The organism is Rhizobium sp. RHZ02, assembly GCF_014851575.1.
In the GTDB taxonomy this organism is placed as follows: Bacteria; Pseudomonadota; Alphaproteobacteria; order Rhizobiales; family Rhizobiaceae; genus Rhizobium; species Rhizobium altiplani.
The window spans coordinates 54,777-284,335 of record NZ_JACUZX010000003.1; the positions used below are offsets into that span (position 1 = coordinate 54,777).

A 229,559-nucleotide genomic window follows, 5' to 3' on the forward strand; every position below is an offset into this window, starting at 1 on the left:
GGTGAAGGAGCTTCTGCCTGACAACAAGCATCTGCACAACTGGCTGGACATGGCCCGCGATCGCATCGCTTTCCAGGGATTGCCGGCACGCATTTGCTGGGTCGGTCTCGGCGATCGCCATCGTCTCGGCCTTGCGTTTAACGAGATGGTCAGGAACGGCGAGTTGAAAGCACCCGTTGTCATCGGCCGCGACCACCTCGACTCCGGCTCCGTCGCTTCACCGAACCGCGAGACGGAAGCGATGAAGGACGGCTCGGATGCTGTCTCCGACTGGCCGCTTTTGAATGCGCTCCTGAACACCGCATCGGGTGCGACCTGGGTGTCGCTCCATCACGGCGGCGGCGTCGGCATGGGCTTCTCGCAGCATTCCGGCATGGTCATCTGCGCCGACGGCACTGATGAGGCGGCGCGCAGACTTGAGCGTGTTCTCTGGAACGACCCGGCAACCGGCGTCATGCGCCATGCCGACGCGGGCTACGAGATCGCGATCGAGTGCGCCAAGGAACAAGGCCTGCGCCTGCCCGCGATCCTCGGAAACTAAGCCTCACATCAGTCGAACAAGGCCGCCGCATCGTGCGACGGTCTTGTCGACGATGAGAAGGATCAATGCCTGCGAAAAGCCTGTGCCATGAGGAGTGGATCGAAGGCATCTCCCTAAATAGGGGGAAAGGTTTCCACGGTCGCTCAGTTCCAGCCGGTGACAGGGAGTTCACAATGATGGAGCAAAAATGACCCGCGCCACCGTCCTCAGAGCCAGCAACTATCGCCGCATGCCGTGGAAGAACGGCGGCGGCGAGACCGTTGAGGTCGCCGTCTCGCCCGAGGGGGCGGCCCTTTCTGATTTCGACTGGCGCGTCAGCATGGCAACGGTCGCGACCGATGGCCCCTTCTCGATCTTTCCCGGCATCGACCGGACGCTTTCGATTATCGACGGCAACGGCATGCAGCTCGCCATCGGTGGGGATAATCCGCTGTTGCTGACGCAGGACAGCGCGCCCCTTGCCTTTGCCGCCGATGTCGCTGTCACTGCAACACTTGCCGAGGGACCCATCACGGACCTGAACGTCATGACGCGTCGTGACGGATTGCGCCACCGGGTCGAGAGGGTTGATATCGATTCCAGGGCCACCTTTCAGCCCGCCGCGCCGACGTGGCTTCTCCTGTGTCATCGGGGCGCGCTCACCGTTGAATGGAGTGGTCAAAGCGTGGATCTTGGCCAAGGCGATACGCTTCTGCTCGAGCAGGCCGGGGATGCCGAGCTTCTGCTCGAGCAACCCGGGGATGTCGAGCTTCTGCTCGAGCAACCCGGGGATGTCGAGGTGAGCGGCAGAGCGCGCTGCTTCCTGATCCTTATCGATCCGGTCTGACGCCATTTCCCAATTATGATGCCGATCGCGGACCCTCAGCCGGCCGAGGCGCGAATGTTTGCGCCTCAACTCAATCAAAAAACAATATTGTTCTTATATTCTATAAAATAGATAGTTTTGCCTGTGTCCGCTGAAGCATCCGCCCTACGGTTCCAAGCGTCGAAACAAGTTCAGGCGCTGAAGCTGACGCTCAGCTGCAAGGGGGCGAAACATGAATATCAGGACATTATTGGCGGCGATCACACTCGGTTCCGCGAGCCTGCTGGCAACATTTACGGTACAGGCAGCCGACAAGAAGGTCGTGGTGGCCTATCAGACGGATGCGCTGCCGTCGTCGGTCGCAATCGCCAATGGCGAATTTGCGAAGGCAACCGGCTACGACATCGATTTCCGCAAGTTCAACTCCGGGGCTGAAATCTTCGCGGCCATCGCTTCGGGCGATGTGCAGGTCGGCTACGTCGGCTCGAGCCCGTTCGCAGCTGCGACCTCGCGCGGACTGGAGGTCAAGGCCTTCTACCTTTCCTCGATCTCCGGCATCGACGAGGCGCTGGTTGTTCGCAACGGTTCTGGCATTGCGTCTCTGTCCGACCTCAAGGGCAAGAAGCTCGCTGCCGCGCCGGTATCGACCGACCACTATCAGCTTCTTGCGTTGATCAAATCTCTCGGACTGACGGAAAAGGATGTTCAGGTCTTTGCAATTCCGCAGCCCGAGATCGTCGCCAGCTACAACCGCGGCGACATGACGGTGGCTTTGTCTGGGACCCGGCGCTGACCGAGCTGAAAAAGGACGGCAAGGTGCTTGTCACCTCCAAGGATGTCGCCGACAAGGGCGCGCCCACTTTCTCCGCATGGGTTTCCGCATCGAAGTTCGCCGATGAGAACCCGGCGTTCCTGAAGGGCTTCGCCAGCGTGGTCAACAAGTACTACGCCTCCTTCGCGGCAGACAAGAAGGCCTGGGACGCCGACAGCGAAAATGCCAAGCTGCTTGCCAAGACACTTGGTGGCACACCCGAGCAGCAGGCTGCCGCACTGAAGAACCTCACGCTGCTGACCCCTGAGGTGCAGGCGTCCGAGGCCTGGCTCGGTGGCGGCGAAAAGTCGGGCGCTGCCAAGATCCTCAAGGACACGGCCGCCTTCCTGAAGGATCAGGGCAAGGTGAGCGAGGTGCTGCCGAGCTACGCGGCTTTTGTCACGCCGGATGCACTTGTCAACGCAAGTAACTGAAATAACGAACAATCCTCCCATCCTGGTACGCTGGCGCGATATCGCGCCGGCGTCACAACATGAAGAGACGGCACATGCTCAAAGTCGATCACGCAAGCGTCTATTTCCGGACGCGGGATGGCCGGACGGTCCATGCCCTGGATCGCGTTTCTCTCGATATTCCCGACAACAGCTTCGTCGTGGCACTTGGTGCATCGGGTTGCGGCAAGTCCACACTCCTCAATGCGATCGCGGGCTTCCTGCCGCTGTCCTCGGGCACGATTACTCTTGATGGGCGACCGGTCACGCGCCCTGGCGCGGACCGAGGCGTCGTGTTCCAGAAGGATACCCTGCTGCCCTGGAAGTCGGTCGTCGACAATGTCGCACTTGGCCTTCAGTTTACGGGTACTCCAAAAGCTGCGCGGCGTACCCGCGCGGAAGAGCTTCTGTTTCTCGTCGGTTTGAAAGACTTCGCGAAAGCCTTTCCCTACGAATTGTCGGGTGGCATGCGCCAGCGCGTCGGGATTGCCCGCGCCCTTGCCGCCGATCCTGATGTGCTTTTGATGGACGAGCCTTTCGGAGCCCTGGACAGCCTGACGCGTGAACAGATGCAGGAACTCCTCGTATCGATCTGGAAAACAACGGGAAAACGCATTTTCTTCATTACACATTCGATCGAGGAAGCTCTGTTCCTCGGGACGCAGCTTGTGGTGATGTCGCCGCGTCCCGGCCGCATTGTGGCGCGCTTCGAACTCGATTTCGTTCGCGAATTCGCCCGCACTGGCGACGCCCGATCGATCAAGATGGCACCGGAGTTTGCCGGTTTGCGAGAAGAAATCCGGACCATTCTGCATGGCTCCGACGAGATCAGGAGTGCGGCAGAATGAGCAATGTCCTCGAAACGACGGGCGTGGTCGTGCGGGCCGAAACGGACCAACCGAAAACCGTCGAGATGAACGGGTTCGGCGTCGGCGAACGCAATACGCTTGTCATCAGCTTCGCGACGGCCGTCGCTTTGATTGGAACCTGGTGGCTGATCGCCAGACTGGGGTTGGTACCGCGTCTTTTCCTGCCAACACCACAGGAGGTCGCCACGCAGATCGGAGCCGTCTATCATGACGGCTATGCCGGCGCGTCGCTCGGCGAACATATTTCGGCAAGCCTGTTCAGGATTGCAACGGCAGCTGCCATCGCCATTGCCGCCGGCATCCCGATCGGCCTGCTGATGGGGCTCAATCGCTGGGCGAAGGGCATCTTCGACACACCGATCGAATTCTACTGGCCGCTACCGCCCCTCGCCTATCTGCCGCTGATGATCATCTGGCTCGGCATCGGCGAGACGTCGAAGGTAACGCTTCTCGTGCTTGCCATGTTCGCACCGATCTGCCTTTCGGCGCAGGCTGGCGTGCGCGCCCTGCCGATCGAGCGCGTCAACGCGGCGCGGTCGCTTGGCGCCCGGCCCTGGCAGCTTCTTGTCAGCATCGTTTTGCCATCGGCTCTGCCGGAGATCCTGACGGGTATCCGCATTGCGCTTGGCGTCGGCTGGGGCACGCTCGTTGCAGCGGAGTTGATCGCCTCCAACCGCGGCATCGGCTACATGATCATGTCGGCGTCCCAGTTTCTGGCAACCGACGTTGTCTTCGTTGGCATCGGCATCATCGCTGCCTGTGCATTTGCCTTCAGCGCTGCCGTTCGCCTCTTGGAAGCAACCCTCGTTCCGTGGAAAGGTAAGAGCTAGGGGTACGCAAAGCGTCCCTCGTGGCTCAAGACGGTGCCGGGTCTACCGGCCCAGGGAATGATTGTATGGAGCAGATGCAGATCTACGCGTTCGACATGAACTGCGTCGGTCATATCAATCACGGCATGTGGACGCATCCACGCGATACGTCCCTTCACTATACCGACCTCGACTACTGGGTGGACTTTGCCCAGACAGCCGAGCGGGGCAAGCTGGACGGGATATTCCTGGCGGATATCGTTGGAGTCTACGATGTCTACAAGGGAAGTCCGGCACCCGTCATCGAGGCTGGCGCGCAGATCCCGGTCAACGACCCGCTGATGCCGATCTCGGCAATGGCCTATGTCACCAAGCATCTCGGCTTCGGGGTAACGGTCAACACGACCTACGAGCCGCCGTACCTGTTGGCGCGGCGCATGTCGACGCTCGACCACCTGACAAAGGGTCGCATCGGATGGAACATCGTCACCGGCTATCTCGACAGTGCTGCGCGCGCGATGGGTTTCGACAAACTGCCGGAACACGACGCGCGCTACGACGCGGCCGAGGACTATCTCGAAATCCTCTACAAGCTCTGGGAGGGCAGCTGGGACGACGATGCGGTACTTGGCGACAAGGCGCGAGCCGTCTTCGCCGACCCTTCCAAAGTCCGAGCCGTCAAGCACGACGGGCAATACTACAAGATGGAGGGCATTCATCTCTCGCAGCCTTCGCCACAGCGCACGCCGCTGCTCTTCCAGGCGGGCGCTTCGACGCGCGGGCAGGATTTCGCGGCCCGACACGCCGAATGCGTCTTCATCGCGACCCCGACCCCGCAGGCGGCAAGGCCGACCGTGGCGGCCCTGAAGCACAAGGCGGCGGCATCAGGGCGCGGGGCGGATGCCTTGCGCGTTCTCGGCCTTGTGACGGTTGTCGTTGGTCGCACCGAAAAGGAGGCATTCGACAAGCTCGAAGACTACCGCCGCCATGCGAGTGTCGAAGCATCCCTGGCGCACTATTCGGCCTCGACAGGCATTGATTTCTCGAAATACGGCCTCGACGATCCGATCGAGCAGAAATCCACCAATGCCAATCAGTCTGCGCTCGCCGCAATCACCAGGGAAGCGCCAAAGCCGGTGACGCTGCGCCAGATCATTGATCAAATGGTACTCGGCAGCCGTATGAAACCGATTGTCGGCTCGGCCGAGCAAGTGGCGGACCGCCTGGCGGCATGGGTTTCCGATGGCGGTGTGGACGGCTTCAACCTGGCGCGCACGGTGGCGCCGGAAAGCCTGCGCGACTTCGTCGATCTCGTCGTTCCCGTGCTGCAGGAGCGCGGGCTGTTCAAGGCGGACTACACCGAGGGACCTCTCAGGCAGAAGCTGTTTGGCGGCAGCGGCAGGCTGCCATCCTCGCACCCTGCCGCTGCGTTTCGCCGCTGACTACCTGTGGTCAAGCCTTTCGACCAGTCGATCGCCGAGCCACTGTATGCCGCAGACAAGCACGATCAGGACGGCAACGACTGCCACCATGACGGTCGTCTCGAAGCGCTGGTAGCCATAGCGGATGGCAAGGTCGCCGAGACCGCCAGCGCCGATCGCACCGGCCATTGCCGAGGCCCCGATCAGGGTCACCAACGTGACCGTGAAGCCGGCGACGATGCCGGGTAAGGCTTCCGGTACCAATACTTCGCGAATGATCGTCCAGCGATTGCCGCCCATGGCGCGCACCGCATCGATCAGTCCGCGATCGACCTCGCGCAGCGACACTTCCGCGATCCGTGCATAATAGGGCGTTGCGGCAATGGCGAGCGGGACGATGGCCGCCCAGGTGCCAAGCGCAGTGCCGACGATCAGGCGCGTCACCGGGATCAGGGCCACCAGCAGGATGATGAACGGCACGGAACGGAACCCGTTGATGATGGCCCCAAGGATGCCGTTTATCCAGGCGTTCTCGGCCATGCCGCCTTTGTTCGTGAGAACGAGCGCGAGACCGAGCGGCAGGCCGAAGACCAGCGAAATCAGTCCGGATGCACCCGTCATCAGGATCGTTTCCCAGAGGGAACGAAGCAGAAGATCAAACATGATCGGTGTCATAGCCAAGGACCTCCACCCGCGCAGAGCGAGCCTTCAGAAACTGCAGAACCTTGTCCTTGAGCGCAGGGTCGCGCATCGGGACAGCAATGAAGAACCGCGCCACCGGCTGGTTCTGGATATGGTCGATACCTCCGTGGACGAGCCGGAAAGACTGCGGCAGCGCCGCAGACAGGTCGGCAAAGACCGCGCCCTGTGCGGCGAGGCCCGCCATGTCGATGCTTAGGATCGCTTCTTCCCCTGATGTCGGCGAAAGGCGGGCGGCGATATGCTCCGGCAATTGCGGGCGGCTGCCGGACAGCAGACTCTGGGTGATCGGCGCTTTTGGGTCAGCGAACACCGACCAAACCTGTCCTTCCTCCACGATCCGGCCGGCATCGATGACGGCGACGCGATCGGCAATGCTGCGGACGACTTCCATCTCGTGCGTGATGAGGATGATGGTGAGGCCGAGCTTGCGGTTGATGTCCTTCAGAAGAGCCAGGATCGACCGTGTGGTCTCGGGATCGAGCGCCGATGTCGCCTCGTCGGACAAGAGCAAGGCAGGGCTTGCGGCAAGCGCGCGCGCAATGCCCACCCGCTGCTTCTGGCCACCGGACAGGGACGATGGATAAGCCTTCGCCTTACCCGCGAGACCGACAAGCTCCAGCAATTCATGTGCGCGCCTCAGGCGCTCGGTCCTTGCCACGCCGGCGATCTTCAGCGGCAGTGCGACATTCTCCTCGACCGTCCTGGAGGCCAGCAGGTTGAAATGCTGGAAGATCATTCCGACGCGGCGGCGAAGCGGCTGCAACTCATCTTCGTCGAGACCAACGATGCTGCGCCCCTCGATTTCGATTAAGCCGCGATCCGGACGCTCCAGGCCGTTGAGGCAGCGGATCAATGTGGATTTGCCGGCTCCACTGCGCCCGATTACACCCAGGATTTCTCCCTTGTGGACGGTGAGCGCTACGCCATCGAGGGCCGGGGTGGTGCCGAAATGCCGATGTACGTCGACCAGGCGGACCACCGCCTCAGCAGTTGCTTGCGGCGTCTCGATTACAGAGGCCGTTACGATTGAATTCATAGTCTTTCCCTTCGGAAACGCCCAAGGCGGCCCGGGCAAGGAACGCCCGGGCCGCCTTGTTCAACGCGCCTAACCCCTCGGCGCGAATGTCGATCAGTAGGCGCTGAGGCCGGTTCCCTTATACACCTTGTCGAACTCCGCCTTGACCGCATCGTTCTGGTAGGACGAGACCAGCGTCTTCACCCAGTCTTCGTTCTCGCTGCCCTGCTTGACAGCGATGAAGTTGCGGTACGGATTGTCAGCGACAGGTTCCTGCGCAATGCGGTCAGCCGCCGAGAGGCCGGCCTTCAGGGCCCAGTCGGTGTTCACCACTGCCGCATCCAGATCATCGATGGCACGGCCGACCACACCGGCATCAAGCTCCTTGATCTCGACGTTCTTCGGGTTCTCGGTAATGTCGGTAACGGTCGCGAGGATGCCGGTACCGTCCTTAAGCTTGATGATGCCTTCGTTTTGAAGAACGCGTAGCGCACGACCTTCGTTCGATGGGTCGTTCGGAACGCCGATCGTCGCACCTTCGGCGAACTCGGCGATGGTCTTGTGCTTCTTCGAATAAAGGCCGATCGGCCAGACGCCGGTGTATCCGACCGGGACGATATGATAGCTATGCTGCTTTATCTGGTTGTCGAGATAGGGCTTGTGCTGGAAGGCGTTGGCGTCGATTTCGCCGCGCTCCAGCGCCTCGTTCGGCTGCGTATAATCGTTGAAGACGATCGCTTCGATCGTCAGGCCCTTCTTGGCGGCTTCGGCGGCCACAACGCGCCAGACGTCTTCGTCCTCGCCACTCATGATGCCAACCTTGATCGACTTGTCTTCGGCGAAGGAAGCGACAGGCGATGCAAATGCAATCAGAGCGATCGTGGAGGCGGCGATCGCGGCAAGGCTTGCGCGACGCGTCAGGCTGGATTTGGGCGTCTTCTTGTTCATTGTGGTGTTTCCCGTCTTGAATTGATGAGGCAAGCCTCGAACGGCCAGATAATTTCAAAATCGCCGAGGATAAACCAAGCAAGCCCATCTCTATTGCGCTGCAGCACGGAAAAACTCTTCGGTGCTTTGGCGGGATAGCGGGATAAAAATTCTACTAATTTTGTAGAATATTGAAGTTGCTGTCCTGGCTGTGAGCCTTTAAATTGAACCATCGGGGCGCGACGGATAAAACGCGCCTTACAAGAAAGGCGATCTGGGTCGCGATCAAGTGAAGCAGGGCAGCGTGACATCTCGACAGGACACCCGTGGCAAGACGTGTCGCCCCGTCGTGGCGATTATCGGCGGAGGCGTTTCTGGTGCGGGCGTTGCGTACCATCTGGCATCCTCCACATGCAGCCCGCCACCAACAATCGTGGTTTTCGAGCCACGAGAAGAGCTTGGCAGAGGGCTCGCCTACGACACCACCGATCCGACACATCGGATCAATGTTCCCGCCGCCCGCATGAGCCTGTTGCCGGATCGGCCTGAGGACTTCGTCGAATGGATGGCCCGCAACGATGCTGTCGCGGACGACCCGGACGCGTCCCGGTCGGATGGCAACCTCTTCCCCCGACGCCATGTCTTCGGCGCCTATATTGCTTCGGCGCTCGCTCCCCTGGTGCAAAGCGGGACCGTGCATCATCGCCGTGCGGCCGTTGTCGAGGTACGCCGGGACGGCAGGCGCTGGGAGATCTTCGATGACGAGGGCGGACGAACGGTTGCCGATTTCCTGGTGATCGCCACCAGCCATCCCGCGCCGTCAGCGCCTCGTGCTCTCAGAGTTCTCGAAGGACACCCCCGCTTTGTCGCCAACTCCACCGTTGCCGGCGCGCTCGACGTTGTCCGTCCGGCGGACCGGGTGCTGGTCGTCGGCAACGGCCTGACCGCAGCCGACATCGTCGCTTCGCTGACGCGTACCGGCCATCGCGGACAGATCACATCGATTTCGCGCCGCGGATTGAGATCGAGAGGGCATGCTCCGTATCCACAGGAGCCGTTCGGTGCGTTTATGACCGCCCCGCCTCATAGCGCGACGGCGCTGCTGCGGGGGATCCGGCGGACCATTGCAGAAGCCACAGCCGCGGGATTGACGTGGCACGCCGTGATCGACCAGGTTCGCGGTCACGGCCACGCGATCTGGCAGAGCCTGCCGATTGCCGAACGCTGCAGGATCGTACGCCATATCAGGCCTTATTGGGACGCTCACCGGTTCCGCATCGCTCCGCAGGTGGAAGAGGTGCTGGAGCGAGCGATTGCCGAAGGAAGGATGGAGGTGTTGGCGGCCTCCGTCGCTCGGGTGCAACGTGACGGCGAGGCAATCCATGTGGAACTGAGACTGCGGCACGGCGCACCGCTACAGAAGACCTTTGATGCCGTCGTCGTCACAACCGGTCCCGCGCATGGAAGCATTTTGGAAAGCCAGGCGTGGCTCGCTCGCCTGCGCGATCAATCGCGCTTGCAGCTTGATCCGACCGGCCTCGGCATTGAATGTACCGAACGATCGGAGGCGATCAGTGCCGATGGCCGTCCTGATCCGACCTTGCTTATTTCCGGCCCCCTGGCCCGTGGGACATTTGGGGAGTTGATGGGACTGCCCCAGATTACAGAACATGCCGTCCTTGTGGCCCGTGAGTTGGCCACAAAGGTGACGGCAGCCGGCGAATACGCTTAGGCTCGCCTGACCTCGACAGGATGCGGTCCGTCAGGACGCCGTTCGGCCGGTTGCGGCGAAGGGCTCGAGCTCTGGATCGAAGTCAACCTCCACGACATTGTTGAAGACCGCTGTTGCGAGCATGATGCCGGCAAAGGCCACGAGATCGACCAGCGTCTTTGCATCGTAGCGCCCTTTCAGCTGCGTCCAGATCTCGGCGGGAACCGCGTTGGAATTGGCAACGATCGCCGTGCCGAAGGCATCGAGCAGCGCCTCTTCCTCGGAAAGTACCAAAGCCTCCGGGTCGAAACCTGCATTGATCAGTGCCCGGCGAAAGAAAGTGATGGCGATCCTTGAGTTCGCAGCTTTTGAAATGGAATGCGAGAAGATCCAGATCGGTCGATCCGCGATTGAAGAAAGCTCTGCGCGCAGCGTGAACCATTCGGCATAGATGCGGTGGGCGGCGGGCGAATGCAGCAAGGTACGCTTCATGTTCGTCATGCGCCCCCGTACCCTCATCTCCTCGTCATGCGCGGCCCGAATCTCTTCAGAGGCTGTGGTGTAGTCGATCTGCGGAATATGGCTCATGGCGGTGCTCGTCCGGTGGGTAAATCTGAATGACGCTTGAAAAGTCGGAAAGGCGGTGCCGCCCCAACTGCTTCAGGCACGGTGCAAATCCGCCGGACTAGACGAATCTCTCCGATCGCGCTGGATATAGCAGGAAATCTCCAGGGCGTTCTTGACAATGTTCGGTCATCGAGACACGATGAAACCGGTTTCACTCGTGCTCATGGAAAGATCGTGCGGCTCGACCTGTCGATTCTCTTGCCCCATCTTGGCTTTCTCGCACAAGGCGCGCTGCTGACAGCAGAAGCGTGTGTTCTCGCGCTCGTCGGCAGCGTCATCATGGGTGCGTTCGTGGCAATCGCCCGCACATCCTCGTCAGCGGCGCTGCGGCGAATTGCCTTCGTCTACGTCGATATCTTCCGCAACGTGCCGTTCATCGTGCAGCTGTTTTTCTTCTACTACGGCCTGCCCGAGATCGGTCTTTACATCGATGCGTTCACAACAGGCGTGATTGCGCTGTCGATCGCAGGCGGCGCATACGCGTCCGATATAATCCGCGCCGGTATCCTGGCGATCGATCAGGGCATCATCGAAGCAGCGGAGGTGAGCGGCTTGTCACGCAGGGTGATCTTCACGCGCATTGTCCTGCCGATCGCACTCAGGACATCCGTGCGCCCGCTCGGCTCGGTTCTGATCAACATGATCCTCACCTCTTCGATCCTGTCGACGATCACGCTCAACGAACTGACCGGCTCGGCGCAGATCGTGGTGTCGCAGACCTACCGGCCGTTCGAAGTCTATGTTGTGCTTCTCGTCGTCTATGCGGCTTTGACCTATCTCGTATCGCTCGCGATTGCGATCCTCCATCGCCGTCTCAACCGTGACATGATGGAGGCGGTTGCCTGATGCGCTTTGCCGATTTTACAGCCTTTGATCTGGTTCTTCTCGCACAAGGGCTCGGGGTCAATATCGCGCTCTTTCTCGCGACCTCGCTGATCGGCCTGGTGATCGGCATTGCCTGGGCAATTGTGCGCTACTACCGTGTGCCCGTCCTCAGCGAAGTGATCACCTTCGTTTCTGAACTCCTGAAGAATTCGCCGGTGCTGGTGCAGCTGTTTCTGGTGTTCTTTGGTTTGCCAGGGCTATTCCATATCCGCGTCACGCCGGTTACCGCGGCGACGATCACGCTGTCGGCCAATACAGCCGCCTTCATCTATGTCATCGCGGTTTCGGCAATCGAGTCCATCGGCCGTGATCAGATCGAGGCGGCACGAGTCTTCGGGCTTACACGTTGGCAGGTCCTTCGACATGTGCTCGCCCCGCAGGCTGCCGCCTTCGCGGTCGGGCCACTGGTTGCACTTCTCGTCAACCAGTTGCAGGTCACATCGCTGATCTCGGTGATCGGCGTGGTCGACCTTACCAAGATCGGCAACATCCTCAACATGCGAACGCTGAAGCCGTTTGTTGTATGGACGGCCGTTGGCTTGCTCTATTACGCCGCCGCCAAGCTGGTTGCCTTGCTTGGGACGCGCTTCGAAAATCGCCTTCGCGCCCACAGCGCCTGGAGAGGGCTCTGACATGATCAAAGTTGAAAACGTAAAAAAGGCCTTCGGCCAGACCACCGTGCTCGATGGTATCGATCTGACGATCGAGCCGGGCGAGGTCGTCTCGATCCTCGGCTCCTCCGGCTCGGGAAAGTCGACGCTGATCCGGTGCATCAATGGCCTGGAGAAGCTGAACGGCGGCCAGATCACGGTCGATGAGTTCGATGTCGGCAAACCCCGGGAACTGGCGGAGGCCCGCAAGCGGTCTGGTACGGTCTTCCAGCTCTTCAACCTCTATCCGCATATGACGGTGCTCGGCAACATCACGCTGGCGCCGATCGAGGTGTTGAAGAAACCGCGCGCTGAGGCGGAGGCGACGGCGCGAGCACTGCTCGAGTCGGTTGGTCTCGGGAGCCGGGCTGATGCCTATCCGGCGCAGCTTTCGGGCGGTCAGCGCCAGCGTGTCGGAATATGCCGGGCGCTTGCCATGCAGCCGCGCTATCTGCTGCTCGACGAAGTGACCAGCGCGCTTGATCCGGAGATGACGGCAGAAGTGCTGGCGATCCTTGCAAAGCTTGCCCAGGAAGGCACGACGATGCTGTTCGTGACGCACGAGGTCGAGTTCGCCAGGCAGATTTCGGACCGTATCGTGTTCCTCGACAAGGGCCGGCTGCTGGTCGACCTGCCGACCAAAGAGTTTTTCGCCGCCGACGGCGGCATGGCACAGCCGCGCGTCGCCCAGTTCCTTTCCAAGATGCGCAAAGATTAGAGGTTCAAGATGCTGCTTTTGGCCAATAAAGAAGCGTGGCCGGGTTTCCCGACCTCCGTGGAGATGCTGCGCGACGGTGCAATCAGCCTTGATGCAATGGTCGCCGGGATCAGCAAGGTGGAGAGCGAAGTCAAGGTCCGCAGCGTCGGCTATGGCGGCTGGCCCAACATGCTCGGCAACATGGAGCTGGACGCTGCGGTGATGGACGGCAACACACGTGATGTCGGGACAGTCGGTGCCGTGCCGAATACGCTGCCGGTGGCGCGTCTTGCCTATGAGGTGATGAAACGCCTTCCGCACGTCATGCTGACCGGCGACGGCGCTCGGCGCTTTGCAACTGAAATCGGTTTCGCAGAGGACGACGTGTTGTTCGAGGACAGCAGGCGGGTCTGGTGGGAACGATTGGAAAGGGAACTGTCACCGGAGGATCTGGCGAAGTTTCCCAATATTCCGCTCGCGCCGTTGAGCCGCGCCATCACTGATCCGGAGCGTGTGCGCGATACGACCGTCTTCCTGTCGGCTGATTCAGCGCGCGGCATTCACGCCGCAACGTCCACCTCCGGCTGGGCGTGGAAATATCCAGGCCGCCTTGGCGATAGTCCGATCCCCGGCGCCGGCTTTTATGCCGACAGCCGCTATGGCGCTGCTGCCTGCACCCACACGGGTGAGATGACGATGCGCTGCTCGACAGCGCGCACCGTTGTTCTTGCAATGAAGCTTGGCTATTCGCTCTCCGACGCGGTGAAGCTTGCCGTCGATGAGCTCGATGAACTCTCCACCGGATTTCTCGCCGGCGTCGTGATCCATGCAGTCGACGCCGAGGGAAACCATGAGGTCGTGAATTTCAGATGCGAGGGCGAAATTCGCTACTGGCTCTGGGAGGAATCGATGCCCGAACCGGAACTGCGGGCAGCGAAACTGGCATAATCAAAAGAGGGAATGAAACCATGAAGCGTATTCTGACTACCCTTGCCGCCCTCGCCATCGCGGCCGGGTCGGCATTTCCGTCCTTTGCGGGAATGATCGATGACATCCGTTCGCGCGGCACCGTTCGGATCGGCGTATCGCTCGGCGGCGAGCCGATCGGCTTCCGTGACGCGCAGAACAATCCTGTTGGTTACGATGTCGACGTTGCGACGCTGCTTTCCCAGAAGCTCGGCGTACCCGTCGAATTCGTCGACGTCTCGGGTGACGCGCGGATCTCGATGCTCGTTTCGGGCCAGATCGACGTCGCCGTTGCCAACACCTCGGCAACGCTCGAGCGCGCCAAGACGGTGAACTTCACTATTCCCTACAATCGTGCTGGCTTGCGCATCATCGTTCAGAAGGATGCAGCTATCAAGGAGTTGAAGGACCTGGCCGGCAAGAAGGTTGTCGTCGGACGCGGCACGACGGGCGAGAGCTTCCTGAAGACCGCCGTTCCCGATGCCCAACTCGTCTACGTCGATCAGTTTGCTCCGGATGGCGTTCTCCAGCTGCAGCAGAAGCGCGTCGATGCGGCCATCGAAGATTCATCGCTGCTCGATTATCTGGCTACCAAGAATCCGTCGCTCGTGACGCTGCCTGGCCTCTATTCCAACGATCCGATCGGTATTGCCGTTGCCAAGGGTGACCCGGAATTCGTGCGCTGGCTCGACATGTTCGTTTCCGACTACATCCAGTCGGGTTCTTATGCGGCGAACTACAAGAAGTGGTGGGGTCCTGAATCCAATCCCCCTGCCCTGACCCCTCTGTGGTAACTTGAACTTCGGGCTGCCTCCTGGCAGCCCGTTTTCGTTTAAGCGGTGAGGCGGGGCACAAAACGTGTGGGCACCGTGATCGGCGGTTGACCCGGCGTGAAATTGCCAGGGTTGGCAACGGATTCAACGATATGGCGAACATAGAGCAGCTTGTCGTAGCCAATGGACGAGATCGGATAGGCATCGAAATCGGTCAGCGACAGATTGTCGAAACCGTAGAGCCGGAACCGCGACGGCCGACCAGCAGGAAAATCGGTCCGACAGACGTCAAGGATGCCCATCGCCATGGCATCGGATGTACAGAAGACCGCATCAGGACAATCGGCGCCGGCCAATGCGTTGGCCGCGGCATGCCCGCTCTCATAGGAATAGTCGCCCTGGACCGTCCGGGTAAGATTGATGCCGTAGCGCGAAAACGCCTCGTGGTAAGAGCGAATGCGTGCCTGCTCCACGGGAGAGGAGGCGCGGCCGGTGACGAGCCCGGCTGTACGCACCATCTTCGACGCAGCGTCGGCCACAGCTTCCGCGATGCCAGCATCTTCGTCCGGGATGATTGCGGGGGAGAATTCGTCGTGCAGACCGTTCAGCATGATAACGCTGTCGGAACGGAACAAGCGACGGACAGTCGGGGCGTCTGCAAAGTCGGAGAAGACCAGCGCTGCGTCGACATGGTAGGCGACGCCGTTGCGCAGGAACTCGTCCACGCGCGCAACCGAGCCGATCCGGATCAAGATGACCTGCTTGCCAATCGACTGGACCTGATCAATCAGCCGGTCGAACAGGTCGAGATCAGACAGATCGTGGATGTGGTTGACCACGACGGCGACCAGGTTGACGGTTTTGGTGGTCAGGCTCTGCGCCAGGAGGTTCGGCTTGTAGCCAAGGTTTGCGGCGGCGGCAATTACGCGCTCGCGCTTCTCGGACGATACCGGCCGCGGTTCGTTCGACAGCGCCCGGCTCGCGACGGCGCGCGAGACACCCGCCAAGCGCGCGACATCGGCAATCGTGGGAGGAACGTCGCGGCTATTGTCGTGATTCATGATCGAGAGCTTTCCACCTTTGAAAGGGTGATATCGCAACGTTGCGTGCTTCGGCTATGCTAATCTTTTGTTGCTTGGCGATCGGGCCGCCGCTGTACACGTTTTTGCGCCTTTTATCTTTGTCTGGCTTTGATTTTCGCTTGGAGGAACTTGATGTCGATTAGTCTAGCACCTGTTGCATTGCCAAATTTCGGACCACTTGGAGTGCAGCCGAAAATCCCATCGACGACCTACGCCGCGCGCGCGGACGCAGCCCTTGAGGCCGCTGGCACCGATTGGCTGGTCGTTTATGCTGATCGCGAGCATTTCGGAAACATCATGCATCTTTCCGGCTTCGAGCCCCGTTTCGAGGAGGCGCTGCTACTCCTCGGTCCTGGTGGGCGCCGCATCATCATCACCGGAAACGAATCCGAGAGCTATACGGCAATTGCCGGTCTTCCAGGTGTCGACGTATTGCGCGCGCAAACCTTCAGCCTCCTGGGACAGGACCGCAGTCAAAACCCGCGGCTCGGCGATCGACTGCGCGAGGCAGGGATCAAAAACGGAGATTCCATTGGACTGGTCGGCTGGAAATATCTCGCGGCCGAGGAGGACGAAGAATATGGGCAGAGTTTCTTCGTTCCCCATTTCATCGTGAATGCGCTGCGCCGGGCGATCGGTCATTCGGCGCGACTGGTCGATGCGACGCCTGTGCTCATGCACCCGGAAACCGGCCATCGCGCGATCATCGATGTCGATCAGCTCGCGGCCTTCGAATGGGCCGCCATGCGGTGCTCGGACGCGCTCTTCAGGGTCGTTTCCGGCGCAAGGGAGGGAGATACGGAATTCGAGGCTCTTGGCCGCCTCGGCTACGAGGGGGACCCTGTAAACGTCCACACCATGTTTGCTTCCGTCAGTGCTGGCGAGAGCATCATTGGTTTGCGAAGCCCGACGACCCGCCGCCTGAAGAAGGGAGACGGCGTAACGACCGCACTCGGTTACTGGGGAGCGTTGTCTTCGCGCGCCGGCCTGCTCACCGACCATGACGAGGGATTCCTGAAGCCCTCGAAGGCCTATTTCGAAGCCTTGATCACATGGTATGAGACCGCAGATATCGGCGTGACCGGCGGTGATCTGTTCTCCGCGGTCACCGAAAAGCTCAAATCCGCGGGTCTCAACTCAGCGCTGAATCCCGGTCACCTCGGAAGTCACGAGGAGTGGCTTCATTCACCCGTACGCCCCGGCTCGACCGAGCGCTTGCGATCCGGCATGCCGTTCCAGGTCGACGTGATACCGGTGCCGATGCCTGCCGGTTGGGCTCTCAATTGCGAAGACATGGTGGCCTTCGCGGACGTTGGGCTGCGCGAAGAGATACGCCAGCGCTATCCTGACATGCATGCCCGCATTGCCGCACGACGCACTTTCATGGAAGATCAGCTCGGCGTGACACTCTCCGACAATATTCTGCCGTTCTCTTCGACGCCGCTCTATTTGCCGCCATTCTGGCTGCGGTCGGGCAACGTCCTCGTGCGGAAATGACGGAGGCTGGTGGCGCTTGAGAAGTCGCGGGTTCGAACCCTGCCAAGGGCGCCCGGGCGCCGAGCGTCGCTCCTACGCCTTGCCCAGACTATGTTTCATCACGTGGGTTCCTGATAGCCAATTGTCGCTGCAGCCGAGCGCTGGCCTCATCGCCGTCCTCGATCGCAACAATTTCGACGGTTTGACCGTAGCGGGACAAGAAAAATGCGCGCTCCCTCTCTGCTTTTGCGAGAGAGTCGGAAACCATGCATATGTCAGACCCTTTTAGTAATGCGTATCGCATAAGTCTGCCCTCACTTGCCGGCTTCACAATCATAGATTGGCATTCCGGAAAATCAACTCTGGTCAGCACTGCTGGCGAACTTTAACGCAGCGATCCGCTCAGTTCTCTCCAGGACCCCATTCGAAGAAAAGAGGCACAGAGAAAATCAGCTCCCCTATGCCGATGGCAATGCATACGAGAGAAATCGCGATCAGGAGCTTTTCCATGCGCGACCTTAACCGCTCACTCGCCCATGTGCGAGCAGAAGATCCCGCGCCCGTCTGCTGTTATCCTCAAAAGGACAGAACCATGACCGATCCCCGGACCAATTTTCTCGACTTAAGCTTGGACGGCAATGATCGTCGGCGAGAGTGGCATTTCTGGCATTCAGAAGATGACAAGCCGATCGAGATCGAGACGCTGGCTCCTGAATGGCAGAAGGCGCTTGGGTGGCTCTCTCAACAGGCATCACCGCCAGATACCGAAACGCTCCTGCATATACTCAATGCATCGACGGTTGGCTTCGGCGCGATTTGCACCCTCAATCGTTGCCCTGTAGAGCGAAGAAACCTCATGGGCGCCGGTCGAAAATGGCTCGGCGAGCCCGGCAGGAAGGTAAATCGCGATCCCCTTGACCGCGAGCATGCCGGAAAGCCAGTAATCGTCGACCGTCCAAAGAACGTTTGGAATGTCGTAGGCGAGATCGTCGAAGAACTCGGGGCGGACGACAACCCCGCCGAGGCCTTGGAAAATATCGGCATAACCGCCCCTTTCTATGAGGGTCGGCATCGGCCGGCGCACCTCAGCCCGGAAAACCTTCGTGGCGACCTTGTAGTGAAGCCTGCGGGCTCGAAGCGCCAACGTTAGCTTTCGCTTGCGCACCGCCCTAGGCAAAAACGGGGTCGAGGTTGCAAAGGCTTTCGGAACATCTTTACCGATCAGCGCGACACACTCGTTCGGCCGCTCTTTCTGCGCCAGGAATAGTCGCGAGGCCCAGTCGGACTCGAAGACCTTATCGTCGTCGCAAAAGAGGATCTGTGCGTCCTTCCCGAGGAATTCACGGGCAGCAAAAAGCACCTTGGACGCCGGTCCCATATCATCGTCGGGGCGCACAATCGTAATCCCGTCAGGAACGGCAGGAAGTGACCCGTCATACTCCGGAAACCGCCGATATCGCTTTGGAATGTAGAGCCGTATTTCGTTGATCGGACCGTTCTGATCAACGAGACTGTTCAGGGTCGGAGCGAGCTTGGCGAACCGAGGGGGAATGCTGGAGAGTGATATGATCCGCAATGGGTGCTCGATGAAAATGTAACCCGCTGATCAAATTCAGGTGTCGCTACCGTGCCATTTGCGGTCACGGCAAGTCAAGGCCAGAACACCTGTGAAGCGTCATATGCGGATCACGGCAACTGACGAAGCAAATTGGCCTCGTATTCTGACTTGGAACGCACTGCTAGGGGCCTACCGGCCGAATACCACCACGACTCGCCGGCCGAGGTAGGGCGCGCCTTTCTTGAAGCGACATACACAGCGAGAAGCCCGGCAGCGCACGCATTCTTCCAGGTTCTGCCATAAAATGGGTGTTACTCAGGCAGATGCCTTTTGCTCCTCACCGCGGACACCGACGCCGATTTCAACGTCGTTCGGGTGCATCAAGCGGCGCATGGTCCGCAGCCGCTCGATGAGGTCACTGCCGTCGACCGAGGCCCGGGTCAGTTCGAGCTGCTGATACTCGCGTGCCGCCTGCTGCCAATGTTCGCCACCGCGCCCCTCCGGCCGTCCTTCGGCTTCCCAGAGTGCGTAAGCGCGCTGATTGATCCAGTCGTCTTTGCTGCGTGACATAACAAGCCCAGCCGTGAAGGAACGTATTGTTGCCTTCAGGCTGACAAACGAGCATTACGGAGTCGTTACCGCAGCGCAAAAAAAATACGCTTCGGGGGCCTTCTCGTTTGCGATCAGTCGAGCTTCCGTTCATCACGGCGTTCGGCGAGCTCGACGATGATACCATCGGGGTCGCGAAGGAATGCCACCCGGTCCAGCACCTCCGAATTGACGGCGGGACGCGGTCGCTCCTTGATTGCCACTCCGGCAGCCTCCAGCTTCGCGAAGCTTTCATCGACGTTATCGACAAGGAAGGTAATGTGCAGCACGCCCGATGTTGCGGCTGCAAGATCAGAGGCAGGCCCCGCGCCGCCGGGCGGCGCAAAAATCTCAAGCATGCCATTGCCACTATCCAGGAATGCCACTTCAGTGCCGTTCCCCATCGTCTTTCGTAAATGAAGGCGCAGACCCAGGAGGTCGCGGTAAAAGGCCAGTGACCTGTCCATGTCGCCGGTGACCATGCCGACATGCTCGAAGCTCTTGATCATGGATCAGGCCCCGGCCGCCAGACGCCGCTCTTCTTCCGGCAACCAGGAATGGTAGAGCGGATGATCGGAAAGGATCGGCAGCGGCGTCGGCTTGCCGGTGCGCTGCGAATGATAGGCCGCCGTGACGAGCTCCAGTGAGTTGCGAGCATCCTCCAACGTCACCGGCGGCTCGCCTCCCGATGTCAGCGCATGGTGGAACAGTTCGAACTGTCTGGTATAGCCGTCTTCCTTGACCACATAACCGGCCAGCGCCTCATCGACGAGCTGCTGATGCTCCCCGGTCCCGGCAACGAAGCTCCAGGGGTCCCGGCCCATCGTGTAGGGCTCGAGAATACTTTCCGCGACGAGATCCGAAAAGCAGAACCGCAGACGCGAGATTTCTTTCCGTGAGCCCAGTGTCATCGACAGCGTCGCCAGCGAGCCGTTCTTCATCTTTACCGAAAGGGCTGCCGTATCCTCGACCTGGATCGGGTTTACGAGTGTCGCCCCGTAGGAAAAGATTTCGGCGCAGGCGCCGTGAACATAGTTCAGCATGTCATGCGCATGGATCGCGTGACCAAGCAGACCGCCACCCAGCTCGGTCACCCATTTTCCGCGCCACGGGACGGCATAATAGTCGGGGCCGCGCCACCAATGTGTTTCGATCGTGGTGAGGAACGGCGTCCCGGTCAGGCCTAGATCGATCAGCATTTTCAGCTTCTGAAGTCCCGAGCCATACCGGTACTGAAATATCGGCATCAGTTGCGGACCTTCGGCTCGCGCTACGATCCTAGCCATCTCGTCCACTTCGGCGATAGAGCCGAAAAGCGGCTTCTCGCAGATGACATGTTTTCCCGCCTCGATTGCCTTGCGGCAGAGCTCGAAATGCGAACTTGGCGGGGTGCAGATATCGATGATGTCAAGATCCGCACGAGCGATCATCGTCTCGGCATCCTGGGTATATTCGGGAATGCCAAACTCCTCGCAAAGCGCTTGGCCGCGTTCCTCGTCCAGCGAACAAAGGACCGCAACCTCAAACAGATCCTTGTTCCAGGCAAAGCCTGTCAGGTGGCGCGAGGCGATCCCCGCTCCGATGATGCCGACACGAAACTTCTTGGACATGGCGGATTCCTCAACGATGACCCAGGCGCGCTGCCCTTGATTGTGCTTCCAGCGAAAGGCGGCAGACTTCGTAAACATGAGCCTGGGACATCGCCGTCTCCGTACGGTCGCGCACGTCGGCGGCGAAGGCATCGAAATAGTCGAGCTTTTCGCCGCTGCAATCGATGTGGGTCATCTCCGTGCCGTTGACGAGGAAGAGGTGGTCCTTGCCGGGCCGTCCGGCGATATCGATGTATTTGCGCAGTTCGATGTAGCCTTCGGTGCCAAGGATGGTCAGGCGACCATCCCCCCAGGTCGGCAGCGCCTCTGGGGTGAACCAGTCGACACGCACATAGCCCGAGGCTTTCTCGGAGCGAAGCAGTACCTCGCCGAAGTCCTGAAAGGCCGGCTTGTCGGACATGCCGAAGTTTCCGACCGAGCTTGCGACAACCTCGCCGCTGGTCGAGCCCGTATAGAAGAGAAACTGGTCGACCTGATGCGAAGCTATATCCACGATGATGCCGCCGAACTGCTCCGGATCGAAGAACCAGGCGGGGCGTGTGGGCAACTGCAGCCTGTGCGGCCCCATGCCGAGCGTCTGGATCACCGTGCCGATCGCCCCCTCCTTGACGAGCTTGCCCGCCTTGACAGCGGATCGCACGCAATGGCGCTCGGAAAAGCAGATCGAAAAGATGCGACCGGTGTCGGCGACGGTGCGCTTGACTTCCTCGAGTTGGGCAAAAGTCGTCACGCCTGGCTTGTCGGTCATGACATCCTTGCCGGCCTTCATCGCACGGACGGCCAATCCGGCGCGGTCGCGCGGGATTGCGGCGATGCAGATCACGTCGATCGAAGGATCAGCGAAGATCCTATCGCGATCGATCTGCGGCGTATCCGGATAGGTCTTCTTGAAGTTTTCCAAGAGCGCTGGCACTGAGGTCTGCGGGCAGTATCCAACGAACTCGGCACCGGCCGCAAGCAGGCCCTTCACATGATCAAACGTGTGCCCATGATCGATCCCGACGACGGCAAATCTCAACATAACAGCAATGTCCTCCTGGAAATTTCTAGCGTGCAGTCTTGAGCCCTGCGCGGTCTCCTCTGGTCGAAGCAGACAGCGAAACTCAGAGGCTGTCAAGATTGGAAAGGCAGTGGAATTTCGGAGAAATCATGCTAACCATCGGAAAATACATGAGAAATTTTTGTATCTAAATAGTTATTTAATTGATTGCGGCGAGCTAAGGCATGTCGGCGGCTGTGCTCGGGGCTTGCTATTCACTTCTTAGGGAGGCGGATATTGGCTCCTGGCATTACAAAGGATGCCCTAAGATCAGCCGGAGCAGGTCCAAGTCTCTGCCTGCGGACCAGGGTCATATCCTCAGTGACCTTCGGCGGCACCGAAGCGGACCTAATCCAAGACGAAAGAACACCAAGCTCCTATGGCTTCAGATCGAGCATCGCCTTCCCGCTGCCATCCATTGCAAACGGGACGGACGCATGCTGATGGGCCACCAGCCACCGCCCTTCCCTTTTCACAAGGCCTAAAGTCTGGCGAAACCAGAGGTCGACCATTGCACCGTCCGTTTTCGTGCCCGTCATATGGACGAGGCCACTCCAGAAGGCCGCGTTCGCGCCGATCGTGAGCTTGCCGTCCTGCACATCGCCGCCGATCGGGCCGTCCCAGGTGTCGAACCACTCTTGGAGTCCGGCCTCATCCTTGCCGTAGTACGCGAGAGGTGGGGCAAGCGAGAATTCCACCGAGTCGGCTGCGTCGAACGATAACGCCTGCTTTGCGTTTTTCTCCCCGATTGCGGTCGCGCGCATCATCAGCATGGCGACAATTGCTTCTTCGTCTGTGCTGTGGGCTTTTGCATAGGTCATTCCGGATACTCCTCCTTATTACCAAGGACGGACGAAAGAGATGAATTCCGACATCGATGATGATGAAATTCTTGAACTTGCATCCCGCCTTGGACGTCGAGGGGGTCCCCGAGCGTCGGCTTCCTCGTGTGCCTTGATGTCAGATCCTCATGGCTGCCCAGAACGATCTGGCCCTACTCGTGCAACCAGCTCCGGCGAGAATTTCTGCTGCGAACGTGACAGCTGCCCAAAGCAGTTTGTGCTCTGCCTAGCGATAGCGAGCGCCCTTTGAACGACGGCGGCTCCAAGAGCCACATCGCAATCTTCTTGTCTCCAAGGAGCGCCATGTAGCTTCCAGCCGTCGACGCAGGCCGCTCAACAATTCAGCGATCAACCAGCCTTCAGAATTTGAAAGACGACAGCGGCGTTGTCTAGCACCTCACGCAGCCCTTTATAGGAAGAGTGCCGAAGCTTCCCGTCCTGCGTCCAGGAACGGAACTCGACCTCTGTGATAAGCGTGGGCTGGACCCAGACCAAGTTCTTGCGCCTGCCGCTGTAAGAGACCGGAGGCGTCTTCCGTTTGATCTGATCCAGCGGAGCTTCTCGGCGACGCTCATGCGAAAGCCGGTCCCAACAGACCCAACGTATACCCAGTCGCCACCGTTTCGGGCAGCGAGAAGTAGATTCCGATCCCTCCCCTCGCAACCGACGACTGCTCGTATCCGACGACAGTGAAGCTGTCACTCTGGATACTTTTGATCTTAACCCAGTCTCCGAGGCGACCGGAGCGATAAGCGCTATCCTTGCGCTTGGCAATGATGCCTTCAAGATCGTGTCCGCACGCGGCCAAAAGGATGTCCTGACCGTTGCCATCGATGACCTCGGATAGACGTATGGCTGCCTGCTCGTTGCGCAAAAGCGAATCCAGGAAGAACCGGCGCGACGAAAGCTCCATCTTCCGAATATCGTGACCCGTGAAAGGACATAAAATCAGCGTTGAGTTTGCTTTCGCCGCGTCGTCAGAAGTTCATCGGTGGCGCATAGAAACAGCGAACCGTATCTTCGTTGGGAAACAAGCAAAGATGGAAAAGTCCATCGGGCGACTCCAGCGTTTTCGATTGCGGAACCAGGAAAACATGTTGGCGGGTCGCGAGGCGATGATCGCCGGGCTTCAAGGTGATTTGGTATCCCGCGCCGCTAGGGTGCACCGTTTCCGACCGGATCGGCTGACAGTCGCCGGTTTCATCATCCCCGTTGCAGCAGAACGCTTCGTATTTGAAGCCCGACGGTGCGTGGTGTGCCTCTGCAACGCTCCAAAAAGCGATCAACATGCATGCAAGGAATAGCCGCATCATAATCCTCCAGCTGGTCAACGGTCCCAAGACCACGATAATTGGAATCCTCTCCCGAGCACCTTGTAAATCGACCCTGCATCAACGGGAGGATGAGCCACGTCGGGTCGCCGTAAACATCAACACGCCAATCCAACCCTGGTTCGTGCCCATCGACTGCGGCCGAAGCGGTGCGTGCGCCCCCGATTGAAAATCAAGGCAGACCCCCAGATCGCCCTCATCGCAGCGCTGTTTTTCGGAACTGCGATGATATTTATCGGATGGCATGCAGTTATGGGCCGCTAGGCCTTCCCCATGTGCATGAACACTGTAGGCTTCATGTCTGGTTTGCTTAGGCTGTAGACCTCGTAGGAGGCATTGGGATCATCTCCCATCCCCAGCGACCCGGCTGGCATGCCAGGTACCGCAAGACCGGCAATCTGCGGCCGTTCGTTCATGATCTTTTGGACGGCCTCCAGTGGGACGTGCCCCTCGAAGAAATAGCCGCCAACGACAGCCGTATGGCAACCTTGCATATTTTCGGGGATGCCCAGCCTCGCTTTCACTGCAGTGAAATCCTCGTTGCGAACGACTACGTTGAAATCAGCGTCGGCCATGGCTCGACCCCAGGCCTCACAGCAGCCGCAACTTGGGTCCTTGTAAAGGTCCATCTGGACCTGTGAAGCACGCGCGGGGCCAGTCAAAGCGGCAACTGCACCGGTCGCGGCGAGACACATAAAAGCTCTGCGTTTCATCTCGTTTTCCTTTTCCATCATCCATTGATCGGGTGCCAGCGACTCCCTGTGTGTATTTCTTGGCCACGAAAGTTGTGTGGCCCCTTGACCTTCCAACCATGGGAAGCGCCACATGTTACAGGTCACTTGAATTGGAGACCTTCGATGTACGAATTCAACATCAAGAACATGACCTGCGGCCACTGTGCGGGCACGGTGGAAAAGGCAATCAAAGCCGCCGATCCCACCGCTCAGGCCAAGGTCGACCTCCCGACCCGGACGGCTAAGGTGGAAACGGCTCTCGACCCTGCCACTATTGCGGCGGCTATCGAGAACGCGGGTTACCCGAACACCTTCACCTCTCTCTAGTCCTCGCAGCCGCGCAAGAGCCCGCCTTGACAAAGAAGCGCAGATGCCCCCCGGGAGTGGATGGGGCATCTGCGCCGACATCAGGCCTCGTACCCGATGTATGTCATCATCCCGCTCGCCATGTGGTACAGGTGATGACAATGGAATGGCCAATGGCCGGGGTTATCGGCGTCGAACGCAACAGTCACCGTCGACATCATCGGCAACAGGATTGTATCGCGGATGGCCCCGGTCACTCGTCGTCCGTTGACCCCGACGACCTGGAACTTGTGGCCATGTAGATGCATCGGATGAGACATCATCGACATGTTCCTGATCCCGATTTCGACGCGGTCTCCCGAAGTGACATCAAGAGCGTCGCCCTGGATGGTCCATGCGTACTTCGTCATGTCTCCAGAAAGCGTGACCTCGTAGGACTTGTCGATCCGACGTTTTGCCAAGGGTGTTAGTGGCCGGAGACCTTGTTCGAGGTCGAGCCCAAGTAATGGACCGTTTGCATCACCACTTGTGGCAATCCTTGTGACATCCGTGCCGGGGGTGGCGAGGACAAACCCTGTCCGTTGAGATGCACCCTCGCGAAGCGCAAGGACGGGGAAACTGCCACCCTCCTTCGGAACCTCCACAACGATATCCAGGCGTTGGCCCATCGTGGCCGGGAACTGTCGCCCATGAACCGGCTCGATCTCGTGGCCATCGACGGCAACCAGTGTTGCGTCCAATCCTCCAGTGTCGATGGTGAAGCCAGTAGCCGTCGCGCCATTGATCAGCCGGATGCGAACGCGCCCGCCTTTCTCGACCTGGAAGACCTCTGGATCATCAAGCGTGCGGTCATTGGCGAGGTAGGCATCGTATTCGATGTCGTTGATGTCCATCCCTCCCATCGCCATTCCGTTGCCCATGGGCATTTTGCCCATGTCCATCTTCATGGAACCGCCGGACATGTTCATCATGGACCCCATGTCATGCCCCATGTCCATGCCTCCACCTTTGCCTTTCAGATCGGCAAGCAACTCCTCGGGGGATTTGAACGAGAAGTCGTGCAACAGAACGACGACCTCCTGCTCGTCGCGCTTCCTGTCGTCAGCCGTGTGGATAATCAACGGCGCGGCAAGGAGGCTCTGCTCTTGCAGCGTGTGGGCATGCATCCAGTGGGTCCCGCCGTATGCAAGGGGGAAGTTATAGTGTCGGCTTTCGCCCGGCTTGATTAGGGCGGCGGGATTGTCCGGTACGCCGTCCTGGTCCCATGGCGGCGTCAGCCCATGCCAGTGGATCAGTGTTGGGGTGTCGATCTGGCTGGACAACTCGACATCGAAAGCCCTGTCGGCATCGAGTATCAGCCCCGGTGAGCCGTTTGGCGCAGTTAGGCCGAGTACGCTCGCAGGCTTACCACTCACCTCGATGGTTCTCTTGACGATGTTCAGCTTCTGGGTTGATCCCGCCACAGGATTGGTCTCGGCACCTGCCCGGGTGGCGACAGAGTTGACGAGGGCATAGGTGGCGGCCGCAGCCACTGTGCGGGTGAGAAATTCGCGTCTGTACATATTCGTTGTCCGGTTTCGAGAGTCTGGGCGCAATGCGCCAGCGAAGAAACGTCAGACACCAATACGAGGCGGATCGAGCCCGGGCGGCACCGAGTGGCCTGTCAACGGAGAGACCTGTCTCCCATAGACGACTAAGTGAGACACCTGCAGGAATTCTGAACCACCAGAGTAGAAAGGTGTCGCACATATCGAGCAAGTCGAAACGCAACAGTTTCCGGCGACCGGATGCGACGATTCAGAATGCCGGTGGGCATTGTCCGTTATTGCAGCAGAGTGATCCTGCACCACAATATGAAAGGAAGCTGAGCTGTCAGCACAGTGAGCAGCGTGGGCGGCCGCAAATTGCGCGAACACCAAGCCAATGGCCACAATGACCATCGTGGCAAGACGCATTAATTTTCGATCCAAGTTCCCTGCCATGCCATCCAGCATATTATGGATTGATTGCGACAGTAAACACGATGGCGTGACGCGGCGTTGATCCACATCAAACAGATGAAAGAAGTCCCTTGACCTTCCCATCATGGGAAGGATTACTTATCTTTGCAGTGAAATGAGGAATCCCCCATGACTGCGCTATCCCAGTTCGAAAAAAGCAAAGCCCTTCCGATACCGGCAGAGTTCGAAATCGAGGGTATGTCGTGCGCATCGTGCGTCGTCCGCGTGGAGAAAGCGATCAAGGCGCTCCCCGGCGTGGACAATGCCTCGGTTAATCTCGCCACTGAACGCGCTAGTGTGACCTTCAACGACGTTGTTGATTCAGGCTCCGTCTTACGCGCCATCGAGGACGCGGGCTATCAGGCCAAGGTCGACACACAGGAGTTCGGTGTTGAGGGAATGACGTGCGCCTCCTGCGTTGCCCGCGTCGAGAAAGCGCTCAAAGCTGTTCCCGGCGTCATCGACGCCTCTGTGAACTTGGCCACCGAGCGGGCGACTGTCCGTGTGGCAGCGGGTGCTGTCCAGACGCCAGCGCTTGAAGCTGCAGTAAGGAATGCCGGATACGATGTCCGCCGCCTGCACACGGCGCAGACTTCTGGAAAAAAAGACCACCGAATTGCCGAAATCTCCAAGCTCAAGGTCCTGCTAGCGGTCTCGGCAACGCTCACTCTGCCACTCTTCCTGCTGGAAATGGGGTCTCACTTCATCCCGGGCGTCCATGAACTGATCATGGACACCATCGGTATGGAGAACAATCTCTACCTACAATTCATACTGGCAACCATCGTCCTGTTCGGACCCGGCCTGCGCTTTTTCCAGAAGGGCGTACCGAACCTTCTGCGTTGGACCCCGGATATGAATTCGCTGGTCGTGCTTGGCACCACAGCTGCCTGGCTCTACTCCGTCGTGGCCACGTTCGCACCGGGCGTGCTGCCGTCCGGCACTGCTAACGTCTATTACGAGGCAGCCGCCGTTATCGTGACGTTAATCCTGCTGGGGCGCTTCCTGGAAGCCCGCGCCAAGGGACAGACGAGCCAAGCGATCAAGCGCCTGATCGGACTGCAAGCGAAGACCGCGTTCGTCTCTCGGAATGACGAATTCATCGAAACGCAGATCGAAGACGTTATCGTCGGCGACCTCCTTCGTATCCGCCCGGGCGAAAAGGTGCCGGTCGATGGCATCGTCGTCACCGGAAGCTCATTTGTCGATGAATCGATGATAACGGGTGAACCGATCCCCGTTGAAAAGGCCGCCGAGAGCGAAGTCGTCGGGGGCACGATCAACACGAACGGCACTTTCATCTTCAAGGTAACCAAGGTCGGCAGCGACACGCTGCTGGCGCAGATCATCAAGATGGTCGAGGCCGCTCAAGGGTCGAAGCTACCGATCCAAGCCCTGGTGGACAAGGTCACGGGCTGGTTCGTCCCGGCAGTGATCCTAGCCGCGGCGATTACCTTTGTCGGCTGGCACCTGCTAGGCCCCTCTCCTGCATTGAGCTTCGCGCTCGTCAACGCGGTCGCCGTGCTCATTATTGCGTGCCCATGCGCCATGGGTCTGGCCACACCGACCTCGATCATGGTCGGAACAGGACGTGCGGCTGAACTCGGTATCCTGTTCCGGAAGGGTGAAGCTCTGCAAAGCCTTCGCGAAGCCGATGTCGTCGCTCTCGACAAGACCGGCACCCTGACGAAGGGCCGCCCTGAGCTGACCGATATTGAGGTCCGGGACGGATATGCCGAAGTCGAGGTCCTGCAACTGGTCGCCAGCGTCGAGACCCTGTCAGAGCATCCGATTGCCAAGGCATTGGCCGCAGCGGCTTGGGAACGGGGCATTCATGTTCTTCCCGTCACCGAGTTCTTGGCGAACCCCGGTTTCGGGATTGAAGGCTCGGTCAACGGCCGAAAAGTTCTGGTCGGTGCTGACCGCGCCCTTGAGAAAGCGGGTATCGACATCGGCCAATTCCGGGAGAAGGCCGCCGCTCTTGGCGATCAGGGGAAGTCGCCCCTTTATGCGGCCATCGACGGCAATCTCGCAGCGATTATCGCGGTGTCTGATCCTGTAAAGGAAACAACCCCAGCAGCCGTGGCTGCGCTCCATGCACTCGGCCTGAAGGTGGCGATGATCACCGGAGACAACAAACGAACCGCCGACGCAATCGCCCGCCAATTGGGCATCGACGAGGTCGTGGCCGAAGTCCTTCCGGACGGCAAGGTTGAGGCGGTCAAGCGCCTGCGAGCTGGCGGCCGTAAGGTGGCCTTCATCGGCGACGGCATCAATGACGCCCCAGCTTTGACCGAAGCGGATGTCGGCCTTGCTGTCGGCACCGGCACCGACATTGCTATCGAAAGTGCAGACGTCGCGCTGATGTCTGGCGACCTGAACGGAGTGCCGAAGGCTATCGCCCTCAGCAAGGCGACGATCCGGAATATCAAGCAGAACCTGTTTTGGGCCTTTGCTTACAACGTGAGCTTGATCCCGGTAGCGGCAGGCGTGCTTTACCCGGTAAACGGCACGCTGATGTCGCCGATATTCGCAGCAGCCGCCATGGCGATGTCCAGCGTCTTCGTCCTCGGAAACGCGCTACGCCTCCGTTCTGCAAACCCATAACCCAGGCGAAGCGAGCTGGCCGAAGAAGGGCCGCCCGCATTCAAGGAGATCGAACATGAATATTGGACAGGCCGCAAAGGCGAGCGGCGTTTCGGCGAAAATGATCCGCTACTACGAACAGATCAAGCTGATCACGCCTGCTCATAGAACGGAATCGAGCTACCGAACCTACGCCGACAACGACATCCATACGCTGCGCTTCATCCGCCGCGCACGCGATCTCGGGTTTTCCGTCGAGCAGATGAAGACACTGCTCGCTCTTTGGCGGGACCGCTCTCGCGCAAGCGCAGACGTCAAGACCATCGCCATGGAGCATATTGCAGAACTGGAGCGGAAGGCCGCCGCCATCCATGCGATGACGGAGACCCTGAAGCATCTCGCCAACCACTGCCACGGCGACGGACGGCCAGACTGCCCGATCATCGAGGAATTCGCCAACGCAAGCGATGAAGAGGATGTTCCGGCCATGAATGCCCCATTCGGGGTAAACGGCCTCAGAACCGAACAGCCGACAGCGCGGTCCAAGCAGAGACGACAACTAAAAGGTTAGTATAACCTCAAATATGCACTCGACTGATAAGTGCAGCATTGATTAGATGATCAAAGGGTGGGGAAACATTAAATTCAGCAACTCCGCAAGTATTGCGGCGAGATCATCTCATACCACCTGTTGCCGAGGGACTACTTATGAAGCTTACTATTGCGGCACTTTTTGTCACGTTCGCCTGCTTTACAAACTCGTGGGCACATGGTGGTGGAACCGATAGCAATGGCTGTCATACGGACCACAAGACTGGAGGCTATCATTGCCATTAAGAAAATCCGCCAGCCTGATCGGCATCCTGCTCGCCCTACCTGTGAGCGCTCTTGCGTGGGACGGCGTAGATACTGAAACGGGAAGCGCGGTGGAGATCGGCAAGGGCAACCTCGTGCGAACTGGTCGAACCATTGAGATTTATGACCAGGAGGCGGGCGAGTATCGCGACGTGGACGTGGAGAGTATCCAACGCAACGGTAGTTCCGTCGAGATTGAGGTCTACGACACCGAAAGTGGAGAATATCGGACTCTGGAAATGGACGACTAGGTCCTTCTCATTTCCGATCAACGGGATGCGGCGAAAGCGCCGCGTCCCCTGCGTCTTGGCGCTGCGACGCTGCCTGGAGCAGAGACGAAATCTCCAAAAAAGCAACACTTCCCGGGGATACGGGCATCGAGGGAAGTCATTCCATTCGGAACCTGACGTGACAGGTTGTGCACGTCTGCAGCATTAGGTGGAAAGTATGCTCGGCAGGAATGGACGAAAGCTCGGCCTCGCTCTGGACATGCGTGCCGAACGGTCCACCGCCCATCGGTTCGCCGGGCTTCATCCGCATGCTGTCGGTCATAACTGCCGGGTTCTTCTCGGCGGCGACAGCCAGCGCCGCCGCATAGGACTTGAGGTCATTTGCCAGACGATCGAAACGGTCGCGCTCCTCGATGATATTCGGCTTCGCCTTCGAAGCGGGAGATCCAGCTTCCGACGCGAAATGGTCGATCAGTGTCTGACCCGCCTTGTCTCGGATAAGTTCGGCTGCCCACTTGAAATCGGGCGAAGAATAGGTTGAAGGCACCTTGAACATTCCCGCGATGGACTTGGTAGCAGCAGCGATTGCCTTCATATCCGCCTGTCTAAGGGTCACGATGTCATCCGCGCAAATCGCCGCAGACGCGACAGTTACAAAAATCAATGTCCCGATAATAGCGGACCTCATGGCATCCCTTCGCTAGCAGATTGATAAACGAACCCGGCAAGGCGGCACCAACTTGAATTTGATCAAGATCAATGTCTTACTTTGCGTCTCAGCTATCTACAGACATTGGCAAGATTCAGCCCAGTTCGAGTTAGCGACGAGGTTCAAGGACGGAAAGTCATGGTCGCGGTTTTCATCGCAGTCCTGCTCTTCCTTTCCCCTGTGATGCCAAGCTTCACAGCCGACCTCTCCGTTGTTCCCCACACGCACGTTTCGGCCGGCCAGAACGGCCACGAGGATTGCGACGATTCAAAACCGCACACTGTCCCTGGCCAATGCTGTGCCCTGCAGTGTCTGGTGTTCGTCGCAGAAGCTGTTGCGACAGAAATCCATCACATTCCGAGTTTCATTGAGGTTGCCTATCGGGAACCCGTCGGCCACCTGACCGGCGTCATGTTCCCACCTTCGCTGGGACCACCCCGTACCGCTGCTTGATCTAACGAGCGTGGCCATAACCGGCCGCGCGAGCTGGCAACGGAAAACACGGAGTGTCTCGTGACAACGGTACATCATCACGACCATGAACATATGGCGGAACCGCCGCCTACGATAACCGGCGAGCCGGTGATCTATACCTGTCCCATGCATCCCCAGATACGACAACCCGGCCCAGGGAACTGTCCGATCTGCGGCATGACCCTTGAACCCGAAGTCGTGACAGCAGAGACCGGGCCCAGCGCCGAGCTGATCGATATGCAACAGCGGTTCTGGATCGGCCTGGTGCTTTCTCTGCCAGTCCTGGCGCTGGAGATGGGCGGCCACCTCACGAATTTGCACACGCTTCTCGGCGCTCAGACGTCGAACTGGGTACAGATGGTTCTGGCCACCCCTGTCGTGCTTTGGGCTGGCTGGCCGTTCTTTCAACGGGGATGGCAGTCCCTGGTCAGCCGTCGCCTCAACATGTTTACCCTAATCGCGATGGGAACTGGGGTCGCCTGGATTTACAGTGTGGTCGCGACCGTGTTCCCGGAAATCTTCCCCGAAACAGTACGCTCGAACGACGGTGCGGTGGCGGTCTACTTTGAAGCCGCCGCAGTCATCACGGTCCTCGTATTGTTGGGCCAGGTCCTTGAGCTTCGGGCCCGCGAGCAGACGGGCGGAGCGATCCGGGCCCTGCTCGATCTTGCTCCGAAGGTGGCGCGACGGGTGAAATCGGATGGTTCCGACGAAGATGTCGGCCTCGATGTCATCGTGGTCGGGGACCGGCTTCGGGTTCGGCCCGGCGAGAAAGTACCGGTCGATGGCATCCTCCTCGAAGGCAGAAGCTCGGTCGACGAGTCCATGATCACGGGCGAGTCCATGCCTGTCACAAAGGAAGTCGGCTCGAAGCTGATCGGCGGCACCATGAACCAGACCGGCGGTTTCGTCATGGAGGCCGGAAAGGTCGGCCGTGACACGATGCTGTCCCAGATCGTGCGGATGGTCGCCGAGGCGCAGCGCTCTCGTGCGCCGATCCAGCGCCTGGCCGACCAGGTGTCGGGCTGGTTCGTGCCGGTTGTTATCGTCATTGCGGTCATCGCCTTTGTCGCATGGCTGCTGATCGGGCCAGAGCCACGGTTTGCCCATGGGTTGGTCGCTGCCGTCGCTGTCCTGATCATCGCATGCCCCTGCGCCCTGGGTCTGGCGACCCCGATGTCGATCATGGTGGGCGTTGGTCGCGGCGCAAGGCTTGGGGTCTTGATCAAGAACGCCGAGGCACTGGAACGGATCGAGAAGATTAACACGCTCGTGGTCGACAAGACCGGAACTCTCACCGAGGGCCGTCCAAAAGTGACAGCCATCATTCCTCGCGACAGCATGGCGGCTGATGACGTCCTGCAGTTGGCCGCCAGCCTGGAGCGGTCGAGCGAGCATCCGCTTGCCCATGCCATAGTCGTTGCCGCCCAAGAGCGGAATCTCCCACTCCACGACGCACAAGACTTCGATAGTCCGGTTGGCAAAGGCGTGACGGGCACTGTTGCCGGGAAGAAGCTCATCCTTGGAAGCCACAGGATCATGGCCGACGCTAACGTCGACGTCCTGCCGATGACCGCTCAAGCAGAGGAACTCCGAGACGAAGGCGCAACCGTCATCTTCCTGGCAATCGATGGCTCGCTGGCCGGTCTCTTTGCCATCGCCGACCCGATCAAGACCACGACACCGCAGGCCGTTAAGGTGCTGATGGAAGAAGGCGTCGAAGTTGTCATGCTGACCGGCGACAACAAGACGACGGCGGCAGCAGTTGCTCGCAAGCTCGGCATCACCTCGGTGGAGGCGGAAGTCCTCCCGGAAGACAAGAGCAAGATCGTCTCGCGATTGAGGAGCGAGGGCCGCATCGTTGCCATGGCCGGGGACGGCGTCAATGATGCACCTGCACTCGCGGCCGCCGACGTCGGAATTGCCATGGGGACCGGAACGGACGTCGCCATCGAAAGTGCGGGCGTTACCCTGCTCAAGGGCGATCTACAAGGCATTGTCAGGGCAAGACAGCTCAGCCGGGCGACGATGCGCAACATCCGGCAGAACCTGTTCTTCGCCTTCATTTACAACGCTGCTGGCGTACCAATAGCGGCGGGCGTTCTCTACCCCGTCTTCGGAATCCTCCTCTCCCCCATCATTGCTGCCGCCGCCATGGCCCTGTCGTCCGTGAGCGTCGTCGGCAATTCCCTCAGACTTAGGAGTATCGGACTATGAATTCGCGCACCTGGATTTTGATGGCGGCATCACTTGGCATCATCGTCGTGTTCTTCATGCTCCGGGAGCATTGGGCGCACGCCCTTGGCATCGCCCCATACCTCCTTCTTTTGGCATGTCCGCTGATGCACCTATTCCACGGCCACGGTGGTCATGGAGGTCATGATCACAAGGATGGCGCATGATGACGTACGAGGACTCTGCGACAAGCACCATTGACCTGCTGGCTCCGCCCGAGCAGGTCTTCGCGTTCCTTGATGATCCAACCGTTGTTGGAGCCCATATGCAGAAGCCCTCGCTGATGATGCTGGGGGCCACCATGGAATACGACGTCGATCCTGGGAACGGGCAAGCTGTCGGCTCTATCGTGAAGATGCGTGGCAAGGTTCTCGGTATGAGCCTGTTCGTGGAAGAGATCATAACTGAGCGGCAACCGCCCTGGCGGAAGTCGTGGCAAACCCTCGGCCATCCGAAGTTGCTGGTCATCGACTCCTATCACATGGACTTCGTCATCAGGCCGATCTCAGAAGGCTCCCGGGTAATCGTCAAAATTCAATACTCGTATTCCCTCAGCCCGGTGGGCAGCTGGTTAGGGGGCGTTCCCGCAAAGGCATATGCGCGGTGGTGCGTATCAAAAATGAGGTCAGAGGCGGGTAATCACTTCCCCCAGCCTCCGAAAAGAACCTGAATGGAAGGCCGGTCACCCGGCCCTCCTGACGGCCTCAGGCGGCCATCTTCTCACAGCTTTCCGCGCAGCTGCGGCAGGCATCAACGCAGCACTCCTTGTAGCAAGCCAGGCAGGTTTCGATGCAACGTTTCATCTCTTCCGATTGGTGGTGCACGACCGGCTCCTACTTGGCTTCCTTCTCGACCCACTTGGTCATGTAGGCGATTTCCTTCTTTTGCGCCGCGATGACCTTCTTCGCCATGTCCTTCGCCGCCTTGTTATCGCCGTACTTCAGTTCGGCCTCGGACATAGCGATTGCGCCCATGTGGTGGGCGATCATCCCGCAGACGAAAGCCACATCCGGGTCTTTCTGCATCATCCCCTGCATCATGTCGTCGTGCATCGACTTCATGCCTTCCATCGTGGCCTTCTGGTAGTCGCCCATCTGATCCATGGGCATGTCCATCTTCATGTCACCACCGGAAGACATGTCCATCTTCATCCCGTCGCCGGACGACGTGCCCATTTTGGCGATGTCCATCCCCTTGCATTTTTCAGGGTAAGACATTTCTTGGGAAGCAACAGGAAGCGCTGCCAGCGACAGGCAAGACGCGGCAAAAGCCGTAACAAGGTATTTCGTTTTCATCGGGACTCTCCATCGATTGGGTTGATCGAAACGTCAAACCGGCAAGGCTTTCGGCGGCGGATCGATTGGCCTGATCAACAAGAGCGGGCTTGCTGCCCTATGTCCCGCAAAAAGGATGTCGTCTAACTGCAACGACGTATCGTCTGGAAGGACGCTCGGCATAAGCGGACAGCAATGCATGTCGGTGCAGCATGCGCCTACATGTGTTGTGTCCGGATCCGGCTTTTCATCATGTGAGCCTGAGTAGGCATGCACGCACTGCCCGCCCAGCAAGCCAGCGTTCACCGACGGAGCCATCGCCATCGCCGCGATCACCATCAAGCTCAACGCCAGGGCCATTATGACATGGGCGATTTTGCTACTAATACGGCTCACTGTGAATTTCCCTTTCGCATCCAAATCGCGAAAGCAGAATTTTGTTCCTGATGGCGATATGGGCTGGGAAGCTTGGCAAGCAAGGAGTGCGGGCGTCGATACCCAATTTTTACAGAGTCGCGGCATCCTCCTCGGCAATTGGAGGATCGAATGCGCAACGGCTACAGGGGTTATCAGATCGCCTTGCACTGGGTGATCGCTGGACTACTGCCGGTCCAGTACCTGACGGGAGGTAGTATTGAGCGCACCCATCATGCAGTGCATATGGGCGTGCAGCCGTCGGCCGCCGACGTGCTGCAGCACTTGGTCCACAACTATGCAGGGATTGCCATCGGCGGGCTGATGGTCCTGCGGCTTCTCCTGAGGATCATGCGGCCGCCATCACCATCGATACCGCAGACGGGTGCGGACCTGCTCGCAAAGGCTCTCCACTTTGCCTTCTATGCCGCGATAATCGGTCAAGCCGCACTTGGTTTCGTCGCCAGCTATCTGACCTTCTCCGTCGCACCGCTTCACGTCATCGGATCGAAGGTGATCCTGATGATGGTCGCGATCCACTTCACCGCTGCTGCGTGGCATACGTTGATCAAGCGGGACGCTTCAATCGACCGGATGATCCTTCCCCGCAAGGACGAGCCTGCTACCTGGACCGTCAAGTGATCGGCTCTTCGGGTTAGGACCTAAGTCCCATTGCCCGCGCTGCCTTCGAGCCTAGTGTTCTCCTGTCCTTCTTCTCCTGGGAGGATATGGGAGGCCACAACGGAGGGGTGGTTTGCAAAAAGCCGGTGGCCTCCCTCAAACCCATTGCTGTCCAATCGCGGGCGGCTCTGCAAAATAGATGTTGACCTTCCAACGATGGCAAGCCGTAGACGGCTATCCGAACTGCCTCACAATCGTCGCGAATCTTTGAAAGCTTCGGCGGCGCAATTAAAGTGGGGCTGCTTTGGCGGTAGCTCTTGGGAATGGGCAAAATGTATCGGATCGCACTGAGCAAACTGCTCATATTCGTGCGGCTGGTGATCATCGCATCGCTGGCAGGATACACATTGTCCAACGCGAACGCCGCAATGCATGGGTCGGCTTTCCCCGAATTACCGCCCCCCAGCGCCGCTAGCGCGCACGACCATCACGCCGCAACTGACCACGATCATGGTGTGACCAGCGACGATGAGGCGGTCCAAGATGTCGCCCACCAACACGATCACGGATCACCCACGGGCGATGACGACCAGTTCTCCAAACAGCACTGCTGCAAGGATTTCTGCGGCGGCTTTGGCATTGTTTGTGAAGCTCACGACGTTGGCGGACCCGTCGTGTCTTCGATCCGGCAGTTCGTCAATGATCAAAGTCTGGTTGGCGAGCTGCCGCCTCTGCATCGACCGCCTAATATCTGAATAGCAATTTGCCCGTCCTGACGGGTCCGGAAGGCATGCCGTGGCGACAGCCGCGCCTGCCGGTAGATTACTGCTATTCGGATTTTTGAAATGAAACCTTCCATATTTGTGGTGGGGCTGCCCCTCTTGGTGGGCGGCTGCGCATCCACGCCTCCCGATGTTATTGCGTCGGCGGACGTCCAGCAGACGTACTCAGTGCGTCCTATTCGGTACCGTTCGCCCATCTCTGGCTTCGTTGCCCGCCAGCCTGTCGATCCCAAGCCCTGGCGGCAACAAAACGAGCAGCTGTCTCCGAAGAATGGAGACCAATCATGATCGCGATCAAGAGAGCGATGGCCCTGACGGCTATTCCGCTGGTTCTGGCCGGTTGCGTCAGCAGTGCCGAATACGCCGGAAAGGAAGCGGGCTTTTCCACGGTCTCCGCCAAGGTCGGTGGTGTCACGTCCAAGCAGACTGTCTGGGTGCAAAACCAACAGCAGGCACAGGCAACGTCCTCTCGGGTGAAGGCGATCCTTGGCAGGAACAAGGTGCTGGACGCCGACACGGCCGTCCAAGTCGCGCTCATCAACAACAAGGGCCTGCAGGCAGCCTACGCCGACCTCGGCGACAGCGCGGCAGATGCCTGGCAGGCCACAATCCTGCTGAACCCGACGGTTTCTATTGGCTTCTCGGGGATCGGTGCGCCGGAACTTGAGGCATTTCGCACAATCGAGGGGGCGATCACCACAAACCTTCTCGCCCTGATGACCAAGAAGCGGGACATCGAGATCGCCGATACCCGTTTCCGGCAGGCTCAGTTGAACGCTGCCGTTAGGACCCTTCAGCTCGCGGCGGAAACCCGTCGTGCCTGGATCAATGCCGTGGCCGCATGGGAAACCGTCGGTCAGCTACAACGAGCACAAGCAGCCGCCGACGCAGCCTCAGAACTCGCCGAAAAGCTGGGCGAAACAGGCGCAATGACCAAGGGAGGCCAGGCCCGCGAGCATGTCTTCGTCGCCGAACTGGCTGGCGAAACCGCGAAGGCTCGGCTGACGGCCCGTCTTGCCAAGGAGGAACTCACGAGACTGATGGGCCTGTGGGGCACAGACGTCGACTACCAGGTTCCGAACAGTCTCCCGGCGCTGCCACGGTCGCTTGCCAAGAGCGACGCAATCGAAGCCGAAGCCCTCAGAAACCGTATTGATCTTCAGGTCGCCCGCCTGGAGCTGGAGGCCACCGCACGATCCTATGGCCTGACCGAGGCTACGCGCTACGTCACGGACCTGGAAATCCTGGCGGGCTCCGAGGCTGAACGCGAAGTCGAGGAGGACGGCAAGAAGAAGTGGGAAACCACCGCCGCTGGCGAGTTGGAGTTCGCGATCCCCATCTTCGACACCGGCAAGGCCCGGATGCGCAAGGCCGAGCTTGGCTACATGCGAGCCGCGAACCAATTGGCGGAGAAAGCCGTCAATGTGCGTTCGGAGGCGAGATCGGCCTACGAGGCCTACCGCTCCAACTACGACATCGCCCGGCACTACCGCAACAACGTCGTGCCGCTGCGTACCAAGGTCGAGGAAGAGTCCCTGCTGACCTACAACGGAATGATCACCAATACCTTCGAATTGCTCACCGACACTCGGGACAAGATCAATTCCATCCTGCTTTCCGTCAACGCCAAGCGAGACTTTTGGCTATCCGACGCGAACCTCGCCCCCGCTGTTTACGGCGGCGGCTCGTCTGCTGCGACAGCCGAGACGGAGGTTGCATCGGCATCTGAAAGCGGCGGCGGCGTTCATTGAGAAAGGACAATCAGATGTTCAACAGACGACAGCTTTTTGGCGCTGGCGCAGCCCTGATGGCAGCCGGAGCCTGGACAAAGACCTCCGCGATGGGCCTGCCGGACGCTCCGGCAATGGCGTCGGCCGACATGCAGCCTCCACTGCATCCGACTTCCGGACCGGACTACCAACCGGTCGTAACCCTCAACGGTTGGACGCTTCCCCATCGGATGAACAACGGCGTCAAGGAGTTTCATCTCGTTGCCGAGCCCGTGGAGCGAGAAATGGCGGACGGTATGACCGCCTATCTCTGGGGGTACAATGGGCAATCTCCGGGACCGACTATCGAGGCCGTCGAGGGCGACCGTGTCCGCATCTTTGTCACCAACAAGCTGCCGGAACACACGACGATCCACTGGCATGGCATGATCCTGCCGTCGGGCATGGACGGCGTGGGTGGCCTCACACAGCCTCACATTCCTGTCGGCAAGACGTTTGTCTACGAGTTCGATCTCGTGAAGTCCGGCACCTTTATGTACCATCCGCATTCGGACGAAATGGTCCAGATGGCGATGGGCATGATGGGTTTCTTCGTCATCCATCCCAAGGACCCGAAGCTCATGCGCGTCGACCGGGATTTCGTGTTCCTGCTCAACGCCTATGACATCGATCCTGGCACATATGTCCCCAAGGTCATGGAAATGAGCGACTTCAACATGTGGTGCTGGAACAGTCGTATTTTCCCGGACATCAGCCCGCTTGTCGTTTCCAAGAATGACCGCGTGCGTGTCCGCGTCGGCAACCTCACGATGACCAACCATCCGATCCACATGCACGGCTATGACTTTGAGGTCACCTGCACCGATGGAGGCTGGTTGCGGCCGGAAGCGCGGTGGCCGGAGGTGAGCATCGACATCCCCGTCGGGGCGATGCGGGCCTACGAGTTCGACGCCAAGTACCTCGGGGACTGGGCAATCCATTGCCACAAGTCGCATCACACCATGAATGCGATGGGCCACGACATCCCGACCTTCATTGGTGCCGACAAGTCGAAGGTCGCGGAAAAAATCCGCAAGCTGCAGCCCGATTACATGCCGATGGGAACCAAAGGCATGGCCGATATGGGCGAAATGGAAATGCCCATTCCCGAGAACACCATCCCCATGATGACCGGATGGGGTCCTCACGGCCCCATCGAGATGGGCGGCATGTTCTCGGTCGTGAAAGTCCGTGAAGGCATCTCGGCCGACGATTACTCCGATCCGGGTTGGTACGAGAACCCGCCCGGGACCCAGGCCTGGGAGTGGACTGGCGAACTGCCGGACGCTCCCAAGGCCAAAGACGCAAACACCACCATCACGCCGAAGCCGATGAAACACGGCTGACACACTTCCTCAGCAACAAAGGACCTGACATGAAAATTTGCGCACTTGCACTGGCTATCGCCGCCCTCACCACGCCCGCCTGGGCCTCCGGCAACCACGCTGGCGGACATGGGGAAAAAATGGCGGTCGGCGAACCTGGCGATAAGGCGAAGGTGACCCAGACCATCCGCGTCACCATGAAAGAGACCGAAGACGGCAAGATGCTGTTCCAGCCTGCTGTCATCAAGGTTCGCAAGGACCAAACGGTGAAAATCTCCATCAAGAACGCGGGTGAAACCAACCACGAGTTCGTGCTCGACCAAGAGGATAAAATCCTGGAGCACAAGAAGGTGATGGAGAAGTTCCCTGAGATGGAGCACGCGGACCCGAACTCAATTCGCCTGGCAGCGGGTGAGTCCGGCGAGATCATCTGGAAGTTCACGACTGGCGGCGACTTCAAGTTCGCCTGCCTCATCCCCGGCCACTACGAGGCCGGAATGCATGGCGACGTTTCAGTCGCAGCTAAGTAATCAACGAAGGAGAAGCTCCATGAAAACTGTGATAAAACTCGTCGCCGCGTTGGCCATTTCGCTTGCCGGAGCAGGCGCTGCCCTTGCTCAGGAGTTCACCAAAGGCGTCGTCAACAAGGTCGATGCCAAGGGACAGAAGGTCACCATCAAGCATGATGACCTGAAGAACCTCGACATGCCAGCCATGACCATGGTGTTTCGGGTCAAGGACGCCGCCATTCTTGAAAAACTGAAGGCTGGCCAAAACATCGAGTTCGTTGCCGAACGCGTCGATGGCAAATTGACCGTGACGCAGGTCAAGTAAGCTGGTCAAGCCCGGCTTCGCGCTGGGGAGCCGGGCTTCTCCGCCGTTTCAATGTGAAGTTCACCACAGGTCAGGAAAGCTAACCGGCGAGTTTGGCTTCCATGAAGACGAGATGGTTGCGCAGTTCAGGAGGTGGCTTGTAGTAGGGTGCTATCTCCTTGAACCCGAGAGAGCGGTAGAGGCTCAGCGCCTCGTTGTGGTTACGGCCGGTATCTAGCCGCATGGCAGTATAACCCCGCTCGGCAGCCACGCGCACGATACCCGCTGCGAGACGGCGACCCAGCCCCAAGCCTCGGCCCTCGGGGTTGATGAACATGCGCTTCATCTCGCACGTGTGCTCATCGATCCGTTGCATCATCACACAGCCGACCACTTTCCCGTTCAGGCGGGCAACAAGTATCTCGCCTTCTGGAGCCGAATGTATTCTAGGTAGGCTTTCCAAGAGCGCGGCCCATTGTTCTGGCGTGTAGTACCGGTCGACAAACCAAGCGTTTTCGCCGTAACGCGAGCGGCACCAATCGAGGAAGCCGTTGCACAATGCCCTGATAGCAGGAAAGTCGTGAGGTCCGGCCGATCCAATCTCCGAATTCGGTTCCATATCTGCGCTCCGATCATGACGGGATGAGTTGGGGTCTGGATGCTCTAGTGCCTCACGTTGCTACGATACCGGCGCAGCGCACAGTGTCTCGACGAGGTCTTCCTTCCAGTCCCGACCCGCGTTGGTCGGAAGCGGCGTATACTTCTTACCACCAACATACACTGTGCCCGGCAAGCATCTTACTCGGGCGTCATGACTACCATAATCAGTAAAGACCGTTCTGCCATTGCTCCTCTGCTCCAGCAGTCCAATGCTCACATCGTAGTCATAGCCTTCCACTACCGAGGCGGTAATAGAACGAACCGTCAGGGAGATTGAGACGTCGTCCGACAACATGGAAGTGTGGAATGGTGGACGCTCAGCGCCAAAGCTGGTCGTGGCAAAGATCAAAAAGCACGCCAATGTGATCGACAGTCCCCACATTTGGCCCTCCCAAGCCTGAGTGAGATGTCGGCATTCTACACGAATCCGTGGACTTTGCTGGTCTGCAGTTACTGCAGACCGCTAAATAGTCGAAGAGAAATTCCACCGGCTGCCATCAAAGCAACGACGGTCCATGGCGGGAATTTCCAGACGATTAGAAGCAAGAAGCCTATCAGCGCCAGCGCAAAATCGGGCGCGGACAAAACGGCACTTGTCCAAACCGGACTCTAAAGTGCAGCCGCCAAAATACTGATCCGAACCCTTCAAACTGGACCAGTTTTGATTAGAGTTTTTCGGCGCATTTTCCTGGCTGGGAAAGGAACGGAAGACGATGAAGGCATCGCAGTTTTCGGACGCTCAGAAGGCGTTCATCCTGAAGCAGGGTGATGAGGGTGTGCCAGTTGCTGAGATCTGCCGCAAGGCAGGAATCAGCCAGGCGACCTATTTCAACTGGAAGAAAAAATACGCCGGCCTGTTGCCGCCGGAGATGAAGAAGCTGAAGCAGCTCGAGGACGAGAATGCGCGGCTGAAGAAGATCGTCGCGGATCTGACGCTGGACCGGCATTCGCCGAAATGTATGGTTACCCTGTCATTGCAAGGATTTTAGGTTCCGACGATAGCAGTCTGCGTAAATGTATGTCAGATCGCTAGTCCTCGCCCTTTGAATCCTTGGCCTTGCGTCCTGCAAGATCGATATCGTGGGCTGCCTGTTCTATGAGCTTGCTCGCAGCCGATCCGGCACCATCGACATCGCGCATGCGCAACGCTTCCACCACGGCGTGATGACACCGAACGGCATCGTCACGATTGAAGACGGTCTTGTTGGAGGTCTCGAACGAGTACGTGAGGGCTGCATCGATCAGGCTGCTGATCTGCCTCAAAACGGGATTGTGGCTGGCTCGATACAGAATACGGTGAAACTCGACATCGGCAGCTGAGAACTTCTCGACGTCCTCGCTGGCTTCTTTCATGAGTTGCCAAGCGCCATCCAAGTCAGCGATCTCGCGGAGGGTCGCACGCTCGGCGGCCAGACTGGCGGCGAGCGGCTCAAGCACACGTCGGGTTTCCAGGACTGCGCCAAGGAGGTTGGCATCGAAGAGCCCTGGTCCGTGCCAGCTGATCACCTGAGGATCAAGCAGGCTCCAATTGTCCGGGTCAGAAACGACCGTACCCACCCGGGGCCGCGTCACCACCAGACCCTTAGCGGCGAGAACCTTGATCGCCTCTCTTATGACCGTGCGACTGACTCCGAACGCAGTCCCCAATTCGTTTTCAGTGGGAAGTGCAGTGCCGGGAGCGTATTTTCCCGACAAAACTTCCTCGGCTAGCGCTCTTGTCACATCGGGCATCACCCGGGGGCGCTGGCCTCCAGAAGCGCTCGTTTCTCCGATGTTTTGCGCCGAGCGCATCACGATTCTCCTCACTCTTTGACGCCACTTTTCTATCAGATCGCGGAGTCGGGAAACAAGCTAGTTAGGCCAGCGATATAAATTCATCGGACAAGCCTGACTGCGGGGACTCACGCCGGATGCTGCTGGACACTCAATCCCCCATCTACGGTCAGGCAGGTAGCGTTCATGAACGGGCACTCGTCGGAGATCATAAAAACCGCCGCCATTGCAATCTCTTCAGGAGATGCAATTCTTCCGCCGGGATGAAGCTTCATCGTCTCGGCCTTCGCAGCCTCCGGATCGGGAAAGCTATTCCAGTAGTCGATAACCTTCTGCGTGGCGACATAGCCAGGAGCCAGCGCATTCACGCGAACGCTCTTCGCCGCGTATTCCAGTCCCAGCGACTTCGTCATGCCGAGAAGCGCGTGCTTGGCCAGGGGGTATGGAAACGTATGTGGAATGATCGTGAAGGCATGGGTGGACGCGATGTTGAGGATCACCCCACCCCCCTGCTCGATCAGTCCGGGTAAAACCGCCTTCGAGCAGTTCCACGCCCCTTTCAGGTTGATGTCGAAGCAACGGTTCCATTCGTCGTCTGTCGTTTCCAGCGGCTCCGAGAAAACATTGACCCCGGCATTGTTCACCAATGCGTTTATCTGGCCAAAATCGTCGGAAGCTTGGCTGACAGCCTGTCTGATCGCGGCGGCATCCGTGATGTCCACCGCGTGTGCTATCACTCGATAGCCCTCTTCTCGCAGCTTCAATGCCTCGGCGTTCAGGAGAGCCTTGTCGCGGTCGATGAGAAGCAGGCTTGCGTCTTCCCGGACAAATCCTTTGGCAATGGCAAGGCCAATGCCCTGTGCCGCGCCCGTTATCATGATGCGCTTGCCTGACAGCCGCTTCGACATAAGTGTTTACTCCTCCGACTATCCTGTGATGCCGCCATCCGGTTCACACCTGATGTGCGGCAACCGTTGTATGCCGGTATCGTATGCCATCCGTCAGCTTGTCTCGACCCGCAATCGGAAACCTCCCATAAGCGACTCGCCCGGTGCGAGAACCGTAAGCCCACCAAGGCCGGTAAATTGTGCCCGTTCGCCAGGTGAGACATGGGCTCGAAGCAGAAATAATCCCGCTTGAACCCGGGATCGAAGGTCGTGTCCGACAGAAAAAGGACAGCGTGCCGAAGTATCGGATCAGCCTCCATACTGAGAGAGATGCCATGCTCGGGCCACGAGATTCTCGCGTGGCCATTCCAGTTCTCAAATCCGTTGTTGACCCATCGATGAGGCAGACCGATGGCTCGGCTGAAGTCCAGATCCGCTGGTATGCTCGTCCGCTCCCCCGGCAGCCATCCCTCGACCTCCGTCCAGAATGCCTCGGCGCAGGCTTCAAGTGTGGTCTGGGGCGTCAGCGGATAATATGGATGCCAGCCGAGACCGAATGGCAATCTTTGACGACCGCGATTTTCAACCGTCATCGCGATTGTCAGGCTGTCGTCGTCGATCGTAAAGCACTGGCTCGCCAGATACTCATAGGGCGTGTGCCCGCCCCTGTGCTCGAAGCTCATCTCGATTGACCTGTCGGTCTGCCCGCCGAGGTGCCAGTCAGCGAGCCAACCGTCTCCGTGGAGGTAGTGAGGGTCCCATTCGGTATTCGGGCTAAGGGTAAACACAGCTCTGTCGAAGACAAACCTGTTGCCCCTAACGCGATTACCGAAGGGGACAAGCGGAAAGCAGGACGCTTCGGGTGCGCCTGCATCGACGTTGGGTGCAGGTCTGAGCAGCGGTACTCTCCGGCCGTCGCCCTGCTTCCACAGGCCAAGGATCGATCCCCCATGGGTGCTTACCCGAAGCGAAAGTGACCCTGAGCTGATATCCACAAGTGTCACGGCTTAGCCCTCTGGACCTTGATCCAAAACCGTCGATCAAGAAGTGTCCTCACCTGGACTTGAGAGATGCGCACGATCACCACTCGGCAAAGCTGCCGTCTTCGTGACGCCAGATGGGATTGCGCCAGCGATGACCTTCCTCGGCACGCTCGATCACGTACTCTTCGTTCACCTCGACACCCAAACCTGGGCCTTGCGGAATGCTGACGAAACCGTCGGCATAATGGAACACCTCCTTGTTGGAGATGTAATCCAGAATATCGTTGCCCGTGTTGTAATGGATACCCAGGCTCTGCTCCTGGATGAAAGCGTTGTAGCTGACAGCATCGACCTGGAGGCATGCAGCAAGAGCGATTGGACCGAGCGGGCAATGTGGCGCGACGGCGACATCATAGGCTTCTGCCATCGCGGCGATCTTTCTACACTCTGTGATACCGCCAGCGTGGCTGAGGTCCGGCTGTATGATATCGACATACCCGTCCGCCAGCACGGACTTGAAGTCCCAGCGCGAATAGAGACGTTCCCCAAGCGCGATCGGGGTCGAGCAATGGTTGGCGATTTCCTTCAGCGTCTCGCGATGCTCGGAGAGCACGGGCTCTTCAATAAACATAAGTTTGTAGGGTTCCAGTTCCTTGGCAAGAACCTTTGCCATCGGCTTGTGAACGCGACCATGGAAATCCACACCGATTCCGATGTGCGGGCCGATTGCTTCCCGGATTGTCGCGATTGTCTGGACAGCCTTGTCGATTTTCTCGTTCGTATCGACGATCTGCATCTCTTCGCAGCCATTGAGCTTGATCGCTTTGAACCCGCGAGCGACGACGTCCCTGGCATTTGCTGCAACATCTGCCGGGCGGTCCCCACCAATCCAGGAGTAGACCTTGATCCTATCGCGTACCTGGCCGCCGAGCAGCGAATGGATCGGCTGCCCCAACGCCTTGCCCTTGATGTCCCAGAGCGCCTGATCGATTCCCGCAAGCGCCGACATGTGGATGGCTCCGCCGCGATAGAAGCCGCCGCGGTACATCACCGTCCAGTGGTCCTCGATCAGGAACGGGTCCTTGCCGATGAGGTAGTCTGCCAGCTCATGCACTGCCGCCTCGACGGTTAGAGCACGCCCTTCGACGACCGGTTCACCCCAACCGACAATGCCCTCGTCGGTCTCGATCTTCAAAAACAACCAGCGCGGCGGGACCATGTATGTCGTCAGCTTTGTAATCTTCATCCGTACTCTCCTCAGCGCGTCGAAGTCAGCTCAAACGCGGTTCTATGGCACATCGACGCGGCATTCCGCCCGCTACCAAGGCATGTAGCCAATTTTTCATACAATAGCAATTGACTGGTATGATAAATTGAAATAGTTCATCTACATGCCAGGGAGGCATAGTGTTTCCACCAGGAGGGAGAGAGAAATGCGCATTTTTCGTGCAGCAGTTTTGTTCGGGACCGTGGCCCTGATGGCCGCAAGTTCGGCTTTCGCGGCTGACGTCAAGATTGGCTTCATCGTCAAGCAGCCCGAAGAGCCGTGGTTCCAGGACGAATGGAAGTTCGCCGACGTAGCAGCCAAGGAAAAGGGCTTCACGCTCGTCAAGATCGGTGCGGAAGACGGTGAGAAAGTTCAGTCGGCCATCGACAACCTGGGAGCACAGGGTGCTCAGGGCTTCATCATCTGCACTCCTGACGTCAAGCTTGGACCAGGCATCGTAGCCAAGGCCGCGGCCAATGACCTCAAGATCATGACCGTCGACGACCGCCTGGTAAACGCCGATGGCAGCCCGCTTGAGGACGTGCCTCACATGGGTATCTCGGCGACCAAGATCGGTGAGGCCGTTGGCCAGACGATCGCCGACGAGGTCAAGAAGCGTGGCTGGGACGTGAAGGAAGTGGGCGTAATCCGCGTCTCCTACGACCAGCTTCCGACTGCCGTTGACCGTGTGAACGGTGCCCTCTCTGTGCTCAAGGCTGCCGGGTTCCCGGAAACCAACATCTTCGACGCCCCTCAGGCCAAGACCGACACGGAAGCCGCCCTCAACGCAGCCACGGTCGTGCTCAACAAGAACGCTGGTATCAAGAAGTGGGTCGCAGTCGGCCTCAATGACGAAGCCGTGCTTGGTGCTGTTCGCGCAACCGAAACGGTTGGCATCCCCGCCGACAGCATGATCGGCGTCGGCATCGGCGGTGCGGACTCGGCAATCAACGAGTTCAAGAAGCCGACGGCAACGGGCTTCTTCGGCACTGTGATCATCTCGCCGAAGCGCCATGGCTACGAAACCGCACTCAACATGTATGAGTGGGTAGCCAACGGCAAAGAACCTGAGAAGCTGATCCTGACGGCTGGCCAGCTCGCGCTGCGCGACAACTACGAGGTAGTCCGCAAGGAACTGGGTATCGAATGATCAGCTTCTAAGATGAATTCAGTCCGGCGGCTTTCTGTCGCCGGACCTTCTCATGGGATGCTGTCATGCAGGATTTTCTCGAATTCAAAGCGATATCCAAGGGATATCCCGGCGTGCAGGCGCTCGCCGATGTTTCGTTCTCTGTAAAGAAGGGAGCGGTCCACGGCCTGATGGGCGAAAACGGAGCTGGCAAGTCAACGCTCATCCGCGTTCTCTCAGGTGACCAATCCGCCGATACCGGCGAAATCTCGATCGATGGCTCGACCCAGCACTATCGCTCGGTTCGTGATGCCTTCGATGCGGGCGTTATTGTCATTCACCAGGAACTGCAGCTCGTCCCCGAACTGACAGTAGCGGAAAATCTCTGGCTCGGGCGCTTTCCCGCGAAGGCCGGGGTCATCGACCGCAGCCGCCTTACGAACGTCGTTCGAGAAAAGCTCAGCGAGATCGGGATTGAGATCGAGCCCAGTGCCAAGGTGGCCTCGCTATCGATCGGCGAACGCCAGATGGTGGAAATCGCGAAAGCCGTGATGGCGGATGCTCGCGTGATCGCACTCGATGAGCCGACGTCGTCGCTGTCCTCGCGGGAGAGCGAAATTCTGTTCTCCCTGATCGAACGCCTACGTTCTCAGGGCAAGGTCATCCTTTACGTATCGCACCGCCTCGACGAGATATTCCGTCTTTGCGACAGCCTAACGGTCCTTCGTGACGGCAAGCTTGCAGCGCATCACGCGGACATCACCGCTGTTACCCGCGAGCAGATTATCTCGGAAATGGTCGGGCGCGAGATATCCAACATCTGGGGATACCGGCCGCGCGAGCTCGGCGACGTCCGTCTTGAGGTCAAGGACATTGCAGGCCGCAAACTCCGCACGCCAATGAGCTTTACGGTTCGCCAAGGAGAAATTCTCGGGTTCTTCGGCCTGATCGGCGCGGGCCGCAGTGAGATGACGCGTCTGGTTTACGGCGCGGACACACGCTCGCAAGGCACGGTCAGTGTCGACGACGTAGAGGTAGTGGCAGACAGCCCTCCGCACGCAATTCGCGGGGGAATTGTTCTGTGCCCGGAGGATCGGAAGTTCGACGGCATTGTGCAAGGCCGCAGTATCGAAGAGAACATGGCGATCTCCTCTCGCCGGCACTTCTCGCCGTTCGGGATCCTTCAGCCCAAGAAGGAAGCCGAACTCGCCGAGCAGTTCATTGCCAAGCTGCGTGTACGCACGCCGTCCAGGAAGCAGGACATCGTCAACCTGTCCGGCGGCAATCAGCAGAAGGTGATCCTTGGACGCTGGCTGTCCGAACAGGGCGTGAAGGTTCTGATCATTGACGAACCAACGCGCGGTATCGACGTCGGTGCGAAGTCTGAAATCTATGAAATTCTCTACGAGCTTGCTGCACAGGGCATGGCAATAGTCGTTGTCTCAAGCGAATTGCCGGAAGTGATGGGCATCACCGACCGCATCGTCGTGATGTGCCAGGGTCGCGTCGCAGCAGATATCGAGCGCGACGACTTCGATGAGCGGCGAATTCTCGCCGCCGCCCTCCCCGATGTGGCCAATGCCAGCGAACTCCCCAACCAGCAGGTCCAGTAGCGATGACGTCTTTGAAAAAACTCCTACTCGGCGAGCAAGGCCTCGTCGTTATTTTTGCCATCGCTTTCGCCATCGTGGCAGCAACGGTTCCAAACTTCCTCACCGAGCGAAACATGCTTGGGCTGCTGCAGTCGGTCGTCACGATCGGCATTGTCGCCTGCACCATGATGTTTTGCCTTGCATCCCGCGATTTCGATCTTTCGGTCGGATCGACCGTCGCGTTCTCGGGGATGATAGCCGTCATGGCCTCGAACGCCACCGGTTCGATCGTCCTTGGACTTATAGCAGCGCTCCTCTGTGGTGGTGCTGTTGGTCTCGTGAACGGTGTGGTTATCGCCCGTTTTCGGATCAACGCCCTTATCACCACGCTGGCGACGATGCAGATCGTTCGCGGTTTGGCGCTGATCGCATCCGATGGCCGCGCAGTCGGTATCAACGATCCCGGCTTCTACCAGTTGGCACTCTCGAAGTTCTTGGGCATCCCAACTCCGATCTGGGTCATGGCGATCTTCTTCGTGATCTTTGGCTTCGTACTGAACCGGACGGTCTTCGGGAAGAACACGCTGGCGATCGGCGGCAACCCGGAAGCGTCGCGTCTCGCGGGTGTCAATGTCTCCAGAATGCGCATCTGGATTTTTTCGCTGCAGGGACTCGTTTGCGCCGTGGCGGGTGTCCTGCTTGCGTCGCGCATCACATCGGGTCAGCCGAATGCTGCAACCGGGCTGGAACTATCGGTCATTTCGGCCTGTGTTCTGGGTGGCGTATCGCTCGCGGGTGGTCGTGCAGCTATGACCGGAGTGATCGTCGGTGTCCTGATTATGGGCATTGCAGAGAACGTGATGAACCTCCTCAATATCCAGGCCTTTTATCAGTATGTCGTGCGCGGATTGATCCTTCTGCTCGCCGTTCTGTTGGACAACCTGAGATCCGCTGCGGCTGGGAGGCGCGGCTGATGTGAGGCGGCGCATTACGGCAATCTCAGACCGATTCCAGCGCAAGCCAACCACGGCACCGCGTCCGAAGGCCTTTTGTGGTGAACAAGGTTGTTAAAAGCGCACGTTGGGAACGGGCTTGTCGAAATCGCCGCCAGCCATATCCGCTGGGCCTTCGTCTCCTGATAACCGATCATATTGATTATCGGATGCCAAGTACAACAGCCCATCTCGGAACTGAGGGCCAAGGTAGCAGCTCCTGAGGTTGCTCCCTCTCGCAGTTTGACGGACCATACATTTAATGGGAACGGCGTGCGCGGATCTCATCATGGCCTGGCTGCAACAGCAGCCCTCTCGGGAGAGGCCGGATACATTTACGCAACTGGAATCGTCACTATGCGGCCCGCTCGATATTGCCCACAATGAGCGAGGGCGACGCTATCATTTGCATAGTCTCGGGTGCTAAAATCCCCGCGACGAACAGCGAGGGCGACTGCCAGCCCATCAGACGCCAGACGAGGAGCCCGTGTCTTGAGATTGCTGACGCGCCTTTTCCGGAGGTTTCTGGTTTTCTGTCTGGGTGTACTCAGCGTTTGGCTGATCGTCTTCGTTGTTTTTGATACTGCGGACCACAGGTTTCCATGGCTCGTTGCGGTGTGCCTCACATATGGCCTGGCTGCTTACGTCATTCTTCCGAACGTGGTCCGATTGTCGCTGAAGGTTCTTCATCGGGGGCTGATCCCCAGATACACGATCACGGCGGATGGCCTGCCAGGCGACCCTATAAATTTCGCCCTCATCGGCGATCTTCAACAACTCCGCGAGGCCTTTGCAACGGCCGGCTGGACCACGGCCGACCATTTGGGGATCGCAAGCACGTTGCGAATGATACGCGCTTTCCTGATGAACTCTGCCTATCCCACCGCACCTTTCAGCACCTTCTATCTCTTTGGAAGACGGCAGGACATAGGATTCCAGGAGCCCATCGACGATAGCCCCCGCAAGCGCCATCACATCCGTTTCTGGGCCCTTAGTCTTGCCCATTCCGAGGACGACATGAGCACGGCGAGCTTCTGGTTGAATACCGACAGGCCATCGCCCGAGGAGCGCGTCCTATGGGTTGGGGCGGGCACCAAAGATACCGGGCTTTCTCTGACTTGGCTGACATTCCAAGTCACACACAAGACCGATTCCGATACGAACGCCGAGCGCGACTACATAGTCAATGAACTGAGGGCAAAGCAAGTAATCGGGGAGGTCGCACGGCACCAATCTGGCTCTCGTTTGAACACCGGAAAGGTCAACCATTACATTACCGATGGTGAGATCGCGTTTGCGAGCTTGACTGTCGGCGTCACGGGCGCCGGTGCCGGTGCCGTTGTCGGGCCGGATACACCCTGATCCCACCAACCAGACCGAATGAGTTCAAAGTGCCGGGCCCTCTTGATCAAGAGAAAGACCGAGTTCCCGCCAGTCTACCCCTCCTGACAGCCAGCGTGAAAAGCGCCGAGCTAAATTGCTCGCGAGGGTTTGTGGGCACATGCGCTGCTGATGCACTTCCGAGCGGTATCGAGCTAGTCTCCAGAACGATCATTCCCTGCTGCCTCCCCTCTTGCGGGGGGGCCGAGCCAGGATGTCTCGTTCAAGACTGGGCCCGATCCAACCGGAAAGGACCGAAGGTGATCAATATCGATCTGCTCTGAATTCCCCTGAGACGAACTTGACTAAGACCGACCAAGGGAACAAAATGCGAACATACCAAATTAACCTGACCGTTCGACTGGCATCCTCCGCAAGAGCGCCGTCGCGGCGACGGAGGTTCGCATGCTAATGCGGGTTCAAAAACGGACCACTGAAACGGAAACAGCCTTTAACGACTGGTGGTCGGCGCAATCCAGCGATTTTAAAGCGCTTCACAATATGGATGAACTCCTGCGTGGTTTCAAAGCTGGCTTCGCTGCCGGACGGAGAAAGAAGGTTCGCCGCTTCACGTTCACTGCCGGTAAAATGAGGGTCACCGTCTGGGCCGCGAACCACGGCACGGCAAAGGCCATGGCAATGAGGGAGGCAGACAGAAGAGCGCAAGCCATCGGTATTTCACCGCCAAAGGCTGGCTGGACATTGCGCATTGTTGGGATCGCCGCGCCGTGAGTATCGACGGACGCAGCAGCGCGGCAGCAGCAACCATTCACGTGAACCATTGGTGTTCCGTTGCTGGCTGCGAGACATGGGGCGGTTTTGGCCATGCTTCATCGAAGTCGATTGAGACGCAATGGTGGTGCTGGGAGCACTATCCCTACAAGCCTAGTGCAACGACAGCTGTTTTAGATGACCTTGCCACCCTGTTGCAGCAACCTGGCGACTGACAATTTTCTCGTCGTTTCTTTTTTGCTGCTGCAATGAACATGTCCTCGGACATCTCAACGGGTTAGCCGTGCCCGGTCGGCCATCAAGTCCATCGACCAAATCATGCTCGGCGCCTATTATGTACAAAATTCTGGGCACGAACTGCCTTTATGACCAATCAAATGAACAAAATTTGACCAGACGCCAGCCCAATGCCATAATGTACAGAATTCTGGACGTGAGAGGCTCTCATGTCCACTCAAATGAACAAATCAGGCATAACTGTGTCCCGTCAGAGAAGCTACTCTAGAGTCACGCGCCAGGCCCTCACGATGCTTGGCAAGCTGATCCGCGTCGCCCGCGCCAAACGCTGCCTAACCGCGCAGGAACTGGCCGACCGCGCCGGCATCAGCCGTACAACGCTGTCCAGCATTGAAAAGGGCGCGCCGGGCCCTGAGATCGGCATCGTCTTCGAAGTCGCTTCGCTCGTCGGCGTTCGCCTGTTCGACTACGACGAGCGCACCCTAGAGATGCATAATGCCCGCCTCGACGAAAAACTGACTCTGCTGCCCAAAAGCGTCCGCCACGCCGTGAGGGAGGTCGATGATGACTTCTAAGGCGGAGACTACCGAAGCCTTTGTCTGGAATTGGCTGCCGGGGGCGACGGAACCGGTGGTCGCGGGCCGCCTCGATCAGGACGGCGATCGCCTGCTCTTCACCTATGGCGCCAGTTACCGGCGCCGTAAGAGCGCCATTTCCCTCTATGAGCCGGAACTGCCGCTTCAGGAGGGCACGATCGCCCCGATCACCGGCCTGTCGATGGCAAGCTGTATTCGCGACGCCTCGCCTGACGCCTGGGGCCGCCGGGTCATCATCAACAGGCTGACGGGCAAAAGGTCCGACGCTGCCGGCGTACCGGAGATCAGCGAACTGACCTTTCTGCTCCAGTCAGGCCCCGACAGGATTGGTGCACTCGATTTTCAGGCATCGGCTACGGAGTATGTCCCCCGCCTTGCCGCGCAAGCTTCGCTCGCCGAACTCCTCGAAGCGGCCGAACTCGTTGAAAGAGGCGTCCCTCTTACCCCGGCGCTCGACCAGGCTTTCAATAACGGCACCTCGATCGGCGGCGCGCGTCCCAAGGCTCTGATCGATGACGACACGAAGAAGTTCATCGCCAAATTCTCGGCGATCAACGACACCTACGGCGTCGTGAAGGCCGAGTTCATCGGGATGAAGCTGGCGACCGCATGCGGTCTCAACGCCGCTTCAGTCTCCATGACTCGCGCCGCACAAAAAGACGTCCTCTTGATCGAGCGCTTCGACCGCACACACACAAAGGACGGCTGGATACGCCACGGCATGGTCTCGGCCCTGACCATGCTGGGCCTGGATGAGATGATGGCCCGCTATGCCTCCTACGAAGACCTTGCAGAACTCATCCGCCACCGCTTCACCGATCCCAAGGAGACCCTCAAGGAGCTTTACGGGCGGATTTGCTTCAACGTGCTGTGCGGCAACACCGACGACCATGCCCGTAACCATGCCGCGTTCTGGGACGGCAAGAAGCTGACCCTGACACCGGCGTATGATATCTGCCCGCAAGGCCGCACCGGCAACGAAGCCACGCAGGCCATGCTGATCAAGGGCGAGAGCCGCGCCAGCACGCTCGCCACCTGCCTTGCCGCCGCGCCGGACTATCACCTGAAAGAGGCGGAAGCCGCCGCGCTGATCGAACACCAGATCAAGACCATCGCCGAGCATTGGCAAGCCGCCTGCGATGAGGCCGAACTGAGTGCCGTCGACCGCAAGCTGTTCGCCGGGCGCCAGTTTCTCAATAGCTATGCCCTTGACGGGCTCGAAGGTCACAAAGCGCTGCAAGACTCCTTCGCTGCCGCCCGGGCTGCGCTGATCGCCCGCGGAGGCGTCCAGGGATGAAACGCCTAGGCAGCTCAAAGGACGCGCACGGCCGGCAGCCCCCCGACCCCGCTGCTTGAGGTCGTTGTGGATACCTCGGGGGCATACCGGGCACGAGCTTGGATTTTCATGGGAAGTTCTCCATGAAACCGATCGCCATACTCAAACGCCTCCAGCTCGGCCGGAATGTAGCCAATTGCTGATAAAAGGCACAGTTGCATAGAATTTTATCTATCGCGTTACATTCCCATGAATGTTTCGGCGCTAGAACACCCAAAAGATCGCGGAATGGATGCGAATGGGGTGTTTCGTGAGGGGACTTGTATTGACGCGCTTCCGCACCTCGGTGGACGGAGCGACCGCAGTCGAATTCGCAATCATCGCTCCCGTTCTTATTTTCCTGACATTCGCTATTGTCGAGTCCGGTATTGCCTTTGCTGCCGACATTGTCCTCAAAAACGCTACCTATGACGCCGCGAGGACCGGCCGAACGGGGTTTGTGTCGGAAAACTCGACACAGGATGCGACCGTAAAGGCGAAAATTCGCAACCAGGCGGGCGTATTCATGGATGCCGACAAGCTCGTCATCACCAGCCTGTCCTACAAGGGCTTCGATGCTCTCAAAAAGCCCGAACCATTCACAGACAAGAACGGCAACGGCGTTCGCGACGATGGCGAAAACTTCACCGACGTCAATGGAAACGGTGTCTACGACATCGACCAGGGGGCGAACGGCTACGGCGGTACGGCACAAGTCGTCCTCTACACCGTAACCTACCCATGGACCTTCCACACTCCCGTCCTCAAGCAGCTCGTTGGCAACGACGGCACCGTCGAACTGACGGCAACAGCGGTGGTGCAGAATGAGCCGTACTGACCTGATCTCCAAGCCCTTGCGCGTTCTCTCCTCCATAACCCGTCGGCTGGCGGTAAACGAGGAGGGCGTCGCAGGTATCGAAATGGCGATCATCACGCCCGTGCTGCTGCTGCTTCTCTGCGGCGGCAGCGAAATCAGCCTCTATGCCCGCTCGCACTTCCAGACAGCGCAGATGGCATCGACGGTAGCGGATGCGGTTGCGCGCTACGAAGCGATCACGTCGTCGGACATCACTTCGATCTTTTCGGTGTCGTCCGAGGTCATGGGAAACGAAGACTTCAAGCAGAACGGCTACGTGATCCTGACGTCGGTTTCCCGCACGGGCGGCGCTGCACCGGTCGTTGCGTGGCAGTGCAAAGGCGGCTCTGACGCCCAGACGAGCAAGATCGGTGTTGTCACCAAGGCCGCCACACTTCCGGGCAACCTCACCCTCGATGCGACCGACAATGTGATCGTCGCCGAGGTCTTCTATCGCTACACCCCGCTATTTTCCAATTTTACGCCGGTCGAGACGCAGCTCTACAAGACGGCGGTCTTCCGCCCCCGTCTCGGAAGCCTCACGAGCGCGCCCGGTTGCTAGTCCAAAAGGAAGGATGATCCAATGTCGTTGATGTCCATGATCTCCCGCTTCCGCAAGGCCGAGGAAGGTGCCGTCCTCCCCTTCGTCGGCATCGTCAGCCTGGCGCTGATCGGGGCGACGGGGTTCGGCATCGACGCGGCCCGCCTGATGCTTCTCCATTCGAGCCTTCAGCGCGCCATCGACGCCGGCGCTCTTTCGACCGTCGCCAAGCTGGACACCGCCACCATCGACGTCGAGCTGCGAAAGTTTGCAGTCGCCAATTTCAACGATGGGGAGATCGGCGGGACGCTCGACAGCCTGACCTGGACCATTAGCTCGGACAACAAGACACTGACCGTCAAGGCATCGGCCAGCGCTCCCGCGACGTTGATGAAAATCCTCGGCGTCCAGACGATCAGCACCAGCGCGGAAAGCGTCATCGAACGATCGACCAATGGCCTTGAACTGGCACTTGTTCTCGACAACACCGGCTCCATGAAGGGAACGCCGCTCACGAGCCTCAAGTCCGCGGCCAACACCCTGGTGAACATCCTCTATGGCGACGACGCAGTTGCCAAGAACCTCTATGTCGGCATCGTTCCGTTCTCGCAGTCGGTCAATGTCGGGACGAGCCATACCAGCTGGATGAAGTCCGGCTCCATCGCCGCGCTCGATTGGGGATCGACATCAACGGGTGGCTCATGGGGTGGCTGCGTCGAGGCGCAGGCCGTAAAGGCCGACGACATTTCTGACGCGGTTCCCTCCAGCAAGCCGATCACGCCCTACTATTGGCGAGACGGCACGGATAACAACTGGATCAGCGTCGACCAGAATGGCAAAAAAACATACGTCAAGACTCTCACCACGTCCCTCGGCCCCAACAAGAACTGCCCCGCCGAAGTGACGCGCCTGACGCCCAAGAAAGCAACGGTGGTTGCCGCCATCGCCGCGATGAAGGCGGTGGGCAACACCCACATCAACTTCGGGGCCGTGTGGGGCTGGCGGATGTTGTCTCCGAAATGGCGTGGTCTCTGGGGCGGCGACATGGCAACCTACAACCTGCCGCTCGACTACTACACGAAGAACATGAACAAGGCGGCAGTCATCATGACCGACGGCGAGAACACGATGTCGCCAGACGTCTACAGCGCTTATGGCTGGCTGGCCGACAAAAAACTCGGGACGGCCGACAAAGATGCCGCGGTGACGGAACTCAACGACCGTCTGTCCTCGGTCTGCACGGCGATGAAGAACTCCGGCATCATCATTTACACAATTGCCTTCAATGGGCCCGACGAAACCACCCAAAAGCTTTTGAGCAGCTGCGCCAGCCAGAACGCCTTCTACTTCAACTCGCCGACAACGGCCGCGCTTCAGTCGGCCTTCAAGCAGATCGCCGATTCACTCTCCAACCTCCGTGTCAGCAAATAGAAATTGTGCGATGGTGTCGAATGCCTCCTCATCAGACGCGGATCCACAATATGTCCGACTGTAGGAAACAGATGCTGGCTTCCGATAGGCACTCTTCACTACTGAGAACAACACAGTCAAATCTTCGGCTATGTTATCCGGCTGTCCCTTTGGGAAGATCGTCCTGATCAGTGTTGGAGCGGATCGACCTAAGTCGAGGCGGCAGCCTATAGTTGCGTGCTGGGGGACTCTGCTGCCGGGAAGTCCAAAGCCTTAGTTGCAAATCGCGATACTGCGGCGCGTTAGAGGGAGTCTCCAATCCAATCTTCGTGACCATGACGGATACGGATCACGAGAACGCTCCCATCATCGTTGATCCGATAGATTACCAGGTGAGCCTTGAATGGATGGATTCTGACAGGCGGCGAAATCTCCTGGCGCTCACGCGTCATTCGAGGACTCGCGGCTATGAGATCGAGCACATCAAAAAGCTCATCGTGATATCGTTTGGCGGCCAAGGATCCGAAGTTGCGGATACCTTGTTCGGCGATCGAGACGATATCCTCTTCCGCTTCAACAGAGAGCCTGAATGGCATCAATCACGTCTGCGGGTGATCTCGGCACGCGCAACGGCAGCGGAAAACAACTCGTCCTTCGAACGGCCTCCTACGCCGCTTTTGATTCCGTCATCGACGAAACGTTGCATCTCCGCAATTTTGTTAGTCCGGGCCTGGTCTCTGCGGATAAGGTCTCGAACGTAGTCACTCGCGTTCGAGTATCGACCGGTCTTAGCTTGCGCTTCGACCCAGTCTTTCATCGGGTCCGGCAGGGATACATTCATGGTTGCCATTAGAGTCTCCTTGAGGTCTCAGGCTACCCTGTGATGGCAAAGTTTGTCAAACTATTGAAGCCCACTAAGAAAGCTCCTGAAAGGGGTTCTGCGATTGGCGGCCTAACCCCAACTGCAAGTCCAGCGCATTCCGCGGCCAGGAAGGCGACAAGAAAGGTCGCGGCCACAGGAATGCGTAAAGGTCATTGCGGTTCGCCCACGTCCACTGCCGCGCGGAATTGCCTCGCGTGCAGCACCGGTCAGCTCGACTTGTGGCGCCCGGGAGCGGTCGCCAGGTGAGATTGATCGTATGCTCCAGGAAATCGGTGTCTCTCGGTCAACATTCCTGAAGACGAGGCCGTCGATATCCCCCAGCTTACGCTTCCGTCCAGCTGGAGAACGTGGCAGCCTGCCCCAGCCGAATTCCGGCTTCTGACCGCAGTTCCCAGACGAGCCCATCCTCCATCCAAAAATGCGCGCCGGACTTGCGAACTCTAAGTCCGCGATAGTTCGCGATAAATCCTTGCCGTGCGACTGCATCGAGAAGCGCCTGGCGCTCCAGTCGATCCGGAGCTTCAGCAGATAATCGAGAAGGCAATTTCGTAAACTCGTCCCACGAGTATCCGAAACATCGCTGTGCCGTGAGATTTGCATAAATGAACCGAGGATCCGGCTCGGTATTGTGAGCGACGACCACAAAAGGGGCGTCGAAGTAGAGCCATTGGGCTCCCTGCCCTGGCTCAACAAGCGGTCGGCCGACAGCACGCAGAAAGCTTTGCGCAAGTAGTTTGAAGAAGGCTTGACTGGTTGAGGGCTCATCAGGCGACATTTGGCTATCCTTACTCCCGTTTAGGCTCTTGTTGAGGCGCGCCATGATGCCGCCGACTTTGACACCAAGAACCAGGATAAGGTCGCTGGCGTGTGATCCGGCCACCTTAAGCTATTTTTCAAATCCACTACCCGATATCGGAGTTGCAATGAAAACGATACTTACCTGGGCAGTCATGGCCTCTTGCGGCGTTGCCGCTCTATTGCCGATGGCCGCGCCTGCGTCTGCCCAGGAATGGCGAAGGCCACATTATGACGATCCGCCGCGGCGCCATCACCATCACGACAACAATGGCGCCGCGATTGCCGGTGGTCTGGCTGCCGGCGTCATCGGTGGGTTGATCGGTGGCGCGATCGTAAACAACAGCGGGCCGCGCTACATCGATCCGCCGCCCCCACCACCGCCGCGTTGCTGGTTCGAAGACCGGCGGGTGCCGAATGCCTACGATGGTGGATGGCATATGGAGAGCATGCGCGTTTGCCAGTAGCAATTGGCTGATGTTTCTCAGGTCTCAGCGCCTCGTTGCAACGTCAACGTGGCGCTGGCCACGGCCTTGGCGAGGACTGCAAACGGGTGCGAGCTTGAATACTACTCACCCGGCAAGGCGAAGTCTCCATTCTGCTCGTTTCTCGTTCAGTGTTGGTCGGTCATCTCGGCCTTCGCTGGCGGCTCAAAGGTTCAACGAGGATGACGGCCTTAAGCTGAGGGAAGCAGCCGGACGGTCATGCGGAAATGAAAACGGCATCTCCCACACGGACAACCCCTGGCTCGCTGGGTCGGCAGTAGACGCCCATGTTGCGGTTTCCAAACTTCATCACATTTCGGAGGATTTCCGGATCGTTCTCCAGTCCGTCCTGAGCGATGATCGTAAACCCGCATCGTTTCGTCGGTGCAATCACCGTTGCACGGACATGTCCTATACTCACAGGTGCATCGACCCACTGCAATTCCGCGAAGCCGGAGAGATCCGGCTCGGTTTCAAGAAAAATGTTCGGGCGAAATCTGCGCCGGTCAGGATCTCCGTTGGGATGGATGGCCTTCAGATGGTCGACCGACGCGCTTGTCAGAAGGTGAAGCGGCGAAACGTCATACCGGTCGATGGCGAAGTTGGTTCGATCATCCGCCGGCTTTGCGCGTTCATATGGCATTACAGTTACCTTGAACTCGAAGAACCCCGTGAGAGCTTCCGTCAACCCCGGCGCATCGACGGACAGCCAGTCGTGGCCCGGTAACTTGATTTCCACGGTGCCATCCGAGATGGTCCTCGATCTGATGAAGATCGCTTTCTGCCATCGCTTGTCGCGCTCAGGATGAGCAACGACGCCCGTCGCTACATCAACGAGCGCAAGCCGACGATCGCCGACGACACCGGTCGCCGTGACCTCGCATTGCTCGATCAGTTCGCCTGCGGTGGAACTGACTGGGTAGCGCCACAACTCGCTGATTGTCCCGACCTTGCGCATCTATTGAAACCCCAGTGCAGAGGCCCGAAGTTGCGTTGGCGTCTGGCCGAATATGCGTTTGAATGTGCGGGTGAAGTGGGAGGCGTTCTCGTATCCAACATCGAGCGCGATTTCGATCAGAGAGGCCTTCGATTGCACAAGCAGCGCGCGTGCCCTCTCCATCCGAACGCGGGTATAGGCTTTCGCGGGAGACATCCCCGCCTTCTCCAAAAACAGTCTTTCGAGCTGTCGCCGCGACAGGCGAACCGACGTCGCGAGCCTCGGAATGGTCATGCCCCCCTCGACATGCTGCTCCATCAGGATCATTGCAGCCTTGACGCGGTTATCTTCGTAGTCGTCGTGTAGCGGGCGCCGGGGCTGAATATCGCCGGCGGAACGCGCCTTCTCGATCTGGAGGACCTCCAAGGCATTTCTCTCGGCCTCCCGGCTGATGTACCGCCGCACCAGGGTTGCCGCCATGTCGGCTGCACTGCTGCCACCGGCACAGGAGCCGCGTTGCCGATCCAGATTGAATATCCGATCCGACCGCACGGCGAGATCGGGAAAGCGCTCGCGAAACTCCCTGTAGTGAAGCCAGCTCACGCAGGTCTCGTGGGCGGCCATCAGCCCCGCATCGGCAAGAATGAACGATCCGGTGCAGAGACCGATCAACGGGATTTTGGCGGCATCCGCACGCTTGAGAAACCTGATCGTATCGTGATCGACCGGGTCTCTCGCGGTGAGAAGTCCTCCAACGACCACAATGTAATCGAACCTCGCCGGATCCACGAAATCCGACGTCGGGGCCACGTGCACACCACAGCTGGAGGCGATCAGATGCCTCGTACTTCCGAGCACCTGCCAGTCCGCCATCACGCGTCCGGAACGATCATGCTCGTCGCTGGCAAGCCGCAGCGTATCGACAAAGAGCGCGAACGCCGAAAGCGTGAAAGACCGGGCAAGAACAAAACCAACCTTCAGTCGGCTGGCGGATTTGCCGACGGCTCCTGCCTGCCGATAGTCTTCTGGTCGCATCTCAATCTCCTTCATGTCAGGCCGCCCGAGGTCCCCTGTCGCGATCGAAAAGACCACGGCTCACTCGATCGAGCAAGAGAGCAACAGCCACGATTGCGAGACCCGCGCGCAAGCCCAGTCCCATTTCCATCCGGGTCAGACCGCGCGTCACCTCGGCGCCAAGGCCACCTGCCCCGACCAGGCCCGCCAGAACGACCATGGCCAGGGAAAGAAGAATGCATTGGTTGAGGCCGACCAACAGAGTCTGCTTGGCGAGCGGAATCTCAATCTTCCAGAGCACGGAACGAGGGGGCGCTCCGATGGCGCTGCCAAGCTCGACGTATTCGTGCGGCACCTGGTTGAAGGCCAAAGTCGTCAATCGCAGCATCGGCGGAATACCGTAGACGATCGTTGCGATGATGGCCGGCACCCGCCCAAGGCTGAAGATCATCACAGCGGGGATGAGATAGACCCACGGCGGCACGGTTTGCATCACATCGAGGACTGGACGCACGAAGGCTTCGAGGGTCTTGTAGCGCGAGCAGAGGACGCCAATCGGAAACGCGATGAGCACGGAGATCAAGACAGCGACCGTCACCAGTGCGACGGTCTGCATCGATGCCGTCCAAAGCCCCACGATCAGGCAAAACCCGAGGCACAGGCCGGCAAGGATGGCCGCGCGAAGATTGACCGCAAGGAAGGCCGCGACGACGACAATCGCAATAAGGGCGAAAGGCGGGACGAACAGGAGCGCTGCCTCGATTGCCGACAACACTGCCTCCACCACATAGCTGATTGCAGCGAACAAGGGATGCAGGTTCGTGTTCAGCCAGTCGACCGCCGGAGCGAGGAAAGCCCCTGGCGAAAACTTGAGTATCGAAGGGTTCATGAATGCCTCCCTGCGCCAAGCCGGCCCGCACTTTGGGTCATGCGGTCGATGACCATGGTCAGAACGACGATGGCGATCGCCCCGTTGATGGATGTCGCAATGTCGAGCGTGCGGATCGCGCCATAGATCGTTTCGCCAAGGCCTCCGGAGCCGACGATACCGGCGATGACGACCATGCCGAACGCCATCATAAGGCTCTGGTTGATGCCAGCCATGATGCTGGGAAGAGCAAATGGCAGGCGGATCTTGAAAAACATCTGGCTCGGGCGCATTCCGCTTGCCTCACCAAGCTCGATGAACTCCCTTGGCGTCATGCGGATACCAAGCGAGGTCAGCCGGATTGCCGGCGGCATGGCAACCACGATGGTGGCGATAAGCGCTGTCGCCGGGCCGTAGCCCAAGAGCGCGATGGCAGGCAGGAGATAAATGTACGGCGGAAGCGTCTGGATCAGGTCCAGACCCGGTTCCATGAACCGGTCGAGTGCCGTAAAGAAGCCTGCCAGTATCCCGACAGGGATGCCGACCGCGAGCGCAATCACCGTCGCCGTGAGAACCAGTGCCAGGGTGCTCATTGTTTCGGACCAGAGCCCCATGGAAAAGCACAGGAGAAGCGCAGCGCCACTGAGGATCGCAAACCAGGCGTTCACCAGCCGCCAGCCCACCAGCGCCACCACGATTGCGACGACGTAGAATGGCGGAAGCTGCAGCAACCAGAGGATCCCATCGTAGAGGCCCTCAAGAACCCACCTGACGTAGTCGAAGAGGGATTCTCCGTTTTCGCTTACCCACTCGAGCGCGGTGTCTGTCCATTCGTCGAAGATGTCTGTGAAGCTTGATATGTCCATGTCACTCAGCTCCCGTTCTGCGATCAGGCGGCCACGCGATCGCTGTTGGAGGTGCCCTTGACGCCCATGAGGAGGCTGCGCGGCGTGACGACACCGACAACCTGATCGTTGTCGACGACGGCGATAGCGTCGCGGTCTGTCTGCATGGTCAACGTGATCAGTTCGTCGATGTCGGCGTCCGGCGTGGTTCGCACCAGCGATGAGATGTCGTTGTGTGGCTCGCTGCGCTGAAACTCGCTGACACTGTGCATCACCGAATGCGCCTTGATCAGGTGAAGTCGCGATATGCCTGCGACGAACTCGGCGACATAGTCATCCGCCGGATTGAGAATGATCTCCTCGGCGGTACCCGTCTGGATAATGACGCCGTCCTTCATGATGGCGATGCGATCGCCGATGCGGATCGCTTCGTCGAGGTCATGGGTGATGAAGACGGCGGACTTGCCGAGCGATTTTGTGAGTTGGCGAAACTCGTCCTGAAGCTGACGACGGATCAGCGGATCAAGCGCGCTGAAAGGCTCGTCCATGAGGATGATTTCCGGATCTGAGGCAAGCGCGCGGGCAAGTCCGACGCGTTGCTGCATGCCGCCGGACAATTCCTTCGGGTAACGGTCGACCCAGTCTGCCAGGCCGACTGTCTCCAGCGCAGCCTTGGCGGTCTTGTTGCGCTCGGGCTTGGGGATGCCCTGAACTTCCAGCCCAAAGGCCGCATTTTCGAGCACCGTACGGTGCGGGAGCAGCGCAACGCTTTGAAATACCATGCCGATGTTCTTGGCGCGCATCTGCCGGAGGTCGCCCGGAGACAAGGCGGCAATATCCTTGCCCTTTACGAACACCTTTCCGGCGCTTGGCGTGATCAGCTTGTTGAGCAATCGGATGAGCGTCGACTTTCCACTGCCTGACAGGCCCATGATGCAGAAGATCTCGCCGCGCCGGACCTGCAGGCTGGCGTTGGAAACGCCGACGACGCAGTTGAACTCCTTCAGCACGCCCTTCTTGCCAAGTCCGCGCTCGGTGATCGATTTCATGGCGGCGGCGGACTTGTCTCCAAAGACCTTCCAGAGGGATTGGCAGTCAATCAGGACTTCATTGGTATCGGCATTTGCGGCTTTCATAGCGATCCCCTTGAGCCAATTGGTGCTGGCTTTTCTCGTTGGGCTTCAAAGGCCGTCCGACCGGATCGGACGGCCCTGCGCAACTAGTTCTTCTTGATGTTTTCCCAGCGCTTGATCAGGTCAGCGTGCGCTGCGATCCAGCCCTCGACGGCCTGATCCATTGTCTTGCCGTCCTTGACCTCGCCGTTGATGGCGGTGATGTCGGCGATCGGAACGTAGACGCTTGCCATGACCTCACGGGCGTGAGGGTTCTCTTCGGAAAAGCCTTTCTGGCCGATCCAGTAGTAGCTCTGCGGCGGCGGGAAGACGCCCTTCGGATCCTTGAGATACTTCACCTCGTATTTCTGGACCATCCATGACGGCTCCCAGATCGTGACGGCGATCCACTCCTTGCGGTCATAGGCCGACTTGAGTGCGGCCGTCATTGCAGCCGTGCTGCCTTCGACAAGCTGCAACTTGATGTCGTAGTCCTTGACGGCGTTGGAGGAGTCCCGCATCAGGCCGGCGCCCGGCTCGATGCCGATGATCTTGCCGCCAAACTTGTCGGCGTTCTCATTGAGCTGTTCCAGAGAGTCGATCGGAACGTATTTCGGGACGGCGATGCCCTGGTAGAGACCGTGCGAAACCGGTGAGATCTTCTCCAGCCGGCTTTTGTTCTTGTTCCAGTAATCCTGAGCGACATAGTCCGTCTGCGAGGTAAGAACCTGGATGTCGCCCTTGGCAAGAGCAGCATAGGCGATGCCCCATTCGGAGAACTCGGTCACCTTGACGGTATAGCCGGCGTCTTCGAGAACCTTCTTGGTGATACCGGTGATGGGCGTCAGGTCTTCCCATGACATCGTGCCCATGGTGATCGTCTTTTCTTCCGCCCGGGCAGGAAGAATGCTGATCCCGACCATCGCAGCCGCGCAGAGCGCTTTCCACAAAGCCTTCATTGCTCTTACTCCTAGTTCTTTGTTCCCATTTTCATTGAAGACGTGCGGGTAGCCTCAGTCTTCACATTGCGCGGCGAGGGATCATCCCTCGCGGCCTGCACGCAATTCCTGCAACCGGATCACAGAATTGATCCCCAGCCATGCCAGCGGCTCGGGCGGCAGTCTCGTGGGCGCCGCATGATCCATGTATTTGTCGAGTTGTTCCGAGCCGGTTCCTGTCGCCAGCTCGGCAGCCAGCACGCCGGCAAGCGTGCTCTTCACGGTCCCAAGGCCATTTTCGCAGCAGGCCGAGAACAACCCGTCGTCGATTTCGCCGAAGGCCGGCACATGATTGCGACTGAGGCAGAGACGTCCGGCCCAACTGTATTGGAACGGCAAATCGGTCAATTTCGGAAAGCGCGCATCCAGCGACCGACGATGAGCGGCCGCGAGCTTGGCAAGGCGCTTGTCGGTGACGGTGATCGTTCTGTCATAGGTGTATCTCGTCCGAAGCACGATCCGCGAAAGTCCGTTCGATGTGATCTTGCGAACCGTCGCCCCCATGGCATCGGCCGGGAGCAAGGCCCACCGGTCTTGTCCGGAAGCTGCGTGCGCGGCATCGTCCGCGGCGAACGGAGCCGTCATCGAGGCGTAGGCAAATATATGGATCAGCCGTCCGCGAAAATGGCCAAAGTCCTCGATATGTCCGTTGACACCCAGGATGACCTTCGGCGCTGTGACTGCCCCGTTTGTCGATTTGGCGGTCCAGGTCCCTCCCTCACGCCGCAGTTCCATTACAGGCGAGCGCTCGAAGATCGTCACACGTTGCCCGACCCCGGCCGCAAAGCCGCGGACGTAGTCAGCTGGCTGGATCATGACCGCGCCGGGCGTGTAGAGGCCGCCAAGGTAGTAGTCCGAGCCTGTGAGCTCGCGCATTTGGGCTCGATCGAGAAACATGTGCTTTTCGCCGATACGCCGGAGCGACTCGCCATAGCTGACGTTCAGCCTCATTCCCCTCGCCGTTGCAGCGGCATTGATCTTGCCCGACGGGTCGAATGTTTCCCGGGACATCCCGTATTCGTCCGCAGCACTTTTTGCGAAATCGATCGCAAAGCGGTTTTGCGCCATCTCAAGCGTCGTTGCCGCCTCGCTGGCGCTGGAATATTCGCCCGCCGAGAGGTTGTGCGGCACATCGATCATGTAACCGGAATTTCGGCCTGCCGTGCTCTTTGCCACCTCACCGGCTTCCATGACGACGATCTTGTCGTGCGGTCGGATTTGCGAAAGTCGTCGCGCCGCGGACAATCCCGCAAACCCCGCGCCGACGATGAGCCAGTCGGCCGTCACGCTGCCCTCGAGCGTCCGCATGGGGGCAATGCGGTTGCTGATCGCCTCCCAGCCAGAGACGCCGGATTCAGCAGGAAGCCGTCTGACCACAGTCTTCGTCATCGGATCGTCTCGTCGACCGAGCGATCGGAAACGTCGATCCAGATCGTCTTCAGCTCACAATAATTGTCGTGGGCGAAGATGGACTTGTCGCGACCGCCGAAGCCGGACTCCTTGTAGCCTCCGAACGGCGTCGTCGCATCCCCCTCTCCAAAGCAGTTGACTGTCACAACGCCTGCGCGGATTTCGCGTGAGAGCTTGATCGCGTTCTTGAGACTTCCGGTATAGATCGAAGCCGTCAGACCATAATTCGTATCGTTGGCGAGGGCGATCGCCTCGGCGATGGAATTGAAGGTCGTGACCGAGAGAACCGGCCCGAAAATCTCCTCCTTGAAAAGCCGGCTGGACGGGGTGACGCCTTCGACCACCGTTGGCTCGACGAAGATGCCGTCGCGCGTCTTGCCGCCGTGCGCGACAGAAAGTTTTTCCTTCTTCGCATCATCGAGGAAGGAAGCGACCTTTTCGAAATGAGCCTTGTTGACGAGGGCACCGATGCGGTTTTCCGGGTCGAGTGGGTCTCCGGTCTTCCATTCACGCATGTAAGCGCCGATCCGGTTGAGCAGCTCGTCCTTGACGCTTTCATGCACGATCAGCCGCGATGTGGCCGAGCAATTCTCGCCCATGTTCCAGAAGGCGCCATTGACGACCTGCTCGGCGACAAGGTCGAGATCTTCAGCGTCGTCGAGAACGACTGCCGGATTCTTGCCGCCGCATTCGAGTACCACGCGCTTCAGATTGGAGTCCGCCGCATAGCGCAGGAAGCGACGTCCCGTCGGCGTCGAACCTGTAAAGGCGATCATATCCACGTCCATGTGCAGGCCAAGCGGCTCGCCGACATCCTTGCCGCTTCCGGTAACGACGTTGAAGACGCCGGCAGGGATGCCCGCCTCATGAGCAAGCTCGGCGATGCGAAGCGTCGTCAGCGTCGTGTCCTCAGCGGGTTTGACGACGACTGAGCATCCCGCAGCAAGAGCGGGGCCGATCTTCCATGCAAGCATAAGGAGGGGAAAGTTCCAGGGCAGAACGCAGCCGACGACGCCGACAGGCTCGCGCACGATCATTGTCAGCGCATTCGATCCGACGGGCGCCGTGTTGTCGTAGAGCTTGTCCACCAGCTCGGCGTGCCAGCGCAGTGTATGAATGGTATCGGGCACGTCGACTGTCTGGCACTCGCGGATCGGCTTGCCGCTATCGAGGCTTTCCATCACGGCAAGCTCGTGACGATTGCGCTCAATCAGCTTGGCAAGCTGCAAGAGCACGCCTTTGCGCTCGGATGGCGAGCGCAGCCGCCAGCGGCCATCATCGAACGCCTCCCTCGCCTTGAGTACGGCATAATCGACGTCCATGCTGTCACAGGCTGCAACGATGGCAAGGGTCTCGCCGGTCGCGGGATTGCTGGACTTGAAAGTCTTGCCAGAGCGTGCCGGACGGAATGCGCCATCAATGAACGCGTTCGTCGGAAACTGTATGTCGGCTGCGATCGCCCTGTATTCGGTGGCGGTCAATGGTTCATGCATGACAATTGGCTCCCGACGTGATCTGGCCGACCGTGCGCTTCAAGGTGGCAACGACGGTCTGGAGTGTTCGCTTTTCTTCCGAATTGAGCGGGCGAAGCGGCGCGCGCACCGAACCGGCCCCAAGGCCGATGATCTCGCAGCCGTGCTTGATCGACTGGACGAACTTGCCGCATTCGAGGAAGTCCATCAGCGGCAACATCGCGGTCATGATGGCACGGCCCTTGTCGAAATTCCTCTCGACCACACAGGCCTCATAGAGAGCGACATGCTCTTTCGGCAGGAAGTTCGATCCCGCGCAAACCCAGCTTCTTGCGCCCCATGCGAAGAACTCCAGCGCCTGGTCGTCCCAGCCACAGGAAAGCGCGATATGCGGGAACTTCCTGGCGAGCAGATGCAGGTTGCTCATGTCGCCGGAACTTTCCTTGATGGCGACGACATTCCTCGACTTGCCGACGCGCGAGAAATACTCCTCGCCCATCACCACACCCATGCGAGCCGGGTAGTTGTAGAGCATGATCGGCAGATTGGCCGCACGGTCGATGGTGAGCGCGTGAACCGCATTTTCCCGCTCGGTCGGGAGCGCATAGGGAGGCGTGGAAACGAGGATCGCATCGGCGCCGATTTCCTTGGCGGCCTTCGCGTATTCGACCGAATCCTCAGTCCTGGTCGCGCCCGTTCCGATGATTAGCGGCAAGCGGTTTGCGATGACGTCCTTCGCATGGGACGCCAGGTCGAAGCGCTCCTGGCTTGTCTGGGCGTAGTACTCGCCGGTCGATCCGCCGACGATAATCCCGTGAACCCCGGCCTCGATCAGAGACTCCAGCACCGCCGCGAAAGCCTTCCGGTCAATCTGTCCGCTTGCATCGAGCGGCGTGATGGCCGGGGTATAGATCCCCTCGAACTTCACTGTGATTTCTCCAATGTTTTGGCGGCGGGACCGCCGATCAGGACGTCCGCCTTGAGCCCCTGCGGCGCGATGAACATCTCCATGTTCTCGCGGGACAATTCCCAGTGCTCGAAGACGAGATCGACGACGGCATCTTCGTCGTGCGCCGAAAGCGCTTCGATGAATGCGTCATGGTGTTCGACCGCCAGCTGAAGCCTGCGCTTCATGTCTTCGTTCTTCGGTCGGAAGAAGGTGTGGCCAATTCGGGCGTGGTCGATGAGCAGACGGCCGAGGCTTGGCTGCAAGTACACGTTTGCCGACATCTCACCGAAGATCTCGTGGAAACGATTGTTCTCGAGGACCATGTCCAGCGCATCGCCGTTCGCGCTCGCCTTGCGGAAGCGATCCTGCGTCCGCTTCAAGTCTGCCAGCTGCTGTGACTTGAAGTTCTGCACCGCCAGACGCCCGATGGCCGCATAGATCATCGGCGCAACCAGGAAGAAGTTTCTGAGCGTGGCGTGGTTCATCGGAATGACGCGCGCGCCGCGGTTCTCACGAATATCGACATAGCCCTCGCCTGCCAGCCGCCGGAAGATGTCCCGCACCGGCGTCCGGGAAAGGCCATAGCGTTCGCTCAGGCTGGCTTCGTCGAGATCGGCGTCTGGATCGAGTTCCATCGTCAGGATCTGACGTTTCAAGTCCTCGTACAGGTTGCTCTTCACGGTCTTCGCCATGCGTCACTCCACGCCGTTGGTTGGGCTATGGCTAAAACATGGCACGCATCTAATATGCTGTCAATAAATTGTGTACTTTGAGTACACAATAAAAGTTCCATGGAAATACAATTATAGAGGAGCGTGTCTATATGTAATTGATATATCTTCGTATTTTTCTATTTCATCACTCGCAAAAACGGGAGCGAGATGTCCAATATTGGCCTTGGAAAAGCGGAGAGAGGCGCAGATCAACGATGGCGACCGGCTTGGACTCTCGTCGTCCAAGAGCGAATGATCGAGGACCACAAGCGGTGGTGAGCACCCAGCTCCAGCGCGGCTTTCGCCGACGAGGCCGATGGCTTAGCGCTTTAGAGTACTAAGAAAACCCTTAGGTCGGACCCGGCGATCACTCTGCCCCGGCACGCCATTCGCGATATGCAAGATGGAGCTTCGCGCCGATCGTTGTGAGCGGCTGCGGCGGCAGTGCCGTCGGCGCGGCCAGTCTGGCGTAGACCCGGCCAAGTTCGGACTCGTGACCCAGGGCGAGTTCGGCGGCAGCAATTCCCGATGCCGTCGAGTTCGAGGCCCCAAGGCCATTGCAGCCGCATGCTGCAAACACGTTGCGCGCGATTTCGCCAAAGGCCGGGACATGATTGCGTGTCAGAGCCATGGCGCCCGCCCAGCGATACTGCATTCCCACACCATGTAGGCTGGGGAAACGCTGAACAAACTTCCCGTCATGCAGGTACCCGGCCCGCACGATCGCGGCGTCATTCACCTTGATGCCCGGATTGTAGCTGTAACGCGAGCGGATCAGAATCCGGTCACCGCCTGTCGTGTTGATACGGCGAACGGTGGTTCCCATCGGCAGAGCTGGCGTTGCCGCCCATTTCCGTTCTCCGCCAAGGCGGGAGGGATCGAACTCTTCGGTAAGCGAGGCGTATGTGAAGACATGCAAAAGCTGCCCCCGGAAGAAGCCGAAGCTTTCTGCGTGACCGTTGTTTGCCAGAATGATCTTTTCCGCCTGCACCGAGCCCTGCGGCGTCTTGATGAGCCAGCCGTTCCCGAAACGCTCGAACGAAAGCGCCGGCGTCTGCTCGTAAAGTCTGATCGGCTCGTTCAAGCCGTCGGCAACAGCGCGAATATAGGCGGCCGGTTGAACAATAACCGTACCGGGCATAAAGAGACCGGACGTGTAGGCGGACGATCCGGTCACGGCCGCAATGTCGCCGGCACTCAGCAATCGGTGATCCTCGCCCATCTTGGAAAGACGCGCTGCGTAATCCGTGAGGTGCTTGTCGCCTTCGGGACTGATCGCAACACTATATCGCCCGCACGGGTCGAAAATGTCGCTGCCCCAGCCATATTCGACGGCCATTTCCGTGGCCAAGGCAATCGCCGAGCGCTGTATCTGCACGGACTGGCTGAACCTGTCCTCGGATTCTCCATTGAAATCGTCGGCAGAAACCTCGTGCGGAAGGTCGATGATGAAGCCCGAATTCGCACCTGCCGGCCCCTCACCGACGATCCCTGCTTCCAGGATCGCAACATTTACGGAAGGGTCGAGGCGCGAAATCCGCCGGGCCGCGGAAAGGCCGGCAAAGCCGGCGCCGATGATCGCGACATCAGCGGTAGACGAACCATGCAGCGCTGGATGCGGCCTTCGCGACGGGAGCGTCGCCACCCAGCCTGAAACACCGGCGCGTTTCGGAAGCCTGGATGCGACGAAGACCTCGTTGGAAGTGCGCGGCACGTCAAATCGCCTCCCGCTCGATGAGCGTTTCGATCGACTGCCGCAGCGCCGGAATGCGATCGGACGAAAGCGTGCGCAGGGGCTTTCTCGGGGACCCGGCACCGTATCCGGCCAGATGCGCGGCAGCATAGACGGTTTGAACGTAGTCGCCCTTTGAAAGAAGGGCCATCACCGGCTCGAGCAGCTTCCAGAGCTCACGGGTCTCAGCCCAGTTCCCCCTGGCGGCGGCATCGACGATTGCGAGGCATGTTCTGGGCGCAAAGTTCGCGCCTCCCCAGATCAGACCGTGGCAGCCGGCATAAAGCGCGTAGGGAACGAGATTGTCGGCGCCATTCATGACGAACTTGCCGGTGCGAATGAGTTCGGCCTGCTTGCCGAGATCGCCACCGCTATCCTTGACGGCGCAAAAGCCGGGAATTTCGCTTAACTTGAGCAATAGCTCCGGCGTGATCGCGACACCGACAGCCTGCGGAACGTTGTAACCGATCACCGGAAGGCCAACCCCGGCAACCTCGGCGTAGAAGTCGACGATGCCCTGGTCGTCGGTCGGCCCTTCGAAGAACGGCGGAAGAACCATCACGCCTTCGGCGCCGGCATCGCGGGCGCGCGCCGTGCGCTCCACGGCCTCTTCAACGAGAAGCGCAGAGGTTTGGGCGATGATCTTGGCCCTACCATTCACGATCCGCGCCCCACGTCTGATCAGCCCCTCGGATTCCTCCTTGGAAAGATAGACGTGCATGCCTGTTCCCGAACTGAGGAGGAAGCTGCGAACGCCAGCCGCCAGATATCGCTCAATGTTGCGCTCCAGACTGATGTAGTCGATCCGCCCCGCGTCGTCGAAAGGCGTGGTGATCGCGAGATTGAGGCCTGGAAACTGGAACTCTGACATTCGTTTGATCCTCCTGAGGTAACCTGTCGGAAGCTCGTGCAAGATTGCCGTGAGCAGCCCGCATTGTTCGGCCGCGCGAACATCGAATGTCGCGCGCCGCATGATCAGAATCTTACCCCCCGGCAAGCGCGCCGATGAGGTCGCGATGTCGGCCTCTAGAGCGTCGGCGCCTCGAGACCCTCCGGGGTGGCATACATCGCCATGTTTCTGCGAGAGAGTTCGAGATGCAGGCGCGCAAGCTCACCCGCAGCGTCGACGTCGCGCCGTTCGACGGCTTCGATCATTTCCTCGTGCTGCCTGGAAGCAAGTTCGAGCTCCTCCTGCATACGCGGCGTATTTGGATGCGTGTAGAAGATCTTCCCGATCCGGGCGTGGTCGATCTGAAGCCTGCGGAGGCTCGGAACGAGATAGACGTTGTGAGCCATTTCGCCGAGCTGGCGATGAAACTGATCGTTGTAGAACACGCGACCGTCCACATCGTTGGCATCGATCGCCTTCTGGAAGGATTGCTGGATCTGCCTGAGAGCGTCGAGTTCCGCCCGGGTCCGGTTCTCGGCGGCAAGCTTGTTTGCCGTGATGTAGATCATCGGCGCCAGAAGAAAGAAATCCCGCAGGGATTGGTAGCTCATCGAGCTGACCCGCGCAGCCCGGTTGGCCTCCAACTCGATGTAGCCTTCGCCGGCCATCTGGCGCATCAGTTCTCGCACCGGCGGGCGCGACAGGCCGAACTCCTCGCTGAGCGCCACCTCGTCCAGGACCGCGCCCGGAGCAAGCTCCATGGTCAGGATCCGTTGTCGCAGCGCAAGACCGAGGCTGGCCTTGCGGTCGATGTTCGGAGGGTCGGTGATCATGCCGTCAATCATTGGATCTCCTTTTGGAAGACATTATGTAGACATATGATAGACAGTCAAGCTGGACGTCAAATTTCCTCTTCCTGGATCTGCTCAAGGAAGCTCGGACGCTAGATATCAACGACAGTTTCGGGATGGCTTCAAACGTGCTCTCAGGTGCCCGGCCGGCGCGCCTGGCTGCGCAAGAAATGGCTGGGAGTCAGATTTCTTGCACGACTGAAGCCAATGGCCATTGTCGCTCAGGACGGCGGCACAATCACTTGTGAAGCGCAGCGGTAAGCCACGACGAGGCCCGGTCGATCGCCACCGTCCTTCTGGATTTCAATGGCAGCAGGACATTGTACCGGCCTTCCGGGGACAGTCTCGTCTCATCGAGCGCCACCAACGTGCCGTCATCAAGGAATGTCTGAACAAGGGTGCCCCAGCCAAGCGCAACCCCCTGACCGGCGCGCGCAGCGAAGATCGTCTCCGTGTAGTGACTGAAGCGCAGAGACGGCTTCACCTCGAAGTGCACGCCAAGTTCGGCGAGCCATTGGCCCCATGACAGCCAGGATCGGTCTTCAGCATCGGTCTCGATGAACTCGTCAGTCGCGGCCAATGGGCCGTTGCCACGCCGGTCGAGGTAGTCCGGCGAGCAGACGAGCATTATGACGTCGCCGCGCGAGGCGATCACCGTTGCGTCGTTGAAAGGTGGCAGCCCGAAACGGATGGCAAGATCGACGGCACCGCTGTCCAGATCGATTTTCGCATCCTGAGAGATGACGCGGATCTGAATGCCCGGATTCTGAGCGCGAAAATCGGCGAGCCGCGGAAGCAGCCAGAAAGACGAGAAAGCCACGGTCGCGCCGATGGTGACGACATCCTGGGCCGCCCCCTTGATGGCATCGATCGCATCGGAAATGTTCGAGAAGCTCTGCGCGAGCGACGCCCCCAGCACGAGGCAGGCGGCAGTCGGCTCGATCGCGCGGTGCTTGCGCACGAACATCGGCTGCCCCAGTTCTTCTTCCAGCAGCGCGATTTGCCTGCTGACGGCCGCCTGGGTAACCCCGAGCTCGCCTGCCGCAAGGGTAAAACTTTTTCGGCGAAGGACCGCTTCCAGCATGATCAGCGCCGTCATCGACGGCAAACGCCTGCGAAACTGCATTTCATGCCCCGTCACATTACCATTCATTATGCGAACTTGAGAATTTATGCCGTTGAAGAGCCTTGGGAGCAAGAGCAGTCTGCAGGAAGGCAAGCATAAGGGGCTCTCATGCTAAACAAACTTCCCTCTTCCATCTCCGCCCTTCTCGACGCTCGCACGAACGGGCACTCGCTGCCCGCCGGTCTCTATACGCGTGAAGACGTCTTCGAAGCGGACATCGACGTTTTCTTCCACAAACACTGGATCTGCATCGGTCTCGACTGCGACGTGCCTGAAGCTGGCGATGCCACTGTCATCGACATCGGCAAGACGAGCCTCATCCTTCTGCGAGATGACGACGGCGACATTCGGGTGCTGCACAACGTCTGTCGCCACCGTGGCTCGCGCCTGTTGGACGCAGGAAAGACGATCGTTTCAAAGCTGGTCTGCCCCTATCACACCTGGACCTACGAGCTTACGGGAGAGCTCAGCTATGCTCCCCACATGGGAAAGGACTTCGACAAGGACTGTCACGGACTGAAGCCTGTGACCTTCAAGTCGATCGGCGGGCTCATCTATGTCTGCCTTTCCGACACCCCACCAGAGGACATCGACGTCCTCGAAAGCACGATGGTCGAGCGCCTTGCTCCCTACGATATCCGCAATGCGAGGGTTGCGCATCAGACTGATGTGATCGAGGAGGGCAACTGGAAGCTGACGATGGAGAACAATCGTGAGTGCTACCACTGTTCGGCAAACCATCCCGAGCTCTGCGTGTCCTTCGTCGACCTCGACTTCGGCTTTGACCCGGAAACCTTGAACCCTGAGGATCGCGCGCAGGCGGAAGAGCATTTCCGGCTGTATGAGGAGCGGACCAGGGCATGGGAGGCGGATGGCTTCCCATCTGCCGCCGTCGAGCAACTCTCCGACTGCGCCACGAATTTCCGCACGCAAAGGCTGATCATCGCCGGCGCAGGCGAGTCCCAGACCCATGACGCCACCGCCGCATCATCGCGGCTGCTCGGCCAGATGACGCGGAAGGACCTGGGGGACACCCATCTCTGGGGTCACAACTCCTGGAACCACTTCATGGGCGATCATGCTGTGATCGCCATCGTGATCCCGCTGTCCGCGGGCAAGACGCTCGTGCGGACGAAGTGGCTGGTGCACAAGGATGCAGTCGAGGGCGTCGATTACGATCATGACAAGCTCACTGACGTCTGGATTGCAACAACCGACCAGGACGCTGACCTGGTGGCGCGCTCCCATGCCGGCGCGCTCGATCCTGCTTATCTGCCGGGCCCCTACTCGCAATTCTCGGAGACGAACCTCGACAAGTTCGCAACCTGGTATATCGATCGGATGCGCGCAAATGGATATTGATTTCGCACTGAAGCAGGACGGCTCAGTCTCGCGCGATACATGGGATCCCGAGCACGACGACACACTGGTGTGCCTGGACGTCCATCAGGAAACTCATGACGTCAAGAGCTTCACCTTTGCGTCGCCGCAAGGCAAGCGCTTCAGCTTCGATGGCGGGCAATACTTCCTCTTCGACTTCCCGATTGGCGATGACGCCGAGGCCCGCTGCTACAGCATCTCCTCGTCACCGCACCGCTCCAACGCTTTCACCGTGACGGTGAAGCGCGTCGTGAACGGAAGAATATCGAACTGGCTTCATGACAACATGCAAAGCGGGATGACCGTGAAGGCTCAGGGCCCGCTCGGCTATTTCGTCTGCCCGCGCGTTGCCGCGCCGAAGCTTCTGCTTCTTTCCGGCGGCTCCGGCATTACGCCAGTGATGTCCATTCTGCGCGGTCTTGCGGATCGCTGCGAGCCTGCCGACATCGTCTTTCTTCATGCCGCCCGCTCGCCGGTCGACCTGATCTTTCGCGATGAGTTGAGCTGTCTTGCGGCACGAATGAAGGGTCTTCGCCTGCAGTTTCTGCCCGAAAGCGTCGATGGAGAGCCATCCTGGCCGGGGCTGACGGGGCGCATCTCGCCCGAATTCCTGAAGCTCGCCGTGCCGGATATCGCGGAAAGAACCATAATGTGCTGCGGTCCAGCACCTTTCATGGCCGCGGCACGCTCGATCACCGCGCAACTCGGCGTGCCCCAGGGGAGCTACATCGAAGAGAGCTTCGATGCCGCCATCATCGAGGAACCGGCGGCCATCGGCGAGGCCACGATCCCAAACAAGGTTTTCCAGGTCGAGTTCGCCAAACAATCGAAAAAGATCGAGGTCGCAGACGACCAGACGGTGCTTTCCTGCGCCAAGAAATCGGGCGTGCGGCTGCCGTCATCCTGCTCCAACGGCGTCTGCGGTACCTGCAAGTCGAAGCTGGTTTCCGGTGCGGTGGATATGAACCACAATGGCGGCATAAGGCAAAGAGAGATCGACGCCGGGTTGTTCCTGCCTTGCTGCTCCAAGCCTCTCAGCGACTTGGTGATTGACCGCTAGGGCCGGCACAGGCCCGGCACCCTCTCCTTCGACAACAATTAGGGATAGACCATGCTGCTTAGCGACAGCATTTCCGACCAGGGCTCCTCGGTATTCAAGGACGAACGCAAGCAGGCCTATCTCAATCCAGCAGGAACCGACCGGCCGCTCATCAGTCCGATCCCCCTCCAGACGCTCGATACCGCGCGACGATATCGTCTGACCCGCCTTCGATCGAAAATGCGGGAATGGGATTGTTCGGCGCTGCTCTTATACGATCCCGTCAACATCCGTTATGCGTTCGATTCATCGAACATGAGCATCTGGACGATGCATAACCCCTCCCGATATGCGCTCATTCTGGCTGATGGCCCGGCAATCATGTTCGAATTCGAGGGCGCGGAGCACGTCAATGACGGACTTCCCGGTATCGATGAAATCCGGACGTCGAAATCCTTCCTGTTCTTCACGTCAGGCAATCTGGTCGAGCAAAGGATGCAGGACTGGGCCGACGAGATCGCAGATATCCTGACGTCCCACGGTCGCAACAAGAGGCTCGCGGTCGACAGGCTGGAACCAGCGCCGGCATCCGAGCTTCGAAAGCGCGGTTTTCAGTTGCTCGACGGCCAGGAACTGGCCGAACGAGCGCGCTCGATCAAAAGCCCCGAAGAAATCGAACTGATGCGCTGGACGATCCGTGTGTGTGAAGCCGGCATGGCGCGCATGTACGAGATGTCCGAGCCCGGACGAACCGAGCGGGAAATCTGGGCGGAGCTGCACTTTGAAAACGCCCGAAGCGGCGGCGAGTGGCTCGAGACGAAGCTGTTGACGGCCGGCCCACGGACGAATCCCTGGTACCAGGAGTGCTCCGACTACGTGACAAAGCGCGGCGAGATGATCTCTTTCGATACCGACATGATCGGACCGTACGGATATTGCGCCGACCTCTCGCGCTCGTGGACCTGCGGCCATGTGGCAATGAATGACAGGCAAAGGGAGCTTTATTCCGCAGCACTGGACCAGATCGAGCACAACCTGTCGATCATTCGTCCCGGCATGACATTCGTCGAATTCAACGAAAGGAGCTGGCGCATTCCTGAAAAGTACCAGCCTTATCGCTATACTCTGGCAGTGCATGGGACTGGAATGGCCGACGAATGGCCCGGCATCCTGCTCCACCCCGATTTCGACCAGAACTTCGGCGGTTTCATTGAAGAGAACATGGTTCTCAATGTCGAAAGTCTGATCGCGGAGGCAGGTTCGGAGAGCATCAAGCTGGAAACTCAAGTGCTTGTCACATCCCGTGGGGCGGAGCGGCTGGACTCTTTTCCCTGGGAGGACATCTGAAGCAGTGGGTGCGCCCGGTCTGGCAACGCATCAGGATTGGCAGATGACGGAAAGGCGAATGAGCGACTTCACCATCTCGTCTGCACTGTTTTCAGAATGTGGCTGCTACCGCTACCGGCTGGAGCGGCAGTGGGACCCTCGGAAGGAAGCTGTTGGCTTCCTGATGCTCAATCCGTCCACCGCCGACGCCCACAGCATCGATCCGACGCTTCGCAGATGTATCGCCTTTGCAAAATCATGGGGGTTCGGTGGTCTTGTTATCGGAAATCTCTTTGCTCTCCGATCGCCAAAGCCAAGACTGATCTACGAATGCGCGGACCCCGTTGGGCCGGAAAACGATCGCTACTTGCGTAAGATGCCCGAAAGCTGCGAGCGCATCGTCTGCGGTTGGGGAAGACATGGCGCCTACCTTGATCGAGCCTCCGGCGTTTGTCGAATGCTTGCAACATCGAAGCTCTACGCGCTTGAGGTCACGGCGGGCGGGTACCCGTCCCACCCGCTCTATATTTCCGCCGCAGCCGAGCCAAAGCCATTCCAAATCGTAAACCAGTGACTTTCCCCAGCCGCACCCGATCGACAAGGCGCATTATCGCTGGGCTAGACGGACTGCCCCAGTTCCGGCAGGACGTCGAAGAGATCGGCGACGAGGCCGTAGTCGGCAACCTGGAAGATCGGGGCCTCCTCGTCCTTGTTGATGGCGACGATGACCTTCGAATCCTTCATGCCGGCAAGGTGCTGGATGGCACCCGAGATGCCGCAGGCGATGTAGAGATCAGGGGCGACCACCTTGCCGGTCTGGCCGACCTGCCAGTCGTTCGGCGCGTAGCCGGCATCGACGGCAGCGCGCGAGGCGCCGACGGCGGCCCCGAGCCTGTCGGCGACCGGCAGGATGACTTCCCTGAACTTCTCGGCAGAGCCGAGGGCACGGCCACCGGAGATGATGATCTTCGCAGACGTCAGTTCCGGACGGTCGGAGGCCGACAGCGCGTCCTTGACGAAGGTCGACAGTGGCGATGAAGAAAGAGCTGCCGTCGAGATTTCCTCGACGGCAGCAGTTAGGCCTTGGGGAACGGCCTGGGAGAACGAGGCGGTGCGCACGGTGATGACTCGTCTGGCGTCGGTCGCCTGCACCGTCTGGATGGCGTTGCCGGCATAGATCGGCCGCTTGAAGGTGTCAGCGGAGACCACCTCTGTTATCTCGGAGACCTGCGCGACATCGAGCAGGGCGGCGACGCGCGGCATGACGTTCTTGCCGGTCGAGGTGGCGGCGGCGATGATCGTATCATAGCTTGCGGCCAGCGAAACGATCAGGGCGGCCAGCGGCTCGGCCAGATTGTTGGCAAGGCTTGCGTCCTCGGCAACCAGCACCTTGGACACGCCCGAGAGCTTGGCAGCCTGTTCGGCTGCAGCCTTGGCGCCGGCGCCGGCGACAAGCACGGTCACTTCGCTTCTCTGTTCCTTGGCGATCTGTGTCGCCGCCGTCAGCGTCTTGGCGGTCTGGTCGGAAAGGTGGCTGCCGTCGTGATCAGCCAGAAGAAGAATGGCCATGGATATATCTCCCTTTCTCGAACCTTTAGAGCACGCCGGCTTCGACTTTAAGCTTCTCGACCAGCTCGGCGACCGACTTGACCTTGACGCCCGCGTTGCGGCCGGACGGCTCCTCGGTCTTCAGCACCTTCAGACGTGGCGCGGTGGAAACGCCGAAGTCGGCCGGCGTCTTCTTGTCGAGCGGCTTCTTCTTCGCCTTCATGATGTTCGGCAGCGAGGCGTAGCGCGGCTCGTTCAAGCGCAGATCTGATGTGACGACGGCCGGCAGCTTGACCTCGATCGTCTGCAGGCCGCCATCGACCTCGCGGGTTACCTGGGCCTTGCCCCCAGGGCCAGCAGCTTCGATCTCGATCTTCGAGGCGAAGGTCGCCTGCGCCGCGCCGAGCAGCGCCGCCAGCATCTGGCCGGTCTGGTTGGAGTCGTCATCGATCGCCTGCTTGCCTGTGATGATCAGGCCCGGCTGTTCGGCGTCGACGACGCCCTTGAGGATCTTGGCCACAGTGAGCGGCTCGACGGCATCGTCAGTCTCCACCAGGATGGCGCGGTCGGCACCCATGGCAAGTGCTGTGCGCAGCGTCTCTTCGGCCTTGGCCGGACCGATCGAGACGACGATCACCTCCTCGGCCTTGCCGGCTTCCTTCAGCCGCAACGCCTCCTCGACCGAGATCTCGTCGAACGGGTTCATCGACATCTTCACATTCGAAAGTTCGACGCCTGTGCCATCCGGCTTCACGCGGATCTTCACGTTGTAATCAACCACCCGCTTGACGGGGACGAGAATTTTCATGGCAGCACCTGTCCGTTAGAGTTCGGGGTCGAACCAACGCCTCGTTCGGGCAGGAGCACCCAGAACGCAAACAGCGGCTGATCCGTCGATCGCATGGCATGCCTTAATCCCTGGCGGGTTGTAGAAGGATCCGCCGATACCCGGTGAGAACCAGCCAGAGTCCCCATGCCGGAACTCTCCCTCGGACATCACCAGATAGATTTCTTCGGGGGCATGGTCGTGATCGGGATATCGCACATTCGGCGCCATCAATGTGGCACCAAACCAGACGTCGTTGCGCTCCTCCAAGCCTCCCGGCCCGACGATCATCGCGTTCGCATGCCCGTCCTGAAAGTTTTCGCTTGCGGTGCCGGATAAGTCCTGGCGATGCCGCCAGATAAGGAGGGGTTCAACTGCCTGGAAGCGCGCGAGGAGTTCCCCAAGCACCGGCGAACCGACGTCGACCGAAATCTTCGGCAAGAACTGGCACACCGGTAGCTGTCGCCCGTTTTCCGACAGCTGTCCGCCTGACGTCTGAAGCACCGAAAATGCCTGACCGAGCGAACGGCGGGCTTCCGGATCCCTGGCATATTCATCGAACGCCACATCGGCGGCGTCGATTAGAAGCTGTAGCTGTTCGGCCCGTTGTGCCACTGACAAACCTCCGTCTGCTAGGACGCGTCTTTCGTGGTCTAGAGATCCTTCGCGATGCGCAGGCCATCGTAGATGGCTGCATGGGTATTGCGCGCTGCGACCGCATCGCCGATGCGGAAGAGCTGGAATGTCCCCTCCACATTGCGGACGACGGACTGCCGCTCGCCTGACAGGAGTTGGTCGTACGAGGTCTCGCCGAGATTGCTCGACAGAGGCTTGAGGTCGAAATAGAGGTCGTCGAGCGGGATCGTGCCATGGTTGACGACAATCTGGTCGACGACGCGCTGTTTCGATACGCCGCCGTAATCACTTCCGACGCTGGCAATGATCTGGTTCCCGTTCCTTTCGGCGGCCTCGAGGCGGAATGTAACTGTGAATGTCACATCCAGCTTCTGAAGAGATCGCATGTAAGGAACAAGGTTCATGGCCATGACCTCGGGCGCGAAGGAACGATCGGGCGTCATGATCTCGACCTTTGCTCCGGCCTTGGCCAGAAATTCGGCGGCCTGCAGGCCCGCGTGGTCTCCGGCATCGTCGAAGACGAGAACGTTCGAACCCGGCTTCACGTCTCCTGAGATGATATCCCAGGACGACACGACAAGATCGTTGCCCTTGGTCAGAACCTCCGTGTGAGGAAGGCCGCCTGTCGCGATGATGACGACGTCTGGCTTCTCCGCGGTGATCGTGTCTTCTTCGGCCCATGTATTGAAATGGAAGACGACGCCGTATTTTTCGCACTGGGCCATCCGCCAGTCGATGATGCTGATCATCTCTCGGCGACGTTCGCTCTGGGCGGTCAGCCGGATCTGTCCACCCGGATTGCTTGCCGCCTCGAAGACGATCACCTCGTGACCGCGCTCGGCGGCGACGCGAGCGGCTTCGAGTCCGGCCGGGCCAGCGCCGACTACGACAATTTTCCTGCGAACTTCGGCCTTTGGGACGACGTGGGGCATCGTCTCCTCTCGTCCGGTGGCGGCGTTGTGGATACAGAACGCCATGCCGCCCTGATAGATGCGGTCAAGACAGTAATTGGCGCCGACGCACGGCCGAATGTCCTCTTCCCGTTTCTCAATGATCTTGCGGACGATGTGAGGATCGGTCATGTGCGCACGCGTCATGCCGACCATGTCGACCTTCCCGGCCGCAATTGCGTGACGAGCCGTGGCGACATCGGGGATCTTGGCGGCATGGAAGGTTGGGAAGTTGGTCGCCGCCCTGATTTCCCCGGCAAAGTCGAGGTGGGGCGAATTGGCCATTCCCTGGATCGGAATGACATCCGTCAGCCCCGGATCCGTGTCGATATGGCCACGAATGACGTTCAGGTAGTCGATAAGGCCGCTGTCACGAAGCCTGCGGGAGATTTCAATGCCCTCTTCCTTGCCGTTGCCGCCAGGAAGGCGTTCGTCAGCGGTGTAGCGGACACCAAGGATGAAGTCGTTGCCGACTCTCTCGCGCATCGCCTTGAAGACATCGAGACAGAAGCGCATGCGGTTTTCGAGCGATCCGCCGTAAGGGCCCTCAAGTTCGTTGGTCAATGGCGAAGCGAACTGGTCGATCAGATGGCCGTAGGCCTCGAGTTCAACGCCGTCCATCCCGCCGGCTTTCATGCGTTCGGCGGCGTCGGCAAAGTCCTTGATGATGCGCTCGATATCCCAATCTTCCAGCTTCTTCGGAAATGCTCGATGGGCAGCTTCGCGGTGGTGAGATGGAGCAACGACGGGAAGCCAGTCGCCCTTGTCCCAGCGCGTTCGCCTGCCGAGGTGCGTGAGCTGGATCATGATCGCAGCGCCCTCTTCGTGGACGGCGTCCGTCATCTCCCTGACCCAGGGTACGATCTCGTCCTTGTACGCCAGGAGATTGTTGAAGACCGGTGGACTGTCCTTGGACACGGCTGCGGATCCGGCAGTCATTGTCATGGCAACGCCGCCTTTGGCCCGCTCGACCGTATAGGCCCGGTAGCGCTCCTTGGGCATGCCATCCTCGGGATAGGCCGGCTCATGGGATGTCACGATGATGCGGTTGCGTAACGTCAGATGCTTGAGTTGATACGGCTGCAGCAGGGGATCGTTCGACATCTGTCATGCTCCGAATTAGGAAGTGGTCCGAACGCTAGGCGGAATGTACACATGTGTCAACGACGAAAACACGACAGTCAAATTTAATCGACAGTCATGTACATTTTGATTGTGCGGAGCTTAACGATTTGCTAGGAATTGAACATGGACCAGAATTTGAGCGACAGTGGCTGGCGTGGATCGCAGGAGGGATGGCTCGAGGCAGCCTATGACTCCCTGCTGGAGTCCGGGATAGACTCCGTGAAGATCCTGCCCCTGGCAAAGAAGCTCAACCTGTCGCGCACCAGCTTCTATTGGTTCTTCAAGGATCGCGAAGAGCTTCTGGACGGGTTGGTCTCGCGCTGGCGGGAGAAGAATACAGGTTCGATCGTCAAGCAGTCGGAAGCCTATGCGGAGACCCTGGCGGAAGCGATGCTGAACGTCTTCGACTGCTGGCTGGACAGCCGGCTGTTCGACAGCAAGTTCGAGTTTGCCGTGCGAAGCTGGGCGCTACAGTCGGAGGAGATCCTTCAGGAGGTTCAAGAGGCCGATCGAACGCGGATGGACGCGCTTGCCAGCATGTTCAAACGCTTTGGCCATCCAGAAATCGGCGCGGATGTTCGCGCACGGACAACCTACCTCGTTCAGATCGGCTATATTTCAATGCAGTCGAACGAAAGTATCAGCGTCCGCATGAAGCGCATCCCCGAATATATCGCAATCTACACGGGTGAAATTCCGCAGCAGCGCGAGCTTGACCGGTTCTTTGCTAGACATAGCTACAAGCCAGGCTAGGGATGAGATGAGCGGAAAAGCAAGGATCGGGATCATTGGTGGCGCAGGTTGGCTTGGCGGTTCCATCGCAGAGGCGATCCTTCGCACAGGCCTCGCCGATCCTGACGATCTGACGCTCTCCTATCGCCGCTCTCGGCCAGACCGCTTCGCCGCCTCACACTGGACAACGGACAATCAGCTCCTTGCAGACCGTTCGGATGTGGTGATCTTGTCTGTGCGCCCGGAAGACTGGGCTTCGGTGCCTGTGATGCTGGAGCGCAAGCTCCTGATCTCGATCATGGCTGGTATTCGCATCTCGGCGCTCATCGAAAGACATGCGACCGAAAGAGTTGTCAGAGCCCTCCCCAACGCTGCCGCCGAAGTCTCATGTTCCTACACACCCTGGATGGCATCGGCCGGTGTCGATACGGATGATCGCAGTCTGGTGCGAAAGATCTTTGGCGCCTGTGGTGTCGAAGACGAAGTGGGCATCGAAACGCAGATCGATTACCTGACGGGCATGTCTGGCACCGGCCCCGCCTTTCCCGCGCTCCTTGCCGCGGCAATGATGAAGCACGCGATCAGTCAAGGTTTGCCTGGGGAGATTGCCCGGCGAGCTGTCCTGACGATGCTGACGGGAACCGGACGCCTGCTGGAACGACAGCAGGACGACCCGGCCGAGATCGTCAATCGCTTTCTCGAATATCGCGGCGTGACCGCGGCGGGCATTGAAGAGATGCGCGCTTCGGGCTTCGACGATGCTGTTTCCAATGGCTTGTCCGCAGCCTTCAAGAAATCGGTGAGTATGGGAGACGCTTCCTAACGACCGTTGCAGCGGGTTTTCGCGGCGTCCCGCTCAGGAATACATGCCGCTAAAAAAAGGGAACGATAATGACCAAGTTATTGGCTTCTACGTGCATGGTATTTGGGCTGCTGGGAGTGGCCTCTTACGCAAATGCAGCAGAGTGTGGCAGCGTCACAATCGCGAGCATGAACTGGCAGAGTGCCGAAGTCCTGTCGAATCTGGATAAGATCATCCTGAACGAGGGATATGGCTGCCAGGCGGAAATCACTGTGGGTGATACCGTTCCAACGATCACGTCGATGGCGGAGAAGGGCGAACCCGACATCGCTCCCGAAGCCTGGATAGACCTTCTTCCTGAGGTCGTGAAGAAGGGCACAGATGAGGGACGAATCATCAAGGTCGGTTCGCCACTTCCCGATGGAGGCATCCAGGGTTGGTGGATCCCCAAATATCTGGCGGACGCCCATCCTGATGTAAAAACGATTCCTGACATGCTCAAGCACCCGGAATTGTTCCCGGACGCGGAAGACGCCTCGAAGGGAGCAATTTACAACGGACCGCAGGGCTGGGGCGGCACGGTGGTCACGTCGCAGCTCTTCAAGGCGTTCGATGCTGAAAAGGCGGGCTTCAAGCTCGTGGACACTGGTTCCGGCGCGGGCCTCGATGGCTCGATCGCAAAGGCATACGAGCGCAAGCAGGGCTGGGTCGGCTACTACTGGGCCCCGACGGCTTTGCTTGGCAAGTATGAAATGGTGAAGCTCGAAGCCGGCGTCCCAGCCGACGCTGCCGAGTGGAAACGCTGCAATACCGTTGCTGACTGTGCCGATCCGAAGCCGAACGCATGGCCGGTCGATACAATCGTCACGCTCGTTGCAAAGCCATTCTCCGAAAAGGCCGGGCCCGATGTGATGGCCTACCTGGAGAAACGCTCGTGGAGCAATGACACCGTCAACAAGCTGATGGCATGGATGACGGACAATCAGGCGAGCGGCGAGGACGGTGCCAAGCACTTCCTGAAGGAAAACAAAGACATCTGGGCAAAGTGGGTGTCGGAAGACGCAGCAAAGAAAATCGAAGCCTCGCTTTGATTGTTGAATGGGCGGCGCGTTTTGACACGCGCCGCCACTTCAGAAGCCGGAAAACAACCAGAAGACTTGTCACGGCTCTTTCAGAGAAAGGGGAACCGAATGGAATGGTTTTACAAATTTCCGCACATGAATGACGACAGTCTTCGCGACCTCAAGAAGATGATTGACGACGGATTTCGCGCCTTCACGAGGGCATACGGCGATTCAATCGAGAGCTTCTTTTCTCCGTTGCAACACTTCCTGATCGCCGTCGACCGCTTCATGACCCAAACGCCGTGGCCGATCATAACGCTGATGGTCCTCGTTGTTGCGTGGCTCGGAAGCCGCAGCTTGAAGATCGTGCTGGGCTGTCTCGTGACGTTGCTGCTCATCGGCTACTTCGACATGTGGGAAGACACGATGCGGACCGTGTCGATGATCTTCGTCTGCACGGTCTTGTCCATCGCGCTCGGCTTGCCCATCGGGATCGTGATGGCGCGATCCGACCGGTTCCAGCGCGTCGTCCATCCGATCCTCGACGTGATGCAGACCATGCCGAGTTTCGTCTATCTCATCCCCGTCGTCATGCTGCTCGGGATTGGCCGTGTTCCCGGTCTCATCGCCGTCGTGATCTATGCAATTCCGCCGATGATCCGATTGACCGACCTCGGCATTCGACTGGTCGACAAGGACGTGCTTGAGGCAGCTGACGCCTTCGGGGTTTCAAATTCCCAGAAGCTTTTCAAGGTGCAGATGCCGCTTGCCCTGCCAACCATCATGGCCGGGATCAACCAGACCATCATGATGGCGCTGGCAATGGTCGTGATAGCCTCGATGATCGGCGTCCAGGGCCTTGGACAACCGGTCCTGAAGGCGATCGCCAATCAGTACTTCACACTGGGCATTTTCAACGGCCTTGCCATTGTCGGCATTGCTATCATCTTCGATCGGGTCAGCCAGGCATATGGCAAGCGGCTCCAGAAGCATCGGGAGATCGTTCATGGGTGATCACGATTTCGGCGGCATCAAGATCCGCCATCTCTTCAAGATCTTCGGTCCGAACGCGAGATCGCACATCGAGGCGGTCCAGAACGGACTGACAAAGGCCGAGTTGAACCGGAAGCACGGTCACGTACTTGGGCTTCGCGATATCAATATCGAAATGCCGTCGGGCTCCATCCAGGTCATCATGGGCCTGTCCGGCTCGGGGAAGTCGACGCTCATTCGTCACATCAACCGACTGATCGATCCGACCGCTGGCGAAGTGCTTGTCGACGGCGTGGACGTGGTCAAGATGGATGAGACCGAGCTTCGCACATTCCGCCGGCATCAGACGGCGATGGTGTTTCAGAAGTTCGCCCTCCTGCCGCATCGCAACGTTCTCGACAACACGCTATTCGGCTTAGAAGTCCAGGGTGTGGAGCGTTCGAAGGCAGTCGACGTGGCGATGCGATGGCTGGAGCGCGTCGGATTGAAGGGCTTCGAGGAGAAATACCCAAACCAGCTTTCGGGCGGGATGCAGCAGCGCGTCGGCCTGGCGCGCGCCCTTTCGAATGACGCACCCGTTCTCTTGATGGATGAGGCCTATTCCGCGCTCGATCCGCTGATCCGCACGGATATGCAGTCGGTGCTGCTCGACATCCAGCGGGAGATCAAGAAGACCATTGTCTTCATCACGCATGATCTCGACGAGGCGCTGAGACTGGGAGACCAGATCGCCATCCTGCGCGATGGCGAAATCATCCAGCAAGGCAGCAGTCAGGACATCGTGTTGCGACCGGCAGACGAATACGTCGCCAACTTCGTCAAGGAGGTCAACCGCGGCCGCGTGGTTCAGGTCAGCGCCATCATGAGTCCGATGCGACCCGGAGCTGCCGTCAGCGGTGTCACCGTCGATGCCACGACGACGGTCGAGGAGGCCGTTCGCCTGCTTGCGTCGGTTCCGGATGGCGATGTGACCGTCATCGGGCAAGGATCTCGTCCCGTCGGGATGGTCACCTTCCGCCAGCTTGCGACCGCGATGGTCAACTCGGATACGGTCCAACCGCGCGAGGATGCCATTGCAATCGCGCAGTAAGGCTCCCGCGAAGAGGTCCGGCCCTGATGTCCGCTGAACGCGTGCGCGGAATTCATCGCGAGTTCCGTGCCCACACTTCCCCAAGGGATAATCGTTCGGCCCGTCAGGCCCCCTCAAAGCAAGTTCAGTCCAGACAAAGACGCGTGGCGCCTCCCTCCGCCAGGTGTCAATGGATCCTGCCCAAGGCCACGGCGTCGATAAGACCGTCATAGCCACAACCTAGCAACGACCTACATCCGGGAGCGGCCATGCCCGAAAAGTTTCCCCGCCTCTTCAGTCCGCTTCAGATTCGTGGGCACACGCTCCGCAATCGCATCGTGTTTGGCGCTCACACCGCGAACATGGCTGTCGACGGGCTGCCGACGGAGCGCCATGTCGCCTACTACGCCGAGCGTGCTATCGGCGGCGCCGGGATGATTGTCGTCGAACCGATGCCGGTCCATGCTGCCGCGGTTCTGACGCAAAGAAACTTCCGTCATTGCGACGATAGCGTGATTCCGCACTTTGCCAGGCTTGTTCGCGCCATCAAGGAGAATGGAGCCGTCGCAATCCAGCAGCTCTACCACGTCGGGGCGCATGGCGACTCCGACAACTCCTTTCATCCCCATTGGTCGCCGTCCGGTCTGCCGAGCTACCACGATAGTGACGGCTCGCATCCAATGACGGAAGAGGAGATCTGGGAGACGATCGACGGGTTTGTTCAGGCGGCGCGCCGATGTCGCGAGGCCGGCTTCGACGGTGTCGAAGTATGGGCAGCCTATCTGGGGATGGTCGACCAATTCTGGACGCCTTGGAGCAATCGACGCGAAGACCAGTGGGGAGGCTCGCTCGAAAACCGCACGCGCATGTCTCGCGAGATTCTCTCCCGAATCAGAGAGACATGCGGACCAGATTTCATCATAGGCCTCGCAGTCAGCGACGAGCCGGATGTGAAGGCCGCGCTGCAGCGAGACGAGCTCGCGGAGATCGTGAAGCTGCACGACGAGCTCGGCCTGATGGACTATGTCACATGCGGGTCTGGTGGATACCTCGACTTCTACAAGCTCATGCCGACATTCATTTATCCTGAAAAGCTCGGCGCCGATCTTGCCGCCTGCCTCAAGAAGGTCGTGAGAAATTCCGCCGTCATTGCCGAAAGCCATATCCGAACACCTGAAAATGCGGAGACAGTTCTTGGCGAAGGCGCGTGCGACCTTGTGTCGATCGTTCGTGGACAGATCGCCGACCCTCACCTGGCACGCAAGGCCGGTGAAGGCCGCCCCGAAGACATCCGCGGCTGCATATCCTGCAACCAGATGTGCTGGGGGCGCCGTTCCCGGGACTACTGGATAAGCTGTCTGATCAATCCTTCGGCGGGACGAGAATTCGAATGGAAAGGCGATCGCTTCACCAAGACATCCAATCCAAAACGCGTATTTGTCATCGGTGGCGGCCCGGCGGGGCTCGAAGCGGCAAGGGTAGCGGCTGAACGCGGCCACAGGGTCGTCCTCTCGGAAGCCGGAACGCGTCTCGGTGGCAATTTCCTGCTCGCCGGCCTGCAGCCGAGGCGTGCCCAGATCCTTGATCTGCTTGCCTGGTATGAACGCCAACTGGAAAAGCTTGGCGTTGACGTCAGACTGAATAGCTATGTGGAAGCAGATGACATCGACCCGTCGAAGGTGGACGTCGTGATCGTCGCGACCGGCTCCTATTCTCCGGAGACCGGGTTCCAGAAGGCATTGCCGACGATTGCGGCGATGCCGGGGCTAGACAAGGGCGGCGTGTTCACCGTCGAGGCAGTCATGGCAAGGCAGGCAAGGCCAGGCAAGCACGTCCTTCTCTTGGACGAGGGCGGCGGATGGCGCGGTTGCGGGACGGCCTGGAAGCTGGCGGAGGACGGCCATCAGGTCACGATCGTCACACCCGACCCGTTCGTCGGAAAGGAGCTTCAAAGAACGGCTGCCGATGTTCCGATGCGGCAGGCTTTGAAAAAGCTTGGCGTGCAGTGGATCACGGAGGTCAGCATCACTGAATGGTACGGAAACGGTGCAACGCTTCTGGATCACAACACCGGTGAGCGCAACTTTGTAGAGGCGGACAGCCTGGTCAGCGCAACGACAAATCATCCGATGGACTGGCTGATGCCAGGTCTGCTCGAACTGGGTGTTCCCGCGCGACAGATCGGCGATTGCGCGGCACCGCGGCAAGCTCCTTACGCCTTCTACGAAGGCAGAAAAGCAGGATTGGAGATCTGACATGTCCGAGGAGATCGTGCTCAAAAGGAAGGACGCCGAGGAACTTGCAATGAAGGCGTGCCTGGCCTCCGGCGCGGCTCGCGCGTGCGCACGCTCTCTCGTGGACGCCACGCTTTCGGCGGCAAGCTACGGTCCCCCTACCCTCGGGTTTCCGCACTTCGTGGATTATCTCGATGGATTTCGCGAGGGACGAATAAATCGCGAGCCCAAGCCGCGATTGGACCGCGCCTTCCCCGCATTTCTCGTTTCCGATGCAGATCGCGGCATCGCTCAGCTAGGCTTCGATCTCGCTTTTAAATATCTGCTCGACGCGGTTCGCAGTTTTGGAGTTGCTGTCTTCACGCAAACCAACAGCTACACCACCGGCGAACTCGGATACTACGTCCGCAGACTTTGCAATGAGGGTGTGATTGGACTGGCGGCGACCAACGCAAATGCCATGATGGTCGCGCAAGCCGGCGGACCTGTCGTCTACAGCACAAATCCGATGGCATTCGGATTTCCGCTCGGCGAGCACATGCCGCCCATGATCATCGATCAGGCGTCGAGCGCCACCGCCTTCGTCAACATCGTCAGAGCGGCCGAAGAGAATGACCCAATCCCGAAGGGTTGGGCAGTCGACGCAAGCGGCAACGCGACTGAGGATGCGGAAGAGGCGCTGACGGGAGCTCTGTTGCCCTTCGGCGGCCGCAAAGGAGCCAATGTAGCGCTGCTGGTGGAGATGCTGTCTGCTGGCCTTTCCGGTGGCCCCTGGTCTCTGGACACGCCGGATTTCAGGTCGGGGACCACGTCGCCCGCGGTGGGGCTCAGCGTGATTGCAATCATGCCCGGTCCGGGAGCTGACGGACGGATCGAGCGGGCACTTCGCCAAGTCGAACGCCTGCAAGAAAAAAGCGTGTTCGTGCCGGGCGTTACGGGAGTTAATTCTACTCACACATCAGGAGAATTCTCCATCCCCCGAAGCGTATATGAAAAGATCGCCACCATCGCCAAGCCAGCTTTAGACGGGGAGCCCTCCAACCGCAAACATTGCGACGGCTATCCAAAATAGCAGACACACTTCTGTCGCAACCAAGTAGCCCATTGCACGATCGCTCATCATCCCCTCCTCGACCGCGCTGCGTTGAAGCGCTCACTCGGCTAAGATATGCCTTTGTCGCCAGGCGATATCGCGCTTACGCAGCAACTCGATAGACCGCTTTCGAAGAGTGGAAATGTTGATGTCTACGAGCACTCATTCCCGGCCACCCTTCGAACTCCTCACACACTTCCAGGGGACCGGACCTTTTTTTGGCACGGTTGAATGCCCCTGCTGTATGCCGAGCTTCGATCGATCTCACTCCCTCAACCGAAGCCTGCTAGAAAGGTAGAATCCAGCATGGCGCCGCACCACCAACCAGCGCGCGAATTTCGACAATGCCACACTGTTTTCGTTAAGGCGTTGCTAAATTACAGCAAGATGCGATTGCCGTTCCGGCAATGTGAAATGTTTCTTCCTTCGAGCCATGTCTTGACCGCTGCGTGCCGGCCAACTGATTGCGCATTCTAGGCGGATCCGACACCAGACGATCGGCATTGTCTTCGACCTAGTCATGCGGATATATATGACGAAAGGAAAAATATCGGAGATAGACGTGCGGAGAGAGACTGCGGACGAAACTGTCGCTGAAAGCAGCTACAGGCAGATACGGGCGGACATAATCTTCGGCCGCCTTGCGCCGGGCCTGAAGCTCAAGCTTGAGAATTTGAAGAGTGCCTACGAGACGAGCGTCAGCACTCTGCGGGAAATTCTCAACCGCCTGACGTCCGAAGGGCTCGTCGTGGCTGAAGGACAGCGGGGTTTTGAGGTTGCCCGCGTGTCGGTTGCTGACCTGAAAGAGGTTGCGGCTCTCCGTTTGCTTCTCGAAGAGCATGCGCTTGAGCAGTCGTTCGAACAGGGCGATGTAGAGTGGGAAGCGAGGCTGGTGTCTGCCCACTACAAGCTGGCACGCATGGAAGAGGTCATGGCTTCGGGCGATTCCAGCAGGGCGGAAGACTGGAAGCGCTATGACTGGGAGTTTCACCAAGCGCTGATTTCCGCCTGTGGATCGCGTCTGCTCATGGAGACCCATTCGGCCGTCTTCGACAAGTACTTGCGTTATCAGATGGTTGCGCTGTCTTACCGTGGACGTGTTGCCGAGCAGGAACATAGGCAGCTCCTGGAAGCCGCCCTGCAACGCGACAGCAAGACGGCAAAGAAAATCCTGCAGCGTCACATACAAGGCGGCGTCGAGCATGCGCTCGAAAAGGGATCGCTATCGGCCCTTCCGTCACAAACGTGATCGATGCCGACCTGGCGCTTGATCAAAGCAGAGGATCTCATGCTCAAAATTGCTGCTGAAACAGCCGAGACTGTCAGCGACATCGTCTTTCGACAGATCCGTCAGGATATCATTTCGGGGACCTTGGCGCCTGGTGCAAAGATCAAGCTTGAGCAGGCCAAGGAGCGGTATTCCATCAGTGTCTCGTCACTGCGCGAGATATTGAGCCGCCTGACCACGGAGAACCTGGTGTTGGCCGAGGGCCAGCGCGGGTTCGAAGTCAGTCCCGCGACCCGCAAGGAACTCGAGGAGCTTGCCGATCTTCGCACCGTGCTGGAGACGCATGCGATCGGATTGTCCTTTTCGGCTGGAAATCTCGAGTGGGAGGGACGCATCGTTGCCGCCCACCATAAGCTGGCGGCTGCGGAAAAGAAGCTGCTTGCGGGCGATGCCTCGCGTACTATCGACTGGGTTCGCTATGACTGGGAGTTTCACCAGGCGATCGTATCGGCCTGCAATTCGGCCACGCTCATGGCGGCGCTATCTTCGGTGTTCGACAGGTTTCTGCGCTATCATATGCTTGCCCAGAGCTTTCGCGGTCGGGCGGTTGTCGAAGACCACAAGCTCCTCTTCGAACTCGCCTTGAAGCGCGACGTCGAAGGAGCCCGTTCTGTCATCCGCCGACATGTAGAGAGCGGCGTGGCACACGTTCTGAGGAGCGGGCGCATTACCTGACGAGGCGCCGCTCAGACGGCGTCCTTCGGTATGCCCTCGGGCCGCATCTGCTTCTTGAGTGCTGCGATACGGAAAATGGCATTCGGTGCCCCATAGCCCCGATAGCCGCGTCGTTCGACGATTTCGAAGAAGAAGCCCTCACCATAGGTGCCGCTGTAGAGCTGAAAATAGTCTCCGTGCTCGTCACGGTCATAGAGGATGTTTTCTGCTTTCAGGCGCTCGGTCAGATCGGGGTCAAGTCCGAAGCGGGCTTCAATATCATCATAATAGTTGGGCGAGATATGGAGTGGCTTGAAGCCCTGGCTACGGAGTGATCTGGCGGTGACGAAAATGTCGTCGGTGGAAAACGCCAGATGCTGAATGCCCGAACCGAATTTCTCGGCGATGAAGTGCCCCGCCAGCGTACGGCGGTTTTCGGCACCATTCATGGTAATCCGCAGCGTACCGGGCTCATTCTCGACGACCTGGCTACGCACGATGCCGCTCGGGTCGATGATATCGACCATCGGCGTTTTTCTGGTTTCGAAGATCGATGTGTAGAAGAGCAGCCAGGTCAGCATTTCGTCATAGGCAACCGTCTGGGCGACGTGGTCGAACTGCAGCAGTCCGGCGCCAACGATGCCGCTTTCATCCGAAACCGCCTCGAAGTCGATCTCCGGGAACCGGCCAAGCGGGCTCGTGTCGTCGATGAGGTAGATCAGGCCGCCGCCGACACCCCGGACAGTGGGAAATTCGAGCTCCCCAGCGACAACAGGCTGTCGGAATGGTTCTGCGTCCAGGGCAAGGGCACGCTGATAGGCCTTTGCGGCATCCTCGACATTGAGTGCGATCGCATAAGCAAATGTGCCGTGGACCGCATAGGCTGCGCTGGCAAAGCCAAGCGGATCTGTGTTGACCAGAATGCGAATGCTGCCCTGTTCGAACAGCGTGACCTTCTTGGACCGATGGATTGCCGTCTCGCGGAAACCGAGGGTCCGCAAGAGGGAGACCAGTTCGACGGACTCGTCTGTGTCCGTGGCGAATTCGACGAAGCCGACGCCCTTGACCACTGCCCGCTCCGGCATGGCGGCGCCGATCGGGGTATGGACATTGCGACGAACCTGATCTGCCAGATAGATCAGGGAGCGATGGCCATCGGCAGCGATGGCCCGCGTCGAGCCGCCGCGGAATTGATCGTTGAAGATCTCGAGCGAGAAATAGCCGTCATACCCGGTCGAGGCGACCGCCTCGGTGAACGCTGTCACCGGCAGATCGCCCTCGCCTGGCATGTTGCGAAAATGGCGGCTCCAATAGAGCAGATCCATGTCGATCAGCGGCGCATCGGCGAGCTGGACGATGAAGATCTTCTCCTTTGGAATGGAGCGGATCGAGTTGATGTCGATCTTGCGCGAGAGCGAATGGAAGCTGTCGAGGATGAGCCCGACATTCGGATGATCGGCACGCCGCACGATTTCCCAGGCATCACGGTGGTCATTGACATAGCGCCCCCAGGCAAGCGCTTCATAGCCCACCTTGAGGCCGCGCCTAGCGGCTCGTTCACCCAGTTCGTGAAAGTCGGCGGCCGCGCGATCAATGCCGCCAAGGGCCGCCTGCGAGACATTCGAGCAGACAAGAACCATGTCGGTTCCGAGCTCCTGCATGACGTCGAACTTACGCTCCGCCCGATCGAAGGTGCGGCTTCGAAGCGCATCGGGCATGCCTTCGAAATCGCGAAAGGGCTGGAAGAGCGTGATCTTGAGCCCCAGATCGCTCGCCATCTTGCCAACATCGGCGGGGCTTCCATCAAAGGCAAGGAAGTCGTTTTCGAAAATTTCCACGCCATCGAACCCTGCTCGTGCAATGGCCTCAAGCTTGTCGGGCAGTTCACCGCTGAGCGTCACCGTCGCAATCGAGGTCTTCATAACCCAATACCTTTCCGTTGGCGCCACGAGAGCGCTGCGAGCAGCCGATTTCGCCTCATGCGCAGCCCCCGATCATGGCATTATGTCAAATGTCGTGAGCATTTCAAATCAATTGGTCAAATCAAAAGTCTCATATGATTTTCAAAAACTCGGTTGATTTGCGCACGATCCTCTGGCAAAAAGCTGAACATGCAGTCGGGAGAGGAAGACTGTTGGGTCCAAGCGACCGTTCAAAGGAGGAGGAATCAATGTTCAAGTCGATGCTGACGCGCCGAAACGCGATGCTGGGTGTCGCTGCTGTCGTGGCTGCGATCGGGCTCGCCACCCCCGCTGCCGCAGTCACCCCCGAAGAAATCAAGGCCAAAGGAAAGCTCGTCGTTGGCATTCAGGGCGACAACCCGCCATGGGGCTTCGTGACATCAGGCGGCAAGCAGGACGGCCTCGATGCCGATATTGCAACGCTTTACGCAAAGGAACTCGGCGTCTCTGTCGAGTTCGTGCCGTTGGAAGTCAACAACCGCATTCCCGCCCTGACAACTGGTCGTGTCGATGTTCTCTTCGCGACGATGGCCATGCTGCCGGAGCGTGCCAAAGCCGTTCAGTTCAGCAAGCCCTACGTTGCCAACGCCATCGTGCTGATTGCGCCGAAGTCCATGTCGGTCAAGACGAATGATGACATGGCCAATCTTTCGATTGGCGTTGCCAAGGGTGCGGCTCAAGATACCCAGGTCACCAAGAATGCACCCCAGAGCGCCACGATCCGCCGCTTCGACGGTGATGCGCCCAGCGTCCAGGCGCTTGTGTCCGGCCAGGTTCAGGCGCTTGGCGGCAACATCTTCTACATGGACCGTGTCGAAAAGGCTCGTCCAGGCGAGTTCGAAAACAAGCTTGAGTTCCAGAAGCTTTACAATGGCGCTTGCACGCGGCTTGGCGAGAAGGAAATCAACGCTTCGATCAATGCCTTCATCGACAAGATCAAGGCCAATGGCGAGCTCAAGAAGATCTACGACAAGTGGATGAAGGTGCCGGTTCCGGAATTCCCCGCGAGCCTCGAAGGCATTCCGTTCACCGCAAACTGAGCCACAGCGCGTGAGCAAAAGCAAACTGGCGGGCGTTTCGATGCCCGCCGACGGTGTCGCGACGCCGAACGCACGGCTTTGCGCGTTTCGAGGAGCGCAATCATGAACAAGACGATTTTTGTGCTCAACGGGCCAAACCTGAACCTGCTCGGACAGCGCGAGCCCACCATCTACGGCACGACAACGCTTGCGGACATCAAGGAAAAATGCCTCGCCAAGGCGAATGACCTCGGATTCGACGTCGACTTTCGCCAGACAAATTTCGAGGGCGAACTGGTGGAGAGCGTGCATCAGGCCCGCAACGAGGCCTGCGGCATCATCATCAACCCGGCGGGCTACACGTTCACGTCGATCGCGCTACTCGACGCGCTGAAGACGTTCGATCACCCGAAGATCGAGCTCCACATTTCGAACGTGCATGCGCGCGAGAGCATCTACCATAATTCCCTTATCTCTCGCGTCGCGACGGCAATCATGATCGGCTTTGGAGCGGCTGGTTATGAATTGGCGATCCAGGCCATGGCTGGCATGGTCGGACGCGATTGAGGAGACGCGATGAACTACACGCTGGATTTCACGCCTGTCATTGACGGCCTGCCAAGCCTGCTGCTTGGCTGTCTCGGCACGTTGCTGCTTGCAATCTGTGGCATGCTGCTGGCAATCGTGATCGGCATAGGCGGTGTGGCCTTGCGGGATTCTCGCTACAAGCCGCTGCGCTGGCTGGTGATCAGCTTTGTCGAGCTCATCCGCAACACGCCGTTCCTGGTTCAGATCTTCTTCCTGTACTTCGCCCTTCCCCTTGCAGGCATCAGGCTCGATCCGACGCCAACAGCGATCATTGCTCTTGGGATCAACGGCGGCGCCTACGCCATCGAGATTATCCGCGGTGGCGTCCAGTCGATTTCCAAGGGCCAGATGGAGGCCGGCCTCGCTCTTGGCCTGCACAAGGCGCAGGTCTTCCGGCTGATCATCCTCAAGCCGGCGCTCAGGGCGATCTATCCATCGCTGACCAGCCAGTTCGTGTTGCTGACGCTGTCGACCAGCATTGCCTCGGCAATTTCTGCCTATGAGCTCACCTCGGTTTCGCAGCGCATCGAGTCCGAAAGCTTCCGCAGCTTCGAGGTCTATTTCACGGTGACGGTTTTCTACCTCGTCATTTCCTGGCTGATGATGCGCCTCTTTGCGTTCTTTTCGGCACGTTACTTCACCTATCCGGTCAAGTAGGAGCAATCGATGGGCAGCGAAGAATTCGTCTTCCTTCTGATCGGTCTGAAATGGACGGTCGTCTTGTCCGCGGTTGGCTTTGTCTGCGGATGCGTTGCCGGGCTTGGTGTGGCGCTCGCCCGGACTTCGGAAATTCCGCTGCTGGTACGAGTGACGGCCGGCTACATCGCGGTCTTCCAAGGCACTCCTCTCCTGATGCAGCTCTTCGTGGTTTATTACGGCCTTGCCCTCATCGGCTTCAAGCTCGATGCCTGGGTGGCAGTTGCCATCGGTCTGACCCTGCATGCCAGCGCCTATCTGGGCGAAATCTGGCGCGGCTCGATCGAAGCGGTTCCGCGCGGCCAGAGCGAGGCCGCAAGAGCACTCAGCCTCAAATATGTCTCGCGCATGAGGGACGTGATCCTGCCACAGGCACTGCGCATCTCGCTGCCGGCAACAATCGGTTTCCTGGTGCAGTTGATCAAGGGAACCTCGCTCGCCTCCATCGTCGGCTTCACGGAGCTTACCCGCGCCGGCAACATCATTTCCAACCAGATCTTCGAGCCGCTGACGGTCTTCGGGATCGTAGGCGCACTGTATTTCCTGATGTGCTGCCCGCTGACGATCTTCGGTGCCCGTCTTGAACGGAAGTTCGCCGCGGCATCGCGGTGATCTCCGGCGACGACCACGAAAGAGACGGAACCATGAACAGTCCTTCGCCCGCATCGACCGCCGAGACCATGATCACCATGAGCCACGTGGAGAAATGGTATGGCGCCTTTCAGGCCCTGCACGACATCAACCTGTCCGTTCGCAAGGGCGAGAGAATCGTGCTCTGCGGCCCCTCCGGCAGTGGAAAATCGACGCTCATCCGCTGCATCAACCATCTGGAGACCTATCAGAAGGGCGAAATCCGCGTCGGCGGCATCCTGCTCGGAAACCAGGCAAAGGCGATCGATGCGATCCGCCGCGACGTCGGCATGGTCTTCCAGCAGTTCAATCTCTTTCCGCATCTGACCGTGCTGCAAAACTGCATGCTGGCACCGATGCGGGCGCTTGGCATCGGAAAGGCGGAGGCAGAGGACCGCGCACGCTCTCTGCTCGCCCGCGTCAAGATCCTCGAACAGGCCGGCAAATATCCTGTGCAGCTTTCCGGCGGCCAACAGCAGCGTGTCGCGATTGCGCGGGCGCTCTGCATGCGGCCGAAGATCATGCTCTTCGATGAGCCAACCTCGGCACTCGATCCGGAGATGGTCAAGGAAGTCCTCGACACCATGATCAGCCTTGCTGACGAAGGCATGACGATGGTCTGCGTGACGCATGAAATGGGCTTCGCCCGGCAAGTTGCAAACCGCGTCATTTTCATGGCGAGCGGCGCGATCGTCGAGGAAGCGCCACCCGGGGAATTCTTCACCAACCCCCGCCATGAGCGCACACGCAAATTCCTCGGTGAAATCCTGCGCAACTAGGATCTGTGAGGGAATTTTCATGTCAGCACAATCTCAGACGCCTCCCCTGAAGATCGCGGTGATGGGTGCCGGTCTTATCGGAAGGCGCCATATCGAAGGCATTCTGGCCGAGCCGCGCACGACACTATCGGCAGTGATCGATCCCTCCGATGCCGGGCGCGACTTTGTGACAAGCAAGGGTGCTGCATGGTTTTCAACGTTTGCCGAAGCCATAGCACGCGACCGACCGGACGGCGTCATCGTTGCCACCCCGAACCAGCTTCATGTCACCAACGCCCTTAATGTCATCGCCGCAGGAATTCCGGTCCTTGTCGAAAAGCCGATTGCTGACAAGGCGCAAGCAGCGGTGGCTCTCGTCGCTGCAGGTTCAAAGGCAGGTGTCCCTATCCTAGTTGGTCACCATCGCCGCCACAACCCGATGATACGACAAGCAAAGCAAATCCTGGACAGTGGTCGGCTCGGGAAGATCCTGACCGTTCAGGGAACATTCTGGGTTGCCAAGCCGGACGGTTACTTCGATGTCTCCTGGCGCCGGGCGGAAGGTGCAGGGCCGGCCTTCATCAACCTGATCCATGACGTTGATCTCTTCCGCTATTTCTTCGGAGAGGTGGAAGCTGTCCATGCGATGGAGGCGAATTCGGTCCGCATGCACTCCGTCGAGGATAGCATTGCTGTCCTGCTTCGTTTCGCGAGCGGTGTCCTTGGAACGTTAAATGCATCCGACGCCGTCCCGTCTCCCTGGAGCTTTGAGATGACGACGGCAGAGAACCCCGCCTTTCCGCAGCAGGATCAATCTTGCTACCAGATCGGTGGGACCGGAGGATCGCTCGCCATTCCCCAGCTTACGCTTTGGACCAATGCGTCGAAACCGGATTGGCTGGAGCCGCTTGTCCAAGAGCGCGTGCCATTTGAACCAGCCGACCCGCTGGCGATACAGCTTCGTCACTTCTGCGACGTCATTCGCCGCGAGGCAGAACCGCTTGTTAGCGGAGCGGAAGGTCTCGCCACCTTGCGCGTCATCGAGGCGATCAAGTCATCCGCGCGCTCGGGCGAAACGATCCAGCTGGGTGAACACAGTGTGAGGCCCCTGATATGATCACCGGAACCACAAAGCTTATCGCGCACCTCGGCTATCCGACAGAATCCTTCAAGGCACCCCTCATCTACAATCCCTATTTCGAAAAGAGCGGCATCGACGCTGTCGTCGTACCGATGGGCTGCAAGCCGGAAGACTATCCTTCGTTTCTCAAGCTTATCTTCAGGCTCTCGAACATCCATGGTGCCCTCATCACCATGCCGCACAAGATTACGACGATCGGATTGCTCGATGGGGTCTCGACCAACGCCAAGGTTGCCGGCTCCTGCAATGCCGTACGACTTCAGCCGGATGGCAAGCTAATCGGCGATATGTTCGATGGTGAAGGCTTTGTCCGCGGCTTGTTGCGCAAGGGACAATGGGTGGCGGGAGCCCAGGTGCTGATCGTGGGTGCTGGCGGCGTCGGCTCCGCGATCGCTGCCTCGTTGGCAGGAGCCGGCGCGCGACGGATTGCGCTTTACGATGACAACCCCGCTACGTCAGCGGGACTCGGCAACCGGCTGAAGACACACTACCCAATGACTGAGGTGAGCATGGGTTCAACCGATCCAGCCGGTTTCGACATCGTCGTCAACGCGACCCCCCTCGGGATGAGAAAGGACGATCCCCTGCCGCTTGACGTATCGCGCCTTTCACCCACCACTTTCGTCGGCGAAGTCGTCATGAAAGAGGAAATCACGCCGTTTCTCGCGGCAGCCCGCGAACGGGGGTGCGCCTTTCAGGTCGGGACGGACATGCTGTTCGAGCAAATACCGGCCTATCTGGAGTTCTTTGGCTTTCCCACGACAAGCGCAGAATACCTGCGGTCGATCGCACAGCTTCCGTAGGAAAGCTGCCGCAGGCGTCAGTAACGGGTGCAAACTGCTTGCAACTGAAGAGCCGAAACGGGCCCTGTCGCCGAAGAGCGGCAAGAGATCAATCGGGACATTCGGCACCTGTGTTCGTCCACGCGGCGATCAGGGCGGCAAGTGCCTCCTGTGAGCCGGGAGGTGTGCTACGTCCCGCGCCCGGATGCCATGCCCACCCTACCAGATGGTCTTCACCCATGTGGCGAACGAGATCGGCATGAGACCGATTGCCGTTCCGGCTCGTGTCTTGCACCTGCCTGCATATTTCACCCACCGTTAGCCCTTGCCATGCCATACTGGCCGGTGCCAGCGACCAGTGCGCATTGCCCGGAATGGATTTCAGGCGGCTGCCAACGATCGGACGGTTCTCGGCACCGTGGCACGTGCTGCAGGCAAGCCCCGGCGGGCCCAACGGACCTTGGCTGGCGTTCATCAATGGCACATGCGGATGTTTGTCTTCACCTTGCGTCGGGCTACGCGTCGCCGGGTGGCAGTTGATGCAGCGCGGATGCGTCAGGACCCGGCTCGCCTCTTCGAAGATGGCCTTCGAGCGCGCGCTGGTGTCCGCGATGGCATCAAAGTCGGAGACGGCCTTGAGGGCTCCGCCGTCCGATGTTTCGGCGTAGCCGTTCAGGGGGCCGACAAGGGCAGCAATAGCTGCCGTGCCGAGAATGGCGGCCAACGGCACAGCGACGATCCGCTTCTTCACCATCACACCCTCCGCAAGTCGTTCTGGTCGATTGGCAGCGAGCGCAACCGCTTGCCGGTTGCCATGAAGATCGCATTGAAAAGCGATGGCGCGACACCGGGTGTGCCGACCTCCCCTATGCCACCTGGGGCCTCGGAACTCGGCACGATATGGACCTCGATCTTCGGCGTCTCGTATATTCTGAGAACCGGAGAGTCATCGAAATTGCCTTCCACGACAGCACCATTGCGGACCGTGATGCGACCGTAGAGGGCTGCACTCAGCCCGTAGATGATGCCGCTCTGTATCTGGGCTTCCACCGTGTCAGGATTGATCACCTGGCCGCAATCGACGGCACAAACGATACGGTCGGTCTTGAGCGTGCCGTCCTCTCCGACGCTTACCTCCGAGATCGTGGCTGCAAAGCTACCAAAATCCTCCGAAATGGCGATACCTCTTCCCTTTCCCTGCGGAAGGGTGGTTGACCAACCGGCCTTCTCCGCCGCGAGATTGAGCGCTGCGAGGAGACGCGGCTTATGCTCAAGCAGCCGCCTGCGGTATTCGAGCGGATCAATGTTCGCGACGTGGGCCAACTCGTCAATCCCGCCTTCAATGACGGGGATGTTGCGTGTCGCGCCGACGCCGCGCCAGTTGCCCGTCAGCATTCCATCAGGCGCCTCGTGTCGGGCGAATTCCGTATATTTGTTAGGGATTGCATAGGGCGACTCCGCGCCGCCCATGCTATCGAGGTCAATACCGTCACGGGTGAAAGCCGGCAGCCAGCGCGCCATGACGGACGGCCCAATCACCCGGTGCCGCCAGGAAACGGGCATGCCGTCGGCACCGAGTGTTGCCGTGACCTTGCTGTAGTTGAGATAGCGGTAACAGTCGTGGCGGATATCTTCCTCGCGGCTCCAGGTGACCTTGACTGGGCCCTGCACCTGCTTGGCGATCTTCGCCGCCAGAATGACGCCGTCGACATCAAGCCGGCGCCCAAAGCCGCCGCCCAAAAGATGATTGTGTACGATGACCTTGTCCAAGGGCAGCCCCGTCACATCGGCGACGGCCTGCCGCGCACGTCCGAGGACCTGGGTTCCCACCCACACGTCGCAACCGTCGCTTCGGACGTGGAGCGTGCAGTTCATTGGCTCCATCGCCGAATGCGTGAGGATCGGCAGGCGGTAGATGAACTCAACGGGAGGTCCGTGCTCGGCCTCCGCCTTGGCGACGTCGCCTTCATTTATGTGTGGCAGAGCATTGCCGCTGATGGCATCTTCCATGCGCTTTTCGAGATCGGCAAGCGAGAGATCCCCGCTGACGCCCGGATCCCATTCAACGGAAAGTGCTGCCAGCCCCTTGCGTGCGGCACCCGTATTGTCGGCCACGACCGCGACCGCATCCTCAATGCGCACGACCTGCTTGACGCCCTTTACCGCCATGGCCGGTCCGTCGTCGACCGAACGCAGCTTGCCGCCAAAATGGGGACAGATGGTGATTGCGGCGTAGGACACGCCTTCCGGACGGGCATCGATACCGAACTTCGCGGTACCGTTGACCTTCTGCGGACTGTCCAGACGCTTGATAGATTGGCCGATCAGCTTGAAGCTCGACGCAGGCTTCAATGGCATTTCCTGCGGAACAGGCTGCAACGCAGCAGCCTGAATCAGGCTGCCATAGGTACTCCGGCGGTCACTCGCCGTATGGACGACGTGTCCCGCCTCGGCTTTGCAGCTATCCGGTTCCACACCCCAACCACGGGCACCAGCATTCACGAGCATGATGCGCGCAGCGGCTCCCGCCTTGCGCATCTGGTCGTAAACGGCGCGAATGGCAAGGGAACCGCCAGTGATCTGATCGCCCAGCAAGGGGTTCGAATACAGCGTGGGATCGGCAGGCGCATGCTCGAGGACCACCTGATCGAGAGGGACTTCCAGCTCTTCCGCCAACAGCATCGCAACCGAAGTGTAGATCCCTTGTCCCATCTCTACGGAGGGCATGACCAGGACAATCTTGCCTTCGGCAGGGATTCGAATGAAGGCGTTGGGCTCAAACGCCTCTGCTGCGTATGAGGGTGAAGGGCGCAGGCCAATGACGAGGCCCGCTCCCGTTAGCGATGCGCCGATCAGAAAGTGCCGGCGTGAGACGGAAAGGTTGATTTTGTCGTGAAGAGACATCACATCACCCCGCCGCAGCAAGCTTGATCGCGGCTCGAATGCGCGGATACGTGCCACACCGACAGATATTTCCGGCCATGACCGCATCGATATCATCGTCTGTCGGCGACGGATTTGCCGCCAGCAGCGCTGTCGCGGACATGATCTGTCCAGACTGACAATAACCGCATTGAACGACATCGATGTCGAGCCAGGCTTTCTGGATCCGTGCGCCTTCGGCAGTCTCGCCAATCGCCTCGATGGTGGTGATCGACTTGGACACCGCATCGGCAACCGGCATCACGCACGACCTGACTGACACGCCATCGACATGCACCGTGCAAGCACCGCACATGGCAATGCCACAGCCGAATTTCGTTCCGGTGAGACCTATGCTGTCGCGAAGAACCCATAGAAGCGGGATATCGCCATCCACATCGACGGCGTATTTCTTACCATTCACCTCGAGATCGTAAGACATACAACTACCGGCTGAAAGCCGTCCCCCAACGCACATGCAGCTCAGGCAAGCTAGCAGCAAAGCGGGGAAATCCGCCAGTTACATTCTTGTGAATGTTAGGATACGGCGCAACCACAAGGAACATGGTCGGCAGCCTCGGCCATTGCAGAGCTCGCGAGGGCGCAACGCCAGGTTTCGCGATGGGGGTTCGACAACATGCTTGTCATTTGTGGGCTGCGCCAACCCTTGCAAGAACCTCGCCGGGTATCTGATAAAGCCTTATCACATCCCTATCATTGTGGAAGCCGCACATCTCGCGCTGGATGAACAAGGCCCAGACGGCGTCGGAAGCGTCATCGAGGAGGGTTTGTCTGTCGGTCCCGCAATCGGTCTCCGGCGACCAGGAGGCAAGCCTGGCCAACGCGGCCTCCGTCTTGCGGCCCTGGCGGCCCAATGCGTCCGCCCGCGCGGAAGCGAGTTCGTATTCCAAGGGGCTCAACCCGGTGCTCGACTGTCCTGAGATTGATCGTGGCGGCCTGAGACTCACGATTGCCTCCTTTTCCCGGATATTCAGGTCACCCTGCACCGTGCGATGCGCTGCGGCGACCTTCCCCGACGCCTAGCAACAGGCTCAGTCGGCGTGACACGTTTCTCGCTTCCCTTCGCGCGTCAATGTGGCTTCCTTGCCCTTGATCCAGAATTCCATATCGCTATTGGCGTAACGGCCGCCATCGGCCGAAACGACCTGCGGCAGTATGATCAAGCGTCGTGCGCCCGCAAAGACAAGGATGACACTTCCCGGCGACACATTAGGCGAGGAAAAAGTTGCGCTGAGACGCGTACCGGTCGAGCACTCGTAGTGCGCTTCGATCGGGCCGGGACTGGCCGCGAAAGCCGGAAGCGCAACAAGCGCAAACATCACGGTCGTCCTCGCGGGCATCACGCCTCCTTCGCCGGCGGACACATTTCATCTAATCGAGCCAATTTAACGCGGCTCCGCTCGTGAAGGAAGAGGTGCATCCTTAGCCTTCTCCCGAGGCCGGGTTCGGCTTTTCAGACGCACGCGGACTCTCAAAGAGCCGATGCGCTTGTCCAGACGCCCATCGCAATGGTCAGGCGAGCAGCGTTTACGAGTGCGTTTACCGTTGTGTACTTCCGTTACGGCTTGAACGAGACCAGGCTTCCGCAGGATCAACAAGAGATGACATCATGATCATAGATATCTTCGCCTGGATCGTGCTCGTCGTGCTGACGGCCAGTACTGCTTTCGTTATCGTCTTTATGGCGATGCTTCCCGGCATTATCGCCAAGCGCCGGAACCATCCCTGGAAGGATGCGGTCGCCGTCGGCGGCTGGGTTACGCTCTTTCTCGGCTTCGCGCTTTGGCCCCTCGTCCTGATCTGGGCCCATGTTGACGTTCCGCATGCCTCGAAGCCGGAGGCACTGCGATGATCGTCGTACTTCTCAACGTCTATCTTGTTATTCTCTTTTGCCTCGTGAAATTCCGGATCGTACCCTTCAATCTGTTCTGGAAAGTCTCGCCGGTCCTGGTCCTTCTGTTCCTCCTCATCGGGCTGTTCGTCCCAATGGGCTGGGGCGTGCCGCAGGGCAAGGTGCTGGTGGTACGCAATTCGGTCGCAATCGTCCCCGATGTCGCCGGGGAGGTCACGGAGGTGCCGGTGATAGCCAATACCCCGCTCAAGGCCGGCGACATTCTCTTCAAGATCGACCCATTGCCCTATCAAGCGAAGCTCGACGCCTTTCAGGCACAGCTGGACCTCAACAAGCAAAGACTGGCAGAGACGACACGGCTGCAGACAAGCGGTGCCGGTCGAACCTATGACGTCGAGCAGCGCCAGGCCGAGGTCGAACAGCTGACGGCCCAAATAGCGGGCGCTCAATGGGATCTCGACAAGACGGTGGTGCGTGCGCCGGCTGACGGCTACGTCACCAATCTTGCGCTTCGCAAGGGAGCGCGTGTTACCAGCCTGCCGTTGTCTCCAGTCATGGCGTTCATTGACACCTCGGACACCATCATCGGCGTTGAGATTCCGCAGATCAACGCGCGCTATATCGAGCCTGGCCAGATTGTGGAGGCAACTTTCAAGTTCGCTCCAGGTAAGGTCTATACCGGCAAGGTCGAAAGCGTGATCCAGGCCGTCGCCAGCGGCCAGGTCCGAACGTCAGGCACGGCAATCGCACCCACGGCCATTCAGAGCCTGCCGTTTGTCGTTCGCATTCGTCTCGATGATCCGGCTCTTGCTGCCGCCCTGCCCGCCGGCAGCACCGGTGACGCAGCAATCTTTACCGATCATGTCAAGGCAGCGCATGTGATCCGCCGCGTCTTGCTTCGCCAGGTTGCGATCACCAATTACATCAATCCGCTGTAACCTGGCCCTTTGTGGGCTCGAACCGCTTCGTATTGCTTTTGGTCGCGCAACGCTCTATCAGCCGGGCGGCTCCACAATATGGAGAAATCCAGTCATGTTTTTACGATGCGGGCTCTTGGCCGACCAGTCCAATCCCCATTCGTTTGCGAGTATTTGAATGCTGCGTCGCTTCTTCTCCTATTACCGGCCCTATCGAGGCCTTTTCATTCTCGATTTCTCCTGTTCGATTGTTTCGGGGCTGCTCGAACTCGGCTTTCCCATGGCCGTGAAGTTGTTCGTCGACCGGCTTTTGCTCAGCCAGGAATGGCTGCTGATCCTGCTAGCGTCTGCCGCCCTTCTTGCGATCTATGTAATCAACACCGGTCTGATGGCGGTCGTCACCTATTGGGGCCATATGCTCGGCATCAATATCGAAACCGATATGCGTCGTGCGGCGTTCAATCATATACAGAAATTGTCGTTCAGCTTTTTCGACAACCAGAAGACCGGGCACATCGTCGGGCGGCTGACGAAGGATCTTGAAGAGATTGGCGAAGTCGCCCATCACGGGCCTGAGGATCTGTTCATCGCCCTGATGACTTTTGCCGGCGCCTTGCTGCTGATGTTCTCGGTCAACTGGCAACTGGCGCTGATAACGGCTGTCGTCGTGCCGCTGACGGCCTGGGTGACGAGCCACTTCGGTAGCCGCATGACCCAAAATTTCCGGCGCCTCTTTGAGCGGGTTGGCGACTTCAACACGCGGATCGAGGAAAATGTCGGCGGTATCCGCGTGGTGCAGGCCTTCGCCAACGAGAACCACGAGCGCACACTTTTCGAAAAAGACAATCAGAACTACCGGCGCGTCAAGCTCGACGCCTACAAGCTCATGGCAGCGAGCAGTTCACTGAGCTACATGAGCATGCGGCTGACGCAGATGGTGGTGATGATCGCCGGGGCCTATTTCGTGCTTTCCGGTACCCTGACGGCCGGCGGCTTCATCGGCTTCCTGCTTCTGGTTGGCGTCTTTTTCCGTCCTGTCGAAAAGATCAACTCGGTCATTGAAACCTATCCAAAGGGAATCGCCGGTTTTCGCCGGTTCACCGAGCTTATCGATACCGAGCCGGATATCGCCGATGCGCCGGACGCCATTGCGGTTGATCACCTCAAGGGCGCCATCGCCTATGAGGATGTCTCTTTTGGATACAATCCGGAAGCGCCCGTGTTCGAGCATGTCGATCTGACGATCGATGCCGGAGAAACGATTGCCTTCGTCGGCCCTTCGGGGGCCGGAAAGACGACTATCTGTTCGCTGCTGCCGCGTTTCTACGAGGTCGGCGGTGGCCGCATCACGATTGACGGCGTCGACATCAGGGATATGACAAAGGTGTCGCTGCGCCAACAGATCGGCATCGTACAGCAGGACGTTTTCCTCTTCGGCGGCACGATTCGCGAGAACATCGCCTACGGCCGTCTGGGCGCCAGCGAAAAGGACATCCTCGAAGCCGCCAGGCGGGCGAGGCTGGAAGAGATGCTTGCGGGCCTTCCCGCCGGTCTCGATACGGTCATCGGCGAGCGCGGCGTCAAGCTTTCAGGCGGCCAGAAGCAGCGCGTCGCGATTGCCCGCATGTTCCTGAAGAACCCTCCGATCCTGATCCTCGACGAAGCGACGTCTGCTCTCGATACGGAGACGGAACGAGCAATACAGCGATCGCTGAGCGAATTGTCTGAGGGACGCACGACGCTGGTCATCGCTCATCGGCTTGCCACCATCCAGGGCGCGGATCGCATTGTCGTCGTCGACGCCAACGGAATTGTTGAGCAAGGCACCCATCAGGACCTCATCGCCAAACGCGGCGCATACAACCGTCTGCATGACGCGCAGATGAGGAGCCACTGAAAAACAAAAACGTGGCGATTGATGCGATGCAATAAACTTGATAATTACGCACATGTTTTACGCCTACAGGACATCGCCATGACATTTCAGCCGCGCATGCAGAACGCGATCGAGGGTTTCTCGGTCGTTGGCGGGCTCAGGCGTCGCAACTGGAACGGCATTACCGCCGATCTCTGGGATGTCGAGTGCAGCGCTTACGCGGGTGGTCACTACGTGGCACGCGATCCGCGTCTCTTCATCCTTCTCGACCATCTCGGACGCGGCCGCCCCTCCGTCAAGCTTTCCTCGACCGCCGCCGGCGCTCCCCAAGACCGACGGGCGAGCCCGATTTCCTATATCCCGGCGGAGATGGAGCTCTGGGTAGACATCAGAGACGTGCAATCGATGCGCCATCTCGATATCCATTTCGATGCCGACGTCCTCGGCCAGCGGCTGATGGAGGATATCGATCCGCAAAAGCTGAAGGATCCGCAGTTGCTCTTCTTCGACCAGCGGATCATGGCCCTCGCAGAGCTCATCGCTTCGGAGATTGCAAGCGCTGCTCCACTCCACGATCTCTATGGCGACGGCCTGGCGCTTTCACTACTGATCGACGTCCTGAAGATGGCAAAGACGACGCCGCGCAAACGCGGTGCCCTGGCTTCGTGGCAGTTGCGGCGCGCCACCGAGTTCATCGAGGACAACTGCGCCCGCAACATACGTCTCCACGAGCTGGCGGAACTGACGGGGCTATCACAGTCGCATTTCAGCCATTCGTTCAAGGCCTCTACCGGCACGAGCCCGCATGATTGGCAAATGAATGCCAGGCTTGAGCGAGCCAAGCAGCTGCTCCGCCATGAGGCGCAGGCGTTGACAGCCATCGCGGCAGAGACCGGCTTTTCCGATCAGGCGCATTTCACCCGTGTCTTTCGCAAACATCTCGGCACGACACCGGCTCGCTGGCAGAGATCGCAGTGCAAGTGATGCATTTTTGCAAAGATCTGCCCACGAATTTTGGAAACGCCCAAAATCATTCAATCGCCACCGATCGCGCCAAGCCTGGCCATTAAATTTGAGTTAATCGCTCATCTTATTAAGCCGACGCCTAACGGCGGCCGACGAATAGCATGAGTGGGGTCTTTGGAATGCATGAAGTAAAAGGTTTACAGCGCATGCGACGCGCTCTGGGCACGAGCGTAGCGATGATTGGTCTTTGCGCCGCAGCGGCGGCGCAGGCAGAGAGCGCCGACACAGCGCTTGCGCCGATCGTCGTTCAGGGCCAGAGCGTCGGCAACGGCGCTATCGGGCCGGTAAAGGGCTACGTCGCCAAGGAAACGACGACGGGATCCAAGACCGACACGCCGCTCAACGAAGTTCCGCAGGCTGTGTCCGTCATCGGAAGGCAGGAAATGGACGACCGCGGCGTCGTCAACAAGGTCGACGAGGCGTTGCGCTATACGCCCGGTGTCACGGCTGCTCCTTTCGGTGTCGATGCCGACACCGACTGGATTTATATTCGCGGTTTCGACGCGACGCAGACTGGCGTCTATCTCGACGGACTGCAGCTCTTTACCTATGGCTTCGGTGGCTTCCAGATCGATCCCTTCATGCTGGAGCGGGTTGAGGTGCTGAAGGGTCCGGCATCGGTGCTCTATGGCGGAGGCAACGCTGGCGGCATCGTGAATTATGTCCGCAAACGCCCCACGGACGAGCCCTTCTACTACACCGAGGCAGGCATCAACACCGACGGAAATGCCTTCACCGGCTTCGATATATCGGACAAGCTTGGCCAAAGTGACACGGTAACCTATCGCCTCACAGGCAAGATCGCGGGTGGCGACAACTATTCGGACTTCTCCCACGACCTGCGCGGATTCGTCATGCCGCAGGTGACCGTCTCGCCCGACGATGGCACGACGCTCACGGCCTGGGCCTATGCGGGAGCGCTTAATCAGGTTCACGTCGGCAACGGATTTTTCCCCTATGTCGGGACCGTGGTCGATGCTCCATTTGGCAAGATCGATCGCGCCTTCTTCCCTGGTGAACCGGACATCGATACCGGCAGATATGACCAGCAGATGGGGGGCTACGAGTTTGAACACGAGTTCGACAGCGGTATCAAGTTCTCATCGAATGCCCGCTATGGCCACCTGCAGAAATACGAGGTGGGTCCCTACGCCTATGGCTATGTCAATACAACGGACCCTCTCGATCCGGGCTATTTCCAGCTCAATCGTCTCGGCTTCGAAGGGCATTCCGAGGTCGACACGTTCGCAATCGACAACCATCTGGAAGGCGACTTTCAGACTGGCGCCCTCGATCACGAGGTCATGGTCGGCCTCGACTACAAGTACTATCAGCTCGACAACGTGCAGGCATCCACGCTCGCCACGTCCATTGACCCGGTCAACCCCGTCTATGGTGCCCCGCAGCCGATCAACCGGATTTACAGCAACCAGCTGATCACCCAGCAACAGCTCGGCATCTACGCACAGGACCAGATCCGCTTCGACGACGGCTGGCTCATTACGCTCAACGGGCGCTACGATTTCGTCAATACCGACACCGACAACCGCCCGACGGCCTACAGTTCGACCAATAGCAGCTATAGCTACGACAACTCGGCGGCCAGCGGCCGCATCGGCATCGCCTACGAATTCGACAATGGTCTCACGCCTTACGCCAGCGTGGGCACCTTCTTCAATCCAACGGTCGCTCCGAGCGCCACCCCGAACAATGAACCGGAAGAAGGCGAGCAGTACGAAATTGGCCTGAAGTACGACCCGACCTTTATCGACGGCACATTCACGGCCTCCCTCTTCCAGTTGAACCGTCGCAACGTCGTCGTGACTGACCCGGCGACTTTCCTTGCCAATCAGATCGGCGAAGTCGAATCCCGCGGTATCGAGCTGGAGGCCAAGGTCAACCTCAACGACAATTGGAAGCTTCTCGGCTCGTTCTCCTACACCGATCTCGAAGTGAAGGAGGACATTGTCGCAGCCTATGTTGGCAAGAAGCCCTATCTAGTACCCGATATGACCGCCGCACTGTGGGTCGACTATACCGTAACGCAGGGCGCATTGGAGGGTGTCAGCGTCGGAGGCGGCGTGCGTTACCAGGGCGAAAGCTGGGCAGATCGGCTGAACACGTTGAAGGTTCCTGATGCAACCGTGTTTGACGCGGCGATCCGCTACAAGAAGCAAGGCTGGGAAGGCTCCGTCAACGTCACCAACCTCTTCGACAAGGAATATGTGAAGGGCTGCGGCGGCGAATTCACCTGCGGCTACGGCGACGCGCGCACCGTATGGTTCAAGTTGAGCAAGACCTGGTAACCCGTTGTTTTGATGATCGCTTTCAGGGAGGCCTGGCTTGGGCCTCCCTTACTGACTGGAGATGAAATTGAGCGCAGCACGGCTCACACGCAGGACCTTTCTGGCCGGAGCAGCCACGCTTGTCGGAGGCGTAGCGCAAGGTCAGCCGTTCCAGCCGAGGGTTGCCACGCTCGACTGGGCGCTCCTGGAAACGCTGCTCGCGATCGGCGCCAATGTGGTCGCGGCAACGGAACTGCGCCAGTTCCGACAGGTCGCCGTAACGCCTGAAGTGCCTGATACAGTCGCCGATCTCGGACTTCGCGGGACGCCGAACCTGGAGGTCCTGCGCTTCGCGCGCCCCGACGTGATCTTCAATTCCAACTTCTACGCCTGGGCCGATGCGCTGATGAGCCGTATCGCCACGGTCGAAAGCCACGCGATTTACATGCCGGGAAAGAGCCCGTACAGGCTGGCCGAACAGGCAACGCTCGCGATCGGAGAGCGTCTGGCGCTCCCGGCGGCCGGAAAACTGGTGGAAGGTGTTGCGACAAAACTCGATCGCTACAAGTCTCAATTCGCCGCCAACGGCGATGGACGTTCCGTCCTGCCGATCAATCTCGGCGATGCCCGCCACTACCGGGTGTTCGGTTCCGACAGCATGTTCGGCGAGGTATTGCAGCGCGTCGGCATTGCCAATGCCTGGGCCGGTGCCACAAGCTACTCCGCTACGGCACCTGTCGGCATCGAGACCTTGGCATCCACGCCGGACGCATGGATCATCCTCATTCCGCCGCATCCGCAAGACGCGTTCGAAGCCCTCACCGGAAGTGCATTCTGGAAGGCTCTTCCGGCCGTGCGGGAGAACCGCGTCCTGACCCTCGGTTCGGTCAACCCCTATGGCGCGCTTCCAGCCGCAAGTCGCTTCGCTGACTTTCTCGCCGAAGGATTTTCCCGTGTCCGAAACGGCTAGCCTTTCAATGCCGTATATATATTCACGCAAGGCGATCATCCCGGCCTTGGCGCTTGCCTTTGCATGCGTTGCAGCTTTTGCCCTGCTTTTGATCTTGCGCCCTCAGGTGCCTGGCGATCCCGAGCAAGCCAAGACGCTTGATGCCATCCTTTTCTGGAGCAGCCTCATGCCGCGGGCTGCGATCGCGCTGATTTCGGGCGCAGCACTCGGTCTTGCAGGCGCACTTCTGCAGCGCATTCTGCGCAACCCGATAGCCGACGCCTCGACGCTCGGTATCGCTTCTGGCGCACAACTGGCGCTGACGCTTGGTTTGAGCATCTCGCCCATCCTGGCCGGTGTCTCGCGCGAACTTGTCGCCTTTGCCGGTGGCCTTTGCGCCGTTGGCCTTGTGCTCGCCTTGAGCTGGCGCCGCGGTCTCGATCCGGTCACCGTTGCAATCTGCGGCATGATCGTCAGCATGGTTTCAGCCTCGCTCAGTGTCACGCTGACATTGGCGCGGGGCGAGTATGCCATGTCGATCCATATCTGGGGCGCCGGTGCCCTAAACCAGCAGGATTGGGCCGGCGTGGCTTCGCTTGCACCCCAGCTTGCTGCTGGCATGCTCGCCGCTCTGCTTCTCTTCAGGCCGCTCAATGTGCTTGCCTTGGACGATGCGAGCGCCAAGGGTCTCGGCGTTTCGCTGCACGCCGTACGGTTCGCGGTCCTGATGATTGCCGTATGGCTTTCGGCCTCCGTTACGGCCACAGTCGGCATCATCGGTTTCCTCGGGCTTGCCGCACCCGCGATTGCGCGGCTCTGCGGCGCCCGCACCACGCGTCAGGTGATGACAACGGCGCCCCTTGCCGGTGCTGCTGTGCTGTTTCTGACGGATTGTCTGACGCAGTTGCTTGGTCCCGGCTTTTCCGACCTTGCGCCGACAGGAGCTGCTACCGCCCTCATCGGTGGCCCTCTGCTGCTGTTTTTGCTGCCGCGCGTGCACGGGCGGGCGGTGCCCACGTCAACGTCGAACGGGCCCGCGCGACGTCTGTCGCGACGGGCATTGGCGCTTCTGCTCCTCAGTGTCGCCTTTCTGGTTGTCTTCCTGGCTGTTCTTGTCGTTGGACCGACCGATGGCGGCTGGCAAATTGCCGTCGGCTCGCTACTTTCAGATCTTTTGCCGTTCAGGCTGCCGCGGATTGTCGTGGCCGCCGGAACAGGCGCGATGCTCGGCGCGGCCGGCTTCGTCATGCAGCGCGTGACCGGCAATCCGCTCGCAAGCCCCGAAGTGCTCGGTGTCTCTTCCGGCGCCGGGGCTGGACTGACGGTGACGCTGTTCGTATTCGCCTTCCCTTCTCCGGCGATCATGATCGCCGGCATGTCGCTTGGCGCACTCGTCTCATTCCTGGCCATGATCGCCATTGCGCGACGCGCTGGCCTATCGGCGGACGTGCTCCTGCTTTCAGGCGTCGCCATCAGCGCTTTTTGCCTTGCAATCATCAGCGTGGTGCTTTCGCAAGGCGACATGCGAAGCTACATTCTTCTGACCTGGATTTCGGGCTCGACCAACCGCGCCGGCACGTTCGAAGCCTGGACCGCGATCATCTCACTGGCCGTTCTGACAGCACCGCTCTTCCTGATGACACGCTGGTTTGCCATCCTGCCGCTTGGCGCGGGGCTGGCGCGCAGTGTCGGACTTCGTGTCACATCGACACGGTTTCTGCTTGCCGCACTCGCCGCTGCAATGACGGCGATCTCTTCCTTCCTCATTGGACCGCTCAGTCTGACCGGCCTGATTGCACCCCACCTATCGCGGTTGATCGGCTTTCACCGGAGCCGCGACCATCTGCTCGCAGCCATGCTTATCGGCGCCGGTCTGTTGGTACTGGCCGACTGGTTATCCCGCGTCATCATATACCCCTACCAGGTTCCCGTCGGCCTGTTCGCCGCGCTAATCGGAGGGCCATATCTTCTTTGGCTTCTCGGTCGAAAGGAACCGCTTGCCTCATTCTAAATCGTTGCGGCGCTCCAACTGCGCCAAGAAGATCACTTGCACACGGCAACATCGACCAAGGCTACATTGCGTAACGGCAGGGCCGATGTATCCGCGTGCAAGTGTGGTGTCAGCTGTCGCCGACAACCGATTGATTACCTGATGACTTCGATCACGCGATGGGTATGCGGATCAACGATGACACGTTGATTGTTGACCACGGTGTAACCGTATGCATCGTTGCTGGGGATGGTGTGGATTTCTACCGAAGACGGCAATTCCGTCCCGACGATGATGTCGCCATCATAAACGACCGACGGAACCTCTTGTTCGGTTATGTAGGTCCTCACCTCGCCAGGCACGGTCACGACCGTGGTCTGAGCCGAAGCGGGAGCGGCCAACACAAGTCCTGTGATTGCTGCTGTCATGAGAGCTTTGATATCTACCTCCATGTGTGAAAAGGGGAACTCCCCTTTCACGTGAAGGTTCTCTCACGACGAGCAGCGCCGATCGGCATTATTGGAGCGTTCGGCTGGCGTCCCCTGGGGGCACTTCGGCGGTCAGGAGGAGCTTGTCGATCCTGCGCCCGTCAAGATCGACGACCTCGAATCGCCAGCCGTTCATGACAAAGCTTTCGCCCACTTCCGGCAGGTGCTTCATCTCCTCCAGTACGAGTCCGGCAACCGTCTGATATTCCCGGTCGTCCTCGACCTGGAAGCTCATGAAGTCGGCAAACTCGTCGATCGGCGTCCAGCCGGATACGAGATAGCTGCCGTCGTGGCGGCGAACGATGGCCTTCTCTCCAAACGCGTCCTCCTGAACGGCGCCCAAGATTGCTTCCAGAATGTCGCCAGAGGTAATCACGCCTTCGAAGTGGCCGTATTCGTCGTAGACCAGCACCATGTGGCAGGGTGAGCGACGAATGGCCTGGATGACATCAAGCGAGCCCGACAAGTCCGACACAATCGGCACTTCCTTGGTGAGGGTGGCGACGTCGGCATAGCCGGACGAAGCAATTGCGTCGTAGAAGTCCTTGGTCAAAAGCACCCCGATGATCTCATCGGAGCTGTTTCTGCGCACCGGCAATCGCGCCTGAACGCTCCGGCGGAGCTGATCTCGGATCTCATCGAAACCGTCCTCGACGTCGATCACCTCGACATCCCGGCGAGGTGTCATCAAGGCTCTGGCACTTCGGTCCGCCAGCCTCATGACGCCGGAAATCATCGCCGACTCTTCCGTCTCAATCACACCGGCGCTCTGCGCTTCTGCCAGGACGGTCTTGATTTCCTCGTCGGTGACCATATCGGCGGACTTGCCCGATTGACCAAGAACACGAAGGATGAGGCGACCGGAAGCGTCGAGGAACCAGACGAGTGGGGCGGCCAGGCGCGACAGGAACATCATTGCCGGGGCGACTTTGCTTGCCACTGTCTCCGGCGCGCGAAGCGCGATCTGCTTCGGCACCAGCTCACCGACAATCAGCGACAGGTATGTGATTGCGACAACGACCGAGCCGACCCCAAGCGCATCGGCAGCGGCCGGTGAAAGGCCGTGCGTGCCGAGCCAGCCGGCAAGTCTCGCACCAAGCGTCGCACCTGAGAACGCACCGGACAGCACGCCGACGAGGGTAATGCCGATCTGCACGGTCGACAGGAACCGCCCTGGCTCCTCGCCCAGTCGGATGGCAATGGCGGCCCCACGACTTCCCTGGTCGGCCAGCACTTTGAGGCGTGCGGGACGCGAGGATACGACCGCGAGTTCCGACATGGCAAGGACGCCATTCAAGATGGTGAGAATGGCAACGATTGAAATTTCGAGAAGCAAAAAAGGAACCCTGTAATTTTCGAAACTACGGGAAACATAGGCATTCTCCCACAGAACACCAGCTGCAAGCCACGCGTAATGATGGTTTCTTCGCTTATTCCGGGATCGCTGGATTGGAGAATCCCCGATCGCCGGTCCGCAGGTGCGGAAAAGGTGGTTCGTTGGCCACAGAAGCCTGAGGCCAGCAAGGCTGGCTTTCATCTGTGGTATGAAGCAGCGCCAACAGATTCGACGCCGAGACACGGTCCACGCGGCTCGACGAAGCCGAGCGTTTCGGCTGAGACCGTCACCCGCGTCTCCAAGTGCCCGAGCGCGCGGAGCGTCGCGCCATTTCGCGCCTGACCGCATAAGCACTGACCGCGACGAGGATTGCAGCCAAAGCCAGCGCGATCAACACGTGCAAATGAAGTTCCAGCCGGCCGATCAATATCTCAACGGCGTGTCCGGCCAGGAATCCAATCGCCGTTATCGCAACGCCCCAGATCAGCGCGGCGATCGCATTGAGTATAATGAACTTCCGTGCCGAGACGTTCGAGACGCCGATTGCAACGGGGCTGATCGTTCGCATGCCGTAGATGAAGCGAAAGGCGAGGATAAAGCCTGTCGGATGTGCTTCGAGGAGCTTCGTCACTCTCGCGATCGGGTCCGATTCCAGCAACTTTTGAACATAGGACCACTTGGTGGCGTAGCGACCTGACAAGAAGAAGAACTGGTCTGCAGCAAAGGATCCGAGACACGCTGCCAGAGCGACCTGCCAATATGGAACAAGCTGCCGATGAGCGAGGACACCACCCAGAAACGCTGCCGTTTCCCCTTCAACACCGGCCCCGATAAAAACGGCCAAGACGCCGTACTCGCCAATCAGCCTCTCCAGCAATGCCTAGCCTCCGGCCGCCCTACAACCCGCAATCTGCCCTGAATTGCGTCGTGCAGCAACGTCCGCAGGCGTGTTCGAGGCGTGAAGAGCGCCAAGCTGCCATTTCCCCGGTTTGTTGCGAAAGTAGTTGCCCTGAGCACAACGACACACTCACGCAACACGCCAAGAATGTGTTAGCCTCGTCAGTAGGCGGCTTTGGCCTAGCGGCTTGGGGAAAGCGCGATGCAGGACAAAGATCCGAATGGCGCCAGAAAACCACCGGCCGGAAACGTCCGGAGGAATCCAGAGGTCGTATCCAGCGCGATCGAGCGCCGGATTGTGACGGCGCTTTGCTACGATCTTGTCGATTCAACGGAACTCTTCCACCGCATGGATCTCGAAGATTATCGCGAGTTGATATCCGCGTTTCAGGCAGCCGCCAACAAATCAATCGTCGCCCAATCGGGCGTAGTTCGGGTGGAGGCTGGCGATGGCGGGCTCGCCTTGTTTCCGATTGATATCGGAGCGCGGGATGCCGCTTCCCTTGCCATTCGTGCGGGCTTGCAAATCATCGAGACCTGCAGGCGCGTCGGGGAGACGGCCGGTCGTTCGGATCTGCAAGTTCGTGTGGGCATTGCCACCTCCGTCGCCCTTGTTCAGGAGCCTCAGAAGCAAAGCTGGACCCATGAGCCTGTTGTCGGCGTGGCATTTGCGCTCGCCACCCGTCTTGAGACCGTCGCTGCTCCCAATACAGTCTTCGTGTCTGACGAAACCTGCAGGCTGGCGGGCCGCTCGCATGCGTTCTCCTTCGAGGGCATCTGGAACCTCAAGGGGTTCGAGGCGCCGGAACGAGCATGGCGCGCACTCGGTCATAAGAATGAAGTGGACAGGTTCTATGCCTTCGGGAGGCTCGGCAATCCTTTCGTGGGCCGCGTAGAGGAGCTCGGCACGCTATCGAAAGCGTGGAAAAGCGTCGTTGCCGGGAACGGACAGACGGTCATTATCGAGGGGGACGCCGGCATTGGAAAATCACGCCTTCTGCATGAGTTCCGCAGACTGACCCGTGCAGAGCGATCGAAATCCTTCTTCTTCCAATGCGTGCCCGGCGGCTTTCACTCGACACTGCATCCTTTGGCCAACAGCCTTACCGGCATGCCCGAGACGGGTGGGCAGACGAAATTGACGGCATCCGCAGTCGCCAGCCGGTTTCGCCGCCACGGCATACGGGACAATGACATCGCCGAGCTCTTCTCCTATCTGCTCGGAGCCGAGGGGCAGAGCGAAAACCTCGCCGGCAGCAATCCCAGACTGATCCGGGAGAGAGCGCGACAGGCAATCCCGAAAGCGATGCAGGCACTCTGTGAAAACGGGCCCCTTCTCTTTGTCGTCGAGGACGTTCACTGGATAGATCCGACTTCTCGAGAGTTTTTGATTGAGGCGGCCCGCGCCATCCTGGGGCTACCGATCCTCCTGATTGCGACCACACGCCCTGAGGCGACCATGGAATGGCCAGAGGACGCCCGTCCATCGCGACTGCCTCTAAACCCTCTCGATGCAGACCAGACGAGGCTTGCAATCGAGCGCAACTGGCCACAGCACAGAGCGGCGGAGTTTGAAGACCTGGTTGAGGTAACCGAGCGGATTTCGGGCGGCGTGCCGCTTTTCATCGAGCAGATATGCCAATGGATGTCCGAGACCACGATTACGGGTGTCACGATCCCGGAAAGCGGAGCGTCGGCGCATATCTCGACATTTGAAGAGATCCTCGAAGCACGGCTCGGCAATCTCGGCCCAATTAGAGACGTGGCACGCGCCGGAGCCGTTGCTGGCTCCCGCTTTACCTTGTCGCTTCTTCAGACTCTGCTTCCGGACTATGACAGGAAGGCGCTGGCAAACGCGGCGGATACACTTTGTAACACCGGCTTCGTAACGCATGTGCGAGCCGGCGGAACGGTTACCTATGGCTTTCGCCATTCACTGATCCAGGAGACGATATACAAACTGCTGCTACGGCGACAAAGCCAGGCGCTTCATCGCCGCCTCTTCGAAGCACTGACCGAAGACCCCACGATCGCACCGTGGATCGATGGCGGTGCGCGTGCCGAGCATGCGGAACGTGCGGGTCTCAAGGAGACCGCCGTGGAATTGTTCATTACGGCCGGCCAGGAGGCCGCACGTCGGTCGGCCCTGGTCGAAGCTCGCCATCATCTCGAGCATGGCCTCTCAATCTGCGACGAGCTCGGCATGAACGAGCGGGTCGATCGGCTGCGGCTATCGGCCGTCATTGCATTGGGACCAGTGCTTACCGGGACAATCGGCCTGAATTCGCCGCCAGCGCGAAAGCTTTACGAAGATGGGGTGGAAATCGCCAATCGACAACCGCTGGAAGAGAAGTCGCGATGGTTTCCAATCTACTGGGGTTGGTGGCTGACGGGTTCCGATTTTTTGACGATGCACGAACGCGCCATGGAGGTTCAGGTCATGCTGGCAGGCATCCGGGACCCGGAGGTACGCCTGCAGATGAACCACTGCATCTGGGCGATCGACTTCAACCTCGGACGCCACAGGGAAACGCAGAATGCTGTGCGGGAAGGCCTGGCTCTCTACGACGCACAAAGGGCGACCGAAGCGCGAACCATCTACGGTGGGCACGATGCCTGTGCCTGTGGCCTGGGCCAACTGGCCCACTCGCTGTGGCTGACAGGCAAAACGCATGAATCAGACCGCGTACTGAAAGAGATGATCCAGTTCGTGAATGGCATTTCCCACCTGCCGAGCAAAGCACACTCTCTCGACGTGGAGGCTGTCGCGGCATTCTATCGCAATGATTACAAACGCTTGACAGCCATCTCGGAAGAGATGTCTGAATTTTCCAGACAGAATGAAATGCAATCTTTGGCCGGACTCTCGCTCCTTTTCGGCGGATGGGCCGAAGCACATCTTGGAAACGTCGCAGGCGGTTATGAGAGGTTCTGCAAGGGATTTGACCTTTTGGGAGAGCTCGGCACGGTCATCGACCTGCCGATCTATCTCTCGATGCAGGCCGCAATGCTCGGCCTTGACGGTAAGGTCGATCGCGCCATCGAGGTCGCCAGCCAGGCGATCGTCAAAGCAAGGGAAACAGGTCACGCCTATTGGCTCGCGGAATTGTACCGCGTTCGGGCCATGCTGCGCGCCCGCTCCGGCGCGATGCGCGAGCTCGTCATGGAAGATTTGCGTCTTGCTGCAGAGATCGCCCAAACGCAGGGGGCGGCCGCACTCCAGGACAGAATAAGGGAGTCGCTCGAGGAGTTTGGCCTTGTTGTCGACCGATGAGCCCAACGGCGCCATTTCAGGGGGCGGCCTCTTCGACGAGTTTGCGGCAGAGGTCACCGCCAACCGGGGGGCATCGTTGGGCAGGGCCGAGGTCGATCCGCCAGATGATTACCTGCGAAGGCTCCTGCCAATCTGCCGGCATGCAGGAATAACACGCGTCGCAGACCTCACCGGCCTTGACCGGTTGGGGCTTCCCACGGTCCAGGCAATCCGCCCAGCTGCCCTTTCCGAAGTGACCTCGCTTGGCCGCGGCCGATCCATAGTTCATGCCGCCATCGGCGCGATCATGGAGACACTTGAGCGCCATTACGCCGAGTTGGTTCCCGCCACCAGCGCCGTCCTTGGAAGCGCCGATGAGCTCGCCATCCCGGAGGGCCTCTTCGATCGTCAGCTTGACGACCACGCAACATCGGCCTGGCGGTCGAAACCAACCCTCTGGATCATGGGCTATGACCTTTGCCTCCGACACAGCCAAATGGTTCCTCTTGAACTCGTGCACACACGCTATACGGATCCGCCCCCGGATTTCGACGGGCTCTTCCTGCGTACCACCACCGGTCTAGCCTGCCATTCAACCTGGCATCAAGCGACCGCACATGCGCTCCTCGAGTGTATAGAACGCGACGCAATTGCCCGGGCATTCGACACGCACGGCTTCTTCGACAGATACCGGCTTTCCCCCGGAAGCCTCGGTCCCGCCGTCGATCACCTGACCGGTCTTCTTGCGGAACACAATATATCGGCCGGGTTCTGGCATGCCCCCTCCCCGACTGGCGTTAGCGTCGTCTGGTGCCAGACGATCGAGCTCGGTGGCGGCCATCCCCTGCTCGCATTGCCGACGGAAGGTTATTCGGCTGGAAAAGACCTCGCCGAGGCGGCAGAAAATGCCTTGTGCGAGGCGCTGGCGGCCCGTGCCGGAGCCATCTCAGGCGCTCGCGACGATCAGACGACGCGACACTATCACAAGCGGGTCGATAGCATTGTTGCAAAGGCCCGGCAGCTCATCCTCAATCCAGTTTCTTTCACGCAAATCGTTGACGCCCCTCCTATTTCGAGCCTCCAGGATCTGCTCGACCGCATCGAAGACGCCGAGCTTGGACCCGTTCTTGCGGTTCCCCTGGGTTCACATCCAGGCGGGCCCGTTCGTTGCGTCAGGATGCTGATGCCCCGAGCCCGCCCGTTCAACGTCGTGCGCTAGGAGGTCAAAATGAGTGCGGCAGATCTAGCCGGACCGATACTGGTTTTTCTGGGGCCGACACTGCGACTGCCTGAGGCTCAGGCGGCACTTGATGCCGTTTACCTGCAGCCGGTGGCACAGGGCGACATCCTGCTTGCGGCCCATGCATTTCGTCCAAGAGCGATGGTCATCATCGACGGGCAGTTCGAAGACCGCCCATCGGTCCGGCACAAGGAGATTTTATGGGCGCTGGCGCAAGGGATCGTCGTGATCGGAGCAGCAAGCATGGGAGCGCTTCGGGCTGCGGAGTTGGGTCCATACGGCATGATCGGCGTCGGATTGATTTTCCGGTGGTACAGGCGCTGGGTGCTGACCCCAGACGATGCCGTCGCCGTTCAGTCGGGGCCGGCCGAATTGGGCTTCCCGCCGGTGACAGATGCATTGATCGATCTGCAAAGAACTTTTTCCCATCTGATGCGGCTCGGCCATATAAGCGCCGCTCAACGCGACAGCCTTACCGAAACTGCCCGGCGAATGAATTTTCGCGATCGATCCATTGAGAAGATACTTCGCGCAGAGGGGTGGCCGCGAGAAGAAATCGGCCGCTTGCGTCATCAATTCGTCCGACAGAAGGGTCTTGATGCACTAGCGGCACTCAAATTCGCGCCAGAGTTGTCTGAGAGATTTTCCGGCCGGCGCCCAGCTGAAGCCTGGGTTGCAACGAATACTTTCATTCGCGATCTCGAAGCAACCAATATTGACACTGATCTAATTAATATTTACTAAATAAACGTAAAGTTGCTTTTACATATGGGGCGAGACCAACATGGATTTGCACCCGCATGTTATGGCGGCCTCTACCGAGGCCGGCACAGGAACTCGATTCTGGATTTTTCCTCAGCCTCCGTTCATCCCTGGCTACGAGCAGCCAGATCGCGTCTGGCTGTCGATTCTACCCAACGAGATTTTCCCTGGGCCGAGCGATGCCCGCATGTATGTGGCTGATCCGCTCTACAGCAAGCAGCCCTACGGCTATTCGCGCCTGCCACCCTTTAACGGCATCAGGCGTCCACCAGTGCATGCGGGCCCTGACGGACATTTCGACAGCTTGGATCCGCTGTCGCGACCCTATCTCGGCGTTCATGCCTATGCCTGCATCCATCGTGTGCTCGAAATCTGGCAGAGTTACCTCGGTCATCGGGTTCAGTGGTTTTTCGATGCCACGCTTCCCAGACTGGAGATCATCCCTTTGGTCGACTGGGACAACGCCCAGGCAGGCTATGGCTTTCTGGAACTTGGACGCTCGGATGTCGGTGGAACGCCAAGACCTTACGCGCTGAATTTCGATGCGATCGCCCATGAGGTCGGGCACCTGATCATCTTCTCGGAAATAGGCATTCCGGTCGGAGCCTCCCGCGAGAGCGAGTTCTTTCCCTTCTCGGAAGGCTTTTCCGACTGTGTATCGCTGATCTCTTTTCTCTCCTTCGATTCCGCTATCGACCGGTTGCTGCGAAGGACAAAGGGAGATCTGCTGCTCTACAACGAGCTCAATCGCTTCGCCGAAACCAGCCCGGAAACCCAGATCCGCCTCGCGACCAACTTCAGACGCATGTCGGAAGTCACACGCGACCCGCACGACCGCGCGCTGCCCTTCGTCGGCGCCGTCTTCGACACGATCGTCGAACTCTACCATCGCAATCTCGTGGCCAACGGTTCTGCCGAACGGCGGCTTCTCGAGGTGGATTTGCGCCATCTGACACTTGACGAGTTTGATCGCTTCCGCGAACTGACGGCGCAATCTTTTCGCACCAGACCCCTTTATTTTCAGCTGGCTTTGGAGAAGGCGAGGGACGACGTCGGACGTGCGCTCGCCACTTCGCTGAAGAATCTCGACGCTCGGACTTTGACATTCAACCAGGCCGCAGGGTCGATCGTTGATGCCGCCGACGGTGCTGTGGCGGAAGCTTTCAGGGCAAGTTTTGCATGGCGTGAAATCACCTATTGAGGCAACCCGAAAGGAGAGGACAATGAGCGATTGCTGCAGAAATCCAAACGTCGGAACGTCCGGCCCTTACGACCCGAGTGAGGTGCGACTATATGGACGCCCTGCAACGGAAAGCGTCAAAGTCGATGCCAAAGACGCCGAAAAGGCGAAAGCGAGCGTGAACATTTCGCTACTGCATGATCATGAGGCAATCTGCCTGCCGATCGCAGTGGGGCTGCCGTGGGTCAGGTTTGGTGACCCCTGCCAAGGCTATCTCAAGAGCATTGGCGTTATCTATGGCTACGCCTACGAAGGGCAATGCTACAAGATGCCAAAACCGCTGATCATGCTGCTTCCAGAGAAGCCAAAACCGATTGCATACGACGATTGTGGCTGTGATTGCGGTTACTCGCCGGCCCTTGGCTACCTCGTCTGGCAGCTGGATAAGAGGCAGAGTGTCGTTACCCTCGATGTCAGGACGGACGACCTCAAGACGCTCGTACTCGATGAAAACATGCCCGGAAACAGATCGCCGCAGGCCTATTCACATTCCATGTCGCTGGCACCCATGCGGGCGCGGGAGTAGTCATTTCGGTTTGCGGGTCGATCGTCCGAGCGGCCCGCCTGCCTTGCCACATGGCGCGCGGAACGCTATTTCGCGGTGCGGGCAATGTCCGGCCTGACCGCGCAGCGTGGGGAGAGTGGCGTGCAGACAGAAAAAATCGGCTTCATCGGGACCGGGGCAATCAGCGACGCCATGGTCAGGGGCCTGTTGACGAAGCCAGCCGCCGTCGCGCAGGTGACCATTTCGCCTCGCAACGCCGCGATCGCCCAAAAATTGGCTGCGGACTTTTCAGAAGTCTCGATTGCCGCCGACAATCAGGCCGTCATCGACGCGAGCGACGTGATTGTCCTGGCGGTGCGCCCGCAAATTGCGAAGGAGGTTCTCGGCGGACTGACGTTCCGAAAGGGTCAATCCGTTCTCAGCGTCATTGCAGCCACCGATCGCAAGACACTTCTTGAATGGATCGGGGCTGATGTTCACCTCGTCCAGGCCATTCCACTGCCTTTTGTGGCCGACCGCGAAGGCGTGACGGCCGTTTTTCCGCCGGACTCTCGCATTGCGGCGCTCTTTACCGTTATGGGTACCGCGGTCGAATGCGAGACCAAGGAGGAGTACGACCTATTGGCGGCGGCCAGCTCCCTGATGTCGACCGTCCTCGGAATCATGGACATTTCGGCTGCGTGGCTGGAACAACGTGGCCTCACCAAAGGCAAGGGACGCGCCTATATCGCGCCGCTGTTTACCAATCTCACGCAGACTGCGCTGCGCTCGAAAACCGTTCCGCTTAAAGAACTCAGCAGCGAGTTTGCGACGAAGGGCGGCCTCAACGAACAGGTGTTGTCCGACTTTGAGAAAAACGGCGGGCGCGATGCCCTGATCTCGGCGCTTGACCGCGTCCTGGCGAGGATACAGGGCGCCAAAGCCTGAAAGGTCTAGAATGTCGGCGGTGTGCAGGCGCTGATGACCTCGCATGCAATCGGCCCGACGCATCGGAACCGGTGCGGTCGCCGGCTTTCGAAATAATAGGCATCGCCCGGTCCAAGGATCCGACGCTCGTCGTCAACCGTCACTTCGAGCCGCCCGGAGAGAACGATACCGCCCTCTTCTCCCTCGTGAACGAGGAGGACCTTGCCGGTGTCGGAGCCTGGCTGGTAGCACTCCTTCAGGATCTGCAGGCTTCGCCCAAACAGGCTTTCTCCAACCTGCCGATAGGAGATCGGCCCCTTGCCGATCTCGACGAGCTCCTCGGCTGCATAGAATGCCTTTCGTGGCCGCTCCGGTTCGAAGGCAAAGAATTCCGCAAGACCGATGGGGATGCCGTCAAGTATGCGCTTCAGCGCCCCGACGGAAGGGTTGGAGGTGTTCGACTCGATCAGCGAGATCGTTGAATTCGTGACACCGGCGCGCTTGGCCAGTTCGCGTTGAGAGAGATTGTGCATCATCCTCAGATGACGAAGGCGGTTGCCGATATCGACGGACATGGGGCGCGTTTCACCTGTTGCGAATATCGAACATATTCAACTCGTGGCTATACATTTCAAGTGCTTACACACGCAAAGAAAAGGACTTGTCCCTTGACGCAAATCACCGAACATGTCGCCACGCACAATGGAGACTATAGCGGTGGACCAGATCAACATTTCCAACCGGCCTTCCCTCGATAATTTCTGGATGCCGTTTACGGCAAACCGCCAATTCAAGACCGCACCCCGGCTGCTCGCCTCAGCCGAAGGCATGTATTACACGGATATTGATGGCAACAAGGTGCTGGACGGCACGGCTGGCCTCTGGTGCGTCAATGCCGGCCACGGTCGCCAGCGCATCGCGGATGCCGTTGCTCGCCAGCTGCAGGTAATGGACTTTGCCCCGACCTTTCAGATGGGCCATCCCGTCGCCTTCGACTTCGCCGAAAGGCTCGCAAGGATCGCGCCGGGCGGCCCGAGCGCAAAACTCGATCGCGTGTTCTTCACCGGCTCCGGCTCGGAATCGGTCGATACGGCGTTGAAGATTGCGATCGCCTACCAGCGCGCCATCGGCCAGGGCACCCGCACCCGCATCATCGGTCGCGAGAAGGGATATCACGGCGTCGGCTTCGGCGGCATCTCGGTCGGCGGTCTTGTCAACAACCGGCGCGTCTTCCCGCAGATACCGGCCGACCACATGCGCCATACGCTCGACATCGAGCGAAATGGTTTTTCCAAGGGGCTCCCGCAGCATGGGGTCGAGCTGGCCGACGATCTGGAGCGGCTGGTTGCGCTGCATGGCGCAGAAACGATCGCCGCCGTCATCGTCGAGCCGATGTCCGGATCCGCCGGCGTCATCCTGCCGCCGAAGGGGTATCTGGAGCGTCTGCGCGCTATTGCCGACAAGCATGGCATCCTCCTGATCTTCGACGAGGTCATTACCGGCTTTGGACGGCTTGGAACGCCATTTGCGACCGACTATTTCGGTGTCGTTCCCGATCTCGTCACCACCGCCAAGGGTCTGACGAACGGCGCCATTCCGATGGGCGCGGTCTTTGCGAGCCGGAAAGTGCACGACGCCTTGATGGCGGGACCGGAGAGCCAGATCGAACTCTTCCACGGCTATACCTATTCCGGCCACCCGGTTGCCAGTGCTGCAGGCATTGCTACGCTTGAGATCTACGAGGAGGAAGGCTTGCTGACCCGTGCCGCCTCCTTGACCGACACCTGGCAGGACGCCCTTCACTCCTTGAAGGGGCTGAGGCATGTCATCGACATCCGCAACCTCGGGCTCGTCGGTGCAATCGAGCTTGCCTCACGCGACGGCGCGCCAGGTGCGCGTGCCTATGACGTCTTCGTCGACTGCTTCCAGAAGGGGCTGTTGATCCGTGTCACGGGGGATACGATCGCGCTTTCTCCGCCGCTGATCATTGAGAGCGACGAGATCTGGAAGATCGTCTCGGTTCTGGGAGATGCACTGAAACGGGCAGAATAAAGGATCGGCGCGGCGTCGTTTCTGTTTGGCGGTCAACCGCCAAACAGAAACTCAAAGCCTTCGAGCAAAGGATCCCTGGCAACCGCATCCAGCCGCGGTCAGCATGTTCGCAAAAGGCGCTTCGAACAGTTTGCTTTTTGATCCGGCCGGGATAAGGATCGCCTCATGTGATCAAGGAGCGTTCCATACCGATGTCGAAATCCCGGTTGAGAAGGGAAGCAGATCTCCTTCTGCATCGTGGGACCAGGGCTGCCAGCGGCGACTATCCCGTAAGCCGCGCGCGCAGGCCTGTCGCCGTGCAACGCCTGATCGGCGCGTTGGGAAACATCATGCTGTCCGACGCTGCTCCTTTCATGGAGAAATTTGTTGCGGGGAAAGTATTCCACCTGCTGCAGGAACCGGGCGCCATCGCAAACAAGCCGGCCACCTCCCTGCCCCTGGCTCCACAATTGCAGTTTGCGCTGCGCAATTTGGCTTCAAAGGGTGAGCCTTTCGCAGAAGTCGCTGCGGCCATCAACGACATCGCCAAGAGCCTCGAATGGGTTGCGAGCAAAACCGGCCCATTTGCCAGCATCAACATAGAACATACGCATGCGCATGCGGTCGTGGCCGGCATATCCGGCGTGGAAGAGCGAAGCGACGTGGCTCTCGGCCTCACCATCATGGCGCCTTACAGCCGTTTCCCTGACCACATACAGTATCGCTCCCGGGTTTTTCTGGCGCTCTCCGACTGCGAATTCTCCTGCGACGACAAGGGCTGGCAGCGCGGTTCCATCGGTTCGATTTTCTTCAACGAAGCGGGGCACAATGTCGCGATGCGGTGCACCGCACGTCCGCTTCTCGCCGCCTGGTGCCATGTCGAGCGATAACTGACCGCTCCCTTGCATTGCCTCTTGACGTCTGCGCGCCAAACCTTTGAATTACAAGGGCACTCTAGAGAGGACGAGACCCCTGCGCAGCAGTGATACATATACCGCATCGGGCGAGATGGCCGGTCGCATTTTCGGCCACGACTGGGAAGCAAGCGGCCTCGGCCCCTTTTCCTCGTGGCCGGCCGGATTGAAATCGGCCGTCGACATCATGCTACCCGCCAAGGCGCAGATCGTCATATTCTGGGGCCGGGATTTCATCGCTCTTTATAATGACGCCTATGCGCCGACAATCGGGCGCAAGCATCCTCAAGCGCTCGGCCGCCCCGCCCGCGAGCATTGGAGCGAATTATGGAGCGATCTGGAACCGCTCCTGCGACGGGTTCTTGATCACGGAGAGACGGTGGTTGCCAAGGACCGCCCATTCTATATCGAGCGGCACGGCTATCCCGAGACCGCGCACTTCGACATCTCTTACTCACCGATAAGGGACGAAGTGGGGAACGTCGGTGGCGTCTTCTGCATCGTCAGCGAGACCACAGAACGCGTTAGATTCGAGACCGCGTTGCGGGAGAGCGAGGAGCGGTTTCGTGCCATATTCTCGCAGACTGCTGCAGGCATGGGCCAGTCTGATCTCGCGGGGCGTCTGCTCTTGGTCAACAGCCGTTTCTGCGAAATCGTCGGCTACACGGAAGCCGAGCTTCTGAAGATGCGGGTCCAGGACATCACATTTCCCAAGGATCTGGACAACTATGTCCGATCGTTCAGGAGGATGGTGGAAACAGGCGAGAGCTTCGACATCGAGAAACGCTACGTTCGCAAGGATGGCAGCCTCGTTTGGGTGGCGAGTTCCGTCTCGCCTCTTCGCGACAAGAACGGCGACATACGGCAAACCGCAGCGGTCGTCGTCGATATCACTGAACGCAAGCGGGCGCAGGAGGTCGAACGCCGGCTTGCCGCAATCATTGCTTCGTCCGACGATGCCATTCTCGGCACCGACCTGAACATGAGGATCACGAGCTGGAATATCGGAGCGGAGAAGCTCTACGGCTATTCCGCTGAGGAAGCGATCGGCCGATCGGTCATCATTCTGGTTCCGGATGACAGGATTGAAGAGGAGCCTGCGATCATCAGGCAGGTCAGTGCCGGCCGGAAGGTAGAGCCTTATGAGACCAAGCGCCGCCGCAAGGATGGCGGCCTTGTCGACGTCCTACTCAGCGTTTCGCCTATTTTCGACGCCTATGGCAGGATTGTCGGGGCCTCAAAAATAGCGCACGACATCAGCGCCCGAAAGGAGGCCGAGCGGCTCCAGACAGTTCTCGTGGGCGAACTGAACCATCGTGTGAAGAACGTGCTCGCGACCGTGATGGCGATTGCGCGACAGACGCTCGGACGCGAGGAGGCAACCCGGGCCGGCGTGGACGCTTTCGAGGCCAGACTGGCCTCGATGGCCAAGGCACATGATCTCCTGACACACGGCAACTGGGAGCAGGCCGAACTGGAAGCCGTCATCAAGCAGTCTCTGTCTCACTATCAGCGTGACAGGTTTTCGATCTCGGGCCCGAGCATCCAACTGGCGCCGCGGGCGGTTGTGTCTATCTCGCTGGCTCTGCATGAATTGGCGACGAATGCAGCCAAGTATGGGGCCTTGTCCGCACCGGAAGGCCACGTTTCGATTGAATGGTCGCTTGGCGGCGATAACAGGCTGAGGTTGCGCTGGCAGGAAAAGGGCGGGCCGGCCGTTACTCCTCCGTCGCGAAAGGGCTTCGGCTCGCGCCTGATCGAAAACCTGCTGGCGGCCGAGTTGAAGGGTGACGTAACGATCAGCTACGACCCAGCCGGCGTCATCTGCGAGGTCGACGCCGCTGTCGGCGCCGGTTGGGACCATGATCGTTCGAGCGATCCAGCGCCGTAATGGCGAACACCGCCTGCGTCAGGCGGTGTTCACTTCACAACCAGTGGCGCCTTGCCTCTCACACGTTCGTAAAGGTCGATGACGTCCTGATTGAACATCCGTACGCAGCCAGACGAGGCGTTCTTGCCGATCGTTTGCCATTCCGGAGAGCCGTGGATGCGATAGAGCGTGTCCTGGCCGTCCTGAAAGATGTATAGTGCGCGTGCCCCGAGGGGATTGTTCACGCCGGGCTGCATGCCTTGCTTCCACTGTTCGAGTTTCGGATTGCGACTGATCATCGACGGTGTCGGTGTCCATGTCGGATACTTTCGCTTCCACTGAATGATTGCACGCCCCTTCCATGCCCGGCCCTGGGCACCGAGGCTCACACCGTAGCGAATAGCTCGTCCGTCCTTCAGCACCAGGTAGAGAAACTTTTTCTCGGTCTCAACCACGATGGTGCCCGGCGGCTCGTCGGTCGCATAATCGACTTCCTGACGCAAATAGTCGGGATGGACCGCCGTGTGATCTATCGCGGGCCAGCGAAACTCACCCTCGTCGACTTCGGCATAGGCGATGGAATAGTCCGGTTTCTCGGCAGTCCCCTCCACCGGCGGGATCTGGGGCTGCGGCTCCGGCACAGGCGTGACCGCCTCCATCGCAGGGGCTGCGGCAGTTGCGACAATTCGTTCTGCGGGGAGTTGCGTACAAGCCGCAAGAAGCAAGGCGCCGGCCGCTGCCAACAGCGGTCGGATCATGGACGTGGCATGCAATTTCAAAGATTCCGATTCATGTTTCAGTCAGGCAAGACATCCCTACTCGCTCATACCATGGCTGAAATGTGTTTTCGGTCATCAGAAATGCAGGACGAGGTCGCGTTAAGGCGAGACTGTTGAAAGAGGACAACAATTGGCTGTTGCCCATAGCCGCGGCGAGGAGCTCGCGGTTTCTCCCAATCCGCGCTATGCCGTAATCCGAAATCCGGAGGGGACGCTGTCCGGGGATACCGGTTCGGCCTCGACAGCTTGCACCGACGCGCCGGGGGGGCCTTTCCAAAATTCCTTCAGCATCGCCGAGACGGCCGTCTCCGGTCCCGCAATAAGCGCGGTCACGGATCCATCGGTCTCGTTGCGGACCCAGCCCGCAAGGCCGAACTCCTTAGCCCGTGCCCGCGTCCAAACTCGAAAACTGACGCCCTGGACGAGGCCGGATATCCTCACCCGAACGGCTTCAGGATTCTCGCTCATGCTCGCCTCCGTTGGTCGCGCCCGTCTAAGCAATCTGGCGCATACCGAGAGAATTCAAGGACTGCCCCGCACCCAGGCCCACGCAATCGTTAAGCATTGGCCGATATACTGCGATTTTCAACGCCATAACTGCTTGTTTTGCTGGACGAAACAGAATGACGCGCTACATTGGTAAGTGCTTCAACTTGAAGGGATCTCGATCATGCGCAGGCTTATCGCAGTGACTTCAGTGCTCCTCCTCAGTTTCGCTGGTTCGGCCCTTGCGCAAGCAAATATGGGGATGGACAGCAGCGGCCGCCTCGACGGGTCGCCGCCACTTGGAACCTCGCCTGATACCGAAGGAACAGGTGGAGGCGGGTTCTCGATACCGATCGACTTTGGTACCACGACGACGAGTACCAACTCCATACAGTGGACCGGTTGCCCCGAGGGCCAACACCGAACGGTTCGGGGTGGAACCAACACCGTTACCAATCAGGCGTGCCGGAACAACAATTGAGCAATCACTGCTAAAACGTCCCCCGCGCGCCTCGCTGGCGGTTCGCGGGGAACTTCTTTTGTGCTAGGGGAAGCGCGCAACGCGAGGCACGACAGACATGCTCCCCTGGGTCCAACTGGATTCCGCGCCCATTCCCGGAGAAAGTGGCGAATTGCGCCTCAAACAACGAGGCAGCGAATTTTCGATCATGCTGGGCTCGAACGAGCTGATGAACAGCCGCCTGAGCGGCTCGGAGGAGGCGCTCGCAAGGCTTTCCCGCGAAAAGATCGCCGGGCGTGCGCGCCCGAATATGTTGATCGGTGGTCTCGGAATGGGGTTCACACTGCGCGCCGCCCTCTCGGCCCTGCCGGAGGATGCATCCGTCACGGTTGCAGAACTGGTGCCGGCGGTGGTGCAATGGGCACGCGGTCCAATGTCAGCGGTTTTTCAGGGGTGTCTCGACGATCCGCGCGTCGCCATCCATCATGGCGATGTTGGCGAACTGATCCGGCAAAGCAAGGCGAAATTCGACGCCATCCTGCTTGACGTCGACAATGGGCCGGACGGCCTGACGCGTCGTTCCAACGACAGCCTCTACGATTTCGCTGGCCTGCGTTCCGCACGCGATGCCTTGCGACCCGGAGGTGTTCTTGCCGTCTGGTCATCCGGGCCGGATGCCGGTTTCACCCGTCGGCTTCGTGACTGCGGCTTTGCCGTCGAGGCCGTCAATACGCGCGCCAACGGAAAACGCGGAGGCGCGCGTCATGTCATCTGGCTGGCCGTCAAGTAGTTCAGCTTGCCTGAACGCGTCGCGCGGCGGCAATCGCGCTCGCGGCGCCCGACCGTAGCTGTTGCGTGTCGGCCCCGGCAATGACGAGATCGAAGCCCATCTTCAACAATTCTCCGGCCCGCTCGCCGTTACTGCCGAAGACACAGCCGAATTTGCCGTGAGCACGGCAACGGGCGATGAGGTGCTTGAGAACGCCGTCGACCTCCGCCGTGTCAGGTGCCAGCTTCGTTCCATTTGACAGGGCAATCGAGAGATCGGACGGGCCGACGAAAATACCGTCAATTCCCTCAACACGCATGATTTCATCCGCAGCATCAAGGGCTGCACGCGTCTCGATCATGGCAATGGCCACGGTCTCTTCATTCGCGGTCGCGAGATACTCAGCGGCCGAAAGTCCCGTGTGGTTGATCGCCAGCGTCGGCCCCCAGCTGCGCTCGCCGACCGGCGGATACTTGGTGGCCCTGGCGAAGGCCTCGGCATCAGACACCGAGTTGATCATCGGCGCAATGATGCCCGAGGCTCCCGCATCGAGAAGACGCGAGGCCGATGCGAAGTCACCGACCGGAATTCGGGCGAGCACCGGCTTGCCGGCGAGCCGCCCCTGGCCAATGCCAACGGCTGCCGATCCGATATCCCAGACGCCATGCTGCATATCCAGCACGATGGCATCGAAGGCCTCTTGCGCCAGATGATTGACGAAAAGCGGATCGGGAATGCCGATCCACGCGGAAATCAATCCGCCCCCACCGCTTCTGATCCGCCTTGCGAAGCCGTCGATCGTCGTTGCGCCAGTCATGCCATGCTCCTTTCGCGGTTTAGCCAGCCGCGCGCTGCTTTTCCTGATGGAAGTCCTCGATGAATGCCTTTTCAAGCAGGATACCGTCCCACTCATCGGCAAAGAATGGTGAATCGTAGATCAAGGTATACGGTCCGTCGTAACCTGCCGTCCGGCACGCTTCCAGGCACTTGCGGTAGTCCGCGCTGTCAAGCCCCGCTTCATTGAAATTGGCCTTGGCGTGGCAGAGTTCCGCACGGCGCATGATGTCGGAAAGCCCTGCGTATTTTTCAGGCGCAGCCCAGTTTCCGAGGTCGCCATTCAGGCCGACTTTGCCCTGCAGTGTATCGAGCAGCCAATTGGTTTCCTTCGGCGAAGGCAGAAGGTCGAACCAGTTCTCTGTGACAATGCGAACGCCGCTGTTCTCGGCCTGCTTTCCAAGCCAACCGAGATGGCCCGCGGCCCGCTCAAGGTTTTCTGCGGTCGGCATCTGCTTGCCGGCGATCACCCGCATGTTCCTGGCGCCAAGCGCTTTCGCGACCCCAATCCAGCCGGCAATCCACTGAATGTCGCGTTCCGCGGTCTCTGGATGGCTGGGATCGCCATCTTCGACGAGGAGTGTCTGAAGCAGGATGCCGGCGTCCTGAAGCGCTGAGCGCATCTCCGCGAGATAGGCGGCTTCGATGCTTGGCAGATGGAACGAGCATATCTCAAGCCGCCCGATACCACGTTTGGCAAGTTGCCCGGGAATGTCGGTCAGCGGGGAACTCCCCGGCCCATATGGCTCCTTGCGCGCTGCACTTTTCCCCGGATCGGGGCTGTAGGGATAGACGGCCCCCAGCAGCCGATGCAGCGACCACGTCGAAACTGCAAAACGTCCATTCTCCAAATTGCTTTCAGTCATGTTCTCCTCCCGGGAGCAATGCCTGCGATCTCACGTAAATTCTCCGCGGATAACTGTCTCCGCCGAAAGCGCCGCGCCAAGGAGCGCTTCGTCCCGCTTGCCCACGGCAGAAAGCAGGAAGCCGACCGGCATGTCGGCATCTCCCGTCCCGCAGGGGATCGATACGCCGCACCAATCGAGGAAGTTGCCGAAAAGCGTATTGCGCAAGGTCTTCCCGTTGGTTGCGAAAAACAAATCGTCGTCGGCTTCCAATGGGGCGATCGGCGGCGCCACATGGGCGACCGACGGAAACGCAACGAAGCTGTCGCCGACAAGGCGGTCGACGTCGGCGATCAACCGCTCGCGGGCTTCAAGGATCGCCAGATAGGCCGCAAGCGTGGTCTTCTCGCCCAGTCGAGTGCGCACGACCACGCGGCGATCCATGTCGTCAGCCGCAGGCCCAGCCAATCGCTCGTGGTGAAGCACATAGGCTTCGGCCGTGACCAGGGCACCATATCGAGCCATCAGCGCCAATATCTCGTCAAAAGCCGGGATCTTGATCCGGCTGATCGATGCACCCTCCGCCTCCAGCCAATCGACCGCCGTCTCGAAAGTTGCGACCACGCCAGCTTCAGCGCCATCGAAAACGATATTGTCAGGGATAACGATGTCCAACTCCTTGAGTGGGCGAGCGGCTATTGACGGCGCTGACGCGCCTCGCATTCCCGCGTCGATCCACACCGCGTCCTGAACGGTCCTGCAGAGCGGACCAAGCGAATCCAGGCTCTTTGCCAGCGGGAAGACGCCTGCCATCGGATAGCGACCGCGCGTTGCCTTGTATCCGACGATACCGTTGAGGGCAGCCGGGATGCGCACCGAACCTCCCGTGTCCGTCCCCATCGCCACCGGCACGAGGCCAGCTGCCACCACAACGCCAGCGCCGGACGATGAGCCACCCGGAATGCGCGGAACATCTTTGCTGCGTGGATTGCGCGGCGTGCCGTAGTGTGGATTGAGGCCGAGCCCGGAGAAGGCGAACTCGCTCATGTTCGTGCAGCCAATCGAGACCATGCCCGCCTGTTTCAGCGTTGCCACGACAGCCGCGTCCGCCTGCGCAGCCGGCTCTCTGGCCAGTACTGTCGACCCGGCCGTCGTTGTCCGCCCCTTGATGTCAAACAGGTCCTTCCAGGCGATCGGTATGCCGTCCAGCATTCCGCAAGAGCGACCCTCTCTCATTCGCTTCGATGAGGCCTTCGCCTCTTCCGTTGCGCGATCCTTGAAGATTGCCGTAAAGGCCGCCTGGTCGGCATAGGCCTCGATGCCGTCGATAACAGCTTCCGTCACTTCGATGGGATCGACCGCTGTTGTTTGAATGAGACTGGAAAGTTGTGCGATGGACATCGCGCCAAATGATTTGGTCATGGGGGCATCCGCAATCTGACTGATCATCCGAACTAAGCTGAATTTTGTCGAGGAGCCAAGCCCTCAAAGTTCCAAATCAAACCGATTGGTTCGATTTTATGAACACTGCGTTTGTGTATCCGGTCTTCAATCTCGGCCCAAAAGAACACACATGCGTTTTCGTGCTGTTCGCCGGCGAGAGGACGATCATGTGTCGGTGCACGCATCAGTGTAGGAGTTAACAAAATGACAAACAGCGAGAGTTGGAACGCGGCGCGTGGCGACGTGGTACACCACCACGCGACAGATGACGAGTTGAATGGCATGGGTGAACGCGAATACGCCGAGCATGTTGGTGCACACAAACCTTCAATATCAGAACGCTTCATCGTTCTTGCGGCCTTTGCGCTACTAGGCATTGCCGGACTGACGGTCCATTTCACGGTGCCCATGGCATCGGGCCTCGACACGGCAGCTGTCGGGTCAATCTCGGATTCATTGCCCTCGGTCGATTATTGCCGGGAGCACAGCCCATACCCGGACAGGTCCTGCTGAGGACCTGTCGAGTTCCGGGCATGGACAACCCTCCCCCATGATATAGTTATGCGCCAGGGGAGGATCGTCGATGCCCGATGAGATTGATTATGATCTGGATCGCTTCGTTCATGCGCAGAATGGTACCTACGAGCGAGCGCTTTCGGAATTGAGAGCAGGACACAAGCGATCCCACTGGATGTGGTTCATATTTCCCCAGATCGCCGGGCTCGGCTCATCGTCCATGGCAGAGAAATACGCCATCCGCTCGGCGGAAGAGGCCACCGCCTATCTCGCGGACCCCGTCCTCGGTAGCAGACTATTGCGCTGTGTCGATGCCGTCCTTTCGATCGAGGGAAAATCCGCCCACGAGATCTTCGGGTCTCCTGATGATCTCAAGCTGCGGTCGTCCATGACCCTCTTTGCGGCGATCAGCGAGCACGGGTCGGCTTTTCACAAAGTCGTTGATCGGCTCTATCGCGGCGAGTTCGACGACCGCACCATTCAGCTTCTGGATGCCAGTAGCTAGAGCCGTTCAGGGCGCGCGCGAGCGCTCCAGCGTGTCGATCTCGCTTGAAATTTCGCTGAGCTTCTCTCGCAGCTCCTGATCGGTGCCATCATCGATCTCCTCGTCACCGAAGCAATCGCGCGCCTCATAGAGCTCGAGCTTTGCCTCGAGCTCGGCTCGTTTTGCATACAGACGATGGAGATAGAGATAGTCCATGCCTTTGCTTCCCGCATCTTCCGAAACGAGCATAAAGGCATATGGTTCCCGCCGATCGGCGGGTCCCATCACGCAAAGGCGGCGATGGCAGCGTTGCAGGCCTTGGAGAAATGATTGCAACATGTGTCGTTGCCCATGGCTTGCCGCGTAACGCGAGCCCCCTCCAGAAGGAGCGTCAGTGTATCGGCCAGCAGCTTCGGTTCGCGCGCATCGGCTGCTCGACAGAGCGCTTCGAGCCGGTCGCGTTGCTCAGCCTTGTGGCGCTCGATCACGCTATAGGCGGGATGCCCCTCACCTTTCAGCTCAATGGCCGCATTGGCGAGATCACAGCCGACGTGCTCGCCGCAAAGGCTTTGCGTTCGCGCTTCGATCCATGCCCTGAGCTGCGCCTTCGGGTCGCCGGGATGGGTTGCCTCGAGATCGCGCCAGATTGCTTCGGCTCTTTCCGAAGCGCGGCGCAGCGTCTCGCAGACCAGCTCGTCCTTCGAGCCGAAATGCCGGTAGAGCGTCATCTTGTTGGTCAGCGCCGCATCTGCGATCGCATCCACACCGATGCCACGGATGCCGTGCTCGCGAAAAAGCTCGGCGGCGGTGGAGACGATGCGCTCCCGTGGCGGGATTTTCTCGTCAGTGTTTGCGGGAGACAGCAGGCTCAATGATTCTGATTTTTTCGCGGACAAGGTCCTTGACATCCATGTGACCGATCGGTAACAAATGCATTGTTACTTACCGGTAACACCACTCTCTGCCGAAGTCAACGTGGTTGATTTGATCGGAGCGGGGTGGAACACGGGCTACCGCCCACGAAAGGAGGCAAACCATGAGCAAGACCAGAGAAGACCTGACCATTACCGAAGCCCTTCACGACCCCCTAATCGCCATGGTGCTCCGTGCCGACGGCGTGAAACTTGACGATTTCAAGCGTCTGCTTGAGACGGCCGCCAGGAAGCGCGAACAGCGGACCTCTCCAGTGGGCAAGTTTCTGAACGTGATCCCCAACAACAACCCGGCTGCCATGTGCAGCTATTGCTGAAGTTTCGGGCGCTTCCCTGCCCCTGTGAGAGTCGTCGCTGGCCAAGCGACGGCTCTTTTCGTTTGGACTGTTATTTTTAGAGCAAGTCGTATTTCAAGCTGGCGAGATAGTCGGGGTTGGCGACGGCATCGATCCCGGCGATCTTCTCCCCGTCGAAGGTCAGAAGCAGGACGACGCGCAGGTGTCCCCCCACGACCACCACCAGCCCGAACTCTCCATCGATCATCGCCGGCTGCGCCGCCTGAGCCCGACCCCTGAACGTCTCTGCCACCGCATCTGCGCCGCGAAGCTCGCGAACCGAAGGGTTGTACCGCATCGCCGCAGTGTCCGGGGTGAACACCACCTGCGGATCGAGGATTGACAGCAACGCCCTGATGTCACCGAGGCGCGAAGCCGCAAGGAATGCGTGGACGATCTGCTTCTTGCGCGCTGCGTCCGCCTCCGGCACATCGGTCCTGCCTTGAACCCGACGGCGAGCACGGCTTGCCAGTTGTCGCGTTGCCGCCGAAGAGCGATGAATGATCGGCGCAATGTCGTCGAAGGGGAGATCGAACATATCGTGCAGCACGAAGGCAACGCGCTCGGCCGGCGCCAATGTCTCGAGGATAACGAGTAGCGCCATGCCGACGGAGTCGGCAAAAGCCACTTCCCGCTCCGGATCAACGGTCTTGGACGTGTCGGCCAGGCGTTCATGGACGGGTAGATCGAACGGCTCTTCCCGGCGTGTCTTTCTCGACCGCAGCATGTCGAGGCAGATGCGCGCCACAACCGTCGTGAGCCAGCCGCCGATATTGTCGATCGCGTCAGCATCAGAGCGACCGAGGCGCAGCCAGGCCTCCTGAACAGCGTCGTCGGCCTCGGCGCGGGAGCCCAGCATGCGATAGGCGACGGCGCCCAGATGCGCCCGATTCGCCTCAAATTCTCCCGCCAACCAATTTTTCTCATCCATTGTCACATTCCTCCACTGTGTTCCGTCAACTCCATGACGAACAAAAGCCGGCCGATGTGACAGCACGTCCGGCGGCGTCAGTTTGGAAAACACACCATGGAGAAACGTGATGCAAGCAAGAATGGGAAATCCGGCGATCGTCATTCCCGACGCAATGCAGGCGCTGCATGCCCTCGGGACGATACCCGCCAAAACAGGTCTGTCGCCAATCCTTTTGGAACTCGTCAATCTACGCGCCAGCCAGATCAATGGTTGCAGCGTCTGCATCGACGGACATCCACGGATCGCCAAGAAGGCTGGCGAGACGGACGAGCGCCTGTTTGCCGTCAGCGCCTGGCGTGACACGCCCTATTTCACGCCGGCCGAACGCGCAGCCCTTGCGCTGACGGAGGCGGTCACCCGCGTCAGCGATCGCGCCGACCCAGTGCCTGACGACATCTGGGATGAAGCCACGCGGCATTTCGACGGCAAGAGCCTGGCAGCCCTCGTCATCGCCATCGCCAACATCAACGTCTGGAACCGGCTGAACATCGCCACCCGTCAGATTGCCGGTGAATGGAGGCCATAAACGGAATCGGGCCGCTGTCTCGTCGACAGCGGCCCGATAGAACGGCCTTGGGAGGCTAAGGGTCAGATGATGCCGCCGCCGCCGGCAATCGACACCGGGCGTTCGGCGGCAATCTTCCTGCGGTAGCCGCTCGCGCGGTAAGTCGCCACAGGATCGATCGCACCGCCAGAACGGCGACGCGCTTCTGCAAGGATCGGCTCGACGTCCGTGCGGTAGCCGCGCTTCAGCGTTTCGGTCGCCATCAGCGCGTCGTTTTCATCCTGGTAGCCAGCCAACGCCTTGCGATCGACGATTAGCGCCTGCGCGTAGGCACGGCGGATTTCGTTGGCGCTGTTGATCAGGCTTTCGATCGGATCGGTCACGTTGTGCGATTGGTCGATCATGTGGGCCGGATTGAAGTCGTTGACACCGCGCTGCTCTGCCTCGACCAGCTCGTTGAATACGAGGAAGAGGCGATAGGGCTCGATCGCACCGGCATCGAGGTCGTCGTCACCATACTTCGAGTCATTGAAGTGGAAGCCGCCGAGTTTGCCGAACTGAATCAGGCGAGCCACAATCATTTCGATGTTGGTGTTCGGTGCATGGTGCCCAAGGTCGACCAGGCACTGCGCCTTCGGGCCGAGCGTCTGGGCGATGAGGTAGTTGGTGCCCCAGTCCTGCACGACTGTGGAATAGAAGGCCGGCTCATACATCTTGTGCTCGGAAAAGAGCTTCCAATCGTCAGGCAGAGCCTTGTAGATATCGGCCATCGAAGCGAGATAGCGTTCGAATGCTTTGGTGAAATTGCTCTGGCCGGGGAAGTTCGAGCCGTCGCCAACCCAGACCGTCAATGCTTTCGAGCCGATCGACTTGCCGATCTCGATACATTCAATGTTGTGCTCAACCGCCTGCGCACGTGTTGCAGCGTCGGTGTGGCTGAGCGAACCGAATTTGTAGGAATGCTTCTGGCCCGGCGCGTCGGAGAAGGTGTTCGAATTCATCGCGTCGAAACCGAGGCCGAGCTGATCGCCCTTTGCCTTCAGTTCCTTGGCATCTGTCTTGTCCCACGGAATATGCAGGGAGACGTTCGGCGTGGCGCGCGTCAGCTCGTTGATGACGGAGCAGTCGTCGAGCTTGTCGAAGATGCCGCGCGGTTCGCCGGTGCCGGGGAATCGGGCAAAGCGGGTGCCGCCGGTGCCAACGCCCCAGGACGGAACAGCGACGAAGAACTCGGATACCCGGCGCGTGATGTTTTCAATGTCGATGCCGCGGCGCGACAGATTGGCGCCGAGCGCTTCATAGTCGGATTTGAGCGCTGCTGCGCGCTTGTCGTTTTCCTGCGCAATCAGGTCCTGCGCGATTCTTGACTCGGCCATGGGTTCCTCCCCGGACATGTGGATGAAAGGCGGCGGGCATTTGCCCGCCGCAGCAGTTGGACTTAGCGCGGGAAGCTCTGGGCGTTGCCGGCATCCACGTTGATGATGTTGCCGGTTGATTTCGCCGAGAGATCCGACGCCAGGAAGTAGATTGCTTCGGCGATGTCCTCGGGGAAGACATTGAGCTTCAGCATGGAACGCTTGCGGTAATGCTCCTCGAGCTCGTTGATCTCGATCTTGGACGATGCCGCCCGCTGTTCACGCCACTCTCCGCTCCAGATCTTCGAACCACGCAGCACGGCGTCCGGATTGACGGTGTTGACGCGAATACCGGCTTCTGCGCCTTCGAGCGCCAGGCAACGGGCAAGATGGATCTCGGCAGCCTTGGCCGTGCAATAGGCAGCAGCATTCGGCGACGATGCCAGACCGTTCTTGGAGGCGACGAACACGACGTTGCCACCGAGATCCTGCTTGCGGAACAGGCGGAACGCCTCGCGCGACACGAGGAAGTAGCCGGTCGCCAGGATGTCGATGTTCTTGTTCCACATCGAAAGCTCAGTACTTTCGATCGGGGCGGACGAAGCAATACCAGCATTCGATACAAGGATATCGACGCCACCGAACTCAACACAGGCTTCCGCGAAGGACGAGATCACGCCGTCCTCCTTGGTTACATCAAGTTTGACGCCGCGCACGGCGTCGGCGCCGAATTGCTTAGCGAAATCGGCCTTCGTGTTGTCGAGCGCTTCCTGGTCGATATCGGCCAGGACCACGCAGGCCCCCTCGCCGATCAGGCGGGCAGCGGTCGCACGGCCGATGCCGCCGGCACCGCCGGTGACGAAGGCGACCTTGCCTGCAAGGCTCTTCGGCTTCGGCATGCGCTGAAGCTTGGCTTCTTCGAGCAGCCAGTACTCGATATCGAAGGCTTCCTGCTCCGGCAGGCCCTGATATTCGGAAACGGTCGAGGCACCGCGCATGACATTGATGGCGTTGACGTAGAATTCGCTGGCGATGCGGGCTGTCGCCTTGTCGCGGGCGAACGACAGCATGCCGACGCCGGGAACGAGGAAGATGACCGGGTTCGCATCGCGCATGGCGGGCGAATTGTCATGCTTGCAGTCGTTGTAATAGCGCGCGTAGTCGGCGCGGTAGTCTTCGAGCGCCTTGTCGAGACCGGCAATGATCGCGTCCACGTCAGGCTTTGCCGGATCGAAGGTGACGATCAGCGGGCGGATCTTGGTGCGCAGGAAATGATCCGGGCAGCTGGTGCCGAGCGCGCCAAGCGGCTGCAGATTCTTCGAATTGACGAATTCGAGAACGGCATCCTGATCGTCGAAATGGCCGAGCTTGCGTTCCGCCTTGCCGATGCGACCGCGGATTTCAGGCATCAGGCGGGCCGCAATGGCGCGGCGCTGCTCGACCGGCAGGCTCTGGGTGGCAGCACCGCCGAAGATCGTCTTGCCTTCGGTCTTTTCCGCGAACCAGACGATCGCCTTGTTGATGATGTCGAGCGTCAGCTCGTAGCAGGCCTTTGCATCGTTTGCCCAGGTGAAGAGACCGTGGCTTTCGAGCACGACGCCCTTGGCATTCGGGTTCGCCTTGACGAAGGCTTCGAGGTCGAGGCCGAGCTGGAAGCCCGGGCGGCGCCACGGCAGCCAACCGATTTCGTCGCCGAAGATCTGCTTCGTCAATTCCTTGGAGTTCCTGGAGGCAGCGATTGCGATGATCGCGTCCGGATGCATGTGGTCGACATGGGTGAAGGGCACGAAACCGTGCAGCGGCGTGTCGATCGAGGCGGCGCGGCTGTTGAGGTTATAGGTGCAGTGCGGGAGGAAACCGACCATGCGGTCTTCGTCTTCGACGCCTTTATAGATGCCCTTCAGGGAAACGAGCTTGTCCTGATAAAGAGTGGCGAAGCCGTCAAGCTTGATGGTCCCGACGTCGCCGCCCGAACCCTTGACCCAGAGAACCTCGACCTTCTCGCCGGTCAGCGGATCGGTTTCCATGACCTTGGCAGAGGTGTTCCCGCCGCCATAGTTGGTGATGCGCTTGTCGGCACCCAGCAAATTCGAGCGATAGAGCAGCTTTCCAGGCTCATCGAGGCCTGCCGCGTATGAATCGTCCCAACGGTTATCAAGAAGCCGGACGGTTGCCGCCATGTCATCCTCCCATGTGAAATTTCTTGGACGCGCGAACGAACTCGACGCTCCTTTGCGGTCACGGTATCGCTCATCAAAACGGACATTGTCAATCGAAAACGATCAAAATCGATTATGTTGCAGCGCAGTATGAAATTTTATGATCGTTTTTGATTGACACATTCTCACAACTGCGAAATAAGCAAGCTAGGAGGAACCCCATGCACGAACGCGAACGCCATCGCATCATATTGAGCGCCGTTCAGGAAAAGTCGGTCGTTACGATTCAGGATATTTCCGAATTGACCGAGGCTTCCGAGGCGACGATCCGGCGTGACATCGCGGCTCTGCATGTGCAGGGAAAGATCCGGCGAGTACGCGGTGGCGCAGAGGCTGTGCACCCGCCGCAACTCGGCAATCTGGCCGGGCGGCCCTTCAGGGTTTCGGAATCAGTCAACATCGATAAAAAGCGCTCAATAGCGCGCGCTGCCGTTGATCTCTGCGATCAGGGCGATGCGATCATCATCAATGGTGGGACCACCACGTTTCAGATGGTGCACTTCATGGCCGCCCATCGCATGCAGGTGATGACCAACTCGTTTGCGATTGCCGAGCATCTGGTCAAACACTCGAAGAACACGGTAACGGTCCCCGGCGGTGTGATCTACCGCGAGCAGAGCCTGATCCTGTCGCCATTCGACAATGATGCGATCCGCAATTTCTACGCTCGCCGCTTCTTCATCGGCGCGCAGGGCGTCGGTCCGCTCGGCATCATGGAATCCGACGCGCAGATCATTCAAAGCGAACAGAAGCTGATGCACCAGGCCGACGAACTCGTTGTCATGGTCGATTCCAGCAAATTTCACCGCCGGTCGAGCCTCATTCTGTGCCCGCTCGACCGTGTTTCGACGATCATTACGGACGACGGTGTTCCCGAGGACTCCGTCCGGATGATCGAGGATGCGGGCATCAAGCTCGTCATTGCGAGCACGATCTCGCAAATGAAGGAGGATTCCTCGTCGGTTGCCTGAGGGGCCCCGTCAGGATGTAGTTAAGTCTTATCAACGTGGGAGGATAAAGCATGAAATTCGCAAAATCACTCGCCGTCGGCGTCGCCTTTGCGGTGGCCCTGATGGCAGGCGCCGCAAGCGCCAAGGACGTCAAGATCGGCCTGGTCGTGAAGTCTCTCGGCAACGGCTTCTTCGAAGCCGCCAACAAGGGCGCGCAGGAAGCGGCAAAGGAACTCGGCGGCGTGGAAGTCATCTACACCGGCCCGACCTCGACGACGGCAGAGGGCCAGATCGAAGTCATCAACTCTTTGATCGCCCAGGGCGTTGATGCCATCGCCATCTCCGCCAATGACCCGGACGCTGTCGTACCGGCCCTGAAGAAGGCCAAGCAGCGCGGCATCAAGGTCATCTCCTGGGATTCCGGCGTCAACAAGGACGGCCGCATCCTGCAGCTGAACCCGTCGTCCAACGAGCTGATCGGCAAGATGTGCCTGACGCTCGCCAAGGACCACCTGGAAGGCGGCAAGGGTGACTTCGCAATCCTGTCGGCAACGACCACCTCGACCAACCAGAACATCTGGATCGACCAGATGAAGAAGCAGCTCAAGGACTTCCCGGGCCTCAACCTCGTCACGACAGTCTACGGCGACGATCTGTCTGACAAGTCCTATCGCGAAGCCGAAGGCCTGCTGAAGTCGAACCCGAACGTCAAGGTCATCGTCGCTCCGACGACGGTCGGCGTTCTGGCCGCTTCCAAGGTTGTCGAAGACAAGGGTCTTGTCGGCAAGGTCTACGTGACCGGCCTCGGCCTGCCGTCTGAAATGGCTGGCGCGATCAAGTCTGGTGCAACGAAGGAATTCGCCATCTGGAACCCGATCGACCTCGGTTACTCTGCCACGCAGATCGCCTACCACCTCGTAAAGGGTGACGCGACCGGCAAGCCGGGCACCGAAATCGAAGCTGGCCGCATGGGCAAGATCAAGATCGACGACAAGGGCGAAGCCGCCATGTCCGATCCGTTCGTGTACAACGCTTCGAACATCGACCAGTTCTCGAAGGTTTTCTAAGCCTCGCTCATCCAAGCAAAAACCCGGCGGTTCGCGCCGCCGGGACTTTTCATTTGAACACTGGTAAACGCTGATGAACACTGCCCTTCAACAATCCGTCGCGGGTTTCAAGACGGACGAGGCGCCCGCGATCCTCGAAATGCGCGGCATTTCACAGATCTTCCCCGGCGTGAAGGCGCTCGATAACGTCAGCATCGCCCTCTACCCCGGCAAGGTTACCGCCCTGATCGGTGAGAACGGCGCCGGCAAATCCACACTCGTCAAGATCCTGACCGGCATCTACCGGCCGAACGAAGGCGAGATCATCGTCGACGGCAAGCCGACCACCTTCGCCAATGCGCAGGCCGCCATCGACGTCGGCGTCACCGCCATTCACCAGGAAACCGTGCTCTTCGACGAGTTGACTGTTGCTGAAAACATCTTCCTCGGCCACGCGCCGCGCACGAAGTTCCGCACGATCGACTGGAAACTGATGAACAGTCGGTCGAAGGAATTGCTCCATTCGCTTGAAAGCAACATCGATCCGACGATCCGTCTCAAGGATCTCTCGATTGCTCAGCGTCACCTTGTCGCAATTGCTCGCGCACTTTCCATCGAAGCGCGCATCGTCATCATGGACGAACCTACCGCAGCACTGTCGCGCAAGGAAATCGATGACCTCTTCCGCATTGTCGAGGGCCTGAAGGCACAGGGCAAGGCGATCCTTTTCATCAGCCACAAGTTCGACGAGCTCTATGAGATCGCCGACAATTACGTCGTTTTCCGCGACGGTCGCGCTGTTGGCCACGGCCAACTCAAGCAGACGCCGCAGGACGATATCGTCCGTCTCATGGTCGGTCGCGATGTCGAAAATGCATTTCCCAAGGTTGACGTGGCCATCGGCGGTCCGGTGCTCGAGGTCGAGAAATACTGTCACCAGACAGAGTTTCGCGACATTTCGTTCACGCTTCGAAAGGGCGAGATCCTTGGTATCTACGGCCTGATCGGCGCCGGTCGCTCCGAGCTCTGCCAGTCGCTGTTCGGTATCACCAAACCCGCATCCGGCACGCTGAAGCTTGGGGGCCAGGCGCTGACAATCCACTCGCCACTCGATGCGATCCGCGCCGGCATCGTCTACGTGCCGGAAGAACGCGGCCGCCACGGCCTGGCACTGCCGATGCCGATTTACCAGAACATGACGCTGCCGTCGCTCGGGCGCACATCGCGCAAGGGTTTCCTGAAGGCGGCCAATGAATTTGCCTTGGCACGCAAATATGCCGAGCGCCTGGACCTGCGCGCTGCAGCGCTTTCGGTTCCGGTCGGAACACTGTCGGGTGGCAACCAACAGAAGGTGGTCATCGGCAAGTGGCTGGCAACATTGCCGAAGGTGATCATCCTCGACGAGCCGACGAAGGGCATCGACATCGGTTCGAAGGCGGCCGTGCACGGTTTCATCAGCGAGCTTGCCGCCGAGGGACTGTCGATCATTATGATCTCGTCAGAACTGCCGGAAATCATTGGAATGTCCGATCGGGTCCTCGTCATGAAGGAAGGCCTCATGGCCGGCCTCTTCGAGCGCAAGGATCTGACGCCGGAAACGCTGGTTCGCGCCGCGACCGGTAATGCTTGAGGTAATCGGAATGTCGAGACTCCTGAAAAAACGCGAAACCCTGCTCTTCATCATTATCGCGATCATGGTTGCGACCTTCTCGACGCGAGCCCAGGATTTCGCGACACCCGGCAACCTTGCTGCCATCTTCAACGACACGTCGATCCTGATCATCCTTGCGCTCGCTCAGATGACCGTCATCCTGACGAAGTCGATCGACCTGTCGGTTGCTGCAAACCTTGCCTTCACCGGCATGGCCATTGCGATGATGAACGCCGCCTATCCCGACCTGCCGCTGATCGCCTTGATCCTCGCCGCGATCCTGATCGGCGCCTTTCTCGGTGCGATCAACGGCTTCCTTGTCTGGGCGCTGGAAATTCCGCCAATCGTTGTCACGCTTGGCACACTCACCATCTATCGCGGCATGGCTTTCGTCCTGTCAGGCGGCGAATGGGTCAACGCGCACCAGATGACGCCGACCTTTCTCAACGTGCCGCGCACCGTCGTCCTCGGCATGCCGATCCTGAGCTGGGCCGCGATCATCATCGTCGCGCTGATCTACATGCTGTTGAAACACACCCAGTTTGGCCGCTCCACCTATGCTGCCGGCGGCAATCCGACGGCTGCGGTCTACGCCGGCATCGATGTCGGCTGGACGAAGTTCCTTGCCTTTGTTCTGTCGGGAGCGCTCGCCGGGCTTGCCAGCTATCTCTGGGTCTCGCGTTATGCGGTCGCCTATGTCGATATCGCCAACGGCTTCGAACTCGACAGCGTTGCAGCCTGTGTTATCGGCGGCATCTCGATTGCCGGTGGCGTCGGCTCGGTGATCGGTACCGTGCTTGGCGCCCTGTTCCTCGGTGTCATCAAGAATGCCCTTCCCGTCATCGGCATCTCGCCGTTCACGCAGATGGCGATTTCCGGCACCGTCATCATCCTTGCCGTCGTCTTCAATGCAAGGCGCGAGCGCAATCGAGGCCGCATCATCCTGCGTGACAAGGCCGCAGCAGAGACACCAGCAGAGGTGGCAGCATGAGCACCGTCGTTTCCACCCCGCGCGAAAAGCGCGTCATCCCGGACCGCCTGGGCACGCCGTTCAAGCGCATCATGTCGAGCTGGGAAGTCCTCCTCTTCGGCGTTGCTGTCTTGATCTTCATCTTCAACTCGCTGGCATCCCCCTACTTCCTGGACGCCTGGAACCTTTCGGACGCGACCTTCAATTTCACCGAAAAGGCAATGATCGCATTTGCCATGGCGCTGCTCGTCATTGCCGGCGAGATCGACCTGTCGGTTGCCGCCATTATCGCCCTTGCTTCGACCGCCATGGGAGCGGCAGCGCAAGTCGGTGTCGGGGCACCCGGCCTCGTTCTCATCGGCATCGGCGTTGGCCTGCTCTGCGGCATGTTCAATGGGTTTCTCGTTTCCGTCATGAAGCTGCCGTCGATCGTCGTGACGATCGGCACGATGAGCCTGTTTCGCGGCATCTCCTACATCGTCCTGGGCGATCAGGCCTATGGAGGCTATCCGGACGATTTCGCCTTCTTCGGCCAGGGCTATGTCGTCTGGGTCTTCTCCTTCGAGTTCGTGCTCTTCATTGTGCTCGCAATCGCCTTTGCGATCCTGCTGCATGCCACGAATTTCGGCCGTCAGGTCTATACGATCGGCAATAACGACTTCGCCGCCCGGTTCTCCGGCATCCCGGTCGAGCGCGTGAAATTCATCCTGTTCATATTGACGGGCGTGATGAGCGGCGTCGCCTCCGTCTGCCTGACCTCACGCCTCGGCTCCACCCGCCCCTCGATCGCTCAGGGCTGGGAGCTCGAAGTCGTTACCATGGTCGTGCTCGGCGGCGTCTCGATCCTCGGCGGCTCCGGCAAGATTGGCGGCGTCGTCATTGCCGCCTTCGTCATGGGCCTTGTCACCTTCGGCCTCGGCCTCTTGAACGTGCCCGGCATCGTCATGTCGATCTTCATCGGCTTGCTGCTGATCATCACCATCGCGATCCCGATCGTCGCCCGCCGTCTCAAAGCCATGAGTTCCAAATGAAGATGGAAAAGCACGCCTTCAAGATGACGCTGAACCCCGGCATGGAAGCCGAGTACAGGAAGCGGCATGACGAAATCTGGCCGGAGCTGGTCGACCTGCTGCACCAGTCCGGCGCCAGCGACTACTCGATCCATCTCGACCGCGAGACGAACACCCTGTTTGGCGTTTTGACCCGTCCCGTCGATCATGCGATGGCAAGCCTGCCAGACCACCCTGTCATGAAGAAGTGGTGGGCTCACATGGCCGACATCATGGCAACCAACCCGGATAATTCTCCCGTCCAGAGCGACCTCGTTACCGTCTTCCATATGCCATGACGCCGAATTACAGCCGCATCGCCGTTCTCGACATCGGCAAGACCAATGCCAAGGTCGTGGTCCTGGACAGCGCGACCGGCGACGAAATCGCCGTGGCGAGAACTCCGAACACGGTTCTCAAGGGTGGACTTTATCCGCACTACGATATCGATACGCTGTGGTCCTTCACGTTGGATGCCCTTCGCTCCTTCGCCAGGGAGCCGGGTTTCGACGCCATCTCGATCACGACCCATGGAGCCTCGGCTGCGCTTCTCGACAGGACGGGCAATTTGGCCATGCCGGTGCTCGACTACGAGCACGAATATCCCGAAGACATCAGCGACGCATATGCGCGACTGCGCCCACCCTTCGAAGAAACCTTTTCGCCGCACCAAACGATGGGCCTGAACATCGGCGCGCAGCTGCATTACCAGAAGACCGCCTTCCCTGATGATTTTGCCAAGGTGGCAACGATCCTCACCTACCCGCAATACTGGACAGCACGGCTGACCGGTGTCGTGTCGAACGAGGTGACCTCACTCGGCTGCCACACCGACCTCTGGAACCCGCGCGACGGCCGCTATTCCTCGCTGGTCGACACTCTCGGCATCCGTGACCTGATGGCGCCGATCCGTTCGGCCTTCGATCCGCTCGGACCGGTCCTGCCTGATATTGCCGACGCGATCGGCCTCACCCGCAAAATCCCGGTCTATTGTGGCATTCACGATTCCAACGCGTCGCTTCTGCCACATCTGCTTGACCGCCCGGCGCCCTTCGCAGTTGTCTCGACGGGCACATGGGTGATCAATTTCGGGGTCGGCGGCGATCTCGATCATCTCGATCCCAAGCGCGACACACTCGCCAATGTCGATGCCTATGGCCGCGCCGTTCCCTCTTCCCGCTTCATGGGCGGACGCGAATATGAAACGATCTCAGGCGAAATCGGACAGGTTGACAAGGAAAAGGTCGCCTCGGCGGTCGAGCAGGCGATAACAAAGCGCCTGATGCTGCTTGCGAATGTTGCACCAGGCTCCGGCCCATTCCCCGGCAAAAGCGCGCGTTGGGTCAACGCGCAAGGCGTGACACCCGAAGAACGCTACGCCGCGCTCTGCCTCTATCTCGCCATGATGAACCAGGCCTGCCTCGATCTGATCGGCGCGCGGGGCCCGGTCATCGTGGAAGGACCATTTGCGCTCAACGATACGTATCTGACGCTGCTTGCGGCTCTAACCAACCGCGAAGTCATCGCCGTCCCCGGCTCGACCGGCACAAGCCAGGGCGCCGCTCTGCTGACCGGCATCAAGCCACCTGCCGGCGCCGAGCGCCATGTCACGCGAAGCCCTGTCTCCGGTCTCGACGCCTACCGTCGAGCTTGGCATGCAGCGATGGCATAGCAGTCTTTCCATAGAGACCCCTCGCTCCATCTTAGCGTTAGCTATAGGCTCGCGACTCAAAGCAAAAGGAGGAGACCTCATGGCAGATTCGGCCGCCGCACCCTTTGATCCGCGCGCGCTTGCAGCAAAACTACACGGTCTGCGCCGTTCACGAATCCAGGCACCGACCGCGGGGTTTTGCCTGCCTGCCGATCTCCGGCACGCGATGGACGCGCAGAATTTTCTCGCCGCCGATGAGGCGATCGAAAGCAACGCCTGGAAGGTGACCGTCTCGCCGGATGGGCAGGCCGTAACCGCGCCACTGCACCCTTATGTGCAGGCTGACTCAGGGGCGCAAATTCCGTGGCAGAGGGGCACCAAATTCGAGGCAGAGATCGCAGTTCGCCTCGGCCGTGACCTGCCGATCCGCCGGGAGGGCAGCTACAGCCGAGCCGACATCGTCGACGCGATCGACGCCGTTCATCTCGGCGCCGAACTTCTGGCCAGCGCCGTTGAGGAGAGCGGCAAGATCTCGTTCCTTCTGTTTCTGGCCGATCGACTGGGAAACAGCGGCTATGTGCTCGGTCCGCGCGTGCCAAAGTCGGCGGTCGACACGGCAAGCGGAACGCCACTTAAGGTGACGTTCAACGGCAAGCCACTCTGTGACGCGCCCGCCCAGCATCCCAAGGGGGATGTCCTGACGTGGCTCCTGGACTACGCAAATGATGGGATGCGGCCAAACACATCGCTCAAGGCTGGCGCGCTCATCACGACGGGCACGCTCTGTGGCGCGATCGAACTTCTCACGCCAGGCGAAATCGAAATTGCCTTTGGTGGGTCTACCTATTTGCGCCTGGCCCTCGTCTAACTGCGTTCAAAGTGATCTCAGGCTGATGTTGCCACACCAAATCAATGGCTTGAGAACGCGATGCTATCGGATACAACATTTGAAAACGGGACGTGGTCAGTCGTAGATCACCAGCTTGGCAGGCCAATCGGTGACCGGGATGGATCAGCCGGGAGAACGAGGCTGGAGGCTCAGGCTTTGGCTGATTTTCGCAATGGAATATCGGCCTCTCCCCCCAAAGGAGCAGAATTCCTCGCGGCTTCAGAAGATACGCAACGCTTGGGCACTCACTGGAAAGCGGCAGACGCGATAAGCGGTCAGCGTACTCTTGGCGATCGCAGATGTTCGAGGAACGGTCAATCATTCGCGGGCCTGTATCATGGTCAAGCGCGTTCGGTGCGGTCACAAGGCGATCTCCCAACGCACAAGGATGAGGCCGACGGCGCGGTGGTCGCTCTTTATCGACGGCTATGTCCATCGCTCTCCCGCTTGGACCAATACAACTTAGCAAACCAACGCGAAGGCATCGGCGGGCAGCCCAGCCAAGCGTCCATTGCGGGCGGACCTGGGAGAGAGGAGACGCATCTTTACCAGTCACTTAGGAAGATCGGCCATGGCATAGCCTTCAATGAAGTGCTGACGGTCGTTATCGTCAACAAAGGGCTGCGTTCTTCCCCAGTGCGCGGCCGAAAAATTGGGGAACTCTGAGAGGAAGTCACACGCCGTCGCTCGGGCCTCGTCGATGAGCCCGAGCCGGGCGAGTGCTGCAGCCAGATTGCGTTTCGAGCCTGGACCACCCGCTTGCGGCTGGCGAAGTGTAGCGACAGCTTCTTGATACCGACGAGCCGCATACTGAGCCCAGCCCAGAAACGAGTAATAGTCGCCCGGAGGGGATGGGTTGAGCCGGAAAGCGTTCTCGGCGGATTCTACTGCTTCAGTCGCACGTCCTTGAAAAACCCTGAGATCTGCAAGCAGCGACCAGCCCTCTGCGTGGTTGGGATTGAGCCGAAGCCCGTGCTCAAACTGAGCGATGCCAGCTTCGAATTCTCCCTCATAAGCTCGCAGATAACCCAGAACAATATGAGCGTCCGCGTTCTCTGAATCGATCTCGACAGCCCTTTCAGCTGCCACTCGCGCAAAGGCGCGGTGCTCCACCGTCTCGCTTTCATAGTATAGCGCGTCGAAATGATGGCTCATCGCTAGCCAAGCATGCGCCCCGGCAAATTCAGGGTCGATCTCGATGGCCCTGGTCAGAAGCGGGCGAGCCAGCCTGGTCTCTCGGAGAGATTGGGTAGCGAGCGCCCGACCGCGAACAAACAGGTCGTATGCCTGCAGGTTCGTGGTTCTGTGACTTGGAGCAGGTCTTGCAGCAGGCAACGTGCCCGCGAGTGCCGTTACGACCTTACTTACGACCTCGTCCTGCAGCGCGAATATGTCAGCGAGATCACGATCAAACCGTTCGGCCCACAAGCAGTTGCCATGCGTTGCGTCGATGAGTTGCGTATTAATCCGGGTGCGCGTCTGCGCACGCCGGACGCTGCCTTCGACGAGATACCGCACGCCGAGCTGCGCGGCGATCCGGCGTACATCAATGGATCTGTCCTTGTAAGCAAGACTAGAATGTGCGGCGATAACAAGGAGGCCCTTCACCTTTGAGAGATCAGTGATTAGGTCCTCGGCGAGACCTTCTGCAAAATACTCCTGTTCTCGGTCATCGCTGGACGTGGCAAATGGCAACACAGCGATGGAGGCGAGTTGAGGGAGCTCGAGAGGAGTTGCTGAATCAACCTGCGGCTTCTCATCCCAACAGACCTTGTAAACGCGAATTGGTCGAGCGATGTTTTTCAGCGTGCAATCGCCTTGATCATCAAAGCGCAGGGGCAGCTTGCGATCTACGTGATCGTAGACGCTGTGACTGATGAGTACGCTGCCGGGTTCGGTCATGCTTTCCAACCGCGCCGCCACATTGACGCAGTCTCCGAACAGGTCTTCTTGGTCAGAAAGGACGTCGCCGAGATTGATGCCTATGCGGAATGCGAGCCGTCGGTCTAAAGCAACCCCCTCGTTTCGTTCCGCAATTGCGCGCTGCAGGTCAACGGCACAGCGGACGGCTTCGATGGCACTGGCAAATTCGACAAACAGTCCGTCCCCTGCTGTTTTGAAAATGCGTCCCCTGTGGCTTCCCACCGCGGGCCGGATGATATCTCGCAAGAGCTTTTGGAGCCGTGCGTGAGTATCTTCCTCATCACGTTCCATCAAACGACTATAGCCTGCGACATCCGCCGCAAGTATCACTGCCAGTCTCCTCTCGGGTCCGGCAGAAACCAAGGTTGGTTCGCTATCGCCTGGCATCCATAGACGTTACGCCGCAGGGAGCGGGCTTTCAATTAGGTTTAAAGTCGAAATCCGTCATGAAGTTCGACGTGAGGAAGTCTGATTGACATCGGGAGATGCCAGCACGAACATGTGGTCGCTCTCAATCGGTACACCTTACTATGATCGATCGTGCACCGCGTTATCAAGTCCACATAGACGAGCATGGCCTCTACGCGGTGATTCACACCGCGACGGGTTGTTCAGGTGAAGTTTGGTCAAGCAGCGTCAAGTTGACTCCGTCCGAAGCACTGCAGCTAATAACTCGGCTAAGGAGGCGGCGCACCGGAAAATAAGAGAGCTACTCCCAGGGAAATACCGAAACTACACATATTCAATAAACTAAGCGATAAATCTCCTGCGGCACAGTAAGCCAATGCCATCCTATTGTTTGCATCCGCGCATCGACCTCAACGAACTTCGCTTTCAATAAGCTCGCTGCGAAGGCTACTCTCGCGTAAGATGAGCAAATGAAGACGCTTCTCAACCAAATTCAACTTTCGGCGTCGGATCTCGTCGGCCATCTCAACTGCGAGCATCTTACGTCCCTCGACCTACAGGTCATGTCCGGCGCGGTTTCAAAGCCGGTGCAGTGGGATCCACTTCTAGACATCCTGAGGGAGCGCGGCTTTAGGCACGAGGCAGCCTTTGTTGATCACCTCACCTCAAGCGGTCTCTCTGTCGAAAAGATCGACGGCGTCGGCATCGAAGACGTCTGGGTGGCACAGACCCTGGCTGCCATGCGCCGAGGCCCCGATATCATAGTGCAGGGCGCTCTTCACGATGGTCGCTGGGCTGGTCGCGCTGACATTCTGAGACGCGTCGAGCAGCCAAGCGATCTCGGACAGTGGTCTTATGAAGTTATGGATACCAAGCTGGCCCGGGAGACTCGAGGCGGCACCGTACTGCAGCTCTGTCTGTACTCGGAGCTATTGGCATCCACCCAGGGACTGCAACCCCATGCGGCCTATGTTGTCGCGCCATGGTCTGACTTCGAGCCGCAGCGCTTTCGCCTGGACGACTATGGAGCCTACTATCGAAAAGCGAAGCGGGCGGCGGAAGCGGCGACGCTGGCTGAATCGGCGGAGACCTACCCTCACCCGACGTCACACTGCGACATCTGTCGCTGGTACGATGCCTGCGACAAACGCCGACGCAATGACGATCACCTCTCCTTCGTCGCTGGTATTTCCCGGAACCAGATAGCGGAATTCGCTGAGCACGATATCAGGACGCTCGACCAGCTCGCCCAGATGCCGCTACCCATGAATTGGAAGCCAGAGCGTGGGGCGGTGCAGTCGTTCACAAGGGTTCGGGAGCAAGCGCGGATACAGGCGGAATCAAGGCAATCGGGAGAGCCTCGGTTTGAGCTGGTTGAAGTCCAACCAGGTCTCGGATTGTCCGCGTTGCCCGAACCCAATCCCGGCGACGTGTTCTTCGATCTCGAAGGTGACCCCTTTGTTGGCGAACATGGATTGGAATACCTGTTCGGGTATCAATACTGGGGCGCTGATGGCAAAGCAGAGTATGTATGTGATTGGGCACTCGATCGAGAGGCCGAGAAGGCGGCGTTTGAGCGCTTCATCGATTTCATCGTCGAGAGAAGGGAGGCCTATCCTGACCTCCACATATACCACTTCGCTCCTTATGAACCGGCTGCCTTGAAGAGGTTGATGGGGCGCTACGCTTCCCGTGAAGAGGAGATCGATCAGCTTCTTCGGAATCTCGTCTTCGTGGATCTGTACAGCGTCATTCGAAACGCATTGCGTGCGAGTGTGGAGAGCTACTCCATCAAACGGCTTGAACAGTTTTATGGATACGAGCGCACGATAGCTCTACGGGACGCAAACGTGGCATTGGCGTCGCTCCAAGCCGGGCTGGAGCTTGAAGACATCTCATCAATTACGCAGGGCGAAAAGGATATCGTTCGAGGCTACAATGAGGATGACTGCGTCTCTACCAGGTATCTCAGGGACTGGCTCGAAGAGCGGCGCGACGCGCTTGTCGCGACCGGCGTCACTGTTCCTCGTCGACCGCTCATGGACGAAGCCCCAAGCGAAAAAGTATCCACCCGCCAACGGCGCGTCGCCGAACTGTCCGAACGCCTATTAACCGGTATCTCAGTTGATCCAGAACAGCGTTCTCCACAAGAGCAGGCGCAATGGATCCTCGCAAACATCCTCGATTGGCATCGTCGTGAAGACAAGGCGTCTTACTGGGAAAAATTCCGGCTGAGGGATCTCAGCGTTGATGAACTACTGGACGAGCGCGCGGCGATTTCCGGACTTTCCTTTGTTGAGGAGGTCGCCGGAGGCAAAGGTAAGATCCCGGTTCACCGTTACACGTTCCCGCCTCAGGATACCGACGTTCGCGCAGAAAAGTCGCTTTTTCAGCCCGGCGGCGCTCCGCTCGGGACCGCTCTTGACATCGCCAGCGACCAATTCACGATAGACATCAAGAAGAGAGCGGATACCACCACTGTCCATCCCGAAGCTGTGTTTGTCCATGAGCATATCCCTGCCGACGAGCAGGCCGAGGCGCTTCTGCGGTTGGGCGAGTATGTGGCTGACGAGGGCATAACGGGTGAAGGCCGATATCAGGCAGCTCGGGAACTGCTGCTCCGCGTGCCCCCGCATATCGGTGGCGCGCCTCTGCAAAACGAAGGGGAAAGGACTCTCGACGCGGCGATCCGCATAGCGGCCAAGATGGAACGAGGCGTCCTGCCGATTCAAGGTCCGCCAGGCACGGGCAAGTCGCACACAGGTGCGCGAATGATCTGTCAGTTCGTTGCCGACGGAAAGAAGGTCGGAATAACGGCCAACAGCCACAAGGTGATCCGCAACCTCCTCGACAAGGTAATGGAAGCCGCGCAGGAGATGGCCATCGATATTCGTTGCGTCCAGAAGCCCGAGGCTGGCAACAGCGAGGCGAGTACCGCGCGGCTTCTCTTTGCGAAAAAGAACGAAGATCTGCTGGACGCGATGAGGTCGGGGCAACGAGACGTTGCCGGGGCAACCAGTTTCCTCTGGGCTCGCTCGGACGCCGAAGACGTGCTGGACGTTCTATTCGTTGACGAGGCCGCCCAAATGTCCCTTGCTAATGTGCTCGCGGTGTCCCACGCAGCCAAACGATTGGTGTTGCTCGGCGATCCACAACAACTCGACCAGCCCACCCAAGGCACCCATCCCGATGGCGTCGGTGTTTCGTCGCTCGAGCATGTTCTCGGAGAACGGCAGACTATTGATCGCGATCAAGGGCTGTTTCTCGCCGAGACCTGGCGGATGCAACCAGACGTCTGTGATTTCATTTCCGAGCTTTTCTATGAAGGGAAACTGGCCCCGATCGCTTCATGCGGCCAGCAAGAAATCCTCTCCGAAGGGCCGATAAAGGGATCGGGCTTGAGATACCTGCCTGTCGAGCACTCGGGCAACGCCAGCTCATCGATCGAAGAAGCCAATGCCGTAGCGTCTTTGGTATCCCGGATCCTCGAGTGCGGACCAACGTGGCTGGACCGAAACGGCCAGGTGGCATCGCTTTCCATCGACGATATTGTGATCATTACGCCATACAATGCTCAGGCCCTCGAAATCCAGAAACGACTGCCCACTGCCAGAGTGGGAACGGTCGACAAGTTCCAGGGCCAGGAAGCGCCAATTGCGATCTATACCATGGCAACTTCGAGCTATGCCGAAGCTCCCCGGGGCATGGAGTTCCTCTATAGCGCCAACCGTTTCAACGTCGCTATCTCGCGGGCGAAGTGCTTAGCCATCCTGGTCGCCTCCCCGGCAATCTTCGATGCCGACTGCAAGACACCGAGACAGATGCAGTTGGCCAACGCTTTCTGCAGGTATTTAGAACTGGCCGAAGTGGTCGGCGACTCTCCGCTTCCCAGCCAAAAACAGCGCTTATTCGTCGGCACCCCCTGAAGACGCCCGTGCAAGGATGAAGTGCTGGCTGGCCTAGCAGGCTGTTGAAAAAGGCATTGGCGCATAGGCTCCTGTCGTGATTCACTCGCTTTATTGCGATTTGGAGCTGATGGATGCGTGGCGGCGATGTGAGGACAGGCGAACTCTTCAGCTATGTGGATCTGAAGGCTCGTGTTCGAGAAGATCATCCTCTACGGGCCATCCGGCAGGTCGTGAACGAAGCGCTCGTTTTATTGGAACAAGATTTTGCAGCGCTTTATTCGCCGATCGGGCGGCCGTCGATTGCGCCAGAAAAGCTTCTTCGCGCGATGCTTCTGCAAGCCTTTTATTCGATCCGGGCGCGGTGCGGTGCCGGCTAGCGGTTGGCGCAGTTCATTTGGGACATTTTTGCTGCCTTAGACTGCAGCAGCGACTAGGCCCATCAAGAGCCTAGTCGGTTTTTTCCAGTGCAAGTTCGACCGTTTACGCATGGGCGCTCGGTCGACGAGGCGCTTACGCGGAATGGTCGACCCAAGCGGTCAGTAGTCCCAGAAGGCCGGGACCCAGCGGAAAGCATCGCCATCAACCGCCACGTGGCCGACGGACGGAAACGGCAGGTGCGTGGCGACGAGCTGTGCGCCGGTCTGCGCCAGCTCCCGCAAAAGTCGGACGCGGACGCGGGCCGCCTCTTCTGGGTCGTGTTCGAAACCGTTATACCAGTCGGGGTGTTCGAACCCGACCGCAAACACGGCGTCGCCGGCAAACATCAGCCGATCACCGCCGGACGCCACGCGAACCACGCAATGGCCCGGGGTGTGGCCGCCGGTACGTGTGGCGACCACGCCCGGCGCCACCTCTTGCTCCTCATCGAACAGCCGCAGATGGCTGCGGTATTCTTCGGTGAACCGTTTGGCGGCCGCCCGAAGCGCGTCCGGGAACCCCGGCGGCATCGAGACGCGGGAGAAATCGGGCGCCTCCCAGAATTTGACCTCGGCGGCCGCCACGTGGATCCGCAGGTCCGGCCGCAGCCGTTCCTTCACCCCGTCGACGAGCAGCCCGCCAACGTGGTCCATGTGCATGTGGGTCAGCACGATGTCGGTGACGGATCCAAGATCGATGCCAGCCGCCTCCAGTCGCTTGGTCAACTGCCCGGCCCGCGGCAAGTTCAAGTCCGGGTCCAATCCCAGTCCAGCGTCGATGAGTATGGTCTGCCCGCCACTGCGCACAAGAACCGCATTCAGCGACCAGTCGAAAGCGTCCTGCGGCAGGAACATATCGTCGAGCCAGCCAGCTCGGACGGCAGGGTCGGCGTTATGTCCCAACATGGCGGTTGGAAGCGGCAGTACCCCATCGCTGATAACCAGGACGTCAATCTCGCCGACCCGCACCGCATAGCGCGACGGGACCAACTCTTCGGACCGTGCTCTGGCGGGTTGTGAGGCGTTGTGCTGGGTCATGTTCGCCTCCTCCTGCCCAATCCTGCGGCTCTCTGCTTCTGCCTGTGACATGGTGTGCTCCTATTTTGCGTGATCGAGACATGTCGGTCCCGAGCCCGTAGCGGACGCTAGGTCGAAGCGTATTGGCGGTCGAGCTACACCTGAGGACAGGGCAGCCTGTGCATGGGGAGGACGGCTGCGAAGATTTGGTGGTGGACATGCTGGGCTGAAGGCGTAGGTGCCCTTGCCTGTCGAAGGGCGCCATGCACACCACCCAGCGGCCACGAGCCACGGTCTGCCACGTCGAAGGACGGCACGCTACAATTGAATTTCGCTATTCCGCGGCCAGACAAGCCGCGCGCGAACGCTCGGCAAGGCATACGACCCGGAACCGTATTTGCGGACGTGCAGAATAGGCCGGTTGGACCTGCCCGGTGAATTTGTCCGACCCACTGAGGCTCTGAAATCCGAGGGTCGCCGCTATGCTGTATTTCTCGTACTCGCTGCCATTGGGCAGACGCCTCATGGCGTTGAACCTGATTTCAGCGGGCGCAACGGCGACGGGCATCACTAGAGGCAAGTCGTGATGCCACCGTCGACATAGAGAGTGTGTCCGTTGACAAAGGATGATCCTTTCCCGGACAGGAAGACCGCCGCACCGATCAGTTCATCCACCTCACCCCAGCGGGCGGCAGGCGTGCGCTTTTGAAGCCATGAGGAGAACTCCTCGTTATCCACGAGAGCCTGATTGAGCGGCGTCTTGAAATAGCCCGGCGCGAGGGCATTCACCTGGATTCCGAACTTGGCCCAGTCGGCGCACATACCGCGGGTCAGGTTCTTCACAGCGCCCTTTGTGGCGGTGTAGGGGGCGATGCCCGGACGAGCGAGTTCGCTTTGGACGGAGGCGATGTTGATGATCTTTCCTGCGCCGCGCGTGATCATGTGCCGGGCAACGGCCTGCCCGACATAGAAGATGCTGGAGATGTTGGTTTTCAGCAGTTGCTCCCAGCGATCGGCCGGAAAATCCTCCAGCGACGTGCGAAACTGCATTCCCGCATTGTTGATGAGAATATCGATTGGACCAATGGCGCTCTCGATCTCGTCGATGCCATGTTTGACTGCGTCAGCATCGGTCACATCAAAGGCATTCACGGCAACATCGTAACCGGCTTCTCGCAGAGCCTTCGCGGCCGCCTCCAGCTTCGACGCATCCCGCCCGTTCAGCACGACGGATGCGCCATGCTCGGCAAGCCCCCTGGCCAACGCAAAACCAATGCCTTGTGACGAGCCGGTTACCAATGCTCGTCTGCCGCTGAGATCGAAAAGCGGAAAACCCATCATGTACTCTCCAGTGCATTCGACATGCGCACCCGCCCGAAAGGCTGACGCGGAGTTCAGTCTAGCTGGTACAGCCTGTTGCCTTGAGTACACCTTGACGCTGGGAGCCGATAGAGGCACCGTCGCCCGTCTATCGTCGCGATCGAGTGGAAGCAGCCACGCACTCCCGGATGTGGTGTCGCAGCTGGTCAGAACGAACCAACAAGAGTTCCGAGCGTGATGACGACGACCAGCGCAACAAGGGCGCTTGCGATGGCGGCCATGGCGAGATCCAGGTAACCATCCTTGTGCGAGACACCGCAGACAGAAAGGAGCGTCACGACAGCGCCGTTGTGCGGCAAGCTGTCCAGCGTGCCGGCGCCGATGACCGCAACCCGGTGCATCAGTTCGGGATCGAGACCGGTCTGGTGGGCAATTTCCATGTAGGTCGGCCCCAGGGCATCGAGCGCGATCGTCAGCCCGCCTGACGCCGAACCGGTCAATGCAGCAAGGATATTCGTCGCAATCGCAAGGGAGACCAGTGGCCCTCCCTCGATGCCCAGGACCCAGACCTTCACCGTCTCGAATGCAGGGAGGGCAGCCACAACGGCTCCGAAGCCAACAAGGCTGGCAACGCTCATGATCGGCAGGACAGCCGCGTTGACGCCGGCATCGATGATGGAACGGAGACCAGGAAGGCGGTCAAAGTTGGTAACGAGGAGCGCCACAATACCCGCCGTCAATGCCACAATCACCGACCAGACTCCCGCAACCGCTGAAAGTGTGGTTGAGCCCCACGCAGTTTCCGCCAGATAATGCGCGTCGATACGCGGCAAAACGGCGAACGTCATCACCAGATTGGTCGCAACGACGACCACCAGCGGCAGCGCTGCGATCAAAAAGCCTGGTCGCATCGCCGCATGACCGCCGCGCGCAATTTCACCCGGATCGAAGTCATGCGCGACTGCGCCACGCTCCCGCATCCTGTCGTCATGGGAAATGGCATCAGAGGCCGTCAAGCCAGCATAGCGATAGGTCTCCCCTGCCAGCTTCGCCTTTCGCCGCGCCATCTGCAGCCACCACATGCCGAAACCAAGCATGACCGCCGAGGCAATGACGCCGAGCCCGGGGGCAGCAAACGGATTGGTGCCAAAAAATGGCATCGGGATCGCATTCTGGATCGCCGGCGTGCCCGGCATGGCAGACATGGTGAAGGTGGATGTTCCAAGGGCGATTGCTGCCGGCATGAGCCGGTGCGGAATGTCGGCCGCCTTGAAGAGAGCATGCCCCATTGGAGCAAGGACGAAGAAAGCGACAAACAGGCTGACGCCGCCATAGGTCACGAAGGCGCCAGCAAGCACGACGGCGAATATGGCTCGTCCTGCCCCGAGCTTCTCGGTCATCTTCACGGCAATTGCCTCAACCGAACCACTGGCTTCCATCAGCTTGCCGAAAAGAGCGCCAAGCAGAAAAATCGGGAAGAACTGGGCAATGAAATCCGCCGCGTTGCGCATGAAAGTCTGCGTCCAGCTGGCAAGCAACGGCTGGCCAGCCAACAGTGCGGCAAGCAGGGCACAAAGGGGTGCGAGAAGAAGGATGCTCCAGCCGCGGTAAGCGAGCGCGACGAGAACACCAAGAGCGATAAGGACGCCAACAATATCCATGACGGGGCTTTGCGCTCTGACGTCTATTGCAGGACGGTATCGAGCAGGCTTTCGATGTCAAAGCTCGCCCGTTTTCCAATATCCGTGCCATGGCTGGCGAGAAATTCTTGCGCGGTCTCGCGCCCTTCCTGCCGCAGCATCGAAAGAAACTCCCACTCGCCGTTCATCTTGGATGACGCGCTGAGTTCCACCATGCGCGGTGGCGTTGCAATTCGATGGAGACGTATGCTTGACCATTCCTTCGCCCAGGCGATTTCATCCGGCGCAACGCCGCTTTCCGAAAGCATCCGCTGGAGTATGGCCATCGCTCGCAATTCCTTCTTCAGGCTGGAGTTAAAGGAGATCTCGTTGATGCGATTGAGAATTTCACGTGCAGTCCTTGGAACGCCCGCGCGCTCTACGGGATTGACCTGAACAAGCAAAATGTCGCGTGCCGCACTCTCGCGGACGACCGGCGTAAGCAGCGGATTTCCCGAAAACCCACCGTCCCAGTAGGGATCACCGTCTATTTCGATCGCCTGGTGCAGCATCGGCAGGCATGCCGAAGCCAGCACGGCGTCGGCACTCAGTTCGTCGTTGCGAAACACCCTCGGCAGCCCGGTTCGCACGTTCGTGGCATTGACAAACAGCTTGATCTCAGAGCGCTTCAAGGCCTCGAAATCCACGCTTTCCTCGAGGATGTCGCGGAGCGGATTGATGTTTGCCGGATTGATCTCATAGGGCGAAAACAAGCGGCTCATAAGGTCGAAGAAGAGATAGGCGGGCGAGTGGTCAAGCGACCAGTTACCGGTCATCACGTCAAACGCCGTTCGCTGAAACGGGCTGAACCGCGCCACGTCGCTGACCCGGGCCCAAAATGCCTCGAGAGCCACCTTCGCACCCTCTCGACCATCAAGCGCATAACCATGCGCAAGTACCACCGCGTTCATTGCACCGGCCGAGGTGCCGGTTATGCTTGAAATCTCCAGCCAGGGTTCATCGATGAGCCGTTCGATCACACCCCAGGTGAAAGCGCCGTGCGCGCCACCTCCCTGGAGCGCCAGATCAATTGCGATCGGATCGCGATCGGATCGCGTGGCACGGGCATTGCTGTACGGTCTTGGCGGCATTCGGACCTCCGAGTTCAGCGTCTCTACCTTATGGCGATTATTGCAGTGCAGCAATAGCAGTTCTCAACCGACAAAAATTTCTCTCGATGAGGTCGGACCTCACGACCAAGAGGAATTCGCTTGCGTTACCCCATCGCATTGGGACATTTTGGCCGAGTTCCTGCATTGGGAGGAACTTTCAAGCATTCTGAGGCATTCCTGATCATCTCCAAGGGGAGGACGTCATGAAGTGCTGCCGACATGCTGCTGTGGCCGCGCTGTTCTGGCTGGTCACAGGCTTCGCATATGCCGACGAGGCGCCTTTCCTCCAGTCGCTTGCTGGCGATTGGACGGGCGGAGGCATGATGAAACGCACGACCTCCTCGTCCCCGATCAACCTGAGTTGTAATTTCACATCCCAGGCGAGTGGCGAGGCGCTTTCGATGAAGGGGACCTGCCGGGGGATGATCGTTATCACGCGACCGGTGTCGGCCAATATCACGGTCACCGGAACACAGTATGCCGGTCGTTACGTCGGTCCGTCCGGTGGCGTATCCGGTCTTCAGGGAAGCCGCCGCGGCGACGCCATCAATCTCGCGGTGCGCTGGTCAAAGGTGATAAACGGTGACCGCAGCGCCAACATGACCATCCAGCGTGTCGATGCCAATGCGATCCGCATTCGGACGGTCGACAAGGATCCGGCGTCCGGCCAGCAGGTGGTGACCAGTGAGATCAACCTGCAGCGCGATTAGGTGCCCAGGCCGATACAACCTCTCGTCGGAGCAGCGGCGAAAACCTATATAGATGGCAAAATGCCGGTGATGTCCGCCGGCTGAACCGGAGATATGCATGAGCCGCGATCCATACGAGCTTCTCGGCGTGAAGAAGGACGCCACGCAGAAAGACATTCAAAGCGCATTTCGTAAGCTCGCCAAGAAACTTCACCCCGATCTCAATCCCGGCGACAAGAAGGCAGAGGACCGCTTCAAGGAGATTTCCGCTGCTTACGAGCTGCTGAGCGATGAAGAAAAGCGTGGGCGCTTTGACCGCGGCGAGATCGACATGACCGGTGCCGAGCAGGCGCCGCGCCACTACTATCGCGACTATGCCTCTGCAGGAAACGCCGGCAACCCTTATCACAACAGCGCGGGCTATGCCGACTTCGGCGACAGCGACGATATTTTCTCGAGCTTCTTTTCGCGACGAACACGCGGAGGCGATTTCCATGCACAGGGCCAGAACCGGCAGTATTCGATGGAGGTCGATTTCCTCGATGCCGTCAACGGCACGAAGACCCAGATCCGTTTGCCGGACGGGCCGGCGCTCGACCTGCAGATACCGCCTGGCACGCGCGACGGCCAGACGCTCAGACTGCGCGGCAAAGGCGAGGCCGGTATTGGCGGCGGCCGGCCGGGAGATGCGCTTGTCGAAATTCGCGTGCGTCCGCATCGCTTCTATGTTCGTGACGGCGACGACATTCGCTTCGACCTGCCGATTACGCTGCGCGAGGCCGTGCTCGGCGGCAAGGTGCGCGCGCCGACGCCGTCAGGTCCGGTCAACCTCACATTGCCGCCGCACTCCAACACCGGGAAGGTCTTGCGCCTGAAGGGCAAGGGCGTTCCGAAGAAAGACGGCAGTGCTGGAGACATCTACATCTCTCTCAAAATCGTGCTGCCGAACGGACCGGATCAGCAGCTGACCGATTTCATGACCGGCTGGACAGCTGGCGACGAGCAGGATCCGAGAAAGGGCATGGGAGAATAGCCATGGATGATCTTGAATTCCGCCGTTTTCTTAAAATCGACGTGAGGGTGTTGGAGGTGTGGGTCGAGCAGGGATGGCTGCTGCCTCAGACACGTGACGGCGCTCGCGATTTTCGCGACACCGATGTCGCGCGGGCGCAGCTCATCCTCGACCTGACGCGTGACATGGGTGTCAACGATGCCGGCGTCGATCTGATCATGGATCTCATCGATCAGATCCATGGACTGCGCGGAACGCTTCGCGAAATGCTCGCCGCCATGGAAGGGCAGGACGAGGAGGTAAAGCGCAGATTGCGCGGCAAGCTCGATGAGCTCTCCGGCATCCACGGCCTTTAGCCAATAGCCAGGGAACACGATGGCAACACCTGATTGCCGGAAGGAGATGCAATGACCGAGGTTCCGCATGATCACGACCACCATCCGATCGACTGGCGCGAACATGGCGTGAAGGTCATTCCGGGTAATTCACTCGATCCCAATACCGCCCAGACCCCAGGGATGAACCGGGCGACGGCGATCAACCATGCGCGTGCCGGGGCGGAGAAAATATGGGCCGGCACCGTGACCATCCATGCGAATGCGAAGACCGGCGCCCATCACCACGGGGATCTCGAAAGCATCATCTATGTGGTGAAAGGGAAGGCACGCATGCGCTGGGGCGAACACCTCGAATTCACGGCAGAGGCCGGTCCCGGTGATTTCATCTACGTGCCGCCTTACGTTCCCCATCAAGAGATCAACGCCAGCCGCGACGAGACGCTCGAATGTGTTCTTGTGCGCTCCGGCCAGGAACCGGTCGTCGTCAATCTCGATATCGAACCGGTCGAACAGCCGGAAGATGTTTTATGGATCGACCCGATCCATCGCGCATGAGCGCTTTTACAGCGAACCCTTGAGAATGGCCGCAAAGCTCGGGTCGAAAGCGCGGCTGATCGGGTCGGCGGCAGCGCCAAGCGCAACGGCCCAGGGATCAGTCATTCCAAGCTGGAAGCGAGGAATGACCCGGCCACGGCGATCGGCGATCGATGGCGGCAGAGGGTGCATCGCCTCGACCAGACGTCGCGCCAGGGCTTCAGGCGCACCGCCGCAGAGAATTACGGTTTGCGGATCGAAGATCGATTCGATCAGATGTACGCTCCAGCGAAGATCCATCACGGCTTCTTCGATCCAGCTCTGGATTCTCGCATCGTTCTTCAGCGCCAGTTCGTTCACCATCGCATAGACGCCGGGATCCGCCGGGTCGATCGCCAGGTGCTGGTAGAGCGAGGCGAGCGAGGCACGATGCTCGAGTGGCGTCGGGCTGCCGCTTGCCGAAAGCAGCGCCATGCCGATTTCGCCCGCATTGCCGTTTGCACCGCTGTAAAGTTCCCCGCCGAGGATCAGACCAGCACCGATACCGTAGCCGAGATAGAGGCAAACGGCATGGTCGAGCCCATGGGCGGCGCCAACCATCCGCTCCGCCGTGGCGCATGCGGCCGCATCGTTTTGCAGACGAACGCCAAGACCCGTGCCTGCCGCCAGCGTTTCCAACAGCGGAAACTTTTGCCAGGCGGCCATCATCCAGGGATCGTCACCCGTCGCCTCGATCCCGAACGGACCAGGCATCGCCGCGCCCAGGCCAACGAGCCGCCGCTCCGATTGAGCAACGAGGCCGGCAAGGTCACGGCGAACCTTCTCGATAAGCTCGAGAATTACGGTTGCACCGCGCGACGGCCCGTCGGGAGGCAGGTTCGCCTCGGCCCGCGTGCGTATGTTGCCGACAAGGTCGACAGCTATGGCCCGGGTTATGTGACGATCGATCTGCAGCCCGATCGCAAAAGCCCCTTCCGGCACCAGGCGATAGGGTGTCGACGGTTGCCCCCTGCCCTTGCGAACAGCTTCCTGCGCGGTGACCAGCCCTTCCTGTTCGAGTTCGTCGATGATGTTCGACACGGTCTGTTTGGTGAGCTTGGTGGCGCGCGCCAGGTCTGCTCGCGAGAGTGCTCCATTCACTCTCAGGGCATCCATCATCACCCGCCGGTTATGGGCGCTTGTGCCTTCATGATTGGTGCCTGCTTTTGCCCGTATCGGGCGCGCTTCGTTCATTCCGAATTCCCTCTTGACAGCAGTAGAATATTGAAGAAGAAATAAGTCAAGACAATTGACTTAATAAGGAACCAAAAGAGTTCCAGGGAACGCAAGAGAGTCCGAAAGCGGCTCTGACGACGCTCCGAATCCGGCAGCCGGCTAACCGGCGCCTTTTCAACAACCGATGGCGACGACAGCCGCCTTCGGACAAACGCGTGAATGTCAAAAAACTGGAGGCTGGAATGTTGAAATCCCTGAACAAGACGCTGCTTGGCGCAGCACTGATCGGCGCATCTTTCGCGCCGCACGCCTTTGCCGAAACGACGATTAATGCGCTGTTTATGGCACAAGCGGCCTATAGCGAGGCTGACGTCCGTGCCATGACGGATGCATTTTCCAAGGCAAACCCCGACGTCAAGGTCAATCTCGAGTTCGTGCCTTACGAAGGCCTGCACGACAAGACGGTGCTCGCCCAGGGGTCCGGCGGTTACGACGTCGTCCTCTTCGACGTGATCTGGCCGGCAGAATACGCGACCAACAATGTCCTCGTCGACGTCACCGCGCGCATCACCGACGATATGAAGAAGGGTGTCCTTCCTGGTGCATGGACGACCGTTCAGTATGACGGCAAGTACTACGGGATGCCGTGGATCCTCGACACCAAGTATTTGTTCTACAACAAGGAAATCCTCGAGAAGGCCGGCATAAAGACACCGCCGAAGACCTGGGACGAACTGGCCGAGCAGGCAAAGACGATCAAGGACAAGGGACTTCTCGCAACGCCGATCGCCTGGAGCTGGTCGCAAGCCGAAGCCGCGATCTGCGATTACACGACGCTCGTCAGTGCCTACAAGGGCGATTTCCTGAAGGACGGCAAGCCGGCCTTCCAGAGTGGCGGCGGTCTCGACGCGCTGAACTATATGGTTTCCAGCTACAAATCCGGCCTGACCAACCCGAACTCCAAGGAATTCCTGGAAGAGGATGTGCGAAAGGTCTTCCAGAACGGCGATGCTGCTTTTGCGCTGAACTGGACCTACATGTACAACATGGCGAACGACCCGAAGGACAGCAAGGTCGCGGGCAAGGTCGGCGTTGTCCCGGCTCCGGGTGTCGCGGGCAAGAGCGAAGCGTCGGCCGTCAACGGCTCGATGGGCCTTGGTGTCACCACGGCCAGCAAGCATCCGGATGAGGCCTGGAAGTACGTCACCTTCATGACCTCGCAGCCGACGCAGAACCAGTATGCCAAGCTCAGCCTGCCGATCTGGGCATCGTCTTATCAGGATCCGGCCGTGACGAAGGGCCAGGAAGAACTGATCGCTGCGGCCAAGGTCGGTCTTGCCGCGATGTATCCGCGCCCGACCACGCCGAAGTATCAGGAGCTTTCCACGGCTCTGCAGCAGGCGATCCAGGAATCCCTGCTCGGCCAGTCTTCGCCGGAGGACGCCCTGAAGTCGGCTGCCGACAACAGCGGTCTCTAAGCGATGTAACCGTCCAGGCGGCGCCGTGCCGCCTGGTTTCCACTTTACCAGTCCGATGAATTGAGAGGGCGCCTCATGTCCGGCACCTGGATGACAACCCGCGCGTGGCTATTGATGTTGCCGCTGCTTGTCGTGATGATCGCCGTCATCGGATGGCCATTGGTCGACACCGTCGGCCTGTCTTTCACAGACGCCAAGCTTGTCGGCACATCAGGCAATTTTGTCGGCATCGACAACTACGTGAAGATGATCTCCGGTTCGAATTTTCAGCGGACCCTGATCACGACCACCTGGTTCGCGGTCATTTCGGTTGCTGCCGAGATGGTGATCGGCGTGCTTGCAGCACTTCTCCTCAACCAGGATTTCCGGGGCCGCGCGGTGCTGCGCGCCCTGATGATCCTTCCCTGGGCACTGCCAACCGTCGTCAACGCCACGCTCTGGCGATTGATCTACAATCCGGAATACGGCGCGCTCAACGCCGCGCTGATGCAAGTCGGGCTGATCGACGCCTATCGCTCCTGGCTTGGCGAACCGGGCACTGCACTTGCCGCCCTGATCGTCGCCGATTGCTGGAAGAACTTCCCGCTGGTCGCGCTCATTGCGCTTGCTGCCTTACAAGCGGTGCCGCGTGACGTCACTGCCGCCTCACTGGTCGACGGCGCCGGTCCCTTCGCCCGCTTCCGCTTCGTGATCCTGCCCTATCTCGCGGGTCCGCTGATGGTGGCCCTGGTGCTGCGCACCATCGAGGCCTTCAAGGTGTTCGACATCATCTGGGTCATGACCCGCGGCGGCCCGGCCAACAGTACGAGGACGCTGTCGATCCTCGTCTATCAGGAAGCGTTTTCCTTCCAGCGGGCCGGCTCCGGCGCCTCATTGGCCTTGATCGTCACATTGTTGGTAACGGTGCTGGCTCTCGCCTATGCCACGCTGGTGCGCAAGACCGCAGGGAGTGCCGCCTGATGGAACGCAAGAGCCCATTCTTTACAGCTTTCATCTACGTCTGCGCGTTGCTGCTTGCGGCCGTGATCCTGGCACCGATCATCTGGCTGTTCATCATGAGCATCTCGCCGGCCGCCGATCTGGCCGCCAAGCCGCTCCGCTGGTGGCCGCAAACGGCCGACTTCTCCCGTTACGCCGCCTTGCTGTCGACGATCGAGAACAGCGCCGGCGCCGCCTTCACATCGTCGCTCAGAAACAGCATCGAGGTTGCCGGCATGGCGACGATCGCCGCTATCGCGCTGGCGATTCCGGCCGGTTGGGCCGTGTCGCGAACACCTTCCGTCGGTTGGTCGCTTTCAATGGTCATCGCCACCTACATGCTGCCACCGGTTGCGCTTGCCGTGCCGCTCTACATGGGCCTGGCCTATCTCGGCATGCTGAACAACGTCTTCGGCCTCGCCCTCGTCTATCTGACGATCCTCGCCCCTTTCACGACATGGCTCATGAAATCCGGCTTCGATTCCATTCCGAAGGAGATCGAAGCCGCGGCAATGATTGACGGTGCCGGCCTGTTCCAGACCTGGAAGATCATTACCCTGCCGCTGGCCATGCCTGTTGTCGCCACCTCGGCGCTGTTTGCTTTCCTGCTCGGCTGGGACGAGTTCTTCTATGCGCTGCTCTTCACCTCCGATCAGCGCGCCAAGACACTCACGGTTGCCATCGCCGATCTGGCCGGTGGCCGTGTCTCCGATTACGGACTGATCGCGACTGCCGGTGTGCTCGCCGCTCTGCCACCGGTGCTGGTTGGTCTCGTCATGCAACGCGCCCTGATATCGGGGCTGACAAGCGGCGGCGTCAAGGGATGACAATGACCATGGAAAACACACGACCAGCCGGCCTGATTGCAATTGATCGCGAAATGGCGCGTCAGCATGCGGATGCGCTCACATCCTATGACAATGCAAAGCAAACCGCTCAGGCCATTGCAGAATCGCTGAAGAAAAACGCCAGGCTGCTTCTTCTCGGCATGGGCGGATCTCATGCCGTTGGCCGGGCCGTCGAGCCGCTCTACCGTGCCTGCGGCATCGACGCGATCGCTCTACCGCTTTCCGAGCAACTTGGACAACCGCTCGCGCTCGACGGCCGAACAGTTATTATCACCTCGCAATCTGGCGAAAGTGCCGAGGTGGTGCGCTGGTTCTTTGAAACAGGAGGCAGTGGTGACACATTCGGGCTGACGCTGGAGCAAGGATCATTCCTGGCGCGTACGGCGCCTTCCCTCATCGGAGCGGGCGGCACGGAATTGGCGTTTGCTGCAACGCGCAGCCTGACAGTCTCCTTTGCCCTGCATCTTGCGGTGCTGGCAGCCCTTGGCGAGGATCCCGCGGCAGCCCTTGCCGCACTCACCGCCCCGGAAACACCAAGCATCGACATCGCTCTTGCAGCTCTCGATAACGTGGCGACGGTCGTTACCTCGGGCAGGCGCCTGCAGGGTCTTGCCGAAGCGCTGGCCCTTGGCCTGACAGAACTCTCCCGCCTTCCCTGCTTTTCGCTCGAAGGCGGGCAGTTGCGGCACGGACCGATGGAGATGCTCGGCCCGGCCGTCGGTGTCGTTCTTTTCCGGGGACAGGACAGCACCGCCGGTCTGGTCACGGCCATGGCCGTATCAGCCGTCGAAACCGGCGCTCCGGTCATCATCTTCGATGCATCGGGTGAAGCCCCGGTTGCGGGCGCGGTGACCATCGGCTTCAAGCCGGCTTCGGGACTGGCTGCGGTCTTCGCAATGCTGCCCGTGGCACAGCGCTTCATGGTCGCCTTCGCCGATGCGCGTGTCGAGAACGCCGGCACGCCTGTGCGCTCGACAAAGATCACCCGGAGCGAATGATGCGCCCGCTTGCCGTCGTCGGAAACGTGAATATCGACCTCATCCTCGGCCCTGCTGCTCCCTGGCCGAAGGCTGGCACCGAGATCATCGTCGACCACGACGAACTGCGCGTCGGCGGGGCCGCCGGCAACAGCGCCCTCGCGTGGGAAGGTCTCGGCGTCGAATTCGAGATCGCCGCCAATGTTGGCAACGACCAGTTCGGTCGCTGGTTGACCGAGGCTTTCGGCAAGCGGTCTGCGAAGTGGCCGGTGCGCCCTGAGCAGACGACACTGTCGGTTGGCATCACCCATCCCGATGGAGAGCGCACGTTCTTCACCACGCGCGGTCACCTGCCCCGCCTCAGCCTTTCCGATGTCTTTGCCGTCCTGGATGGCACGAAGCTGTCGGGGGGCTTCGTGTTGCTGTGCGGCTCCTTCCTGACGGAAGATCTGACCCGCGAGTACGATGCTTTCTTCGACTGGGCCGACAAGCACCAGATTGCGATTGCGCTTGACACCGGCTGGCCGCTCGACGGCTGGACGAACGAGAATTGCGAGGCCACGCGACACTGGCTTTCCCGCTGCGCGATTGCGCTGCTCAACGAAGTGGAGTCCACCACCCTCACCGGCCTCGACGACCCTGTCGAAGCGGGGACCGAAATCCGATCCCATATGCCTGAGGGTGCCATCGTCGTTGTCAAGCGCGGCCCGGACGGAGCGCTCGCAATTGGTGCGGACGGGCAGTGCATCGCCGCTGCGGCTCCCTCTGTCACGGTCGTCGATACGATCGGCGCCGGCGATGTCTTCAACGCCGGTTTTCTGGCGGCGCTGGCGCAGGAAAAACCTCTCGCTGACTGCCTGCGGGCCGGAACCGCGGTCGCATCACGGGCAATTTCGACCCTTCCCCGCAACTACGGCGGACCATTCACATCTGAGGAGCCCGCTCGATGAGTGCTCTTGAAATTGCCAACATCCGCAAGACATACGGCGATGTCGAAACCCTGAAGGGCATCGACATCGCACTCGAGAGCGGCGAGTTTCTCGTTCTGCTCGGCTCTTCCGGCTGCGGAAAATCGACCCTGCTCAACATCATCGCGGGGCTGGCGGAAGCAACAAGCGGCGACGTGCGTATCGGCGGACGCTCGGTCCTCGGCGTGCATCCGAAGGATCGTGACATCGCCATGGTCTTCCAGTCCTATGCGCTCTATCCAAACCTGACTGTCCACCGCAATATCGGCTTCGGCTTGGAAATGCGCAAAGTCCCGAGCGCCGAGCGCGACACGGCAGTACGCGATGCAGCGAAATTGCTGCAGATCGAAAGCCTGCTCGACCGCAGGCCAAGTCAACTGTCGGGTGGCCAGCGCCAGCGCGTTGCGATCGGCCGCGCCCTTGTGCGCAAGCCGGAAGTCTTCCTGTTCGACGAGCCGCTATCCAACCTGGACGCAAAATTGCGCATGGAGATGCGCACCGAACTCAAGCGTCTGCATCAGATGCTCAAGACCACGGTCGTCTACGTGACGCACGACCAGATCGAGGCCATGACGCTCGCCACCCGCATTGCGGTTATGCGCGACGGGCGGATCGAGCAGCTCGGCAGCCCGTCGGAGATTTACGATCGGCCGGCAACTCTTTATGTCGCCACGTTTGTCGGGGCGCCGCCAATGAACCTTTTGAACGCTACGGTTCGCGGCAGCGAACTTCAGATCGAGGGCAGCGACATCGTGCTACCTCTTCCGGGCGGACTTCAAGCCGAGTCCAGAGATGGCCAGAAGCTGATTGTCGGAATACGGCCGGAAGCACTTCGGCTTGGTTCGTCCGGCCTCACGCTACCGGCGAAATGCGAGGTTGCAGAATTGACTGGTCCCGAGCTTGTCGTCACCGCTTTTGTCGGCACGCAGCGGATCATGGCCTGCCTGCCATCGCGCACGACTTTGGAGAATGGTCAGATGCTGACGCTTACCTTCGATCCGCAAGCAATCCACCTGTTCAATGCGGAAACCGGATTGCGCTGCAGTTAGCCTGGAGCGTCACGCAGATTTGCGGGCCGAGACGAAGCGGTTCATCGCATCGAACGAGAAGGCTGCAACCGGCAAGCTGGTTCCACCTTGAAGCGCCAGGTCGGCGAGAATCTCGCCGACGACGCTCGTGAACTTGAAGCCATGGCCGGAGCAGGGCGACGCGACGACGACGTTCGGGTTGCCAGGGGCAACGTCGAGCAGAAAATCCTCACTCGGCAGCATCGTGTAGCGGCATGTCACGGCGCTGACCCGCGGTCCGGCAGCCGCCGGCACGCGCCGGGCGATAAAGCTATCGAGGAGTGCCGTATCTCTGTCGTTAACGGGCGGATTGGGCTGGTTGGGATCGATCGGCTCGCGGAAATGCGCGTGCCGCCCGACTTTGACGCTGTCCATGCCGATCGCCGGAAAACCGAAGTAAGAGCCCTCTGCCCCCTCGTCCCGAAGGAAGCACGGCATGCGCTGCGGTTCCGTCGCAAATCCGTCCTGCGACTGATACCAGGCGACGACCTGTCGGATCGGTACTGCGTGTTCCTTCAAATCGGGAATGAGTTCGGCGATCCACGAGCCGGTGGCAACCACCACCTTTTTGGCACGATAGTGTCCCTCAGCCGATCGGATCGTCACCCCGCCGTCGCCCGGCTCGATCGCTGTTACCCGTTCGCCGAAGTGAAGAACCGCACCATCCTGCGCTGCAAGTTTGAGATAGCCCATGACAGCCGCCTCGGGCCTGAGATAGCCCCCCTTTGGATCGAGGACAGCGACGTCCTCGTCGTCCAGTTGGAAGGCGGGAAACCGACGCGCCACGTCCATCTTGTCGAGGACCTCGTGCGGCAGGTCGTGCATCTTGCAGGACGCGCGTGTGCCCGTAACGATCTTGCTGTCTTCAGCCCCGATCTGGAGAACGCCGGTGATCGTCAGAATTTCCGTGCGAAGCCGCGCCTCCAAAGCGCGCCAGTTGCTATAGGCGCGCTGCAGCAGCGGCACATAGGACGGATCTTCGAAGTAGCCCATCCGGATCAGGCGGCTATCCCCATGCGAAGAGCTGAGCGCATGGGCAGGAAAATAGGCGTCGATGCCAATCGTCCTGGCGCCGCGCGCCGCAAGGAAGGAGATGGCCGCGCTTCCCATGGCGCCGAGGCCGATCACGGCAACGTCGAAATCAGCTGTCATTTGTGCTCCTCAGATCAATTCGGGCGGTGCTTCTTGCCGGATAAAGCTACGAAGCGCTTCGATGTCGGCAGCCAACGGGCGATCGTCGGCGTAATGCGGGACGACCTGACGTACCGCACGGTGGATTGCGTCCGTGGCCTTGGCGCGCTTTGCTGTAGACGCCAGGAAGTCATGCGCCTGGGCTGCCGCCATCAACTCGATGGCGACAATGTATTCAGCGTTGTCGATGACCGAAAGGAGCTTATTTGCCGCAGCCGTTGGATGCGCGAGAAAATCCTCCTGCAGGCCGGAGGTAACGCCGCCATCGGTGGAAGCGGGTGCGGCCAGCCTGCGGTTCTCGTTGCTGAGCGCGGCTGCGGTATATTGCGCGATCATGAAGCCGGAATTACTGCCGGCATCGCTCGCCAGAAAAGGCGGCAGGTTGCTGATCAGCGGATTGACGAGCCGATCCATACGGCGCTCGCTCATGGCCGATATCTGCGCAAGGGCGATCGCAAGGCTGTCGGACGCCTGCGCGAGGGCTGGCGCCACGGCATGAGCCTCCGACGAGACGACGGGATTTTCAGGTGTTCCCGAGACCGCCGGATTGTCGGTGACTGAGGCAAGTTCGCGATCGACAACGTCGGATGCATTGTCAAAGACGTCGCGAGCTGCTCCGTGGGCGTGCGGGACCGAGCGTAGGCTGAGCGCATCCTGCGTGCGTTTTGCGAGTGCGGCTGCGATCAGCCCGCTGCCCTCCAGGCGCCGCCTCAAGGAAGCGCCGACATGCGCGATGCCGCGCGACGGACGAAGCGCTAACACCGTCTCGTCGAAGGCCGCCATCTGACACCCGCAAGCTTCCAGCGTCAGGGCCGCCACAGCATCGGCCCAGTCGAGCAGATGGTTCGCGCGTGCTAGCGCGACGCTGGCTAAACCCGTTGCGCAGGCCGTTCCGTTGACGAGGCTTAACCCCTCCTTTGCACCGAGCACGAGTGGAGCAAGACCAATGGCATCGAGAGCCTCCCGGCCGTTCATGCGCTTGCCCGCCACCGATGCGCTTCCTTCCCCGATGAGGACGAGCGCCGTATGGGCATTGTGCGTGAGGTAACCGGCTGAGCCCCTCGACGGGACATCAGGCACGCAATCGTGCTCCAAAAATGCAGTGAGGTGGCGGATGATATCCGCCCGTACGCCGGAATGGCCATGCGCGAAATTGGCGACTTGCGCCGCGATGATTGCCCGGACCTCGCGGCCCGCCAGGAGTTCGCCGACGCCACAGGCGTGACTGAGGAGGATGTTGCGCGACAGCCGGCTTTGGGAGTTGCGATCGACGACCGTATCTGAAAGCGCGCCGACGCCTGTATTGATGCCATAGGCACGTATCCCTGTCTCGACAATGCGTTCAATGATCCGGCTGGCATTGTCGATGCGGCCCCAGGCTGCGGGTGATAGCGCCAGCGTCTCGCCGGCCGCAACGCGTGCGACGTCACGCCAGCCGATCAGTGTGTCGATGGTGACCGTCATTGCCCGCTTCCGAAATGACCGATGAACTGCCGGAAGGCCGGTGACGCGCCTCCCCCGAACATTTCGTCCGGTGCGCCGCTGCTTTCGACCAGGCCTTCCTTCATGAAGACAACGCGATTGGAAACATTGCGCGCAAAGCTCATCTCGTGCGTGACGACCAGCATCGTCATCCCCTCCTCGGCAAGCGCGCGCATGACACGCAACACCTCGCCGACGAGCTCCGGGTCAAGCGCCGACGTCGGCTCGTCGAAGAGCATGACTTTCGGTTTCATCGCGAGTGCCCGGGCGATCGCTGCGCGCTGCTGCTGGCCGCCCGACAGGTGCGCTGGATAGGCGTGGCGCTTGTCGGCAATGCCGACCTTTTCGAGAAGCGCCTCTGCCTCGGCGACGCATTCGGAACGCGGACGCTTGAGCACGTGGACCGGTCCCTCGATTACATTCTGCAGGATCGTCATGTGTGACCACAGGTTGAAGGACTGGAAGACCATGCCCAGTTCCGAGCGGATATGGTCGACCTGCTTCTGGCTCGCCGGCCGGCTCGTGCCGCCCTTGTGGATCATGCGGATCTGCTCGCCATCCACCCAGATCTCGCCGTCGGTTGCCGTTTCCAACAGGTTGATGCAGCGCAGGAAGGTGGACTTGCCGGAACCCGAGGCACCGAGCAGGGAAATGACGTCGCCATCCTCGGCATCGAGCGAGATGCCACGCAAGACCTCGTGCGTGCCGAAGCTTTTGCGGATGTTGCGGACGGAAAGTCGGGTAACGCCTGGCATGGAAGCTCCAATCGTGTCCGGAGGGCTCTCAGGCTTTCAGCGCCGGCGGGATCGCGCGGCGGTGTCGTGAGAGCGAATATTCAAGCAGGGACATCGCCTGCAGGATGATGAAGTTGAGAACGAGATAGATGATCGCCGCACAGAGGAACACTTCCATCGTGCGGTATGTTTGCGAGATCAGCCGCTGTGCCACGCCGGTCACTTCCCATACGGTGACCAGGCTTGCGAGTGCCGTCGATTTCATCATCAGGACGATCTCGGTGGAGTAGGCCGGAAGCGCGTGCCGGAATGCGATCGGCGCCAGGATGCGGCGCACGAGAAGAGCACCGGACATGCCGATCGAGCGAGCGGCCTCGATCTCGCGCGGCGAGACGGCGCGAATGCCACCACGGAAGATCTCGGCAGAATAGCCGGCGGTGCAGAGTGCCAGTGACAGTACCGCACAAACGAACGGTTCACGCAGGAACGGCCAAAGGAAGGAATAGCGGATGAAGCCGAACTGGCCGAGGCCATAAAAGACGAGGAACATCTGGATCAGCAGCGGCGAGCCGCGAAAGATGAAGATGTATCCCTTGGCAATCGACGACAGCACCGGATTGCCGGCGACACGCATCCAGACGATCAGCAGGGCCAGAAGACCACCGAAGAAGACCGAGAGGGAGAACAGAGCCAAGGTCATCGGGACGGCTTTGAGCAGGGTCGACATCGTTTGGGCGAGAAAAGCGAAATCCATCGTGTTACCTCACGCCTTTCCCATGGCCGCTGTCGGCATGCTGCGATTGGCGCGCCGCTCTGCGCCATTGAAAACCCGGTCGGAGAGGCTTGTCAGGATCAGGTAGAGGATGCCGCCGACGATGAAGAACAGGAAATACTGTCGTGTCGAACCGGCAGCGACCTGGCTGGTGCGCATCAGTTCCGCCAAACCGGTCACCGAGATCAGTGCGGAATCCTTGAGGCTGAGCTGCCAGACGTTGCCGAGACCAGGGATTGCGAAGCGCAGCACCTGCGGAATGATGATCCGGCGAAAGCGCAGACCGCGATGCATGCCGATCGCTGATGCCGCCTCCAATTCACCCTTGGAAATGGCAAGGTACGCCCCGCGGAATACTTCCGCCTGATAGGCGCCGGAGATGATCCCCACAGCCAGCGCACCGGCCAGAAACGACGGCAGCCCGAGGAAGCCCTCATAGCCCATCGCCTTGCCGATCGCGGTGACTGCGGAGGACCCTCCGAAATAGATCAGGTAGATGATCAGCAATTCCGGCACACCGCGAAAGACAGTCGTGTAGACGTTGCCGAGCGCAACAAGCCAGGCCTTGCCGGAAAGCTTGGCAGCAGAGATTATCGCCCCGAGCACCGCGCCGATCGCAAGCGCGCTTGCGGTCACGGCAAGTGTCATCAACGCGGCGAGCAGAAGCAGCGCGCCCCATCCGGTCGAGCCGAACCCAATCAGTTCCAGTGTTGCCATATCATGTTCCCCGCGCCCGCCGCTGTCCCGGCGGTGTCAGAATAGCATGCGGTCCCCGGCCTTGAAGCCGGAGACCGGGACCTCCGGCCTTTGCCAGATCGAGATCGCGGTCGGCGCCGGTCTTGTACTCGCGGATCTCCGCGATATCGCCGAAATTGTCGTAAACGAACTTCGCGTAAACGGTCGCGGCCTGAATTCCGATCGTCTTGCCCTTGAAGGCCTCCTTCAGCGCATCGACTTCCTTAACGCCGGTCTGGCCGGGCGTCATCTTGATCGTCGCACCGGTACCGGCTGCATTGGCAAGCGGGCTGTCCTTGGCGGTCGCGAAGGCGGCCGGCGTCGCAGCATAAGGGATGGTGAAGCCGATGACCTTCTTGCGGTCATCGGTGATCGACAGCGCATCCATGATGACGTCGAATTTGCCGGCATTGAGTGCCGGGATCATGCCATCCCAGTCGGATGCGACGAGCTTGCAGTCGATCTTGGCACGTTCGCACAAAACCTTGGCAAGTTCGGGCTCGAAGCCACCGAGCGTGCCGTCGGCATTGGTCATGTTCCAGGGCGCATAGGCCCCCTCAAGCGTAATGGTGGCCGTCTTCCAGTCCTTGGCGGCGACGGGCGCGACGAAGGCCGAGAGCGCAAAGGCGCTGGAAAGAAGAAGCGCGCTGAATTTCATTGGTTCTATCTCCTCTGAAGTGACGATTGACCTTGCGGTCCGACACCGGTCTTCGCCGGCTTGCTCGACGTCGATCTTGTTGATCGATCTTTCGAGAGGTTGTATATGGTACCATATGAGATATTTTGTGTTATGCAAGAGGAAAGTCGACATATCGAGCGGATTCCGCGATTGCAAAGGGAATAGGCAATGAAGCGTCCAAGCGAGATGATGAGGGATAACGATACCGCACCGCTCTACGCCGGCGTCAAGCAGATGATACTCGACCGCATCCATAGCGGTGAGTGGCCTCCGAAGCATCGCGTGCCTTCCGAAAACGAATTGGTGAACGAACTCGGCGTCAGCAAGATGACCGCCAACAGGGCATTGCGTGAACTCGCAAACGAAGGCGAGCTGGTTCGCATCCAGGGCGTCGGCTCCTTTGTCGCGGAGCGCAAGGGGTATTCGGCCCTGTTCGAGGTGCGCAATATTGCCGAAGAGATTGCTGAGCGCGGTAACGCGCATGAGGCCTCGGTGGTGATTCTGGCGCAGGAGACAGCATCTCCCGAGACGGCCGACGCGCTGGAGCTCGACATCGGCGCACCCGTCTTTCACTCCCTGATCGTGCACAGCGAAAACGGCGTGCCGGTGCAGATCGAAGACCGGTTCGTCAATCCGGCAGCAGCCCCCGACTATCTGGCGCAGGACTTTGCCTCCCTGACCCCAAACGCCTATCTGACGGCTGCCGCCCCGCTGAGCGGATCCGAGCACATCGTCGAGGCGGCCATGCCGCAGTCCTGGGAGTGCAAGCTCCTGACGATCCTGAAGAGCGAGCCTTGCCTGGCCATCCGCCGCCGCACCTGGTCCGGGCGGCACGTCGTCTCCACCGCCCGCCTCATCTATCCCGGCAACCGCTACCGGCTCGAGGCTCGCACCGGCAAGGTATTCGAGGAATAGTGGTCAGTTGTATATGGAACATGATGCGAGAAGCCGCCCCTAAGGACGCGGGAATGTAGAAGACGCGGACTGGTTTCGCCGCTCATATCGCTGCTGCGGGCAAGTGGACAAAGCTTCAGTCGAAAAAGCCCGCATCCTCTTCCCTCAGATATCTCCTGGCCGCTTCAGCGTCGATATCGAGGCCGAGCCCCGGCGCTTCCAGCAGGTCCACCATGCTGTCCTTCACGATCTGCGGCGGCAAGCCGATTACCAGATCCCCCCACCAGGGATCGGAGGCGGTGGGATATTCGAAGGCGATGTAATTTGCCGGCAAGGTAGCGCAGACATTGATCAACGCGCCGAGGCCGAGCAGACCGTTGGCAGTGCCGTGCGGCGCCATCAGGATCGAGTGCATGTAGGCGTGCTCGGCGACCCATTTGAGCTCGGCAATGCCTCCGACATCGGCCGGATCGGGGCCGATGACGCGTACCGCCTGCGTTTCGATCAGCTCCTTGAAATTGTGTCGCAGGTAGATCTGCTCACCAGTGTGGATTGGCGTCGAGGTGGAGGTTGTCAGCTCCCGATAGGCCTGCGGATTGACCCATGGCACGTAGTCGCCAGTCAGCATGTCCTCGAGCCACATCAAATTGTACTTCTCGACCGCGCGGGCGAACTTGATCGCATCGGGCAGCATCCAGCCGGGGCCGCAGTCGAGCGCCAGGCTGACCTTGTCGCCCAGCACTTCCTTCATTGCGATCACGCAGTCGATCATGTGATTGAAACCGCGCTCGCTGATCATGCCCTGATCCATGGCGCCGTGATAGCCGGCCCTCTTCTGCGTCACGCCGTAGTGGAAGCCCTCGATGGTGTCCTTCATGTTGGAGTGGAACGAGATCCCTTGCTTGATCATGAAGAAGTTCTGCGGCTGCTCCATCATCCACTTGACGTCAGCGGCGTAATCCTCCGGCCGGTCGCCCGTGCGTTTTTGGCGAACCGAGCCGTTGTAGACGCGCACCTTGTCCCGCACCTTGCCGCCGAGCAGTTTATAGGCGGGCACGCCCGCGGCCTTGCCAGCAATATCCCACAACGCATGTTCAATAGCGCTCACCGCCGCGCCGTACGGCTTGAAAGAGCCGCGTTGGCGGATCTTCAGCATGACTCTCTCGACGTCGGTCGGGTCCTCGCCGACCAGCGCCTCGCGGAAATGCAGCACCCACGGCTTGAGGTAGGACTTGGTGAATTCGACTTCGCCCAGGCCGTAGAGGCCCTCGTCCGTAACGATACGCACGATCGGGTGCTTGCCGATAACGGCGCAGCGGAGATCGGTGATCTTCATCTTCGTTCCTTTTTTCCTCAGCTCCAGGTGCGATCCCAGGAATACTCATTGTCCCAGTGATCCGTAGGCTGCCAAATGCCGGTGACACCCGGCTGCAGATGCCGCGAGATCACCTCGTCGACGACGTCGTCAATCCCGAGCCCCGGCTTGTCCGGAACAGTGATGAAGCCGTTCTTCACCAGCGGTTTGGGAAGGCCCGTGACGATATCGTCCCACCAGTCGACATCGGCGGAGTGGTATTCGAGCGCCATGAAGTTTTCGGTCGCGGTCGCGACATGTGCCGCAGCCATTGCGGCGATTGGACTTTCCGCCATATGGATGGCCATGGCGACACCATCGTCCTGCGCCATGTCGCCAATCTTCTTGGTCTCGAGGATGCCCCCGCTGGTGAGCAGGTCCGGGTGGATAACGGAGACGCCGCCGCTCTTGAGCAGAGGCTCGAAGCCCTCCTTGAGATAGATATCCTCGCCGGTGCAGATCGGCACCGTGGTGGCCTCCTGCAGTCGCTGGTACTGCTCGGTGTATTGCCAAGGGATCACATCCTCGAGCCAGGCTGGCACGTATTTTTCAATTCGCCTGGCGAGGCGAATGCCGTTCTGCAACGAGATATGGCCGATATGGTCGATCGCGAGCGGCACATCCATGCCGATGACCTCCCGAACCTCGGCGATGTATTGCTCAAGCAGGTCGAGGCCCTTGTCGGAAAAGTGAAGGCCGGTAAACGGGTGCTGGACGTTATGCAAATCGTACGCAGCGTTGCGGACGCGCCGCTCGTCATTGGTCTTCAGCGGCCCGCGAGTGGGACTTTGGCGGTAGCCTTCCAGTGAGCCGGCCGGAAACACGACCGCACCGGGCACATCCGCGATCTGCATCAGCCCAAGATCCATCTTGAGGAAGGTGAAGCCGAGCTCCATGCGCTGCTTGAGGCGCTTTCCGGTCTCGGTGCCGCTCGGCACGGTGGCGTCGGTATCGCAGTAGACACGCACTTTTTCCCGAAACCGGCCGCCGAGCATCTGGTAGATTGGGACGCCGTAGGCCTTGCCGGCCAGATCCCACAACGCGATTTCAACCGCCGATACACCACCGCCCTGCCGGCCGTGTCCGCCGAACTGCTTGATCCGGCGAAACAGTCGATCGATGTTGCAAGGGTTCTCGCCAAGCAACCGGCTCTTCAGCATCAGGGCGTAGGTGGCGCTGGCACCGTCACGCACCTCGCCAAGCCCGACGATGCCCTGGTTGGTGTAAATCTTGAGCAGCACCGAGGTGAACGGCGCGCCGACAATTTCGGCTACCCGCATGTCGGTGATGCGAAGGTCGGACGGCTTGGAATGCATGTTCACCCGATTGAGCGCCTCGTCGGCTCCATTTGCCTCTGGCATGACTTGTCCTCGTTTTGGTGGGTGGGGCTCGTCGCCGCGCTCGCTGGGGCGGCGTAAAGCGTTGCTAGGCCAGCTCTATCTCGTGGTCTTGAAGGTAGTCGCGGTTCATTTCAACGCCGAGACCGGGCCTCGGCGCAAGCTTGAGGCTGCCGTTCGAAACATCGAGTGGTCTGTCGATGAGGTGATCGTATTTGCCGAGGTTCCACTCCGACGTTTCGAGTTTGTAGAAGTTGGGAACGGTCATCATCACCTGCGCTCCAGCAACCACGTTGATCGGCCCTGCGGCGTCATGCGGCGAGACCGGGATGTAGTAGGCTTCGCACAGGGCAGAAATCTTCTTGAGTTCAGTAATGCCACCGGTCCAGGTGACATCAGGCATGATGTAGTCAGCGAGCCTGTTTTCCAGCACCGGCACGAAATCCCACTTGGTGTGGCCGCGCTCGCCCCACGAGATGGCGGCGCTGACCTTCTCACGGACCTGTCGGAGAGCATTGAGGCTCTCCGGCGGACAGGGCTCCTCGAACCAGTCGATCTGACCAGCTTCCTCGAGGCTTCGACAAAGGCGAATGGCCGTCGGAACGTCGAACCGGCCATGCGCATCGATGAGAATGTCGACATCAGAGCCTGCCGTTTCCCGGATCAGAGCCGTGAGTTCGGCGGCTTCGCGCTCATCCTTGCGGGACATGCTGCCATCGAGGTACCCGTCCCGCTGTTCGCGAGGCTGGCCATCGGCGACGCGCCCTTGGTAGGGGAAGGGATCGAACTTGAGGGCAGTGTGGCCGGATTCGACGATATCGCGAATTTCGCGGACGACAGCCTCCTTGCTGGTAAATTTGGCCTGGTTGGGGTGGGTGTAGAGCGCAATTTCATCGCGCACAGCTCCACCCAACAGCTCGTAAATCGGCTTGCCGAGTACCTTGCCTCGTATGTCCCAGAGAGCAATGTCAACGGCGCTCACGCATTCGACCGCGGCCCCGCGACTGCCCATGTAGGTGAAGCTGCGGAATATCTTGTGCCACAGATACTCGATACGCGCCGGGTCCTCGCCGGCTACGGCGGCACCGATCTGCCGCAGGATCGTGCAGAGGGCGCGATTGGCAAGCCTTGTCGTTGTGGTGATCTCTCCCCAACCGCTCACCCCCTCATCCGTCGTCACTTCGACGAACAGAAACTCTCCCCAATAAGAAGCATCGGACTTGATCAGCCACGGCCGCACGCTTGTGATTTTCATCTCAACTGCCTTTATCCGAAGTGGTTGGGATAACGATATTCCAGGCGATCTTTTCTATCCTGCCCGAGCGGCGTTGCGTGCACGCATGTGTTCGAGGATATGTCGGCCGGAGCCCTCGACATGGCGCGCAATAAGCTCGGCTGCCTCGTTCGCGTTGCCCGCCTTTACGTGCTCGATGAGCTCTCGATGCTCGCTAAGGATCGCCGCACGCCGGGCGAGTGTGAAGTTGAAACGCCGGCTCACGGCTCGAAGCACTTCGCGATGCTTCCACCAAAGCTCGGCGGCATGGCGGTTATAGTGCCTCTGGTACATTACGGTGTGAAAGGCGGTGTCGAGCTCACTGTGCCTGAGCGTGTCGGCGAAGTCGTTCTCTTCAATCAGCGCCTGGATGCGTTCGAGTTCAGCAATGTCTTCGACGGTCGCCATGCTGACGAACCATCGCGTCAGTGCCGGCTCGATCAAGACTCCGATCTCGTAGATGTCCCGAACAAAATCCTGGTCAATCGGCCGGACGCGCGCTCCGCGGTTGGGAACAAGGGTCACAAAGCCCTCCCCGCGCAGCAGCTGCAGAGCCTCGCGCACGGGGTTGGTCGAGGTGCCGTGACGTCGGGCGAGATCGGTGACCACCAGCCGTTCGTTGGCGGCGAGCCGCCCTTCGATGATGTCTTCCCTGATCAGTTGATAGAGCGAGGCACCCTCGCTGGAGGCCCCGATCGCGTCGATCCCTTCGGGTGGCTGTGCTTTGAAATCGCTCGTATCGGCCAAGACTGTCCCCAATTAATACACGCCTCGCTTAAATATCACGCGAGGCTCCTCCAAACAATGTACGATTTCGCCGGTTGACAGGCAATCGACGATCTGAAAACGTATGATTAGCTTTAAGGCATACACTGGATACAAACGTCCTGGGGCCGAGGAGCAAAAGACCGCTCGCCTTGAGGCAGGGCGGCATGGGAGCGAACCCGGAGGATACCTATGACGAGGATTTCACTCGGAGGTGCCGTCCTGCGCGGCACTGTCTCAACCGCTTTGATGATATCGTTGATGTCTGCGTCGGCGCTCGGTGCGTCGATCGATTTGAGCAAGTGGTCGCCGCAATATGTGCGCTCCATTGCCGGCACCCAGAATTTTGACACGGCGGGCGATTGCGCCAAGGTCACCCCGCTCGACTATAAGGGGCGACTGACTTTCTGGTATCAGGGCGTGTTCGAGGGCGACCCCGACCTCCTGCGCGAGTATTACAAGGACTTCTTCCAGACCTTCCGCAAAACCTATCCAAACATCCAGCTTGAGGAACAGGCTCTCACCTATAACGACCTGCTGGACAAGTTCCGGACCGCACTCCTTGGCAATGCAGCACCGATGGCGGTTCGCCTGCAGATCCTCGGCGGCACGGAGTTTGCCTCAAAGGGCTATTTGCAGCCGCTCAAACCCGAGGATGTAGGGTATTCGACCGAGGATTTCTGGCCGGGCGCAATGAAGGCTGTAACCTGGGATGGGGTGACCTACGGCATACCCACCAACAACGAAACGATGGCTTTCATCTGGAACGCCGACATCTTCAAGCGTGCAGGCCTTGATCCGGACAAGGCTCCGGCAACCTGGGACGACGTCGTCAAGTATTCCAAGCAGATCCACGACAAGCTCGGCATTGCCGGCTATGGCCTCGTGGCGCGCAAGAATGCCGGCAATACACCGTACCGCTTCATGCCTCAGCTGTGGGCCTATGGCGGCGGCGTCTTCGACGAAGCCACGGCCAACCCGACGTATAAGGTGGTCGAGCTGAACTCCCCGCAGAGCAAGGCGGCACTGCAAGCCTCCTACGATATGTATGTGCGCGACAAGTCGGTTCCGGTTTCGGCGCTTACCAACCAGCAGGCCGACAACCAGCCCCTCTTCCTCGCTGGCCAGCTCGGCATGATGATCTCGCACCCGTCCGACTACAACGTCATGCTCGACCTGCAGAAAAAGGCGACGGATACCGACAAGGTCAAGGCGCAGACGGTAATCGACAACATGCGCTATGGCCTCATTCCCACCGGCCCGGACGGCAAGCGTGCCGTCGTGTTTGGCGGCTCCAACATTCATATCCTGAAGCCCGAATATGTGGAGGGCGGCAAGGTAGACGAGCCGGCTGCAAAGGCTATCATCTGCATGTGGACGAGCCCGGAATGGTCGCTGAAGATGGCCTATGCCGGCTCGAACCCGGGAAACCTTAACGGCTTCAAGACCAAATGGATGAAGGAACGTCTTGACAGCATCAAGTTCCTCGATGTCACGACCTCGATGCTGCCATACGGCATCCCGTTCCCGGCGCTGCCGCAGTCCCCCGAGATCATGAACATCATCGTCCCGGACATGCTGCAGAATGCCCTGACCGGAGCCATGACCGTCGACCAAGCAGCGGACGACGCAGCCAAGAAGGTAAAAGACCTGACGGATGGCGGACTCTAGTCCGGGCCTGACGATCTGACCGGCTGCGCTGATTGCAGCCGGTTTGCTCCGAGGAACAAGGGTGCGGCACAGTGACGATCTTGACTGGCAAGGCCGAGGTTAGCCGAAGACTGCACCCCGACAGGTCCGGCGTGCTGCGAAAGATGTGGGAGCATCGCGCTGACTACGCATACGTGCTTCCTGCGATTGCTGTGATGCTTGTCGTCATAGCCTACCCCATCTACTACACGGTCGAGCTGTCTTTCTTCAATACACCGCCTGGCCTGCAGCTTCGGGACAAGATCTTCGTCGGCCTCGACAACTACATCGCCATCCTCACAAGTCCGGTGTTCTGGAAGGTCACCTCGAACACTCTCATCTGGACACTGGGATCGACCTTCATCTCATTTGTCCTGGGATTTGCCTGTGCCCTGGCGCTCCATCGCGACTTTATCGGCCGGGGCATCCTGCGTGCCATCCTGATCATTCCCTGGGTCATCAGCGCGGTTGCCGCGTCCTATATCTGGAAGTGGATCTACCATTCGGACTTCGGGATCATTGGCGCGGTGCTTGTCGGCCTCGGACTGGCCGACCGGCCGCCGAATTTCATCGACAGCGTCAGCACGGTGCTGCCCTCGCTGATCGTCGTCAATATCTGGCGAGAGTTTCCATTTGCGATGATCATGATGATGGCCGGCCTGCAGACGGTTCCCGACCAGTTGCTGCGCGCCGCAAAAGTCGACGGGGCCAATGCATGGCAGCGGTTCTGGCACGTCACCTTTCCGCACCTGAGAAACGTTTCGACGGTGACGATCCTTCTGCTGGCGGTGGCCAACTTCAATTCCTTCATCATTCCCTGGATCATGACCGGCGGCGGGCCGTCGAATGCATCGCATATCTGGATCACCCACATCTATGAACTCGCCTTCGGCCGCCAGCGCTGGGGGGTGGCGTCGGCCTATTCTGTGCTGCTGTTCGTGATCCTGATGTCGCTCGGCTACTTCTACGTCCGTGCGCTGAGCGGCAACGAACAGAAGGATGGAAATGAATGAGCACGATTGCCGAAACTGCTCATCGAAGCCAGGCGCGCCGCCGTAGGCGCATTGATGGATGGCGCTGGGGCGGACGCATCTTCCTTGTGTTCATGCTGCTTTACACCGCATTACCGATGATCTGGATGCTGATCACCTCGATCAAGTCAGGTTTCGCGGCCATGCAATTCCCGCCGCAATGGTGGCCGGACCAGCCCACGCTTGCCAGCTACCAGAAGCTGCTCGACCCGCAAAACAGCGTCGGCCAGGACTTCCTGCGCTTCTTCTGGAACAGCCTTTTCGTCTCCACCGCCACAACCATCCTTTCGGTGATCGTGGCAGTTCCTGCGGCCTACGCCTTTTCACGCTTCACCTTCCCGGGCCGGAACTTTCTGTTCTTCACCGTCTTGCTTCGGAACATGTTCCCGGCGGTGATCTTTCTCGTGCCGCTCTTCATCCTGATGCGCGCGATCGGACTCGTGAATACGCATGGGTCGCTCATCCTTACCTACCTCACATTCGGCCTGCCGCTGGCAATCTGGCTCCTCAAGGGCTTCTACGACAACATCCCGGTGCAACTCGAGCAGGCGGCGCGCATCGACGGGGCCACGCGGTTCCAGGCATTTGTCCTCATCGTGATGCCGCTCTCGGCGCCAGGCATCATCGCCACGGCGATCTACTCCTTCATTGGCGCGTGGAACGAGTACATCTACGCCTACACCTTCCTCTCCAAGAACGAGCAGTTGACACTGCCCGTCGGCATCCAGCGCTTCTTCTCGGAAAATACAACGGACTTTCCGGGCCTGATGGCGGCCAGCTTCATGATGAGCGTGCCCGTCGTGGTCCTGTTCCTCGTCCTGCAACGATACTTCGTACGCGCACTCACGGAAGGCGCAGTCAAGCACTAGGGGAGTTGCCGGTGGCCCACGTGGTCCTCAAGAATCTGGTCAAGACCTATGGCAGCTTCAAAGCTGTCAACAATGTTTCGCTGACGGTCAACGACGGCGAATTCGTTGCGCTCGTCGGCCCTTCAGGCTGCGGCAAGACAACCACACTCAATCTTGTGGCGGGGCTCATCCCCATCACCTCCGGCGACATCGTCATCGGCGACCAGGTGGTCAACGATCTCGACCCCAAGGACCGGGACATCGCAATGGTGTTCCAGAACTACGCGCTCTATCCGCAGAAATCGGTCTATAAAAATCTGGCGTTCCCGCTGCAGATGCGCAAGTTGCCAAGGAACGAGATCGACAAGAAGGTCAGGGAAGCAGCGCGAGTGCTCGACATGACCCAGCTGCTCGAGCGCAAGCCACGCGAACTTTCTGGCGGGCAACAGCAGCGCGTGGCGCTGGGCCGCGCCCTCGTTCGCGATCCGGCGGTATTCCTGATGGATGAGCCACTCTCCAACCTCGACGCAAAGCTGCGCGTGCAGATGCGCTCGGAGATCAAGCGCTTCCACCAGGACCTCAAGGCGACGGTCATCTACGTGACGCACGACCAACTCGAAGCGGTGACGATGGCCGACAGGATGGCGGTGATGAATGGCGGCTTCCTGCAGCAATACGATTCACCGGCAGAGGTCTTTGCCCATCCGGTGAACATGTTTGTCGCGAGCTTCGTCGGCAGCCCGGCAATGAGCCTTGTTCCGCTGGAGGCATCAACGGCAAGCGGCAATACTGTGCTGACAAGCCCGGAGGGCTGGTGCCTCGAGCTCTCGCCAATCAACGCCCAGAAGGTCGCAAGGGCAACAACCAGGAAAGTCGTGCTCGGCGCACGTCACTCGACGATCAGGCTGCACAAGAGTGCGACGCCTGGCAGCGTCCCTGCCAAGGCCTACACGGTGGAGCCGACCGGGGACGTCACCTTCGTACAGGCGTTTCTGTCCGGAGCCATCGTCAATGTCAGCGTGCCGCCGACCATTGCCGTGGCGCCCGACGAACAGATCTGGCTCGAGTTCGATCAGGAGCGGATGCATCTGTTCGACGGCGAAACGGAAATGGCCCTCAAGGCCGACTGAGACCAAGCGGATGCGTGTGAACCGAGGGCGTGGATGACCACGAAGCTTAAAATTGCGGCGATCAAGCCCTATCCGGTATGGGTCGGAACGCGCAACCAGATGCTGGTCAAGGTCGAGACCGACAACGGCATCTTCGGCTGGGGCGAGAGCGGCTTGAGCGGTCGCGAGAAGGCCGTCGCCGGCGCGATCGAGCACTATCGCGAGTTTCTCATCGGCCGCGACCCGATGCAGATTGGTCGGATATGGCAAGAAGTCTATCGCAGCCAATATTTCGAAGGCGGGCGCGTTCTGCAGGCCGCGATTTCCGCCATCGACATTGCCCTTCACGACATCAAGGGCAAGGCGCTGGGGGTGCCGGCCTACGAACTGCTGGGCGGCAAGCAGCGCGACCGGATTCCCACCTTCGCCTCGACCGGCGACGAGGCCGAGGGCGATGTTGCCATCGAACGGGCCCGCGAACTGCGCGCACAAGGGTGGCAGGCGATCCGCTTCTTCCCCGTCGGGCAAAACAGCAAGGACATCTTTGAGCCGCGGGAGTCGATCGCCGTTACCGCAACTATGCTGAACAAGGCGCGCGAGGCGCTGGACGACGAGGTCGTCCTCGGCATCGACTATCATCATCGGCTGTCGGTGGCAGAGGCGGCGAGCTTCTGTAACAAGCTCGGCCGTGGCGTGCTTGATTTCCTCGAGGAGCCGATACGCGACGAGACACCAGAAGCCTACGAGTCCCTGCGCAGGATGACCGACATCCCGTTCGCCATCGGCGAGGAATTTGCCAGCAAGTGGCAATTCCTGCCCTACATCGAGCGTGGCATCCATCAGTTCAACCGGCTCGATGTTTGCAATGTTGGCGGGCTCACCGAGGCGATGAAGGTCGCCGGCTGGAGCGAGGCGCACTACGTGGACCTGATGCCGCACAATCCCCTCGGCCCAGTCTGCACGGCCGCGACCATCCATCTCGCCGCCGCGGTACCGAATTTCGCCTGGCTCGAGACCAGGGCGCCCGAAGCAAAGCTGGGCTTCGACAATTCCGACTTCTTCCCCGTGCAACCAAGGCTCGACGGCCCCGACTATCCGGTCAGCGATCTGCCAGGGCTCGGCGTCGAGGTCAACGAAGAGGCGGTCAAGGCAGAGAGCTTTCGTTTCTGGGAAGCGCCTCACCTGAAGCGCCGCGACGGTTCTGTCACAAACTGGTAGTTTCATCCAACGGGAGCCTGGAATGACACATATGCCCGAGATTACGCGACCGCCCAGAGAGATGATCGACGCATTGAAGGAAATCGGCGCCGCGACGATCTCCGGCACGCTAGGCCACATGGGCTTCCGCAATCCGCACATGGTCGGTCCTGTGCCGCAAAATCACGGCAAGTCGATCGTCGGGCCGGCCTTGACGCTTCAATTCATGCCGCAGCGGCCCGACCTCTTCACCGAGGGAGAATATGCAGATCCGGAGACGCAGTTGCACCGCCATGTGCTTTACCATGTGCAGGAGGGCGATGTGGTCGTCGTCGACGCGCGCGGCGACATGAGCTCGGGCGTCTTCGGCGATATGATGTCGACCTATTTCAAAGGCAGAGGCGGCGCTGGCATCGTGATCGACGGGTGCATGCGCGACCGGCCCAATGTCGAGAAGCTGGATCTGCCTCTATGGCTGCGCGGCTGGACGCCCAACTATCATGTGCAGACCGGCATCTATCCCAACGCCGTCAACGTTCCAATTGCCTGCGGCGGTGTCACGGTAATCCCCGGAGACATCATCGTCGCCGACGATGACGGGGTGGTCGTGCTTCCAGTCGCAATGGCTGCGAGCGTCATCGAAGAATCGCAAAAGCATCACGACTGGGAGGAGTTTTCGCGAATGAAACTCATGGAGGGCGGATCGTTGCAACGCTACTATCCGCTGCATGACGATGCCCGCGGAGAGTACGAAGAGTGGCGCAAAACAAATCGCTTGGGAACGACCTAGCCAAGGGATTACCCAAGGCGGGCGGCGAACTTTCTCCGGATATCGCCGGCGTCTACACAAAAAGCATGGAACCAAATTTCGCCTGACCGAGCCGCCCAGCGGGCGAAAGGACAACCGGTATGTCTGGCGCGCCGCACTTCCTGAAGAACGGCTATGCGCGAAGCCAGCCGTTCCGGGGACGGTTCGTGCGATTGAAAAGCCGTCGCTCAATGCGCCTACCGCATGAGTATGCGGTAGGGCCCATTCCTACGACCATGTCAAATGCGTCTGCTTGACCAGTTCGGCCCTGCGCTCGGCGGTTTCCAGCCCAAGTTCGATAAACTGACGGGCATGCCTGGCAAGCGCAACGTTATCGTCCCAGAGATTGCGCCAGATGGCCGTCTTCAATGAGAGGTCCTTGTCGACGATCGCAGTGGAGAAGGATTCAAAGGTTACATAGTCATCCCAACCGATCGCCACGAGAGCGTCGAAGATGGTGGCGAAATCGATATTTCCGGTGCCGAGGTAACCGCGGTGGCTTTCCCCGATATGGACATAGCCGATCTTGTCCGCGGCATGACGGATTGCAAGGCCGACGTCGGCCTCTTCGATGTTCATGTGGAAGGTATCGAGATGCAGAAAGACGTTCGCAGCGCCTGTATCTGAAATATAGGCCATCCCCTGCGCCGCCGTATTGAGCATATTGCTCTCGAAGCGATTGACGATTTCGAGGTTGAGCGTAACGCCGGCAGCCTTGGCTCGATCTGCCACTCTCGACAGGGTGGCGACGCTCGTATCCCATCCCTTCTTCGTCAGCGCATGTTCCTGCTTGCCGTGGGCCGAGCTCAATATGCCGGCAAGCTTGGTACCGCCCAGATCGCGCACGAGTGCCACAGCGCGGTCGAGAATATCCTCGCCCTTGGCAACAACTGCCGGATCATGACTGGAGATGTCACCCTCCAAGGGCAGCCCCATGCTGATTGCGACATCAAGGCCAAGTTCCTCGATGCGAGACGCCAGCCACTTCACGTCCACCTGTTTCGGATCGAGGTACGAAAACTCGATAAGCTTGAACTGAAGTTCGTGGGACCTCGATAGAGCTTTATCGAGCTCATCCTTCGACGAGCCGGCACTCCAGACAAATGAGTGGACACCGATCTTGGACATGGGCAAACCGCTTCCTGAGATTTTCATTGAGGGAAGGCGACCCGCCGTGCACGCGGCAACGGCGGGCCACTCGGGAGGAGACCTTAGCGGGCTGCCGTCCAGCCCTTGTAATCCTTGAGGTTTTCAGCCGTGATCAACTTCGGGTCGAGAAGCACCGTCGTTTCGGCCGGCTTCTTGCCATTCAGGACGTCGACGGCCATCTTCAGCGAGTCGCCGGCCATGACGTAGGGATCCTGCGAAGCGGAGGCCTTGATCATCGAGTTGCCGCTGGCGAGCGACTTTTCGATATCAGGAGCGCCGTCGACTGCGGTGATGAAAAACTCGTTCCGGTTCAACTGCTTTGCGGCAAGCTCTGCGCCAATGCCGGTCGGATCGTTGATTGCAAAAACGGCGTCTATCTTGTCGAAGCGTGTCAGCAGTCCCTGCATGATCGCAAGACCACCATCGCGCGATCCCTGGCCGTTCTGGTCGTCAGAGAGGATCTTGATATCAGGGCTCTTCGACAGGACGTTCTTGCAACCCTGGACGCGATCGAGGATCGAGGACGAGGCCGGGCCGTTAATGATGACAACATTGCCCTTGCCGCTGAGCTTGTCGACGATGTACTGGCAGGCTTCTTCGCCTGCCTTGACGTTGTTCGTCATGACGGTGACGTCTGCACCGGGTGCGGACACGTCAAAGGCGGCGACGATAACGCCGGCGGCCTGAGCCTTCTTGACGGCCGGTGCAATTGCCTTGGCGTCGACAGCGTTGAGCATGATGATGTCAACGCCTGCGGCAATGAAGCTGTCGATCTGCGAAACCTGCTTGTTGAGGTCGTAATCGGCAGAAACGGAGGTCACCTGAACATTCGGATTGATTTCCTTGGCTCGGTCTTCAATGCCCTTGATGGTCGCTACAAAGAATGGATTGCCCAGAAGGCCGACCGAAATGCCGATCTTTTGAAGATCCTTTGCCGCGGCCGGCATTGCAATTGCCGCGGCGAGCGCGGTGGCGGTGAGCAGTTTAGAGATCATGCGCATGCTTTCCTCCTTATGGCGCCTCCTGCGCCTTTGTTATCCGGTAACCCGGTTCCTTCAGCCGCAGCTCAGGTGCGGCTAAGCCCTCTCAGTCTGTAGCGGTCGAGCCCGACGGCAACGATGATGACAAGTCCCTTGATGATGTACTGCCAGATGTCGGAAACCCCGACGAGGATGAGACCGTTCGACAGGACAGCGATGATCAAAGCCCCTATCAGCGTGCCCCAGATCGAACCGACGCCGCCGACGAAACTGGTACCGCCGAGAATGACGGCTGCAATCGCGTCGAGCTCATAAGCCTGGCCAAGCTGCAATCCGTTTGCCGCGTACAGGCGGGCCGCTGACATGACACCGCCCAGGCCCGATAGCAGGCCCGACATCGAATAGACGAACAAAAGCACCAACGGCACTTTAATGCCCGTGAGGCGTGCAGCCTCGACATTGCCGCCAACAGCGTAGATCCAGGTTCCGAGCACCGTCCGCTTGAGGATCACCCAGGACACCAGGATCGTCACCAATGCGATGATCGCCAGCCATGGCACGCCGAACAGATTGCCATTGCCGATGAAATCGAAGGGCAGATCGGGATTGAAGACGGTCGTGTCGTTGCCGAGAAGACGGGCAATACCGCGCATTGCCGTTAGCGAACCCAGCGTGACGATGAAGGGCGGGAGTTTCAAAAACGCGATGATAACTCCGTTGATGAGGCCGCATCCCAGTCCGACCGCAATTGCCGCGGGAATCCCAAGCATGCCGACATCCGGCCACAGCGAAACGATGACACCGACCATGGCTGAGGCGGCAAGGATCGATCCGACGGAAAGATCGATGCCGCCCGTCAGAATCACGAATGTCATGCCGGCCGCAAGCACGGTGTTGATCGATGCCTGCTGCATGACGATCGACAGATTGTTGACGCTCAGGAAGCGACCGCTGAGAAGATGAAAGCCGACGGCCAAAAGAATGAGGACGGGTAGCATACCAAGGGCGGTCAAGGTCGACCTCAACCTCATCCTGTCTGTTGCTGTCTGTCCGCTCTGCATTGCGCTCATTTCAGGTTCTCTCTTATGTCGCGCTCATTGTGTCTCGACCGACCGGACCGGTCGAAAGGGCCATGATGGTCTCCTGCTCGATCGGTCGGTCCGGCGATGCGACGACCTCGCCGGCGATGTGTCCCTCGCGCATCACCAACACGCGGTCGGCGATACCGATCACCTCGGGCAGATCGCTTGAGATCACGATGATGGCGATGCCGCTTTCGGCAAGCTCGTCGATGATCCGATAGATTTCCGACTTCGCACCGACGTCGACGCCGCGCGTCGGCTCATCAAGGATGACGACCCGCGGCTTGGTCTCCAGAAGGCGCGCCAGCAACACCTTCTGCTGGTTGCCGCCCGACAGGGCCCCGGCATTGATGGACGTGCTCTTCGTTCGGATCGACAGGGACGAAACGGCGTCATCGGCGCGCTTCTTCGCCTTGCCGAAATCGAGGAACCCGCCTGGTCGCGCATCCCTGGCGATCACACCGACATTGATGTTCTCGTTGATCGTCATGTCGAGGAACAGGCCAAGTGCCTTGCGATCCTCGGTGAGGTAGGCAATCCCGGCATTAAGCGCATCGTGGGGGCCGCGCAGCGAAAGCTCCTGACCGTTCAAGGTTACGACGCCGGTGGCCTTGTGGTCCGCACCGAAGATCAGTCGCGCAAGCTCCGTGCGGCCTGAACCGACAAGGCCTGCGATGGCCAGCACCTCTCCGGAACAGGCATCGAAAGAGCAATCGTGCACGCGCCGCCCGTCTCCCACATTCTTGACGGCAAGCACGACCTGGCGATCGTGCGCGGCAGCGCGGTGCTCCTTTTTATAGAACGACGACAGGTCGCGGCCGACCATCATGGAGACGAGCCGCTCGGCCGACAGTTCGCTGCGCTTCAGCGTTCCAACATAGGCACTGTCGCGAAGCACGCTGACGCGGTCTGCAAGCGCGTAGATTTCTTCCATGCGATGGCTGATGTAGATGATCGCAATTCCATGTGCCTTGAGGCTTGCGATCACCTCGAAAAGCTTTTCGGTTTCCCGGCTCGTCAGCGATGTCGTCGGTTCGTCCATGACGATGATGCGCGCGTCCGTGGTAAGAGCGCGGGCAATTTCGGCCATTTGACGCTCGCCCAAGGAAAGGGACGACACAAGCTGATTGGGAGAAAAGCCGATGCCGAGGCGCTTCAGAATGGGCTCGGCGCGCTTCCTGATATCCGCGCGGTCGACGAACCCCAGACGTGACGGCTCTTCCCCGAGAAACATGTTCTGGGCGACAGTCAGATTGGGAGCGAGCGACAGTTCTTGATAGATCACCGCAATGCCGTTGGCTCTTGCCTTGATCGGGTCGCCGGTGACCGCCGGCCGCCCGCTGACCAGAATCGTACCGCCGGGATCCGCGAGGTAAGCACCGGAGAGAACCTTCATCAGCGTCGACTTGCCGGCGCCGTTCTCACCCATCAACGCATGAATTTCACCGGGATACACGGTCAAGGAGACTTTCGTCAGTGCGCGCGTATTGCCGAAGGTCTTGCTGATGTTCTGCATTTCGAGAACGGGAGCAATGGCCGGGGACGATGCTACAACTGGGTTCATCGGATCCCCTCGCTCAGCATGGCCGGCTGCGACACGTCACGCCTCAGCTCTATCGCACGCCTCCATTCCCGCCTGTAGTCGCCAAGGCCGGCGATCTCGACAGCACGGATACGCTCACACTGATTTTTGAAGGGCCGGACATTGGACTGGCGAAATACGAGCGCAGCCGCCCCGAAGGCGCTGCCTTCGGGATTTGCACTGGTAAAGACGGTCTGATCCCGCAAGGCCGCAAGCAATGGTGCATAGAGGTCGGCCTTGACCAAGCCGCCATCGATCACAATGTCGTTTTGCGAACGGATAAGATCGAGTGACAGATCCGTCATCAGGATCACGTAGAGCAACGCCACGGCCGCCCGCTCCTCGCCCTCAACGGCTGGTCCGAGGAAATGACCTTCTGAACCCGGAAAGGGCCCACCGGCGGCGAAAGACGGCAGGGCGAAACTTCCCTTGGCGATGACCGCTTCTACCGCTTCGATACTGATCGGCTTTGTCCACCCTTGGCTTGCCACGTCGTATTCGCGACCACCCATGAACCGGATCGTTGCGGCAGGTGCATGGTCTACCGTGACATTGGCGAGCATGTCGCGCTCACGATCGAGGGCATTCAAAGGGCACGCCTGATTGAAGATAATCACCCAGGTGCCAGTCGAGATCAGCGTGAAATCGTCAAAGCCGACGGACCTGTAGTAGAACAGTGCGGAATTGCTGTCATGGACACCATTGTGGACCATAACCTCCACAGTTTCGCCTGCTGCCGTAACGGGGTATGTCCCAAGTGACGAACCTGCCGACACAAGATCAGGCATTTTCGCGCGCCAACCCTCTTGGTCGACGAGGCTGCTGAAGTCATCGGCCAACGGTGCCCAAAGATGGGAATGGCAAGCGAGATAGGAAACTTCGGAGGCGGCGCGGCCAGAGAATTTCCATGACCAGAACTGAGGGTAGGCAAGGATCGCATCGGTAGCGTCGAGCGTGCCCGGATCCCTGTCCTGAAGCCACAGAATGTGGCGGCCGTAGTTCAACCCGAGCGGCAGACGGGGTGAGTAGGTTTCAGAAAACGGTGGAATGAGCGGATCAATCCTGGCTGCGACCGATGCCGGAGGCTCCTGTTCGTAATCAAGTATCGGATGGCAAAGTTCGCCTTTTCCAATCAGCGCGAACGTGCAGCCATGCGCGGAAAACGTCACATGGCGAACGCCATGCGCTTCGACGGCCTGGCTGAGCTCGTCCTGCATCCAGGAAAAAAGAGCTTCGTCATCGAGGACATGAATGTCGCCGTGCTCGCGCCACACCGGCTTGGCGCGTCGCTCCGCTACGACATCGCCCTTGCCGTCGATGACGAACAGCTTCGAATTGGTCTTTCCGAGGTCAAAGACCGCAACTGGACAATGCTCTGTCAAACGACGCCTCCGACATCTGCGATGAGGATCGTCACACCGGCATTCTCAAGCATCTTGGCGTTTGCATCGGACAAACCGTCGTCGGTCACGATCGTTCCGACGCGCGACAGCGTCAAAGCCAGGTTACGTGGCTGAATGGAAAACTTTCGGCTGTCTGCCAACAGCACCACTTCATCAGCGCAGGTGCTGAGCTCGCCGATCGCCTTGACGAGCAGCGGGTGTGACTCCAAAAGCCCCTGTGAATCGATGCCTTGCGTGCCAACGAAGAACCGCGAAGCGAAGTAATCGGGCGCACCCGAGGCCGGATCATGAATGATCCCCGGCTCGCGATAGAGTTCGCCGCCTGAAAGGCTGAGATGGCAGCTGCCGTGTTCGCCGAGATAGGCAGCAAGCGGCATCGAATTGGTATAGATGCGCAAGTTGCGGCGAGCCAGAAGCACGCCCAGCTGAAAGCAGGTAGAACCGGCATGAACGATAATGGAGTCACCGTCCCGCACCAGCGAGGCGGCCTTTTGCGCTATCGCGCGCTTGGCCTCGACCGCAATATCGCGATTCTCGTCGTATGGTCGGGCCGCAAGCCGGCCGCCGACTTCGAAAGCCGAGATCCCTCCGTAGACCTTCTTGGCTCGCCCTGTTTCGTGCAACTTGTCGATATCGCGTCTGATGGTCGCCGGGGAAACGCCGAGGCGGACTTGCAGGTCGCGAACCGAAGCGAACGGTGTTTCGCGAAGAAGGTCGGTGATGAGTTTATGCCGGCTGGCATCGTTCACTGTGTTTCCTCCCGGCCGCTCCCTGCCGATGATTAAAGATAATCACAACGAAACCTCATCCGCAAGCCGATGTGACGCAAAAACTTCATCATTGACGATATTCAATCGCTTACATACGATCGATGAAAAATTCGCTCATTATTGTGAGTGAACATCTCAAACGCGGAGGTCTTGATGGCGGTGGGTAGCTCGGAGGGCGAGTTCAACCGGTTTCTGGCGCTGTCGAAGCAGATCGGAACCGACATCCTCAAAACTCAGGGAGCAGGCGGGAATACCTCGCTTAAGGATGGCGATACCATGTGGGTCAAAGCATCCGGCACCTGGCTCGCTCAGGCCGGGGATCGCGATATCATGGTGCCGGTCCGTGTCGCGCCGCTCGTCCAAGCCCTTCGCAAAGGCGACCAACGCGCCGAAAAGGCCACCGATTTCGTTATTGCGTCACTGAATACCAGCGGCCTGCGACCATCCATCGAGACGAGCTTTCACGCGGCCTTGCCCCAGGCAGTCGTCGCGCATTACCACTGCGTCAACTCGATCGCGCTCTCGGTTCTGAACGATCGCGATCGGCTGCTGAAAGCAAGGCTGGACGTGACCGGGTTGAATTGGGTGACGGTTCCCTACAGGCGCCCCGGCACGCCGCTTGCCCGCGAGGTCGACTTGGCGGCCGCAACGCGTCCCGACGTTTTAGTCCTGTACAATCACGGCATCATCATTGCCGGGGCCACCATTGACGAGGTTGCGCGCCGCATCGAGCAGGTCTCCGCTGCACTGGAAATGCCTGAACGGCAAGTTCCCTCCCCGTCCATCGAGACACTCGAGCGGCTAAGCCGGGATAGCAGTTACTCTCCAGCAAACGACATCGAGAGCCATCAGCTAGCACTCTCACAGGAAAGCGTCCGGCTGGCGACAGCCGGTTCGATGTATCCGGATCACGTGATTTTCCTCGGCGTGAAGATCGGCCTCCTGGACGCCGACCAATCCTTGAGCGCTTACCTCGAAAGCTTGGCACTGACAGGAGAAAGCCCGCCGAAAATGATCATCGTGCCTGGCTCTGGCGTACTCTTGTCGAACGAGTTGACGGCTGGCGGCCAGGCGATGGCTCGATGTCTTGCAGAAGTCGTAGCACGCATCCCCGACGATTCCGATGTCAACTATCTTTCCGAAGCGGACGAGTACGAGCTGACAAACTGGGAGGCTGAGCAGTACAGGCAAGCGCTTGACCGCGGAGCCGTGACCTCGTGACAAGCTCGCCCAATCCATTGCCCGCAACTGTCATAGGAATCGACATCGGCACGTCCGGCGTACGCGCGGCCGCAATTTCCGACAACGGTGAGGTTGTTGCTCTCGCCAGCACTCCGTTTTTCACCGCTGAGGAAGGCCGCACCCCTTCCATATGGTGGGAAAGAACGTCAACCGCGCTCACGCAACTTGCGGCAAAAACAAGCCTCGCATCCGTCGGAGCAATCGGTATCGACGGAACTTCCGGAACCGTCCTTGCGCTCGATCGCATGGGCGAACCGGTGGGCGCGCCGTTGATGTACAATGATAACTGCCCCGATGGCGATATTGTCGAACAGATATCCCGGCATGCGCCGGCCGACAGCCCCGCGAAAGGAGCGAGCTCGGCTCTTGCGCGAGCAATCTTTCTTGCCCGTCAGCCAGGTGTATCCAAGGTCGTTCATCAGGCCGACTGGCTGTTGCTGAAGCTCGGTCTTCAGGAAGCAGCAACAGACGAAAACAACGCCTTGAAGACCGGTTACGACCTGCAACGGGAAAAATGGCCGGACTGGATTGAGATGGCCGGCCTTGATCGCGAGCTGCTTCCCAAGGTCTACCGCGCCGGTGCTGCGCTCTCGCGCGTCAAAGGTTTCGCTGCCAAGCTTGGCATTGCAGAGACTTGCCGCTTTCACGCCGGCACGACCGACGGCTGCGCCTCGTTTCTGGCGACCGGCGCCTCGCAGATCGGCGATGGCGTTACCGCGCTCGGCTCGACCCTCGTCCTCAAGCTCGCTTCCGAACGGCCGATCAACGCACCGCAATATGGCATCTACTCGCACAGGGTACTCGATTTCTGGCTCCCCGGCGGCGCCTCCAACACGGGTGGTGCCGTCATTAAATCACTGTTCGGAGATGACCGGCTCGCCGAGTTGACGGCTCGCCTTGATCTCTCGCGACCCACGTGTTTGAACTTCTATCCGTTACTTAAACGCGGGGAACGCTTCCCCTTCAGCGATCCGGATTATGCCCCTCGCCTGGAGCCTCGCCCGGAGGATGACGCAATTTTCTTCCAGGCAGTGCTTGAAGGAATCTCGGAAATTGAACGGTTGGGATATGACAGGCTGGCGGAGCTTGGTGCCGCGCAGCTGAAATCGATCCGAACCGTTGGCGGCGGCTCGAAGAATCCGACGTGGACACGCATGCGGCAAATCGCGCTTGGTATCGCTTTTAAGCCTTCGAAGTCGACGGAGGCTGCAATCGGCACCGCAGCGCTCATTCTTCAATGGCAAAGGAAGAACCAGTGAGCTCTGTTCCCGAGACATCGCTCGCAAACCTGATCAATCAATACGACTATTTCCTGATCGATCAGTTTGGCGTGCTGCGTGATGACGAGGGCGCCTATGAAGGCGCCGCTGCAGCGTTGCAGAGGCTGAAAGAGAATGGCAAACGGGTGATCGTCCTTTCCAACTCCGGGCGAAGTGGCGACTATAATGCCGAACGCTTCGTTCGCCTCGGTTTCGAGCGTGGCCTGTTTGAGCGGTTCGTGACGTCGGGCGACGTCGCCTTTGATATTCTGTCCCATTCTGAGGACATTCGGCGCGGGATGCGCGCTTTCACAATTTCCAGCGGTGATGACCAAAACCTCGCGGACCGTCTTCATCTGACGACTGTGCCTCGATCGAATGATGCCGATCTCGTTATCATCTCGGGCAGCGAGGCGGAATGCATAGCGCTCGATGTATACCGGCGCATGCTGGAACCCGCAGCGGCCAATCACACGCCTTGCATCTGCACAAATCCTGACATTCACAAGCTGGCGGGCGGCAAGAACGCACCTGGCGCGGGAGCAATCGCGAGGATCTATGAGGAACTCGGCGGCAAGGTCCAGTGGATCGGCAAGCCGTATCATCAAATTTACAGCCACGCCATGTCAGTATGGGGGAGTCCCGATCGAGCAAAGGTCGTCTGCATCGGCGACAGTATCGAGCACGATATCAAAGGCGCAGCCAATGTCGGCCTCGCATCGGTACTTGTGCGCACCGGGATACTGGCAAGCAAGTCCGACAAGGAATTATTCGCGCTCATGAAAAGCTGCGAGGCGATTCCAACCTATCTCATGCACGAATTTGCAGGGGGGTGCCATCAGCCAGGCGGCCGCTGACAGCCGCCGCGGAATGACGTCAGGTTTTGACGAAATCGGCCGTACAGACTGCCGACACAATGCTCCAAATCACCGTGAACTGTGTCGATTTCGAAGATTTCTGGTATCAGAAGGTGTACGGGCAAGGCACTTTCGAGAGCTCTTATTGATGCATGCCGAGGCGAGGCGTGATCGTCAGGCGGCGAGATAATCGGATCAAAGAAAACATCGTCCAGCTATTGCATCCTCAGCGCCATCTCCGCTGCTTTTTCCGCGATCATGATCACCGGGGAGTTCGTATTGCCGGACACGATCGTCGGCATGATCGAGGCATCAACAACGCGCAGCTTCTCAAGCCCATGCACGCGCAACTTGGCATCCACCACCGCCATTGGATCGCTTCCCATCCTGCAGGTGCCGACAGGATGAAAGATCGTGGTGGCGATATCACCTGCACGCCGGATCAACTCGTCATCGCTCTGATATTCCCGGCCCGGCAGCATCTCCTGCGGTCGAAAACGGGAGATAGCCGTCGTTTCCATCAAGCTGCGCGCATGGCGAATTGAATTTGCCGCGAGCAGCCTGTCGCCCGTGGTCGAAAGATAATTGGGACGAATTTCAGGGGCGACCGAGGCATCACGTGTCGTAATATGCACGGTGCCGCGACTTTCCGGCCGGAGGTTGCAGACGGAGACAGTCACGGCAGGATAGGGATGCAGCGGCTCGCCGAGCCGGTCGGTGCTGAGAGGCTGGACGTGATATTCGAGATCGGCGGTAGCGACGGACGGATCGCTCTTGGCGAAGATCCCGAGCTGGCTTGGCGCCATCGAGAGCGGACCGGAACGGCTGATCGCATATTGCAAGGCCATGCCGGCTCGGGTGAACAGGTTGTGGTAAAGTTGGTTCAGCGTGCGCGCACCCTCGATCCTGAAGACGGTTCGGATCTGCAGATGGTCTTGCAGGTTTTCGCCGACACCCTGGAGCTCATGATGCACGGGAATGCCGAGGCTCGACAACACATCCGGCCGCCCGACGCCCGAAAGCTCCAGAATTTTTGGAGAGTTGATCGAACCCGCAGAGAGAATGACCTCGCGCGACGCGCGGGCGATACAGGAGCGGCCATTGAGGCGAAAGCGCACGCCTGATACAGCTTTGCCGTCAAATTCCAGCCGCTCGGTCTCCGCGCCTGTCAGCACGCGCAAGTTTACCCGCTTCATCGCCGGGCGCAGGAAGGCTTTGGTCGTGTTCCAGCGTAGGCCGCCCTTCTGATTGACCTCGAAATAGCCGGACCCTTCATTGTCCCCGCCGTTGAAATCTTCGGTCTTGCGAATGCCGAGTTCCTCGGCCGCATCGCGAAACGCATCGAGGATCGGCCAGGACAGCCGCTGGCGTTCGACGCGCCACTCGCCCCCCGCTCCGTGCAAGGCCGATTTGCCGCGATAGTTGTCCTCCGATTTCAGGAACCAGGGCAGCACGTCATCCCAACCCCAACCGGCATTGCCTGCCTGCCGCCAGCCGTCGTAATCCGCCGCCTGCCCGCGCATATAGATCATGCCGTTGATCGAGGAGCAGCCGCCGAGCACCTTTCCGCGCGGATAGTTGAGCGCCCGGCCGTTGAGGCCGGCCTCGGCTGCCGTCTTCATCATCCAGTCGGTGCGCGGATTGCCCATGCAATAGAGGTAACCGATTGGCACATGCACCCAGTGATACCGATCCGAGCCGCCGGCCTCGATCAGCAGCACCCGGTTTCTCGGGTCAGCCGAGAGCCGGTTTGCCAGCACGCAGCCGGCCGACCCCGCACCGACGACGATGAAATCGTAAACGCCTTCATCCATTGGCGCTTCATTCAGGGGCGCTTGTTTCATGGGCGCTTCATTCATGGGCATGGTCACGCTGCAACTCCTGTTGCGAGGCTTTGGGCCTCCGAAAGCCGCCGCCACAGCGGCGTCATCGCCTCGTTAATATCCGTGTAAAGCCTGTAACGGGTGGCGTAGTGGGCCGACAGCACAGCATTGGGCTGATAGTGCCGATCGGTCCGCACCATGGCGGTGGCGCCTTCGGTGAAATCGGCAAACAGCCCGACACCCGTGCCGGCCGCAATCGCAGCCCCGAGCGCCCCTGTCTCCCGCGACACGGCAACAGTGACGGGAACACCCAATACGTCCGCAAATATCTGCGGCCAGAGCCTGCTGCGCGAGCCACCGCCAGAGAGCACCGCCTCCTCGAAGTTCGCACCCGCCTTGCGGATGGTCTCGATATGTTGGCGATGACCGAAGGCGACACCTTCGAGAAGTGCCCGGATCAGATGTCCCTTGGTGTGCCAGCCAGCCATGCCATAGAAACCGGCCCGCGCATGGCCGTTCTGCTGGGCGCCATAGAGAAAGGGGTGATAGAGCGGATCATCCGCAGCCGGCGCGACCGCAGCCGCGAGCGCGCAAGCCGCATCGAAGGGCGAGACGCCTTCTGGATGCTCGTCCTCGAAGAATTCCCGAACCAGCCATTCAAGATTGGCGGCCGACGTGGCGCTGTTTTCCATCGCCATGTAGCGGCTGCGGTCGAAGGTGGAGGACATGAAAACCGGGCCATCAAGGTCGGGACCATCGATGATCACCTGATTGATGCTCCAGGTGCCGGCGATGATCGAGGCGCTGCCGGTGCGCGACACGCCCGAGCCGAGCGCCGAGGCGACGACATCGAACAGCCCGCCGACGACCGGTGTGCCGGCCGCAATCCCGGTCTCAGTCGCGACCTCTTGCGTCACATGACCGGCGATATCGGCGCTTTCGATCAGCGGCGGCAGCATATGCATGCTCTCGGCAAGGCCGTAAGCGGCCATCAGCGCCTTGTCGTAGCGACGGGCGGCGAGATCGAGCAGGCCTGCGCCGGACATATCGGAGACCTCGCTGACGCGGCTGCCGGTCAGCCGGTTGACGACGAAATCCTTGGAGAAGAAAACCGTACCAATACGCTGGAAGAGGTCGGGACGATGGCGTTTCAGCCAGGCAAGCAGCGTCGGCGTCTGGGATGGCCAGGGGCGCTGGCGGGCGATCGGTGCGGTGCGGTCGCCGACCCCTTCAGCCGCCCATTCCTCGACAAGTCCTGTTGCACGCGTGTCGAGGGACTGGATTGCGATCAGCGGCTGGCCATCGCGATCAAGGGCATAGAGGCCGTTGCCATGGCCGGCGCAGCCGATGGCGGCAATATCGGAGGCAGCAATGTTTGCCTTGTCGAGGCACGTGCGGATCACTCGTTTGGCATTGGCCCAGAGTTCGCCGAGATCGCGCTCGACATGGCCGGGGCACGGCATGCGGCTATGGCCCTCCTCCCCGGCATGCGCCAGCTCCCGGCCTTCGAGATCGAAGATCACCGCCTTGATGACGGTGTTTCCGGCATCGAGCCCCAACAGATATTTTGCCATTGCGAACCCCTCCCAAGGTTCTGTCAGTCTTGCGTGGTTTTAGCCGAAAGCCTAGCGCCGATCCCCAATTCTCCCCATCTGGGAGAAGGCGGCCCGAAGGGCCGGATGAAGGGCTCGCTGCATGCTCAGGATTTGCCGCAGCACGCCCTCATCGCCTCGCATACGCTCGGCACTTCTCGCCGCTGGGATCAAGGGAACCACAAAACCTCACCCCCGCTGATAAACTGCAAACGCCTCTTCGCCGCTTGCATCCTCGTGGATGATCGCCATCAGACCGCGCACGACGGCGCCTGGATTGGCGTGCTGATAGATGTTGCGCCCGTAGACCATGCCCATCGCACCCTGCCGCATCAAGGCCGCGGACTTCGAGAAGACCGCGGACAGATCCTCCTTGCCGCCGCCGCGGACCAGAACCGGGCAACGCGCCGCCTCGATGACGCGATGAAAATCCTCCGGGTTGGTCGTGGGATCGGCCTTGACGATATCGGCGCCCATCTCGCGGGCAAGCCGCGTCAGCGTCACGATCTTGTCGGCATCGCCATCGACCATGTAACCGCCGCGCTCCGTCACAGGCTGCATCACCAGCGGCTCGATCATCAGCGGCATGCCGTATTTCTCGCAATCGGCACGCACGCGCGAAATATTCTGGACGCACTGGCGGAAGAGATCGGGCTCGTCCGGCAGCATGAACAGATTGACGACGACGCAGGCCGCATCCATCTGCAGCGCGCCGATCAGCGGCTCGGCCTCGTTTTGCAACACGGCCCACATATCGCGGTGGCGGATGCGGTTGTAGGGGTTGCCCATGTCGAGACGCATGACGAGCGCCGGCTTGTCCTTGCCGGGCAGGTCCTGCAGCAGATCGGCCTGGCCGTAATTCATCTGGATCGCGTCGGGCCTCGCGTCGACCAGCGCCTTCACGACGGCCGGCATGTTCGCCAGGCCGTCAAGGAAGGACGGCTCGTTGCAGACACCATGATCGATCGCCACATCGAGGCAACGGCCGTTGCCTAACAGCCGGTTCATCCGGACCTTGCTGACGTCTCGCATTGTTCACTCCTTTGTTCGTTCCTTGCGGAAAGGGTTTGCTCCGAAACACCGTGACGGTCGTTCAGGAGGGTCAGAAAACGGGTGCGCTCCTCGGCAGCGCGCTGCGGCGGCCAGCCCTTTTCGGCGGCGAGAATGGCGAGGGCGGCATCGGCCATGTCGAGCGAAAGTTCGCCGGTGATGGCGAGCGTCGTGCGGCGCAAAAGAAGATCGTCCAGATGCTCCACCGCTTCCGAGCGGATGAGATGGATGAGCTCGCGGGCGCTGTAGCCGGCATGCGGCAGGGCGTGATCGGGAGCCAGGGCATGATCCGCTGCGACGAGGAAGCGGGCGATTTCGGCAGCGTCGGTACCATAGCGCGTGAAGAGGGTGGCGATGCGATCCTCCTTAAGGCCGGTCGCGCGGGAAAGCTGCCGTAGCCAGTCGCTGCGATCCTTGGGAAAGCTGCGCCCGCCGCCGAAGGTGCGATCGGCGGTATCGATGCGGCGCTTGCGGCCGAGCCGGTCGAGCGCCATGTCGGCGGCGAGTTCGCCGAAGGACCGGAAGGTGGTCCACTTGCCGCCGATCATGCAGAGCACCGGCGGGCCGAGATCGCGGCCCTCGACGACCGTGCAGAAATGATCGCGCGGGATGCGGCCGGTGAAGCTGTCGTTGCTCGCCGGCAGCGGCCGAACGCCCGCGAACTGGAAGACGATCTCTTCCGGGCGGATGACGATGCCCGGCAGCACGAAGGCCAGCGATTGCAGGATGTAATCGCGCTCGTCATCCTCGCAGCGCACCGTGCCGGGATCATCGACGCGGATATCGGTGGAGCCGACCAGCACCTTGCCGAGATAGGGAAAGAGGATGCAGATGCGACCATCCTCGTTCTCGTAATAGATCATGTGGCCATCGAGCAGGTCGCGCAGGCCCGGATGATCGATGATCAGGTGCGAGCCCTTGGTGCCGCCCATCAACGGCGCGGGACGGGCATCCTCGGGGAAGAGCGAGCCATTGGCGATGTCGATCCAGCCGCCGGTGGCGTTGACGATCAGCGCTGGCCTGATCGGCAGCGATTGTCCGGAGATGGCATCGTGCAGTAGAAAGTGGCCGGCGGGGGCCTTTTCGAGCGTCGCATAGTTGAGGGCCTGCGCGTTCGGACCAGCCGAAAATCCGTCGCGCAGAAGCTCGATGCCGATGCGTTCCGGGTGGCTTACCCAGGCATCGTAATAGGTCGCGGCGCTGCGGATTGCCGGGTTGAGCGCGGGCCATTTGGCAAGCGTGCCGCGGCGGCCGCGAAACTGGTGTTTCGGCATCAAGGCCCGTTTGCGGGTCAGGAAATCATAGATGGCAAGGCCCGTCTTGATGGCGATGGCACCGCGGCGGCTCGGGCGGCGGGTGAGGCCGAGAAACCGCACGATGCCGTTGCCGAGGCCGGAGAAAATGTCGAAGATCGGTACTGTGGTCGGCAGCGGTGCGACGTAATGCGGCGCGTTGCGCAACAGCCGGTCGCGCTCGACCAGCGATTCCCGCACGAGGTCGAACTCGCCGTTTTCGAGATAACGCAGGCCGCCATGCACCATGCGCGACAGCGCGGCACTCGCGCCGGAGCAATAGTCGCCCTTCTCGACCAGCAGCACGTTCACGCCCTGCAGCGCCAGCTCGCGGAAGACGCTGAGCCCATTGATGCCGCCGCCGAGGACGCACACATCCACCTTCGGGCTTTTGCGAAACCCGTTCCATGTCTCTTCACGGTTCATGATGACAGCCTGTTATCCGTCCATGTGGGCCAGTTTCGCCGCCAGCGCCGCGTCGATGGCCTTGAGATCGTCAACCGAAAGCCGGAGCGTGCCGGCCCTTGCATTGTCGAATGCCTGTGCCGGGTTGCGCGCACCACAGAGGGCAAAAGTCACGCCCGGCTGCGCCAGCGTCCAGGCAATCACCACCTGGGCGACGCTCGCGCCATGCAGCTCGGCGACGGGTCGGATCACCTCCGAGAAATCCTTCGCCTTCTGCCGGTTGGCGACGGAGAAGCGCGGATTGTCCTTGCGTTGGTCGTCACCCGAGAAAATGCGATCCGGTCCGATGGTACCGGAGAGCAGGCCGAGTGCCAGCGAGGAATAGCTGAGCGTCGACACGCCGTTTTGAACAGTGAGCGGCAGCAGGTCCGCCTCGATCCCGCGATCGATCATGCTGAACCGCTCCTGGATCGCATCGAGTGATCCGGTTTGAATGTATTGCCGAAGCTCAGAGCGATCGACATTGCTGGCACCGATGGCACGGATCTTGCCCGCCGCCTTCAACTCTTCAAGCGCCCGCACCGTCTCCTCGATCGGTGTCGTTGCGTCCTGCCAGTGGGTGATGTAGAGGTCGATATAATCCGTGCCGAGCCGGCGCAGGCTTTGCTCGACCTCATGGATGATCGAGTCGCGCCCGAGATAGCGGTGAACCGGCTTGCCATCCTGATCGAAGAAATGCTTGCCGTTCTGCGTATGCCAGACAAGGCCGCATTTGGTGGCGATAACGGCCTTGTCGCGGCGGCCGGCGATGGCCTTGCCGACGATCTCCTCCGAGCGGCCGAGGCCGTAAGCCGGCGCCGTGTCGATGAGGGTCACGCCGGCATCAAGCGAGGCCTGGATGGCGGCGATGGATTGCGCCTCATCGGTGCCGCCCCACATCCAACCGCCGATCGCCCAGGTGCCCAGCCCTACGGCCGAGGCCGCGACGCCGGAGCGCCCGATCTCGCGGATCAACTGCTCGCCGCTCATGCCGAAAACCCTTCCCCGGATGCCATTTCAAGGATACGCGCCCCGGTCGCCTCGTCGGTGACGAGCGTATCGAGATGGTTGCCGCGTAGCACGCTCAGGATGGAGCCGGCCTTGCTGAGGCCGCTTGCCACGCCGATCTTGGTCGGGATCGCCGCGAATTCCTCAAGCGTCAGCGAAACCAGTGCGCGGTTGAGACTGTAGTCGCAGACCCGGCCTTCGCCATCGAGCAGATGGGCGAGCAGTTCCGCCCTTGCGCCGGAATGTTCGATGGCCTTGCGGTCCTCGCTGGAAGAGGGGTGCAGGTCGTAATAGGTCGAATCCGAGCTCAGGATCGAGCCGATGCCGACGACGGCGACCTTGGCTTCCCGCGCCCGCTGGAAGACATCGGCGACGGCGCGCATGTTGATCAGCATGCCCCGCTGCTCGGCATCATCGGCAAAGAGCGGCGCGTGGATCTGGTAGGAGCGTCCGCCGAGCCGATCCGCCATCAGGGTAGCGACGTGGTTGACGTCGGTATAGTGCTTGCCCTGCACGCAGCCGGTCGCGGGGATCACCTCGACATCGAAGCGACGAGCGGGCTGCAGGCCGGCGACGACGGCGCCGACACCCTTGCCCCCGGTGATGCAGATGGTGTCGCCATCGGCGATCTCCTCGATCAGCAGGCGGGCCGCCGCCTCGCCCACAGCCTGCAGCGCCGTCTGTGGATTGTCGGATACGGTCGGCACCACCACGGCACGGCTGATGCCGCCGAGCGCCAGTAACCGTTCTTCCATATCCACCAGCGGCTCGACCGGCGATTTGATCTTGATCTCGACGAGGCCGAGCTGGCGGCCGCGCTTGATCAGCCGGTTGACGGTGGCATGCGAGATGCCGAGCTGATCGGCGATCTGTGCCTGCGTCAGGCCTTCGAGAAAATGCAGCACGAGCGCCTGGTGCATCTGGCGCGCGATGACGATTTCCTCGCGCGGTGCTGTCGTCTTTTGTTTCAGTTTGGCGATTGGCATATCAGGCGGCCTTCCGCTTGTGCAGGAAATGGTCGATGGAAACGGCGGCGAGCAGAATGCAGCCTTTGATCATGTCTTGCCAATAGACGGAGACGTCGAGCAGGATCAACGACGACGTGACGACCGAGAGCAGCGCGATGCCGAGGATGGCGCCGAAGATCGTGCCGGAGCCACCGTTGAGCGAGGCACCGCCGATGACCGCCGCCGCGATGATGTTAAGTTCCATTCCCACGCCGAAGGTCGGGGTCGCAGCGCCGAAGCGGGACATGTAGATCACCCCTGCGACGCCCGCGAGGGTCGAGCAGAGAACCGTCACCCAGAACTTCACCTGGTTGGTCCTGATGCCGGAATAGAGCGCCGCCTTCTCGTTGCTGCCTGTATAGAACACCTTGCGGAAGGCGGTGGCCCGGCGCAGCAGGAAATCGAAAAGGACGACGACGGCGACGAAGATCAGGATGACGTAGGGAATGCCGTGGAAGGTGCCCTGTCCAACCGCCTTGAAGCCTGCCGGCAGGGTAAAGAGCGAGAGCGGCGTGCCCTTGGTGATGATGAGGCACAGCCCGCGCACGATCACCATGCCGGCGAGCGAGGTGATGAAATGGTTGAGCCCCACTACCGTCACGAAGAAACCCATGATCGCGCCGATGACGCCGCTGGCAAGAATGCCGATCAGTGAGGCCGTCCATGGATCGAGCCCGGCAAGAAACAGCGAGCCGGAGAGCACCATGGCGAAGCAGACGACCGAGCCGACGGCGAGATCGATGCCACCGACGATGAGCAGGATCGTCATGCCGACGACAACGATGCCTTCCACCGAAAAGCTCATCAGCATGGCGCGGAAATTGCCGAGCGTCAGGAAGTGTGGCGAGGCGAAGCTCATGGCGAGGCAAAGCGCCAGGATGATCGCGATCAGTCCCGCTTCGCGCATGCTGCCGATGCGTTTGAAGTGCCCCGTTTTCGGGATATCCGCCGCTATCGTGTCGATTGCCATTCCCGTCTCTTTCTCCTTACGCGGCATGATCAGCCGTCCTTGCCGCACTGACCCCCGATGCAAGGCGGATCACCGTTTCTTCCGTCATATCGTCCCCGCCCACTTCGCCGGCAATGCGCCCTTCGCGCACGACCAGAACGCGGTCGCAGAGCCCGAGCAGTTCCGGCATTTCCGACGAAATGACGACGATGCCGATGCCCGAGCCCGCGAGATCGCGCAGCAGCCGATGGATTTCGGTCTTCGCGCCGACATCGATGCCGCGTGTCGGCTCGTCCATCAGGATCACCTTTGGTTTGACGGCAAGCTGCTTGGCAATCGCCACTTTCTGCTGGTTGCCGCCTGACAGCGATTTGACCGGGGCCTCGACGCCGCCCATGCGCACCGCAAGCCGCCGCGCCAAATCCCCCGCCAGCGCCGCCTCGGCGCGACCGTTGAGCAGGCCGGCATGGTTGGTGAGTGCCTTCAAGTTCAGCACCGAGATATTCTGGGCGATCGACATCTCCAGGAACACCCCGGAGCCCTTGCGGTCTTCCGACAGATAGACGATGCCCGCCTTGACCGCATCCGCATAGGCGCGGATTGCCTGCGGCCTGCCATGCAGTCGGACTTCGCCGGCGGCATGGGCGCGTAGCCCGCAAATGCCTTCGGCGATCTCCGTGCGGCCGGAGCCGATCAGGCCACCGATGCCGAGGATTTCACCCCGGCGCAGATCGAAGCTGATATCATGGAATCGAGCACCATCACCGAGGCCATCCACTTCGAGGATGGTTTCGCGAGAGGCGACTTCGGCCCCGAGCTTTTCCGGATAGAGCTGGGTGATCTCGCGGCCAACCATGCGGCGTACCACATCATCAGCCGTGACATCGTCGATCTTGTCGGTGCAGACATACCGACCGTCACGAAAAACGGTCACGCGGTCGCAGAGGCTGAAGATCTCGGCCATGCGGTGGCTGATATAGATGACCGAAATGCCGTTCGCCTTGAGGTCGCGGATGATGGCGAAGAGCTGCTGCGCCTCGGTTTCGGTCAGCGCTGCGGTCGGCTCGTCCAGAATGAGCACGCGGCAGTCGAGCGTCAGCGCCTTGGCGATCTCGACAAGCTGCTGACTGGAAATCGGCAGATCCGCGACCTTCTGGCGGACGTCGATGGCGGCGAGCCGGTTCATCACCTTTTGGGCATCGCGCTCCAAGGCACGGTAATTCATGAAAGGGGAACGCCGGCGGTTGGTCGCGGCCATGAACATGTTCTCGGCCACCGTGGCATCAGGGCAGAGGGCGATTTCCTGATGCACCAGACCAATTCCAAGCGCCTGCGCGGCAGCCGGTGAAGCGATGCGGACGGGCTTTCCATCGACGCGGATTTCGCCTTCGGTCGGCTGCAGCACGCCAGCGATGATGTTCATCAGCGTTGATTTGCCGGCGCCATTTTCGCCGCAGAGCGCATGGACTTCGCCACGCTCGAGCGTGAAGTTGACATCCGTCAGCGCCCGGATCGCCCCGAAATGCTTGCTTATGCCATGAATGGTGAGCACCGGCTCCGCCATCGTCATTTCCTTGTTCATGACCGGTCCCTGATCGAGACGGCTGCGATAATCTGTCTTCTGGCCAGCACGGAAAAAGCCGAGCTTACAAGGCGTTGAGGGGATAGTGCGGCAAGTTCTGGCCCAACCATCCCCCTCATTTGGCCCTCCAGGCGCACCTTTTTCCGAAGGTGACAAGGGCCGATGCACTTACTCCTCGATACCCTTCGTGCCGCGGCGCTTCAGGTACTTGTCCCAATAAAAGTCGTCGGCATTCTCGGCAGTGACGATCGAAAGACCATTGTCGACCACTGGGATGCTCATCGGGTTGAAGCCCGATCGCTTGGCGTCGTTCATCGGGTCGATCAGCTCCGGATGCTTGGCAAGCCACAACAGCATGAAGCCCATGTAGCCCTGCATGCCCTGGTTCGGGTTGATCGAGCCGAAGACTTCACCGGCCTTGATCATGTCGAGAATGTTGGCGTTGACGTCGGCGCACATGACAAGAACCTTGCCGCCATTTTCCTTGGACGCCTGTGAGGCGCCGATAGCGGAGTTCGCTTCCGGCATGAAGACCGCGCCGAGATTCGGATTGGCCTGGATGATGCTCGAAAGCCCCTGATAGGCCTTGGTCGGGTCCTGGTTGGAAGCGGCGCGGCCAACCAGCTTCATGTCGGGCCACTTTTCCTCCATACGGCCGATGAAGGCGGCGATGCGCTTGTCATGATTGTCCTGGCCCGGATTTTCCAGAACCGCATATTCGCCCTTGCCACCCAGCTTCTCGGCGATTGCGTCGGCAGCATAGATGCCTTCGCGGGTGTTGTCCGAAGTGATGAACGAGACGCGCTTGGAAAGCGGCGAGTCGGCGGCAAAGGTGACGACGGCCGTACCCTGCGCGGTGGCGCGGTTGATCGGCTCGATGAACGGATCGGAGTTCATCGGATGGACAAGGATGCCGGCCGGGTTCTGGGCCAGCGCCTGATCGAAGGTGGCGATCTGCTTGTTGACGTCATATTCCGGCGTACCGGTATAGGCGGTTTCGCAGCCGAGCTGCTGACCGGCCTGCTTGAACATCTCGTAGACCGGGAACCAGTATTCCACACCCGAGACCATGACGTTCATGACGTATTTTTCACCCGGCTTGCAGCGGAACGGACTGTCCGTTTCCGCGGATGCCGTGCCCGCAAAAAGCGTTGTTGCAAGGACCACCATGGCGGTCGAGCTGATAAATTTGCGCAAGATTCCTCCTCGAGGCCGAAGCCCCTCCCAAAAGTCTGAGGGCGTCACGTTGACGCCGCTGATCGCGTTGAAATCGAACTTCCTCCTCGAAGTCCGATGAGAGCAATAAAGGCGAAGATCAAATGCGTTGTCAATATAATTCACGCAATGAAATATATTTCACGCGTCCGGACGGAAGACAGCGGGGCAATCGACCAAAATCGCGGGATTAGCTAGCAAATGCCACAAGATTCCAGGCACAAGAATTGTTACCTCCAGCTCTGTCGATGGAGTTGGATTGTATTGTGTTGTGTTGGTCGTCGAGGAACTGAGGCCAAGCTGGCTGAACTGGAAGCCAGGAGATCAAGGCGGAAGCGCTCGCCTTGGGAGTGCACAAGGTCGCTTTCGTGACCGTGACCAAGGTCTTCGATCCAAGAGTAGCGTCCGAGCCATGGCCGCCGCGTCACCGACCTCCTCAATGTCCGCCGCGGCGTCCTCGAGCTACTCCGAGATGCCGAAGAACCGGTCCTTGCAGGTGATCTGTCGAAACAGTTTGCCGAACGCGAAGGCTTTGGGGCCAGATTGACGGGATCGGTTCCAATCTGGCTGGAAGGTTTTCTGGCCTGCTCGAACGCATGGAGCAGACGGGCCCGGTTCGCTTGTCGGGTGCTCCCGATGGTCGTCGTAGATTGTGGGAGATCGCCAGGAAAGCATTTGAGGATTAATCTGGGCTGCCCGCTCAGGTTAACTGTCTTCGAATGACCAAAATATCGACAGAGGGAGCGCGAATAGGTTTTCGCCGAAACTGAGTACGCGCTCTCCCATGTAGACGACGATGCCGACGAAGGGACGGTTCACCCCTGGGCCTTCATCTCGAAACCATCGCAGATGTTGGAAGTCATTTGCTTCAACCGTAGTCGATGTCTTCATCTCGAAGCCGATTATCGTTCTGTCTGACTCAGCAAGGATGTCTATCTCGCGTCCTCGTTGATGCCTCCAATGATAAAGTCGCCACTGACGCATTTGATGGGGGACGGATTTCCACATTTCATTGAAAACGAAATTTTCGAACAGGCCGCCAAGCGCTGTGGGATTCGCGCCAATATTGAAGCTCTGGGTGTTCATGCTCCTCAAAGCTGCGACGATCCCAGTATCCACAAGATGGATTTTTGGCTGGCGTATGTCGCGCCCGGTCTCTCCAGAGGTCCACGCAGGCAATCGTCGCAATAGTGAGAGCTTGGTCAGAATATCGAGGTAGGTATCGGTCGTATTCCGTTGCAAACTGATGTTTGAACACAGTTCGTCTATATTCAGCTCGTTTCCGACACGCGTAGCTAGCTGATCGATCATTCGCCTCATGGCGTCTGATTTTCTTATTTTTAAGATGTACGCAACGTCGCGTTCCACGACACTGTCAACGTAGTCTCTATATCGATTTTGCCTCCAGCGCTCTTCCAGAGTTCGTATCTCGGGGAAACCGCCTGCGACTATCAAGTCGATGTATTGTGCCCGGGACAACGTTTCTGCTTTAGGCAAGTCTAGCGGATAGGGACGGTCATTCGCCGATGCCCAGTCGAGAATTTTCGCAGGCCCCATGCGTTTTGTTTCGGCGACACTCATTGGAAGCATCGTCATTGTATGGACCCTGCCTGCCAACGAGTCCGCCACGTGCGCGGAAATGAAAACGTTGGATGAGCCTGCCAGGACGAACTGACCCATTGCTCGGTTCTCGTCCACGATTCTCTTCAACGCCAAAGCTAATTTCGTGGATCGTTGGGCTTCGTCGATAATGAGGGGACCCGCTTTCGTCTCAGCCAACAGGGAATCCAGCTGTCCTTTTGGATCGGCCTCAATAGCTGCAAGCACACCCTCGTCATCCAAGGTGATGAATTTTCCAGCGCTCAATAGATCGCGTACCAGTGTCGTCTTCCCGACCTGGCGCGGTCCAATAATGTTAACCACTCGCGCTGATGTAAGTGCAGCCTTTAGTTGGGGCTGCAGATGACGCGGGAGGAGACTCTCGCCCATGATGGTCACCTGATTTTCTACGCAATTCGATGTGGGGAAAGTTGTAATAGAGTTGCGGGGAAAGTGTCAGTAGAATTTGGGGGAAAGTGTCAATAGAATGCGGGGGAAACCTTCAATAGGAATCCGGTGAAACCGTTAATAGCGTCCCGGTGAAACTGACAGTACACGTCGGAGAAATGACAAAGCCCAGATCGGTCACCGTGGTAGCGCTGCTTTCGACCGTCGTGTCCCCAATCCACACCTAGTCTTCGATACGCTCTGTCGCGCCTTGAAAGTATCCGCAGAGGTGATCAGACGGCGTGCGGTGGGTGACCGTACGCAGCACGTCGGCGAGCTGCCAGCGCAGACCCATGTAGCGGGTGTCTTCCTTCCAGGCGACCATCGCCATGTACCAATCCAGGTACTTCACCGAGAAGCGGTGGTGGATGCCGTCGTACGAGCGCTCGGCGCGGGCGAAGAAACTCTCGATCCTGTTGGTGTCGGTACCGCGCACATATCCGTTGGCGCTAACAAGTCAACGTCATCAGGCGAACACGGAGCCGCACATTTGACGATCGGGCCGACCGAAATCTCACAACGGAGAGAGCGATATCAGTGATGTGCGTGTCGGGCGTCGGCACCGGAGGAACCCGCTCGGTTGCAGGCCTCTCTCAACTTCGTTTTTGCCTCTTCGAGGGCCTCCTCACCATATAAGGTCACGAAGCTCTCCTGATAGTAGCCATTCGCTGCCAGTCCCCCATGGATTTCCATCGGCAGCGCATGCGGGGAAAGCCGACTGATCTCCTGAAGATTATCCTTGCCGACCGTCTCCATCAGATGAAGGCTATGTTTTCCATCGACAATCACGCTCACCATCGAGATTTCCCGCCCGGGACTTGAACGGTCGGCCGGCATGATGCGGCATTCGACGGACATCTCTTCCGGCAACCCGTGCTGCTTGCCTTTCTCGGCCTCGGGAAAGATCGAATAGCCAACGATCTTCGCATTGCTGGTCGCCGGCCTGAAGGCATGGGCGTTCGGCTGGCGGACAGGATGTTCGCACAGAAGGGCGTTGAGGCGGGCCAGTATGGCATCTGCGGACCCGACAAGGGGCTGACTTCCGAGCATCGTCAGGCGGAGCTGCCCGTCCTTTACGCGAGGTACGCTGAAGATGAAGTTGGGACTGTTGAAATTCCTCTGCACGATCTTGAACGCAATTTGGGAATCAACGAGGTCGTAAAAGAGACCGGATGGGATCACGGCACTTCTCCTTTGAGAGTCTTGAAACACCAAACGAGAAACAAGGGCTGGGGCAACGCTGATCGCCGCATACAAGGTGGCAGCGAACCGAATCGCTTTTACTAGGGTCCCTTTTATCCCGTGCTGTGTCAATTTGACGGAGCGGAAGCCCGAGAAGCTGGCTTGGAAGCGCAGTGATCCCTGGCCAGCGCCGAGCGGCTAGGAGAGACACCACCCGAGCCCGATGAGCGCCTGCCGCAGTTGGGTGACGACGTCGATTGGCGTATGTCTCGAGGTAATGAACGGCAAGCCTTTGCGACGTGCCGTCCACCCCACGACCGTGACGTCTCTCGCTGCCGGCTCGAAGCGTTGCGCCAGGGCAAAGGTCTTGCAGTCAATCGCGGCAAGGTCTGCTCCGCCTTCAGCGACCGCCTTGATCGATCGGCGGTGGCTGCCGCTCTGCTCCCGATGCGAGAAGATGTCGAGCGTCACGCCCATGCCTTTAAGGTCTGACGCCAGGGCCAGAATGCCGGACATGGAGTCGACATCATTGTAAGAGAATCGACGTCCGCGCAGCAGGTCGAGTGGAATAGCGGCACTGCCGTCAAGCGGGGGCGGCACCGCGTTCGTTCCCCCGCCACGCATTATTATCGCACTCGAATAGCGAGGACCCTCTCCTCCTTCGATACCGTCGTAGCCCGGTTGGCCGACTATTTGAATGTGATCGGCCAGGCCACGCTCTATGGGACCCCAGCATGCCTGTGCGAGGAGGAGTTCGGGATGTAACCAGAGCGAGCTTGGATCGAACTCGCTGGCCGGCAAATTTGCGGGATCGGAGGCTATGAGCTTTCCGCCAGGTTCCCCGAGAGCTCCCGGGTTGGAAGGAAGGTCTTTACGCGTGCGGGCCAGTCGCTCCGGGGCGTCGATGCCGCGGAACCGCAACTCGTCGCGAAGCTGCTCCCACTGCGCATCGGTCTCCGTTCGCACCTCCGGCCAATCGTACATCGGCAAGGCGGCAATCAGCCCCACGGAACCGGTCAATTCCTTACTTGCAAGGAGCTTCTGATCTGATTGCTGTAGCGGCATAGGATGTTATCGCGGTAGGAGGATGATCACTATTAAAACGATGTCTCGGCCGATGTCAGCGTCGGACAAATCATGGCCTCGCGAAGCATGTTCACTTCGAAGTCTGAAGCGCGGCCGTTGTCAGCTTCCGGCAGACAAGCCAGAACGATCAAGTATGTCCTCGATCAGGCCCTTTTTCATCACAGCGGCGCGGTCGCACATATGGGCGACGACGCCGGGGTCGTGGCTGACCAGAATGAAGGTGATACCCTGTGAGGTCTTGAGGTCGTTCAAGAGATTGAGGATCCCCGCCTGTACTGAAACGTCGAGTGCCGAGGTTGGCTCGTCGAGCAGCAGCAATTTGGGTTTGAGCAGCAGCGCTCGGGCGATGGCCACGCGCTGCCGCTGTCCACCGGAAATCTGGTGCGGGTAGCGCTGCGCAACCGCCGCCGGTAGCCCGACCTGGTCGAGCGCAACACGCACGCGTTCGGTAACGTCTGGTATGCCGCGGATTGACAGCGGTTCGCCCAAGATGCGGGCGATGTGATGGCGAGGATGCAGCGACGAATATGGATCCTGGAACACCATCTGGATCTCCTCGCGAAGCATCCCGGTGATCCTGCGCCCCGCTGCCAGGGGCTGACCGAACACCGAAATGTCGCCCTGCCAATTCGTGTTCAACCCGGCGATTGCGCGCAGCACGCTGGTCTTGCCGCATCCGGAAGGTCCGATGAGACCGAAGGTTTCACCAGCGGCAACGTCGAAGGAGACGCCGCGTACGGCCGTGAAGCCCTTGGAGGCGCCCTGAAAGGTGACCGAAAGATCCTTTACCGCCAGCGCGCTCACTGCTCGTCCTCGTAAACCGGCAATCGCGTGCCATAGGTGGCCGCCGACGGTCGCGCCGCCCAGAGCGCGCGGGTATAGGGCGATCCGGCATGGGAAAGGTCGGCGGATGTCATTTCTTCCTCGATACGTCCCTGCCGCATGACGAGCACACGGTCTGCGTAGCGAGACACCTGCTGCAGGTCGTGACTGATCAGCAGCAGGCCCATGCCGAACTCCTCCGTCAACGAACGCAAGAGCGTCAGCATCTGGTCCTGCAGGTCACGGTCGAGAGCCGAAGTCGGCTCGTCGGCAATGAGCAGCTTCGGCCGATTGATCAGCATTGCAGCGATCATCACCCGCTGTCCCATGCCGCCTGAGAGTGCCGCCGGATAGCTTGCGTAGATGCGCTTCGGATCCGGCAGTCCGACTTTCTCCAGCATGTCCAGTGCCCGCTCGCGTCGCTCGACAGCCGAAAGCTTGGTGTGCAGAAGTAGCGCCTCTTCGACCTGCCGACCGACCCGGTGCGCCGGATTGAGGGAATATCTCGGATCCTGCAAAATCAGACCCAAGCCTGTCCCGCGCAGTGCGTTCCAGTCAGCTCTCGAACGCGTGGCGAGGTCCTTGCCGTCAAAGACCAGGCGTCTGGCACGCATGATTGCGCCGCGCGGCAGGAGACCCATTATGGCCCGTCCCGTCATTGACTTGCCAGAGCCGGATTCTCCAACGAGCGCCAGGATCTCGTGTCCGACTGAAAGGGAGATCCGGTCGACAACGGAAACCAGGCCTGCATCGGAGGGAAACGAGATCGAAAGTTCCTCGGCAGACAGAAGCGGTTCAAGCATGGCGCGGATCCAGAAGGTCGCGCAGGCCATCGGCCAGCAAGTTGAAGCCGAGCGAGGCAACAAGGATGGCGAGCCCGGGCGCGGCAGCGACCCACCATTGATCGAAGATCACCTGCGTGCCCTCGGCGACCATTGAACCCCACTCCGCCGTCGGCGGTCGTACTCCAAGGCCAAGGAAGCCAAGGCCGGCGGCAGCAAGGATGATGCCTGAAAGGTCGAGCGCCAGCCGAATGACGGCCGATGGCAACACCAGCGGAAGGACATGTCCCCAGAGCAGCCTGGGCCCCCTGATGCCGACCATTTCGGCTGCCGCAAGATAGTCGCTCTGCCTGAGCGCTCCGGTCTCGACGCGCGCCTGACGGGCGTAGGCCGGCCAACTCGTCAAGGCGAGCGCCAGGGCACCGTTGATAAGCCCGGGCCCCAGGATCGCAACAAAGGCGAACGACAACAGCAATCGCGGGAAGGACATGACGATGTCGGTGATACGCATCAGGATGCGCTCCGTCGCGCCGCCGAAAAAGCCTGCGAGTATACCAACGGCAATACCGAGCGGCGCCATCAGCAATGCCACAATGAGCACCAGGAGCAGGGTCGGCCGGGCCCCGTAGATCAAGCGCGAGAGGATGTCGCGTCCGAAGCCATCGGTGCCGAGCCAGTGGGCAGTACTCGGGGCCATGAGGCGATTGGCCGTTTCCTGCAGATTCGGATCGTAGGGCGCGACAAACGGCGCAAGCAGCGCAATGGCGAGGATGAAAATCACGATGCCACCGCCCGACGCTGCCGAAGGGGACCGAAGCATCCGCCAACCAAAGGACATCCCGCTGATCCGCGCTTGTTCGATGGCGCTCATCGCTTTCTTTCCACTTCCAGCCGAGCCACGGCGAGATCGGTTAGCGCGTTGAGAAGCACAAAGGAGGCACCGACGACAAGCGTGGCTCCCAGGATCGCAGGCATGTCGCCCGCAAACATCGCCGTCGTCAGGTAACGTCCGATCCCCGGCCACGCGAAGACAGTTTCGGTCAGGACGGCTCCCTCAAGCAGGCTTGCATAGGAAAGGGCAATCACAGTCAGCAGCGTCCCGGAGATGTTCGGCAGAATATGGACGAAGACGATCCGCCCCAGGCGGGCTCCTTTTGCTCGTGCGGTGGATATATACTCCTGGCCGAGCTCGGTAATGATCGACGCCCTCGTCAACCGCGAGATTGCCGCAAGAGCATGAATGGCAAGCACGGTTGCCGGCAATGCCAGATGGGCCAGCGCATCGCGAAAGGCACCAGGCTTGCCGGAACGCCACGTGTCGATCAGCGCGAAGCCGGTGACAGGCTTGACGGTGTACTGGAACACGACATCCGCCCTGCCCGGCCCGGGCGCCCAATGCAGCCGGGCATAGAAGAGCAACAGCAGCAGGAGGCCGAGCCAGAAGATTGGCACCGAATAGCCAAACAGAGATACAAGGCGGCAAACACCGTCGATCCATGTCCCCTGCCGCATTGCCGCGATGATGCCGAGCGCCAGGCCGATCGTCGCGCCAAGGACGATTGCCGTCGTGGCAAGCTCTATCGTCGCCGGAAACGTACGGGCGATATCATGCGCGACCGGCTGGCCGGTCGAGATTGACTGGCCGAGATTGCCAGAAAGCGCCGTCTTAACATAGCGCAGGAACTGCAGCGGCAACGGCTGGTCGAGCCCGAGTTCGAGCCGCGCCTGTTCATAGGTCGACTGGCTGGCATGGTCGCCAACGAGTTGAAGCGCCGGATCGATCGGGGAAAGCCGTGTCATGGCAAAGGTCACGATTGCCAGCCCGAAGAGCGTCAGTGCAAAGGACCACAGCCACTTGATAAGGGGCAAGACGAAAGACAACTCCCGCCAGCTTCTGTGCTGGCGGGAGTTGCTCATGTCGGCATTAGGGGGTGTTGCCGCCTGCGGCACTTACTTTTCTACCTTGTCGTAATAAACCTGGTCTGCGTTCAGACCTTGGGCATAGTTCTTCACCTTGTCGCTTAGCACGACCTGGTCGTTGCCTTGAAGCGTAAAGATGTAGGGCGAGCTTGCCTGGATCTTCCTTTGCAGATCCTGATAGAGCGCCGCGCGCTTGGCGGGATCCTGTTCCTTGACGGCAGCAAGCGTCGCGTCGGTCAGTTCGGGGATCATCCAGCCGGCCTGCTTGGCAACCGTGTTGGCTGAATTGTCCTTGTTGATGGCGAAGGCACTGGCGTTCGAGTGAGCGTCGAAATAGTCCGGGATCCAATAACGCAGGGTCATCTCGTATTTGCCGGCGCGTCCACGGGCGTAGATGTCGCTTGCAACACCCGGCTGGATGTCCAGCGTGATGCCGGCCTGCGCGAAGGTCGACTGCAGCGACTGCGCGATCGAAAGGAACGGCTGGTCGTTGAAGACGATGAATTCGATCTTGAACGGCGTCTTGATACCGGCATCCGCCAGAATCTTCTTCGCCTTGTCGACATCGAGCTTGAAGGGGGTATCCGTCAGCGCACCGGGGAAGCCTACCGGCAGGAACGACTGATGCACGGTGCTCTGGCCACGCAGCAGGTTTTTGGCAATGCCGTCATAGTCCACAAGGTAACGCGCAGCCTCCCAGAACGCCGGATTGCCGAGCGTCTCGTTCGCCTTGCTGTTCAAGAGGATGTAGTCGGTGCGGGCCGAGGCAACAGAGAGGACCTTAATGCCGCTCTTATCCTTCAGCGCTTCAATCTGGTCGGCAGAGAGGCCCCGGGCGATATCGGCATCGCCCTGCTCAACGAGCAGGCGGCGGGCGCCGACGTCCGGCACGTTGCGGATGATGACACTCTCGAGCTTCGGCTTGTCGTTCGAATTGGCATTGGCCTGGAGCACCAGCGCCTCGTGGGGCGTGTAGGTGCCGATCGCGTAGGCACCGCTGCCAGCCGAATTGGTCTTCAGCCATGCATTGCCGAAATCGTTATCCTTTGCGTTTGCGGCAACGGTCTGCTCGTCGACGATCGAGGCGATCGGCGCCGTCAGTAGCGACAGCGCGAAGCCTGAGCCGACATCGGCCGTCCAGGTGAGCTTCACATGCTTGTCATCAACCTTGGTGACGGCAGCATCGACATTATCGGCCTTCCAGCCGAGCTCGTTCAGGATGAAGGCCGGCGACTTGTTGAGCTTGACGGCGCGCGTCAGCGAGAAGATCACGTCCTCCGGGCGCACCGGGTTACCGGAGGCGAACTTCGCGTCGGCGAGCGCAAAGGTCAGGCTCTTGCCGTCGCTGCCCGCTTCCCAGGAGGCGGCAAGCGCCGGATCTATCTTGGTGCCGTCATCACGATTTGACTGAACGAGGCGCTGGTAGAGATTGTTGAAGGACTGGACGGTCGTGAGCTCGAAGCCCTCAGCCGGGTCGAAGCTAACGGCGTCATCAATCGACTGGGCAACGACCAGAACGTTCTGCGGCGTTTCTGCATGGACCGGCGCACCAATCAACAACCCCAGGGTAAAAACTGTGCCAAGCAATTTCGCACGGCGAGCAATAAAATTCATATGCATATCTCCACAAACTAGTGCCTAACGCGGCAGCCGCGCTTGGTAGCCGCCTATTGGCCGCAAAATAGCTGGGCGCTCGCCGGTCACGAGTGCGGATCGTTCCATTTATCTGTTCCTCGATGGAAAATCTTTCCGTCAGGCACCACTGGCAGCGCGGCCGGCTCGGCGCATGCCCATTTGCCGGATCCATATGCTTCACGGTTCCTCCCGTGGCACTGCAGAATCCAGTGGAGCCTTGGCGTGCTGGATGCGACAGGCATGCCCGGGCGATTGCATTTCGAGCAAACGCGCATTGTAATAGACCATCGGGTGGAAATCAGGCAGCGGTTAATGGACCCAACTCACTTGTTCGAGCTGGTGATCGTGATGTTCTTGGCGATCATCGCGTTGCATTACGCTGCTCACCGGTTCGGCTTGCCGCCCTCCGTAGCGCTGCTCGCCGGCGGTGCACTGCTTGCCTTTCTGCCGGGTCTGCCAGCCATTGCCATTGATCCCGATCTGGTACTCGTCATCTTCCTGCCACCACTGTTGATGGACGGTGCCTGGTTCATTGCTCTCGGCCGGCTGCGCCGCCACATGATCGGCATTGCTTCGCTTGCCGTCGGCGCGGTATTTTTCACCTGCGCCGTCGTGGCAGTCGCGGTCCACTTCCTCTTTCCTTCCTTGCCATGGGCGGCCTGCGCAGTTCTCGGGGCGATTGTGTCACCACCCGATGCGATCTCCGCTCGAGCCGTGCTGCAACGGGTCAAGCTGCCCCGCCGCCTTCAAATCCTGCTCGAGGGCGAGAGCCTGCTCAATGATGCAAGCGGTTTGGTGCTGTTCCGGTTCGCGATCGCCGCCGGCGTCACGGGTGCCTTCAGCACGGCCGAGGCGATGGGAAGTTTCTTCCTGCTGGCGCTCGGCGGCGCCGCAGTCGGCATAGCCATCGGGACGGTATGGGTGGTGTTTGTCCGCCGCCTGAACGACGAATACCTGATCATAGCGGCCACGACCCTGCTCGCCTGGATGTCCTATATGCTCGGCGAAATGATCCATGTTTCCGGCGTCATCGCCACCGTGACGACGGGCCTGATCGCAGGCTGGTATCAGCATACCGTCTTTTCGGCCTCGGCGCGCATGCGCGGCACGTCGTTCTGGACTGTGATGATCTTTCTGATGGAAGCCTCGGTTTTCATGCTGATCGGGTCATCCTTGCGAGGCGTGGTCGAACGTGGCGGTGGCTTCGGCGTCGTGATCGCCACCATGGGATTGCCGATGCTCGCGGTCCTGGTCGCACTTACGCTTGCGCGCTTCGCTTGGGTTTTTGGATCAAACCTTGTGGTCGAATTCTGCAAGGTCTTGGGCCTTAGGCGATACACGCCGCTCAGCGCGCGCGCTTCAGTCGTTCTGAGCTGGGCGGGCGTTCGCGGTGTGGTTACACTTGCCCTGGCGCTGAGCGTGCCCGAAGGCTTTCCCGGCCGCGATTTCATTTTGGTGACGTCGTTCGCCGTCATTGTCGGGACCGTACTGGTCCAGGGCACGACGCTGGGGCGCCTGATCGAATGGGCAAAGCTGATCGAGCCGGAGTCAGAAAAGGCGCGCCTCAACCTGAGCCAGGCCGAAGCCGCCATGGCTCAGGCGCAATTGGCAACCGTAAAGGACAGGGCCTATGACACGGACGGCAATCTCATCCATCCTCGTCTGCTGGAGCGCTATCAACTCAGGGCCAAGATGATCGTCGACTATATCCAGAAAACGGAACACCACGACGTTCTGCTCCATGCCCATTTCGATGTCGTTCTGGCGGCCATCGCCACCGGACGCCGTGAACTGATCCGTCTTCACCGCGCCGGTGATATTGACGACGAAACGCTGCACGAACTCGAACGAGACCTCGATCTCGAAGAATTGAGCGCTCTTTCCGCCAAGTCCTAGCTGTCGCAGATCGTGACCTAAATCTCGCTGCGCCTTGAAGGACAATTCTCCTGCAGCAAACGGTTGGCCCACATGACGTTCGGCGACGTTCTCACGCTACTCGACCGGGTTTGACCAATGCCAGGGCTGGCAGAGTGGCGACACGCCATGAATCTAGCGCCTAGATCCGGTGCCTTTCGCCAGTTGGTTCGACCAGGTCGGCAGAGGCTCCGGGCCAGTCCTTCAATACGGATCTTATTGAATTCACGTCCATAAGGTTAAATGCTGTCGACAACGCATCTGCCGTGGTCGCGTCATCAGCGATAACGGTTACTCTCCGATAGGCCATCGGCGCGCTGCCCGTTTTTGGGTGGAGGATGTGCCCGAACTTGCCGTCTTCGTCGAAGACGAAGCCAGTCGGGCTGGACGTGGCGACCGCCCGATTTACGATGGACAGCACCGCATCGGGATCCAGGCTGTCTTCGGTTGTGGCCAACCCGACATGCCATGGCGTTCCATCCGATTGTGCGCCGACCGCCCGTTCCTCGCCCATGTTCACAAGGCAACTGTCGAAGCCTTCGTTCCGCAACATATTGGCTACTCGATCGGTAATGAACCCCTGGGCAACGCCATTCAGGGTCATCGCCATTCCCCGCTCGGCGAAGGCGATGCGGTCCGAGCCATACCTTACGGCTTCGAAGCCGACCTTGCCGAGAGCCCTCTTCAGCTTGGTCTGGCTGGGCCCGAGTTCATCTCCATGCCCCGATGCAAAGTGATCGCGATACACCTCCCATACCGGCTGCACGGTAGGATCGAACAACCCGCCGGTTCTTTCCCAGACCCGCAGACACTGGTCGAGCAAGGACACCATCTCTGGCGAAGACACGGCAACCCCACCTACCCGATTGAGTTCCGCGAGGATCGAATCGTCCCGATAGAGGCTGAAAATTCCTTCTAGCCGAGCAACTTCAAGGACGATCTCATCTATTAACCGGCGAGCCTTGGCCATATTGCCGTGATGCAGGACCAGCTTGGCCGGCGCTCCGAGTGCTTGACCGGTCCAGACGACGACCGGCGCATTGGCTTTCGCGGGGGAGCTGGAGTAAAGCAGCGGAAGTCCGGCTGCCGCTGCGATAATTCCTATGGCACGTCGCCTGGTGACGGCTCTAACCATTGGATTCAATCTCCGAGCTCGCGGGTGCGCTGGTAGACGTTCCGAGAACATCCTGATCCTTGATCTCCCCGAGGATCGAAACTCTGCCGCCGTTCTTTTTCGCAAACTCTTCGGCGTCTGCCCGAACGGAGAAAGGAACGGTTTCCGGTGCGCCCATCCCGCCGTGAACCTTGCTTCCCACAACGAAGAATGCGCGATCGGCTTCAACCCAGTTTTGACTTCCCGGCGCTTGCCAACTGGTAGCGTGGCTCATGTCCGATACGTAGATTGCAGCAATGTCCTTTGGTTCTTCCGGAAGCCGGGTAAATGCAACTGCATCACGCGACGAACTGAACCAGACCGGCTTTCCGCCATTCTTTAGGAGAACCTGTCCTTTCGGCCCCGCATGCTCCAGCACGTTCATGCCGCAGAAATGATCGACGGCATCGGAGGTAAGCTCCAACGGAGGAGGCACGATGGTCTCGGCCTTCTCGCAAGCGCTTAACAGAGATGCCATAAGGACGACTGATATTGCGAACGAGCGGTTCAAAGTTCTCTCCTGGAAAAACGAAGCATGGCCAACGATAGAGGGACGGCAACCCATAAGGCCAAGGATGCCATCAGGACGGTCGGAGACAGCTTCGAACTCGCTGCGAGACCGGACAGTGCCGAGACAGAGCCGGCCGTTTCCGATCCCAGGTTGAGAAGACGGTAGGCATCGGTCGGATTGGCCATCAGAAGTATGCTTAGCAGCCCCGGCGAAAATCCAACGCCCTTCGTCGACACGATCGCACCCAGCAAACCCATGTCGTAGATGATGACGAAAAACAGCCATACTCCCAAGGCGATGCCCCCGGCCGTGCTCCTCTGGCTGACAGTCGCGCTGACGAGATATCCGATAGAGGTGAAGACCGACCCAAGCAGGATCGAGGATCCAATCATGGCGCCGAACGCCGTCCAACTGTCCGCAGTGGTCGGCGTCCCGGCGACAACGAGCGCCAGACCCGCCGCGCCGTAGCCCAACAGAGTGGCGAAAGAGAGTATGAGTATGTGCGCCAGGAATTTTCCGAACACAATCTGGCTACGTGCTACCGGATAGCTCAGAAGCAGGAGAAGTGTTCCACGCTCCAGTTCTCCAACGATCGCATCGTGCGAAAGCAGCAAGGCAATGAGGGGAACAAGAAAGATCGTGAGACTGGCAAGACTGACGATGACGATATCCAAACGGCCCGCGCCGACATTGCCGGTCGGCGCACTGCCCAGAAACGAAAGCGTCAGCGCCAGCGACGCAAGTAGCAAGGTCACCGCGATGACCCAGCGGTTTCTCAACCCCTCCTGGATCTCCTTTCGGGCAATGATCACGATATTGTTCACGGCTTTCTTCCCTGTCGTTGGAGGAAATGCGCATAGACGTCATCGAGTGTCGGCTCGATGACAGTCATGCTGGTCAGTGCAGCCGGATCGGATGTTACAGCCGACAGAACCGCGATCTTCTCGCTATGGTCGACACTGGCTTCCAGAAATTTATCCTTGCGCTCGGTCCATCGCACCGGCCCGTCAAACCACGAGTGAGCAGCGGACTCGCTGCTCGGCTTGAACCGGATCTGGGTCGGCAGGCACGCAATCCGCCGCAGTTCGTCAAGCGTTCCGTCGGCGATCTTGTTACCGCCGTTGATGATAACGACGCGTTCGGCCCGTTCCTCAAGCTCGCTGAGGGCGTGGGAGGAGAGAAGTACGGTCGTTCCCTTCTTCTGGAAGTCGAGGATGAGATCGTAGAAACTGCGTCGTAGCGCTGGATCCAATCCACTGGTGGGTTCGTCCAGCAGGAGAAGGCGTGGCTCTCCGAGAAGTGCCTGTGCCAGGCCCAATCGTTGGCGCATTCCCTTCGAATAGGTTCTTACCGTCCTGTCGGCAGCGTTCTGCGCCAGGCCGACCTGATCGAAGAGATTTCGCCATCGATCCGCCGGCACGCGCTTCAGCTTCGCATAGAACGACAGAACCTCACGTCCAGTGAGCGCCAGATGGAAAGTGACACTCTCGGGGAGATATCCGACCTCCCTGCGCACGATCAGGTTCCCGGAAACCGGGTCCTCGCCAAGGACGCGCACCTTTCCGTCGGTCGGTCGAAGAAGCCCCAGGATCGCTTTGATCAACGTCGTCTTGCCGGCTCCATTGTGACCGACAAGTGCAACCAGCTCTCCCTCGCCAAGGGAAAACGAAACATCGTTGATCGCGGCGGTATCGCCATAAAATTTCGAAACGTGTTCGAGAGAAATTGTCGCCGTCATCGTGCATTCTCCAAGGGTACGGGCGGCCCCATCAGGGGCTTGCTGTCAATCACGCCGCCCGGCAGGAGCGAAGGGAATTGGGACTGCGCCCATCGGATGATCTGAACCGCGGGACTTGTGGTCAAAACCTTGGCTTGCGGGGCTGTCCAAAGAACGGTGTCGATGATGTCATTGGGGCGATAGGGACTGTCTGCTATCCCGTCGCCATCGAGATCGAACGCGGGATTGTCACTCCAGTAGTTACCTCGACCATTCTTCGACCAATCGAGGTAACGCGACCCGACGTACTTTACCTGATTCCGGTTGCCTACGAACGCATTGCCGGCAATGGCGTTTCCTTCGGAGCCGGCTGTAAAATGTATGCCGATGGCACAGTTCTCAAACACGTTGTCTTCAAGGACATTCCGGTTTGCGTTGTAAATGAACACGCACTTCTCCGGTCCGAGCTGCGTCCCCTGCCCTTCGGCAAGTCGCGTCTCGATGCCAGGCATGTCGCTGGCGTCAGCCCTTGTTCCACCCAACAGCCATCGATCTGATGGCTGAAGGCGGCCGGTGACCCTGTTTTGCCTTATGGTCGAGCCGTTGGCAAAGTTGAGGAGCAAGCCGTGATCCCGGTCGCCATCGGAGACATTTCCGGTGATCTTCAGATGGTTCGAAAACATGATGGCATAGCCGACCAGGTTGCCCACTGAGACGTTGTCGCTGATTTCGCTGTCGTTGGTGTACATGTAGTGGATGGCGAACCGCAGGTCGCGGAAACGGTTTCCCTTGAAGACGTTGCGTTTGCTCGCGTTCGTCGAGATCCCGTCCTTGCCGAGGCTAATGTCATTGTCCACGATCATTGCCCCCGGGGCATTCCACAGTGAGACGCCGTTGCCGGCCTCGCTCATCCGACCCGACGCCATTCCGATGATCCGGTTGCGTTGGGCGACGGAACCGGCGGCACCGTGCAAATAGACGCCGTTCAGGTTTCCCTTGATCGTGTTGTCTTCGACCACCGCATGGTCAGCGCTCTGGCTTACAAACACCCCGGAATCGAGCGCAGACAGATCAGAGCCGGATCCTTCAATCTCAAGACCTCGCACAACAGCTCCTGGCGCCGTGATCGTGATCACGCTTCCCTTGCCATTGCCCACGACGGCCGCGCCAGACTGGCCTTCCAGCACGATCTGCCTGCTGACAGTCAATGGTCCGGCATACC

220 protein-coding genes and 5 pseudogenes (2 of these 225 cut by a window edge) are annotated in these 229,559 nt (G+C 59.7%); 113 read left to right on the forward strand and 112 right to left on the reverse strand.

Annotated features, from left to right (window positions below):
* From hutU to IB244_RS05815, 6 genes and pseudogenes are all read left to right on the forward strand, one after another.
* On the forward strand, positions 1-541 hold the 3' end of the coding sequence (gene hutU, locus IB244_RS05790) for a urocanate hydratase (protein ID WP_192303382.1). The gene continues 1,148 nt to the left of window position 1, outside the view; only the last 541 of its 1,689 coding nucleotides appear in the window; the start codon falls outside the window, past its left edge; the stop codon is at positions 539-541.
* A 187-nt stretch (positions 542-728) separates the two neighbouring features.
* On the forward strand, positions 729-1,367 hold the full coding sequence (locus IB244_RS05795; RefSeq protein WP_192303384.1) for a HutD family protein: 639 nt from the start codon (positions 729-731) through the stop codon (positions 1,365-1,367).
* A gap of 211 nt (positions 1,368-1,578) precedes the next feature.
* Positions 1,579-2,591 (forward strand): annotated as a pseudogene (gene tauA, locus IB244_RS05800) (taurine ABC transporter substrate-binding protein).
* Between the two features lie 74 nt (positions 2,592-2,665).
* Positions 2,666-3,457, forward strand: coding sequence for a taurine ABC transporter ATP-binding protein (locus tag IB244_RS05805; protein ID WP_192303386.1), 792 nt, complete (start codon positions 2,666-2,668; stop codon positions 3,455-3,457).
* Positions 3,454-4,308, forward strand: coding sequence for an ABC transporter permease subunit (locus IB244_RS05810; protein ID WP_169680345.1), 855 nt, complete (start codon positions 3,454-3,456; stop codon positions 4,306-4,308). The genes IB244_RS05805 and IB244_RS05810 overlap by 4 nt, the downstream gene beginning before the upstream one ends.
* A gap of 65 nt (positions 4,309-4,373) precedes the next feature.
* Entirely contained in the window at positions 4,374-5,729 is a 1,356-nt protein-coding gene (locus IB244_RS05815) for an LLM class flavin-dependent oxidoreductase (protein ID WP_192303388.1), read from the forward strand.
* Here the strand turns inward: IB244_RS05815 and IB244_RS05820 are convergent, their stop codons facing one another.
* The 4 genes from IB244_RS05820 to IB244_RS05835 form a co-directional block, all read right to left on the reverse strand.
* On the reverse strand, positions 5,730-6,383 hold the full coding sequence (locus tag IB244_RS05820; RefSeq protein ID WP_025660810.1) for a methionine ABC transporter permease: 654 nt from the start codon (positions 6,381-6,383) through the stop codon (positions 5,730-5,732).
* Positions 6,364-7,446: a methionine ABC transporter ATP-binding protein gene (locus IB244_RS05825; protein ID WP_192303390.1), complete on the reverse strand. Its 1,083-nt coding sequence runs from the start codon at positions 7,444-7,446 to the stop codon at positions 6,364-6,366. Before IB244_RS05825 ends, IB244_RS05820 begins: the two co-directional genes overlap by 20 nt.
* Before the next feature lie 93 nt (positions 7,447-7,539).
* Positions 7,540-8,373 carry a MetQ/NlpA family ABC transporter substrate-binding protein gene (locus IB244_RS05830; RefSeq protein WP_192303392.1) on the reverse strand — a complete coding sequence of 278 codons (834 nt, stop codon included), beginning with the start codon at positions 8,371-8,373 and terminating at the stop codon, positions 7,540-7,542.
* On the reverse strand, positions 8,370-8,663 hold the full coding sequence (locus IB244_RS05835) for a hypothetical protein (protein ID WP_192303394.1): 294 nt from the start codon (positions 8,661-8,663) through the stop codon (positions 8,370-8,372). The genes IB244_RS05830 and IB244_RS05835 overlap by 4 nt, the downstream gene beginning before the upstream one ends.
* Between IB244_RS05835 and IB244_RS05840 the strand changes: the two genes are divergently transcribed.
* Positions 8,657-10,084 carry an FAD/NAD(P)-binding protein gene (locus IB244_RS05840; protein WP_192303397.1) on the forward strand — a complete coding sequence of 476 codons (1,428 nt, stop codon included), beginning with the start codon at positions 8,657-8,659 and terminating at the stop codon, positions 10,082-10,084. The two genes, IB244_RS05835 and IB244_RS05840, sit on opposite strands and share 7 nt — an antisense overlap.
* A 30-nt stretch (positions 10,085-10,114) precedes the next feature.
* Here the strand turns inward: IB244_RS05840 and IB244_RS05845 are convergent, their stop codons facing one another.
* Complete coding sequence (locus IB244_RS05845; RefSeq protein WP_192303399.1) at positions 10,115-10,651, reverse strand: hypothetical protein; 537 nt, start codon at positions 10,649-10,651, stop codon at positions 10,115-10,117.
* Between the two features lie 213 nt (positions 10,652-10,864).
* Here IB244_RS05845 and IB244_RS05850 point away from each other — a divergent pair, with 213 nt between their 5' ends.
* Genes IB244_RS05850 through IB244_RS05870 form a run of 5 tightly spaced genes read left to right on the forward strand, consistent with a single transcriptional unit; the run spans position 10,865 to position 14,682 of the window.
* Positions 10,865-11,536 (forward strand): amino acid ABC transporter permease, encoded by a 672-nt coding sequence (locus IB244_RS05850; RefSeq protein WP_018856166.1) that lies wholly within the window; start codon positions 10,865-10,867, stop codon positions 11,534-11,536.
* Positions 11,536-12,207: an amino acid ABC transporter permease gene (locus tag IB244_RS05855; protein ID WP_192303400.1), complete on the forward strand. Its 672-nt coding sequence runs from the start codon at positions 11,536-11,538 to the stop codon at positions 12,205-12,207. Before IB244_RS05850 ends, IB244_RS05855 begins: the two co-directional genes overlap by 1 nt.
* Position 12,208: 1 nt before the next feature.
* Complete coding sequence (locus tag IB244_RS05860) at positions 12,209-12,943, forward strand: amino acid ABC transporter ATP-binding protein (protein ID WP_112644586.1); 735 nt, start codon at positions 12,209-12,211, stop codon at positions 12,941-12,943.
* Between the two features lie 9 nt (positions 12,944-12,952).
* Positions 12,953-13,870, forward strand: coding sequence for a N(4)-(beta-N-acetylglucosaminyl)-L-asparaginase (locus tag IB244_RS05865; RefSeq protein ID WP_169680352.1), 918 nt, complete (start codon positions 12,953-12,955; stop codon positions 13,868-13,870).
* Between the two features lie 20 nt (positions 13,871-13,890).
* Positions 13,891-14,682 (forward strand): transporter substrate-binding domain-containing protein, encoded by a 792-nt coding sequence (locus IB244_RS05870; protein WP_192303402.1) that lies wholly within the window; start codon positions 13,891-13,893, stop codon positions 14,680-14,682.
* Between the two features lie 38 nt (positions 14,683-14,720).
* On the opposite strand, the gene IB244_RS05875 is transcribed toward IB244_RS05870, so the two are convergent.
* Positions 14,721-15,722 (reverse strand): LacI family DNA-binding transcriptional regulator, encoded by a 1,002-nt coding sequence (locus IB244_RS05875; RefSeq protein WP_192303404.1) that lies wholly within the window; start codon positions 15,720-15,722, stop codon positions 14,721-14,723.
* Between the two features lie 153 nt (positions 15,723-15,875).
* Here IB244_RS05875 and IB244_RS05880 point away from each other — a divergent pair, with 153 nt between their 5' ends.
* The gene (locus IB244_RS05880; protein ID WP_192303406.1) at positions 15,876-17,240 is read left to right on the forward strand and encodes a M24 family metallopeptidase; all 1,365 of its coding nucleotides are present in this window, start codon (positions 15,876-15,878) and stop codon (positions 17,238-17,240) included.
* A 730-nt stretch (positions 17,241-17,970) separates the two neighbouring features.
* On the opposite strand, the gene IB244_RS05885 is transcribed toward IB244_RS05880, so the two are convergent.
* The 10 genes from IB244_RS05885 to IB244_RS05925 all read right to left on the reverse strand — a co-directional run bounded on the left by IB244_RS05885 (position 17,971) and on the right by IB244_RS05925 (position 24,900).
* Complete coding sequence (locus IB244_RS05885; RefSeq protein ID WP_192303408.1) at positions 17,971-18,795, reverse strand: glycosyltransferase family 2 protein; 825 nt, start codon at positions 18,793-18,795, stop codon at positions 17,971-17,973.
* Between the two features lie 297 nt (positions 18,796-19,092).
* Complete coding sequence (locus IB244_RS05890; protein WP_025660824.1) at positions 19,093-19,347, reverse strand: DUF2934 domain-containing protein; 255 nt, start codon at positions 19,345-19,347, stop codon at positions 19,093-19,095.
* 113 nt (positions 19,348-19,460) lie between these two features.
* Complete coding sequence (locus IB244_RS05895; protein ID WP_169680360.1) at positions 19,461-19,874, reverse strand: VOC family protein; 414 nt, start codon at positions 19,872-19,874, stop codon at positions 19,461-19,463.
* Between the two features lie 3 nt (positions 19,875-19,877).
* The gene (locus IB244_RS05900; protein WP_169680362.1) at positions 19,878-20,975 is read right to left on the reverse strand and encodes a Gfo/Idh/MocA family protein; all 1,098 of its coding nucleotides are present in this window, start codon (positions 20,973-20,975) and stop codon (positions 19,878-19,880) included.
* Between the two features lie 10 nt (positions 20,976-20,985).
* Entirely contained in the window at positions 20,986-21,996 is a 1,011-nt protein-coding gene (locus IB244_RS05905; protein ID WP_018856156.1) for a Gfo/Idh/MocA family protein, read from the reverse strand.
* A gap of 395 nt (positions 21,997-22,391) precedes the next feature.
* Positions 22,392-22,835 carry a YybH family protein gene (locus IB244_RS05910; protein WP_192303410.1) on the reverse strand — a complete coding sequence of 148 codons (444 nt, stop codon included), beginning with the start codon at positions 22,833-22,835 and terminating at the stop codon, positions 22,392-22,394.
* A 369-nt stretch (positions 22,836-23,204) separates the two neighbouring features.
* On the reverse strand, positions 23,205-23,519 hold the full coding sequence (locus IB244_RS33065) for a hypothetical protein (protein ID WP_409564053.1): 315 nt from the start codon (positions 23,517-23,519) through the stop codon (positions 23,205-23,207).
* Complete coding sequence (locus IB244_RS33070; protein WP_409564050.1) at positions 23,428-23,769, reverse strand: hypothetical protein; 342 nt, start codon at positions 23,767-23,769, stop codon at positions 23,428-23,430. Before IB244_RS33070 ends, IB244_RS33065 begins: the two co-directional genes overlap by 92 nt.
* A gap of 64 nt (positions 23,770-23,833) precedes the next feature.
* Positions 23,834-24,166: a hypothetical protein gene (locus IB244_RS32030; protein ID WP_169680365.1), complete on the reverse strand. Its 333-nt coding sequence runs from the start codon at positions 24,164-24,166 to the stop codon at positions 23,834-23,836.
* Positions 24,167-24,447: 281 nt separating this feature from the next.
* Positions 24,448-24,900: a DUF411 domain-containing protein gene (locus IB244_RS05925; RefSeq protein ID WP_192303414.1), complete on the reverse strand. Its 453-nt coding sequence runs from the start codon at positions 24,898-24,900 to the stop codon at positions 24,448-24,450.
* A gap of 144 nt (positions 24,901-25,044) precedes the next feature.
* On the opposite strand from IB244_RS05925, the gene IB244_RS05930 reads away from it, so the two are divergent.
* Positions 25,045-25,248 carry a heavy-metal-associated domain-containing protein gene (locus IB244_RS05930; protein WP_169680367.1) on the forward strand — a complete coding sequence of 68 codons (204 nt, stop codon included), beginning with the start codon at positions 25,045-25,047 and terminating at the stop codon, positions 25,246-25,248.
* A gap of 80 nt (positions 25,249-25,328) precedes the next feature.
* Here IB244_RS05930 and IB244_RS05935 read toward each other — a convergent pair whose 3' ends face one another.
* Entirely contained in the window at positions 25,329-26,789 is a 1,461-nt protein-coding gene (locus tag IB244_RS05935; protein WP_192303416.1) for a multicopper oxidase family protein, read from the reverse strand.
* 567 nt (positions 26,790-27,356) lie between these two features.
* Between IB244_RS05935 and IB244_RS05940 the strand changes: the two genes are divergently transcribed.
* The 4 genes from IB244_RS05940 (at position 27,357) to IB244_RS05955 (ending at position 30,919) form a co-directional block, all read left to right on the forward strand.
* Complete coding sequence (locus tag IB244_RS05940) at positions 27,357-29,834, forward strand: heavy metal translocating P-type ATPase (protein ID WP_192303418.1); 2,478 nt, start codon at positions 27,357-27,359, stop codon at positions 29,832-29,834.
* Between the two features lie 55 nt (positions 29,835-29,889).
* Complete coding sequence (gene cueR / locus IB244_RS05945; protein ID WP_169680371.1) at positions 29,890-30,384, forward strand: Cu(I)-responsive transcriptional regulator; 495 nt, start codon at positions 29,890-29,892, stop codon at positions 30,382-30,384.
* A gap of 137 nt (positions 30,385-30,521) precedes the next feature.
* Positions 30,522-30,650: a YHYH domain-containing protein gene (locus tag IB244_RS32880; RefSeq protein ID WP_169680372.1), complete on the forward strand. Its 129-nt coding sequence runs from the start codon at positions 30,522-30,524 to the stop codon at positions 30,648-30,650.
* On the forward strand, positions 30,641-30,919 hold the full coding sequence (locus tag IB244_RS05955; RefSeq protein WP_246733591.1) for a DUF5334 family protein: 279 nt from the start codon (positions 30,641-30,643) through the stop codon (positions 30,917-30,919). Before IB244_RS32880 ends, IB244_RS05955 begins: the two co-directional genes overlap by 10 nt.
* A gap of 136 nt (positions 30,920-31,055) precedes the next feature.
* Here the strand turns inward: IB244_RS05955 and IB244_RS05960 are convergent, their stop codons facing one another.
* Positions 31,056-31,586, reverse strand: a complete 531-nt coding sequence (locus tag IB244_RS05960) for a cytochrome c (protein WP_192303420.1) — start codon at positions 31,584-31,586, stop codon at positions 31,056-31,058.
* Positions 31,587-31,745: 159 nt separating this feature from the next.
* Here IB244_RS05960 and IB244_RS05965 point away from each other — a divergent pair, with 159 nt between their 5' ends.
* The 4 genes from IB244_RS05965 (at position 31,746) to IB244_RS05980 (ending at position 34,986) form a co-directional block, all read left to right on the forward strand.
* A complete protein-coding gene (locus IB244_RS05965) occupies positions 31,746-32,060 on the forward strand; it encodes a hypothetical protein (protein ID WP_192303422.1) in 315 nt (104 codons plus the stop codon).
* A 93-nt stretch (positions 32,061-32,153) separates the two neighbouring features.
* Positions 32,154-34,298 carry a copper-transporting P-type ATPase gene (locus IB244_RS05970; RefSeq protein WP_192303803.1) on the forward strand — a complete coding sequence of 715 codons (2,145 nt, stop codon included), beginning with the start codon at positions 32,154-32,156 and terminating at the stop codon, positions 34,296-34,298.
* Complete coding sequence (locus tag IB244_RS05975) at positions 34,295-34,483, forward strand: DUF2933 domain-containing protein (RefSeq protein ID WP_169680377.1); 189 nt, start codon at positions 34,295-34,297, stop codon at positions 34,481-34,483. Before IB244_RS05970 ends, IB244_RS05975 begins: the two co-directional genes overlap by 4 nt.
* Positions 34,480-34,986: an SRPBCC family protein gene (locus IB244_RS05980; protein ID WP_246734352.1), complete on the forward strand. Its 507-nt coding sequence runs from the start codon at positions 34,480-34,482 to the stop codon at positions 34,984-34,986. Before IB244_RS05975 ends, IB244_RS05980 begins: the two co-directional genes overlap by 4 nt.
* Before the next feature lie 163 nt (positions 34,987-35,149).
* Here IB244_RS05980 and IB244_RS05985 read toward each other — a convergent pair whose 3' ends face one another.
* Both IB244_RS05985 and IB244_RS05990 read right to left on the reverse strand, forming a co-directional pair.
* Entirely contained in the window at positions 35,150-35,611 is a 462-nt protein-coding gene (locus IB244_RS05985) for a DUF305 domain-containing protein (protein WP_246734353.1), read from the reverse strand.
* 33 nt (positions 35,612-35,644) lie between these two features.
* Entirely contained in the window at positions 35,645-35,986 is a 342-nt protein-coding gene (locus IB244_RS05990) for a hypothetical protein (RefSeq protein ID WP_169680380.1), read from the reverse strand.
* Positions 35,987-36,136: 150 nt separating this feature from the next.
* Between IB244_RS05990 and IB244_RS05995 the strand changes: the two genes are divergently transcribed.
* From IB244_RS05995 to IB244_RS06020, 7 genes are all read left to right on the forward strand, one after another.
* Entirely contained in the window at positions 36,137-36,646 is a 510-nt protein-coding gene (locus IB244_RS05995; RefSeq protein WP_192303424.1) for a cytochrome b, read from the forward strand.
* Positions 36,647-36,948: 302 nt separating this feature from the next.
* Positions 36,949-37,380 carry a hypothetical protein gene (locus IB244_RS06000; RefSeq protein WP_192303426.1) on the forward strand — a complete coding sequence of 144 codons (432 nt, stop codon included), beginning with the start codon at positions 36,949-36,951 and terminating at the stop codon, positions 37,378-37,380.
* Positions 37,381-37,470: 90 nt separating this feature from the next.
* Positions 37,471-37,695, forward strand: coding sequence for a hypothetical protein (locus tag IB244_RS32035; protein WP_246734354.1), 225 nt, complete (start codon positions 37,471-37,473; stop codon positions 37,693-37,695).
* The gene (locus IB244_RS06005) at positions 37,692-39,158 is read left to right on the forward strand and encodes a TolC family protein (protein WP_169680385.1); all 1,467 of its coding nucleotides are present in this window, start codon (positions 37,692-37,694) and stop codon (positions 39,156-39,158) included. The genes IB244_RS32035 and IB244_RS06005 overlap by 4 nt, the downstream gene beginning before the upstream one ends.
* Positions 39,159-39,172: 14 nt before the next feature.
* On the forward strand, positions 39,173-40,522 hold the full coding sequence (locus tag IB244_RS06010; RefSeq protein ID WP_192303428.1) for a multicopper oxidase family protein: 1,350 nt from the start codon (positions 39,173-39,175) through the stop codon (positions 40,520-40,522).
* 29 nt (positions 40,523-40,551) lie between these two features.
* The gene (locus tag IB244_RS06015) at positions 40,552-41,031 is read left to right on the forward strand and encodes a plastocyanin/azurin family copper-binding protein (RefSeq protein ID WP_169680387.1); all 480 of its coding nucleotides are present in this window, start codon (positions 40,552-40,554) and stop codon (positions 41,029-41,031) included.
* A 19-nt stretch (positions 41,032-41,050) separates the two neighbouring features.
* Positions 41,051-41,335, forward strand: coding sequence for a copper-binding protein (locus tag IB244_RS06020; RefSeq protein ID WP_192303430.1), 285 nt, complete (start codon positions 41,051-41,053; stop codon positions 41,333-41,335).
* A gap of 79 nt (positions 41,336-41,414) precedes the next feature.
* Here IB244_RS06020 and IB244_RS06025 read toward each other — a convergent pair whose 3' ends face one another.
* Positions 41,415-41,933: a GNAT family N-acetyltransferase gene (locus IB244_RS06025; RefSeq protein WP_192303432.1), complete on the reverse strand. Its 519-nt coding sequence runs from the start codon at positions 41,931-41,933 to the stop codon at positions 41,415-41,417.
* Between the two features lie 60 nt (positions 41,934-41,993).
* Positions 41,994-42,356, reverse strand: a complete 363-nt coding sequence (locus IB244_RS06030) for a hypothetical protein (protein WP_192303434.1) — start codon at positions 42,354-42,356, stop codon at positions 41,994-41,996.
* Positions 42,357-42,687: 331 nt separating this feature from the next.
* Between IB244_RS06030 and IB244_RS06035 the strand changes: the two are divergent.
* A pseudogene (locus IB244_RS06035) lies at positions 42,688-42,918 on the forward strand (transposase); the annotation flags it as partial.
* A gap of 85 nt (positions 42,919-43,003) precedes the next feature.
* Here the strand turns inward: IB244_RS06035 and IB244_RS06040 are convergent.
* From IB244_RS06040 to dgoD, 4 genes are all read right to left on the reverse strand, one after another.
* The gene (locus IB244_RS06040; protein WP_192303436.1) at positions 43,004-43,765 is read right to left on the reverse strand and encodes a FadR/GntR family transcriptional regulator; all 762 of its coding nucleotides are present in this window, start codon (positions 43,763-43,765) and stop codon (positions 43,004-43,006) included.
* Positions 43,766-43,875: 110 nt separating this feature from the next.
* On the reverse strand, positions 43,876-44,655 hold the full coding sequence (locus IB244_RS06045) for an SDR family oxidoreductase (RefSeq protein WP_192303438.1): 780 nt from the start codon (positions 44,653-44,655) through the stop codon (positions 43,876-43,878).
* Positions 44,622-45,638: an aldose 1-epimerase gene (locus tag IB244_RS06050; RefSeq protein WP_192303440.1), complete on the reverse strand. Its 1,017-nt coding sequence runs from the start codon at positions 45,636-45,638 to the stop codon at positions 44,622-44,624. Before IB244_RS06050 ends, IB244_RS06045 begins: the two co-directional genes overlap by 34 nt.
* Positions 45,639-45,714: 76 nt before the next feature.
* Positions 45,715-46,863 (reverse strand): galactonate dehydratase, encoded by a 1,149-nt coding sequence (dgoD, locus tag IB244_RS06055; RefSeq protein WP_192303442.1) that lies wholly within the window; start codon positions 46,861-46,863, stop codon positions 45,715-45,717.
* A gap of 187 nt (positions 46,864-47,050) precedes the next feature.
* On the opposite strand from dgoD, the gene IB244_RS06060 reads away from it, so the two are divergent.
* The 10 genes from IB244_RS06060 (at position 47,051) to IB244_RS06105 (ending at position 57,685) form a co-directional block, all read left to right on the forward strand.
* Positions 47,051-48,034: an arabinose ABC transporter substrate-binding protein gene (locus IB244_RS06060; protein WP_025660836.1), complete on the forward strand. Its 984-nt coding sequence runs from the start codon at positions 47,051-47,053 to the stop codon at positions 48,032-48,034.
* A gap of 65 nt (positions 48,035-48,099) precedes the next feature.
* On the forward strand, positions 48,100-49,626 hold the full coding sequence (araG, locus tag IB244_RS06065) for an L-arabinose ABC transporter ATP-binding protein AraG (RefSeq protein WP_192303445.1): 1,527 nt from the start codon (positions 48,100-48,102) through the stop codon (positions 49,624-49,626).
* 2 nt (positions 49,627-49,628) lie between these two features.
* Positions 49,629-50,579 carry an L-arabinose ABC transporter permease AraH gene (gene araH / locus IB244_RS06070; protein WP_192303447.1) on the forward strand — a complete coding sequence of 317 codons (951 nt, stop codon included), beginning with the start codon at positions 49,629-49,631 and terminating at the stop codon, positions 50,577-50,579.
* Positions 50,580-51,089: 510 nt separating this feature from the next.
* Complete coding sequence (locus IB244_RS06075) at positions 51,090-51,959, forward strand: LssY C-terminal domain-containing protein (protein ID WP_192303449.1); 870 nt, start codon at positions 51,090-51,092, stop codon at positions 51,957-51,959.
* Positions 51,960-52,382: 423 nt separating this feature from the next.
* A complete protein-coding gene (locus IB244_RS06080; RefSeq protein ID WP_192303451.1) occupies positions 52,383-52,709 on the forward strand; it encodes a hypothetical protein in 327 nt (108 codons plus the stop codon).
* 527 nt (positions 52,710-53,236) lie between these two features.
* The gene (locus tag IB244_RS06085; protein WP_169680398.1) at positions 53,237-53,521 is read left to right on the forward strand and encodes a helix-turn-helix transcriptional regulator; all 285 of its coding nucleotides are present in this window, start codon (positions 53,237-53,239) and stop codon (positions 53,519-53,521) included.
* Positions 53,511-54,839, forward strand: a complete 1,329-nt coding sequence (locus IB244_RS06090; protein ID WP_169680400.1) for a type II toxin-antitoxin system HipA family toxin — start codon at positions 53,511-53,513, stop codon at positions 54,837-54,839. Before IB244_RS06085 ends, IB244_RS06090 begins: the two co-directional genes overlap by 11 nt.
* A gap of 289 nt (positions 54,840-55,128) precedes the next feature.
* Positions 55,129-55,695, forward strand: a complete 567-nt coding sequence (locus IB244_RS06095) for a pilus assembly protein (protein ID WP_312867213.1) — start codon at positions 55,129-55,131, stop codon at positions 55,693-55,695.
* Positions 55,682-56,275 carry a TadE/TadG family type IV pilus assembly protein gene (locus IB244_RS06100; RefSeq protein ID WP_169680402.1) on the forward strand — a complete coding sequence of 198 codons (594 nt, stop codon included), beginning with the start codon at positions 55,682-55,684 and terminating at the stop codon, positions 56,273-56,275. The genes IB244_RS06095 and IB244_RS06100 overlap by 14 nt, the downstream gene beginning before the upstream one ends.
* Positions 56,276-56,296: 21 nt before the next feature.
* On the forward strand, positions 56,297-57,685 hold the full coding sequence (locus IB244_RS06105) for a Tad domain-containing protein (RefSeq protein WP_169680404.1): 1,389 nt from the start codon (positions 56,297-56,299) through the stop codon (positions 57,683-57,685).
* 281 nt (positions 57,686-57,966) lie between these two features.
* On the opposite strand, the gene IB244_RS06110 is transcribed toward IB244_RS06105, so the two are convergent.
* The 3 genes from IB244_RS06110 to IB244_RS06120 form a co-directional block, all read right to left on the reverse strand.
* Positions 57,967-58,260 carry a type II toxin-antitoxin system RelE/ParE family toxin gene (locus IB244_RS06110; RefSeq protein ID WP_169680406.1) on the reverse strand — a complete coding sequence of 98 codons (294 nt, stop codon included), beginning with the start codon at positions 58,258-58,260 and terminating at the stop codon, positions 57,967-57,969.
* Entirely contained in the window at positions 58,260-58,514 is a 255-nt protein-coding gene (locus tag IB244_RS06115; RefSeq protein ID WP_025660847.1) for a type II toxin-antitoxin system ParD family antitoxin, read from the reverse strand. The genes IB244_RS06110 and IB244_RS06115 overlap by 1 nt, the downstream gene beginning before the upstream one ends.
* A 355-nt stretch (positions 58,515-58,869) precedes the next feature.
* Positions 58,870-59,322, reverse strand: a complete 453-nt coding sequence (locus IB244_RS06120; protein WP_192303809.1) for an MEKHLA domain-containing protein — start codon at positions 59,320-59,322, stop codon at positions 58,870-58,872.
* A gap of 148 nt (positions 59,323-59,470) precedes the next feature.
* On the opposite strand from IB244_RS06120, the gene IB244_RS06125 reads away from it, so the two are divergent.
* Positions 59,471-59,809, forward strand: a complete 339-nt coding sequence (locus IB244_RS06125) for a hypothetical protein (RefSeq protein WP_192303453.1) — start codon at positions 59,471-59,473, stop codon at positions 59,807-59,809.
* A gap of 235 nt (positions 59,810-60,044) precedes the next feature.
* On the opposite strand, the gene IB244_RS06130 is transcribed toward IB244_RS06125, so the two are convergent.
* The 14 genes from IB244_RS06130 to IB244_RS06195 all read right to left on the reverse strand — a co-directional run bounded on the left by IB244_RS06130 (position 60,045) and on the right by IB244_RS06195 (position 74,743).
* Positions 60,045-60,785, reverse strand: a complete 741-nt coding sequence (locus IB244_RS06130; RefSeq protein WP_192303455.1) for an MOSC domain-containing protein — start codon at positions 60,783-60,785, stop codon at positions 60,045-60,047.
* On the reverse strand, positions 60,786-61,799 hold the full coding sequence (locus IB244_RS06135; RefSeq protein WP_192303457.1) for a GlxA family transcriptional regulator: 1,014 nt from the start codon (positions 61,797-61,799) through the stop codon (positions 60,786-60,788).
* 16 nt (positions 61,800-61,815) lie between these two features.
* On the reverse strand, positions 61,816-62,667 hold the full coding sequence (locus IB244_RS06140) for an ABC transporter permease (RefSeq protein WP_192303459.1): 852 nt from the start codon (positions 62,665-62,667) through the stop codon (positions 61,816-61,818).
* Positions 62,664-63,512, reverse strand: coding sequence for an ABC transporter permease (locus IB244_RS06145; protein WP_192303461.1), 849 nt, complete (start codon positions 63,510-63,512; stop codon positions 62,664-62,666). Before IB244_RS06145 ends, IB244_RS06140 begins: the two co-directional genes overlap by 4 nt.
* A 23-nt stretch (positions 63,513-63,535) precedes the next feature.
* Positions 63,536-64,627, reverse strand: a complete 1,092-nt coding sequence (locus IB244_RS06150) for a glycine betaine/L-proline ABC transporter ATP-binding protein (RefSeq protein WP_192303463.1) — start codon at positions 64,625-64,627, stop codon at positions 63,536-63,538.
* A gap of 83 nt (positions 64,628-64,710) precedes the next feature.
* Positions 64,711-65,562 (reverse strand): glycine betaine ABC transporter substrate-binding protein, encoded by an 852-nt coding sequence (locus tag IB244_RS06155; protein WP_062368316.1) that lies wholly within the window; start codon positions 65,560-65,562, stop codon positions 64,711-64,713.
* Positions 65,563-65,643: 81 nt separating this feature from the next.
* Positions 65,644-66,990, reverse strand: a complete 1,347-nt coding sequence (locus IB244_RS06160; protein WP_192303465.1) for an NAD(P)/FAD-dependent oxidoreductase — start codon at positions 66,988-66,990, stop codon at positions 65,644-65,646.
* Entirely contained in the window at positions 66,987-68,504 is a 1,518-nt protein-coding gene (locus IB244_RS06165) for an aldehyde dehydrogenase (protein ID WP_192303467.1), read from the reverse strand. The genes IB244_RS06160 and IB244_RS06165 overlap by 4 nt, the downstream gene beginning before the upstream one ends.
* The gene (locus tag IB244_RS06170; RefSeq protein WP_192303469.1) at positions 68,497-69,411 is read right to left on the reverse strand and encodes a dihydrodipicolinate synthase family protein; all 915 of its coding nucleotides are present in this window, start codon (positions 69,409-69,411) and stop codon (positions 68,497-68,499) included. The genes IB244_RS06165 and IB244_RS06170 overlap by 8 nt, the downstream gene beginning before the upstream one ends.
* Positions 69,408-70,124 (reverse strand): GntR family transcriptional regulator, encoded by a 717-nt coding sequence (locus IB244_RS06175; protein WP_169680419.1) that lies wholly within the window; start codon positions 70,122-70,124, stop codon positions 69,408-69,410. Before IB244_RS06175 ends, IB244_RS06170 begins: the two co-directional genes overlap by 4 nt.
* Before the next feature lie 388 nt (positions 70,125-70,512).
* Positions 70,513-71,859 carry an NAD(P)/FAD-dependent oxidoreductase gene (locus IB244_RS06180; RefSeq protein ID WP_192303471.1) on the reverse strand — a complete coding sequence of 449 codons (1,347 nt, stop codon included), beginning with the start codon at positions 71,857-71,859 and terminating at the stop codon, positions 70,513-70,515.
* A 1-nt stretch (position 71,860) separates the two neighbouring features.
* A complete protein-coding gene (locus IB244_RS06185) occupies positions 71,861-72,748 on the reverse strand; it encodes a dihydrodipicolinate synthase family protein (RefSeq protein ID WP_192303473.1) in 888 nt (295 codons plus the stop codon).
* 155 nt (positions 72,749-72,903) lie between these two features.
* On the reverse strand, positions 72,904-73,611 hold the full coding sequence (locus tag IB244_RS06190) for a GntR family transcriptional regulator (RefSeq protein WP_169680423.1): 708 nt from the start codon (positions 73,609-73,611) through the stop codon (positions 72,904-72,906).
* Between the two features lie 244 nt (positions 73,612-73,855).
* Complete coding sequence (locus IB244_RS06195) at positions 73,856-74,743, reverse strand: LysR substrate-binding domain-containing protein (RefSeq protein WP_192303475.1); 888 nt, start codon at positions 74,741-74,743, stop codon at positions 73,856-73,858.
* Between the two features lie 108 nt (positions 74,744-74,851).
* On the opposite strand from IB244_RS06195, the gene IB244_RS06200 reads away from it, so the two are divergent.
* From IB244_RS06200 to IB244_RS06215, 4 genes are read left to right on the forward strand one after another with little or no spacing between them, the layout of a single operon-like run.
* On the forward strand, positions 74,852-76,105 hold the full coding sequence (locus IB244_RS06200) for an aromatic ring-hydroxylating oxygenase subunit alpha (protein WP_192303477.1): 1,254 nt from the start codon (positions 74,852-74,854) through the stop codon (positions 76,103-76,105).
* Positions 76,095-77,183 (forward strand): FAD-binding oxidoreductase, encoded by a 1,089-nt coding sequence (locus IB244_RS06205; protein ID WP_169680425.1) that lies wholly within the window; start codon positions 76,095-76,097, stop codon positions 77,181-77,183. Before IB244_RS06200 ends, IB244_RS06205 begins: the two co-directional genes overlap by 11 nt.
* Before the next feature lie 51 nt (positions 77,184-77,234).
* Complete coding sequence (locus IB244_RS06210; protein WP_192240885.1) at positions 77,235-78,509, forward strand: M24 family metallopeptidase; 1,275 nt, start codon at positions 77,235-77,237, stop codon at positions 78,507-78,509.
* Positions 78,510-78,567: 58 nt separating this feature from the next.
* Positions 78,568-79,062, forward strand: coding sequence for a DUF1643 domain-containing protein (locus IB244_RS06215; protein WP_192303479.1), 495 nt, complete (start codon positions 78,568-78,570; stop codon positions 79,060-79,062).
* A gap of 44 nt (positions 79,063-79,106) precedes the next feature.
* On the opposite strand, the gene IB244_RS06220 is transcribed toward IB244_RS06215, so the two are convergent.
* The 4 genes and pseudogenes from IB244_RS06220 to IB244_RS06235 all read right to left on the reverse strand — a co-directional run bounded on the left by IB244_RS06220 (position 79,107) and on the right by IB244_RS06235 (position 83,552).
* Positions 79,107-80,057: an electron transfer flavoprotein subunit alpha/FixB family protein gene (locus IB244_RS06220; RefSeq protein WP_169680428.1), complete on the reverse strand. Its 951-nt coding sequence runs from the start codon at positions 80,055-80,057 to the stop codon at positions 79,107-79,109.
* Between the two features lie 25 nt (positions 80,058-80,082).
* Positions 80,083-80,844 carry an electron transfer flavoprotein subunit beta/FixA family protein gene (locus tag IB244_RS06225; RefSeq protein WP_169680430.1) on the reverse strand — a complete coding sequence of 254 codons (762 nt, stop codon included), beginning with the start codon at positions 80,842-80,844 and terminating at the stop codon, positions 80,083-80,085.
* A pseudogene (locus IB244_RS06230) lies at positions 80,841-81,477 on the reverse strand (dimethylsulfonioproprionate lyase family protein). Before IB244_RS06230 ends, IB244_RS06225 begins: the two are co-directional and overlap by 4 nt.
* Before the next feature lie 38 nt (positions 81,478-81,515).
* Positions 81,516-83,552, reverse strand: coding sequence for an NADH:flavin oxidoreductase (locus IB244_RS06235; RefSeq protein WP_169680432.1), 2,037 nt, complete (start codon positions 83,550-83,552; stop codon positions 81,516-81,518).
* Between the two features lie 144 nt (positions 83,553-83,696).
* Between IB244_RS06235 and IB244_RS06240 the strand changes: the two genes are divergently transcribed.
* The 9 genes from IB244_RS06240 (at position 83,697) to IB244_RS06280 (ending at position 93,523) form a co-directional block, all read left to right on the forward strand.
* Entirely contained in the window at positions 83,697-84,326 is a 630-nt protein-coding gene (locus IB244_RS06240) for a TetR/AcrR family transcriptional regulator (protein WP_169680433.1), read from the forward strand.
* A gap of 7 nt (positions 84,327-84,333) precedes the next feature.
* The gene (locus IB244_RS06245; protein WP_192303481.1) at positions 84,334-85,128 is read left to right on the forward strand and encodes a pyrroline-5-carboxylate reductase family protein; all 795 of its coding nucleotides are present in this window, start codon (positions 84,334-84,336) and stop codon (positions 85,126-85,128) included.
* Positions 85,129-85,196: 68 nt separating this feature from the next.
* Positions 85,197-86,198, forward strand: a complete 1,002-nt coding sequence (locus IB244_RS06250) for an ABC transporter substrate-binding protein (protein WP_169680435.1) — start codon at positions 85,197-85,199, stop codon at positions 86,196-86,198.
* A gap of 99 nt (positions 86,199-86,297) precedes the next feature.
* The gene (locus IB244_RS06255) at positions 86,298-87,185 is read left to right on the forward strand and encodes an ABC transporter permease (protein ID WP_018856124.1); all 888 of its coding nucleotides are present in this window, start codon (positions 86,298-86,300) and stop codon (positions 87,183-87,185) included.
* Complete coding sequence (locus IB244_RS06260) at positions 87,178-88,254, forward strand: glycine betaine/L-proline ABC transporter ATP-binding protein (RefSeq protein ID WP_169680436.1); 1,077 nt, start codon at positions 87,178-87,180, stop codon at positions 88,252-88,254. Before IB244_RS06255 ends, IB244_RS06260 begins: the two co-directional genes overlap by 8 nt.
* Before the next feature lie 248 nt (positions 88,255-88,502).
* Positions 88,503-90,488, forward strand: a complete 1,986-nt coding sequence (locus IB244_RS06265; protein WP_169680438.1) for an FAD-dependent oxidoreductase — start codon at positions 88,503-88,505, stop codon at positions 90,486-90,488.
* Between the two features lies 1 nt (position 90,489).
* A complete protein-coding gene (locus tag IB244_RS06270) occupies positions 90,490-91,539 on the forward strand; it encodes an Ldh family oxidoreductase (protein ID WP_192303483.1) in 1,050 nt (349 codons plus the stop codon).
* Between the two features lie 553 nt (positions 91,540-92,092).
* Positions 92,093-92,809, forward strand: coding sequence for a GntR family transcriptional regulator (locus IB244_RS06275; RefSeq protein ID WP_169680440.1), 717 nt, complete (start codon positions 92,093-92,095; stop codon positions 92,807-92,809).
* Positions 92,810-92,848: 39 nt separating this feature from the next.
* A complete protein-coding gene (locus tag IB244_RS06280; RefSeq protein WP_169680441.1) occupies positions 92,849-93,523 on the forward strand; it encodes a GntR family transcriptional regulator in 675 nt (224 codons plus the stop codon).
* A gap of 11 nt (positions 93,524-93,534) precedes the next feature.
* Here IB244_RS06280 and IB244_RS06285 read toward each other — a convergent pair whose 3' ends face one another.
* Positions 93,535-95,424: a bifunctional sugar phosphate isomerase/epimerase/4-hydroxyphenylpyruvate dioxygenase family protein gene (locus IB244_RS06285; RefSeq protein ID WP_169680442.1), complete on the reverse strand. Its 1,890-nt coding sequence runs from the start codon at positions 95,422-95,424 to the stop codon at positions 93,535-93,537.
* Positions 95,425-95,672: 248 nt separating this feature from the next.
* Here IB244_RS06285 and IB244_RS06290 point away from each other — a divergent pair, with 248 nt between their 5' ends.
* The 7 genes from IB244_RS06290 to IB244_RS06320 all read left to right on the forward strand — a co-directional run bounded on the left by IB244_RS06290 (position 95,673) and on the right by IB244_RS06320 (position 101,098).
* Positions 95,673-96,503 carry a transporter substrate-binding domain-containing protein gene (locus IB244_RS06290; RefSeq protein WP_025661617.1) on the forward strand — a complete coding sequence of 277 codons (831 nt, stop codon included), beginning with the start codon at positions 95,673-95,675 and terminating at the stop codon, positions 96,501-96,503.
* Between the two features lie 102 nt (positions 96,504-96,605).
* A complete protein-coding gene (gene aroQ / locus IB244_RS06295; RefSeq protein ID WP_169680444.1) occupies positions 96,606-97,049 on the forward strand; it encodes a type II 3-dehydroquinate dehydratase in 444 nt (147 codons plus the stop codon).
* Between the two features lie 9 nt (positions 97,050-97,058).
* The gene (locus tag IB244_RS06300) at positions 97,059-97,727 is read left to right on the forward strand and encodes an amino acid ABC transporter permease (RefSeq protein WP_018856115.1); all 669 of its coding nucleotides are present in this window, start codon (positions 97,059-97,061) and stop codon (positions 97,725-97,727) included.
* Between the two features lie 9 nt (positions 97,728-97,736).
* On the forward strand, positions 97,737-98,378 hold the full coding sequence (locus IB244_RS06305; RefSeq protein WP_169680445.1) for an amino acid ABC transporter permease: 642 nt from the start codon (positions 97,737-97,739) through the stop codon (positions 98,376-98,378).
* A 32-nt stretch (positions 98,379-98,410) separates the two neighbouring features.
* Positions 98,411-99,175, forward strand: coding sequence for an amino acid ABC transporter ATP-binding protein (locus IB244_RS06310; protein ID WP_281412449.1), 765 nt, complete (start codon positions 98,411-98,413; stop codon positions 99,173-99,175).
* A 19-nt stretch (positions 99,176-99,194) separates the two neighbouring features.
* Entirely contained in the window at positions 99,195-100,271 is a 1,077-nt protein-coding gene (locus tag IB244_RS06315) for a Gfo/Idh/MocA family protein (RefSeq protein ID WP_169680446.1), read from the forward strand.
* The gene (locus IB244_RS06320; protein WP_025661611.1) at positions 100,268-101,098 is read left to right on the forward strand and encodes a shikimate dehydrogenase family protein; all 831 of its coding nucleotides are present in this window, start codon (positions 100,268-100,270) and stop codon (positions 101,096-101,098) included. The genes IB244_RS06315 and IB244_RS06320 overlap by 4 nt, the downstream gene beginning before the upstream one ends.
* Before the next feature lie 88 nt (positions 101,099-101,186).
* Here IB244_RS06320 and IB244_RS06325 read toward each other — a convergent pair whose 3' ends face one another.
* The 5 genes from IB244_RS06325 to IB244_RS06345 form a co-directional block, all read right to left on the reverse strand.
* Positions 101,187-101,831: an Isoquinoline 1-oxidoreductase subunit gene (locus tag IB244_RS06325; RefSeq protein ID WP_169680447.1), complete on the reverse strand. Its 645-nt coding sequence runs from the start codon at positions 101,829-101,831 to the stop codon at positions 101,187-101,189.
* Positions 101,831-103,981: a xanthine dehydrogenase family protein molybdopterin-binding subunit gene (locus IB244_RS06330; RefSeq protein WP_169680448.1), complete on the reverse strand. Its 2,151-nt coding sequence runs from the start codon at positions 103,979-103,981 to the stop codon at positions 101,831-101,833. Before IB244_RS06330 ends, IB244_RS06325 begins: the two co-directional genes overlap by 1 nt.
* 4 nt (positions 103,982-103,985) lie before the next feature.
* Positions 103,986-104,441: a (2Fe-2S)-binding protein gene (locus IB244_RS06335; protein WP_169680449.1), complete on the reverse strand. Its 456-nt coding sequence runs from the start codon at positions 104,439-104,441 to the stop codon at positions 103,986-103,988.
* Between the two features lie 202 nt (positions 104,442-104,643).
* Positions 104,644-104,967: a DUF6665 family protein gene (locus tag IB244_RS06340; protein ID WP_169680450.1), complete on the reverse strand. Its 324-nt coding sequence runs from the start codon at positions 104,965-104,967 to the stop codon at positions 104,644-104,646.
* Positions 104,968-105,051: 84 nt separating this feature from the next.
* A complete protein-coding gene (locus IB244_RS06345) occupies positions 105,052-105,360 on the reverse strand; it encodes an MliC family protein (protein WP_112644491.1) in 309 nt (102 codons plus the stop codon).
* 269 nt (positions 105,361-105,629) lie between these two features.
* On the opposite strand from IB244_RS06345, the gene IB244_RS06350 reads away from it, so the two are divergent.
* The 7 genes from IB244_RS06350 to fhuB all read left to right on the forward strand — a co-directional run bounded on the left by IB244_RS06350 (position 105,630) and on the right by fhuB (position 114,936).
* Positions 105,630-105,872 (forward strand): DUF3302 domain-containing protein, encoded by a 243-nt coding sequence (locus tag IB244_RS06350; protein ID WP_210258165.1) that lies wholly within the window; start codon positions 105,630-105,632, stop codon positions 105,870-105,872.
* The gene (locus IB244_RS06355) at positions 105,869-106,810 is read left to right on the forward strand and encodes an HlyD family secretion protein (protein ID WP_169680451.1); all 942 of its coding nucleotides are present in this window, start codon (positions 105,869-105,871) and stop codon (positions 106,808-106,810) included. Before IB244_RS06350 ends, IB244_RS06355 begins: the two co-directional genes overlap by 4 nt.
* Positions 106,811-106,967: 157 nt before the next feature.
* Positions 106,968-108,686 (forward strand): ABC transporter ATP-binding protein, encoded by a 1,719-nt coding sequence (locus tag IB244_RS06360; protein WP_169680452.1) that lies wholly within the window; start codon positions 106,968-106,970, stop codon positions 108,684-108,686.
* 78 nt (positions 108,687-108,764) lie between these two features.
* Positions 108,765-109,649, forward strand: coding sequence for a helix-turn-helix domain-containing protein (locus tag IB244_RS06365; RefSeq protein WP_169680453.1), 885 nt, complete (start codon positions 108,765-108,767; stop codon positions 109,647-109,649).
* Between the two features lie 188 nt (positions 109,650-109,837).
* Complete coding sequence (locus tag IB244_RS06370) at positions 109,838-111,997, forward strand: TonB-dependent siderophore receptor (protein WP_246733594.1); 2,160 nt, start codon at positions 109,838-109,840, stop codon at positions 111,995-111,997.
* 61 nt (positions 111,998-112,058) lie between these two features.
* Positions 112,059-112,946, forward strand: a complete 888-nt coding sequence (locus IB244_RS06375; protein ID WP_169680455.1) for an ABC transporter substrate-binding protein — start codon at positions 112,059-112,061, stop codon at positions 112,944-112,946.
* Between the two features lie 7 nt (positions 112,947-112,953).
* On the forward strand, positions 112,954-114,936 hold the full coding sequence (fhuB, locus tag IB244_RS06380) for a Fe(3+)-hydroxamate ABC transporter permease FhuB (RefSeq protein WP_246733602.1): 1,983 nt from the start codon (positions 112,954-112,956) through the stop codon (positions 114,934-114,936).
* Between the two features lie 134 nt (positions 114,937-115,070).
* Here the strand turns inward: fhuB and IB244_RS06385 are convergent, their stop codons facing one another.
* From IB244_RS06385 to IB244_RS06395, 3 genes are all read right to left on the reverse strand, one after another.
* Positions 115,071-115,355, reverse strand: coding sequence for a DUF1236 domain-containing protein (locus IB244_RS06385; RefSeq protein ID WP_169680650.1), 285 nt, complete (start codon positions 115,353-115,355; stop codon positions 115,071-115,073).
* A 76-nt stretch (positions 115,356-115,431) separates the two neighbouring features.
* Positions 115,432-116,739 carry a hemolysin family protein gene (locus tag IB244_RS06390; RefSeq protein WP_169680457.1) on the reverse strand — a complete coding sequence of 436 codons (1,308 nt, stop codon included), beginning with the start codon at positions 116,737-116,739 and terminating at the stop codon, positions 115,432-115,434.
* A gap of 286 nt (positions 116,740-117,025) precedes the next feature.
* Positions 117,026-117,616: a DedA family protein gene (locus IB244_RS06395; RefSeq protein ID WP_192240911.1), complete on the reverse strand. Its 591-nt coding sequence runs from the start codon at positions 117,614-117,616 to the stop codon at positions 117,026-117,028.
* A gap of 222 nt (positions 117,617-117,838) precedes the next feature.
* Here IB244_RS06395 and IB244_RS06400 point away from each other — a divergent pair, with 222 nt between their 5' ends.
* The 6 genes from IB244_RS06400 (at position 117,839) to IB244_RS06425 (ending at position 125,563) form a co-directional block, all read left to right on the forward strand.
* Entirely contained in the window at positions 117,839-120,910 is a 3,072-nt protein-coding gene (locus IB244_RS06400) for an AAA family ATPase (protein ID WP_192303485.1), read from the forward strand.
* Positions 120,894-122,108, forward strand: a complete 1,215-nt coding sequence (locus IB244_RS06405; RefSeq protein WP_312867214.1) for a YcaO-like family protein — start codon at positions 120,894-120,896, stop codon at positions 122,106-122,108. Before IB244_RS06400 ends, IB244_RS06405 begins: the two co-directional genes overlap by 17 nt.
* Before the next feature lie 9 nt (positions 122,109-122,117).
* A complete protein-coding gene (locus IB244_RS06410) occupies positions 122,118-122,873 on the forward strand; it encodes a TfuA-like protein (RefSeq protein ID WP_169680460.1) in 756 nt (251 codons plus the stop codon).
* A gap of 40 nt (positions 122,874-122,913) precedes the next feature.
* Positions 122,914-124,092: a hypothetical protein gene (locus IB244_RS06415; RefSeq protein ID WP_169680461.1), complete on the forward strand. Its 1,179-nt coding sequence runs from the start codon at positions 122,914-122,916 to the stop codon at positions 124,090-124,092.
* A 22-nt stretch (positions 124,093-124,114) separates the two neighbouring features.
* On the forward strand, positions 124,115-124,657 hold the full coding sequence (locus tag IB244_RS06420) for a hypothetical protein (protein ID WP_169680462.1): 543 nt from the start codon (positions 124,115-124,117) through the stop codon (positions 124,655-124,657).
* Positions 124,658-124,741: 84 nt separating this feature from the next.
* Positions 124,742-125,563: a pyrroline-5-carboxylate reductase gene (locus IB244_RS06425; protein ID WP_169680463.1), complete on the forward strand. Its 822-nt coding sequence runs from the start codon at positions 124,742-124,744 to the stop codon at positions 125,561-125,563.
* A 5-nt stretch (positions 125,564-125,568) separates the two neighbouring features.
* Here the strand turns inward: IB244_RS06425 and IB244_RS06430 are convergent, their stop codons facing one another.
* Positions 125,569-126,117: a cupin domain-containing protein gene (locus tag IB244_RS06430; protein WP_169680464.1), complete on the reverse strand. Its 549-nt coding sequence runs from the start codon at positions 126,115-126,117 to the stop codon at positions 125,569-125,571.
* Positions 126,118-126,259: 142 nt separating this feature from the next.
* Here IB244_RS06430 and IB244_RS06435 point away from each other — a divergent pair, with 142 nt between their 5' ends.
* The 3 genes from IB244_RS06435 to IB244_RS06445 all read left to right on the forward strand — a co-directional run bounded on the left by IB244_RS06435 (position 126,260) and on the right by IB244_RS06445 (position 130,378).
* The gene (locus tag IB244_RS06435; protein WP_169680465.1) at positions 126,260-127,594 is read left to right on the forward strand and encodes an aspartate aminotransferase family protein; all 1,335 of its coding nucleotides are present in this window, start codon (positions 126,260-126,262) and stop codon (positions 127,592-127,594) included.
* A 191-nt stretch (positions 127,595-127,785) separates the two neighbouring features.
* Positions 127,786-128,463: a dimethylsulfonioproprionate lyase family protein gene (locus tag IB244_RS06440; protein ID WP_169680466.1), complete on the forward strand. Its 678-nt coding sequence runs from the start codon at positions 127,786-127,788 to the stop codon at positions 128,461-128,463.
* A 118-nt stretch (positions 128,464-128,581) separates the two neighbouring features.
* Positions 128,582-130,378 carry a PAS domain S-box protein gene (locus IB244_RS06445; RefSeq protein WP_169680467.1) on the forward strand — a complete coding sequence of 599 codons (1,797 nt, stop codon included), beginning with the start codon at positions 128,582-128,584 and terminating at the stop codon, positions 130,376-130,378.
* Positions 130,379-130,407: 29 nt separating this feature from the next.
* Here the strand turns inward: IB244_RS06445 and IB244_RS06450 are convergent, their stop codons facing one another.
* Positions 130,408-131,115, reverse strand: a complete 708-nt coding sequence (locus IB244_RS06450) for a L,D-transpeptidase (protein WP_192303489.1) — start codon at positions 131,113-131,115, stop codon at positions 130,408-130,410.
* 204 nt (positions 131,116-131,319) lie between these two features.
* A complete protein-coding gene (locus IB244_RS06455) occupies positions 131,320-131,604 on the reverse strand; it encodes an acylphosphatase (RefSeq protein WP_169680470.1) in 285 nt (94 codons plus the stop codon).
* Positions 131,605-132,200: 596 nt separating this feature from the next.
* On the opposite strand from IB244_RS06455, the gene IB244_RS06460 reads away from it, so the two are divergent.
* The gene (locus IB244_RS06460) at positions 132,201-132,872 is read left to right on the forward strand and encodes a hypothetical protein (protein WP_169680471.1); all 672 of its coding nucleotides are present in this window, start codon (positions 132,201-132,203) and stop codon (positions 132,870-132,872) included.
* Between the two features lies 1 nt (position 132,873).
* Here IB244_RS06460 and IB244_RS06465 read toward each other — a convergent pair whose 3' ends face one another.
* From IB244_RS06465 to IB244_RS06475, 3 genes are read right to left on the reverse strand one after another with little or no spacing between them, the layout of a single operon-like run.
* Positions 132,874-133,668 carry an HpcH/HpaI aldolase family protein gene (locus tag IB244_RS06465; RefSeq protein WP_169680472.1) on the reverse strand — a complete coding sequence of 265 codons (795 nt, stop codon included), beginning with the start codon at positions 133,666-133,668 and terminating at the stop codon, positions 132,874-132,876.
* A gap of 19 nt (positions 133,669-133,687) precedes the next feature.
* On the reverse strand, positions 133,688-134,551 hold the full coding sequence (locus tag IB244_RS06470; protein WP_169680473.1) for a sugar phosphate isomerase/epimerase family protein: 864 nt from the start codon (positions 134,549-134,551) through the stop codon (positions 133,688-133,690).
* 30 nt (positions 134,552-134,581) lie between these two features.
* Positions 134,582-135,952 (reverse strand): amidase, encoded by a 1,371-nt coding sequence (locus IB244_RS06475; protein ID WP_169680475.1) that lies wholly within the window; start codon positions 135,950-135,952, stop codon positions 134,582-134,584.
* Between the two features lie 225 nt (positions 135,953-136,177).
* Between IB244_RS06475 and IB244_RS06480 the strand changes: the two genes are divergently transcribed.
* Both IB244_RS06480 and IB244_RS06485 read left to right on the forward strand, forming a co-directional pair.
* Positions 136,178-136,486 (forward strand): hypothetical protein, encoded by a 309-nt coding sequence (locus tag IB244_RS06480; RefSeq protein WP_169680476.1) that lies wholly within the window; start codon positions 136,178-136,180, stop codon positions 136,484-136,486.
* A gap of 70 nt (positions 136,487-136,556) precedes the next feature.
* Complete coding sequence (locus IB244_RS06485; protein ID WP_169680478.1) at positions 136,557-136,994, forward strand: DUF1810 domain-containing protein; 438 nt, start codon at positions 136,557-136,559, stop codon at positions 136,992-136,994.
* Positions 136,995-137,000: 6 nt separating this feature from the next.
* On the opposite strand, the gene IB244_RS06490 is transcribed toward IB244_RS06485, so the two are convergent.
* Together IB244_RS06490 and IB244_RS06495 are read right to left on the reverse strand one after the other, a co-directional pair.
* Positions 137,001-137,189: a hypothetical protein gene (locus IB244_RS06490; RefSeq protein WP_025661584.1), complete on the reverse strand. Its 189-nt coding sequence runs from the start codon at positions 137,187-137,189 to the stop codon at positions 137,001-137,003.
* A gap of 68 nt (positions 137,190-137,257) precedes the next feature.
* Positions 137,258-137,881: a TetR/AcrR family transcriptional regulator gene (locus tag IB244_RS06495; RefSeq protein WP_169680479.1), complete on the reverse strand. Its 624-nt coding sequence runs from the start codon at positions 137,879-137,881 to the stop codon at positions 137,258-137,260.
* Positions 137,882-138,009: 128 nt separating this feature from the next.
* On the opposite strand from IB244_RS06495, the gene IB244_RS06500 reads away from it, so the two are divergent.
* The gene (locus tag IB244_RS06500) at positions 138,010-138,222 is read left to right on the forward strand and encodes a hypothetical protein (RefSeq protein WP_062369044.1); all 213 of its coding nucleotides are present in this window, start codon (positions 138,010-138,012) and stop codon (positions 138,220-138,222) included.
* A 76-nt stretch (positions 138,223-138,298) separates the two neighbouring features.
* Here the strand turns inward: IB244_RS06500 and IB244_RS06505 are convergent, their stop codons facing one another.
* Positions 138,299-139,171 (reverse strand): sigma-70 family RNA polymerase sigma factor, encoded by an 873-nt coding sequence (locus IB244_RS06505; RefSeq protein WP_169680480.1) that lies wholly within the window; start codon positions 139,169-139,171, stop codon positions 138,299-138,301.
* 109 nt (positions 139,172-139,280) lie between these two features.
* Between IB244_RS06505 and IB244_RS06510 the strand changes: the two genes are divergently transcribed.
* A complete protein-coding gene (locus IB244_RS06510) occupies positions 139,281-139,739 on the forward strand; it encodes a carboxymuconolactone decarboxylase family protein (protein ID WP_025661580.1) in 459 nt (152 codons plus the stop codon).
* Between the two features lie 62 nt (positions 139,740-139,801).
* Here the strand turns inward: IB244_RS06510 and rhaI are convergent, their stop codons facing one another.
* Together rhaI and IB244_RS06520 are read right to left on the reverse strand one after the other, a co-directional pair.
* Positions 139,802-141,094 (reverse strand): L-rhamnose catabolism isomerase, encoded by a 1,293-nt coding sequence (gene rhaI / locus IB244_RS06515; protein ID WP_169680481.1) that lies wholly within the window; start codon positions 141,092-141,094, stop codon positions 139,802-139,804.
* 62 nt (positions 141,095-141,156) lie between these two features.
* Positions 141,157-143,253 carry a bifunctional rhamnulose-1-phosphate aldolase/short-chain dehydrogenase gene (locus IB244_RS06520; protein ID WP_169680482.1) on the reverse strand — a complete coding sequence of 699 codons (2,097 nt, stop codon included), beginning with the start codon at positions 143,251-143,253 and terminating at the stop codon, positions 141,157-141,159.
* 200 nt (positions 143,254-143,453) lie between these two features.
* On the opposite strand from IB244_RS06520, the gene IB244_RS06525 reads away from it, so the two are divergent.
* From IB244_RS06525 to IB244_RS06560, 8 genes are all read left to right on the forward strand, one after another.
* Positions 143,454-144,263 carry a DeoR/GlpR family DNA-binding transcription regulator gene (locus IB244_RS06525; RefSeq protein WP_025661577.1) on the forward strand — a complete coding sequence of 270 codons (810 nt, stop codon included), beginning with the start codon at positions 143,454-143,456 and terminating at the stop codon, positions 144,261-144,263.
* Positions 144,264-144,313: 50 nt separating this feature from the next.
* A complete protein-coding gene (rhaS, locus tag IB244_RS06530) occupies positions 144,314-145,309 on the forward strand; it encodes a rhamnose ABC transporter substrate-binding protein (RefSeq protein ID WP_025661576.1) in 996 nt (331 codons plus the stop codon).
* 73 nt (positions 145,310-145,382) lie between these two features.
* The gene (locus tag IB244_RS06535; protein ID WP_169680483.1) at positions 145,383-146,918 is read left to right on the forward strand and encodes a sugar ABC transporter ATP-binding protein; all 1,536 of its coding nucleotides are present in this window, start codon (positions 145,383-145,385) and stop codon (positions 146,916-146,918) included.
* Positions 146,919-146,928: 10 nt separating this feature from the next.
* Complete coding sequence (locus tag IB244_RS06540) at positions 146,929-147,930, forward strand: ABC transporter permease (protein WP_192303491.1); 1,002 nt, start codon at positions 146,929-146,931, stop codon at positions 147,928-147,930.
* Positions 147,927-148,940: an ABC transporter permease gene (locus IB244_RS06545; protein ID WP_169680486.1), complete on the forward strand. Its 1,014-nt coding sequence runs from the start codon at positions 147,927-147,929 to the stop codon at positions 148,938-148,940. The genes IB244_RS06540 and IB244_RS06545 overlap by 4 nt, the downstream gene beginning before the upstream one ends.
* Positions 148,937-149,257, forward strand: coding sequence for an L-rhamnose mutarotase (rhaM, locus tag IB244_RS06550; RefSeq protein ID WP_112644411.1), 321 nt, complete (start codon positions 148,937-148,939; stop codon positions 149,255-149,257). The genes IB244_RS06545 and rhaM overlap by 4 nt, the downstream gene beginning before the upstream one ends.
* On the forward strand, positions 149,254-150,630 hold the full coding sequence (locus IB244_RS06555; RefSeq protein WP_169680488.1) for an FGGY-family carbohydrate kinase: 1,377 nt from the start codon (positions 149,254-149,256) through the stop codon (positions 150,628-150,630). The genes rhaM and IB244_RS06555 overlap by 4 nt, the downstream gene beginning before the upstream one ends.
* Positions 150,631-150,709: 79 nt before the next feature.
* Entirely contained in the window at positions 150,710-151,477 is a 768-nt protein-coding gene (locus tag IB244_RS06560) for a fumarylacetoacetate hydrolase family protein (protein ID WP_169680489.1), read from the forward strand.
* Positions 151,478-152,050: 573 nt separating this feature from the next.
* Here the strand turns inward: IB244_RS06560 and IB244_RS06565 are convergent.
* Entirely contained in the window at positions 152,051-153,751 is a 1,701-nt protein-coding gene (locus tag IB244_RS06565; RefSeq protein WP_169680491.1) for an adenylate/guanylate cyclase domain-containing protein, read from the reverse strand.
* Between the two features lie 548 nt (positions 153,752-154,299).
* Between IB244_RS06565 and IB244_RS06570 the strand changes: the two genes are divergently transcribed.
* Both IB244_RS06570 and IB244_RS06575 read left to right on the forward strand, forming a co-directional pair.
* On the forward strand, positions 154,300-157,755 hold the full coding sequence (locus IB244_RS06570; RefSeq protein WP_169680493.1) for a TM0106 family RecB-like putative nuclease: 3,456 nt from the start codon (positions 154,300-154,302) through the stop codon (positions 157,753-157,755).
* Between the two features lie 113 nt (positions 157,756-157,868).
* Positions 157,869-158,096 (forward strand): annotated as a pseudogene (locus IB244_RS06575) (IS5/IS1182 family transposase); the annotation flags it as partial.
* Between the two features lie 177 nt (positions 158,097-158,273).
* Here the strand turns inward: IB244_RS06575 and IB244_RS06580 are convergent.
* From IB244_RS06580 to IB244_RS06595, 4 genes are all read right to left on the reverse strand, one after another.
* Positions 158,274-159,191 carry an MBL fold metallo-hydrolase gene (locus IB244_RS06580; protein ID WP_169680495.1) on the reverse strand — a complete coding sequence of 306 codons (918 nt, stop codon included), beginning with the start codon at positions 159,189-159,191 and terminating at the stop codon, positions 158,274-158,276.
* Between the two features lie 549 nt (positions 159,192-159,740).
* A complete protein-coding gene (locus IB244_RS06585; protein ID WP_062369024.1) occupies positions 159,741-160,508 on the reverse strand; it encodes an SDR family oxidoreductase in 768 nt (255 codons plus the stop codon).
* A gap of 188 nt (positions 160,509-160,696) precedes the next feature.
* Positions 160,697-162,151: a GntP family permease gene (locus IB244_RS06590; RefSeq protein ID WP_169680497.1), complete on the reverse strand. Its 1,455-nt coding sequence runs from the start codon at positions 162,149-162,151 to the stop codon at positions 160,697-160,699.
* A 23-nt stretch (positions 162,152-162,174) separates the two neighbouring features.
* Entirely contained in the window at positions 162,175-163,260 is a 1,086-nt protein-coding gene (locus tag IB244_RS06595; protein ID WP_113161628.1) for a patatin-like phospholipase family protein, read from the reverse strand.
* A gap of 224 nt (positions 163,261-163,484) precedes the next feature.
* On the opposite strand from IB244_RS06595, the gene IB244_RS06600 reads away from it, so the two are divergent.
* The 4 genes from IB244_RS06600 (at position 163,485) to IB244_RS06615 (ending at position 165,875) form a co-directional block, all read left to right on the forward strand.
* Positions 163,485-163,991: a hypothetical protein gene (locus IB244_RS06600; protein WP_062369021.1), complete on the forward strand. Its 507-nt coding sequence runs from the start codon at positions 163,485-163,487 to the stop codon at positions 163,989-163,991.
* Between the two features lie 97 nt (positions 163,992-164,088).
* Positions 164,089-165,003: a DnaJ C-terminal domain-containing protein gene (locus IB244_RS06605; RefSeq protein WP_025660666.1), complete on the forward strand. Its 915-nt coding sequence runs from the start codon at positions 164,089-164,091 to the stop codon at positions 165,001-165,003.
* A 2-nt stretch (positions 165,004-165,005) separates the two neighbouring features.
* On the forward strand, positions 165,006-165,338 hold the full coding sequence (locus IB244_RS06610) for a chaperone modulator CbpM (RefSeq protein WP_169680498.1): 333 nt from the start codon (positions 165,006-165,008) through the stop codon (positions 165,336-165,338).
* A gap of 51 nt (positions 165,339-165,389) precedes the next feature.
* The gene (locus IB244_RS06615) at positions 165,390-165,875 is read left to right on the forward strand and encodes a cupin domain-containing protein (protein WP_169680499.1); all 486 of its coding nucleotides are present in this window, start codon (positions 165,390-165,392) and stop codon (positions 165,873-165,875) included.
* Between the two features lie 6 nt (positions 165,876-165,881).
* On the opposite strand, the gene IB244_RS06620 is transcribed toward IB244_RS06615, so the two are convergent.
* A complete protein-coding gene (locus IB244_RS06620) occupies positions 165,882-167,087 on the reverse strand; it encodes an ROK family transcriptional regulator (protein WP_169680500.1) in 1,206 nt (401 codons plus the stop codon).
* 224 nt (positions 167,088-167,311) lie between these two features.
* Here IB244_RS06620 and IB244_RS06625 point away from each other — a divergent pair, with 224 nt between their 5' ends.
* From IB244_RS06625 to IB244_RS06650, 6 genes are all read left to right on the forward strand, one after another.
* Positions 167,312-168,547 carry an extracellular solute-binding protein gene (locus tag IB244_RS06625; RefSeq protein WP_062369017.1) on the forward strand — a complete coding sequence of 412 codons (1,236 nt, stop codon included), beginning with the start codon at positions 167,312-167,314 and terminating at the stop codon, positions 168,545-168,547.
* 75 nt (positions 168,548-168,622) lie between these two features.
* Positions 168,623-169,507 (forward strand): carbohydrate ABC transporter permease, encoded by an 885-nt coding sequence (locus tag IB244_RS06630; RefSeq protein ID WP_018856030.1) that lies wholly within the window; start codon positions 168,623-168,625, stop codon positions 169,505-169,507.
* A complete protein-coding gene (locus IB244_RS06635; RefSeq protein WP_169680501.1) occupies positions 169,507-170,352 on the forward strand; it encodes a carbohydrate ABC transporter permease in 846 nt (281 codons plus the stop codon). Before IB244_RS06630 ends, IB244_RS06635 begins: the two co-directional genes overlap by 1 nt.
* Complete coding sequence (locus IB244_RS06640; protein WP_169680502.1) at positions 170,349-171,371, forward strand: SIS domain-containing protein; 1,023 nt, start codon at positions 170,349-170,351, stop codon at positions 171,369-171,371. Before IB244_RS06635 ends, IB244_RS06640 begins: the two co-directional genes overlap by 4 nt.
* Positions 171,371-172,300, forward strand: a complete 930-nt coding sequence (locus IB244_RS06645) for a carbohydrate kinase family protein (RefSeq protein ID WP_192303493.1) — start codon at positions 171,371-171,373, stop codon at positions 172,298-172,300. Before IB244_RS06640 ends, IB244_RS06645 begins: the two co-directional genes overlap by 1 nt.
* Entirely contained in the window at positions 172,297-173,367 is a 1,071-nt protein-coding gene (locus IB244_RS06650; protein ID WP_192303495.1) for an ABC transporter ATP-binding protein, read from the forward strand. The genes IB244_RS06645 and IB244_RS06650 overlap by 4 nt, the downstream gene beginning before the upstream one ends.
* A 9-nt stretch (positions 173,368-173,376) precedes the next feature.
* Here the strand turns inward: IB244_RS06650 and solA are convergent, their stop codons facing one another.
* From solA to IB244_RS06680, 6 genes and pseudogenes are all read right to left on the reverse strand, one after another.
* Entirely contained in the window at positions 173,377-174,537 is a 1,161-nt protein-coding gene (gene solA, locus IB244_RS06655) for an N-methyl-L-tryptophan oxidase (RefSeq protein ID WP_192303497.1), read from the reverse strand.
* Positions 174,538-174,546: 9 nt separating this feature from the next.
* Positions 174,547-176,040, reverse strand: coding sequence for a histidine ammonia-lyase (gene hutH, locus IB244_RS06660; RefSeq protein WP_192303499.1), 1,494 nt, complete (start codon positions 176,038-176,040; stop codon positions 174,547-174,549).
* Entirely contained in the window at positions 176,037-176,813 is a 777-nt protein-coding gene (locus IB244_RS06665; protein WP_018856023.1) for an ABC transporter ATP-binding protein, read from the reverse strand. The genes hutH and IB244_RS06665 overlap by 4 nt, the downstream gene beginning before the upstream one ends.
* A 28-nt stretch (positions 176,814-176,841) precedes the next feature.
* On the reverse strand, positions 176,842-177,546 hold the full coding sequence (locus tag IB244_RS06670; protein ID WP_169680511.1) for an ABC transporter permease: 705 nt from the start codon (positions 177,544-177,546) through the stop codon (positions 176,842-176,844).
* Positions 177,547-177,555: 9 nt separating this feature from the next.
* Positions 177,556-178,281, reverse strand: coding sequence for an ABC transporter permease (locus tag IB244_RS06675; protein WP_192303501.1), 726 nt, complete (start codon positions 178,279-178,281; stop codon positions 177,556-177,558).
* A gap of 94 nt (positions 178,282-178,375) precedes the next feature.
* Positions 178,376-178,957, reverse strand: a pseudogene (locus tag IB244_RS06680) (transporter substrate-binding domain-containing protein); the annotation flags it as partial.
* A gap of 189 nt (positions 178,958-179,146) precedes the next feature.
* On the opposite strand from IB244_RS06680, the gene hutC reads away from it, so the two are divergent.
* Positions 179,147-179,893 (forward strand): histidine utilization repressor, encoded by a 747-nt coding sequence (gene hutC / locus IB244_RS06685; protein ID WP_029792280.1) that lies wholly within the window; start codon positions 179,147-179,149, stop codon positions 179,891-179,893.
* A gap of 115 nt (positions 179,894-180,008) precedes the next feature.
* On the opposite strand, the gene IB244_RS06690 is transcribed toward hutC, so the two are convergent.
* From IB244_RS06690 to IB244_RS06705, 4 genes are all read right to left on the reverse strand, one after another.
* Positions 180,009-181,208 (reverse strand): mandelate racemase/muconate lactonizing enzyme family protein, encoded by a 1,200-nt coding sequence (locus tag IB244_RS06690; RefSeq protein WP_192303503.1) that lies wholly within the window; start codon positions 181,206-181,208, stop codon positions 180,009-180,011.
* A 17-nt stretch (positions 181,209-181,225) separates the two neighbouring features.
* Positions 181,226-182,587: a mandelate racemase/muconate lactonizing enzyme family protein gene (locus IB244_RS06695; RefSeq protein WP_169680518.1), complete on the reverse strand. Its 1,362-nt coding sequence runs from the start codon at positions 182,585-182,587 to the stop codon at positions 181,226-181,228.
* Between the two features lie 64 nt (positions 182,588-182,651).
* Complete coding sequence (locus tag IB244_RS06700) at positions 182,652-183,818, reverse strand: mandelate racemase/muconate lactonizing enzyme family protein (RefSeq protein ID WP_169680520.1); 1,167 nt, start codon at positions 183,816-183,818, stop codon at positions 182,652-182,654.
* A gap of 54 nt (positions 183,819-183,872) precedes the next feature.
* On the reverse strand, positions 183,873-184,583 hold the full coding sequence (locus IB244_RS06705; protein WP_062369108.1) for a GntR family transcriptional regulator: 711 nt from the start codon (positions 184,581-184,583) through the stop codon (positions 183,873-183,875).
* Positions 184,584-184,793: 210 nt separating this feature from the next.
* Here IB244_RS06705 and IB244_RS06710 point away from each other — a divergent pair, with 210 nt between their 5' ends.
* The 6 genes from IB244_RS06710 (at position 184,794) to IB244_RS06735 (ending at position 191,265) form a co-directional block, all read left to right on the forward strand.
* Positions 184,794-186,272: a sugar ABC transporter substrate-binding protein gene (locus IB244_RS06710; protein ID WP_169680522.1), complete on the forward strand. Its 1,479-nt coding sequence runs from the start codon at positions 184,794-184,796 to the stop codon at positions 186,270-186,272.
* Positions 186,273-186,343: 71 nt separating this feature from the next.
* A complete protein-coding gene (locus tag IB244_RS06715; RefSeq protein ID WP_169680524.1) occupies positions 186,344-187,303 on the forward strand; it encodes a carbohydrate ABC transporter permease in 960 nt (319 codons plus the stop codon).
* The gene (locus IB244_RS06720; protein ID WP_112641009.1) at positions 187,300-188,190 is read left to right on the forward strand and encodes a carbohydrate ABC transporter permease; all 891 of its coding nucleotides are present in this window, start codon (positions 187,300-187,302) and stop codon (positions 188,188-188,190) included. The genes IB244_RS06715 and IB244_RS06720 overlap by 4 nt, the downstream gene beginning before the upstream one ends.
* 11 nt (positions 188,191-188,201) lie before the next feature.
* Positions 188,202-189,299 (forward strand): ABC transporter ATP-binding protein, encoded by a 1,098-nt coding sequence (locus IB244_RS06725; protein WP_192303505.1) that lies wholly within the window; start codon positions 188,202-188,204, stop codon positions 189,297-189,299.
* 33 nt (positions 189,300-189,332) lie between these two features.
* Entirely contained in the window at positions 189,333-190,496 is a 1,164-nt protein-coding gene (locus IB244_RS06730; protein ID WP_192303507.1) for a mandelate racemase/muconate lactonizing enzyme family protein, read from the forward strand.
* 22 nt (positions 190,497-190,518) lie between these two features.
* The gene (locus tag IB244_RS06735) at positions 190,519-191,265 is read left to right on the forward strand and encodes a ribonuclease activity regulator RraA (RefSeq protein ID WP_025660642.1); all 747 of its coding nucleotides are present in this window, start codon (positions 190,519-190,521) and stop codon (positions 191,263-191,265) included.
* A gap of 246 nt (positions 191,266-191,511) precedes the next feature.
* On the opposite strand, the gene IB244_RS06740 is transcribed toward IB244_RS06735, so the two are convergent.
* From IB244_RS06740 to IB244_RS06765, 6 genes are all read right to left on the reverse strand, one after another.
* On the reverse strand, positions 191,512-192,411 hold the full coding sequence (locus tag IB244_RS06740; protein WP_169680532.1) for a sugar phosphate isomerase/epimerase family protein: 900 nt from the start codon (positions 192,409-192,411) through the stop codon (positions 191,512-191,514).
* Between the two features lie 83 nt (positions 192,412-192,494).
* Positions 192,495-193,433: an ABC transporter substrate-binding protein gene (locus IB244_RS06745; protein WP_018856007.1), complete on the reverse strand. Its 939-nt coding sequence runs from the start codon at positions 193,431-193,433 to the stop codon at positions 192,495-192,497.
* Between the two features lie 65 nt (positions 193,434-193,498).
* On the reverse strand, positions 193,499-194,473 hold the full coding sequence (locus IB244_RS06750; protein WP_246734381.1) for an ABC transporter permease subunit: 975 nt from the start codon (positions 194,471-194,473) through the stop codon (positions 193,499-193,501).
* A 22-nt stretch (positions 194,474-194,495) separates the two neighbouring features.
* On the reverse strand, positions 194,496-196,058 hold the full coding sequence (locus IB244_RS06755; protein WP_192303511.1) for a sugar ABC transporter ATP-binding protein: 1,563 nt from the start codon (positions 196,056-196,058) through the stop codon (positions 194,496-194,498).
* The gene (locus IB244_RS06760) at positions 196,055-197,458 is read right to left on the reverse strand and encodes an FGGY-family carbohydrate kinase (RefSeq protein WP_192303513.1); all 1,404 of its coding nucleotides are present in this window, start codon (positions 197,456-197,458) and stop codon (positions 196,055-196,057) included. Before IB244_RS06760 ends, IB244_RS06755 begins: the two co-directional genes overlap by 4 nt.
* A complete protein-coding gene (locus IB244_RS06765; protein WP_025660637.1) occupies positions 197,455-198,228 on the reverse strand; it encodes a DeoR/GlpR family DNA-binding transcription regulator in 774 nt (257 codons plus the stop codon). The genes IB244_RS06760 and IB244_RS06765 overlap by 4 nt, the downstream gene beginning before the upstream one ends.
* A gap of 174 nt (positions 198,229-198,402) precedes the next feature.
* Between IB244_RS06765 and IB244_RS06770 the strand changes: the two genes are divergently transcribed.
* The 3 genes from IB244_RS06770 to IB244_RS06780 are packed head-to-tail and all read left to right on the forward strand — an operon-like array spanning position 198,403 to position 201,607.
* Complete coding sequence (locus IB244_RS06770) at positions 198,403-199,470, forward strand: class II aldolase/adducin family protein (protein WP_192303515.1); 1,068 nt, start codon at positions 198,403-198,405, stop codon at positions 199,468-199,470.
* A complete protein-coding gene (locus IB244_RS06775) occupies positions 199,467-200,750 on the forward strand; it encodes an FGGY-family carbohydrate kinase (protein ID WP_192303517.1) in 1,284 nt (427 codons plus the stop codon). The genes IB244_RS06770 and IB244_RS06775 overlap by 4 nt, the downstream gene beginning before the upstream one ends.
* The gene (locus IB244_RS06780) at positions 200,747-201,607 is read left to right on the forward strand and encodes a TIGR01459 family HAD-type hydrolase (protein WP_192303519.1); all 861 of its coding nucleotides are present in this window, start codon (positions 200,747-200,749) and stop codon (positions 201,605-201,607) included. Before IB244_RS06775 ends, IB244_RS06780 begins: the two co-directional genes overlap by 4 nt.
* Before the next feature lie 215 nt (positions 201,608-201,822).
* On the opposite strand, the gene IB244_RS06785 is transcribed toward IB244_RS06780, so the two are convergent.
* The 18 genes from IB244_RS06785 to IB244_RS06870 form a co-directional block, all read right to left on the reverse strand.
* A complete protein-coding gene (locus IB244_RS06785; protein WP_192303521.1) occupies positions 201,823-203,451 on the reverse strand; it encodes a GMC family oxidoreductase in 1,629 nt (542 codons plus the stop codon).
* A 23-nt stretch (positions 203,452-203,474) separates the two neighbouring features.
* Positions 203,475-205,004 carry an FGGY-family carbohydrate kinase gene (locus tag IB244_RS06790; RefSeq protein ID WP_192303523.1) on the reverse strand — a complete coding sequence of 510 codons (1,530 nt, stop codon included), beginning with the start codon at positions 205,002-205,004 and terminating at the stop codon, positions 203,475-203,477.
* A 207-nt stretch (positions 205,005-205,211) separates the two neighbouring features.
* Positions 205,212-206,054: a class I fructose-bisphosphate aldolase gene (locus IB244_RS06795; RefSeq protein ID WP_246734355.1), complete on the reverse strand. Its 843-nt coding sequence runs from the start codon at positions 206,052-206,054 to the stop codon at positions 205,212-205,214.
* Positions 206,027-207,790 carry a glycerol-3-phosphate dehydrogenase/oxidase gene (locus IB244_RS06800; RefSeq protein WP_192303526.1) on the reverse strand — a complete coding sequence of 588 codons (1,764 nt, stop codon included), beginning with the start codon at positions 207,788-207,790 and terminating at the stop codon, positions 206,027-206,029. Before IB244_RS06800 ends, IB244_RS06795 begins: the two co-directional genes overlap by 28 nt.
* A gap of 12 nt (positions 207,791-207,802) precedes the next feature.
* Entirely contained in the window at positions 207,803-208,798 is a 996-nt protein-coding gene (locus tag IB244_RS06805; protein WP_192303528.1) for an aldo/keto reductase, read from the reverse strand.
* Positions 208,795-209,802, reverse strand: coding sequence for a sugar-binding transcriptional regulator (locus tag IB244_RS06810; protein WP_169680551.1), 1,008 nt, complete (start codon positions 209,800-209,802; stop codon positions 208,795-208,797). The genes IB244_RS06805 and IB244_RS06810 overlap by 4 nt, the downstream gene beginning before the upstream one ends.
* Position 209,803: 1 nt before the next feature.
* Entirely contained in the window at positions 209,804-210,793 is a 990-nt protein-coding gene (locus IB244_RS06815; RefSeq protein ID WP_018855992.1) for an ABC transporter permease, read from the reverse strand.
* Positions 210,794-210,809: 16 nt separating this feature from the next.
* Positions 210,810-212,336, reverse strand: a complete 1,527-nt coding sequence (locus IB244_RS06820) for a sugar ABC transporter ATP-binding protein (RefSeq protein WP_192303813.1) — start codon at positions 212,334-212,336, stop codon at positions 210,810-210,812.
* 186 nt (positions 212,337-212,522) lie between these two features.
* A complete protein-coding gene (locus IB244_RS06825; RefSeq protein WP_192303530.1) occupies positions 212,523-213,551 on the reverse strand; it encodes a substrate-binding domain-containing protein in 1,029 nt (342 codons plus the stop codon).
* A gap of 723 nt (positions 213,552-214,274) precedes the next feature.
* Positions 214,275-215,558 (reverse strand): ATP-binding protein, encoded by a 1,284-nt coding sequence (locus tag IB244_RS06830; protein WP_192303532.1) that lies wholly within the window; start codon positions 215,556-215,558, stop codon positions 214,275-214,277.
* Positions 215,559-215,799: 241 nt separating this feature from the next.
* Complete coding sequence (locus IB244_RS06835) at positions 215,800-216,051, reverse strand: transposase (RefSeq protein ID WP_192303534.1); 252 nt, start codon at positions 216,049-216,051, stop codon at positions 215,800-215,802.
* Between the two features lie 98 nt (positions 216,052-216,149).
* On the reverse strand, positions 216,150-216,797 hold the full coding sequence (locus IB244_RS06840) for a hypothetical protein (RefSeq protein ID WP_192303536.1): 648 nt from the start codon (positions 216,795-216,797) through the stop codon (positions 216,150-216,152).
* A 198-nt stretch (positions 216,798-216,995) separates the two neighbouring features.
* Positions 216,996-217,781, reverse strand: a complete 786-nt coding sequence (locus IB244_RS06845; protein ID WP_192303815.1) for a phosphate/phosphite/phosphonate ABC transporter substrate-binding protein — start codon at positions 217,779-217,781, stop codon at positions 216,996-216,998.
* A 201-nt stretch (positions 217,782-217,982) separates the two neighbouring features.
* The gene (locus tag IB244_RS06850) at positions 217,983-218,687 is read right to left on the reverse strand and encodes an ABC transporter ATP-binding protein (RefSeq protein WP_192303538.1); all 705 of its coding nucleotides are present in this window, start codon (positions 218,685-218,687) and stop codon (positions 217,983-217,985) included.
* Positions 218,684-219,508: an ATP-binding cassette domain-containing protein gene (locus tag IB244_RS06855; protein ID WP_192303541.1), complete on the reverse strand. Its 825-nt coding sequence runs from the start codon at positions 219,506-219,508 to the stop codon at positions 218,684-218,686. Before IB244_RS06855 ends, IB244_RS06850 begins: the two co-directional genes overlap by 4 nt.
* Positions 219,501-220,358, reverse strand: a complete 858-nt coding sequence (locus IB244_RS06860) for an ABC transporter permease (RefSeq protein ID WP_192303543.1) — start codon at positions 220,356-220,358, stop codon at positions 219,501-219,503. The genes IB244_RS06855 and IB244_RS06860 overlap by 8 nt, the downstream gene beginning before the upstream one ends.
* Complete coding sequence (locus tag IB244_RS06865; RefSeq protein ID WP_312867215.1) at positions 220,355-221,437, reverse strand: ABC transporter permease; 1,083 nt, start codon at positions 221,435-221,437, stop codon at positions 220,355-220,357. Before IB244_RS06865 ends, IB244_RS06860 begins: the two co-directional genes overlap by 4 nt.
* Positions 221,438-223,021, reverse strand: a complete 1,584-nt coding sequence (locus IB244_RS06870) for an ABC transporter substrate-binding protein (RefSeq protein ID WP_192303547.1) — start codon at positions 223,019-223,021, stop codon at positions 221,438-221,440.
* Between the two features lie 333 nt (positions 223,022-223,354).
* Between IB244_RS06870 and IB244_RS06875 the strand changes: the two genes are divergently transcribed.
* Positions 223,355-224,938: a Na+/H+ antiporter gene (locus tag IB244_RS06875; RefSeq protein WP_192303549.1), complete on the forward strand. Its 1,584-nt coding sequence runs from the start codon at positions 223,355-223,357 to the stop codon at positions 224,936-224,938.
* A 160-nt stretch (positions 224,939-225,098) separates the two neighbouring features.
* Here the strand turns inward: IB244_RS06875 and IB244_RS06880 are convergent, their stop codons facing one another.
* The 5 genes in view from IB244_RS06880 to IB244_RS06900 are tightly spaced (each overlapping or abutting the next) and all read right to left on the reverse strand, a layout consistent with a single transcriptional unit that may run on beyond the window.
* Positions 225,099-226,091 (reverse strand): FAD:protein FMN transferase, encoded by a 993-nt coding sequence (locus IB244_RS06880; protein ID WP_192303550.1) that lies wholly within the window; start codon positions 226,089-226,091, stop codon positions 225,099-225,101.
* Positions 226,084-226,620 (reverse strand): nitrous oxide reductase accessory protein NosL, encoded by a 537-nt coding sequence (locus tag IB244_RS06885; protein WP_246734361.1) that lies wholly within the window; start codon positions 226,618-226,620, stop codon positions 226,084-226,086. The genes IB244_RS06880 and IB244_RS06885 overlap by 8 nt, the downstream gene beginning before the upstream one ends.
* Positions 226,617-227,444: an ABC transporter permease subunit gene (locus IB244_RS06890; RefSeq protein ID WP_169680568.1), complete on the reverse strand. Its 828-nt coding sequence runs from the start codon at positions 227,442-227,444 to the stop codon at positions 226,617-226,619. The genes IB244_RS06885 and IB244_RS06890 overlap by 4 nt, the downstream gene beginning before the upstream one ends.
* Positions 227,441-228,358: an ABC transporter ATP-binding protein gene (locus tag IB244_RS06895; RefSeq protein WP_025660615.1), complete on the reverse strand. Its 918-nt coding sequence runs from the start codon at positions 228,356-228,358 to the stop codon at positions 227,441-227,443. Before IB244_RS06895 ends, IB244_RS06890 begins: the two co-directional genes overlap by 4 nt.
* Positions 228,355-229,559 carry the 3' portion of a nitrous oxide reductase family maturation protein NosD gene (locus IB244_RS06900; protein WP_246734362.1) on the reverse strand. It continues 136 nt past the right edge of the window, so only the last 1,205 of its 1,341 coding nucleotides appear in the window; its start codon lies off the right edge, out of view; the stop codon is at positions 228,355-228,357. The genes IB244_RS06895 and IB244_RS06900 overlap by 4 nt, the downstream gene beginning before the upstream one ends.

Bases quoted from the DNA above. Each gene is read 5' to 3' on its own strand.
- IB244_RS06185 (WP_192303473.1), bottom strand. From the start codon at position 72,748: ATGTCAGAGTTCCAGTTTCCAGGCCTCAATCTCGCGATCACCACGCCT.
- IB244_RS06115 (WP_025660847.1), bottom strand. From the start codon at position 58,514: ATGGCAACCATGAATGTATCCCTGCCGGACCCGATGAAAGACTGGGTC.
- IB244_RS06875 (WP_192303549.1), top strand. From the start codon at position 223,355: ATGGACCCAACTCACTTGTTCGAGCTGGTGATCGTGATGTTCTTGGCG.
- IB244_RS32030 (WP_169680365.1), bottom strand. From the start codon at position 24,166: ATGCGGCTATTCCTTGCATGCATGTTGATCGCTTTTTGGAGCGTTGCA.
- IB244_RS06090 (WP_169680400.1), top strand. From the start codon at position 53,511: ATGACTTCTAAGGCGGAGACTACCGAAGCCTTTGTCTGGAATTGGCTG.
- IB244_RS05815 (WP_192303388.1), top strand. From the start codon at position 4,374: ATGGAGCAGATGCAGATCTACGCGTTCGACATGAACTGCGTCGGTCAT.
- IB244_RS05960 (WP_192303420.1), bottom strand. From the start codon at position 31,586: ATGAGGTCCGCTATTATCGGGACATTGATTTTTGTAACTGTCGCGTCT.
- IB244_RS06795 (WP_246734355.1), bottom strand. From the start codon at position 206,054: ATGCGAGACGTCAGCAAGGTCCGGATGAACCGGCTGTTAGGCAACGGC.
- IB244_RS05925 (WP_192303414.1), bottom strand. From the start codon at position 24,900: ATGAAACGCAGAGCTTTTATGTGTCTCGCCGCGACCGGTGCAGTTGCC.
- IB244_RS05825 (WP_192303390.1), bottom strand. From the start codon at position 7,446: ATGAATTCAATCGTAACGGCCTCTGTAATCGAGACGCCGCAAGCAACT.
- IB244_RS05845 (WP_192303399.1), bottom strand. From the start codon at position 10,651: ATGAGCCATATTCCGCAGATCGACTACACCACAGCCTCTGAAGAGATT.
- IB244_RS06190 (WP_169680423.1), bottom strand. From the start codon at position 73,611: ATGATTGACGGCATGATCACCGACCCTCCGAACATCGACCGCAAGGCC.
- IB244_RS06585 (WP_062369024.1), bottom strand. From the start codon at position 160,508: ATGGGTTTTCCGCTTTTCGATCTCAGCGGCAGACGAGCATTGGTAACC.
- IB244_RS06290 (WP_025661617.1), top strand. From the start codon at position 95,673: ATGTTCAAGTCGATGCTGACGCGCCGAAACGCGATGCTGGGTGTCGCT.
- IB244_RS06495 (WP_169680479.1), bottom strand. From the start codon at position 137,881: ATGTCAAGGACCTTGTCCGCGAAAAAATCAGAATCATTGAGCCTGCTG.
- dgoD (WP_192303442.1), bottom strand. From the start codon at position 46,863: ATGAAGATTACAAAGCTGACGACATACATGGTCCCGCCGCGCTGGTTG.
- IB244_RS06870 (WP_192303547.1), bottom strand. From the start codon at position 223,021: ATGAATTTTATTGCTCGCCGTGCGAAATTGCTTGGCACAGTTTTTACC.
- rhaI (WP_169680481.1), bottom strand. From the start codon at position 141,094: ATGGCCGAGTCAAGAATCGCGCAGGACCTGATTGCGCAGGAAAACGAC.
- IB244_RS32035 (WP_246734354.1), top strand. From the start codon at position 37,471: ATGAAACCTTCCATATTTGTGGTGGGGCTGCCCCTCTTGGTGGGCGGC.
- IB244_RS06745 (WP_018856007.1), bottom strand. From the start codon at position 193,433: ATGCGCATGATCTCTAAACTGCTCACCGCCACCGCGCTCGCCGCGGCA.
- IB244_RS06415 (WP_169680461.1), top strand. From the start codon at position 122,914: ATGGATTTGCACCCGCATGTTATGGCGGCCTCTACCGAGGCCGGCACA.
- IB244_RS06735 (WP_025660642.1), top strand. From the start codon at position 190,519: ATGACACATATGCCCGAGATTACGCGACCGCCCAGAGAGATGATCGAC.
- IB244_RS06410 (WP_169680460.1), top strand. From the start codon at position 122,118: ATGAGTGCGGCAGATCTAGCCGGACCGATACTGGTTTTTCTGGGGCCG.
- IB244_RS06085 (WP_169680398.1), top strand. From the start codon at position 53,237: ATGCTTGGCAAGCTGATCCGCGTCGCCCGCGCCAAACGCTGCCTAACC.
- IB244_RS06330 (WP_169680448.1), bottom strand. From the start codon at position 103,981: ATGTCTCTTCACGACAAAATCAACCTTTCCGTCTCACGCCGGCACTTT.
- IB244_RS06260 (WP_169680436.1), top strand. From the start codon at position 87,178: ATGGGTGATCACGATTTCGGCGGCATCAAGATCCGCCATCTCTTCAAG.
- IB244_RS06105 (WP_169680404.1), top strand. From the start codon at position 56,297: ATGTCGTTGATGTCCATGATCTCCCGCTTCCGCAAGGCCGAGGAAGGT.
- IB244_RS06325 (WP_169680447.1), bottom strand. From the start codon at position 101,831: ATGGTGAAGAAGCGGATCGTCGCTGTGCCGTTGGCCGCCATTCTCGGC.
- IB244_RS06500 (WP_062369044.1), top strand. From the start codon at position 138,010: ATGAGCAAGACCAGAGAAGACCTGACCATTACCGAAGCCCTTCACGAC.
- IB244_RS06640 (WP_169680502.1), top strand. From the start codon at position 170,349: ATGACAATGACCATGGAAAACACACGACCAGCCGGCCTGATTGCAATT.
- IB244_RS05975 (WP_169680377.1), top strand. From the start codon at position 34,295: ATGAATTCGCGCACCTGGATTTTGATGGCGGCATCACTTGGCATCATC.
- IB244_RS06020 (WP_192303430.1), top strand. From the start codon at position 41,051: ATGAAAACTGTGATAAAACTCGTCGCCGCGTTGGCCATTTCGCTTGCC.
- IB244_RS06255 (WP_018856124.1), top strand. From the start codon at position 86,298: ATGGAATGGTTTTACAAATTTCCGCACATGAATGACGACAGTCTTCGC.
- IB244_RS06445 (WP_169680467.1), top strand. From the start codon at position 128,582: ATGGCCGGTCGCATTTTCGGCCACGACTGGGAAGCAAGCGGCCTCGGC.
- IB244_RS06370 (WP_246733594.1), top strand. From the start codon at position 109,838: ATGCGACGCGCTCTGGGCACGAGCGTAGCGATGATTGGTCTTTGCGCC.
- IB244_RS06040 (WP_192303436.1), bottom strand. From the start codon at position 43,765: ATGCGCTCGGCGCAAAACATCGGAGAAACGAGCGCTTCTGGAGGCCAG.
- IB244_RS05880 (WP_192303406.1), top strand. From the start codon at position 15,876: ATGTCGATTAGTCTAGCACCTGTTGCATTGCCAAATTTCGGACCACTT.
- fhuB (WP_246733602.1), top strand. From the start codon at position 112,954: ATGCCGTATATATATTCACGCAAGGCGATCATCCCGGCCTTGGCGCTT.
- IB244_RS06750 (WP_246734381.1), bottom strand. From the start codon at position 194,473: ATGCAGAGCGGACAGACAGCAACAGACAGGATGAGGTTGAGGTCGACC.
- IB244_RS06270 (WP_192303483.1), top strand. From the start codon at position 90,490: ATGTCCGAGGAGATCGTGCTCAAAAGGAAGGACGCCGAGGAACTTGCA.
- IB244_RS06595 (WP_113161628.1), bottom strand. From the start codon at position 163,260: ATGCCGCCAAGACCGTACAGCAATGCCCGTGCCACGCGATCCGATCGC.
- IB244_RS06610 (WP_169680498.1), top strand. From the start codon at position 165,006: ATGGATGATCTTGAATTCCGCCGTTTTCTTAAAATCGACGTGAGGGTG.
- IB244_RS06315 (WP_169680446.1), top strand. From the start codon at position 99,195: ATGTCAGCACAATCTCAGACGCCTCCCCTGAAGATCGCGGTGATGGGT.
- IB244_RS06545 (WP_169680486.1), top strand. From the start codon at position 147,927: ATGAGCACCGTCGTTTCCACCCCGCGCGAAAAGCGCGTCATCCCGGAC.
- IB244_RS06150 (WP_192303463.1), bottom strand. From the start codon at position 64,627: ATGAAAGCCGCAAATGCCGATACCAATGAAGTCCTGATTGACTGCCAA.
- solA (WP_192303497.1), bottom strand. From the start codon at position 174,537: ATGACAGCTGATTTCGACGTTGCCGTGATCGGCCTCGGCGCCATGGGA.
- IB244_RS06790 (WP_192303523.1), bottom strand. From the start codon at position 205,004: ATGGCAAAATATCTGTTGGGGCTCGATGCCGGAAACACCGTCATCAAG.
- IB244_RS06695 (WP_169680518.1), bottom strand. From the start codon at position 182,587: ATGCCAGAGGCAAATGGAGCCGACGAGGCGCTCAATCGGGTGAACATG.
- IB244_RS06210 (WP_192240885.1), top strand. From the start codon at position 77,235: ATGCTGCTTAGCGACAGCATTTCCGACCAGGGCTCCTCGGTATTCAAG.
- araG (WP_192303445.1), top strand. From the start codon at position 48,100: ATGCAGGATTTTCTCGAATTCAAAGCGATATCCAAGGGATATCCCGGC.
- IB244_RS06110 (WP_169680406.1), bottom strand. From the start codon at position 58,260: ATGCCATTCAGGCTCTCTGTTGAAGCGGAAGAGGATATCGTCTCGATC.
- IB244_RS06160 (WP_192303465.1), bottom strand. From the start codon at position 66,990: ATGACGAAGACTGTGGTCAGACGGCTTCCTGCTGAATCCGGCGTCTCT.
- IB244_RS05805 (WP_192303386.1), top strand. From the start codon at position 2,666: ATGCTCAAAGTCGATCACGCAAGCGTCTATTTCCGGACGCGGGATGGC.
- IB244_RS06015 (WP_169680387.1), top strand. From the start codon at position 40,552: ATGAAAATTTGCGCACTTGCACTGGCTATCGCCGCCCTCACCACGCCC.
- IB244_RS06225 (WP_169680430.1), bottom strand. From the start codon at position 80,844: ATGAAAATTCTCGTCCCCGTCAAGCGGGTGGTTGATTACAACGTGAAG.
- IB244_RS06675 (WP_192303501.1), bottom strand. From the start codon at position 178,281: ATGGCAACACTGGAACTGATTGGGTTCGGCTCGACCGGATGGGGCGCG.
- IB244_RS33070 (WP_409564050.1), bottom strand. From the start codon at position 23,769: ATGGAGCTTTCGTCGCGCCGGTTCTTCCTGGATTCGCTTTTGCGCAAC.
- IB244_RS06175 (WP_169680419.1), bottom strand. From the start codon at position 70,124: ATGGCGAAGACCGTGAAGAGCAACCTGTACGAGGACTTGAAACGTCAG.
- IB244_RS06480 (WP_169680476.1), top strand. From the start codon at position 136,178: ATGACAAACAGCGAGAGTTGGAACGCGGCGCGTGGCGACGTGGTACAC.
- IB244_RS06365 (WP_169680453.1), top strand. From the start codon at position 108,765: ATGACATTTCAGCCGCGCATGCAGAACGCGATCGAGGGTTTCTCGGTC.
- IB244_RS05820 (WP_025660810.1), bottom strand. From the start codon at position 6,383: ATGACACCGATCATGTTTGATCTTCTGCTTCGTTCCCTCTGGGAAACG.
- IB244_RS06235 (WP_169680432.1), bottom strand. From the start codon at position 83,552: ATGTCGAACGATCCCCTGCTGCAGCCGTATCAACTCAAGCATCTGACG.
- IB244_RS06740 (WP_169680532.1), bottom strand. From the start codon at position 192,411: ATGTCCAAGATCGGTGTCCACTCATTTGTCTGGAGTGCCGGCTCGTCG.
- IB244_RS06360 (WP_169680452.1), top strand. From the start codon at position 106,968: ATGCTGCGTCGCTTCTTCTCCTATTACCGGCCCTATCGAGGCCTTTTC.
- IB244_RS05970 (WP_192303803.1), top strand. From the start codon at position 32,154: ATGGCGGAACCGCCGCCTACGATAACCGGCGAGCCGGTGATCTATACC.
- hutH (WP_192303499.1), bottom strand. From the start codon at position 176,040: ATGACGGTCACCATCGACACACTGATCGGCTGGCGTGACGTCGCACGC.
- IB244_RS06000 (WP_192303426.1), top strand. From the start codon at position 36,949: ATGGGCAAAATGTATCGGATCGCACTGAGCAAACTGCTCATATTCGTG.
- IB244_RS06860 (WP_192303543.1), bottom strand. From the start codon at position 220,358: ATGAGCGCCATCGAACAAGCGCGGATCAGCGGGATGTCCTTTGGTTGG.
- IB244_RS05860 (WP_112644586.1), top strand. From the start codon at position 12,209: ATGATCAAAGTTGAAAACGTAAAAAAGGCCTTCGGCCAGACCACCGTG.
- IB244_RS06665 (WP_018856023.1), bottom strand. From the start codon at position 176,813: ATGCCAGGCGTTACCCGACTTTCCGTCCGCAACATCCGCAAAAGCTTC.
- IB244_RS06880 (WP_192303550.1), bottom strand. From the start codon at position 226,091: ATGGTTAGAGCCGTCACCAGGCGACGTGCCATAGGAATTATCGCAGCG.
- IB244_RS05810 (WP_169680345.1), top strand. From the start codon at position 3,454: ATGAGCAATGTCCTCGAAACGACGGGCGTGGTCGTGCGGGCCGAAACG.
- IB244_RS06310 (WP_281412449.1), top strand. From the start codon at position 98,411: ATGAACAGTCCTTCGCCCGCATCGACCGCCGAGACCATGATCACCATG.
- IB244_RS06320 (WP_025661611.1), top strand. From the start codon at position 100,268: ATGATCACCGGAACCACAAAGCTTATCGCGCACCTCGGCTATCCGACA.
- IB244_RS06615 (WP_169680499.1), top strand. From the start codon at position 165,390: ATGACCGAGGTTCCGCATGATCACGACCACCATCCGATCGACTGGCGC.
- IB244_RS06635 (WP_169680501.1), top strand. From the start codon at position 169,507: ATGGAACGCAAGAGCCCATTCTTTACAGCTTTCATCTACGTCTGCGCG.
- IB244_RS05905 (WP_018856156.1), bottom strand. From the start codon at position 21,996: ATGTTGAGATTTGCCGTCGTCGGGATCGATCATGGGCACACGTTTGAT.
- IB244_RS06375 (WP_169680455.1), top strand. From the start codon at position 112,059: ATGAAATTGAGCGCAGCACGGCTCACACGCAGGACCTTTCTGGCCGGA.
- IB244_RS06720 (WP_112641009.1), top strand. From the start codon at position 187,300: ATGAGCACGATTGCCGAAACTGCTCATCGAAGCCAGGCGCGCCGCCGT.
- IB244_RS06455 (WP_169680470.1), bottom strand. From the start codon at position 131,604: ATGAGCGAGAATCCTGAAGCCGTTCGGGTGAGGATATCCGGCCTCGTC.
- IB244_RS06510 (WP_025661580.1), top strand. From the start codon at position 139,281: ATGCAAGCAAGAATGGGAAATCCGGCGATCGTCATTCCCGACGCAATG.
- IB244_RS06785 (WP_192303521.1), bottom strand. From the start codon at position 203,451: ATGAAACAAGCGCCCCTGAATGAAGCGCCAATGGATGAAGGCGTTTAC.
- IB244_RS06100 (WP_169680402.1), top strand. From the start codon at position 55,682: ATGAGCCGTACTGACCTGATCTCCAAGCCCTTGCGCGTTCTCTCCTCC.
- IB244_RS06800 (WP_192303526.1), bottom strand. From the start codon at position 207,790: ATGAACCGTGAAGAGACATGGAACGGGTTTCGCAAAAGCCCGAAGGTG.
- IB244_RS06345 (WP_112644491.1), bottom strand. From the start codon at position 105,360: ATGCCCGCGAGGACGACCGTGATGTTTGCGCTTGTTGCGCTTCCGGCT.
- IB244_RS06805 (WP_192303528.1), bottom strand. From the start codon at position 208,798: ATGAGCGGCGAGCAGTTGATCCGCGAGATCGGGCGCTCCGGCGTCGCG.
- IB244_RS05835 (WP_192303394.1), bottom strand. From the start codon at position 8,663: ATGTCACGCTGCCCTGCTTCACTTGATCGCGACCCAGATCGCCTTTCT.
- IB244_RS05865 (WP_169680352.1), top strand. From the start codon at position 12,953: ATGCTGCTTTTGGCCAATAAAGAAGCGTGGCCGGGTTTCCCGACCTCC.
- IB244_RS06710 (WP_169680522.1), top strand. From the start codon at position 184,794: ATGACGAGGATTTCACTCGGAGGTGCCGTCCTGCGCGGCACTGTCTCA.
- IB244_RS06200 (WP_192303477.1), top strand. From the start codon at position 74,852: ATGCTAAACAAACTTCCCTCTTCCATCTCCGCCCTTCTCGACGCTCGC.
- IB244_RS06475 (WP_169680475.1), bottom strand. From the start codon at position 135,952: ATGACCAAATCATTTGGCGCGATGTCCATCGCACAACTTTCCAGTCTC.
- IB244_RS06555 (WP_169680488.1), top strand. From the start codon at position 149,254: ATGACGCCGAATTACAGCCGCATCGCCGTTCTCGACATCGGCAAGACC.
- IB244_RS06205 (WP_169680425.1), top strand. From the start codon at position 76,095: ATGGATATTGATTTCGCACTGAAGCAGGACGGCTCAGTCTCGCGCGAT.
- IB244_RS06240 (WP_169680433.1), top strand. From the start codon at position 83,697: ATGGACCAGAATTTGAGCGACAGTGGCTGGCGTGGATCGCAGGAGGGA.
- IB244_RS06755 (WP_192303511.1), bottom strand. From the start codon at position 196,058: ATGAACCCAGTTGTAGCATCGTCCCCGGCCATTGCTCCCGTTCTCGAA.
- IB244_RS06005 (WP_169680385.1), top strand. From the start codon at position 37,692: ATGATCGCGATCAAGAGAGCGATGGCCCTGACGGCTATTCCGCTGGTT.
- IB244_RS06580 (WP_169680495.1), bottom strand. From the start codon at position 159,191: ATGACCCAGCACAACGCCTCACAACCCGCCAGAGCACGGTCCGAAGAG.
- IB244_RS05830 (WP_192303392.1), bottom strand. From the start codon at position 8,373: ATGAACAAGAAGACGCCCAAATCCAGCCTGACGCGTCGCGCAAGCCTT.
- IB244_RS06120 (WP_192303809.1), bottom strand. From the start codon at position 59,322: ATGTCGCCTGATGAGCCCTCAACCAGTCAAGCCTTCTTCAAACTACTT.
- IB244_RS06630 (WP_018856030.1), top strand. From the start codon at position 168,623: ATGTCCGGCACCTGGATGACAACCCGCGCGTGGCTATTGATGTTGCCG.
- IB244_RS06690 (WP_192303503.1), bottom strand. From the start codon at position 181,208: ATGAAGATCACCGATCTCCGCTGCGCCGTTATCGGCAAGCACCCGATC.
- IB244_RS06245 (WP_192303481.1), top strand. From the start codon at position 84,334: ATGAGCGGAAAAGCAAGGATCGGGATCATTGGTGGCGCAGGTTGGCTT.
- IB244_RS05855 (WP_192303400.1), top strand. From the start codon at position 11,536: ATGCGCTTTGCCGATTTTACAGCCTTTGATCTGGTTCTTCTCGCACAA.
- IB244_RS05935 (WP_192303416.1), bottom strand. From the start codon at position 26,789: ATGTACAGACGCGAATTTCTCACCCGCACAGTGGCTGCGGCCGCCACC.
- IB244_RS06275 (WP_169680440.1), top strand. From the start codon at position 92,093: ATGACGAAAGGAAAAATATCGGAGATAGACGTGCGGAGAGAGACTGCG.
- IB244_RS06080 (WP_192303451.1), top strand. From the start codon at position 52,383: ATGCTAATGCGGGTTCAAAAACGGACCACTGAAACGGAAACAGCCTTT.
- IB244_RS05795 (WP_192303384.1), top strand. From the start codon at position 729: ATGACCCGCGCCACCGTCCTCAGAGCCAGCAACTATCGCCGCATGCCG.
- IB244_RS05940 (WP_192303418.1), top strand. From the start codon at position 27,357: ATGACTGCGCTATCCCAGTTCGAAAAAAGCAAAGCCCTTCCGATACCG.
- IB244_RS06250 (WP_169680435.1), top strand. From the start codon at position 85,197: ATGACCAAGTTATTGGCTTCTACGTGCATGGTATTTGGGCTGCTGGGA.
- IB244_RS06625 (WP_062369017.1), top strand. From the start codon at position 167,312: ATGTTGAAATCCCTGAACAAGACGCTGCTTGGCGCAGCACTGATCGGC.
- rhaS (WP_025661576.1), top strand. From the start codon at position 144,314: ATGAAATTCGCAAAATCACTCGCCGTCGGCGTCGCCTTTGCGGTGGCC.
- IB244_RS06350 (WP_210258165.1), top strand. From the start codon at position 105,630: ATGATCATAGATATCTTCGCCTGGATCGTGCTCGTCGTGCTGACGGCC.
- IB244_RS06670 (WP_169680511.1), bottom strand. From the start codon at position 177,546: ATGGATTTCGCTTTTCTCGCCCAAACGATGTCGACCCTGCTCAAAGCC.
- IB244_RS06820 (WP_192303813.1), bottom strand. From the start codon at position 212,336: ATGGCGGAGCCGGTGCTCACCATTCATGGCATAAGCAAGCATTTCGGG.
- IB244_RS06335 (WP_169680449.1), bottom strand. From the start codon at position 104,441: ATGTCTTACGATCTCGAGGTGAATGGTAAGAAATACGCCGTCGATGTG.
- IB244_RS06650 (WP_192303495.1), top strand. From the start codon at position 172,297: ATGAGTGCTCTTGAAATTGCCAACATCCGCAAGACATACGGCGATGTC.
- IB244_RS06280 (WP_169680441.1), top strand. From the start codon at position 92,849: ATGCTCAAAATTGCTGCTGAAACAGCCGAGACTGTCAGCGACATCGTC.
- IB244_RS06125 (WP_192303453.1), top strand. From the start codon at position 59,471: ATGAAAACGATACTTACCTGGGCAGTCATGGCCTCTTGCGGCGTTGCC.
- IB244_RS05910 (WP_192303410.1), bottom strand. From the start codon at position 22,835: ATGACCTATGCAAAAGCCCACAGCACAGACGAAGAAGCAATTGTCGCC.
- IB244_RS06465 (WP_169680472.1), bottom strand. From the start codon at position 133,668: ATGACTGGCGCAACGACGATCGACGGCTTCGCAAGGCGGATCAGAAGC.
- IB244_RS06485 (WP_169680478.1), top strand. From the start codon at position 136,557: ATGCCCGATGAGATTGATTATGATCTGGATCGCTTCGTTCATGCGCAG.
- IB244_RS06470 (WP_169680473.1), bottom strand. From the start codon at position 134,551: ATGACTGAAAGCAATTTGGAGAATGGACGTTTTGCAGTTTCGACGTGG.
- IB244_RS06535 (WP_169680483.1), top strand. From the start codon at position 145,383: ATGAACACTGCCCTTCAACAATCCGTCGCGGGTTTCAAGACGGACGAG.
- IB244_RS05870 (WP_192303402.1), top strand. From the start codon at position 13,891: ATGAAGCGTATTCTGACTACCCTTGCCGCCCTCGCCATCGCGGCCGGG.
- IB244_RS06540 (WP_192303491.1), top strand. From the start codon at position 146,929: ATGTCGAGACTCCTGAAAAAACGCGAAACCCTGCTCTTCATCATTATC.
- IB244_RS05985 (WP_246734353.1), bottom strand. From the start codon at position 35,611: ATGAAAACGAAATACCTTGTTACGGCTTTTGCCGCGTCTTGCCTGTCG.
- IB244_RS06460 (WP_169680471.1), top strand. From the start codon at position 132,201: ATGCTCCCCTGGGTCCAACTGGATTCCGCGCCCATTCCCGGAGAAAGT.
- IB244_RS06425 (WP_169680463.1), top strand. From the start codon at position 124,742: ATGTCCGGCCTGACCGCGCAGCGTGGGGAGAGTGGCGTGCAGACAGAA.
- IB244_RS05980 (WP_246734352.1), top strand. From the start codon at position 34,480: ATGATGACGTACGAGGACTCTGCGACAAGCACCATTGACCTGCTGGCT.
- IB244_RS06450 (WP_192303489.1), bottom strand. From the start codon at position 131,115: ATGATCCGACCGCTGTTGGCAGCGGCCGGCGCCTTGCTTCTTGCGGCT.
- IB244_RS06810 (WP_169680551.1), bottom strand. From the start codon at position 209,802: ATGCCAATCGCCAAACTGAAACAAAAGACGACAGCACCGCGCGAGGAA.
- IB244_RS06730 (WP_192303507.1), top strand. From the start codon at position 189,333: ATGACCACGAAGCTTAAAATTGCGGCGATCAAGCCCTATCCGGTATGG.
- IB244_RS06620 (WP_169680500.1), bottom strand. From the start codon at position 167,087: ATGAACGAAGCGCGCCCGATACGGGCAAAAGCAGGCACCAATCATGAA.
- IB244_RS32880 (WP_169680372.1), top strand. From the start codon at position 30,522: ATGAAGCTTACTATTGCGGCACTTTTTGTCACGTTCGCCTGCTTTACA.
- IB244_RS06285 (WP_169680442.1), bottom strand. From the start codon at position 95,424: ATGAAGACCTCGATTGCGACGGTGACGCTCAGCGGTGAACTGCCCGAC.
- IB244_RS06010 (WP_192303428.1), top strand. From the start codon at position 39,173: ATGTTCAACAGACGACAGCTTTTTGGCGCTGGCGCAGCCCTGATGGCA.
- IB244_RS06130 (WP_192303455.1), bottom strand. From the start codon at position 60,785: ATGCGCAAGGTCGGGACAATCAGCGAGTTGTGGCGCTACCCAGTCAGT.
- aroQ (WP_169680444.1), top strand. From the start codon at position 96,606: ATGAACAAGACGATTTTTGTGCTCAACGGGCCAAACCTGAACCTGCTC.
- IB244_RS06570 (WP_169680493.1), top strand. From the start codon at position 154,300: ATGAAGACGCTTCTCAACCAAATTCAACTTTCGGCGTCGGATCTCGTC.
- IB244_RS06420 (WP_169680462.1), top strand. From the start codon at position 124,115: ATGAGCGATTGCTGCAGAAATCCAAACGTCGGAACGTCCGGCCCTTAC.
- IB244_RS06355 (WP_169680451.1), top strand. From the start codon at position 105,869: ATGATCGTCGTACTTCTCAACGTCTATCTTGTTATTCTCTTTTGCCTC.
- IB244_RS05900 (WP_169680362.1), bottom strand. From the start codon at position 20,975: ATGTCCAAGAAGTTTCGTGTCGGCATCATCGGAGCGGGGATCGCCTCG.
- IB244_RS06265 (WP_169680438.1), top strand. From the start codon at position 88,503: ATGCCCGAAAAGTTTCCCCGCCTCTTCAGTCCGCTTCAGATTCGTGGG.
- IB244_RS06440 (WP_169680466.1), top strand. From the start codon at position 127,786: ATGTCGAAATCCCGGTTGAGAAGGGAAGCAGATCTCCTTCTGCATCGT.
- IB244_RS06220 (WP_169680428.1), bottom strand. From the start codon at position 80,057: ATGGCCATTCTTCTTCTGGCTGATCACGACGGCAGCCACCTTTCCGAC.
- IB244_RS06895 (WP_025660615.1), bottom strand. From the start codon at position 228,358: ATGACGGCGACAATTTCTCTCGAACACGTTTCGAAATTTTATGGCGAT.
- hutC (WP_029792280.1), top strand. From the start codon at position 179,147: ATGAAGCGTCCAAGCGAGATGATGAGGGATAACGATACCGCACCGCTC.
- IB244_RS06770 (WP_192303515.1), top strand. From the start codon at position 198,403: ATGGCGGTGGGTAGCTCGGAGGGCGAGTTCAACCGGTTTCTGGCGCTG.
- IB244_RS06135 (WP_192303457.1), bottom strand. From the start codon at position 61,799: ATGCGACCAGAAGACTATCGGCAGGCAGGAGCCGTCGGCAAATCCGCC.
- IB244_RS06215 (WP_192303479.1), top strand. From the start codon at position 78,568: ATGAGCGACTTCACCATCTCGTCTGCACTGTTTTCAGAATGTGGCTGC.
- IB244_RS06520 (WP_169680482.1), bottom strand. From the start codon at position 143,253: ATGGCGGCAACCGTCCGGCTTCTTGATAACCGTTGGGACGATTCATAC.
- rhaM (WP_112644411.1), top strand. From the start codon at position 148,937: ATGAAGATGGAAAAGCACGCCTTCAAGATGACGCTGAACCCCGGCATG.
- IB244_RS06605 (WP_025660666.1), top strand. From the start codon at position 164,089: ATGAGCCGCGATCCATACGAGCTTCTCGGCGTGAAGAAGGACGCCACG.
- IB244_RS05930 (WP_169680367.1), top strand. From the start codon at position 25,045: ATGTACGAATTCAACATCAAGAACATGACCTGCGGCCACTGTGCGGGC.
- IB244_RS06140 (WP_192303459.1), bottom strand. From the start codon at position 62,667: ATGAACCCTTCGATACTCAAGTTTTCGCCAGGGGCTTTCCTCGCTCCG.
- IB244_RS05895 (WP_169680360.1), bottom strand. From the start codon at position 19,874: ATGATCAAGAGCTTCGAGCATGTCGGCATGGTCACCGGCGACATGGAC.
- IB244_RS06305 (WP_169680445.1), top strand. From the start codon at position 97,737: ATGGGCAGCGAAGAATTCGTCTTCCTTCTGATCGGTCTGAAATGGACG.
- IB244_RS06845 (WP_192303815.1), bottom strand. From the start codon at position 217,781: ATGTACGATTGGCCGGAGGTGCGAACGGAGACCGATGCGCAGTGGGAG.
- IB244_RS06505 (WP_169680480.1), bottom strand. From the start codon at position 139,171: ATGGATGAGAAAAATTGGTTGGCGGGAGAATTTGAGGCGAATCGGGCG.
- IB244_RS05875 (WP_192303404.1), bottom strand. From the start codon at position 15,722: ATGAATCACGACAATAGCCGCGACGTTCCTCCCACGATTGCCGATGTC.
- cueR (WP_169680371.1), top strand. From the start codon at position 29,890: ATGAATATTGGACAGGCCGCAAAGGCGAGCGGCGTTTCGGCGAAAATG.
- IB244_RS06490 (WP_025661584.1), bottom strand. From the start codon at position 137,189: ATGGACTATCTCTATCTCCATCGTCTGTATGCAAAACGAGCCGAGCTC.
- IB244_RS06855 (WP_192303541.1), bottom strand. From the start codon at position 219,508: ATGCTTGAACCGCTTCTGTCTGCCGAGGAACTTTCGATCTCGTTTCCC.
- IB244_RS05965 (WP_192303422.1), top strand. From the start codon at position 31,746: ATGGTCGCGGTTTTCATCGCAGTCCTGCTCTTCCTTTCCCCTGTGATG.
- IB244_RS06525 (WP_025661577.1), top strand. From the start codon at position 143,454: ATGCACGAACGCGAACGCCATCGCATCATATTGAGCGCCGTTCAGGAA.
- IB244_RS06830 (WP_192303532.1), bottom strand. From the start codon at position 215,558: ATGGGCGAGAGTCTCCTCCCGCGTCATCTGCAGCCCCAACTAAAGGCT.
- IB244_RS06300 (WP_018856115.1), top strand. From the start codon at position 97,059: ATGAACTACACGCTGGATTTCACGCCTGTCATTGACGGCCTGCCAAGC.
- IB244_RS06060 (WP_025660836.1), top strand. From the start codon at position 47,051: ATGCGCATTTTTCGTGCAGCAGTTTTGTTCGGGACCGTGGCCCTGATG.
- IB244_RS06600 (WP_062369021.1), top strand. From the start codon at position 163,485: ATGAAGTGCTGCCGACATGCTGCTGTGGCCGCGCTGTTCTGGCTGGTC.
- IB244_RS06195 (WP_192303475.1), bottom strand. From the start codon at position 74,743: ATGCAGTTTCGCAGGCGTTTGCCGTCGATGACGGCGCTGATCATGCTG.
- IB244_RS06155 (WP_062368316.1), bottom strand. From the start codon at position 65,562: ATGAAGGCTTTGTGGAAAGCGCTCTGCGCGGCTGCGATGGTCGGGATC.
- IB244_RS06815 (WP_018855992.1), bottom strand. From the start codon at position 210,793: ATGGCAATCGACACGATAGCGGCGGATATCCCGAAAACGGGGCACTTC.
- IB244_RS06560 (WP_169680489.1), top strand. From the start codon at position 150,710: ATGGCAGATTCGGCCGCCGCACCCTTTGATCCGCGCGCGCTTGCAGCA.
- IB244_RS05995 (WP_192303424.1), top strand. From the start codon at position 36,137: ATGCGCAACGGCTACAGGGGTTATCAGATCGCCTTGCACTGGGTGATC.
- IB244_RS05890 (WP_025660824.1), bottom strand. From the start codon at position 19,347: ATGTCACGCAGCAAAGACGACTGGATCAATCAGCGCGCTTACGCACTC.
- IB244_RS06400 (WP_192303485.1), top strand. From the start codon at position 117,839: ATGCAGGACAAAGATCCGAATGGCGCCAGAAAACCACCGGCCGGAAAC.
- araH (WP_192303447.1), top strand. From the start codon at position 49,629: ATGACGTCTTTGAAAAAACTCCTACTCGGCGAGCAAGGCCTCGTCGTT.
- IB244_RS06045 (WP_192303438.1), bottom strand. From the start codon at position 44,655: ATGTCGAAGCGGCTGTCAGGCAAGCGCATCATGATAACGGGCGCGGCA.
- IB244_RS06430 (WP_169680464.1), bottom strand. From the start codon at position 126,117: ATGTCCGTCGATATCGGCAACCGCCTTCGTCATCTGAGGATGATGCAC.
- IB244_RS06590 (WP_169680497.1), bottom strand. From the start codon at position 162,151: ATGGATATTGTTGGCGTCCTTATCGCTCTTGGTGTTCTCGTCGCGCTC.
- IB244_RS06165 (WP_192303467.1), bottom strand. From the start codon at position 68,504: ATGCATGAACCATTGACCGCCACCGAATACAGGGCGATCGCAGCCGAC.
- IB244_RS06145 (WP_192303461.1), bottom strand. From the start codon at position 63,512: ATGGACATATCAAGCTTCACAGACATCTTCGACGAATGGACAGACACC.
- IB244_RS06030 (WP_192303434.1), bottom strand. From the start codon at position 42,356: ATGTGGGGACTGTCGATCACATTGGCGTGCTTTTTGATCTTTGCCACG.
- IB244_RS06645 (WP_192303493.1), top strand. From the start codon at position 171,371: ATGCGCCCGCTTGCCGTCGTCGGAAACGTGAATATCGACCTCATCCTC.
- IB244_RS06025 (WP_192303432.1), bottom strand. From the start codon at position 41,933: ATGGAACCGAATTCGGAGATTGGATCGGCCGGACCTCACGACTTTCCT.
- IB244_RS06700 (WP_169680520.1), bottom strand. From the start codon at position 183,818: ATGAAAATCACAAGCGTGCGGCCGTGGCTGATCAAGTCCGATGCTTCT.